This window comes from Phycobacter sedimenti (assembly GCF_038148855.1).
Taxonomy (GTDB): domain Bacteria; phylum Pseudomonadota; class Alphaproteobacteria; order Rhodobacterales; family Rhodobacteraceae; genus Phycobacter; species Phycobacter sedimenti.
The window spans coordinates 172,456-337,450 of record NZ_JBBVGR010000006.1 but is presented as its reverse complement, the minus strand read 5'-3'; the positions used below and the strand labels follow the sequence as shown (position 1 = coordinate 337,450).

Annotated in this window: 154 protein-coding genes (1 of these 154 cut by a window edge); 78 read left to right on the top strand and 76 right to left on the bottom strand. The window is 61.6% G+C overall.

What is annotated here, in order from left to right; translation table 11 throughout:
* Window positions 1-206: 206 nt before the first annotated feature.
* The 5 genes from AADA15_RS13035 to AADA15_RS13015 form a co-directional block, all read right to left on the bottom strand.
* The gene (locus AADA15_RS13035) at window positions 207-1,298 is read right to left on the bottom strand and encodes an endonuclease/exonuclease/phosphatase family protein (RefSeq protein ID WP_341641984.1); all 1,092 of its coding nucleotides are present in this window, start codon (window positions 1,296-1,298) and stop codon (window positions 207-209) included.
* Entirely contained in the window at window positions 1,295-2,128 is an 834-nt protein-coding gene (locus AADA15_RS13030) for a hypothetical protein (RefSeq protein WP_341641983.1), read from the bottom strand. Before AADA15_RS13030 ends, AADA15_RS13035 begins: the two co-directional genes overlap by 4 nt.
* Window positions 2,129-2,563: 435 nt before the next feature.
* Entirely contained in the window at window positions 2,564-3,169 is a 606-nt protein-coding gene (gene leuD / locus AADA15_RS13025) for a 3-isopropylmalate dehydratase small subunit (RefSeq protein ID WP_341641982.1), read from the bottom strand.
* 12 nt (window positions 3,170-3,181) lie between these two features.
* Entirely contained in the window at window positions 3,182-4,588 is a 1,407-nt protein-coding gene (gene leuC, locus AADA15_RS13020; protein ID WP_341641981.1) for a 3-isopropylmalate dehydratase large subunit, read from the bottom strand.
* A gap of 53 nt (window positions 4,589-4,641) precedes the next feature.
* Window positions 4,642-4,740, bottom strand: coding sequence for an isopropylmalate isomerase (locus AADA15_RS13015; protein WP_226892586.1), 99 nt, complete (start codon window positions 4,738-4,740; stop codon window positions 4,642-4,644).
* Window positions 4,741-4,842: 102 nt separating this feature from the next.
* On the opposite strand from AADA15_RS13015, the gene AADA15_RS13010 reads away from it, so the two are divergent.
* From AADA15_RS13010 to rlmH, 3 genes are all read left to right on the top strand, one after another.
* Window positions 4,843-6,255, top strand: a complete 1,413-nt coding sequence (locus AADA15_RS13010) for a mechanosensitive ion channel family protein (protein ID WP_437343193.1) — start codon at window positions 4,843-4,845, stop codon at window positions 6,253-6,255.
* 188 nt (window positions 6,256-6,443) lie between these two features.
* Complete coding sequence (gene rsfS, locus AADA15_RS13005) at window positions 6,444-6,809, top strand: ribosome silencing factor (RefSeq protein ID WP_341641993.1); 366 nt, start codon at window positions 6,444-6,446, stop codon at window positions 6,807-6,809.
* A gap of 79 nt (window positions 6,810-6,888) precedes the next feature.
* Window positions 6,889-7,359 (top strand): 23S rRNA (pseudouridine(1915)-N(3))-methyltransferase RlmH, encoded by a 471-nt coding sequence (gene rlmH, locus AADA15_RS13000; protein WP_341641980.1) that lies wholly within the window; start codon window positions 6,889-6,891, stop codon window positions 7,357-7,359.
* A 6-nt stretch (window positions 7,360-7,365) separates the two neighbouring features.
* On the opposite strand, the gene AADA15_RS12995 is transcribed toward rlmH, so the two are convergent.
* Window positions 7,366-7,725, bottom strand: coding sequence for a hypothetical protein (locus AADA15_RS12995; protein ID WP_341641979.1), 360 nt, complete (start codon window positions 7,723-7,725; stop codon window positions 7,366-7,368).
* 37 nt (window positions 7,726-7,762) lie between these two features.
* Window positions 7,763-8,497: a DUF599 domain-containing protein gene (locus tag AADA15_RS12990; protein WP_341641978.1), complete on the bottom strand. Its 735-nt coding sequence runs from the start codon at window positions 8,495-8,497 to the stop codon at window positions 7,763-7,765.
* 82 nt (window positions 8,498-8,579) lie between these two features.
* Here AADA15_RS12990 and AADA15_RS12985 point away from each other — a divergent pair, with 82 nt between their 5' ends.
* The 7 genes from AADA15_RS12985 to AADA15_RS12955 all read left to right on the top strand — a co-directional run bounded on the left by AADA15_RS12985 (window position 8,580) and on the right by AADA15_RS12955 (window position 15,176).
* Window positions 8,580-10,028 (top strand): FAD-linked oxidase C-terminal domain-containing protein, encoded by a 1,449-nt coding sequence (locus AADA15_RS12985; RefSeq protein ID WP_341641977.1) that lies wholly within the window; start codon window positions 8,580-8,582, stop codon window positions 10,026-10,028.
* A gap of 46 nt (window positions 10,029-10,074) precedes the next feature.
* Window positions 10,075-11,196: an FAD-binding protein gene (locus AADA15_RS12980; protein ID WP_341641992.1), complete on the top strand. Its 1,122-nt coding sequence runs from the start codon at window positions 10,075-10,077 to the stop codon at window positions 11,194-11,196.
* The gene (locus AADA15_RS12975) at window positions 11,193-11,501 is read left to right on the top strand and encodes a CPCC family cysteine-rich protein (RefSeq protein WP_341641976.1); all 309 of its coding nucleotides are present in this window, start codon (window positions 11,193-11,195) and stop codon (window positions 11,499-11,501) included. The genes AADA15_RS12980 and AADA15_RS12975 overlap by 4 nt, the downstream gene beginning before the upstream one ends.
* A 1-nt stretch (window position 11,502) precedes the next feature.
* A complete protein-coding gene (glcF, locus tag AADA15_RS12970; RefSeq protein ID WP_341641975.1) occupies window positions 11,503-12,837 on the top strand; it encodes a glycolate oxidase subunit GlcF in 1,335 nt (444 codons plus the stop codon).
* Window positions 12,838-12,970: 133 nt separating this feature from the next.
* Window positions 12,971-13,756 carry a trypsin-like serine peptidase gene (locus AADA15_RS12965; RefSeq protein ID WP_341641991.1) on the top strand — a complete coding sequence of 262 codons (786 nt, stop codon included), beginning with the start codon at window positions 12,971-12,973 and terminating at the stop codon, window positions 13,754-13,756.
* Window positions 13,757-13,923: 167 nt separating this feature from the next.
* The gene (locus tag AADA15_RS12960) at window positions 13,924-14,388 is read left to right on the top strand and encodes an Hsp20 family protein (RefSeq protein WP_341641974.1); all 465 of its coding nucleotides are present in this window, start codon (window positions 13,924-13,926) and stop codon (window positions 14,386-14,388) included.
* A 176-nt stretch (window positions 14,389-14,564) separates the two neighbouring features.
* Entirely contained in the window at window positions 14,565-15,176 is a 612-nt protein-coding gene (locus AADA15_RS12955) for a TetR/AcrR family transcriptional regulator (protein WP_341641973.1), read from the top strand.
* Between the two features lie 15 nt (window positions 15,177-15,191).
* Here AADA15_RS12955 and AADA15_RS12950 read toward each other — a convergent pair whose 3' ends face one another.
* Window positions 15,192-16,667: an NAD-dependent succinate-semialdehyde dehydrogenase gene (locus AADA15_RS12950; protein WP_341641972.1), complete on the bottom strand. Its 1,476-nt coding sequence runs from the start codon at window positions 16,665-16,667 to the stop codon at window positions 15,192-15,194.
* 193 nt (window positions 16,668-16,860) lie between these two features.
* Here AADA15_RS12950 and AADA15_RS12945 point away from each other — a divergent pair, with 193 nt between their 5' ends.
* Window positions 16,861-17,646 carry a hormone-sensitive lipase gene (locus tag AADA15_RS12945; RefSeq protein WP_341641971.1) on the top strand — a complete coding sequence of 262 codons (786 nt, stop codon included), beginning with the start codon at window positions 16,861-16,863 and terminating at the stop codon, window positions 17,644-17,646.
* 197 nt (window positions 17,647-17,843) lie between these two features.
* On the top strand, window positions 17,844-19,052 hold the full coding sequence (locus AADA15_RS12940; RefSeq protein WP_341641970.1) for a M24 family metallopeptidase: 1,209 nt from the start codon (window positions 17,844-17,846) through the stop codon (window positions 19,050-19,052).
* A gap of 275 nt (window positions 19,053-19,327) precedes the next feature.
* Here the strand turns inward: AADA15_RS12940 and AADA15_RS12935 are convergent, their stop codons facing one another.
* The gene (locus tag AADA15_RS12935; RefSeq protein WP_341641969.1) at window positions 19,328-20,650 is read right to left on the bottom strand and encodes an aminotransferase-like domain-containing protein; all 1,323 of its coding nucleotides are present in this window, start codon (window positions 20,648-20,650) and stop codon (window positions 19,328-19,330) included.
* An 82-nt stretch (window positions 20,651-20,732) separates the two neighbouring features.
* On the opposite strand from AADA15_RS12935, the gene AADA15_RS12930 reads away from it, so the two are divergent.
* From AADA15_RS12930 to AADA15_RS12885, 10 genes are all read left to right on the top strand, one after another.
* Complete coding sequence (locus AADA15_RS12930; RefSeq protein ID WP_341641968.1) at window positions 20,733-21,248, top strand: DinB family protein; 516 nt, start codon at window positions 20,733-20,735, stop codon at window positions 21,246-21,248.
* A gap of 17 nt (window positions 21,249-21,265) precedes the next feature.
* The gene (locus AADA15_RS12925) at window positions 21,266-22,132 is read left to right on the top strand and encodes an NAD(P)-dependent oxidoreductase (RefSeq protein WP_341641967.1); all 867 of its coding nucleotides are present in this window, start codon (window positions 21,266-21,268) and stop codon (window positions 22,130-22,132) included.
* Window positions 22,133-22,752: 620 nt separating this feature from the next.
* On the top strand, window positions 22,753-23,121 hold the full coding sequence (locus AADA15_RS12920; protein WP_341641966.1) for a hypothetical protein: 369 nt from the start codon (window positions 22,753-22,755) through the stop codon (window positions 23,119-23,121).
* 2 nt (window positions 23,122-23,123) lie between these two features.
* Window positions 23,124-23,534, top strand: coding sequence for a helix-turn-helix domain-containing protein (locus AADA15_RS12915; protein WP_341641965.1), 411 nt, complete (start codon window positions 23,124-23,126; stop codon window positions 23,532-23,534).
* Window positions 23,534-24,010 (top strand): hypothetical protein, encoded by a 477-nt coding sequence (locus AADA15_RS12910; RefSeq protein WP_341641964.1) that lies wholly within the window; start codon window positions 23,534-23,536, stop codon window positions 24,008-24,010. Before AADA15_RS12915 ends, AADA15_RS12910 begins: the two co-directional genes overlap by 1 nt.
* Before the next feature lie 981 nt (window positions 24,011-24,991).
* Window positions 24,992-25,606: a VPLPA-CTERM sorting domain-containing protein gene (locus AADA15_RS12905; protein ID WP_341641963.1), complete on the top strand. Its 615-nt coding sequence runs from the start codon at window positions 24,992-24,994 to the stop codon at window positions 25,604-25,606.
* Window positions 25,607-25,920: 314 nt separating this feature from the next.
* Window positions 25,921-26,664: a CDP-diacylglycerol--serine O-phosphatidyltransferase gene (pssA, locus tag AADA15_RS12900; RefSeq protein WP_341641990.1), complete on the top strand. Its 744-nt coding sequence runs from the start codon at window positions 25,921-25,923 to the stop codon at window positions 26,662-26,664.
* 29 nt (window positions 26,665-26,693) lie between these two features.
* The gene (locus AADA15_RS12895; RefSeq protein ID WP_341641962.1) at window positions 26,694-27,317 is read left to right on the top strand and encodes a class I SAM-dependent methyltransferase; all 624 of its coding nucleotides are present in this window, start codon (window positions 26,694-26,696) and stop codon (window positions 27,315-27,317) included.
* Window positions 27,318-27,445: 128 nt separating this feature from the next.
* The gene (locus AADA15_RS12890; protein ID WP_341641989.1) at window positions 27,446-27,679 is read left to right on the top strand and encodes a hypothetical protein; all 234 of its coding nucleotides are present in this window, start codon (window positions 27,446-27,448) and stop codon (window positions 27,677-27,679) included.
* Window positions 27,680-27,688: 9 nt separating this feature from the next.
* On the top strand, window positions 27,689-28,330 hold the full coding sequence (locus AADA15_RS12885) for a DUF1523 family protein (protein WP_341641961.1): 642 nt from the start codon (window positions 27,689-27,691) through the stop codon (window positions 28,328-28,330).
* Between the two features lie 29 nt (window positions 28,331-28,359).
* Here the strand turns inward: AADA15_RS12885 and AADA15_RS12880 are convergent, their stop codons facing one another.
* Window positions 28,360-29,937, bottom strand: coding sequence for a DUF5928 domain-containing protein (locus tag AADA15_RS12880; protein ID WP_341641960.1), 1,578 nt, complete (start codon window positions 29,935-29,937; stop codon window positions 28,360-28,362).
* 139 nt (window positions 29,938-30,076) lie between these two features.
* Between AADA15_RS12880 and AADA15_RS12875 the strand changes: the two genes are divergently transcribed.
* Entirely contained in the window at window positions 30,077-30,895 is an 819-nt protein-coding gene (locus tag AADA15_RS12875; protein WP_341641959.1) for a sulfotransferase family protein, read from the top strand.
* Window positions 30,896-31,239: 344 nt separating this feature from the next.
* Here AADA15_RS12875 and AADA15_RS12870 read toward each other — a convergent pair whose 3' ends face one another.
* The 3 genes from AADA15_RS12870 to AADA15_RS12860 form a co-directional block, all read right to left on the bottom strand.
* Window positions 31,240-31,905, bottom strand: coding sequence for a hypothetical protein (locus tag AADA15_RS12870; protein WP_341641958.1), 666 nt, complete (start codon window positions 31,903-31,905; stop codon window positions 31,240-31,242).
* A gap of 73 nt (window positions 31,906-31,978) precedes the next feature.
* A complete protein-coding gene (ilvD, locus tag AADA15_RS12865) occupies window positions 31,979-33,823 on the bottom strand; it encodes a dihydroxy-acid dehydratase (RefSeq protein WP_341641957.1) in 1,845 nt (614 codons plus the stop codon).
* A 111-nt stretch (window positions 33,824-33,934) separates the two neighbouring features.
* Entirely contained in the window at window positions 33,935-35,116 is a 1,182-nt protein-coding gene (locus AADA15_RS12860; protein WP_341641956.1) for a benzoate/H(+) symporter BenE family transporter, read from the bottom strand.
* A gap of 126 nt (window positions 35,117-35,242) precedes the next feature.
* On the opposite strand from AADA15_RS12860, the gene AADA15_RS12855 reads away from it, so the two are divergent.
* From AADA15_RS12855 to AADA15_RS12835, 5 genes are all read left to right on the top strand, one after another.
* Complete coding sequence (locus AADA15_RS12855; RefSeq protein ID WP_437343192.1) at window positions 35,243-35,812, top strand: helix-turn-helix domain-containing protein; 570 nt, start codon at window positions 35,243-35,245, stop codon at window positions 35,810-35,812.
* Between the two features lie 133 nt (window positions 35,813-35,945).
* Complete coding sequence (locus AADA15_RS12850) at window positions 35,946-36,812, top strand: DMT family transporter (protein ID WP_341641955.1); 867 nt, start codon at window positions 35,946-35,948, stop codon at window positions 36,810-36,812.
* Between the two features lie 56 nt (window positions 36,813-36,868).
* Window positions 36,869-37,345 (top strand): SsrA-binding protein SmpB, encoded by a 477-nt coding sequence (gene smpB, locus AADA15_RS12845; protein WP_341641954.1) that lies wholly within the window; start codon window positions 36,869-36,871, stop codon window positions 37,343-37,345.
* 196 nt (window positions 37,346-37,541) lie between these two features.
* Window positions 37,542-38,396, top strand: coding sequence for a 3-mercaptopyruvate sulfurtransferase (gene sseA, locus AADA15_RS12840; RefSeq protein ID WP_341641953.1), 855 nt, complete (start codon window positions 37,542-37,544; stop codon window positions 38,394-38,396).
* Entirely contained in the window at window positions 38,396-39,580 is a 1,185-nt protein-coding gene (locus tag AADA15_RS12835) for an amino acid aminotransferase (RefSeq protein WP_341641952.1), read from the top strand. Before sseA ends, AADA15_RS12835 begins: the two co-directional genes overlap by 1 nt.
* A 504-nt stretch (window positions 39,581-40,084) precedes the next feature.
* Here AADA15_RS12835 and AADA15_RS12830 read toward each other — a convergent pair.
* The gene (locus AADA15_RS12830; RefSeq protein WP_341641951.1) at window positions 40,085-41,395 is read right to left on the bottom strand and encodes an ammonium transporter; all 1,311 of its coding nucleotides are present in this window, start codon (window positions 41,393-41,395) and stop codon (window positions 40,085-40,087) included.
* 25 nt (window positions 41,396-41,420) lie between these two features.
* Entirely contained in the window at window positions 41,421-41,759 is a 339-nt protein-coding gene (locus AADA15_RS12825; protein WP_274847540.1) for a P-II family nitrogen regulator, read from the bottom strand.
* Between the two features lie 337 nt (window positions 41,760-42,096).
* Here AADA15_RS12825 and AADA15_RS12820 point away from each other — a divergent pair, with 337 nt between their 5' ends.
* A complete protein-coding gene (locus AADA15_RS12820; RefSeq protein ID WP_341641950.1) occupies window positions 42,097-44,304 on the top strand; it encodes a transglycosylase domain-containing protein in 2,208 nt (735 codons plus the stop codon).
* Window positions 44,305-44,565: 261 nt separating this feature from the next.
* On the opposite strand, the gene AADA15_RS12815 is transcribed toward AADA15_RS12820, so the two are convergent.
* Together AADA15_RS12815 and AADA15_RS12810 are read right to left on the bottom strand one after the other, a co-directional pair.
* Window positions 44,566-45,153 (bottom strand): MlaC/ttg2D family ABC transporter substrate-binding protein, encoded by a 588-nt coding sequence (locus AADA15_RS12815; RefSeq protein WP_341641949.1) that lies wholly within the window; start codon window positions 45,151-45,153, stop codon window positions 44,566-44,568.
* A 2-nt stretch (window positions 45,154-45,155) separates the two neighbouring features.
* Window positions 45,156-45,920 (bottom strand): MlaA family lipoprotein, encoded by a 765-nt coding sequence (locus tag AADA15_RS12810; RefSeq protein ID WP_341641948.1) that lies wholly within the window; start codon window positions 45,918-45,920, stop codon window positions 45,156-45,158.
* Window positions 45,921-46,108: 188 nt separating this feature from the next.
* On the opposite strand from AADA15_RS12810, the gene AADA15_RS12805 reads away from it, so the two are divergent.
* The 10 genes from AADA15_RS12805 (at window position 46,109) to AADA15_RS12760 (ending at window position 63,382) form a co-directional block, all read left to right on the top strand.
* Window positions 46,109-47,842 (top strand): type I secretion system permease/ATPase, encoded by a 1,734-nt coding sequence (locus AADA15_RS12805; RefSeq protein WP_341641947.1) that lies wholly within the window; start codon window positions 46,109-46,111, stop codon window positions 47,840-47,842.
* Window positions 47,839-49,143, top strand: coding sequence for an HlyD family type I secretion periplasmic adaptor subunit (locus tag AADA15_RS12800; RefSeq protein ID WP_341641946.1), 1,305 nt, complete (start codon window positions 47,839-47,841; stop codon window positions 49,141-49,143). Before AADA15_RS12805 ends, AADA15_RS12800 begins: the two co-directional genes overlap by 4 nt.
* Before the next feature lie 119 nt (window positions 49,144-49,262).
* Window positions 49,263-49,721 carry a RidA family protein gene (locus AADA15_RS12795; RefSeq protein WP_341641945.1) on the top strand — a complete coding sequence of 153 codons (459 nt, stop codon included), beginning with the start codon at window positions 49,263-49,265 and terminating at the stop codon, window positions 49,719-49,721.
* Window positions 49,718-50,491 (top strand): glycerophosphodiester phosphodiesterase family protein, encoded by a 774-nt coding sequence (locus tag AADA15_RS12790; protein ID WP_341641944.1) that lies wholly within the window; start codon window positions 49,718-49,720, stop codon window positions 50,489-50,491. Before AADA15_RS12795 ends, AADA15_RS12790 begins: the two co-directional genes overlap by 4 nt.
* A 57-nt stretch (window positions 50,492-50,548) precedes the next feature.
* Window positions 50,549-51,736: a GNAT family N-acetyltransferase gene (locus tag AADA15_RS12785; protein WP_341641943.1), complete on the top strand. Its 1,188-nt coding sequence runs from the start codon at window positions 50,549-50,551 to the stop codon at window positions 51,734-51,736.
* Complete coding sequence (locus AADA15_RS12780) at window positions 51,733-52,035, top strand: 4a-hydroxytetrahydrobiopterin dehydratase (RefSeq protein ID WP_341641942.1); 303 nt, start codon at window positions 51,733-51,735, stop codon at window positions 52,033-52,035. Before AADA15_RS12785 ends, AADA15_RS12780 begins: the two co-directional genes overlap by 4 nt.
* 458 nt (window positions 52,036-52,493) lie before the next feature.
* Window positions 52,494-60,209 (top strand): hypothetical protein, encoded by a 7,716-nt coding sequence (locus tag AADA15_RS12775; RefSeq protein ID WP_341641941.1) that lies wholly within the window; start codon window positions 52,494-52,496, stop codon window positions 60,207-60,209.
* Window positions 60,206-61,999 carry a MotA/TolQ/ExbB proton channel family protein gene (locus AADA15_RS12770; protein ID WP_341641940.1) on the top strand — a complete coding sequence of 598 codons (1,794 nt, stop codon included), beginning with the start codon at window positions 60,206-60,208 and terminating at the stop codon, window positions 61,997-61,999. Before AADA15_RS12775 ends, AADA15_RS12770 begins: the two co-directional genes overlap by 4 nt.
* An 8-nt stretch (window positions 62,000-62,007) precedes the next feature.
* Window positions 62,008-62,583 carry a hypothetical protein gene (locus AADA15_RS12765; RefSeq protein WP_341641939.1) on the top strand — a complete coding sequence of 192 codons (576 nt, stop codon included), beginning with the start codon at window positions 62,008-62,010 and terminating at the stop codon, window positions 62,581-62,583.
* A 4-nt stretch (window positions 62,584-62,587) separates the two neighbouring features.
* On the top strand, window positions 62,588-63,382 hold the full coding sequence (locus AADA15_RS12760) for a hypothetical protein (RefSeq protein ID WP_341641938.1): 795 nt from the start codon (window positions 62,588-62,590) through the stop codon (window positions 63,380-63,382).
* A gap of 316 nt (window positions 63,383-63,698) precedes the next feature.
* Here the strand turns inward: AADA15_RS12760 and polA are convergent, their stop codons facing one another.
* Window positions 63,699-66,536 carry a DNA polymerase I gene (gene polA, locus AADA15_RS12755; protein ID WP_341641937.1) on the bottom strand — a complete coding sequence of 946 codons (2,838 nt, stop codon included), beginning with the start codon at window positions 66,534-66,536 and terminating at the stop codon, window positions 63,699-63,701.
* Window positions 66,537-66,704: 168 nt separating this feature from the next.
* On the opposite strand from polA, the gene AADA15_RS12750 reads away from it, so the two are divergent.
* Complete coding sequence (locus AADA15_RS12750; protein ID WP_341641936.1) at window positions 66,705-68,555, top strand: amidohydrolase; 1,851 nt, start codon at window positions 66,705-66,707, stop codon at window positions 68,553-68,555.
* Between the two features lie 98 nt (window positions 68,556-68,653).
* On the opposite strand, the gene AADA15_RS12745 is transcribed toward AADA15_RS12750, so the two are convergent.
* Together AADA15_RS12745 and AADA15_RS12740 are read right to left on the bottom strand one after the other, a co-directional pair.
* A complete protein-coding gene (locus tag AADA15_RS12745) occupies window positions 68,654-69,394 on the bottom strand; it encodes an NYN domain-containing protein (protein WP_341641935.1) in 741 nt (246 codons plus the stop codon).
* Between the two features lie 155 nt (window positions 69,395-69,549).
* Window positions 69,550-69,732, bottom strand: coding sequence for a zinc-finger domain-containing protein (locus AADA15_RS12740; RefSeq protein WP_192965161.1), 183 nt, complete (start codon window positions 69,730-69,732; stop codon window positions 69,550-69,552).
* A gap of 71 nt (window positions 69,733-69,803) precedes the next feature.
* On the opposite strand from AADA15_RS12740, the gene AADA15_RS12735 reads away from it, so the two are divergent.
* Both AADA15_RS12735 and AADA15_RS12730 read left to right on the top strand, forming a co-directional pair.
* On the top strand, window positions 69,804-70,733 hold the full coding sequence (locus AADA15_RS12735) for an ATP-binding cassette domain-containing protein (protein ID WP_341641934.1): 930 nt from the start codon (window positions 69,804-69,806) through the stop codon (window positions 70,731-70,733).
* An 11-nt stretch (window positions 70,734-70,744) separates the two neighbouring features.
* The gene (locus AADA15_RS12730; protein ID WP_341641933.1) at window positions 70,745-71,212 is read left to right on the top strand and encodes a GNAT family N-acetyltransferase; all 468 of its coding nucleotides are present in this window, start codon (window positions 70,745-70,747) and stop codon (window positions 71,210-71,212) included.
* A gap of 6 nt (window positions 71,213-71,218) precedes the next feature.
* Here AADA15_RS12730 and AADA15_RS12725 read toward each other — a convergent pair whose 3' ends face one another.
* Window positions 71,219-71,953: a hypothetical protein gene (locus AADA15_RS12725; RefSeq protein WP_341641932.1), complete on the bottom strand. Its 735-nt coding sequence runs from the start codon at window positions 71,951-71,953 to the stop codon at window positions 71,219-71,221.
* A gap of 232 nt (window positions 71,954-72,185) precedes the next feature.
* The gene (locus tag AADA15_RS12720) at window positions 72,186-72,650 is read right to left on the bottom strand and encodes a DUF1203 domain-containing protein (RefSeq protein ID WP_341641931.1); all 465 of its coding nucleotides are present in this window, start codon (window positions 72,648-72,650) and stop codon (window positions 72,186-72,188) included.
* Window positions 72,651-72,859: 209 nt separating this feature from the next.
* On the opposite strand from AADA15_RS12720, the gene AADA15_RS12715 reads away from it, so the two are divergent.
* The 6 genes from AADA15_RS12715 to AADA15_RS12690 all read left to right on the top strand — a co-directional run bounded on the left by AADA15_RS12715 (window position 72,860) and on the right by AADA15_RS12690 (window position 80,642).
* Window positions 72,860-75,754 carry an error-prone DNA polymerase gene (locus tag AADA15_RS12715; protein ID WP_341641930.1) on the top strand — a complete coding sequence of 965 codons (2,895 nt, stop codon included), beginning with the start codon at window positions 72,860-72,862 and terminating at the stop codon, window positions 75,752-75,754.
* Between the two features lie 80 nt (window positions 75,755-75,834).
* A complete protein-coding gene (locus tag AADA15_RS12710; RefSeq protein ID WP_341641929.1) occupies window positions 75,835-76,083 on the top strand; it encodes a hypothetical protein in 249 nt (82 codons plus the stop codon).
* Entirely contained in the window at window positions 76,080-76,475 is a 396-nt protein-coding gene (locus tag AADA15_RS12705; RefSeq protein WP_341641928.1) for a hypothetical protein, read from the top strand. The genes AADA15_RS12710 and AADA15_RS12705 overlap by 4 nt, the downstream gene beginning before the upstream one ends.
* Before the next feature lie 156 nt (window positions 76,476-76,631).
* Entirely contained in the window at window positions 76,632-78,149 is a 1,518-nt protein-coding gene (gpmI, locus tag AADA15_RS12700; RefSeq protein ID WP_341641927.1) for a 2,3-bisphosphoglycerate-independent phosphoglycerate mutase, read from the top strand.
* Complete coding sequence (locus AADA15_RS12695; protein WP_341641926.1) at window positions 78,146-79,294, top strand: murein hydrolase activator EnvC family protein; 1,149 nt, start codon at window positions 78,146-78,148, stop codon at window positions 79,292-79,294. The genes gpmI and AADA15_RS12695 overlap by 4 nt, the downstream gene beginning before the upstream one ends.
* Before the next feature lie 7 nt (window positions 79,295-79,301).
* Entirely contained in the window at window positions 79,302-80,642 is a 1,341-nt protein-coding gene (locus tag AADA15_RS12690; protein ID WP_341641925.1) for a S41 family peptidase, read from the top strand.
* A 79-nt stretch (window positions 80,643-80,721) separates the two neighbouring features.
* Here AADA15_RS12690 and AADA15_RS12685 read toward each other — a convergent pair whose 3' ends face one another.
* A complete protein-coding gene (locus AADA15_RS12685) occupies window positions 80,722-81,333 on the bottom strand; it encodes a hypothetical protein (RefSeq protein ID WP_341641924.1) in 612 nt (203 codons plus the stop codon).
* Window positions 81,334-81,711: 378 nt separating this feature from the next.
* Here AADA15_RS12685 and AADA15_RS12680 point away from each other — a divergent pair, with 378 nt between their 5' ends.
* Together AADA15_RS12680 and AADA15_RS12675 are read left to right on the top strand one after the other, a co-directional pair.
* Window positions 81,712-83,280 (top strand): adenylate/guanylate cyclase domain-containing protein, encoded by a 1,569-nt coding sequence (locus AADA15_RS12680; protein WP_341641923.1) that lies wholly within the window; start codon window positions 81,712-81,714, stop codon window positions 83,278-83,280.
* Window positions 83,281-83,357: 77 nt separating this feature from the next.
* On the top strand, window positions 83,358-84,428 hold the full coding sequence (locus AADA15_RS12675) for a bifunctional transcriptional activator/DNA repair enzyme AdaA (protein ID WP_341641922.1): 1,071 nt from the start codon (window positions 83,358-83,360) through the stop codon (window positions 84,426-84,428).
* Window positions 84,429-84,436: 8 nt separating this feature from the next.
* Here AADA15_RS12675 and AADA15_RS12670 read toward each other — a convergent pair whose 3' ends face one another.
* The 3 genes from AADA15_RS12670 to AADA15_RS12660 form a co-directional block, all read right to left on the bottom strand.
* Window positions 84,437-84,814 (bottom strand): hypothetical protein, encoded by a 378-nt coding sequence (locus AADA15_RS12670; protein ID WP_341641921.1) that lies wholly within the window; start codon window positions 84,812-84,814, stop codon window positions 84,437-84,439.
* Between the two features lie 11 nt (window positions 84,815-84,825).
* Window positions 84,826-85,587, bottom strand: a complete 762-nt coding sequence (locus tag AADA15_RS12665; protein ID WP_341641920.1) for a DUF6478 family protein — start codon at window positions 85,585-85,587, stop codon at window positions 84,826-84,828.
* A gap of 84 nt (window positions 85,588-85,671) precedes the next feature.
* The gene (locus AADA15_RS12660; RefSeq protein ID WP_341641919.1) at window positions 85,672-86,487 is read right to left on the bottom strand and encodes a hypothetical protein; all 816 of its coding nucleotides are present in this window, start codon (window positions 86,485-86,487) and stop codon (window positions 85,672-85,674) included.
* A 324-nt stretch (window positions 86,488-86,811) separates the two neighbouring features.
* On the opposite strand from AADA15_RS12660, the gene AADA15_RS12655 reads away from it, so the two are divergent.
* The 4 genes from AADA15_RS12655 to AADA15_RS12640 all read left to right on the top strand — a co-directional run bounded on the left by AADA15_RS12655 (window position 86,812) and on the right by AADA15_RS12640 (window position 93,206).
* Window positions 86,812-89,913: an ABC transporter transmembrane domain-containing protein gene (locus tag AADA15_RS12655; RefSeq protein ID WP_341641918.1), complete on the top strand. Its 3,102-nt coding sequence runs from the start codon at window positions 86,812-86,814 to the stop codon at window positions 89,911-89,913.
* Between the two features lie 6 nt (window positions 89,914-89,919).
* On the top strand, window positions 89,920-90,810 hold the full coding sequence (locus tag AADA15_RS12650) for a CPBP family intramembrane glutamic endopeptidase (RefSeq protein WP_341641917.1): 891 nt from the start codon (window positions 89,920-89,922) through the stop codon (window positions 90,808-90,810).
* A 60-nt stretch (window positions 90,811-90,870) separates the two neighbouring features.
* Entirely contained in the window at window positions 90,871-91,830 is a 960-nt protein-coding gene (gene accD / locus AADA15_RS12645) for an acetyl-CoA carboxylase, carboxyltransferase subunit beta (protein ID WP_341641916.1), read from the top strand.
* Between the two features lie 101 nt (window positions 91,831-91,931).
* Window positions 91,932-93,206 (top strand): bifunctional folylpolyglutamate synthase/dihydrofolate synthase, encoded by a 1,275-nt coding sequence (locus AADA15_RS12640; protein WP_341641915.1) that lies wholly within the window; start codon window positions 91,932-91,934, stop codon window positions 93,204-93,206.
* Window positions 93,207-93,314: 108 nt separating this feature from the next.
* On the opposite strand, the gene AADA15_RS12635 is transcribed toward AADA15_RS12640, so the two are convergent.
* The 4 genes from AADA15_RS12635 to AADA15_RS12620 all read right to left on the bottom strand — a co-directional run bounded on the left by AADA15_RS12635 (window position 93,315) and on the right by AADA15_RS12620 (window position 95,968).
* The gene (locus AADA15_RS12635) at window positions 93,315-93,740 is read right to left on the bottom strand and encodes a hypothetical protein (protein ID WP_341641914.1); all 426 of its coding nucleotides are present in this window, start codon (window positions 93,738-93,740) and stop codon (window positions 93,315-93,317) included.
* A gap of 6 nt (window positions 93,741-93,746) precedes the next feature.
* Window positions 93,747-94,139, bottom strand: a complete 393-nt coding sequence (locus tag AADA15_RS12630) for a hypothetical protein (RefSeq protein ID WP_341641913.1) — start codon at window positions 94,137-94,139, stop codon at window positions 93,747-93,749.
* Window positions 94,140-94,187: 48 nt separating this feature from the next.
* On the bottom strand, window positions 94,188-95,255 hold the full coding sequence (zapE, locus tag AADA15_RS12625; protein WP_341641912.1) for a cell division protein ZapE: 1,068 nt from the start codon (window positions 95,253-95,255) through the stop codon (window positions 94,188-94,190).
* 149 nt (window positions 95,256-95,404) lie between these two features.
* Window positions 95,405-95,968, bottom strand: a complete 564-nt coding sequence (locus AADA15_RS12620; protein ID WP_341641911.1) for a carboxymuconolactone decarboxylase family protein — start codon at window positions 95,966-95,968, stop codon at window positions 95,405-95,407.
* A 158-nt stretch (window positions 95,969-96,126) separates the two neighbouring features.
* Between AADA15_RS12620 and AADA15_RS12615 the strand changes: the two genes are divergently transcribed.
* The 3 genes from AADA15_RS12615 (at window position 96,127) to AADA15_RS12605 (ending at window position 98,785) form a co-directional block, all read left to right on the top strand.
* Window positions 96,127-96,729, top strand: a complete 603-nt coding sequence (locus AADA15_RS12615) for a TetR/AcrR family transcriptional regulator (RefSeq protein WP_341641910.1) — start codon at window positions 96,127-96,129, stop codon at window positions 96,727-96,729.
* 129 nt (window positions 96,730-96,858) lie between these two features.
* Entirely contained in the window at window positions 96,859-98,097 is a 1,239-nt protein-coding gene (locus tag AADA15_RS12610; RefSeq protein ID WP_341641909.1) for an MFS transporter, read from the top strand.
* 106 nt (window positions 98,098-98,203) lie between these two features.
* The gene (locus tag AADA15_RS12605; protein ID WP_341641908.1) at window positions 98,204-98,785 is read left to right on the top strand and encodes a hemerythrin domain-containing protein; all 582 of its coding nucleotides are present in this window, start codon (window positions 98,204-98,206) and stop codon (window positions 98,783-98,785) included.
* Between the two features lie 30 nt (window positions 98,786-98,815).
* On the opposite strand, the gene AADA15_RS12600 is transcribed toward AADA15_RS12605, so the two are convergent.
* The 6 genes from AADA15_RS12600 to fghA form a co-directional block, all read right to left on the bottom strand.
* Window positions 98,816-99,733 carry an ornithine cyclodeaminase family protein gene (locus tag AADA15_RS12600; RefSeq protein WP_341641907.1) on the bottom strand — a complete coding sequence of 306 codons (918 nt, stop codon included), beginning with the start codon at window positions 99,731-99,733 and terminating at the stop codon, window positions 98,816-98,818.
* On the bottom strand, window positions 99,730-100,350 hold the full coding sequence (locus tag AADA15_RS12595) for an HAD family hydrolase (protein ID WP_341641906.1): 621 nt from the start codon (window positions 100,348-100,350) through the stop codon (window positions 99,730-99,732). The genes AADA15_RS12600 and AADA15_RS12595 overlap by 4 nt, the downstream gene beginning before the upstream one ends.
* A gap of 24 nt (window positions 100,351-100,374) precedes the next feature.
* Entirely contained in the window at window positions 100,375-101,337 is a 963-nt protein-coding gene (locus AADA15_RS12590) for a DMT family transporter (protein WP_341641905.1), read from the bottom strand.
* A gap of 95 nt (window positions 101,338-101,432) precedes the next feature.
* Entirely contained in the window at window positions 101,433-101,888 is a 456-nt protein-coding gene (locus AADA15_RS12585; protein ID WP_341641904.1) for a YaiI/YqxD family protein, read from the bottom strand.
* The gene (gene sthA / locus AADA15_RS12580) at window positions 101,885-103,348 is read right to left on the bottom strand and encodes a Si-specific NAD(P)(+) transhydrogenase (RefSeq protein WP_341641903.1); all 1,464 of its coding nucleotides are present in this window, start codon (window positions 103,346-103,348) and stop codon (window positions 101,885-101,887) included. The genes AADA15_RS12585 and sthA overlap by 4 nt, the downstream gene beginning before the upstream one ends.
* Window positions 103,349-103,370: 22 nt before the next feature.
* Window positions 103,371-104,204, bottom strand: coding sequence for an S-formylglutathione hydrolase (fghA, locus tag AADA15_RS12575; protein WP_341641902.1), 834 nt, complete (start codon window positions 104,202-104,204; stop codon window positions 103,371-103,373).
* Between the two features lie 232 nt (window positions 104,205-104,436).
* On the opposite strand from fghA, the gene AADA15_RS12570 reads away from it, so the two are divergent.
* Window positions 104,437-104,778: a cupin domain-containing protein gene (locus tag AADA15_RS12570; protein WP_341641901.1), complete on the top strand. Its 342-nt coding sequence runs from the start codon at window positions 104,437-104,439 to the stop codon at window positions 104,776-104,778.
* Window positions 104,779-104,803: 25 nt separating this feature from the next.
* Here AADA15_RS12570 and AADA15_RS12565 read toward each other — a convergent pair whose 3' ends face one another.
* The 3 genes from AADA15_RS12565 to mbfA form a co-directional block, all read right to left on the bottom strand.
* Window positions 104,804-105,727 carry an AEC family transporter gene (locus tag AADA15_RS12565; protein WP_341641900.1) on the bottom strand — a complete coding sequence of 308 codons (924 nt, stop codon included), beginning with the start codon at window positions 105,725-105,727 and terminating at the stop codon, window positions 104,804-104,806.
* A 256-nt stretch (window positions 105,728-105,983) separates the two neighbouring features.
* Window positions 105,984-106,556 (bottom strand): hypothetical protein, encoded by a 573-nt coding sequence (locus AADA15_RS12560; protein ID WP_341641899.1) that lies wholly within the window; start codon window positions 106,554-106,556, stop codon window positions 105,984-105,986.
* A 132-nt stretch (window positions 106,557-106,688) separates the two neighbouring features.
* Complete coding sequence (gene mbfA / locus AADA15_RS12555) at window positions 106,689-107,663, bottom strand: iron exporter MbfA (RefSeq protein WP_341641898.1); 975 nt, start codon at window positions 107,661-107,663, stop codon at window positions 106,689-106,691.
* 184 nt (window positions 107,664-107,847) lie between these two features.
* Between mbfA and AADA15_RS12550 the strand changes: the two genes are divergently transcribed.
* Window positions 107,848-108,465 carry a TetR/AcrR family transcriptional regulator gene (locus AADA15_RS12550; RefSeq protein WP_341641897.1) on the top strand — a complete coding sequence of 206 codons (618 nt, stop codon included), beginning with the start codon at window positions 107,848-107,850 and terminating at the stop codon, window positions 108,463-108,465.
* A gap of 41 nt (window positions 108,466-108,506) precedes the next feature.
* On the opposite strand, the gene AADA15_RS12545 is transcribed toward AADA15_RS12550, so the two are convergent.
* Window positions 108,507-109,004: a c-type cytochrome gene (locus AADA15_RS12545; RefSeq protein ID WP_341641896.1), complete on the bottom strand. Its 498-nt coding sequence runs from the start codon at window positions 109,002-109,004 to the stop codon at window positions 108,507-108,509.
* 136 nt (window positions 109,005-109,140) lie between these two features.
* Between AADA15_RS12545 and AADA15_RS12540 the strand changes: the two genes are divergently transcribed.
* From AADA15_RS12540 to AADA15_RS12525, 4 genes are all read left to right on the top strand, one after another.
* On the top strand, window positions 109,141-110,844 hold the full coding sequence (locus AADA15_RS12540; RefSeq protein WP_341641895.1) for a Y-family DNA polymerase: 1,704 nt from the start codon (window positions 109,141-109,143) through the stop codon (window positions 110,842-110,844).
* 88 nt (window positions 110,845-110,932) lie between these two features.
* The gene (locus AADA15_RS12535) at window positions 110,933-111,667 is read left to right on the top strand and encodes an ArsR/SmtB family transcription factor (protein WP_341641894.1); all 735 of its coding nucleotides are present in this window, start codon (window positions 110,933-110,935) and stop codon (window positions 111,665-111,667) included.
* Complete coding sequence (locus tag AADA15_RS12530) at window positions 111,660-112,127, top strand: YqfO family protein (RefSeq protein WP_341641893.1); 468 nt, start codon at window positions 111,660-111,662, stop codon at window positions 112,125-112,127. The genes AADA15_RS12535 and AADA15_RS12530 overlap by 8 nt, the downstream gene beginning before the upstream one ends.
* A 32-nt stretch (window positions 112,128-112,159) precedes the next feature.
* Window positions 112,160-112,504 carry a DUF2794 domain-containing protein gene (locus AADA15_RS12525; RefSeq protein WP_341641892.1) on the top strand — a complete coding sequence of 115 codons (345 nt, stop codon included), beginning with the start codon at window positions 112,160-112,162 and terminating at the stop codon, window positions 112,502-112,504.
* Window positions 112,505-112,513: 9 nt separating this feature from the next.
* Here AADA15_RS12525 and AADA15_RS12520 read toward each other — a convergent pair whose 3' ends face one another.
* From AADA15_RS12520 to AADA15_RS12510, 3 genes are all read right to left on the bottom strand, one after another.
* The gene (locus AADA15_RS12520) at window positions 112,514-113,257 is read right to left on the bottom strand and encodes a C40 family peptidase (protein WP_341641891.1); all 744 of its coding nucleotides are present in this window, start codon (window positions 113,255-113,257) and stop codon (window positions 112,514-112,516) included.
* Complete coding sequence (locus AADA15_RS12515; protein WP_341641890.1) at window positions 113,254-114,654, bottom strand: leucyl aminopeptidase family protein; 1,401 nt, start codon at window positions 114,652-114,654, stop codon at window positions 113,254-113,256. Before AADA15_RS12515 ends, AADA15_RS12520 begins: the two co-directional genes overlap by 4 nt.
* A gap of 122 nt (window positions 114,655-114,776) precedes the next feature.
* Window positions 114,777-115,136 (bottom strand): hypothetical protein, encoded by a 360-nt coding sequence (locus AADA15_RS12510; protein ID WP_341641987.1) that lies wholly within the window; start codon window positions 115,134-115,136, stop codon window positions 114,777-114,779.
* 175 nt (window positions 115,137-115,311) lie between these two features.
* Between AADA15_RS12510 and AADA15_RS12505 the strand changes: the two genes are divergently transcribed.
* The gene (locus tag AADA15_RS12505) at window positions 115,312-115,962 is read left to right on the top strand and encodes a carbonic anhydrase (protein WP_341641889.1); all 651 of its coding nucleotides are present in this window, start codon (window positions 115,312-115,314) and stop codon (window positions 115,960-115,962) included.
* On the opposite strand, the gene AADA15_RS12500 is transcribed toward AADA15_RS12505, so the two are convergent.
* Window positions 115,959-117,128 carry a DUF3095 domain-containing protein gene (locus tag AADA15_RS12500; protein ID WP_341641888.1) on the bottom strand — a complete coding sequence of 390 codons (1,170 nt, stop codon included), beginning with the start codon at window positions 117,126-117,128 and terminating at the stop codon, window positions 115,959-115,961. The genes AADA15_RS12505 and AADA15_RS12500 overlap by 4 nt on opposite strands.
* Window positions 117,129-117,260: 132 nt before the next feature.
* On the opposite strand from AADA15_RS12500, the gene AADA15_RS12495 reads away from it, so the two are divergent.
* The 4 genes from AADA15_RS12495 (at window position 117,261) to AADA15_RS12480 (ending at window position 122,269) form a co-directional block, all read left to right on the top strand.
* Window positions 117,261-118,436: an MFS transporter gene (locus AADA15_RS12495; protein WP_341641887.1), complete on the top strand. Its 1,176-nt coding sequence runs from the start codon at window positions 117,261-117,263 to the stop codon at window positions 118,434-118,436.
* Between the two features lie 96 nt (window positions 118,437-118,532).
* A complete protein-coding gene (locus AADA15_RS12490; protein ID WP_341641886.1) occupies window positions 118,533-119,555 on the top strand; it encodes an aspartate-semialdehyde dehydrogenase in 1,023 nt (340 codons plus the stop codon).
* Between the two features lie 141 nt (window positions 119,556-119,696).
* Complete coding sequence (locus tag AADA15_RS12485; protein ID WP_341641885.1) at window positions 119,697-120,056, top strand: aspartate-semialdehyde dehydrogenase; 360 nt, start codon at window positions 119,697-119,699, stop codon at window positions 120,054-120,056.
* A gap of 581 nt (window positions 120,057-120,637) precedes the next feature.
* Window positions 120,638-122,269, top strand: coding sequence for a DUF4139 domain-containing protein (locus tag AADA15_RS12480; protein ID WP_341641884.1), 1,632 nt, complete (start codon window positions 120,638-120,640; stop codon window positions 122,267-122,269).
* 336 nt (window positions 122,270-122,605) lie between these two features.
* Here AADA15_RS12480 and AADA15_RS12475 read toward each other — a convergent pair whose 3' ends face one another.
* The 13 genes from AADA15_RS12475 to AADA15_RS12415 all read right to left on the bottom strand — a co-directional run bounded on the left by AADA15_RS12475 (window position 122,606) and on the right by AADA15_RS12415 (window position 135,486).
* Window positions 122,606-123,676, bottom strand: a complete 1,071-nt coding sequence (locus tag AADA15_RS12475; protein WP_341641883.1) for a branched-chain amino acid ABC transporter permease — start codon at window positions 123,674-123,676, stop codon at window positions 122,606-122,608.
* Window positions 123,673-124,704, bottom strand: a complete 1,032-nt coding sequence (locus AADA15_RS12470; protein ID WP_341641882.1) for a branched-chain amino acid ABC transporter permease — start codon at window positions 124,702-124,704, stop codon at window positions 123,673-123,675. Before AADA15_RS12470 ends, AADA15_RS12475 begins: the two co-directional genes overlap by 4 nt.
* Window positions 124,705-124,755: 51 nt before the next feature.
* The gene (locus AADA15_RS12465) at window positions 124,756-125,478 is read right to left on the bottom strand and encodes an ABC transporter ATP-binding protein (RefSeq protein ID WP_341641881.1); all 723 of its coding nucleotides are present in this window, start codon (window positions 125,476-125,478) and stop codon (window positions 124,756-124,758) included.
* On the bottom strand, window positions 125,471-126,250 hold the full coding sequence (locus AADA15_RS12460; protein ID WP_341641880.1) for an ABC transporter ATP-binding protein: 780 nt from the start codon (window positions 126,248-126,250) through the stop codon (window positions 125,471-125,473). The genes AADA15_RS12465 and AADA15_RS12460 overlap by 8 nt, the downstream gene beginning before the upstream one ends.
* 126 nt (window positions 126,251-126,376) lie before the next feature.
* Window positions 126,377-127,549 (bottom strand): substrate-binding domain-containing protein, encoded by a 1,173-nt coding sequence (locus tag AADA15_RS12455; RefSeq protein WP_341641879.1) that lies wholly within the window; start codon window positions 127,547-127,549, stop codon window positions 126,377-126,379.
* A gap of 175 nt (window positions 127,550-127,724) precedes the next feature.
* A complete protein-coding gene (locus tag AADA15_RS12450; protein ID WP_341641878.1) occupies window positions 127,725-128,495 on the bottom strand; it encodes an HpcH/HpaI aldolase family protein in 771 nt (256 codons plus the stop codon).
* A gap of 29 nt (window positions 128,496-128,524) precedes the next feature.
* Complete coding sequence (gene hpaH, locus AADA15_RS12445; RefSeq protein WP_341641877.1) at window positions 128,525-129,325, bottom strand: 2-oxo-hept-4-ene-1,7-dioate hydratase; 801 nt, start codon at window positions 129,323-129,325, stop codon at window positions 128,525-128,527.
* Complete coding sequence (locus tag AADA15_RS12440) at window positions 129,322-130,179, bottom strand: fumarylacetoacetate hydrolase family protein (RefSeq protein ID WP_341641876.1); 858 nt, start codon at window positions 130,177-130,179, stop codon at window positions 129,322-129,324. Before AADA15_RS12440 ends, hpaH begins: the two co-directional genes overlap by 4 nt.
* Window positions 130,179-131,603 (bottom strand): pyridoxal phosphate-dependent decarboxylase family protein, encoded by a 1,425-nt coding sequence (locus tag AADA15_RS12435; RefSeq protein ID WP_341641875.1) that lies wholly within the window; start codon window positions 131,601-131,603, stop codon window positions 130,179-130,181. Before AADA15_RS12435 ends, AADA15_RS12440 begins: the two co-directional genes overlap by 1 nt.
* Window positions 131,604-131,682: 79 nt before the next feature.
* A complete protein-coding gene (gene hpaD, locus AADA15_RS12430; protein ID WP_341641874.1) occupies window positions 131,683-132,663 on the bottom strand; it encodes a 3,4-dihydroxyphenylacetate 2,3-dioxygenase in 981 nt (326 codons plus the stop codon).
* A gap of 26 nt (window positions 132,664-132,689) precedes the next feature.
* Window positions 132,690-133,541, bottom strand: a complete 852-nt coding sequence (hpaD, locus tag AADA15_RS12425) for a 3,4-dihydroxyphenylacetate 2,3-dioxygenase (RefSeq protein ID WP_341641873.1) — start codon at window positions 133,539-133,541, stop codon at window positions 132,690-132,692.
* A 44-nt stretch (window positions 133,542-133,585) separates the two neighbouring features.
* On the bottom strand, window positions 133,586-135,094 hold the full coding sequence (hpaE, locus tag AADA15_RS12420; protein WP_341641872.1) for a 5-carboxymethyl-2-hydroxymuconate semialdehyde dehydrogenase: 1,509 nt from the start codon (window positions 135,092-135,094) through the stop codon (window positions 133,586-133,588).
* Window positions 135,094-135,486 (bottom strand): 5-carboxymethyl-2-hydroxymuconate isomerase, encoded by a 393-nt coding sequence (locus AADA15_RS12415; RefSeq protein ID WP_341641871.1) that lies wholly within the window; start codon window positions 135,484-135,486, stop codon window positions 135,094-135,096. Before AADA15_RS12415 ends, hpaE begins: the two co-directional genes overlap by 1 nt.
* Before the next feature lie 118 nt (window positions 135,487-135,604).
* Here AADA15_RS12415 and hpaR point away from each other — a divergent pair, with 118 nt between their 5' ends.
* On the top strand, window positions 135,605-136,039 hold the full coding sequence (gene hpaR, locus AADA15_RS12410) for a homoprotocatechuate degradation operon regulator HpaR (protein WP_341641870.1): 435 nt from the start codon (window positions 135,605-135,607) through the stop codon (window positions 136,037-136,039).
* Here hpaR and AADA15_RS12405 read toward each other — a convergent pair.
* Both AADA15_RS12405 and AADA15_RS12400 read right to left on the bottom strand, forming a co-directional pair.
* Window positions 136,036-137,292: a glycerate kinase type-2 family protein gene (locus tag AADA15_RS12405; RefSeq protein WP_341641869.1), complete on the bottom strand. Its 1,257-nt coding sequence runs from the start codon at window positions 137,290-137,292 to the stop codon at window positions 136,036-136,038. The genes hpaR and AADA15_RS12405 overlap by 4 nt on opposite strands.
* 95 nt (window positions 137,293-137,387) lie before the next feature.
* Complete coding sequence (locus AADA15_RS12400; RefSeq protein WP_341641868.1) at window positions 137,388-138,938, bottom strand: sulfatase-like hydrolase/transferase; 1,551 nt, start codon at window positions 138,936-138,938, stop codon at window positions 137,388-137,390.
* 175 nt (window positions 138,939-139,113) lie between these two features.
* Between AADA15_RS12400 and AADA15_RS12395 the strand changes: the two genes are divergently transcribed.
* The 8 genes from AADA15_RS12395 (at window position 139,114) to AADA15_RS12360 (ending at window position 147,412) form a co-directional block, all read left to right on the top strand.
* On the top strand, window positions 139,114-139,929 hold the full coding sequence (locus AADA15_RS12395) for a DeoR/GlpR family DNA-binding transcription regulator (RefSeq protein ID WP_341641867.1): 816 nt from the start codon (window positions 139,114-139,116) through the stop codon (window positions 139,927-139,929).
* 12 nt (window positions 139,930-139,941) lie between these two features.
* On the top strand, window positions 139,942-141,618 hold the full coding sequence (locus tag AADA15_RS12390) for a Na/Pi cotransporter family protein (RefSeq protein ID WP_341641866.1): 1,677 nt from the start codon (window positions 139,942-139,944) through the stop codon (window positions 141,616-141,618).
* A 49-nt stretch (window positions 141,619-141,667) separates the two neighbouring features.
* On the top strand, window positions 141,668-142,531 hold the full coding sequence (locus AADA15_RS12385; RefSeq protein ID WP_341641865.1) for an EamA family transporter: 864 nt from the start codon (window positions 141,668-141,670) through the stop codon (window positions 142,529-142,531).
* Window positions 142,531-142,770 carry a hypothetical protein gene (locus AADA15_RS12380; protein WP_341641864.1) on the top strand — a complete coding sequence of 80 codons (240 nt, stop codon included), beginning with the start codon at window positions 142,531-142,533 and terminating at the stop codon, window positions 142,768-142,770. Before AADA15_RS12385 ends, AADA15_RS12380 begins: the two co-directional genes overlap by 1 nt.
* Window positions 142,771-142,822: 52 nt before the next feature.
* Window positions 142,823-143,947 carry an extracellular solute-binding protein gene (locus tag AADA15_RS12375; RefSeq protein ID WP_341641863.1) on the top strand — a complete coding sequence of 375 codons (1,125 nt, stop codon included), beginning with the start codon at window positions 142,823-142,825 and terminating at the stop codon, window positions 143,945-143,947.
* 154 nt (window positions 143,948-144,101) lie between these two features.
* Complete coding sequence (locus tag AADA15_RS12370) at window positions 144,102-145,214, top strand: ABC transporter ATP-binding protein (protein ID WP_341641862.1); 1,113 nt, start codon at window positions 144,102-144,104, stop codon at window positions 145,212-145,214.
* A 12-nt stretch (window positions 145,215-145,226) separates the two neighbouring features.
* The gene (locus AADA15_RS12365; RefSeq protein WP_341641861.1) at window positions 145,227-146,147 is read left to right on the top strand and encodes an ABC transporter permease; all 921 of its coding nucleotides are present in this window, start codon (window positions 145,227-145,229) and stop codon (window positions 146,145-146,147) included.
* Entirely contained in the window at window positions 146,144-147,412 is a 1,269-nt protein-coding gene (locus AADA15_RS12360) for an ABC transporter permease (RefSeq protein WP_341641860.1), read from the top strand. The genes AADA15_RS12365 and AADA15_RS12360 overlap by 4 nt, the downstream gene beginning before the upstream one ends.
* A gap of 641 nt (window positions 147,413-148,053) precedes the next feature.
* On the opposite strand, the gene AADA15_RS12355 is transcribed toward AADA15_RS12360, so the two are convergent.
* From AADA15_RS12355 to dctP, 13 genes are all read right to left on the bottom strand, one after another.
* Entirely contained in the window at window positions 148,054-148,662 is a 609-nt protein-coding gene (locus AADA15_RS12355; protein WP_341641859.1) for a VPLPA-CTERM sorting domain-containing protein, read from the bottom strand.
* Between the two features lie 192 nt (window positions 148,663-148,854).
* A complete protein-coding gene (locus tag AADA15_RS12350; protein WP_341641858.1) occupies window positions 148,855-149,628 on the bottom strand; it encodes a DeoR/GlpR family DNA-binding transcription regulator in 774 nt (257 codons plus the stop codon).
* 46 nt (window positions 149,629-149,674) lie between these two features.
* Window positions 149,675-150,568, bottom strand: a complete 894-nt coding sequence (locus AADA15_RS12345) for an HAD-IIA family hydrolase (protein ID WP_341641857.1) — start codon at window positions 150,566-150,568, stop codon at window positions 149,675-149,677.
* Window positions 150,568-151,467 (bottom strand): glycerophosphodiester phosphodiesterase family protein, encoded by a 900-nt coding sequence (locus AADA15_RS12340; RefSeq protein WP_341641856.1) that lies wholly within the window; start codon window positions 151,465-151,467, stop codon window positions 150,568-150,570. Before AADA15_RS12340 ends, AADA15_RS12345 begins: the two co-directional genes overlap by 1 nt.
* 9 nt (window positions 151,468-151,476) lie before the next feature.
* On the bottom strand, window positions 151,477-152,556 hold the full coding sequence (locus tag AADA15_RS12335; protein WP_341641855.1) for a sn-glycerol-3-phosphate import ATP-binding protein UgpC: 1,080 nt from the start codon (window positions 152,554-152,556) through the stop codon (window positions 151,477-151,479).
* Window positions 152,557-153,405 (bottom strand): sn-glycerol-3-phosphate ABC transporter permease UgpE, encoded by an 849-nt coding sequence (ugpE, locus tag AADA15_RS12330; protein WP_341641854.1) that lies wholly within the window; start codon window positions 153,403-153,405, stop codon window positions 152,557-152,559.
* The gene (gene ugpA, locus AADA15_RS12325; RefSeq protein WP_341641853.1) at window positions 153,405-154,286 is read right to left on the bottom strand and encodes a sn-glycerol-3-phosphate ABC transporter permease UgpA; all 882 of its coding nucleotides are present in this window, start codon (window positions 154,284-154,286) and stop codon (window positions 153,405-153,407) included. Before ugpA ends, ugpE begins: the two co-directional genes overlap by 1 nt.
* Before the next feature lie 83 nt (window positions 154,287-154,369).
* Window positions 154,370-155,683, bottom strand: a complete 1,314-nt coding sequence (ugpB, locus tag AADA15_RS12320) for a sn-glycerol-3-phosphate ABC transporter substrate-binding protein UgpB (protein WP_341641852.1) — start codon at window positions 155,681-155,683, stop codon at window positions 154,370-154,372.
* Window positions 155,684-156,075: 392 nt separating this feature from the next.
* The gene (locus AADA15_RS12315) at window positions 156,076-157,593 is read right to left on the bottom strand and encodes a malonate--CoA ligase (protein ID WP_341641851.1); all 1,518 of its coding nucleotides are present in this window, start codon (window positions 157,591-157,593) and stop codon (window positions 156,076-156,078) included.
* Window positions 157,594-157,596: 3 nt separating this feature from the next.
* Window positions 157,597-158,853: a malonyl-CoA decarboxylase gene (locus tag AADA15_RS12310; RefSeq protein ID WP_341641850.1), complete on the bottom strand. Its 1,257-nt coding sequence runs from the start codon at window positions 158,851-158,853 to the stop codon at window positions 157,597-157,599.
* Complete coding sequence (locus AADA15_RS12305) at window positions 158,850-160,166, bottom strand: TRAP transporter large permease (protein WP_341641849.1); 1,317 nt, start codon at window positions 160,164-160,166, stop codon at window positions 158,850-158,852. Before AADA15_RS12305 ends, AADA15_RS12310 begins: the two co-directional genes overlap by 4 nt.
* A gap of 3 nt (window positions 160,167-160,169) precedes the next feature.
* Complete coding sequence (locus AADA15_RS12300) at window positions 160,170-160,715, bottom strand: TRAP transporter small permease (protein WP_341641848.1); 546 nt, start codon at window positions 160,713-160,715, stop codon at window positions 160,170-160,172.
* Window positions 160,716-160,786: 71 nt separating this feature from the next.
* A complete protein-coding gene (gene dctP, locus AADA15_RS12295; RefSeq protein ID WP_341641847.1) occupies window positions 160,787-161,773 on the bottom strand; it encodes a TRAP transporter substrate-binding protein DctP in 987 nt (328 codons plus the stop codon).
* A 137-nt stretch (window positions 161,774-161,910) separates the two neighbouring features.
* Here dctP and AADA15_RS12290 point away from each other — a divergent pair, with 137 nt between their 5' ends.
* Window positions 161,911-162,567: a GntR family transcriptional regulator gene (locus AADA15_RS12290; RefSeq protein ID WP_341641846.1), complete on the top strand. Its 657-nt coding sequence runs from the start codon at window positions 161,911-161,913 to the stop codon at window positions 162,565-162,567.
* A gap of 9 nt (window positions 162,568-162,576) precedes the next feature.
* On the opposite strand, the gene speB is transcribed toward AADA15_RS12290, so the two are convergent.
* The 4 genes from speB to AADA15_RS12270 all read right to left on the bottom strand — a co-directional run.
* A complete protein-coding gene (gene speB, locus AADA15_RS12285) occupies window positions 162,577-163,533 on the bottom strand; it encodes an agmatinase (RefSeq protein ID WP_341641845.1) in 957 nt (318 codons plus the stop codon).
* A 52-nt stretch (window positions 163,534-163,585) separates the two neighbouring features.
* Window positions 163,586-164,227 carry a maleylacetoacetate isomerase gene (maiA, locus tag AADA15_RS12280; RefSeq protein WP_341641844.1) on the bottom strand — a complete coding sequence of 214 codons (642 nt, stop codon included), beginning with the start codon at window positions 164,225-164,227 and terminating at the stop codon, window positions 163,586-163,588.
* A 69-nt stretch (window positions 164,228-164,296) separates the two neighbouring features.
* Window positions 164,297-164,839, bottom strand: a complete 543-nt coding sequence (locus AADA15_RS12275; protein ID WP_341641843.1) for a VOC family protein — start codon at window positions 164,837-164,839, stop codon at window positions 164,297-164,299.
* Window positions 164,836-164,995, bottom strand: partial view of a DUF2783 domain-containing protein gene (locus AADA15_RS12270; protein ID WP_341641842.1) — the 3' portion only. It continues 53 nt past the right edge of the window; the window shows 160 of its 213 coding nt (coding positions 54-213); its start codon lies beyond the right edge, outside the window — the gene reads right to left on this strand; its stop codon occupies window positions 164,836-164,838. The genes AADA15_RS12275 and AADA15_RS12270 overlap by 4 nt, the downstream gene beginning before the upstream one ends.

Genomic DNA, 164,995 nt, shown 5'->3' with positions numbered 1-164,995 from the left:
GGGCCCCCCCCCCACCCCCCCCCCCGCCCCCCCCCCCGGGGGGGGGGCCCCCGCCCCCCCCCCCCCCCCCCCCCGGGGGGGGGGGGCCCCCCCCCCCCCCCGGGGGGGGGGGGGGGGGGGGCCCCGGGGGGGGGGGCGCCCCCCCCCCCCCAACGGGAAGCGCCTCTGACAAGAGGCAATGACGGGCGGGAGGATCGCCTTTTCTGTCAGTCACGTGCATTCGGGCGGCGAGATCCGGTCATCTCGATATCCACCCAGACCAACCTGTGTCGGCTTGCGCGCAGGGCGGTTTCCCGATCCGGAAACGACCAAGCAACCGCCGCATCTGCAATCCGCAGATCTGCAGAGGGCAGCACGTAATCGACCCGCATGCGCCCGGGGCGCGACCAGTCCACGGTATCCGTGCCCGCATCAGGGCTTGAGGGTCGTGGATCAACGACCCTTGGATCATTCAGCAGATCCGAAATGGCATCGCGCAGGCCATCCCCCTTTTCAGGGTCCAGATTGGCACCCCCGACGATCACGAATGGTCCAGTACTCTGCCGGTGATAGGGCGGGGGCAGGTTGTCCTCCAGCAGGATCTGCCACAGGCGGATCTCGTCATGATTGCGGCGGCCATTGCGGTCTTCGGGGCCATCGAAAACGGGTGGACCTGCCTGAAAGGTCATCAGATCGAGCTGCGCTTCCCCAGGCAGCCGGATCGGCACGACCCAATGGGCGGTTGAGGACAGGCGCTGGATCTCCTGCGCCTCGGCCGAGGGAAACGGGCCTCCGTCAGGGTGACGGGGCAGAAGAGCTTCCGGCAGATCCCGCCACAAGAGAGGCGACAGATCCAGGGCTTCTGACTCGAGAATTGGAAACCGCGACAGAACGGCGATCCCCTCCTTACCGGTGAAATCTCCGTAACCCTGGGAGTCCCCGGGGCCGCCAAGGCGGCTGTCGCCGTCCAGATCCTGCCCGGACGGCAATCCTGCGTTCGGCTGCCTGGCGAAGATGTGGGGATAGGGAGATCCAGCGAGGGCAAGACGGCGTTCCAGCGCCCGAAGGCCGCGGTTCTCGTAGTCCCAGTCGATACCCTGCAGGGCGATGACGTCTGCATTCGCCGCCGCGATGACCCTGATGACCGCCGCGACCTGTGCGTCGTTTCCTTTTTCGATGTCGCGCAGCATAAGTCCCGGTCCCTTGCGGGACAGTTCGGTGTTGTAGGTCGCAATGCGGATCGTGTCAGACCGGGCAGGCAGCCAGGCGAACAGGAAGGCTGAAAGCGAGGCCGCAAGGAATACGGCCGGGCGCCTCATGCGGTTTGCAGAAAGTCGGGATCCGCATAGGCGGCGCGGCGCCGTTGGGCAATAAGCTCGGCCACGCGCAAGAGCGCCAGCCCGCGCATGATCATCGAAGCTGGCACCAGAGCCCAGGCGCTGATCGTCCAGATCAAGGTCTGTGGCGCGGCAAGCAGGGCGGGATCGATCACCCCTTGACCGAGCTTCACAACTGCCGGAATGGCAAAGGGCAACAGCACCCCGATCACCATGTTGATGCGCCCATCGCGCTGCAGGCGCAGGACAACATCGCCGCCGGTGGTCGGGTCAAACAGCGGCAGGTTGACCCAGACATTGAAGGCTCCATTGCCGAGCGGCCAGTTGCCGACCCGGATTGCCAGCGCAAAACCGATGATGGCCAGAACCGCCAGAAGGTAGCTGAGGCCCGCAGCCGAGCGCACGGCCAGAACCAGAGCATCGGGCACCTCGGCTGGCATCATCAGGGTTGTAAGGCGCACGGGCGAGTAGGCAAAATCCATGATCGCCCCAAGACGCGCGGCAATCTCGTGGATCAGCGCTGTCAGACTTGTGGGATCGAGAGGATGGCGGGCGAGAAGGCTCAAAAGGCCGACCGCGGCAAAAATGGATACAAACCGGATGCGGTTCAGCGGCGGCGCCTGACGGAACTCCACAAAGCTGGGGAAGCTCGAGAAATATTCTGCAAAGGTCAACGCAGCGCCCAAAAGCGCCATGAACACGACGATCTCGGGAGATTCCGTGGCCGATACCGGCAGCAGCAAAGACGGCATCGCAATCAGCAATGCCACCAATACGCCGCGGATTGCCGCGCCTATGATGCGTGCAAACACTACGATCTGTTCCCTTCAACCTGGATCGGCGGGTACTTTGCCGCGCCATTTTTCCAACTTGTTCTACCGGCCTGTGCCGATGAGTCTGCCTCAATTGTGCCTCATTTCAGCATGCTTGCGGGGGCGCACTCAAGTGGCTTGGCCTGCAAACCGGACCTCAAACCGGCAATCGCAGGGCAACTGGTGCCGGATTACATCAGCAGATGCCATGGATTTCAGCGCTTTGCAGGTCGTGCCACAACATCTTGGGGTGGCGGGGGCTTTGGCCGCAAACGGCCTGACATGCAAAAGATGGGGTATGAGCATTTTCAAAGAACTTTGAATGAATATGTCTCAAATGTGGCACAGATCTGGCGTGCAGGTCCTGCGCTCAAGAAAAAAAGCCGCCCCTGAGGGCGACTTCTGAGACTTTCCGAGGGTCCGATCCGGCCCGGCCTATACCCAGGGGCGTTCCTGAGCCATCTTGCTTTCGAAGCTCTGGATCGCGTCCGCCTTTTCCATGGTCAGGCCGATGTCATCAAGACCGTTCAGCAGGCAGTGCTTCTTGAAGGCGTCCACGTCGAACTTGATAACTTCGCCATCCGAGGTGGTGATTTCCTGCGCTTCCAGATCCACGGTCATGCGGGCGTTCTCGCCCTTTTCCGCGTCCTTCATCAACAGGTCCACCTGCTCCTGCGGCAGCACGATGGGCAGGATGCCGTTCTTGAAGCAGTTGTTGAAGAAGATGTCGGCAAAGGAGGTCGAGATCACGCATTTGATGCCGAAATCCGCGATCGCCCAGGGGGCGTGTTCGCGGGACGAGCCGCAGCCGAAGTTGTCGCCCGCCACCAGGATCTCGGTGTTGCGGTACTGGGGCTTGTTCAGCACGAAATCGGGGATCTCGTTGCCGTTTCGGTCATAGCGCATCTCGTCAAAGAGGTTCACGCCAAGGCCCGAGCGTTTGATTGTCTTCAGGAAGACCTTGGGGATGATCATATCGGTGTCGATATTGACCAGCGGCATGGGCGCCGCGATACCGTGCAGTTTTTCGAACTTTTCCATATCGCTGGCTCCTTACATCAGCTCGCGGACATCGGTCAGGTGACCGGTGATGGCGGCAGCGGCGGCCATGGCCGGGCTGACCAGGTGGGTGCGGCCCTTGTAGCCCTGACGCCCCTCGAAGTTGCGGTTCGAGGTGGCGGCGCAACGCTCGCCCTCGGACAGCTGGTCGGGGTTCATCGCCAGACACATGGAACAGCCCGCAAGGCGCCATTCGAAACCGGCCTCGCGGAAGATATCGGCCAGGCCTTCTTCCTCGGCCTGGGCACGAACCAGACCCGAGCCGGGCACGATCATGGCGCGCAGGCCGTCCTTGATCTTCTTGCCCTTGACCACTTCGGCCACGGCGCGCAGATCCTCGATCCGGCCATTTGTGCAGGAGCCGATAAAGACGGTGTCGATCTCGATATCGGTCAGTTTCTGGCCGGGGGTCAGACCCATATAGTCAAGCGCCCGGCGGGCTGCCTCGACCTTGCCGCCCTCGAAATCCTCTGGGGATGGCACGACGCCGGTGATCGGCAGAACGTCCTCGGGCGAGGTGCCCCAGGTTACGACGGGCTGGATGTCTTCACCGCGCAGGGTCACGACCTTGTCGAAATGGGCGCCTTCGTCGGTGTAGAGCGTCTTCCACCAGTTCAGCGCGGCTTCCCACTGGGCTCCTTTGGGGGCATGTGGGCGGCCTTTGACATACTCAAACGTGGTTTCATCCGGCGCGATCAGGCCGGCGCGCGCGCCGCCTTCGATCGCCATGTTGCAGACGGTCATGCGCCCTTCCATGGACAGATCACGGATCGCCTCGCCGCAGTATTCGATCACATAGCCGGTGCCGCCGGCGGTGCCGGTCTCACCGATCACCGCAAGGGTGATGTCCTTGGCGGTCACGCCCGGCTTCAGCTTGCCGGTGATCTCGACCTTCATGTTCTTCGATTTCTTCTGGATCAGCGTCTGGGTGGCCAGCACGTGCTCCACCTCGGAGGTGCCGATGCCATGCGCCAGCGCGCCGAATGCGCCGTGGGTCGCCGTGTGGCTGTCACCGCAGACCACGGTCATGCCGGGCAGGGTCCAGCCCTGTTCAGGGCCGACGATATGAACGATGCCCTGGCGGATGTCGCTGACCGGGTAGTAGTGCACGCCGAATTCCCTGGCGTTCTTGTCGAGCGCCTCGACCTGGATGCGGCTTTCCTCGGTCATCTGCGCCGGGTCTTCGCGGCCCGCGGTGGTAGGCACGTTGTGGTCCGGCACGGCGATGGTCTTGTCCGGCGAATGCACCTTGCGGCCTGCCATGCGCAGCCCTTCAAAGGCCTGCGGGCTGGTCACTTCGTGGACCAGGTGGCGGTCGATATAAAGAAGGCAGGTGCCGTCCTCTGCTTCATGCGCGACATGCGCATCCCAGATTTTGTCATAGAGTGTCTTGGGGGACATGGGTCCTCTCCCGTTCTGTATTGGATAAGCTGGCTTTGGGCTGGGCTGCAGCCTTATAGGCGCGCCAGGACCGTGCGGGCGGCGCCATAGAACCGTTCGCGCAGACGAGCGCGATCTTGCAGTTCGATATTCTGGGCCAATACGAAGGTCATGCCTGTCAGATACATCCGCCCCGCGCGACAATCAAGGTTTCACGCAGGGGCGCGGCGCCATTGTTCTTGCATATATCCTTGCGCCACCGGCATGGTGAAGCCATGGAGCAAGATACCGTTCAAGCCGCCCCGCCCGAGACCCTGAGTGATGCTTTGCCTGAAAGCTTGCCGGACAGCTTGTCGCAGGTTCTGGGCTGGCTTCTGGGTGAGGCGCAAGCGATGGTCACCCTGTTCGTGACGCCGGGCTGGCGGCAATACCAGCTGTTCCTGATCCTCGGTCTGGCTCTGCTGGCCTACCTGATGAAACTCGTGACCCGCAGCGGCTGGGACCGCTGGGCCCACGGGCGGGAGGGCTGGCCCAAATGGAGATTGAGGGCGCTTCTCCATGTGTTGCGGCGGCTGACGCTCATCTATTTCGTGACCTTCAGCTGGACCCTGTACTGGGTGATGCAAGAGAACACCTGGCCCTCGCGCAGCTACCTGATCGGGATCGCGGCCACGGTTGCAACGGCCTGGCTGGTGATCGGATTCCTGGCGCGGCTGGTGCGCAATCACACGCTGCGGCGGATCTTTACCTGGAGCCTGTGGATTTACGCGACCCTGGTGGCGCTGAATCTGGTCGACGACGTGGCGGCGGCGCTCGACAGTATCGCCATCACCTTTGGCCAGATGCACCTGTCGCTGCTGGCGGTTCTCAAGGCGCTGATGCTGGGGGCGGTGCTGCTGACGCTGGCGCGGATCGGTTCCAATGCGGCAACCAAGGGGCTGAAAAGCAACAGCGACATTTCTCCCTCGATGCAGGTGTTGATTGGCAAGGGGATTCAGCTTGCCCTTTATGGTCTTGCGATCATTGTCAGCATTCGCGCCATCGGGTTCGACCTGACGGGCCTTGCGGTCCTCTCTGGTGCGGTGGGTGTTGGCATCGGGTTTGGCCTGCAAAAGGTGGTGTCGAACCTCGTGTCGGGGATCATCATCCTGATGGATCGCTCGATCAAGCCGGGGGACGTGATTTCCCTCGGAGAGACCTTTGGCTGGATCAATGCGCTGGGCGCGCGCTATGTCTCGGTGGTGACGCGAGATGGGCGCGAGTACCTGATTCCGAACGAGGATCTGATCACCTCGCAGGTGGTGAACTGGTCCCATTCCGACCGCTACGTGCGGCTCGATATCAATTTTGGCACCGCCTATGGGGATGATCCCCACAAGGTACGCCAGGTCGCCATTGAGGCTGCGCGCTCGGTGAACCGGGTGCTTTCGACCCCCGGCAAGGCGCCGGTCTGCCATATCGTGGGCTTTGGCGACAGCAGCGTCGACTATGTGCTGCGCTTCTGGATTGGAGATCCGACCGCAGGCCTCACGAATATCCGCGGTAATGTATATCTTGCCCTCTGGGACGCGTTCAAGGCCGAGGGCATATCGATTCCCTTCCCGCAGCGAGAGGTGCGCGTCCTCAATGAGCCGCTCACCGTGGCCGATGGCACAGGCGCACAGGCCCAGACAGTGCCAAGCGACTGAACCAAAGGCGGCTTTGCTCCCTCTTTTGCGCCTGCGGCAGCGCAGCGAAGCTTGATTGAAAACAACCCTCCGGCTTGCTACATTAAGGGTAGCCCCGGCGCCGGGGGATGTCGGCGCGCTGCAAGGAGGACACTGTCCTGTCACCCGAACCCATGGCGGCCGCTGCCGCTGACACCGAGGCCGCCGTGATGGCGACCAAGACACGCCCCAGCAGCGAGGTGCTGATGGAGCGGATCCTTTCCTCTCTTGATGACGACAAGGCCGAAGAAGTTGTGCAGATTGATCTGCGCGGCAAATCCGCCATTGGCGATTTCATGGTCATCGCTTCGGGCCGTTCGACCCGGCAGGTGGCCGCGATGGCGGAAAAGCTGACCGACCGGCTCAAGCAGGACTACGGTATCATCAGCAAGGTCGAGGGCAAGGATACCGGCGATTGGGTGCTGATCGATACGGGCGATGTGATCGTCCATATCTTCCGCCCCGAAGTGCGTGAGTTCTACCAGCTGGAAAAGATGTGGGTTCCCGGCGCCGCCAGCGCTGCGACCGGCAACTGAGCCACAAATCGGGGCGCGCTGACGGCAGGCCGCCCCAGAATTGCTCCGGGCGATTGGCCCGGCGGATGGGATCGGCTCCATGCGTGTCCATATCTGTGCGGTCGGGCGGCTCCGCTCCGGTCCGGAAAAGTCTCTGATCGATGATTACCTGACGCGGTTCGACCGCACCGGCCGGGCGCTGGGCCTTGGTCCTGCGCGCGTGATCGAGGTCGAGGACAAGAAGAACCTTGGCATGGGCGCCGAAGCGGATCTGCTGCGCAAGGCGCTGCCCAAGGGCGCGGTGATCTGCACGCTGGATGAGCGGGGCAAGCTGCTGTCCTCACCGGATTTTGCAGACAAGATGGCGGGCTGGCGCGACAGCGGGCGGCAGGATCTGGCGCTGATCATCGGCGGAGCGGATGGGATTGATCCCAGCCTGCGCGGCGCGGCGGATTTCTCGATCTCGTTCGGCAAGATGGTCTGGCCGCATATGCTGGTGCGGGTGATGCTCGCCGAACAAATCTACCGCGCGGCCACGATCCTGTCAGGCAGCCCCTATCACCGCAGTTGATGCGGCCTAGGGCAGGGGCAGGCGAAAGAGCTCATCCCCCCATCCATCCACATTGCAGCGCGCCTGGATCATGACAGATGTGATGCCTTCAGGCAGCGCGATGCTACTCAGGCTGCGGGTGAAGGGTTGCTCGTTCACATGCGGGTGGGCCAGGACGCGCAGGCCCAGTTCAGTCCCGTTTTCATCCAGAACGCGCCACCCGTCGGCATAGTGACCCCAGCCTGTGTCGGGGTGGGACAGCGTCACGCTGATCGCCCATGTGCCGCCACTTTGCCGTGCAGTGGCATTTTCGATCCTGGGGCTGTCGGCCAGGGCGGGCAGGGCAGTGCCAAGGGCGCAGCAAAGGGATATCAGGGCGGATCTCATGGCCCGCACCATAGGCGAGGCCTTGGGGCCGACGGAATCACGATGCCGTGTCCGCCTTTGTGACTTTCTGGGTTTGCGGCGGGATGCGCAGCAATACGCTGCGCGACTGGGATGCAAACTCGCGCCGGTACAGCACGGCGATGGTCACCAGCGTAGCCAGAATCAGCGGGACCGCACCGGCCAGCCATGCGGCGGAGGCCAGCGCGAAATAGGTGCAGCGCATGCCCCGGTTGAAGCTGCGCGCTGCGGTGATCGACAGATCGGCGGCCTGTTCGGCGCGGGGCAGGGCCAGCGGCTCCTCCGGGTCGTTGGGAACCGCCGCCATCAGGACCGAGCAATAGCCGAACAGCCGGTGCGCCCAGACGTATTTCAGAAACGCATTGGCCAGGAACAGCAGGATTGTCAGGATCTTCACCTCCCAGACAAAGGCCGGGGCACTGTCCTGGATCAGATCCTCCGCCACACCGGCTAGCTGTTCGGTGTTGCCGATCAGCGCCAGCCCGCCGCCCATGGCGATCATCGATGCCGAGGCAAAGAACGTCGTGCCCTGGCGCAGGCCGCTGATCAGTTGCGCGTCGAACATGCGGGGCTGGCGGGTGACCATCTGCACCATCCAGTCGCGGCGAAAATCGGCCATCAGGTAGGACACCGATGGTTTGTCTTGGCGCGGATTCTCTATCCGCCAGCCAATCCAGATCCAGCCCGCGACAATCAGCGCCAGCGCGGCAAAATCCAAGGCGGAAAACAGGCTGATACGGTCAATCCAAATCATGCCGCCACACTAGCTGAGCAACTGGTCCCTTGCCAGATGGTGTGAATTGGTAATATAACTTTACCAAAGAGGAGAGCCCGCCATGGAAATGCCAGCCCCGGATCCCGCCATCCTATCGCGCAAAGCCCACCTGGCGGCGCGCCTGTCCAAGGTCCTGCCCGCAGATGCCCTGATCACCGACGAGGCCGAAACCCGCGCCTATGAATGTGACGCGCTGACGGCCTACAAATGCCCGCCGCTGCTGGCAGTTCTGCCGCGGAGCACAAAGGAAGTGTCCGACGTGCTGCGCATCTGCCACGAAGAAGGCGTTCCCGTGGTGCCGCGCGGATCGGGAACCTCGCTGGCCGGGGGGGCTTTGCCGACCGCGGACAGTGTGATCCTTGGTGTTGCCCGCATGAACGAGGTGCTTGAGACCGATTACGAAAACCGCATCATCCGGGTGCAGACCGGGCGCACCAACCTCAGTGTTTCCGGCGCGGTGGAGGAAGAGGATTTCTTCTATGCCCCGGACCCTTCCAGCCAACTGGCCTGCGCCATTGCCGGCAATATCGCGATGAATTCGGGTGGGGCGCATTGCCTCAAATACGGCGTGACGACCAACAACCTGATGGGTGTGACCATGGTGATGATGGATGGCACAGTGGTTGAGATCGGCGGTGCCCACCTGGACGCGGGCGGCTTGGATCTCTTGGGCGTGATCTGCGGTAGCGAGGGGCAGCTTGGCGTGGTGACCGAGGCGACCCTACGCATCCTGCGCAAGCCCGAAGGCGCCCGCCCGGTGCTGATCGGCTATGACAGTAACGAGGTGGCCGGCGCCTGCGTGTCCGACATCATCAAGGCGGGTGTTCTGCCCGTTGCCATCGAATTCATGGATCGCCCTTGCATCGAGGCCTGCGAGGCCTTTGCCAAGGCGGGCTACCCGATGTGCGAGGCTCTGCTGATCATCGAGGTCGAGGGGAGCGACGCCGAAATCGACGCGCAACTGGCTGTGATCAAGGAGATCGCCCAGTCCCACAACCCGGTCGAGCTGCGCGAGGCCCGCGACGCCGATGAGGCCGGGCGCATCTGGCTGGGCCGCAAATCCGCCTTTGGCGCCATGGGGCAGATCAACGACTATATGTGCCTCGATGGCACGATCCCGGTCTCATCTCTGCCGCACGTGCTGGGCCGCATTGGCGAACTCAGCCAGCAGTTTGGTCTGGCCGTTGCCAATGTCTTCCATGCGGGGGACGGCAATATGCATCCGCTGATTCTGTTCGATGCCAACAAGCCCGGCGATCTGGAACTCTGCGAAGAATTCGGCGCCGAGATCCTGAAGCTTTGTGTCGAGGTGGGCGGCTGCCTGACCGGCGAACACGGCGTCGGCATCGAAAAGCGCGATCTGATGCTGCATCAGTACACCGCCGAGGATCTGGAGGCGCAGCTGCGCGTCAAGGACGTGTTTGATCCGCAGTGGCTGCTCAATCCGGCCAAGGTCTTCCCGCTGTCGGTGACCGAAAACCGCCGCGCGCCTGCCTCGGCTGCCGAATGACCCTGCGCCCTGAAACCTGCCTGAAACACGTTTGGAACAGACCATGATGCGACCCGAAAACGAGGCCGATCTGGCCCGTGTCATTGCCGAGGCCAAGGGGCCGCTCAATATCCAGGGTGGCGGCACCCGTGGCATGGATGTCGAGGGCGAGACCCTGTCCCTCTCGGCCCTGAGCGGCGTTGAACTCTATGAGCCCGGCGCGCTGACGCTGGTGGCCAAGGCCGGAACGCCGGTGGCCGAGATCGAAGCCTTGCTGGCGGGTGAAAACCAGCGCCTTGCCTTTGAGCCTGCAGACTATCGTGGCCTGCTGGGCACGGATGGCGAGCCGACGATCGGCGGGGTCTTCGCCGCCAATATCTCTGGTCCGCGCCGCATTCAGGCGGGCGCGGCGCGGGATTTCCTGCTGGGCGTGCGGTTCGTCGATGGCGCGGGCCAGATCGTCAAGAACGGTGGCCGGGTGATGAAGAACGTCACCGGCTATGACCTGGTGAAACTGATGTCCGGTGCCCAAGGCACGCTGGGCGTCCTCAGCGAAGTTTCCTTCAAGGTGCTGCCACGGGCGGCGAGCATGGCGACAGTCTCGGTTTCGGAGCTGGATCTGCCGGGTGCCGTGCGGGTGATGTCGGCGGCCCTTGGCTCTCCCTTTGATGTGACGGGGGCAGCCTATGATCCGGACAGCATGACGGCCCATATCCGTGTCGAAGGGTTTGCCGAGTCTGTCGACTACCGCTGCAGCGAGCTGATCAAGATCCTCGGGTCACATGGAAGCGCCGAACGACAGGATGACACCGCCGAGTTGTGGCAGGACATCCGCGATGTCGCGGCTTTTCGGGGGCGTGACGGTGATGTCTGGCGGATCAGCGTGAAGCCGTCGGATGCGGTGGAGCTTGCCCCGCGCCTTGGCGCAACCGCCCTGCAATTCGACTGGGGTGGAGGCCTTGTCTGGGCGCTCATGCCCGAGGGGCGCGATCTGCGCAAGACGATGTCCGGGGCCGGTACCGGGATGGATCCGGTTGCAGGTCATGCCACATTGATCCGCGCAAGCAATGAAACCTGCGCGCGTCTTGGCCGTTTCGCGCCGCAACCGGCCCCCTTGGCGGCCCTGTCCAAAGGCCTGCGCGCCCAGTTCGATCCCCGTGGGATCCTGAACCCCGGATTGATGGGATGATCACACGGGGGCGCCGCAAACAGGCCTCACGCCGCGCCGCGCGCGTACTGCAGGACAGCGCTCCAAGGATCGCCTGCCATTGCTGCGGCTGCCTGACGATCAGCGAGCGTGGCCGATATTACATTTGCCCCGTCTGCTTCTGGGAGGACGACCCGGATCAGACACCAGAGCAGGATCTTGGGGGCGCGAACCCCCTGTCCCTGACCGAGGCGAAAGCCAACTACAGAAACATCGGCGCCTGCGAGCCTGCCATGGTGAAACATGTGCGCGCTCCGCGCCCTCAAGAACGTTCCCCGGAGATCTGACATGCAGACAGTATTCACCGACGACCAGCTCAAGGATCCCGGCATCCAGCGCTCGAACGAGATCCTGCGCACCTGCGTGCATTGCGGGTTCTGTACCGCCACCTGCCCGACCTATCAGGTGCTGGGGGATGAGCTCGACAGCCCGCGCGGTCGGATCTACCTGATCAAGGACATGCTGGAAAACAACCGCGTGCCCGATGCAAAGACGGTCAAACACATCGATCGCTGCCTGTCCTGCCTCGCCTGCATGACCACCTGCCCGTCGGGGGTGCACTACATGCACCTGATCGACCATGCCCGTGCCTATATCGACAAGAACTACAAACGCCCTTTCACCGATCGCGCCCTGCGCTGGGTGCTGGCGCGGATCCTGCCCTACCCGATGCGGTTCCGCGTGGCCCTGTTCGGTGCGAAACTGGCGCGCCCCTTCAGGGGGCTGATGCCGGATCCCCGCCTGCGCGCGATGCTGGATATGGCGCCAAAAGAGATCCCGCCGGTCAGCCGCAACGATGATCCGCAAAGCTTTGCTCCGCTGGCGCCGCGCAAGAAACGCGTGGCGCTGATGACCGGCTGCGCCCAGAAGGCGCTCAACACCGATATCAACGACGCCACTATCCGCCTATTGACTCGTCTCGGCTGCGAGGTGGTCGTGGCCAAGGGCGCGGGCTGCTGCGGCGCGCTGACCCATCACATGGGCCGTGAGGACGAAAGCCACGCCACCGCGGCCAAGAACATCCGCGCCTGGTGCGATGAAATGGACGGCGAGGGCCTTGATGCCATCGTCATCAACACCTCCGGCTGCGGCACCACGGTGAAGGACTATGGCCATATGTTCCGCAATGACGCGCTCGCGGCGGATGCGGCGCGGGTGTCGGAGCGGGCGATGGATATCTCGGAACTTCTGATGCAGCTCGACCTGCCTGAAGGCGACGACAAGGGGCTGACGGTTGCCTATCACGCGGCCTGTTCCTTGCAGCATGGCCAACAGATCAAGACCCACCCCAAGACACTGCTCAAACGCGCAGGTTTCAAGGTGGTGGAGCCGACCGACAGTCACCTTTGCTGCGGCTCGGCCGGGACTTACAACCTGATGCAGCCTGAGATTTCTGGGCAGCTGAAAGAGCGCAAAGTCAAAACGCTTGAGGCCAAGAACCCCGACCTGATCGCTGCGGGCAACATCGGCTGCATGATGCAGATCGGATCGGGCACCAAACTGCCCATCGTGCACACGGTTGAGCTATTGGACTGGGCCACTGGCGGTCCCAAGCCACCCGCGATGATCAAGGGCAACAGCCATGCCGCGAGCGGAAAGGATCAGGTGCCGATCCTGCGGTAATCACAGGTGCGATATTTTTTGCAGGGCCGGGCTGTCTCAGCGCGGCCCTTGCCGTATTTTCGCCCCAACCGATACATATCCTGACAGAAGTATGATGAGGGAGAACCGGGTGCGGGGCTGGATACTTGCAGTAATGGCGGCGGTGCTGCCTGTGGTGGCGCTGGCAGGCGACAGTCGCCTTTTGCGCCTTGATACAACGGACGCGGGCCGTGACTGGGAGGCGGTTGGTCGTCTTGATGTCAATGGTGAAGGCTTTTGCACAGGCTCGCTCATCGCGCCGGATCTGGTGCTTACGGCGGCGCATTGCCTGTTCGACGGGCGCACCGGACAGAAGATCGCGCCCGAAACGATCGAGTTTCTGGCTGGATGGCGCAACGGGCGGGCCTCGGCCTATCGTTCGGTGCGGCGGGCCGTGATCCATCCGGACTATGTCTTTGACGGCGAGGTCTCGACCGGCCGTGTGCGCAAGGATATCGCGCTGTTGCAGCTGCAGCGGCCCATCCGCAACACCACCGTGATCCCGTTCGAGACCGACCGGCGCCCCCGCAAGGGGAGCCGCATTGGTGTTGTCTCATACGCCCATGACCGTTCCGAGGCACCGTCTTTGCAGGAGGTCTGCGCCGTCACCGCACAGCAGAAGGGCGTGCTGGTGATGTCCTGCGATGTGGATTTCGGCTCATCCGGTGCGCCGGTGTTTTCATTCGACGGGCAGATTCCCCGGATTGTCTCGGTTGTCTCCGCTAAGGCCGAGGTGAATGGGCAGCGGGTCTCCCTTGGGGCGTCGCTTGGGGAAGAGCTGGATCTGTTGCAGGCGCAGCTGACGGGAACCCATATCGGCAGCCGCATGCCGTCGGGCGTGGGGAGGGTTCAGGTCGGTGATGGCCGTCGCGCGGGCGGGGCAAAGTTCATCCGCAACTAGCACTTCAGAGCACCCGCCGTCCGATTGGCGCGACCTCTTGAAACGTCATTTTCAATCCATATCTCGGTTGTGTCCGGGTTGCCGCAAAGCGGGGCCCGGTGAAGACCGCCCGGCCCCGGATGTGGGCGGGCACGCTTGAAAATCGCTCTAGGATGAGGATGACACGTATGCGTACCTTTGATTTTGCACCGCTGCACCGTGCGACGGTAGGCTTTGACCAGATTGCCGACCTGATGGACCGGGTCATGAGCAGTGACGTCAGCCAGCCCAGCTATCCGCCTTACAACATCGAAAAGATTGACGCCGACAGCTATCGGATCTCGATCGCCGTGGCCGGCTTCTCCGAGGCCGATCTCAGTGTCGAGGTCAAGGAAGGCTCTCTCGTGGTGTCTGCCCGCAAGGCCGAGACCGAGGAAGAGCGCACCTTCCTGCACCGCGGCATTGCCACCCGTGCCTTTGAGCGCCGCTTTACCCTGGCCGACCATGTGCGCGTCACTGGCGCCAGCCATGCGGACGGGATGCTGCACATCGATCTGCAGCGCGAAGTGCCCGAGGCCCTGAAACCGCGCCGGATCGAGATTGCCTCTGCCGCACCCCAGCGCGCCGCATTGGACGCGCAGCAGGTCAACTGATCCCACCCAAGGGGTCATCACCCTGTTCTGACACTCCCCGAGGCCGCACCCCACCACAGGCGGCCTGACCTCCCCCCGTGTCCATCACCCGGATGCAGGGGCTTTTCTGTCTGCGCGCGCTGACCGCATGGTAGAGGCGTTTCGTTTCTGGTATTCCTTGGCGCAAAGGAGTGCGCATGCCCCAGATCGATCGCCCGACCAGCCGTCCGGATGAATTCATCTCCGCCGCAACGCAACTGTTTGCGCGGCGCGGCTATCACGGGGCCTCGATCGCGAATATCGCTGATGAACTGGGGCTGACCAAGCAGACCCTTCTGCATCATTTCGGCAGCAAGGACGCCCTATACGAGCGTGTTCTGGAAGGCGTTGCAGAACGGATGATGCTGGTACTGATGGAGGCCCAGGAGGCTGCGCAGACCCCGGAGGCGCGTCTTGAGGCGGCTTTTCGGTCCTATCTGGAACAGGCGCTCGAGCAGGCGGCTGACAGCCGGTTGATCCTGCGTGAACTGCTGGATGACCGACAGCAGGACAGCCCTGCAGAGCGTTGGTTCCTGCGTCCCTTCCTGCAGGAACTGGTGGCAATGGTGCAGGATGCCGAGGCATGGCGCGGTGCCCCTTCCGCTGCGGCGTTGGCGGCGGTTTGCGATCTGCTGGGAGCCATCAGCTATTTCGCCATGGCGCAGCCGGTTCTGCCGCGCCTGCCGGGGCAGGCAGGCGCGGTCGATGCTTTTCGTGGGCAGATAGGAAAAAGGGTCCGTGACCTGTGCAGCCACGGACCCCGATCCTGATGGTCTGAAGCCGGATCAGACCGACATGCAGATGTATTTCATCTCGAGGTAGTCCTCGATGCCGTGATGGCTGCCTTCGCGGCCCAGGCCCGACTGCTTCACGCCGCCAAAGGGTGCAACCTCGGTCGAGATGATGCCGGTGTTGACGCCGACGATGCCATATTCCAGCGCCTCGGCCACCTTGTAGACGCGGCTCAGATCCTTGGCGTAGAAATATGATGCAAGGCCAAAGATCGTGTCATTGGCCATGGCAATGACCTCGTCCTCGTCCTCGAACTTGAAGAGCGGCGCCAGCGGGCCAAAGGTCTCTTCGGTCGAGAACTGCATGTCGGTGGTCGCGCCGGTGACGATGGTCGGCTGGAAGAAGAAACCGCCCATTTCGGAGGGGTTGCCGCCCAGGATGACCTCTGCGCCCTTGGAGGTCGCATCGGCGAGGTGGCTTTGCACCTTCTCAACGGCCTTGGCATTGATCAGCGGGCCGAACTGGACGCCTTCCTCAAGGCCGTCTCCGACCTTCATCTTGGCCACGGCCTCTTTCAGCTTGACTGCGAATGTGTCGTAGACACCGGCCTGCACGTAGATCCGGTTGGCACAGACGCAGGTCTGGCCGTTGTTGCGGAACTTGCACATGATCGCGCCTTCGACGGCGGCATCGAGATCGGCGTCGTCAAAGACGATGAAGGGCGCATTGCCGCCCAGCTCCATCGAACACTTCATCACCTGATCGGCGGCCTGGCGCAGCAGGATGCGGCCCACCGGGGTGGAGCCGGTGAAGGTCAGCTTGCGCACGGCAGGGTTCTCGCAGAACTCAAGGCCCGTTTCGGGCGCATCCGAGGTGGTGACCACGTTGAAGACACCCGCCGGAATGCCTGCGCGTTCGGCCAGAACCGCAAGCGCCGTGGCCGACAGTGGCGTTTCATCCGCCGGGCGTGCCACAAAGGCGCAGCCGGCTGCCAGTGCAGGTCCTGCCTTGCGGGTAATCATCGCATTGGGGAAGTTCCACGGCGTGATTGAGGCGGCCACGCCGATGGGCTGTTTCAAAACGGTGATGCGCTTGTCGCGCTGATGGCCGGGGATGGTCTCGCCATAGATCCGCTTGGCCTCTTCACCGAAGAACTCGATGAAGGAGGCGCCATAGGCGATCTCGCCCTTGGCTTCGGCCAGGGGCTTGCCCATTTCGGCGGTCAGGATGGTGGCGAGATCGTCCTGGTTCTCCATCATCAGGTCGAACCATTTGCGCAGCACCTGTGCACGTTCCTTGCCGGTCCACTTCGCCCATTCCTTCTGCGCTTGCTCTGCCTGCGCGATGGCGCCAGCCACCTGTGCGCGGCTGAGGTCGGCCACCTGCGCCACCACGTCTCTGCGGGCCGGGTTCAGGACGTCGAATGTTCCCTTGTCGCCGTCCACGAACTGGCCACCCACATAGGCGCGGGTTTCAAGCAGGGTCGGATCCTTCAGAAGGGACTTCAGCTCGGTGTTTTTTGTCAGCATTGGTGTCTCCCCGAAATGTTTGTCGGCATGCAAACCAGTTGCCCCTTGATATGTCCAGAACAATTGATGAGTCCAGAATATGATCAAAATTTACGGGTGCTGCATCCTCTTTGTCATTGGACACAATAGCTGTTTGACAAGGCCGCTCTGACGCCGTCACTTTGGCGCAAAGATCAGACTGGGGGAGAGAGCCATGGAACTGGATGATGCTTACGCCAACGCGGCCTACATTAAGGGAGCAGACGAGTATCCACCTCGCTGGGATGCGTCTGCACAGGACTTTCGCAACAGCCTCCATGAGCGCGCTAAGCTGGATATCCCCTATGGACCCAGCGCCCGGCAAAGGTTCGACCTGTTTCTGCCGGAAGGGCCGCCGAAGGGGCTCTTTATCTTCGTGCACGGCGGCTATTGGCTGCGCTTTGACAAAAGCACCTGGTCGCATCTGGCAGTTGGCCCGCTTGCACACGGCTGGGCGGTGGCGATGCCCTCTTACGACCTGTGCCCCGATGTCTCGATCGCCGAGATCACCCGGCAGGTGGCCTCTGCCGTTGTCCATATCGCCGAAGAGGTGGACGGCCCCATCGTGCTGGCAGGGCATTCTGCCGGCGGGCACCTGGTGGCCCGCATGCTGGACCGGGCGCTGGTTCCTGAGGATATTGGCGCGCGCCTGAAGACGGTGATCCCGATCTCCCCGCTGTCGGACCTGCTGCCGCTGCTCCGCACCTCGATGAACAAAGAGTTCAAGATGGATGCCGAGGCCGCCCGCGCCGAAAGCCCGGTGGAGATGCAGGATCGCTATGATGTGCCGGTCACCGTCTGGGTCGGCGCCGAGGAGCGCCCGGCCTTCCTGGACCAGGCTGTCTGGCTGTCAGATGCCTGGGGCGCCGATCACGTCATCGCCTTTGGCAAACACCACTTCAACGTGATCGATCCGCTGGCCGACCCGGACAGCGACATGGTGGCGCTGATCGTGAACTAGGCACCTTGCCCGTTGCCTGCGGCCTTTCGTAAAACGTCGCGCAGAAAACACTTGCCAGAGGCCCTGTTCCGCAGCATTCCTGTGATCAGGGCCGGGCGATGGCGTCGCCGCGTGGAGCCGATTCCATGGGCCCGGATCATACTAAAAATCTGTCCTGTACGCCGGGACCTTTCTTATTTGCAAAGGAAGGATCCAGCATGACTGCACGTCCTGACATGTACCGTTTTCACAATGGCGAAAAGGCGCCGTTGCAATTCCCCGTGGCCGAATACGAGGCGCGCATTTCGGGCCTGCGCAAGATCATGGAGGAGGCGGGTGTAACTGCTGCCGTCTTCACCTCGATGCATAACATCTCGTATTATTCGGGCTTTACCTACTGCGCCTTTGGTCGCCCCTATGGCCTTGTGGTGACCGCCGATGCCGCCGTCACCATCAGCGCCGGTATCGATGCGGGCCAGCCCTGGCGGCGTAGTTTCTGCGACAACATCACCTATACCGACTGGCAGCGCGACAATTTCTGGCGGGCGATCCTGTCGGTTTCTGGCCCCGGCGCGCGGGTTGGGTATGAGAGCGATCATCTCACGCTGCTGCAAAAAGGCAAACTTGAATCCTTCCTGCAACCGGCTGATATAATTGACCTATATGAGCCGACCATGCGCCAGCGCATGCACAAGTCGCCTGCCGAGATCGAGCTGATCCGCGCAGGGGCCGCCGTGGCCGATGTGGGCGGCTATGCGATCCGCGATGCGATCCGCGAAGGGGTGCGGGAGATCGATGTGGCGATGGCGGGGCGTGATGCGATGGAGCTGGAGATCGCCAAACGCTTCCCGGAGGCCGAATACCGCGACACCTGGGTCTGGTTCCAGTCCGGCATCAACACCGATGGCGCCCACAACCCGGTGACCGCGCGCAAGCTGCAGCGCGGCGATATCCTGTCGCTCAACACCTTCCCGATGATTTCGGGCTACTACACCGCGCTGGAGCGCACCCTGTTCGTCGGAGAGGTCGATCCCGACAGCCTGAAGGTCTGGGAGGCCAATGTCGCCGCCCATGAATACGGCATCTCGCTCTTGAAACCCGGGTCAAGCTGCGCCGAAATCACCCATAAGATCAACGCCTTCTTCGAAGAGCGCGACCTTCTGCAATACCGCACCTTCGGCTATGGGCACTCGTTTGGCGTCTTGTCCCACTACTATGGCCGCGAGGCGGGGCTGGAGCTGCGCGAGGACATCGACACGGTGCTGGAGCCGGGCATGGTCATCTCGATGGAGCCGATGCTGACCATCGCGGAAGGCCAACCCGGAGCGGGCGGCTACCGCGAACATGACATTCTGGTAATCACCGAGGACGGCAACGAGAACATCACCGGCTACCCCTATGGCCCGGAGTTCAACGTGGTTGGTTAGAGCAGGAATTCGGGGGGTGACATCCGTACACCCCCCGTACACCGGATGTGCCCCCCCGGTGTGGCGACGATTTGGCGGCTTTGCGCAGGTAGTGACATTTGCAAAGTCGCGGGATCTGGCAGGTGAGGGGCGGTCACATGCTGCACGAGCAATGGAAGGAGCAGACCTTCGCCGCAGGTGCAGCCACTAACCATCATCGAACGGAAGAGATGCGGGACGAAGCAGCCGTTGCAACATCGAGAACAAAGGTCTTCTTTTCAAAAGTCATCCCACCGCTATTGCGATTTTGGTGCCGCAGACGCAATTTTGGCCACTTCCTGCAACGCATACGTCCAGGTGGTGATGTCTGGCGCGGAATAAGCGATACGCACGCCAGATGGCGCGACGCTTTTCCCGACAGCGAAGGCGCTTCCCGGTGCAACGGCTATACCCAGATCGGCGCAGGCTGCGGTGAAACTCTCGGTTCGCCACGTTGATGGGAGCGCAAGCCAACCGTGCAAAGCCTCGGATGAGCTATTGTAGTTCAGCCCGGAAAACGCAGTCGATGCGATAGCGAACATTTCTTGCGCGTCCTGTCTCTTAGTGGCTTCAACGGATGCGACCACCCCGTCCTCGATCCAGTATTGCGCCAGCGCAACCGACAGCGACGAAGCCATCCAGCCACCCGAACGCAACGCTCGCGCAAGATTTTCTTGGAACGGCGCGGGCGCTGCTATGATCCCTAGAGACAATCCGGGCATCAGACGTTTAGACAGGCTGTCGATCTGTATCACATGACCCGGAGCGAAAGACGCCAGCGGTAAGGTCGGTTTGAGGAAGCTGTAAACGCGATCTTCAATCGCTATCAAACCGTGTTTTTCCAGAACGTCGGCTATCGCTTGCCTCCGCCGTGCCGACATGGTGCGCACCAGCGGGCTTTGCAGTGTTGGTTGCAGGTAGACGCCGCGCAATCCGGCGCGCGCCGTGTGATCGAGTGCTTCCGGCACCATGCCCTCATCATCCATCGGCAATGGCACCAATTCGATCCCCAGCATCCGAGAGGCGGCAATCGCAAAGGGATATGTCAGAGCTTCGACCGCGATCCGCCCGCCACGCGGAGCCAGCGCAGAAAAACATGCAGCAATTGCCTGCTTTCCGTTGCCAGACAATAGAATTTTGTCCGGCTGAACCTCAAACGATGTGATGCTTGTAAGGTTTGCAAACACTGCTAAGGCTGAACCGCTTCCGCGGACAGATGGCGGCATAACGGCACGTTCGGCAAGTCCGCTCCTAAAGAACCGCGCCGTCGAGGCTGCTATTTCTTCGCGGGACTCGCCCCCCAGCCGAAACACGATTTCGAGATCGATGCCGGTGCCGGAAGGTTCTTGCAGAAGTGGATCAAGGGGAGCGAACCGATTGGCCACAAATGTTCCGCGCCCAACCTCGCCCGTCACCAAACCTCTCCGCCGCAGTTCCGCATAGACACGGCTGGCGGTCGAAACGGCAATGCCTTCATCAAACGCGAATTTGCGTTGAGGCGGAAGGCGCGCACCAAATGGCAATTCTCCGGTCGCAATACGTTCTGCGATCCGGTCTGCAATCTCAACGAAAGGCTTCACCCTTATATTGCTCCGAGGTCAATGTAATTATTGCTCGGTGCATTATGGTTGTGTCAAACCCCTGTCATCAAGGAGTTTTTCTATGCCCGATTTTTCTATCACCCACAAAATGTCTGCCTATACGGCCTGGGCCGACGATGTGATGCTGAAGGCCGCGGAACAGCTTTCGGAAGCCGAGCTATCGGCCCCCCGCGATTCACTTTTCAAATCAATCACAGGCACATTCGATCACACGCTTGTGGTTGCGGAAATATTTAAAGCGCATCTTTTGGGTAGCACTCAATCACACACGGCGCGACACCGGGCCGAAGCCCTGCCGTTTTCTCAGGTTGCGCAGCGTCTCCGGTCGATGAATGCCTACTATGTTTCTCAAGCACGAGAATGGACCAACGCAGAGCTGGCCGAAGTGATCACGTTTCAGTTTGTTGGTGGTGCAGAGGGCCAAATGACTCGCGAGGACATTCTGCTGCATCTGGCCAATCACGCGACCTATCATCGAGGGTTCGTCAGCACATTGCTATTTCCATTGAAAACAAAGGGCAGCGCAAGCGATCTGACCGTGTTCTTGCGAGACGTATGGCCCGACATTGCCGCTTAAATTAAGGAGACGGGACAATGACAAAAATTGCATGGATAGGACTTGGCGTTATGGGCTACCCGATGGCAGGGCATCTTGCCAAAGCCGGTCATGAAGTCACTGTTTTTAACAGATCAACCTCGAAGGCGGAGGCTTGGGTAAAGGAATTTGGGGGAACCACCGCTGCGACACCCGCTGCTGCCGCGACTGGTGCGGAAATCGTATTCAGCTGTGTTGGCGCGGATGATGATCTACGTGGCGTAACGGTCGGACAGGATGGTGCGTTTGGCGCAATGTCACCCGGCGCCTATTACGTTGATTGCACCACGACTTCCGCTGATGTGGCGCGCGAGTTGGCCAAAGCCCTTAAAGATCAGGGATGTCATTTCCTTGATGCACCCGTATCAGGCGGGCAAGCCGGAGCCGAGAACGGCCAACTCACTGTCATGGTCGGCGGGGATCAATCGGCCTTCGATCATGTCGCTCCCACCATCAATGCCTTTGCCCGTAAGATCACGCGGATCGGCGATGTCGGTTCAGGTCAAACCGCTAAGATGGTCAATCAACTCTGCATTGCAGGGGTAGTTCAGGGTCTGGCAGAAGGCATGGCTTTGGCCAAAGCCGCAGACCTCAACATCTCCGCTGTTATGGAAACGATCGCAGAGGGTGCCGCTGGATCCTGGCAAATGTCCAACCGTTGGAAGACGATGGTTGCCGGTGAATATGAGTTTGGTTTCGCGGTCGATTTGATGCGCAAAGACCTCGGCATTGCCCTTCGAGAGGTCTCAAGGCTTGGTGGCACGGCACCGATCTCGGCACTTGTTGATCAATTCTATGCCGATGTGCAGCGTCAAGGCGGTGGTCAGTGGGATACATCAAGTCTTCTGACACGGCTGCAACGGTAGCAGGTGTCGCTATCGACTTGCCTATGTCTGTTCTGAAGCCGACTTTCGCGCGTAGCGTAGCATCGGTTAGTTTGGGCTCTGAAGCCGACATGCGGCGTCGCGGCGGCAGGGTTGCAGCGATTCCACACCTAGTCACCGCCGCCAGGGGACGCCAGCAGCCCAATTACGACCTTCCAGCAGGGCGCAGCGCAGGCTCTGCTGCGGGCGCGAGAGGTTTCCCAAGAGCGGACCTTCGGGTACGCTCAGCTGACCAGGGCGATGCTGCGATCAGTGCAGACGTCAGCGAAGCGCAGGTAGCCACATTTGGATAGTTGAGACAGTCGGGCGCGATTTAATAGGCTGGCTACCGCATAGGAGCTAAATCGAAGCCGACATTCGCAATGTCCATCTGGGCGCCTCTCAATCCAAAATGAAACCCGAGGCCACCATTAAGGGTGAATTTGGCGTCAAAAAATACCGCCAAGGTGGTGAAATCCGGATGGGTTCTCTGTCGCTTTTGATAGAGGATGAGCCATACATGACAGGTATGTGCGTTAAGGGCATGATTGAGCGTCAACGCGCCATTGACACTGCGCTCGTAATGTTTAGCTATATCTTAACTAGAGGTCGGGCAGACTGATTTGGTAGACGGGTATGACAAGGTTGCTGAAGGAGCTTACTGCGAGATTTGGTTCGCTCCTAAAGCGTTGAAAACTTATGAGAAAGCAACAGAAGAAGATAGGGCGCGAATGAATCGGGTCTTGGATCACTTGAGTGAACAAGGGTACTCGGACTTGACAGATACGCAGTTTAAGTCTGAAGGGAGGTTCCCGTCCGGTGGTGGCAAGAAGGTGCTCATCTATGCTGCCAAAGCTTATCAACTCCGTCTTTACGGTTGGTTTCAGCAAGGACCTCCACGGCGCTTCATCTGCCCTGAAGGCGCAATAAAAAAAGACAACAAAGCAGATCAAAAGCAGCTCAAAAGAGTTGGGAAGAAAGCGGGAGAATAGGCATGGCGATCAATATGGATTTGCTCGGCCCAAAAAAGGGCGAGGAAGAGACCTTTGCAATTGAAGATTTGGTGTTTTCGACTCAAGTCGCTCTTCAACAGGCGATGAAGCGACACGGCGTTACGAACAAGGAACTTTCGGAGCGACTGGGGATGTCCCCTGCTCGTGTTTCGCAAGTCTTTTCGACCAACGGACCCAACCTGACGCTGAAAACCATTGCGCGTATTGCTCACGCTCTGGGAGAGGATTTTGAGTTTGTCCGCAAACATGAGGCGCAACGCACGCTCCCTGAAGAGAGGGCGAAAGGCTTCATGCCGGTAGTACTGCAATGGAACAATCGCCTCACGCCCGCGTCGTGGGTGGAACGAGCGGCGAATACCAGCGGGAATCGGAAGAGAGACTTGGCAGCGTGATGGCTGAACAATCTGAGAAGCAAGTTTTGGACCCGGCGGCAGATGCCGCCGAGTTCGACCATGAAGTCTATAGTCAAATCACCGTGGCAGCGCGGCTGAGAGATATAAGACTGATAAAGAGCGAATATTTCATCAAGCCTGAAGTGTTTGAAGCTTTAGACGACCTTGAAAATATGGGTTTTTTCGGGGAGTCTTCCGGCTTTCACTTTAGCAACGATGAGGGCGTGTTGCTGGGTAATTACCAGTGGACCTGCGAAGTAAAACTTGGGCGAAAGAAGGTGCTCAAGTTCTCGTCTGAATACTTGGTTGCCTACTCTGGCTTGAATGGCTTTGAGGAAGAGTATGCTCGTTTCTACTTCGAAAAGGTCGGAAGGTTTGCGACCTACCCGTATTTTCGTTCTGACTTCAGCCATCACGCCTCGTCGTCCGGCATCTTTTTGCCACCACTCCCTTCGCTCAACGAGCGGGTCAACTGAACGAAAATAACGGCGGCCCAATCTGCGCACCTTTTTCTATCTCGAAGTTCAGATCCGCACATTGCCGTCCCTGAGGAGTTTAGGTGTTCAAAACTGGGCAACCTCTGAATGCTCACAATGAGGTTGCACCCAACAGGTGAGGTGAAGCTAATAAATCCGCCTGACGCGCGTGTCCGTAGCAGCCTTGAGAGAACGTCAACCCTCACCTTCCATGCCATCTGTATGAAAGTCGCGTTTGGACTGGCTGGCTCCATCCAGCTGCAAGCACCGGGGGCGGAGTCGCCGCTTGCCGACTGCCGCGCCGCTGCACCTGCGGCGAAGGGCAGCTTTTTCCAGTGCGCATGCAGCGTAGCAACGATGCCCTGCCGCCAGATACCGCCAGTTGCAAAGGGCGTTTTCTGCGCTTCGCTGACGTCTGCACTGATCGCAGCATGACCCTGATCAGTTGAGAGGACCCGAAGGTCCGCTCTTGGGAAACCTCTCGCGCATGCAGCGTGCCTGCGCTGCGCCCTCCTGGAAAGTCGTCTTTGGGCTGGAACCTGCCCCTCCCAGCGCACGCCCCCTGTGATCCGGCACGGTTGTATCACCTCCGCAGCGCTGTGCAGGGGGGGGGCGGGGTTTGGGGCTTTGCCTGTCCTGCAAAGGTCCTCAGGAGGTCCGACGGGCCGCGCCGCCGGCTCCGATTTCATCAAGGCGCCCTGTGCAGGCCATGGTCCAGGCATGGGGGCCTTGATTCGCCTGAGCTTGGGCTGCCATTGCGGCGAAGGGGTACCGGAGCGGTTGGTGCCTTGCCGCGATCTCCCCACGGGGGAGCAGTGATGCCAGGGTGTGCGCCCTTCGGTTGTGTCTGGGTCGGCCAAAGGCCCGAAACACCCACAAAAACAGGGGTTTTGCGGCTTGAAAGTTGCGAAAAGCCCGAAAAACTGCTAATAGTTAACGCAGGGTTAAGACGTATTTTGTTTTCCAGGGAGCTAAGCCGTGATGAAGTTTCTTTCAATTCTGTGTGCAGGGGTCTTGGCTCTTGTGTCTGGCGCGGCATCTGCCGCGGTCGTCTATGACAACGGTCTGCCGAATACATCGAACGGGTATTCGATCGCGGGCGGAAACGTCACAAGAGACAACTTCTCGCTTGGCACAAGCGCGGACATCACCGGCGTTACCTTCTACTTCCAGAACTACAATGGCATCACCGGCTGGAACCAGGATATCTCCTACCAGTTCTCAAGCGATGTGGGCGGATCGAACATCCTGGCAAGCGGCACCGGGCAGAACGTCACGCCGACAGACAGCGGTTTGCCCTGGTGCTGCGGCGGTGGCAACGCCTGGAGAGTGGACTTCCAGCTTGAGAGCGCGTTTACGGCCGTTGCGGGAACGACCTATTGGCTGGGCCTGACCGGCGCGACCGGGGCCAGTGCGGCGTGGTGGGTCACAACGAACTATGTTGATGGCTCGAACCGCGGAGGCGTCGATTTCGCCTTCGCCCTCAACGACAACCTGTCCATTTCGCCGGTTCCGCTGCCTGCGGGTATGCCGCTGCTGATTGGCGCGCTGGGGATGGCTGCCCTTGTGCGCCGTCGCAGGAAAACGGCTGCCTGACAGCACTTGTACTGACAGTCTGGACACCCGTCGCACAGGGTTGCGGCGGGTGTTTTTCTTGGCGAGATTGGTGTTCGCGTTTCTCTACTGCAGGCGGTGGTTCAAACCTGACAACTGCGGCAGGTGTGACGCGGGGCATGCCGGCCCGTGCCGAGCTGCCTTGGGCGGGACCCCCGGAGACGTTGCACGCGTCTCTCTGATCGGGCATAGGGAAGATGCCAGCCTGCATTCAGCAGGACAACCTGGGCAGCCCTGATGCTGCGCTGCCCCTCTCCAAGACCCTTACGACCTCTTACAAGACTGACCTCCGCCCCATGGACGATCTGCCCAAGAAGACGAAAAACGAATACGCCCTGATCCAGCTTTTGCCGAACATCATGACGGTGGGGGCGATCTGTGCGGGCTTGTCGGCGATCCGGTTCGGGGTGCAGGGCAATTACGTGCTGGCGGTGCAGTTGATCCTGTTGGCGGCGCTCCTCGATGGGCTTGACGGGCGGCTTGCGCGGGCCTTGGGCAGCGACAGCAAGATGGGGGCCGAGCTGGACTCGCTTGCCGATTTCCTCAACTTCGGCGTTGCCGCGCCGCTGGTGATCTATTTCTGGGCCCTGCAGGACATGCGCAGCGCCGGGTGGATCTCGGTGCTGGTGTTTGCGGTCTGCTGCGTGGTGCGGCTGGCGCGCTTCAACGTGGCGGCGAAGTCGGAGGAGCCCGTCATAGGAGAGCGGCTGGGCTATTTCACCGGTATCCCGTCGCCCGCCGGGGCGATGCTGGCGATGCTGCCGATGTTCCTCTCCTTCGCCTTTTCCGACACGCTGGTCATTCCGGGTCTTCTGATCTGCTTTCACATGGTTGTCATAGGTTTCCTTATGATCAGCCGTATTCCCACGTGGTCGCCCAAGGCGGTGAAGATCAGCCGCGAGAATGTGAAGTACTTCCTTGTGGGTTGTGCCTTTGCGGGGGCGGCGGTTCTGACATATGCTTGGACGACGCTGGTTGTTCTGTGCCTTGTTTACGTGGTTCTGGTGATCTGGGGTTTGATCCGCAAAGTGCCGGATTGATCCTGTAACATGAACGGGGAGGCAGGCGATTGGAACTGAAGGCGGTTCAATCATCCTATGCGCGCTGGGCGCCGATTTACGACAAGACATTCGGAGCGGTGACCAATGCTGGGCGCCGCCGGGTGGTGGGATATATCAACCGGCGCGGTGGCGCGGTGCTGGAGGTCGGCGTGGGCACGGGCCTGTCGCTGCCCCACTACGGACCGGACGTGAGGGTCACGGGCATCGATTTCAGCGAAGAGATGCTGGCCAAGGCCAAGAAACGCGTTGCCGAAATGAACCTTCAGAACGTGGAGGCCCTGCGCCAGATGGATGCGCGCAGTCTCGACTTTCCCGATGCCTCCTTTGACACGGTGGCGGCGATGCATGTGCTGTCGGTCGTGCCCGAGCCGGAAAAGGTGATGGCAGAAATCGCCCGCGTGCTGAAACCGGGCGGCGAGGTGGTGATCAGCAACCACTTCAAGAGCACCGATGGCGTGCTGGCCGCGATGGAAAAGATCTCGGCGCCGTTTGCCAATGTGCTGGGCTGGCACTCCGATTTCGAGATCGAGACGATCCTGAGCGAGGGCAGTCTTGCCCTGAAAGAGAAGGAAAGCCTGCCGCCCCTGGGAATGATGACGTTCCTGGTGCTGAAAAAAGCGCCGCACAGCTAGGTGCGCCCGCCCAGGATTGGCATCGCTCCGAAAGTGCTTATGTTTGGCTGTACCAGATAAAGGGCGCTGCGGCCCGGCTGGGGACAGGGGCGGTATCTTTGGCGTTTTTTCGGCTGTTTTTCTTCCTGATGATCGCGCTCACGGTGGTCTATGGCGCCGTGTCGCTCTATTCGCGCGAGATGCGCCGGGCCAAGCTGAAACGGCGCTGGAAAGACAAGGGGTTGACCGGGGACCGCGCGGCCTTCATCCAGCGGGGGCTGCGGCAGTACGACCGGTCCTTCCGGCGCAGGCTGATCCTTTTGGTCTACATCGTGCCGCTGGGGCTGATCGCTTTGGTGATTTACATGGTCAATTTCGCATAGGAGACCGTCATGGCCTATATCAAATGGGGTTTTCTGATCACCATCTGGGTGCTGTTCGGCGCCTTTCTGCACTACACGCTGCCGCAGTATGACGTGGTGCGCATCGTCAATACCTATGAAGAGCGGATCGAGCTGAACGACTGGACCCGGATCTTCTGGTCCACCCCGGATACCCAGTCGACGACGATCAGCAACCGCGATGTTCAGTTCATTCAGGCAGTGCGCCCGAATGGCGATGCGGTTGTCTACCGCAACGAGGACACCGGCTGGAACTGGCCACCCTATTTCAAGTTTGACACGGCCAACCTTTACACCGAGGCCAATGACGCCATCTCCAACAAGGCGAACCCGGAATGGGTGGCGGTACTGCATTACGGATGGCGCAGCGAGTTCCTGTCGGCCTTTCCCAATGCGGTTGCGATCAAACCTGCGGCCGGACCGGAGGACAAGCCCCTCAACTGGGTGAGCATTGTCATCCTTGTGCTGATCGCAGCGCTGTTCTGGGCGATCTATGTGCGTTGGCGCCGCTTCCGCCGCAACCGGCTGGATCCGATGATCGAGGATGTCGAAGACAGCCTCTATGCGGCTGGTGATGCGATCTCCGAGAAGAAAAGCCGCCTGCGGCGCTGGTTTGGCGGCAAGGGCGCCTGAGCGATTCAAGCGCTGCGGCGCAGGGCGACCTAAGTGGTGAACTGCCCTGTGTCGCAGCCCATCTGATCGGCCTGTTCTTGCGAAAGACCAAAGGTCTCGGTCAAAGCCACGGCAATCTGCGTCGGCGCATCGCTCTCCCGGATGGTCTGAAAACAGGCAAAGCCCGCTTCGCGGATCTTGTCCGCTTCCTGCTGAAAGTCGTTGCGAATGGTGGGCAGTATCCTGTCCCGTGTCTGCGCCGGTGTCTGCGCCCCCAGAAGACCCGTGCGCTGGGCATGGGAAATCAGGTCTGCATCTGAAAAGCCGCATTCCAGGTGCAGGATCCGGGTGGTCGATCTGTCAGCGGCAAAATCCTGCATCAGGTCCAGACCAGAGGGATCGATACAGACGATCAGGCGGTTGCGATCAAAATAGTCAAACAGCATTCGCATCAGCGCGCGGCGATGGCGGTTACGTTTGTCCATGGAGGTTTCGATCCCGCCAAGATCGGGCAGGGGCGTGTTTTCTTCGTGGAACAGATACCCCAGGGCGGGAACGCCTGTCAGATCCTCGACGCGCGCAGCCAGCCGCTTGGCCAGGTGCCATTTCTTGCAGACGACCATGATCAGCTCGCGGTCGCGCCCGAGCGTGCTTTCAGCCTCCCAGAACCGGGGCGCAAAGCGTTGTCCGACACGGCCGCGCCGGGCCAGGAACTGATAAAGTTTACGCCCCTCGTCAGAGATCTGGAACTCCACGTCCTCTGCCATGTAGAGACGCCCGAGGCGGCGTTTCAGGTCCTTGGCCTCGGGGCTGATCTTGCGGGCAAAGAGAAAATCCTGGCCCAGCAATAGATCGTAGTGATCATTGTAGAAGTTCACCGGCATCCCGTAATCGGTGAACATCAGAAACGTCAGGGTGCGGCTTTGGATTTCCGGCTCGGGCACCAGATGGCGCACGAGGGTCTGAAACAAGGTCTCATCCGGGATCCATGTGGTGCGGAAGAACCTGATGATATCGCGGCGCTTGGCTGCAAGTGCGATGATCGCTTCCACCGTACGGCGGCGCAGGCACCACCACTGGCTGCCGATCTGCATCTGCAGATCGGCTGGGATCTTGCGCTCCAGCCCCAGTTTTTGCTGGATTGCGACGCTCAGCTCGAACAGGCGTTTGTTTTTCCGTTCGTTGAAATAATGCCGGTAGATGAGCCGACCTTCCTTCATGCCGGTCTTGATCCAGTCGCTTTCGAAGAAATCGACGCTCTCGATGAAATCACAGTCGTGCCGGTCCAGGAACTGATGGACATACTGGGCGGTCTTGATCGCCATGCAGTCGCCGGACAGCATGTAAAAATGCGTGGCGCGCGGAAAAGCTGCAAGGCCCGCCTCGATGGCATCGAGCGTCGCCTGCACCAAAGACCATTCCCCCCAGCCGCATTTGATGCGTCGGCGGGTAAAGCAGACATTGGGGTTGTCCTTGAGCGAGGCGCGGATTTCTTCGAAATCCTGGTCACGGGCGCGCCCGTCAAAGTGGATCACCATGTAATCGCCAGCCGCCGTCAGGCGCTCAGCCTGCTGGATGACGGCCTCTGGGTCCTTGTGGCAGAGCAGGAGATACGCGATTTTTGCCATTCTGACGACGATACGCCCTTATTTCGGTGAATTGTACTCTTGATAAGGCGGCGGGCCCTGCGGTGAAACAAGATTATTTGTCTTTTGAATGCGATATGGGCATTGTTGCGGCTGTTGGCAGGGACGAAGAGGGCGGCAAATGGGGTTTCCGGGAACCTGGATGACCGAGAGCGAAAGCGTGATCTATCGCGTGGTGCCCAAATGCGCCTGCTCGACCATTGGGCAGATCCTCTACTATTCGGATCACGGCCGCTTCTTTGACGGGGATATCCACGATTCCACCGAAGGGCTGCACAAATGGGCCCAGGAGCACAGCCAGGAGCGGATCATTCGGGCGGTGCAGGGCCATGAGACCTATGCCTTTACCTGCGTGCGCAACCCTTACACACGCATCCTCAGCTCTTTCTTTGACAAGATCTGCGGCATCCAGCGCAACGGCAGGCGATACCGGGGCAATCTGGTACCCAAGCTGGCCTATGATTACGGGATCGAGGTCGGCGGCGAGGACGGCAAGCAGGAGTTCGATCAGATCAAGAGCTTCCGGCGATTTCTGCTCTTTGCGCGCGACACCATCCGCTGGCGTCGCCCGATGGATCCGGACATCCATTGGTCGGCCACTTCGGGCCATGTGTCGACCTTCATCGTGAACGGCGGGAAATACAACAAGATCATCTGGACCGAGGCCTTCAACGACGGGATGCAAGAGGTGCTCGATGCGATCGAGACGCCGCACAAGGTGGATCTGGCAACGATCCCGCGCTTCAACGAAAGCGAAGGCCACGGCCCCAAGCGTGCCCATCCGGTGGAGGATTACTTCGACGATCTGTCGATGCATCTGGTCTATGAGATCTACAAGCGCGACTTCGATCTGTTCAAATACGATTTCGAAAACCCTGGCAACAAGATGCCGATCGGCGAGATCGACCTCGATGAGGTGCACGCCAAGCTCGGCGACTGATCTGTTCAGACAAGCGGGGTGCTCCCGCCCATCTCCTTGGCATTGAAAATGCCCATCCGATGGTTGGGCGTGGCGCCGCTGACGCGGCGCAAAGGGTTTTGCCGAGAAGCGGTTCAGGGGCAGGTCTGCCCTGAACGCGCCATTCCGATTGTGAAAAGGACCGCACCCCGCCTCAAGGGAACCCCGCGCTGCGCGCGAGGCCGCTGGTGCGGCCCTTGACCCGCGGTGCGATCCGGTCCGGTTTGGAGAGATCAGCGCCGCGTTAGCGGCGCCGGGCCCAAGGCCGCCAAGGGGGCTTGCCGAAGGCAAGGCATCTGCGGGCGCGGGAGGTTTCTACCCTATCTCTAGAGGGCCTGACCGGCGGAACAAAGCCTTGCGTATCCGCGCAATTCCTCGTTCAGGTTCGAATGCGTCTTCAGGTAGTCTTCAATCACGATTTCAGTCCTAGGATGTGCGACATGGTTCATCCCATGCAACGCTGCAACTTGGCAGTGATGCGCGTCTAGGTTGAGGATCTTGCACAGGGTTTCGAACATCGCGTTCTGGATCGCGCGGTGTTCGGGGTTTCGTTCAGGGTCGGCAGTGCCCAAGGGATTGAAGGCATAGGCCAGGGGATCCCACCACATCTCGCAGGAGGTCTCGAGTGGCGTCACCGCGAAGAAATCTCGGTACATAACATACATTGAGTGGATCAGGGTTTCCTTCTCGCCAAGAGAGATGTCCTGTCCCCAGATCAGCTCTGCCAGGTTACCAGAAAGAATGGGGCCGAACATCGCCTGACATCCGTTTTCAAGCGTCTCGTCGTCATAGAGGCCGACAAGGCTCGCCCCGTTTCCAAAGAGTTGAGAATAGCGGCGGGCGTGGAGGGAGGGAGAGACCTTCAGGATCGGGCATGGATCGTCTGCCCAGCGGCCCAGTTTGAAAAACTCCTGGCAATCTGCTGAGAAGAAAAACGAGCGAAACTCTTCCAGAGTGGCCTCTCGCAGATCAATAATGCGTTTTTTGGTCATAAAATGCCTCAAAAGGAAAGCCCCCTCCAACCCTATGGGGTGAAGGGAGCAGGATCAAACCTGAATGGTTTGATCAATCCTCGTCCGGCAGTGCGCGCACTGCGCCCTTGGCGGCGCTGGTGGTCAGCATCGCGTAGGCCTTGAGCGCGGTCGAGACCTTGCGCTTGCGCGGTTTTGCCGGTTTCCAGCCTGCAGCATCCTGTGCGGCGCGGCGGGTGGCGAGCTCTTCGTCCGAGACCGCCAGATGGATCGAGCGGTTGGGGATGTCGATCTCGATGGTATCACCGGTCTGCACCAGACCGATGGCGCCGCCTTCCGCTGCCTCAGGCGAGACGTGCCCGATCGACAGGCCTGAGGTGCCGCCCGAGAAACGTCCGTCGGTCAGCAGGGCGCAGGCTTTGCCCAGACCTTTGGATTTGAGGTAGGAGGTTGGGTAGAGCATTTCCTGCATCCCCGGACCACCGCGCGGGCCCTCATAGCGGATCACCACCACATCGCCCTCCTTGACCTTGCCGGTCAGGATGTCGCTCACCGCCTGGTCCTGGCTTTCGCAGACATAGGCCGAGCCGGTGAATTTGAGGATGCTTTCATCCACGCCCGCGGTCTTCACGATGCAGCCATCCAGCGCGATATTGCCGAAGAGAACCGCAAGGCCGCCGTCCTTGGAGAAGGCATGTTCGGCCGAGCGGATGACGCCGCCTTGGCGGTCGGTGTCCAACTCCTTGTAGCGGTTGGACTGGCTGAATGCTTCTGTCGTGCGCACGCCGCCGGGCGCGGCCTTGAACAACGCTTCGGCCTCGGGGTTGTTGGCCACGGCGATGTCCCATTTGGCGATTGCCTCGCCCATGGTGCTGGAATGTACCGTCGAGCAGTCGTTGTGCAAAAGGCCCGCGCGCGAAAGCTCGCCCAGGATCGAGAAGATGCCACCGGCGCGGTGCACGTCTTCCATGTGGACGTTTTCAATGTTGGGGGCGACCTTGCAGAGACACGGCACCTTGCGGCTGAGCTGGTCCATGTGGGACATGTTGAAGTCCACCTTGCCCTCATTGGCGATGGCCAGAAGGTGCAGCACGGTGTTGGTGGAGCCGCCCATGGCGATGTCGAGGCTCATGGCGTTCTCGAAGGCCTCGAAGGTGGCGATTTCGCGCGGCAGCAGGCCCTTTTCCTCGCCCACGTAGTGGCGCTTGGTGATATCGACGATGCGGCGACCGGCCTCAAGGAACAGTTGCTTGCGGTCGGCGTGGGTGGCCAGGGTCGAGCCGTTGCCGGGCAGGGCCAGCCCCAGCGCCTCGGCCAGGCAGTTCATCGAGTTGGCGGTGAACATGCCCGAGCAGGAGCCGCAGGTCGGGCAGGCGTTTTCCTCGATGTGCTTGACCTGTTCGTCGGTGAAGGTCTCGCTTGCGGCGGCGACCATGGCGTCCACCAGGTCGATCTTCTTCATGTCGAGATCGGCGATGTCGATCTTGCCCGCTTCCATCGGCCCGCCCGAGACAAAGATCGCCGGGATGTTGAGGCGCATGGCGGCCATCAGCATCCCCGGAGTGATCTTGTCGCAGTTGGAGATGCAGACCATGGCGTCGGCGCAATGGGCGTTGACCATGTATTCCACCGAATCCGCGATCACCTCGCGCGAGGGCAGCGAGTAGAGCATCCCGTCATGGCCCATGGCGATGCCGTCATCCACAGCGATGGTGTTGAACTCCTTGGCCACACCGCCGGCCGCCTCGACCTCGCGGGCGACCATCTGGCCCAGATCCTTGAGGTGGACGTGGCCGGGTACGAACTGGGTGAAGGAGTTGACGATGGCGATGATCGGCTTGCCGAAATCATCGTCCTTCATGCCGGTTGCGCGCCAAAGGCCACGCGCGCCGGCCATGTTGCGCCCATGGGTGGAGGTTCTGGATCGGTACATTGGCATGTGGCTATTTCCCTTTTTTACCCTCAGGGACATGATTTGCGAAACAAATGCAATAACTGAGGGGCCGTTTTGGTTGTTTTGCTCTGCATTGTAGAGCTGTTCTGGATTGGATCATGTTGTTTTCCGGAATAGGGCCGGTGCAGGGCGGCTGAGGGTGATGTGCGCGACAAGGCCGATCAGCAGGGCCCAGAAAGGCGCTCCGATACCCAGGAAGCTGATGCCGGACACCGTGCCCATGAAACACAGGAGCGCCGCCTCGCGGCCCTGCGCGGCGCCGAGCGCATGGGACAGCCCGTTGCCGATGGTCGCCAAAAGGGCCAGCCCCGCGACGGTGGCCACCAAAGCATGCGGCGCGATCAGGAAGAGCGAAATCACCGCCGCGCCGCCCAGCCCCACGAGGCAGTAGATGACCCCGGCGGCCACGACGGCCAGATAGCGGGTCCTGGGATCCTCATCCGCCTCGGGGCCTGAGCAGATGGCGGCGGTAATGGCTGCCAGATTGAACGTATAGCCGCCAAAGGGCGCCAGGATCAGCGAGGCAATCCCGGTCACGGTCAGCGCGGCCGAGACCGGCGGCACGTAGCCCGCGCTTAGCAGGGTCACGACGCCCGGCATGTTCTGGGAGCACATGGTCACGATATAAAGCGGCAGACCAAGGCCGATGAGCGCGGAGAGCGTGAACTCGGGCATTATTGCTTCGGGAGTGGCAAGGGTCAGATTGAGGTGCTCAAGATCCCCAAAACGGTCCGTGGCGCTGGCCCAGAGAATGCCGACCAGCAGCACCAGCGGGATCGTGTAGCGCGGTGCGTAGAGCTTTCCCATCAGAAAAGCTGCGCCCATGATGGCGACCAGCCAGACGTCCTGTTCCAGCGCGGCAAAGGCTTCAAGCCCGAAGCGGAAGAGGATCCCGGCCAAAAGCGCATTGGCCAGCGTGTCCGGGATCAGCCGGGCCAGCCTTTCGAACCAGCCGGTGAGACCCGTCAGCGTCAGCAAGGCGGCGCAGAAGAGGAAGGCGCCGGTGGCCTCTGGCAGGGTGGTTGCGCCGCCGCCCACCGCCAGAAGGGCCGCGCCGGGCGTGGACCAGGCGGTCAGCACCGGCATGCGGAACCAGAGCGACAGGATCAGGCTGGTGACCCCCATGCCCAGCCCCAGCGCCAGAAGCCAGCTGTTGGCCTGTGCCTGGCTGGCCCCCAGTGCGGCGATGGCCTGAAAGATGATCGCAACCGAACTGGTGTAGCCCACCAGAACGGCGACCGCGCCGGCCGTGATATGAGAGAGTTTCAGCTGCGGCATCTGGGGCTTTCTGAAGGGGGTTTTCCCGTGCTCCGGGCTCTTGTAGGGTCGCTTTGTGCGTTATAGCGTACGATATGCGCTGTGCGCTATAACGCACAAGCCCTTTTTGAAGAGACCTGACGACAGATGCCGCCCCCTCCCGCGTCCTCCCCCTTGAGCGAAGACAAGATTTCCCGGAATCTGAAGCAGATACGGGCCGAGGCCGGTTTCAGCCTGTCGCGCGCGGCGGAGGCTACGGGAGTGTCCAAGGCGATGCTGGGGCAGATCGAGCGGGGCGAATCAAGCCCGACCATCGCGACGCTCTGGAAGATCGCCAAGGGATTTCACCTGCCGCTGACTGCCCTGATCGAGGACACCAGCCGCCCCAAGATCCTGGGCGAAAGCGTGTTTCGCACGGTGCAGTTTCCCGGCAGCATTGCGGTGAAAATCGTCTTTCCCTTTGATCCGGACCTCGGGGCCGAGACCTTCCATGTCCGCCTGAAGCCGGATCAGTCCCATCAGTCCCAAGCCCATGATGCGGGCGTCACCGAAGAGGTCTTCGTGCTCGAAGGGCCTCTTGAGGTGCTGAGGGGCGGTGACTGGGTGCGCCTGGAAGTGGGAGAGGGCTTGCGGTTCGCAGCCGATCAGCCCCATGGCTATCGCGCTGGTCCTGAGGGGGCGGCCTTTCTCAACATGCATCACTATCGCAAGTCCTGATGCGGCCGGGTGATTGCGCCCGCTCGCACTGCGATCACGTTATTGTACCAAGCCCCGGTGAGCGCTTGTTCATCCCGCGCCGTCTGACTAGGGCTGAGGCATTGGCGCAAAAGACCTTTGGAGGGATGCCCTGATGGAGACACTGCGCGGCAGCCTGTTGATGGTGCTGGCCATGGCGGCCTTTGCGCTGGAGGACATGTTCATCAAATCCGCCGCCCAAAGCCTGCCGGTTGGGGTGATCCTGGTGATTTTCGGGTCTGGCGGCATGGTGATCTTTGCGGGCGTGGCGCGTGCGCAGGGGCAGCCCCTGTGGCATCCGGGGTATTGCACGCGCGCGATGGCGTTGCGCTCTCTGGCAGAGGTTGCGGGGCGGCTCTGTTATACGCTGGCCATCGCACTGACGCCGCTGTCATCGGCCTCGGCGATCCTTCAGGCGACACCGCTGGTGGTGGCGGCCGGCGCGGTGGTGTTCTTTGGCGAAACGGTCGGCTGGCGGCGCTGGATGGCGATCCTGGCCGGGTTTATCGGCGTGTTGATCATCCTGCGCCCCGGTGTTGCCGGGTTCGAGCCTGCATCGCTGTTTGCAGTCGCGGGCACGCTGGGCTTTGCCGGGCGTGATCTGGCGACCCGAGCGGCGCCCAAGGACATGCACAACAGCCAGCTTGGGCTGTTGGGATTTGCCATGCTGGTGATTGCGGGCGCCATCATGCTGGGCTGGACCGGGCTGGGTGAGATGCAGACCGCAGATCTGCCGCCCCGCGTCTGGCTGGATCTGATCGGTGCCACGCTCATCGGAGTTCTGGCCTATATGGCCCTGACAGGTGCGATGCGGCTGGGGGAAATCTCGGTCGTGGCGCCGTTTCGCTATACACGGCTGGTCTTTGCCATGGTTCTTGGCATTCTGGTATTCGGTGAGCGCCCCGATGCGCTGACCCTGCTGGGCAGTGCGGTGATCGTGGGCAGCGGTGTCTTTACCCTGATCCGCAGCCGCCGCGCCTGACAGGCTGTGCTGAGTCATCTTGCGTCTGCCGCCGGGCGCGCTTACATCTGCCTGCCATGGCCAAACAGAAATCAGATCCGAACTACAAGGTAATTGCCGAAAACCGCCGGGCGCGGTTCGACTATGCTATCGAAGAGGATCTGGAGTGCGGCATCATCCTGGAAGGCTCGGAGGTGAAATCCCTGCGGGCGGGCGGCTCGAACATCGCGGAATCCTACGCGACCGTAGATGACGGAGAGCTGTGGCTGGTGAACTCTTACATCGCGCCTTATGAGCAGGCCAAGATGTTCAAGCACGAGGAACGCCGCCGCCGCAAGCTTTTGGTGTCGCGCAAGGAGCTGGCACGCCTGTGGAATGCGACCCAGCGCAAGGGGATGACCCTGGTGCCGCTGGTCCTGTACTTCAACCATCGCGGCATCGCCAAGCTGAAGATCGGCATCGCCAAGGGCAAGAAGAATCACGACAAGCGTGAAACCCAGGCCAAGCGTGACTGGTCCCGCCAGAAGCAGCGCCTTTTGAAAGACGCGCGCTGATACCGGCCAGATGTGCCGGGCGGATGGCCTTTTGGCGCTGCGCGTGGGTCGAAATTGCGTCCTATTGTTCACGCCGTCTCAAATATTGTACCGCGTCAGCGCACTCTCTTGCGCCTTGTGCCGGTGGGTTGTACCCATGCGCCAGCGATTTTTGCCCGGTACATATGGCCCGGCGAACCTGAAGGGGAGGTCTGAAGTGACGGATGATCCGAAAACCCTAGTGTCGACCGATTGGCTGGCGGCCCATCTCAAGGACCCCGACCTGCGCATTCTGGATGGCTCCTGGTATCTGCCAAATGAGAACCGCGATCCCAAGGCCGAATATGACGCCGCCCATATCCCCGGCGCGCGCTTTTTCGACATCGACGATGTGGCCGACCATCGCTCGGACCTGCCGCATATGGCGCCGCCGGTGGAAAAGTTCATGTCGCGCCTGCGGGCAATGGGCGTGGGCGACGGCCACCAGGTTGTTGTCTATGATGGGGCGGGGCTGAAATCTGCCGCCCGTGTGTGGTGGCTGTTCCGTCTGATGGGGCAGAACAATATCGCCGTTCTGGATGGGGGGCTCCCGAAATGGCAGGCCGAGGGACGCCCGGTCGAGGACCTCCCGCCGGTAATCCGCGACCGCCACATGACCGTGCGCGTGCAGAACAGCCTGGTGCGCGATGTCACCCAGGTTTCGGCGGCCGCCAAGCTTGGTGATCACGAGATCATCGACGCCCGCGCCGCCGCCCGTTTCCGGGGCGAGGCACCCGAACCCCGCGAGGGGCTGCGTGCGGGCCATATTCCGGGTTCCAAGAATGTGCCCTACACCGATCTTCTGAATGCCGATGGTACCATGAAGGACAAGGGCGGTATCCGTGCCACCTTCGAAGCCGCTGGCGTTGACCTCAGGAAACCCGCCATCACCACCTGCGGCTCGGGTGTGACTGCTGCCGTTCTCAGCCTGGCCCTCGAGCGGATCGGCAAGACCGATCATGCGCTTTACGACGGGTCCTGGTCCGAATGGGGCGCCTTCCCGACCCTACCCGTTGCAACCGGAGAGAACTGATGTTCGAGACCCTCAAACCCCAGCCAGCCGACAAGATCCTGGCGCTGATGCAGATGTACCGCGAGGATCCGCGCGCGGACAAGATCGACCTCGGAGTCGGTGTCTACAAGAACGCCGAGGGCGTCACCCCGGTGATGCGCGCGATCAAGGCGGCCGAACACAGGCTGTGGGAAGAAGAGACCACCAAGGCCTATACCGGCCTTGCGGGCGATCCCGGCTATGCCGATGCGATGATCAAGCTGATCCTTGCGGATAGCGTCGCGCGCGGGAATATCGCAGCCGCCGCGACCCCCGGCGGCACCGGTGCGGTGCGTCAGGCGTTCGAACTGATCCAGATGGCCAACCCCAAGGCGCGTGTGTTCGTGTCGGATCCGACCTGGCCAAACCACATCTCGATCCTGAAATATGTGGGAATCGAGACCGTCACCTATCGCTATTTCGACAGCGAAACGCGCGGTGTGAACTTCGACGGCATGATCGAGGATCTGAAGGGCGCCGAAAAGGGCGATGTGGTGCTGCTGCACGGCTGCTGCCACAACCCGACCGGCGCCAACCTGAACGTGACCCAGTGGCAGGAGGTGATCGACCTTCTGAACACGCGCGGACTGATCCCGATGATCGACATTGCCTACCAGGGCTTTGGCGACGGTCTGGAGGAAGACGCAGCGGGCGTGCGCATGGTGGCGGCCCAGACGCCCGAATGTCTGATCGCGGCGAGCTGCTCCAAGAACTTCGGCATTTACCGCGAGCGTACCGGCCTTCTGATGGCGGTGAGCCAGGATGGCGGCGCCCAGGCCCTGAACCAAGGCACGCTGGCGTTCCTGAACCGCCAGAACTATTCCTTCCCGCCGGATCATGGCGCGCGTCTGGTGACGATGATCCTTAACGACGATGCCCTGCGCGCCGATTGGGCCAGCGAACTGGAAGATGTGCGTCTTGGCATGCTGGGCCTGCGCCAGCAGCTGGCGGATGAGCTGCAGCGCCTCAGCGGCTCGGACCGGTTCGGCTTCGTCGCGCAGCACCGTGGCATGTTCTCGCTTCTGGGCACCACACCGGACCTGGTCGAGAAGATGCGCGTGGACAATGGGATCTACATGGTGGGCGACAGCCGCATGAACATTGCGGGGCTGAACAAGACCACCGTGCCGCTTTTGGCCAAGGCGATCATCGACGCGGGCGTCTGATCAGTCTGATCCTGTCTGGATGAGACGAGGAAAGCGCGCTCCTGCGGGGGCGCGCTTTGTTCGTGGGAGCCGTGAAGAGCCGGAAACGGGAGAACTCCCGCGCCCGCAGGTGCCTTGCCTTTGGCAAGACCCCTTGGCGGCCTTGGGCCCGGCGCCGCTGACGCGGCGCAAGAGGGTACTGCCGAGAAGCGGTCAAGGGGCAGGTCTGCCCTTGACGCGCCTGATCCATTTTGGAAATCACCGAACAACGCCTCAAGGGAACCCCGCGCTTTGCGCGGGGCCGCTGGTGCGGCCCTTGACCCGTTGTTCGGTCAAAGTGCGTTCCGCAGGGTGCAAGGGCGACAGGCGCCGCGGCAGCGGCGCGGGGCCCAACCGCGAAGGCGCAGTCTTTGACTGTGTCGACGTGGGCGGGAGCACTGCCTGTTCGTTTGAGGGCAATGGGGCTGGCAAAGAAAAACGCGGCCCCGAGGGAGCCGCGTTCCTTGGTTTTCCATGAGGCCGGATTTAGCCTGCCTTGAACTCCGGATAGGCTTCCATGCCCAGTTCCGACATGTCGAGACCGGTGATCTCGTCCTCTTCGGAGACGCGGATGCCCATGGTGGCCTTGAGGATGAGCCACACGATCAGCGAGGCCACGAATGTGAACACACCGTAGGCGATGATGCCGGTCAGCTGTGTCACGAGGCTGGCGTCACCGTAGAAGATCACTGCGATGGTGCCCCAGATGCCTGCCAGCAGGTGAACCGGGATAGCGCCGACCACATCGTCGATCTTGAACTTGTCCAGCATCGGAACCGCGAAGACCACGATCACACCACCGACGGCACCGATCCAGAGCGCGCCAAACAGCGTGGGCGCCAGAGGTTCAGCCGTGATCGACACGAGACCGGCCAGAGCGCCGTTCAGAACCATGGTCAGGTCGACCTTCTTGTACATCACCTGCGTCAGGATCAGCGCGGTCACAGCACCGGCCGCAGCGGCCATGTTGGTGTTGGCAAAGATGCGCGACACGTCGGAAACATCACCCACGGTGCCCATCGCCAGCTGCGATCCGCCGTTGAAGCCGAACCAGCCGAGCCACAGGATGAATGTGCCGAGCGTTGCCAGGGCCAGGTTGGAACCGGGCATCGGGTTGACGCGGCCATCCTTGTACTTGCCCAGACGCGGGCCGAGGACGATCGCACCGGCCAGAGCAGCCCAGCCACCCACGGAGTGCACAACGGTCGAGCCGGCAAAGTCGGAGAAGCCCATGGCATCAAGCCAGCCGCCGCCCCATTTCCAGGAACCGGAGATCGGGTACATCAGGCCAGTCAGCACGACCACGAAGACCAGGAAGGGCCACAGCTTGATCCGTTCGGCCAGCGCGCCGGACACGATCGACGCTGTTGCTGCCACAAACACCAGCTGGAAGAAGAAGTCGGAACCGACCGAGGCATAATCCAGCGCGGCATCCGCTGCTGATACGCCAACCGCATCCAGAACGGTCTGACCGCCGAGCGAGAAGAAGCCGTTGAAATCGCCCGGATACATGGTGTTGAAGCCGACCAGCCAGTACATGATGGCGGCGATCGAGTAGAGCGCGATGTTCTTGGTCATCTGCATGGTGACGTTCTTGGAACGCACCAGACCGCCTTCGAGCATCGCAAAGCCCGCAGCCATGAAGAACACCAGGAAGCCTGCCATGCAGAACAGCAGGGTTGTCATGATATAGGGGCCGATTTCGTCAAAACCCGGCGCGGCCGCATCCTGGGCCAGTGCCAGACCCGGAAGGGCGGCAAACCCGAGGGTGGCAAGTGAAAGTTTCAGTTTACGCATCTGTAATTTCCTCCAAATCGCGCGCTTAGAGCGCCTCGAGGTTGGTTTCGCCGGTGCGCACCCGCACGGCCTGTGCCACATCCAGGACAAAGATCTTCCCATCGCCGATCTTGCCCGTGCGTGCGGTGGACGAGATGGTGTCCACCACCTGGTCGGCCAGCTCGCCCGGCACCACGATTTCCAGTTTGACCTTGGGTACGAAGTTCACTTCGTATTCGGCGCCACGGTAGATTTCCGTGTGACCGGCCTGGGCTCCAAAGCCTTTGATTTCCGTTACCATCAGACCCGAAACACCGATTTTGGTCAGCGCCTCGCGGACCTCCTCGAGTTTGAAGGGTTTGATGGCTGCAATGATCATTTTCATCTCGACACCCTTTTCTGGACGGTACTGTCCGCTCCATTCGCATCCGCAGAAAAGCGGCCACCCCGAGTCGGGGGAACAGGAGGGGGCCGGTTTGGCAGGGTCTGACGGTGTGTCGGCCTAAATATTTTGCTTAAAAAAGCATCAATGCCCCATTTTTGGGCGATGTGAGGAGGGAGTTTGCTGCAAAACTGCCCCTCTACAAAGCAGGTGGATGAGTTTATTGTTCCGAAAACGGGCAAACCGGGCAGCAGCGCGACAAAGCATTCACCGAACTTTCGTCATGGCGCCGGGCATGCCGCTGGCACGTCACTGGGCAGATACTGGGCAGGATACGGATATGGCACAAGGATCAGGGCGCAGGCCACTGGTGGCGGACAAGCGCTATCCCAAGGGGGGATCCCGCAAGACGGCCAAACCCACGCGCGGATCTGCGCCCAAGCGGAAGACACCGGGCCTGCTCGGCCGCCTGTTCTCCCGCAAATCCAGGAACCGCCCTGTCCCGCGTCAGGCCGTGCGGCGCAAACGCGGTCTTGTCGGGACCCTGCTCACCCCGTTCCGATGGCTCTTCCGTCTGGTCTGGGGGTTCACCTGGCGGGTGGGTCTGATCTGTTGCGCCTTGGTCGCGCTGGCGGTGGGCTATCAGTATGTGAAGCTGCCCGAGGTCTCGGCCCTGCTCGACGGGCGCGCACGCGGGTCGGTCACGCTCCTGGATGCCAGGGGAGAGGTCTTTGCCTGGCGTGGCGATCAGTTCGGCGGGGTTGTCACCACGGAAACCGTCTCCAAACATCTCAAGAATGCGGTGGTCGCCACCGAGGACAAACGGTTCTACCGTCATTTTGGTGTCTCGCCGCGCGGTATCGCCAGTGCGGTGCGGATCAACCTCAGCGAGGGGCGCGGTCCGCTTTCCGGCCACGGTGGCTCGACCATCACCCAGCAGACGGCAAAGCTCCTGTGCCTTGGTCAGGTCTATGATCCCGAGGTCTGGGAGAGCGAGCGTGCCTATGAGGCCGACTGCCGTCAGGGCTCCTTGTGGCGCAAGGCGACCGAGGCGGTCTACGCCATGGCGATGGAGGCCAAGTACACCAAGGACGAGATCCTCTCGATCTACATGAACCGCGCCTACATGGGCGGAGGCGCCTACGGGGCAGAGGCCGCCGCGCAGCGCTATTTCGGCAAATCCGCAAACCAGCTGAGCGCTGCCGAGGGCGCCATGATTGCGGGGCTGCTGACCGCGCCGACCTCGCTGGCGCCCACCAACAACCTCAAACGCTCGCAGGATCGCGCGGCCACGGTGCTGCGCTTGATGAACGAGCAGGGGTACCTCTCGGCAGAGGAAACCCGCTATGCCCAGAGCCATCCGGCCGAGCTGAGCGAGGCCGCCGAGGCCCGGGCAGGCGGCTATTTTGCCGATTGGGTCATGGACACCGTCCCCAACTTCCTTGGCGATCAGACCACCGAGGACGTTGTGATCCGCACGACCCTTGATCAGCGCCTTCAGACAGCGGTCGAGGAAGCGATGAAGCACGTCTTTGCAACCAAGGTGCGCGAAGGGTCGAAAGCGCAGGCCGCCATCGTGGTGATGAGCGCCGATGGCGCGGTTCGCGCCATGGTGGGCGGGCGCAAGACGCGGGTGTCCGGCGTCTTCAACCGGGCGACGCAGGCCAAGCGGCAGACCGGTTCGGCCTTCAAGCCCTTTGTCTATGCCACCGCGCTGGAGCTGGGATATTCGCCGCTCGATCGGGTTCTGGATGCGCCCTATTGCCTGAATATCCCCGGTTCGGGTGAATGGTGCCCGCAGAACTACACGCGTAAATACTATGGCGAGATCACCCTGACGCAGGCCTTGCGGGACTCGCTCAACGTGCCGGCGGTCAAGATTTCCGAGGCCGTTGGCCGCGATCTGGTGCGCCGGGTGGCCGGTGATTTCGGCATCGACAACGAGATGGCCGAAGGTCCGGCGCTGGCGCTGGGCGCATCGGAAAGCACGCTTCTGGAGATGACCGGCGCCTATGCAGGGATCCTGAACGGCGGCTCCTCGGTGACGCCATACGGGCTGACCTCGCTCAGCCTGGTGGAGGATACGGAGCCGTTGCTGGGCTCAAGTGGCGGCATGGGAGAGCGGGTGATCCGCCCCGAGGCAGCCCGGCAGCTCGTCTGGATGATGGAAAAGGTGATCTCGGAAGGCACCGGTCAGCGCGCGCAGATCCCCGGATGGCAGGCAGCCGGCAAATCCGGTACCACCCAGGCGGCGCGCGATGCCTGGTTCATCGGCTTCACCGCCGATTACGTGGCGGGTGTCTGGATGGGCTATGACGACAACACGCCGCTGACGGGCGTGACGGGTGGCGGTCTGCCGGCCGAGATCTGGCACGAGGCCATGGTCCGGGTACATGAGGGGCTGGAGCCGAAGCCCTTGCCGATGCAGGAACCGGCACCGGTGGCACTGCCCCAGGAGCCCGCCCCAGGAGAGCGCAACCGGCCCCGGCTGGGTCAGGAACTGGGCCGGGCCGTTGATGGCATTCTGCGGGACATCTTCGGAAACTGAACCGGGGCAGAGCGGGAACGAGGCTCTCCCGCCCACCTCGGGTGTCCTGACGGACCCCTGATGCGGTTGGGCCTGGCGCCGCGCGATGCGCGGCGCTTCATCTCTTCGCCTTGCAGGATGTCGCCCGCCGCAGGCCGTATCGCGCCGCGCATCGCGCGGCGCCAGGCCCAACGGGACAGAGGCATTTTCAATGTCGATGTGCGGGCGGGAGCGCCCCGGCCCATGGAGGAAGCGCCGTGGCGAAGCGCCGTTTGCGGTGTATCAGCTCAGCCGCTTCAGCTCCGAGATCATCTTGTCGATATCGCCCTTGTTGCGATCGAGGATCGCGCCGATCTCGGTCCGCTCGGTCAGCAGCAGGTTCACGCCTTCAATGTACATGTTGAAGAACAGATCCTTGCCGGAGCGGTCCGACACAAGGAAGGTCACCTCGAAGGGCGACTGGCCCTGCAGGTAGGCAATGGTCGAGACCTCGTACCATTTCTTGACGCGCTTGACGCCAGTCACCTCAAGCCGTCCGCCAATGAATTCGCGGAACCGCTGGCCATACTTGCGCGAGATGTATGTCTGGAACGCTTCGGAGAAGGCCTTTTTTTGAGAGGTGCTTGCGCGGCGGCCATCCACGCCCATTGCATAGGCCGCGATGTAGGAGGTGTCGCTGTAGCGCCCGAAGATGCGCTCGAACTCGCGGTACATTGCGTTTTCCGATTTGCCCGAGTCGATCACCTTGTTGATGTCGGTCACAAGGGCGTTGATCAGGCGGCTGGCCGAGCCCTCATCCAGGGCAGACAATGCGGCAGGAGCTGTCAGTGTTGCGGCTCCTGCGGCGGCAAGAAACATGCGACGTTTCATCTTCAAAACCCTTCAGTATCCAGTTCGAACGGATCAATTTCCGTGATTTCCGCGCTTTGTCCCAACTCAAAGCGGCGGTTTTGCAGGTAGATCAGACGCGCCTGGGCATAGCTGTCGGCGCTGTCATAGAGAATGGAGTCGATTGTATCGGAATATCTGCCACGATCACCAAGGCGACGCACGATCTCTGCGTAGACACCGATGTTGTCGGCTGGATTCTGCCGGGCAAAGGTAATCGGATTGGTGAAGAAATCGGCAATTACGCCGACGGCATCCCGGGTTGTGGAGGGACCATAGACCGGCAGTTCCACATAGGCACCCTCGCCAAAGCCCCAAACATGCAGGGTCTCGCCGAAATTGGTGTCGACGGGCGGAATGTGAAGGGCGCTCGCCGGATCGGACAGGCCGCCGACACCCACGACTGTGTTGATCGCAAAGCGCGCCAGCGCGATGCCGGATTCCTTGAGGTTGCCCTGCAGCAGGGCATTGATGGCCTGGCCGGGCATCGACAGGTTTTCGGCGAAATGCGAGAAACTGGTCACCATCGGTTCTGGCACGATGGCCACGTAGCCTTTGGAGGCAGGACGAAACGCCAGCCGGTCCACACCCCGGTTGAAGCTGTGGATGGCGCGGTTCGTGTTCTCATAGGGGTCAAAAATCTCGCCCGCCGCCTTTGCCGCGGGGTCTTGCGTGGCGCAGCCGGTCGTCAGAAAACCCGAAATCACCAGGGCAAAAACAACAAAATAGGATCGCGAAAAAAAAGACATCAGTTCCGGGTTTTCCTTGGTCCAGATTTGGCGCACACCTTGGGGAGATATTGGGAAAATCTTGTTATCCCACCCATCAAAGGCTTTGAATGAAAGACTGTGGCAGAATTGGAACATGTTTGCGATGCACAGCCCTGCGTCCTGCTTTAATATGAACTGGGCAGCTTGAACAGGTATTGGATCCCTCCATGACAGAAAAACAGATTAAACCTGGACCTGATGAGCTGCGCGCCGTGCGCCGCCGCAGTCGGGGGCTGTACTGGTTCACGGGCGTCTTCAGCTTCTTCGTGAACATGTTGATGCTGACTGGCCCTCTCTACATGATGCAGGTTTACGACCGGGTGCTGGGAAGCCGCTCCGAGGCAACCCTGGTTGCCCTGTCGCTGCTGGTGGTCTTCCTCTACGGCATGATGGGACTGCTGGACTATGCCCGCGGCCGGTTGCTGGCACGGGCGGGGGCCCGTTTCCAGGCGGCTCTGGATCAGCGGGTCTTTGACGCCATGATTCGGCGCTCGGCCGTGGCGCGCGATCCGGTGGCACAGACAGGGCTGAGCGATCTGGAGTCGGTTCAGCGGTTTATTTCCTCTCCGGTTCTGGGGGCGGCCTTTGATCTGCCATGGACCCCGATTTTCCTGGCGGGCATTGCTTTGTTCCATCCCTGGCTGGGGCTGTTGGCGCTGGCGGGTGGTACGGTTCTGATCGGAATTGCGCTGCTCAACCAGCTGTTCAGCCGCACGCCACAGCAAAATGCCAATGTATCGGGTCACAAGGCGAGCCTCCTGTCCGAAGAAATCCGCACCGAAGCCGAGATGATCCAGGCCATGGGCATGCGTCAGGCGGCGTTCCAGCGCTGGTTGACGGCCCGCACCGCCGCCCTCAGGGACAGCATCGCCGCCAATGATACCGGTGGCGGGTTCACCACATTGACCAAGACTCTGCGCCTGTTCCTGCAATCCGCCATGCTCGGGCTCGGGGCCTACCTTGTGCTGCAGGGAGAGATGACTCCGGGAGCCATGATCGCAGGCTCCATCCTGATGGGGCGTGCCCTGGCGCCGATCGAACTGGGTCTGGGGCAGTGGCCCATGGTCCAGCGCGCCATGAAGGGGTGGGACAACCTCGGAGAACTGCTGGCCAAGGTCCCGCCCGAGCAGGAGCGTACGGCCCTGCCGCAACCCAAGGCCTTGCTGGAGGTGCAGGGTCTGGCCGTGGTCGCTCCCGGAGAAAACAGACCTCTTCTGCGCAACGTGACATTCCGGGTGCAGCCGGGGCAGGCCATCGGCGTGATCGGTCCGTCCGGGTCGGGCAAATCCACGCTGGCCAAGGCGCTGACCGGCGCCTGGCGACCGGCCGCCGGTACCGTGCGGCTGGACGGCGCCTCCATCGACCAATATGCGCCTGACGTTCTGGGTCGTCACATCGGATACCTGCCGCAGCGTGTCCAGCTGTTTGACGGCACGATCGCGCAGAATATCGCGCGCCTGAGCGCAGAGCCCGATGCGGAAAAGGTCGTGGCCGCAGCCAAGAGAGCGGCCGCGCATGACATGATCGTCAAGCTCCCCGAAGGCTATGACACCCAGGTCTCTGCGGGGGGCGGGCGGCTTTCGGGCGGGCAGATGCAGCGCATCGCGCTGGCGCGCGCGCTTTATGACGATCCGGTGATCGTGATTCTGGACGAGCCCAATTCCAACCTCGACAACGATGGTTCGGTTGCCCTCAACAACGCGATCAGGCAACTCAAGGCCGAGGAGAAATCGGTGCTGATCATGGCGCACCGGCCTGCGGCCATCCAGGAATGCGATACGCTTCTGGTGATCGATCAGGGCGTGCAGACCGCCTTTGGTCCCAAGGAAAAAGTGCTCAAGGACATGGTTGCAAACCACCAGACAATCCAGAAGGCGAAAACCCCCGGAGGTGTGCGATGAGCGTGGCACAGGAATGGTCCGCCCGCAGGCCCATCACCATCGGCCTTCTGGGCCTGCTCTTGCTGGTGGGGGGCTTCGGGACCTGGGCCGTGATGTCCTCGATCGCCGGAGCGGTGGTTGCCACCGGGCGGATCGAAGTGGATCGCAACCGTCAGGTCGTGCAGCATCTGGATGGGGGCATCGTCGCCGAGATCCTGGTGGATGAGGGGGATACGGTGGCGACCGGGGATGTCCTGCTGCGCCTCGATCCCACAGACCTGAAATCGCAGCTTGTGATCACCGAAGGGCAGCTGTTCGAACTGATGTCGCGTCGCGGCCGCCTCGAGGCTGAGCGGGACGAGGCCGATGAAATCACTTTTGACCCCGAACTACTGGCCCTGCTGCCCGCGCGCGAAGAGGTCCGCGACCTTGTGGAAGGGCAAAGACGTCTGTTTCAGGCCCGCCGGGATTCGACCGACCGCGAGATCGAGCAGCTCGAAAAACGGCGCTCTCAGATCAAGGATCAGATCGTCGGCATCAAGGCGCAGCAGCAGTCGATGCGCGTGCAGCTGGAGCTGATCGGAGAGGAACTGCAAAACCAGGAAACCCTGTTGGAACGGGGGCTGGCACAGGCCGGTACCGTGCTCAACCTGCGCCGGACCGAGGCAAATCTTGGCGGCTCTCTGGGGGAACTTCTGGCAAACGAGGCGCAGGCCGAGGGGCGGATCACCGAGATCGATATCCAGATCCTGACACTGACGACGCAGCAGCGCGAAGAGGCGATCACCCGGCTGCGCGATCTGCGCTATCAGGAGCTGGAACTGGCCGAAAACCGCCGCTCGATCCTGGAACGGCTGAACCGGCTCGATATCACCGCGCCGGTGTCCGGAATTGTCTATGGCATGCAGGTGCACACGCCGCGCTCGGTCATACGTCCGGCTGAACCGGTGATGTATCTGGTGCCGCAGGACCGTCCTCTGGTGATTGCCGTTCAGGTCGCCCCGACGGACATTGACCAGCTGTTTGTCGGACAGCCCGTGTCGCTGCGCTTCTCGGCGCTGGACCAGCGACAGACGCCCGAGCTGTTCGGGAAGGTCTCGCAGGTCTCCGCAGATGCCTTTGAGCAGGAAGGAACCGGCCTGTCCTATTACCGGGCCGAGGTGGAGCTGAACGAGGGTGAGATCGACCGCCTGCCGGAAGGCGCCGTTCTGATTCCGGGCATGCCGGTGGAAAGCTACATCCGCACCAATGACCGCTCGCCCATGGCCTATCTGCTGAAACCCTTCACCGACTATTTCGTCAAGGCCTTCCGGGAAACCTGACCATATCCGTCCTGCCTGTCTGCCTTTCCTGCGCGGCGGGCAGGGCGGTTTTGCTCTTTTCGCCCGCCTGCTTCGGCGCTAGCGTCGCGGACAACTGAGCGAATGAAAGGACATAGGTCATGAGCATCGAAGCCAAACTTGCAGAACTGGGTGTCACCCTGCCCGAAGCCCCGGCGCCGGCGGCAAACTATGTGCCCTTCGTCGTGGCAGGCGACATGGTCTACGTGTCCGGCCAGATCTCGGCGGATGAAAACGGGCTGATCACCGGCACGCTGGGCGATGACATGGATGTGGAGGCCGGTCAGGCGGCGGCGAAACGCTGCGCGATTTCCCTGCTGGCGCAGCTCAAGGCGGCCTGTGGCGGCGATCTGGAGCGCCTGGTGCGGGTTGTGAAACTGGGTGCCTTTGTGAATTCCACCGCCGATTTCACCCAGCAGCCGCAGGTGGTGAACGGCGCCTCCGATTTTCTGGTCGCGGCGCTGGGCGATGCGGGCCGTCATGCGCGCTCGGCCGTGAGCTGCCCCTCGCTGCCCATGGGCGTTGCGGTGGAAATCGACGCGGTCTTTCAGATCAAATGAGGCCGTCGCTGCCCTCCACGCTGCTGCGCCTGCCGGTCGCGCATCGCGCCTTGCATGACGCAGGCAAGGCGCGCCCCGAGAACAGCCGCGCCGCGATCCGCGCGGCGATCTCGGCAGGCTATGCAATCGAGATTGATCTGCAGCTTTCATCGGACGGCTGCCCGATGGTGTTTCACGATGATGATCTCGACCGTCTGACCGATGAGGTCGGCCCGGTCCGTGCCCGCAGCCGCGCGGATCTGCGACAGATCCCTCTGAAGGGTGGCGATGGCGAAGGCATCCCAGATCTGGCCGAAGTGCTGGAGCTGGTCGCGGGGCAGGTGCCCCTGTTGATCGAGGTGAAGGACCAGGACGGGCAGATGGGGCGCAACATCGGTGCGCTGGAGGCTGCGGCGGTCAAGGTGCTTGAAGGGTACGAGGGGGATATGGCGCTGATGTCCTTCAACCCGCATTCTGTCGCCGAACTGGCCCGGCTGGCGCCCGGCATCGCGCGTGGCATCGTCACCAGCGCCTATGTGCCGGACGAGTGGCCCGAGCTGCCCCGTGCCATTTGTGATGATCTGCGCAATATCCCCGATTTCGAGCGCAGCGAAGCCTGTTTCATCAGCCACGAGGCCAGCGATCTGGCCCGTCCCCGCGTGCAGGCACTGCGCGATGCGGGCGTGCCGGTTCTGTGCTGGACCATCACCTCGCCCAGCGAGGAGGCAGAGGCGCGCGCCCTTGCGGACAATGTGACCTTTGAGGGCTATCTTTCCCCTCTGCCGACTTGATCCGCGCCTGCAAGGGGCCAGATACTGAGGCAAAACGGGAAAGGCCAAACCGGGCAGATGGAGCAGGCAGAAATCGAAATCCGGGTGCTGGACAGCCTCTCGCAGATCGCGGGCAGCGACTGGGACGCCTGCGCCTGCCCCGAGGCGAAGGATGGCGGACGCCCGCTTGATCCTTTCACCACCCACCGGTTTCTGCTGGCGCTGGAGCAAAGCGGCTCGGTCGGGCGCGGCACCGGCTGGCAGCCGCAGTATCTGACCGCCTATCAGGACGGCGCGTTGATCGCCTGCGCACCGCTTTATGCCAAGTCGCACAGCCAGGGCGAATATATCTTCGATCACAACTGGGCCCATGCCTATGAACGGGCAGGGGGGCGCTATTATCCGAAACTCCAGATCGCGGTGCCCTTCACGCCAGCGACCGGGCGGCGTTTCCTGGTGCGCCCCGGCCATGAGGGCATCGGCCATTCGGCGCTGGTACAGGGCGCGGTACAGCTGGCAGCGGACAACAGGCTGTCCTCTCTGCATGTGACCTTCTGCACCGAAACAGAGGCAGAAATCGGCGAAGAGATGGGCCTGATGAGCCGCGCGACCCAGCAATACCATTGGCTGAACGATGGCTATGGGGATTTCGACGACTTCCTCGCGGCGCTGTCGTCGCGCAAGCGCAAGACCCTGCGCAAGGAACGCCGCGAGGCACAAGGTTTTGGCGGAGAGATCAGATGCTACACCGGCGCCGATATCCTGCCCGAGCACTGGGATGCTTTCTGGGCCTTTTACCAGGACACCGGCAGCCGCAAATGGGGCACGCCCTACCTGAGCCGCTCCTTCTTCGATATCGCGCATGAGGTGATGGCCGATGACATGCTTTTGGTGCTGGCCGAGCGGGACGGGCACCCGGTTGCAGGCGCGCTGAACTTCATCGGGCGCGAGACGCTGTTCGGGCGCTACTGGGGCTGCATCGAACATCACCCCTTCCTGCATTTCGAACTGTGCTATTATCAGGCCATTGAACAGGCCATTGCCATGGGGCTGTCCCGAGTGGAGGCGGGCGCGCAGGGCGAGCACAAGCTGGCGCGGGGGTATCTGCCCACGCAGACCCACAGCCTGCACTGGATCGGGGATCCGGGTTTCTCGCAGGCGGTGAAACGCTATCTGGAGGCCGAGCGCGCCGCCGTGGAGGAAGAGATCGAGATCCTGACGGACTATGGCCCCTTCAAAAAGGTGCAAGTGGAGGAACAGGAATGAGCGAAAAACTATCCGATGCCACCCGCGGTCCGCTTTTGAAGCCTCTGTTCGAGGCGGGCTGGAGCATGGTCGAGGGGCGCGATGCCATCACCAAGACCTACACCTTTGGCGGCTTTGACGAGGCCTTTGGCTGGATGACCCGCGCCGCGATCTGGGCCGAGAAGTGGAACCACCATCCGGAGTGGAGCAATACCTACAACCGGGTGACGGTGGTGCTGACCACCCATGACGTGGGCGGCCTCAGCGCGCTGGACGCAAAACTCGCCCGCAAAATGGACGCGCTGTTTCCCGGGGGCTGAGGGGAGGCAAACCGTTCTAGACATTGGATGCCGTGTCTCTGGCTCGGCAATGGTTATTGCTTTATCACTTTGGTGAGTGATTTGGAAAAGTACACAAATATAGCTGTTTTGGAACATAATCACAGCTTGTTTCCACAAGTGACTGTCAAGTTGGGATGTCGGCTACCTCGCCGTGAGATTTTTTCTGGCAGAGCGCCAAGCCATGTCAAATGCGGCTCGGCAAACGTTTCTTCCGAGAGTTAATTTTGTAAGCGCGGAACTCCACAATCGGTCTTTTGCACCTCGGTGAGCTCGATCTGCGAAATCTTGCCCCTACTCTCGTGACAGAGACTGAAACAGGGTTCCGAGCGGGGTAGCCCAGTTGCAAGAAAACCCTCAACGGCGAGTTTTGATTTTGCGAAACACCAACTCACCTTTAGGCTGAGGTGGCAATGTCTCTATTCATCTCGAGATTTCTGATGTACCGGATTGTTCTTGCAGCGTTTTCTGTGATGGTCATTCTGGCTTTGGGTGCGGGAACGTCCAAAGCGGAACTTCGTGTCAGCCTAAAACCAGATGTGATCACCGCAGAAAGCACATCCGCTTTGGTAATAGAAGCCAGTTCACTGCGCTTGGATATCACTGTCGTCCGGCCAGATTTTCAGCAGCGCGCAGTGGATGAAAGCGGCGCCATAGATCAGATTCTGGGCAAAGCGCCGATCTATGATGAATCTTCTGCGAAGCGCACGCTTGCCACTCATTTCACGCTCGGTTTGCTAGAGGGCGACAGTGGAGAGTTGCAGAGACAGACGTCGCAGTCGCGATGGCTTCGAGATCCAAATCTGTTTCAGATTGTGAATGGAATAACCCAGGAGGGTTGGCGCGGCGCAGCAGAGGGCGGTCCCCCATTGGGACCTAGTCCGGATCTGGTTTTCATCGTCGAGCTTGACTTGCCGACTGCCTTGTTAGTGGAAAATGCTCTACAAAAGTTGAGCGAGGAAACTACCGGCTCAAATGACGGGCTGTCGGTTTTTATGTTTCACGAAATCGGACGGAGTTGGATCACGGCTGCTTTGGACGCCAGCCGCGTTCAGGATCAAGTCGTTTCCAGCAATGGCACCGTGACCAAAGTCCCGGTAACCACGCAAAGCCAGACCGTTTTGGGGTGGCTTTACGAGACTACATTGGATCTGACCAGACGTCCTGGGACCGGAGCGCGCGCCAATGTTTTGCAGGGTTGTTCGGTGTCGCCCGAGAATGTCATCCGAGATTTGTATGTGCCATCTGACGAAGCCGTAGCAAACGCAAGACCGGCCAGCATTCAGACGTTTTACCAGGATTTTTTGGATCCTAATGCAGGACGTTTGTCTGTGCGCCGTCTCATCGGTTTAGCTGAAAGCGCCAAAGGCGGCGTAACGGGGTTTTTGGTGCGTGGCTCCGCAGGAGCAGCGACATGGTTTGATCCGAACACGCTGATGTCTTGGGTATCCCAAAAAGGGGTGCCACTGGCAAAGTGGACCGAGTATCGAACTGCCTTGCTGAACGGGCGCTCGGATCCGATTGTGACCGACATCTACATCTGTGCTGGCAAAGTACGCGCACGTGGGCACAGCATGATCAGCAACACGATTTTTGAGCGGTCTTTGGGATATCGCGCAGCGACTGAAGTGCTGCGCGCCCGGGCCACTGAAAACGGTGCGCGGCATCCGGTGCCCCGCTTCTTTGTCGCCGCCGAAACTGTGACCAAATTGCTTGGTATCGGTATGGTGGATCCGCTCGAGTTGAACGATGCGGATGACTTCAAAGTCTTGATCGACACGGTGGACGAATTGGTCGTGGACGAGGCGTGCGCGGGCTTGACAGGTGCTGAAAGCCTTATGGTGGGGGCTGCTTCACGGCGGCTATTACGGCTGATCAACTGGGAACTTTATCATAACGTCAACCTGCCGTTGATCGGCTATCTGATTGAGGAAGGTCGATATAATCAACCGTTCTCAATGCAAGACCCTTTGACCGGTCGGACGCTTACCCCGGACATGCATCCAATGTTCCCAAAATTGAACGGAACACCCATTCCCTTCGATTTGCGAATGGTTTTGGCCGAGCAAGGCTATATCGAGACACGTCTGCCAGAGCTGGTCGACCTTAACAGCGCAGAGGGCAAGGTGATCGTGCGCGAGCTATCACTGTCGCAACAGGCGCTCTATTGCCTAGAGTTGTCGAAAATCCTGCAAAGCGACGCGGATAAGGCCCATCGCCAGTATCTGACGAGCACTCAAAAATACCTGCAAGCTGCCGTCGATGCAAAACTCTTCGACAAAGAGGAACTGACTTTCTCGAACTACTGGTATCGTGTTGCAACCGGCTCGGCCATGGTGATGATCGCACACGGGAAAAGCGTCGATACCTTTTTGCAATATTTGCGGCAGTTAATGGATCTGCGGCGCAAAAACGAACCAGTTCCATCTGCCGAAGTCCTGAAGCCAAGCGATGAAGAGCGTATCACGGCGTTGATGCGAAGGGGGCAGGATCAACTGCACCCAAACGAGGTGCGTGATGTCCGTCGCGCTGCCGAGTTGCTTTTGTCTGACAGTTTTGGCGAGGATGTTTTCTGGAACTGTTCGGTTGGGGCTGAGCAGACGCCGGTTGCTGGTGTGATGGATCTGCCTAGACGCGCAAATACGGTTACCACGTCTGGTGGCACCTCTTTGATCTTGGCATTCGAGTTGGGTGCCGGAGGCGCATTGAACCCAGATGCAACCCCGGACGGAAGTGATCCTGCGATTTGCGCCGCGCTAAGAGCGCGCCGAGATCAATTCGACGCTTGGGTCACCACGGGCCAAGCGCCTCTGTTGCAAAGCTATTGGTCATCAGAAAAGCACATTGTTGTTTTGGGAAATTCAACGCGTTTGCGCTCGCTGGTGGCGAATTTGGCACCTTATTTGCGTGTGCAACAAAACGCCGGGTCCCCGCTGGATTCAAATCCTGAATGGGTGATTGATCGACTGCAAGATGCGAAGTCGCGGCAGGCAGCGTTGGAGCGTCGCCTGACTCTTTTGAAGATACTGCAGCCCTATAGCGACAAACAACCTGAAGTGCTGGCCGCTTTGGGAATAACCAAGGCGACCTTTGACAAAATTGCGGCAAGTTCGAAAGCGCGGCTAATGGGTGCAGACAGCATTGGCGGAATGGATGGGACCTTAGGCAAAGGCGGTGACAGACAAACCTATTCCGAAGCCTTTGGTGCTGCTGCTCTGGATAATTTTCTCACAGAATTCGAAGCACCCTTGGCGGCGCTTTTCCGACCTATGGAAAAGGCTTGGCAAATCGAAGTAACAGAACCGAGCCCAGCAAAACCCGCCGCAGGGCGATTTGCGCAGAACACGTTCTTCCTGACGCCAACTGGAGCGTCCCCTGCAGCCGGAATTAATCTCAATGATGTCGACTTGGGGGGACTTGCCCTTGGTGGTGACGTCGGCTTGCGCCTGTCGGAGACGAGCGCAGAAGACGTGTATCGTGGCGATCTGGTGGTGCGATTGCCTAGCCTGCGGAGCCCGGCTGGAGCCGGTGCGCAGGGAAGCTGTGGCGTACAAGTATTTGATCCGGGTAGCACCGTAACAGACAGCGCGACCTGCGCGGCTTCGAAACTTTTGGGCGATGAAGCAATTGTGGATGAACCCGAGTTGGCCAGCTTGGGCATAACATTTCGGAACCTGCGCGCTCCGCCGACTTGCGATGAAGAGGACATTGCCAATTGTGGACTGCAAGTTTCAGGTGCGGTCAACGAAGACGACATCATTCCGGATCCGGCGAGGTTGACCAAAACACTGCGTCAACTGGGCCTGCCCGAGTTTGTCAATTTTTCCCTGAACCGTGTGGATTTCGGAGACGATGGCTCCACGCAAACAATGACCTTGGTTGGGAATTTGACTGTTGCCCGTATTGCTTTGGGGGAAATCAACGTACCGCTGCGCGACGGCGGAACGTGGAAGGCACTTTTGCCGGAGATGATCAAGGCAGCAGACGACAAAATCCGCTCAGACATGGCTCACGAGCTGGGCAGGTTTGAGAGTTTTCTCATCGGGCTGCGACTGCCGGCAAAAGAAAGCGACTACAACGCGTCGCCAGTACGGTTCGGGCCGATGCGGCGTGCAGATGGCAGCCCGGATGTATCCTTTGGACTGGATTGGACGCGTCCGTCTTTGGGCATGCGAGTGATGTATGAATTGAGCGCGCGTTTGCCTCAGGAGCCGGACAGCACCGCGTTATCCGTGCGCGCCGGGGTCGAGTTTGTGTTTGGCAGTGACGGACTTAAGAAACAACGTATCGTCTTCGAGAAGTCGGGCATGGACGAGGTGAACGCCCGCATCGCAGGGTATTTCGCGACTTTTATTGATACACTGGGCGGTCCGGAAGACGCGGTGATTGCCGTTGCACCAGAAGTAAAAGGCGGCCAGCTTTTCTTTAACGTGTCTTATGAAGCCCAGATTGAGGGCTGCCCTGTGCGCGCCGCTGTGTCTGTTCCCATGGGCTCAGATTTCATTGCGGCGGCCCAAAGCGCGCTTGGCTCCGAAGCTGAAACACTGCTGGGAACCGCAGCGGCGTGCGTTGCCGAGACACTTACAACCGAAGTGAACACGACGTTACATTCTCAATCGATTGATGTTCTGGGGGTACCGTTTACGGCGCACGCAGCCAATAGGGTGTTGCAGGCGGCGATGGATCAACAAATACCGCTCCAGTTCACTTTGGAAGTCGATCCAGGCCCCGGTTCGCCAATTGGAACCTGTGAGGGTCTGCAGACTAAAGAAGTAAATGGCATCCGGCTTAAGGCAGAAAACGGAGTAAAACTCGATTTTCGTGGGATGCGGGCCATCGATCAGGAAACGCTTGGGCACATTTTACGATGCCGGATAACAACGGTCACTCCAGAGGCTTTGCAACCATATTTCGAACTTCGGAATGTCAAAATAGGTCATGATCTGATCGCTGCTGATTTTGCGCTCAATGACGTGCCTTTGATTGGGTCGATCACCTTGCCGCGGCAGAACTTCCTGCGCTTGGACAGCGATGTGGAGACACTTCTCAAACAGGCGCTCGGAGCAGCTGCAGCAAAAGAACTGCGAGAGCATATTGCGGATGTTGTCAGCGATCTGGAGGTGCCTGGCATGGGTACCGTTAACTTTGACCCGAACACATTGGACATCGATTTATTCAGTGACCAACCTCGGATTTCAGCAGGCATCAGGGTGGAGGCCTTCGGTATCGTTGTGCCGGGAAGTGTGGAAATCCGGCTGGATCGGGGGTTGGATGCGGTTCGCATTGCAATTGATGAAAGCCAACTGCAGGCGGCCGCGATCGAAGGCGTGGTAGCGCAGCTGTTGGACTATGTTCCTGAAGACACTGTGAAAATCGAAAATCCTCGATTCGGCCGACTGGACGACTTGGGCCGTGAATGGGGGCTGGTCTTTGGTGTCAAAGCCGAGGTGCCGATTGAACCCGGTCTGGTTGTCGGGGCCAGCAGGGTCGTGATCAGCGAAAGTGGCGTCAGCATTGGCGAGAAAATCACGGGTGGCATGTCAGCGCCGATTTACCTTGGGGTCGTGGCCATGTCCAAAGTGCTGGTCAGCCTTTACACCGGTGAAAATGGCGGCAAATCCGGATTGGAAATTGGTGCCGATCTTACTGCTTTTGAACCGCAACTGGCGCATCTGGTTAAACTGCGCGCGCTGCTTGATTTGAGCGAAATCGACAAGCCGAAATTCACCGCAAAGGGTGATCTCGTTGTTCTGAGCGCACTGGAAATATTTAAATCCACAGGGGTTTTGGATCTGAGCCAAGTGCGCGCGACGCTTGATGCGAAGACAACCGATGCCATCCGCGATGTGCTGAGTTTCGACGCAGATTTGGACCTGGATGGGGGCAACAAACGTTTCCTAGCCAAATCGGAACTTGGCGTTCTGGGGATAGACTTGTCGCGATCTGATCTCACGTTCTGTGTCAAAGCCTGTGGCGATGGTTCAGGTCGTGAACACTTGGCTGAGTTGACGGTTTGGGAGCGTATGTTGATTGGCGAAGGCAATGTGAACGCCATTACCGATCTGGACTTCAAAAACCCGAACGTAGGTGCTGGTCTTGCGCTAAACCTATTTGGTTGGAAACCGGGTGGCGCTAATCTGGATGCAGATCTGCGACGTGTACAAGTGTCGCTGCGTTTCTTGGGCATCAGTACCAAAGCGGTCACGCCCTCGGTGGAAACTATGACCCCGCAATATCTGATCGATTTGTTGAAATCGCTTTTGGACATCAGCTTGGAGGACTTGTTGAACATCGATCCAACAAACATCACGGTTTCGGTGATGAGTGGTGATGGGTCAACGCAAACGGTACATGATGGTGAGAGCGGTGGCGATGCCGCAAAGGCTGATGACGGTGAGGAAAATCACGATCATGGCACCCATACCGGCACAATAGCTGTGCTGCAAAATGAAGAGGGCGCACCACCGCCGCAAGGCGATGGCCAGGGCGCCCCTCAGCCGACCCCTTGGGGGCAGCAAGTAGCGGCAAATATCTGTGAAAAAATCATTGGTACGCCGGGCAGCACAGAATTGAGGGATGCCATCGACGCACGTTATTACATTCATTCCGTGCGACAGGGCGATCAAATAAGACCTGCGTTCAGTTGGGAGATACGGAAACCGGAGGACACTTGGGGCTGGTGGCGTTTGTACACGCAATCCACCATTCAAGAACTTTGCGAAAAAAAAGGCGTTGCCTATCAATTGAACAAGGCACTGGTGGGCACGGACCGCGGTTATGTCGGATGGAGGCGTTGCGAAGATACACTCCCCTCTGCGTATCGTTTTCGCACAATTCCAAACGTTGTGCCGGGCGCTGTGCGGCCAGAACCTTTGGACGGCGCGATCAACCTTTCAACGTATCTGGCTTGTGTCGAGATTGACGGATGGACGCTATCGATCTGGGGAGACTGGTTTTTGGGTGACGGAGGCCAGACCTATTTGATTGCGCCGAGATGCCCGTCAGGAGAGATACTGGCGCAGGCTGTTGCTAATTCGGCCGAGATCCAGCGGCTGTGCGTGGGCTCCGGACTTATTGAGGTCGCCAAACCGGAAAACACTGGATACGCAGTAGCAGACCTATTGACTGCGGATGTCGTCTATCAGTTGCTCGTAAGTCAAGTGGCGCCGAAAGTGGCTGGCCTTGAGAATACACTGGGTTTCAGCCAGATGGCAGAGATCGTTCTGCCGAACATAACGGGCAAAGAAGATCGGGTTTATCAACCGGAAGTTTGGAAAGAGACTGATGCTTCGGGCGCGACGCTGAACTGGCACATTATGATGCGGGAAGCAGCAGTCGGGGACGGATGGTCACTGGTAACGCCGCTCGTATTGGCCGCTGACGATCCGCTGGCGCGCTATCTCCAAAGGCCGGCCATCTTGGCACACGCGCTTAGTCTATGGCTGACTCATGGCAGACGTCCGGAAATCTTGTCTGCCGAAGCGGACGACTACTTGGTGCTCGGAGTACTGTCTTCTGGGAAAGAGCAAAGGGGACAAAGTCGGACCGCCAAACCAACACATGAGACGCACAGTTGGATTTGGCAAAGTGCGCCTGGTGCATCGCTGCATATACGTGAACTGAGTTTTCCACTGTCTGTTCCCGCACCCGGAGGCAGCTTACGCCTCGAAGAAGGGAAAACACCGGCCAAAGCAGCAATGTTGGCAGGGATTTGGGAAGAAGTACGCAGGTTGCCGAAATCGGATGGCGGCTGGGAAGTCCTGATGGGACTGGATGCGCGTAAACAGTCTCAGAGTTGGGCCTTTGTTGAGCAGGGCCAGGACAAACTGCCCAATCAAAAAATTCATATTCTTCTGGACCAAGTCACGTCCAAACAGCTTGCCTTAGATACGTTGTGGGATACGTCTCTGTCGCTTGATGGGGCTGAAATCTTACCTCATATCAGACGCCGCTGCGTCACGGGCGCTGAAATAGCGACCGCGCTGGGTGCCGTGCAATCACCCTCTGTTCCCAGTGACGAGATGTTGGAAATAGGTGCTGTAAGGCTGGCACTGACCCAACCCGCGATTTTTGACCGTCGCCATACCGGATTGCGCGCACTGCCCGATCCTTTGGTGCGTTTGCCGAATTCCACCTGTCCGGAGCCATTTCAATGACCGACCGTTTCAAGAAGCTTCAGTATGTATTCCTGTACGCACTGATGCCCGCCATCATGCTCTCGGCTGCAGTCCTTATTGGGCACTTCGCGATGGTTTTCTTGGTCGTGGGTTGCGTCCTTCTAATGATTTTATTCGAGAACACTCGAAACCTAAGGCCAGATCTGGGTTTGCCTGCGGTTCCGACTGTTGGACTGCTGGCCTTGGCACTTTTGATTGGCGATGTGATTTATGGCAAACTGCAGGACAGGATGCAGCGCAACCTTGTTGCCTCCACTGCGCAAGTTGATGTGATCGAAGACTTATGCGCCCGCGTGCCGGGACTGGTTCAAGCGGATTGCCGCGGGCCCAACCTAGTAGCTCTTTCCCTGGAGAATGGCCGCCAAGGTGACCCAGGGATGCGGCCACGCGGGCAACTCAGTTGGCTGACAATCTGGTCACTTTTGCGGGAAACCAATCTGCTGAACGAACGCAATTTTCCCAACCCAACGTCTTTGATTGCAGCCTCGGAAACCGATCGCGCAACGGCGATGACGGTGGATTTTCTGCGGGGCGCTGACCGAATGAATGAAACAAGTTTCGGGCTTTTGCGTTCCTTGAGTCGCCCTTGTGGCGTCGCAGGACAGTTGGCCTCAACCGACAATGCAAAAAAACGCGAGATCGAAAGGCAAGATGCCGCGTTGGATTGGATGCTCGCGGTTACCCTGGCTGATGTCCAGGCACGAGATCTAACCGCTGGTCACCCGGCTATCGATCCGACCAAGGCCCCCAACCTTAAGAACGAAGATATGGGGGCCGCGGAAGAGCTCAAAGCAGCGATTAACGAATTGTCGCCATTGCGGCTCTACGAGTTTTCTCGCAGCGATTTGGTGGACATTCACGACAGAAGCCGAGGCTTTGACACGCTCCGCAATTCCCGTCGCATGGAAATTCCGACCCCGTATCGTGATGAAGAGATCCTGACGGCGCTTTTAATTAGTGGGCAGGTTTACGATACGCAGGAAAACATGACTGCAGCAGGCTATCTGGATTGGCGGCGCGAAGTGGAAGCCAAACAAATTGGCAGCTATTTGCGCAGCGAAGACGGGGATCTGAGCGGTCGCTGTTCGGTTTTGACAACCAAAACCGAAAAGCCCGACGAAGGTAATCCCGGTGGCCCTTCTCTGGGTCCAAGTAATGCAGACGATGCGTTCGAAATCGAAGAAGCACAGCAACTGTTTGATGCGTTTCGTCAGCGAGAAGAAATCGCCCTTTATGTGGCAGGTCGCATCCGTACAGCCGATTCAACTCGGGATGAGCGTTTTTGGCTGACACTAGTGACCGGTTACGAGCAGTATGCGATGCTGAGCCTTTTTCTTTTCGGCTTGTTTGTTGCGGTGGTGCGTTGTGCCGCCTTGATCTGGGCCTACTTGAAAGAGGAACTGTGGTTTGTTCCAGCCGATAGTCATGTACCGGTATTATTCAGCCTGCGTTCGAGCCGTTGGCCTTTAAAACTTGTGGCTACAATTATGCCGGCGATTGGTTTCATCGGCACGGTGCGCGGCATCATGCTTAGTTTGACAGGTGCAGATCAGATCGTTTGGGCAAGTACAATCAATGAACGTTCTGCAGCCATCAGCGCGCTTTCGACTGACCTTGGCCTTGCGTTTGCCACTACCTTGATTGCGTTGCTCCTCGGTGTAGTTCTGAGCCTTGTGGTCGCCGCCGAACAGCGTCTGGGCGAAGTGACGGTATCTCGCGTCGAGAACATGAGGCTTGCCAGAAGTACGACCGAAGCTAGTGGTAAGTGACATGATCGATGGCTGAAGCGTTCCGAGATCCTGGAGAAGAGCACGACGATTCGACATTTATCATGTCGCTTGCCGATGCACTGACCTGCGTCTTTGGCGCGGCAATCGCCTTGTTCGTCATCTTCCTTGTTTTGGTAAAATTGGACCCGACTGTGTCGCGAAAAGATGACGCGGACCGGGTGGCGAATATCGCGCTTGCAGATAGCGCGTTTGATCGTGTGTTTGACAGTGGTATGTCTGTAACCCTGATATTTGAGGCGGACGATTGCCGGGTGGTTTCGTCTATTCGATTGGGCGCAGGAGAGCGCGCCGATGCGGCGACTGAGTATTGGCTGTCCCGTCCTCAGGCCGGAAATCCGGGAAAAAACTGCCGTGCTTTTGTCTATCTACCGAAGGGTTTCACTGCGCAGCGCTTGGAGCTTGTCTCGGCGCGGCCCGCACGAAATGTGACTATGCGGGTTTTGGTCGGAAATCGGTATTCGGAACGGATCGCCTTTGACATTTTGCCTTCGCGCGGTACTGGTACGTCGCGATTTGCCACCCTGAGTCAATCCGGTGAATTTAAGCCGGACAGCAGGAACTGAGGCCATGGCGGAGCAGCATGACAGAATTGAAACGGTGCCTGAGGCTACGGACCCTTTGCCCCAGAGGAATTGGGACGAAATGATCGTGGGCCTGGATGCGGAACCGGAGCCGGATACATTTGGTTTCAGCTTTGTAGATATGGTGTCTGGCGGTTTTGGCGCAGCCTTTTTCCTGTTTCTGATCTTTTCGACTTTACCCCTTGATATCGGGTCAAGGGGCGGCGGAGGCGACAGATTTCTTCAAATCTGGGTGGATTGGAATGGCGGAGAGGCTGCGAATGTGACATTGGAGCCCATCATTGAATTCGCACCATCGGAGAGCAATGATTGGCTGAGTTATCGAATGTCGACCGGACGCTTGCGTCAGACCGGTGACTTTGGCGATATGCAGTTCAGGTTCCGTCACAGGATCTTCTGGACGCATGTGTTTGGTGCCGGGTTTAGTGACGCTCGTTCTACTGCCATGACGCGTATCGACGAAAATGGCGTGGATCGCTCGGGTTTCTGGCTGCATTTTTCGAACCCGTGCCCCGGTCGCTATCGTATAGCTCTTAATCGTAATGCAGGCTTCAGAGACCTGCTTGTGTCGCGTGAACGCGCGGTCGATGAGGAAACTCCATACAATGTGCGTGTCGAAGCACCGGGCATGGCAGAAGTGAAAGCCGGGGTTTTCAAACACGACGATGCGACGCTTACCAATTACGTGACTTGGTCGGCATCAAGCGATCCACAAGATGCGGAAGTCATAAATATTGCAGAGCCACGGATAAAGGGGGTTGATTTGGAGCATTGCGAGTAGTGTTCGGGCCGGGCTTTACCACACAAATCACCATCTTCGACCGTTCCAGGGGCAGGAGAGAGTAGAAAGTTGAGCTCCTCTCAATAGGGTTCGCTAGACCTCGCACTCAGACGCTATTCTCGCGGATTTTGCTGACCTATCTCACATTGCTTCGGCCATCGCGAAAATGACCGAAGCCCGCTTTGGTCTTATTCCTGACCCTCGCTGCACTATGAACGAAGGTCCGCTGCTCGCGTGCAACGCGCGATTTGGCCCCGCGATGGGGCAGGCGCGTCGGTTTTGCCTGACACAGGGCAACTGCCGTGCGCCCCCCTGATCAGTGTGCCTCGGCCCAGTTGTTGCCTGTTCCTGCATCCACGGTCAGTTTGACATCCAGATGCACCGCCGGGTCGGCGGCGCTTTCCATGACGCGGCGGGCGGTTTCGATGGTTTCATCGACTGCCGCTTCGGGCACTTCAAAGATCAATTCGTCATGCACCTGCAACAGCATCTTGGCGGGCAGATGGGCGATGGCGTCAGGCATGCGGATCATGGCGCGGCGGATCACGTCGGCGGCGGTGCCCTGAATGGGCGCGTTGATCGCCGCGCGTTTGGCAAAGCCCGCGCGCGGGCCCTTGGCGTTGATCTCGGGCGTGTGGATCTTGCGACCGAACAAGGTCTGCACGTGGCCGTGCTCCTTGGCAAACTCCACCGTGCTGTCCATGTATTTGCGGATGCCGGGGAAGCGTTCGAAATAGCGGTCGATGAAGCCCTGCGCCTCGGCCCGCGGGATGCGCAGGTTGCGCGCCAGGCCAAAGCCGGAAATCCCGTAGATCACACCAAAGTTGATCGCCTTGGCCTTGCGGCGGATGTCGGGCGTCATCTCGGACAGCGGCACGTCGAAGACTTCCGATGCGGTCATCGCGTGAATGTCCAGCCCATCGGCAAAGGCCTGCTTCAGCGTGCCGATATCGGCCACATGGGCGAGGATGCGGAGTTCGATCTGGCTGTAGTCGAGCGACAGGAGCTTGTTGCCTTCCTCGGCCACGAAGGCCTCGCGGATGCGGCGGCCTTCCTCTGAGCGCACCGGGATGTTCTGCAGGTTCGGGTCCGCCGAGGCCAGCCGCCCTGTGTTGGCGCCGGTCTGCACATAGGATGTATGAACGCGGCCCGTTTCCGGGTTGATGTGATCCTGAAGCGCATCGGTGTAGGTCGATTTCAGCTTCGACAGCTGCCGCCAGTCCAGCACGCGGGCGGGCAGCTCGTGTTCGGTTGCCAGCTCTTCCAGGATATCGGCGCCGGTAGCATAGGCGCCGGTCTTGCCCTTTTTGCCGCCTTCGATCCCCATCTTGTCAAACAGGATCTCGCCCAGCTGTTTCGGGCTGCCCACGTTGAAACTCTCGCCTGCCAGCTCGTGGATTTCCGATTCCAATGCCGCCATCTTCTGGGCAAAGGCGTTGGACATACGGCTGAGCGTGTCGCGGTCCACCTTGATGCCGTGACGCTCCATCCGGGCCAGAACCGGCGACAGGGGGCGTTCCAGCGTTTCATAGACAGTGGTGACCTTCTCGCGGTGAAGCTGCGGTTTGAACAGCTTCCACAGGCGCAGGGTGATGTCGGCATCCTCGGCCGCATAGGGCACCGCGTCAGCCACCGGCACGCGGTCGAATGTGATCGCCGATTTGCCTGTGCCCAGCAGCGATTTGATGGGGATCGGCGTGTGATCGAGGTAGCGTTCGGACAGCGTGTCCATGCCGTGACCGTGCTCACCGCCATGAAGGGAATAGGACAAGAGCATGGTGTCGTCATAGGGCGCCACCACGATGCCCTCCTCAAAGCCCGCCCCACGCTGGCGCACCATGATCTTGGCGTCGTATTTCATGTTCTGACCGATCTTGAGGATCGCGGGATCCTCCAGCACCGGTTTCAGCATGGAAAGCGCCGTGTCGAACTCCATCTGCCCCTCGGCCAGCGCGTCGGAGCCGAACAGATCGTCGCCGCCCGCCTCGGCCTTGTGGGTGAGGGGGATATAGCAGGCCTCTCCCGGCTCGACGCACAGCGAGATGCCAACCAGATCGGCGGTCATTTCATTCAGGCCGGTGGTCTCGGTGTCAAAGGCGACCCAGCCGCGATGGCGGATGCGGTCGATCCACTTTTGCAAGGCGTCGGCATCGCGCACGCATTCATATTTTTCGGCATCAAAAGGTGCCGCCTCTGCCGGAGTATCCTCGACCGGCCCGCCGACGGGGGCTTTCGGTTCGGGTATGACCGGCGCCTCGCGGCCCATCTGCTTGGCCATGCGGGTGCTGAGGGTGCGGAACTCCATCTGCGCCAGGAAATCGAGCAGCGTATCCGGATCCGGCTCTTTCAGCTCCAGATCCTCCAGCGTGAAATCGAGGGTCATGTCGCAATCCAGCTGCACCAGCCGTTTCGACAGCTCGATCTGCTCGCGCATCTCGATCAGGGTCTGGCGGCGCTTGGGCTGTTTGATCTCCTCGGCGCGGTCCAGAAGAGCCTCGAGCGAGCCGTATTCGTTGATCAGCAGGGCCGCCGTCTTGATCCCGATCCCCGGCGCGCCGGGGACGTTGTCGACGCTGTCGCCTGCCAGCGCCTGCACATCGACGACACGCTCCGGGCCGACGCCGAATTTCTCCACCACGCCGTCGCTGTCGATGCGTTTGTTCTTCATGGCGTCCAGCATCTCGACGCCGCCGCCCACCAGCTGCATCAGATCCTTGTCTGACGAGATGATGGTGCAGCGCCCGCCCGCATTGCGCGCTTGATGGGCAAGGGTTGCAATGATGTCGTCGGCCTCGAAGCCTTCGATCTCCTTGCAGGCGATGTTGAAGGCGCGGGTGGCGTCGCGGGTCAGCGGAAACTGCGGGCGCAGGTCTTCAGGCGCAGGGGGGCGGTTGGCCTTGTAGAGATCATAAAGATCGTTGCGAAAGCTCTTGCCGGAGTGGTCAAAGATCACCGCCACATGGGTCGGCGCATCGGGGCCGGTGTTGGCCTCGATGTATTTGTAGAGCATGTTGCAAAAGCCCGCGACGGCCCCGATCGGCAGCCCGTCGGATTTGCGCGTCAGCGGCGGCAGCGCGTGATAGGCGCGAAAAATGAAGGCCGAGCCATCAATCAGATGAAGATGGCATCCCTTGCCGAATTGTGTCTCGCTCATCGCTGATACTCCCCTTTGGCCCCGTTATCGGTGATCAAGGCGGGAAGGGCAATTGCCCTTTGCCCAAGGATCCGCCGGTTCACTTTGGACGTTCAAGTTGCGGGTGACTTATGTGCGGTTGGCCTTATGGTGAATGAGAGTTGTATCGATTTTTGTTCGGAGGCCGACATGACCAAACACATTTACGGCTGCGCATGCTGCAGTGCGGATTTTGGCAAACTGTTCAAGACGAACGAGCGCGTTCAGGAGATGAAACAGCAGGTAGGCGAGGGCGGCTGGTCCTGCAACTGGGGCATCGATCTTGGCAGTCTGGGGCGTCGTGACTTCCTGAAAGGCGGCGCGGCCATTGCCAGCCTTGCTGCTGCGCTTCCGGGCGGGGCAAGGGCGCAGGACAACAACACTGTGGTCTTTACCGGCGGCACGGTTCTGACGGTGGATGATGACTTTTCCGAAGCGGAAGCTGTCGCGATCCGTGGCAACCGGATCCTTGCCGTGGGCACGGACGGAGAGGTGCGCGCCGTCGCCGGAGAGGCCGCCGTGATCGTCGATCTGGCGGGCAAGACCGTCCTTCCCGGCTTTATCGATGCCCATAGTCATGTGATCGCCGGAAGCGTCGTGGACGCCATCATGGAATACGTCGGCATGGCCAAATACACGACCGTGGCGGCGGTGCTGGATCACATCAAGGCCCGCGTGGCGGACACCCCCGCCGGCGAATGGCTGGTGTTCCGCAATTTTGACCCGGCTGTACAAGACGGGCTGGACGAGCTGACCTTTGCGGATCTCGATCCGATCTCGACCGAGCATCCGATCTTCCTGCTCAACGCCTCGGGGCATCTGGCCTATGCCAACTCAAAGGCGTTTGAGGCTGCGGGCGTCAGCCCGGATGTGGAGAACCCTCCGGGCGCAGAATTCGTGCGTGATGCGGATGGCAATCTGACCGGTGTGATCAAGAACAACGTGGCTTTCCTGCAGGTGCTGGGGGCCTATCCGGCGCTGGGCGCGACGGAGCCGGTCGATGCGCTGGTGGGCCTTCTGACAAAGTGGAGCGCGGATGGTCTGACCACGGTGAGCGAGCTGAGCCTCGGGGGGCTGTCGCAGTCGCCCGCCGATGTGGGGGTGATGATGGGGGCGGCGGCCACGGGTCGACTGCCTGCGCGCATCCGGGCCTATCCCTTCTACACCATCGGGGCCGAGGCCTGGGATGCAGCAGATGTGAAACCCGGCGCGGGCAATGCCATGGCGCGGGTCGCGGGCTACAAGCTGGTCGCCGACGGGTCGAACCAGGGCTACACCGGCCTGCAGCGCGAACCTTACATCAACTCGGACAACTACGGCCTTGCCTATACCGCGCGCGAGGATCTGATCGAGCTGGCCGTGGACCGCGCAACCAAGGGCTGGCATCTGGCGATCCATGGCAACGGCGATGCGGCCATCGACAACGTGCTGGACGCCTGCGAGGCGGTGCGCGATGCAGGTGTCGACATGAGCCGGGTGCGTGCGCGCATTGAACACTGCTCGATCCTTCATGACGAGCAGATCGCCCGCATGAAGGACCTTGGCGTCTCGGCCAGTTTCCTGATCGGTCATGTTCACTACTGGGGCGTTGCCATGCGCGACGAGGTGTTCGGCGAGCAAAAAGCACAGCTTCTGGACCGCTGCAAAAGCGTTGAGGACGCCGGAGTGGGCTATACCCTTCATTCTGATTTCATGGTCACCGACCCGGTGCCGCTGCACATGATCGAAATGGCAGTGACGCGGAAGACCTGGAAAGAGCCCGACTACGTGCTTGCCCCGCAAGAGCGGATCTCGGTCGAAAGCGCCATTCGCGCCGTCACGTCCGAGGCGGCCTGGCAGCTGTTCTCGGATCACGAGGTCGGCAGCCTGGAGCCGGGAAAACTGGCGGATCTGGTGATCCTTGATCAGGATCCGCGAAAAGTGGATCCCGACAGCATCAAGGAGATCGCGGTGCTGGAAACCTGGATGGATGGCCGCCAGGTCTACAAACGCGGGGCGTGATGGATTGGCCGCCGGTGCAGGTCTGATGGCCCTTGCACCGGCGCGCCGCGGTCCGCGACCCTGTTCTTACACCTTGTCCGGGCGCCCTGCGGGGCGGCTCAATCGATGCGGCGTACCAGGATCTGGTTGCCCTCGCCGCGCTTGGTTTCAAAGATCTTCAGCGTGGCGATCAGATCGCTGAGTTTGCGTTTTCCATAGCTGCGGGTGTCAAAGTCGGGCGTGGCGGCGCTGATGTACTGCCCGATCTGCCCCAGCGTGAACCATTCATCGTCCTGATTGATCGCATCCATGGCGCGTTTTACCAGCTTGCTGGGATCTTCGAGCTCCGCGGGGTCGCTGGGCTGGCTCTGTTCCTTTTGGAGTTTTGGCTTCGGCGCTGCTTTTGCAGGCTCGGAAATCAGGTTCTCGACATAGATGAAGCGTTTGCAGGCTTTCACAAAGGCCGCAGGCGTCTTGCGCATGCCCATGCCGAAAACATCCAGTCCCTGTTCCCGGATGCGGCTGGCGAGCCGGGTGAAATCGCTGTCGGATGAAATCAGCACAAAGCCGTCGAACCGGCCCGAATGCAGGATGTCCATGGCATCGATCACCAGCGCAATATCAGAGGCGTTCTTGCCGGTGGTGTTTGCAAACTGCTGGTGCGGGACAATGGCCAGAGCCGCCAGCTTTTCCTTGGTCCAGCCCTGCGTGCCCGTGCCCGAGAAGTCCCCGTAGATGCGGCGAATGCTGGCTTCACCCAGCGAGGCGATCTCTTCGAACATCACTTCGGCATGTTTGGCCGAGATGTTGTCCGCGTCGATCAGGACGGCCAGAAGCGGGGGTTTGGAGGGGTTTTGCATGGCGCTGAATGTTCCTTTGACGCAGATATCGCGGCTGCTGTTGAGGATGATCCGCCTGGGCGGGATTTGCAATGTGGCCGGGCTGCCGCCAAAGAAAAAGCGCCGCCGACGGGTCGGAAGCGCCTTTCACGATCTGTACAGGACCCGCAACGGTGTCAGTCGACCTTGCCCTCGAAATCCTTGTGGATGTATTTGCAGTCGCAATAGGGGCATTCGACCCAACCGGTATCCTCGGGGATCTGCAGGTAGACCCGCGGATGTCCCAGCGCGCCTTCGCCGCCGTCGCAGGCGACACGGTAGCTGTCAACGATCTTGGTTTCAGGCGCTTCGATGGTCATCGGCTGGCGATCCTCTTGCTGATGCGTTAGGGGCTTTATGTGACAGGACAGCCGAGGGAGCAAGAGCCGCGATGACTGATGATGCAATCCGGATCGAAAGCTTGCGCAAAACCTACAAAGGGCGCAAAGGCCAGCCCGAGAAACACGCGCTGAAGGGCATCGACCTGACGGTGCCGCGCGGGTCGGTCTTTGGCCTGCTGGGGCCGAATGGCGCGGGCAAATCCACGCTGATCAATATCCTTGCGGGGCTGGTGGTGAAAACCAGCGGCAAGGTGACGATCTGGGGCTTTGACCAGGATGAGAACCCGCGCCAGAGCCGGGCCTCGATCGGGGTGATGCCGCAGGAGCTGAACCTGGATCCCTTCTTCACCCCGCGCGGCGCGCTGGAGGTGCAGGCGGGCCTGTACGGCGTGCCGAAATCCGAACGCTACAGTGACGAGATCCTCCGCATGATCGGGCTTGAGGACAAGGCCGAGGCCTATGCCCGCACCCTGTCGGGCGGCATGCGGCGGCGGCTCTTGCTGGGCAAGGCGCTTGTGCATCGCCCAAACATCCTGGTGCTGGACGAACCCACCGCCGGGGTCGACATCGAGCTGCGCCAGATGCTGTGGGAAAACGTGCGCAAGCTCAATCAGCAGGGCATGACCATCATCCTCACGACCCATTACCTCGAAGAGGCTGAAGAGATGTGCGACGAGATCGCCATCATCAACCAGGGCGAGGTGGTGGCGCGCGACAGCACCGCGAACCTGCTGGGCCGTCTCGATGCGCGCGCGATGGTGGTGCATCCGGCCTCTCCGGTCAGCGAGTTGCCAAAGGGCGATGGCATCGAGGCCGAGCTGCGCGGCGATGGCGCCGTGGTGCTGCGCTATCACAGCCAGAAAACCAGTGCCGAAGACGTGCTGGCCGCCGTGCGCGCCGCCGGGATCTCGATCCGCGATGTGAAGACCGAAGAGGCGGATCTTGAAGACGTCTTCCTCGCCCTCACGAAATCCCGCTAGGGAGCACCCCGATGCACATTCGTTCCTTCGAGGACCGTGATGCGGCAGATTGGGGCCGCATCTTTCACGCCGCCGTGCACGGGATCGGCGCGCGCGACTACACCCCCGCGCAATGCGCTGCCTGGAGCCCGGTGGAAGCTCCGGCAGAGGTGATAGAGACGCGCGCCCGCGACGGGCGGACCACTTGGATCGCGGCGGATGAGGCGGACGTGGCGCAGGGCTTTATCGAGCTGGAACCGGACGGCCACATCGACTGTTTCTACATCGCGCCGGATTTCGCGGGCACCGGGATCGGCGCCGCGCTTTATGCCACTCTGGAAGAAGAGGCCCGCAGGCGTGGCCTTGCTCGCCTTTATGTCGAGGCCAGCGAAGCCGCCCGCCGTTTTTTTCTGCGGCAGGGCTTCACCGATCAGGGCCGCCGCGATTTTATGCGCCGGGGGGCGGTCCTGCATAATCACGCGATGGACAAGGCGCTTTAGCGCGGCCTACTTCAAATCATCGGGCATTGGAGAGACGTTCCAATCGCCTGCCTTTACCTCCAAGGTCTCATCCCGGAAATAGAAATGGAAGTGTCGATCTCCCTTCCCCGCTGCCTCAGCCCAAGGCGTGGGCTCCAAGGCATCGCGTGTGTAGCCTGTGATCTCGTAGAATTCGCCCCAGGCCGGGGCGAGGCTACTGAAGCGACATTGCCGCCCGTACCAGCCGTGATCGTTGATAGGGGTTATGCGATACCGGCTGCAGTCCCGAAATTGGAGTGTGATTTCCTCTAGGCCCTCGTATCGACGGAACTGATAGCGGTTCGGTGCGAAGGTAACGAGCAGATCCCTGTCTTCGAGCTCTACGCGTGGGTCGGGGGCATTCGGATCGGCATTCCAGCCGGTGTTGAGGTGGTGGAAAACCGGCAGATCGTGGTCGGTAAAAGCCCAGCCAAGTGCATCCTTGGAGGTCCATGTGACCCTTGGTCGTGGTGTTTGCCTTGCAAAGGCACGAAGCTTTTCTTCATCCCCGTTTACGGCAACACCAATCGATCCCAAGCCCTTGAGAGGCCAACCCATAAGGCAGGACCGGGTTTGTTGCTTGCTGACGTCAGTGATTTCAAAGTTGTGGCCAGCTGCGAACAGGATGTCGCCGATCTCGGGAATGCTTGTCAGCTGGTCCAGCATCAGAATGAGGCGCGTCTCTCCATTTTCTGAATTTTTCAGCGGAATAACATCGTTCAATCGCGCTTCGGGGTGTCGCATGGTCGGGTTCGGGTGGTTTGGGGATGAAATTGACTGAATGACATTGCAATCCGTATCAGTGTTCCCTCTCAAAGGGCAATGCGGCAGCCGCTTGTGAACGGCTGCCAGATCGTTCAGGGATATGTTGCACTATGCCCGCGCGTTCCGGTCAGAAGATTTTGATGATTTTTAACAGAGTATTACACTGTTTCGCGCGCGAAACATTTGCCGCCTATCCTCGGTCGATCCGCGCCTGATAGCAGTTGTTGCGGGCGGACCTTATGTGAATGTACGCGACGCGGGGATCGGTGAAGATCTCGTTCGCCTGCGCCATCATGCGCTCCGCCGCCACCACCACGCCGGTGCCATAGACGATGCGATCCTCGGCGCTGTAGCCCTTGATCAGATAGTCGGGGGAGCCTTGCAGCACCTCGGGCATCTCCTCCCCCTCATGGCAGGGGCAGCCATCTGCGCACAGGAAGATCGGCCCGACTTCGGCATAGGGTTGCGGCGTGGGAAAGGGGCGGTGGGCGAGGATCAGCATCTCTGCACCTTTGGGGATATAGCGCAGGCAATGGCGGCAGGGGTTGCCGCCGCCGTCCGATGTGCTGCGTTCGGCTGTCTGTCCGTTGGCGTCCGGACCTCCTCCTTGAAGGGCGCGGACGGTATCGGTGGGAAGGGCGGTGATCTTCAGCATCTGTATCTCCTGTTTTGGCGCGACATTGACCGCAGCTGAGGGGCTGTAGCGACCCGGATCCTGCGCATCTGGTGACGGAGAGGCTCCCGCCCGTCTCAAAACCGGCAGAGCCGGGTTCTCGGCGGTTGGGCATGGCGCGGATCCCCCTTCGGGCGTGATCCGCGAGGGCGACTCGAAAAGAGAACAAATCATGAATATACACTAAGGCCATGTCTGTTGAATTCGCGATTCTGTCCAATTTCACCTTTCTCACCGGGGCCTCGCACCCGGAGGAGTATGTGGCGCGTGCGGTGGAGCTGGGGATCGGGGCGCTGGCCATCGCGGATGAGAATTCGGTCGCCGGGATCGTGCGCGCCCATAGTGCGGCGCGCGATATTGCGCGCCGCGTGGCAGAGCGGCAGGCCTGGGATCGAGGCAACAGCCCGATAGGCCCGCCCCGGCCTGGGCATATTGCGCCCGCGCCCTCTTTCCCGATCTATGCGGTGCCGCGCCTGATCCCCGCGGCACGGCTGGTGTTTGTCGATGCACCGCCGGTGATCGCTTTGCCGATGGATCGCACCGGCTGGGGGAGCCTCTGCCGGATGCTTTCGACTGGGCGGCTGCGGGCCGAGAAAGGCGCGTGTCATCTGCACCTTGCCGACCTTTTGGATTTTTCCGAAGGTCTCCATCTGCTTCTGTCGCCACAGGCGGAGCCTCTGCCGGGCGGCGCGGACGGGTGGGCGCCGCATATGGACGCTCTGACGCGCCGCTTTGCCGGGCGGATGCATCTGTTGATGGCGCCTGCCTATGATGGGCGGGACCGCCGCCGCTTTGCCGGGCTTGCCGCCCTCGCCGATGAGCTGAACCTGCCCACGATCGCCAGCGCCGCCCCACGCATGCACCACGGAGCGCGCCGCCGTCTGGCGGATGTCCTGAGCGCCATCCGCCTGCGCTGCCGGGTGGAGGATCTGGGCCGCGCCGCCCTTGCCAATGCCGAGCAGCGCCTGCGCGCACCGGAGGAGATGCGGCGCATATTCCAGGGGCACGAAGACGCCCTGATGCGCGCGCAGGATCTGGCCGCCAGCCTCACCTTTTCGCTGGATGAGCTGCGCTATGACTACCCGGACGAGGGACTGGAGGGGGAAACCCCGCCCCAGCGCCTGCGCCGCCTTGCCGAACGGGGGCTGATCTGGCGCTATCCGGCCGGTGCCCCGGCAAAGGTGCGCGCCATGCTGGAGCATGAGCTGACCCTGATCGCCAAGCTGAAGTATGAGCCCTATTTCCTCACCGTTCATGACATCGTCGACTTTGCGCGCTCGCGCGGGATCCTGTGTCAGGGGCGCGGCTCGGCTGCCAATTCGGTGGTGTGCTATTGCCTTGGCGTCACCTCGGTCAGCCCGGAAATGGGCACCATGGTCTTTGAGCGGTTCGTGTCCGAGGCGCGCGACGAGCCGCCCGACATCGACGTGGATTTCGAACATGAGCGCCGCGAGGAGGTGATCCAGTGGATCTACGAGCGTTACGGTCGCCACCGGGCGGGGCTCTGCGCAACCGTGATCCACTACCGGGGCAAGCGCGCCATCCGCGAGGTGGGCCGCGCCATGGGCTTGAGTGAGGATACCATTGCCGCCATGTCCTCGCAGCTCTGGGGGAGTTTTGATCGCAGCGGCGCGAACCCCGCCCGCCTGCGCGAGATCGGCCTTGACCCCGAAGCGCCCCGCCTGCGCCAGACGCTGGATCTGGTGGGGCAGATCATCGGCTTTCCCCGGCATCTGTCGCAGCACGTGGGCGGTTTCATCATCACCGCAGGCCGTCTGGACGAATTGGTCCCGATCGAGAACGCCACGATGGAGGGGCGCACGGTCATCTGCTGGGACAAGGACGATATCGACGCGCTGGGCATCCTCAAGGTCGATGTCCTCAGCCTTGGCATGCTGACCTGCATCCGCAAGGCCTTTGACCTGATGCGCCAGCACCACCGGCTGGATTACGCCCTCGCCACGCTGCCGCCCGAGGATCCGGCGGTTTATGACATGCTGTGCCGCGCCGACAGTATTGGCGTCTTTCAGGTCGAAAGCCGGGCGCAGATGAACTTTCTGCCCCGCATGCGGCCGCGCAACTTCTATGATCTGGTGATCGAGGTAGCGATCATCCGCCCCGGCCCCATTCAGGGCGATATGGTCCACCCCTACATTCGCCGCCGCAACGGGGAGGAGGCGGTGGAGTTCCCCTCGGACGCGCTGGGCGAGGTGCTGGGCAAGACCCTTGGCGTGCCGCTGTTTCAGGAGCAGGCGATGCAGATCGCCATGGTGGGGGCGGGCTTCAGCCCGGAGCAGGCAGACCGGCTGCGCCGCTCGCTGGCGACCTTCAAGAAGCACGGCAATGTCTCCGAATTCCGCAACCTGTTCCTGCGCGGCATGGCGCGCAATGGCTATGACGCCGATTTCTCAGAACGCTGCTTTTCCCAGATCGAGGGCTTTGGCGCCTATGGGTTCCCGGAAAGCCACGCGGCCAGTTTCGCCCTGCTGGTCTATGCCTCGGCCTGGATCAAATGCCACCATCCCGGCATCTTTGCCTGCGCTTTGCTCAACTCCCAGCCGATGGGGTTCTATGCGCCCGCGCAGATCGTCCGCGACGCCCGCGCCCATGGGGTTGAGGTGCGCCCGATCTGCATCAATGCCAGCTACTGGGACAATGTGATGGAGCCGGACGGGCAGGGCGGGCTGGCGCTGCGCCTCGGCTTTCGCCAGATCAAGGGCCTCAGCGACGAGGATATCAGCTGGCTGACGGCGGCGCGTGGCAATGGCTACACCGAGGTGCAGGACGTCTGGCGCAAGGCGGGTCTGCCGCCACCGGTGATCGAACGGCTGGCCGAGGCCGACGCCTTTGCCGTGCTGGGGCTGTCGCGTCGTGAGGCGCTGTGGCAGGCCAAGGCGATCACCGCCAGGAAACCTCTGCCCCTGTTCGAGCGCGAGCTGGAGGGCGAGGCGATAGACGAGCCCGCCGCCCACCTGCCGCAGATGACCCTGGGTGAGGAAGTGGTGGAGGATTACGTCGCCCTGCGCCTTTCCTTACGCGCCCATCCCGTTGCGCTGCTGCGGCACATCCTGACGCCCCAAGAGTGATAATTGCTACCTTGCTACCTTGGTACCTTGATAGCGTATTCGGCAACCTTTATGTGTCTCTTCGGGAAAAGGAGGGTGGCATGAAAACAGTCACACGTGTGCAGACCGGCCTGCGGATCGAGACGCGGCTCTTGAAGACCATGAAGGCGCTTGCTGAGTGTCTGGATATCTCGGTGGCCGAACTGGTCGAGGGGATGGCGCTGCATGCCTTTGAGGGCAAGGCGCCGTTTTCGGAGGCGACACTGAAAAAGATCGCCGCGCTGCGGGGGGTATATGAGTTGGACCTGACGGCCGCCGACAGCCACCGCCTGACGGAGGATCCGGAATGAGCCTTGAGCGCACCGATTATCGGCAGATGGCACAGGAACTGGCCGAGGGGCGCCTGGGGCCACAGGGGTTCAGCCATCGCGCGCATCTGGGCGTCGCCTATGAAATCCTGTCGGCCCACGAGGTCTTCGAGGGGATGGCGATCTATGCGAACGGTTTGCGGCAGCTGGCCAGCGCCGCCGGGGTGCCGGAAAAGTTCAACGCAACCGTGACGCTGGGCTTCCTGCTCCTGACCGCTGAACGCATGGCAATCGGCGCCCATGACACGGCCGAGGGCTTTCTGGACGGCAACGCGGATCTTCTGGCACCAGCGCCTCTGTCGTCCTTGTATGAAACAGAGACCCTGAACTCCGATCTGGCCCGCCGGGTGCCGCTTCTGCCGCGCATGGGGTGAAACGGGCCGGATGTGTGCCTACATTGGCGAGCAAGCGGAGACCATCGCAGCGCACCCATTGCCACATCTGGCGCTAACGGCGGTTTCCCAATGCGCGGCAAGCCTGTAGAAGGCACCTGAGCGCTGAAACAGCCCGACTATGGCGGAGACCTACCAATGAGCAGACCCAAACCCGTTGTTCTTTGCATTCTTGACGGCTGGGGCACAGGGGAGCCGGGGGTGGCCAATGCGCCCTATCTGGCCAAGACACCCACCTTCGATGCGATCATGGAAAAGGGCCCCACCGCGCAGCTGATCACCCATGGACCGGACGTGGGCCTGCCCTCGGGGCAGATGGGCAACTCGGAAGTGGGCCACACCAATATCGGCGCGGGCCGGGTGGTGGCGATGGATCTGGGTCAGATCGACCTTGCCATCGAGGATGGCTCTTTCTTTCAGAATGCCGCCTTGCAGGACTTTATCGCAAGACTGAAAGAAACCGGGGGCGCGGCGCATCTGATGGGGCTGGTCTCGGACGGGGGCGTGCATGGGCATATCACCCACATCCTGGCCGCGATCAAAGCGATCCGCGACGCGGGCGTGCCGGTCTGGCTGCATGCCGTGACCGACGGGCGTGATGTGGCGCCGAAATCGGCCTTTGGCTATTTCGAGGAACTGAAGGAAAAGATGCCCGAAGGCGCGGGGATCGCCACGGTGACGGGACGCTATTTCGCCATGGACCGCGACAACCGCTGGGAGCGCGTCAAGGAAGCCTATGATGCCATGATCAAGGGGCAGGGGCGCAGCGTGCGCGATGCCCATCACGCAGTGGATCATGCCTACAACCAGTCCGAAACCGATGAATTCATCGGCGCAAGCGTGGTGGCAGGCTTTGACGGGGTGAAGGACGGCGACGGCTTCTTCTGCCTCAACTTCCGCGCCGACCGCGCCCGCGAGATCCTGCGCGCCATCGGGGAGCCGGGCTTTGCCGATTTCGACACCGGTGCGCGGCCCGATCTGGCGGCGCTTCTGGGGATGGTGGAATATTCCGACGGGCACAACGCCTATATGACCACCTGCTATCCCAAGGCGCCCATCGTCAACACGCTGGGGGAATGGGTCGCCAAACAGGGTCTGACCCAGTTCCGCCTGGCCGAGACCGAGAAGTACCCGCATGTGACCTTCTTCCTCAACGGTGGCAAGGAAGAGCCGGAAGTGGGCGAGGATCGCTACATGCCGAAATCGCCAAAGGTCGCGACCTATGATCTGCAGCCCGAGATGTCCGCCCCCGAGGTGACCGAAAAATTCGTCGAGGCGATCGAGAAGGGCTATGACCTGATCGTCACCAACTACGCCAACCCGGACATGGTTGGCCACACCGGAGACATTCCGGCGGCGATCAAGGCCTGCGAAGCAGTGGATCAGGGCCTGGCTCAGGTGGTTGCCGCGCTCGAAAAGGCGGGTGGTGCCATGCTGGTGACAGCGGACCACGGCAATTGCGAAGTGATGATCGATCCCGAAACCGGCGGCGCTCATACCGCCCATACCACCAACCTGGTGCCGCTGGCGCTGGTGGGCGGCCCCGAAGGCGCGCGCCTTCGCGATGGGCGTCTTGCAGATCTGGCGCCGACGCTCTTGGATCTGATGGGCCTGCCCAAGCCGGAAGAGATGACCGGCGAGAGCCTGCTCGCATGATCCTGCGCCGCCCCAGCTTCTTTTGCGGGCTTGCGCTGTGCCTGGCGCTGGCCCTGCCCGTGCAGGCGGAAACCGAGGCCGCGCGTGCTGCGCGTCAGGCCGCCGCGCAGCTGGAGGCGGCAACCCTGCAACTGGAGCAGGCCGACAGTGCCCGCGACCGCGTGAAGGCCCTGAGCGAGACCATCCGCGCCTATGAGGCGGGTCTCGCCGCCATGCGGGATGGGTTGCGGGGTGTGGCCCGGCGTGAAACCCAGCTTCTGGCGCAGCTCAGCGCCCGCGAGGATGAGGTGGCCCAGCTGGTGGGGATCATCCAGACGATCGAAACCTCGTCTCCGCCTGTTCTGATGCTGCACCCCTCGGGGCCCTTGGGCGCGGCGCGATCGGCCATGATGCTGGCCGAGGTCACGCCGGGATTGAATGCGCGCGCCGAAGCCCTGCGCGCCGATCTTGAAGAGGTCCAGACCCTGCGCCTTTTGCAGCAGGCGGCGGCGGAAAAGCTGCAAGAGGGCCTTGGTGGTATCCAGACGGCTCGCACCGAGCTGTCAACGGCCATCGCGGATCGCACCGATCTGCCAAAACGCTTTACCGAGGATCCCATCCGCACCGCGTCCCTGATTGCTTCGACCGAAACCCTGTCGGGATTTGCCAGTGGCCTTTCCGAAATCGCCGATGGGGAGGTGATCCAGAGCCGCGCCGACGTCAATGATCTGCGCGGAGAGCTGCCGCTGCCGGTCGAAGGTCTGGTTCTGCGCAGATATGGTACGCGCGATGCGGCGGGGATTGCCCGCCCCGGTATCCTGGTGGCGGCGCGCCCCCGTGCGCTGGTGACATCGCCCACCGCCGCGACGATCCGCTACCGGGGACCTTTGCTGGACCTCGGTAACGTGATGATTCTGGAGCCGCAGCCGGACACACTGTTCATTCTGTCCGGCCTTGCCGAGGTTTTTGGAGAGGCCGGAGAGGTCATCCCCGAGGGCACACCTGTCGGTCTGATGGGCGGTGAGGCGCCGCAAGCGGGGGCGATTTTGTCACTAAGCGGTGAAGGGGGTGGAACTGACCGCACAGAAACGCTCTATATAGAAGTGAGAATGGACAATAGCCCGGTGGATCCTGAAACATGGTTCGACGCCGGAAAAGGTGGATGAAGGTTTCATGAAAAAATTCGCGATGGCCGCATTTGGCGGAACGCTGGCAGGGATCGTGGCAACCACTTACGTGGCTGGCCCGCTTTTGGCTCAGGAAGGTGCCCGCGAGGCGACGGTCTATGAGCAGCTTGATCTGTTTGGCGATATCTTCGAACGCATCCGCGCACAGTATGTGGAAGAGGTCGACGAGAAAGAGTTGATCGAAGCGGCCATCGGCGGCATGTTGTCGTCGCTCGATCCGCACTCCAGCTACCTGTCGCCCGACGATGCGGCCAGCATGCAGGTGCAGACCAGGGGCGAATTCGGCGGGCTTGGCATCGAGGTCACTCAGGAAGAGGGCTTTGTGAAGGTCGTCTCGCCCATCGATGGCACCCCGGCGGATGAAGCCGGGATCGAGGCGGGCGATTTCATCACCCATGTGGACGGCGAAAGCGTTCTGGGCCTGTCTCTAGATGAGGCGGTCGAGATGATGCGTGGCCCGGTCGGCTCCGAGATCATCATCACCGTGGTGCGCGAAGGCGAGCCGGAACCCTTTGACGTCTCGATCATCCGCGACACCATCAAGCTGACGGCCGTGCGCGCCCGCACCGAGGGCGAGACCGTGGTGATGCGCATCACCACCTTCAACCGCCAGACTACGCCGAACCTCGAAAGCGGTCTGAAAGAGCAGATCGAAGCCGCTGGCGGCCTGGACAAGGTGAACGGCATCGTGCTGGACCTGCGCAACAACCCCGGCGGCCTTCTGACGGAGGCGATCCAGGTGGCCGACAGCTTCCTTGATAGCGGCGAGATCGTTTCGACCCGCGGCCGCAACCCCGAAGACGGCGAACGCTTCAACGCGACACCGGGCGATCTGTCGGGCGGCAAGCCCATCGTGGTGCTGATCAACGGCGGTTCGGCCTCGGCCTCGGAAATCGTTGCGGGCGCACTGCAGGATCACCGCCGCGCCATCGTGGTGGGCACGAAATCCTTCGGCAAGGGATCGGTCCAGACCGTGATGCCCCTGCGCGGCGATGGCGCCATGCGTCTGACCACGGCGCGCTATTACACGCCCTCGGGCCGCTCGATCCAGGCGCTGGGTGTCAGCCCCGACATCGTGGTCGAACAGCCCCGCCGCCGCCCTGCCACCGAAGAGGAAGAGGCAGCCTCGGCTGCAAGCCGTTCCCGTTCGGAAGCGGACCTGCGCGGTCGCCTGAACAATGACAGCTTGACCGAGGACGAGATCCGCCAGATCGAAGAGGATCGCGAAAAGGCAGAAAAAGCTGCCGAGCTGCGCGAACAGGATTACCAGCTGGCCTATGCCATCGACATCCTGAAGGGCCTGACGGCGCTGGGTCCGAACGACTGATCCGGATCTGGAGCAAACAAAAGAAAAGGCCGCCCTGTCTGGGGCGGCCTTTTTCATCTCACGGGGTACGGCCTGCGCGTTATTTCAGATCGATGAAGATCTGTGAGACGACACCGGCTTCGAGCAGGGCGTCCTTGATCTCATCAATCGCATTGACGTCGGGCGAGCTGACGATGACCACATCGTTGACCACCAGCGAATAAAGCGGCGCGTCCGGTGCGAGGTTTGCCAGGTATTTCTCGGCCGCCAACTGCGATTTCGGGCCCCATTTGCCGTCATAGGAAACGCCAATCGTGTATTGGGCGTCCATGGTCATTTCCTTGCTGACGGTTTTGCCTTCATTCAGATCCTGCAAGACGGTCTGAAGTTGGGCTTCATCGGTGATGCGCTCGGGAATGAAGACATTGGTGCAGGTCTCGACCTCCCGGTATTTGGTGACGGTGCTCTTGCTGGTCTCATTGGCAACGGCCCCGCCAACGATGGCGCCGACGGCCGCGCCGGCATTCTTGTCGGTCACGACCTTGCCGATCACCCCGCCAATAATTGCGCCACCGACGATCTTTTCGGGGCTGCCCCCTTTCACGGTTTCCTGATAGGGCACCATCTGTGTCTCGCACCTGGTCTCGTATGAACCGGCAAACGCCTGAGATGCCATCAGAACAGCCGTCGCTGCCGTCGCAAAAAGTTTCATGTCTCGTTTCTCCTTATGCAGGTCAAAGTGGCCTGGCCCCTGCACCTTGCCACGATCAGCAGTACTCTGTCTGGCGACACACACGCTGTTGCCGGTGATCCAGTCGGGTCTCTTGATCCTGTGTTTAACTAGGTATGCGCTCAACTGTTATTCAATATCATGGCGAGATTTCGCTAGTCCCGTGAAGGCGGAAAGGGGTTCGCGGTATCGGAGCAAGGTTTAAAACCTTCACGTGATCGGGGGGCGACCAAGGCTTCGGGATGGCGGCCAAGCAAATGGGACGCGTCGGGCAGCTTCAGCTTTGTTGCCACAGCGCCTGCGGGCTTTTAACCTGAGGCCGGATCCCGGCAGGCGGGGCTATGTAGGGCGGGGGGCGCGATGGACCGGCTTGGACGATATCTTCTGGACCGGCCCTCCTGGCTGATCGTTCTGGTGGCCGCGGCGCTGACCGCCCTGCCGGTGGCGGTCTGGCTGGATCTGCGGGCGCTGTCGGATGAGACCCTGCGTCGTCAGGCGGCCAGCCTCAACGGGATCGTCTCTTCGGTGCGCTCCTATTATGCGCGCAACGTGGTGCAGCGGGTGATTGCTTCGGATGCAGAAACGCAAGCGCTGCACAACTATCTGGACGTCGAAGGTGCCATTCCCATTCCCGCCACACTGTCGCTCGAACTGGGAGAGGCGATTGGCGCCGCCGAGGGGGACGTGCGCTATCGCTTCGTGTCCGACTACAGCTTTGCCGACCGACCGCCCCACAGCCTGACCCCATTCGAGCAGTCCGCGCTTGAACATTTCAGATCCACGCCGGATGGCGATCCTTTCCTGCTCCATTCCACCGGCAATATCCGCAATCGCGAGATCACCCTGGCCACGCCGGTGGTGATGGCGGGCGCCTGCGTGGACTGCCACAACGCGCATCCCAAAAGCCCCAAGACAGACTGGCAGGTGGGCGACGTGCGGGCCGTTCAGACCGTGACCGTGCGCCAGCCGGTTGCGCTCAACCTCTGGTCTTTCAAATGGCTGTTGCTCTATTTCGCGGTGGCCGGCTCCATTGGCCTCCTGTTTGCCATGGTGCAATTCCGCCTTGCCGGGCGCTTCAGCCGGATGAACGAAGAACTGGCGGCCAACAACGCCTTTCTGGCGGATATCTCGCTCAAGATTTCCAAGTACCTGTCTCCTCAGGTCTATAAATCGATCTTCTCGGGGGAAAGGGATGCGTCGATCTCGACCGAGCGGAAGAAGCTGACGGTGTTTTTCTCGGACATTCAGGATTTCACCGCCACCACCGAACGGATGCAGCCCGAAGAGCTGACTGCGCTGTTGAACCAGTATTTCACCGAGATGGCCAAGATCGCCGAGGAACACGGAGCCACCATCGACAAATTCATCGGCGATGCCATCGTGGCCTTCTTTGGCGATCCCGAAACCAGGGGAGTGACCGAAGATGCCCGCGCCTGCGTGAAAATGGCGCTGGCGATGCAACAGCGCCTTGCCGAACTCGGCGCACACTGGAGCAGGCAGGGACTGGAGCATCCCTTCAAGGCGCGGATGGGGATCAACACAGGCTATTGCAACGTGGGCAATTTCGGTTCGGAAGAGAGGATGGACTATACCATCATCGGCGCCGAGGCGAACCTGGCGGCACGTCTTGAAAGCATAGCGGAACCGGGCGGCATCGTGATGAGTTACGAAACATATGCCCATGTGCGCGATATCGTGGAGGCCACCCCGGGAGAGCCTGTGCGGATGAAGGGGATCGCGCGGCAGATCGTGCCCTATCACATCAAAAGTGCGGTGCCGGATATGGCAAACGCTCCGGTCCCCGCGGTGGAGGAGGGCGACAAGCTGACATTGGATCTCAAGGCGCTGGATGATACGGCCCGCGATGTGCTGCGCCAGGCCGTGCGCGACGCCCTGCGCAAGGCGCTGGATGGGAAGATGACAAGTTGAGGCCTGTTTTCCCGATTTGTTGAATAGATGCCCGGAAACCGGCGGCATGTCCCGCATCGCCGGGGTAGGGTCTTGCCATGATGTTTGACCTGCCTGATTCCAAAACCCTCTATGAAGCCCTTGTGGCGCGTGATGCCTCTTATGAGGGGCGCGCCTATGTCGGGGTGACCTCGACAGGGATTTTCTGCCGACTGACCTGTCCCGCCCGAAAACCCAGGTTCGAGAACTGCCGCTTCTTTCAGACGCCGGGCGCCTGTATCGAGGCAGGGTTTCGGGCCTGCAAGCGCTGCACGCCTCTGGCGGCCGCTGCACAGGATGACCCGGTGGTGCAGCGCCTGCTGGCGGCTCTTGAGGATCGCCCGGCCTATCGCTGGCGCGAGGGGGACATCAGCGCCATGGGGCTGGACCCTTCGACCGTGCGGCGCAGTTTCCGGCGTCATTTCGGCATGACCTTCCTTGAGATGGCCCGTCAGCGCCGCCTGCGCGAAGGGTTCACGACGCTGAAAGCAGGCGAGCCGGTGATCGCGGCGCAGATCGAAGCGGGATTTGAGTCCCCTTCCGCGTTTCGCGCCGCCTTTGCGCGGCTCACGGGGTTGGCGCCGGGCCGTTTCCGGCAGGGGACCCTGCTGCTGGCCGATTGGATCGACACGCCCCTTGGCCCCATGATCGCGGTCAGCTGCGCGCATCGGCTGCACCTTCTCGAGTTTGCCGACCGAAAGGCCCTGCCAAGGGAAATTGTGCGGCTCGAAGCCTCTCAGCCCGGTGGTATCGGCTTTGGCCGCCCCGCGCCGACCGACCAGATCGCGGAAGAGCTGCGCGGCTATTTCGCAGGCACCTCCGGGCAGTTCGACACGCCTTTGGCCTTGCACGGCACGCCCTTCCAGCGTGCGGTGTGGGAGGCGTTGCGCAAGATCCCGGCCGGTGAAACGCGCAGCTATTCCCGAATCGCCGAGGACATCGGACGGCCCTCGGCCACCCGCGCGGTGGCGCGGGCCAACGGGGCCAACCAGCTTGCGCTGGTGGTGCCCTGTCACCGGGTTCTGGGCGCGGATGGAAGCCTCACAGGATATGGCGGCGGCCTGTGGCGCAAGCAGCGTCTGATCGAAATCGAGACCGGCCTCGCCCGTGCGAGGGGGACCGCGGCCTGAGGTCCAAATCAGGCGGTTTCGACGCAGTGGCGCCGGAAGGCCCGTTTCAGCATGTCGAGCTCTGCCCGCAGAAGATCGACCTCGGTGCGCAGGTCTTCGGCAGCGATATCGCCGCCGATCAGGGTGAAATGGGCAAGTGCTTCATCCTGCCCGTCGCCAGTTATCACAAAACTATGCACCCCGTCGGCCACGGCCGCGGGCGGGACCGGAATGATCAGGTCCCATGTGTCGGCCGTGTCTGTTGCGCTCAGGCTGACGCCGTCGACCGGGCGGTCGAGATAGAGCACCTTGATATCCGGCGCGGTGCTTGCGGCGGCGCGGCTCTGGACAAGTCCCTCCCAGCGGCCATTGCGGAAACGGGTCTTGGTGACGGTCAGATGGCTCATGTCACGGCTCCTCACAGGTTGGCACGGCGGTGTCGGGCAAAGGTCAGATCCCGCAGGACCAGCTGATTCATCTCGGGTGCTTCAAAGATCAGATCCAGCCAGGCCCCTGTGATGCGCTTTTCGTTGATCTTGGTGTAGGCCAGATCAAATTCCACGGCCACGCGGCGTTCCCCGTGGGGCAGTTCCCGCACGATCTGTTCGGTGTTCGGCCCGTGGGTGATATTGAGCCGGGCAAAGATCTCGAGCGGCTTTTCGGTCTCGACGATGGTGTCAAAGCGGATCAGATGCTGGCGGGTCAGACCCTGTACCGCCTCGGGCGGCAGGGCGACGACCAGTGACAGGAACGAGCCGTCGAAGTTGAAGACATCCATGCGCAGGCCAAAGGGGGCAAGGTCTTCTTCGCGGGTATTGCGCAGCTGGCGCAGGGTCAGCTCGGAGTAGGCGCAGTCATGAAACAGCTGCACATCATCGCCCAGCCTGGCCTTGGACGGAACCGAAGAGAGACCGGAAAGCGACAGCGGGCCGCGCCAGGCCTCGGGGCGCCAGGACCAGTCGCTGCCCGGAGGCGTCGGAAACGAGCTGGCTCCAATGTGCGGAAGCGCCAGTCGCCCTTCGGCCACATGGATCACCCGGTCCAGCTCGGCTTTCAGTTTTTTTGCCTGCACGTGCCTGCGACGCAGCTCAGCAAACGAGAGCGCATCCGCCCCTTTGGCAACGCGCCGCCAGTGGCGCAGGACGCGGCGGTGCAGCAGCTTTTCCATAATCCTGCTCATGAACTTGGGGGCCCTGCCTTCTGACTGTTCTTGCCTTGCCGGTTTCTCCGGTCATGTCCGTGCACGCAATCTAGCCGCTCTGGCTCAGTCAAATAAACCTGCAATCCGCTTTTTGAGGGAGAGTTTTCTGTCCGAAGCCCTATCCGGCCGTGCTTTTGCCGCGCCATCAAGATCGCCGCGCGCTACAGGGCGCAGTCCGCCCGAGGCGGTTCGGCTTGGCGGCGGTGCCGTGCCGGGCGTTCGGGCTGCGGCCGGACCGGCCGTCTCCGCCATCGGTTGCGGGGCGGAGGCGGCGCGCGTGCGCCGGGCCATCTGCTCGAGCAATTCGGCACCGCGGTCCCCCAGGAGCGGGCTTTGCTCTGGCGCATAAAGCGCCAGAAGGATCACGTGACCGTCCTGCACAAAGGCGCCGCGCCAATGCTCGGGGCTGGCACCACGTGCGCCGTGATCCGGCATGTCCAGCTTGACCAGCGGCAGCGCCCCGTTCCGGCGTTCGTCCAGAACATTCGCTCCAGGTACACTTGCAGCCAGAGCCACCGTGGAGGGCGCCACAGCGCCGGAGGGGGCCTTGCCAAGGGTTGCCGTGATGACGGCGCTTTTGCCAAAGCTCGCGAATGCGCCCCCGAGGCCCAGCCTGTCGCAGCGCGGCAGCAGGGCAAAGCCGTTTGCCGCATCCCGCCGCAACATCTTCTTGTCAAAGCAGTATCCTGTGGGCGCCGCGAGAACCACATCGGCACCGGTCATGGTCACCTCGGTCAGCCCTGTGTCACGGGCACCCGCGCTTGCAAAGGAAAAGCCGCCCTCTGGCAATTCGGTACAGGCGCCGAGCAGGACAGGCAGCGCAAGCGCCGAGAGGACCGGAACGCGCCGCCGCCGCCAAAAAGGCGGCGGATGGGGCACATCCTGCCCTATGGTCGCTCTCTTGCCCAGCTTTGCTGCTCCCCCGGCTTCAGCGTTTCGTTGCACGCGCCCTAAAGGGATAAATGCCTCACTGGATCAGGACAAGAGATAAGGCCGTTTCCCCGCGCAGCGCCTTGCCAAAACACCTATTGGTGCCTAGTTTCGCAGGATTGTTTTTGATCAAGGCGGCCCGGTTAAGTGGCCCGGGTAAGTGGCCAGCAACGGCGATCGTCCGAGGGTCATTTCAAAACGTCGGCACAGGTAAGACCGGGTGGCATCATGACATCGATTAGATCCGGCAGGGCCTCCAAGGGGACGCAGACTTTGCCCGCTTCCCTTTTTACCTTCATCTGGGCGCATTCGCGGCGTCAGCAGTTTCTGCTTCTGGCGCTGACGGTTCTGACGTTTCCTTTTCTTTACGCCAGCCTTGAGCTGCCAAAGCGGATCATCAACGATGCCATTGGGGCCGAGGCGCCGGTGATACAGGCCTGGGGAGGCTACGAGGTCGCCCAGGTCGATTACTTGTTGCTCCTGTGTCTGGCCTTCCTCGGGGCGGTTCTGGTTGGCGGCATGATGAAGATGCGGCTCAACACCATGAAGGGGATCGTGGCCGAACGCCTGCTGCGGCGCCTGCGTTATACGCTGATCAGCCGCATGATCCGCTTTCCACGGCCCTATTTCCGCACCACCAGCCAGGGTGAGCTGGTGTCGATGATCACATCGGAAAGCGAACCCATGGGCGGCCTGATGGGCGATGCGGTGGCGCAGCCGGTGTTCCAGCTGGGGCAGATGCTGACCATCGTGACCTTCCTGTTTATGCAAAGCGTCTGGTTCGGTCTGGTGTCGGTGGCGCTCATCCCGCTGCAGGCCTGGCTCATTCCCATGCTGCAGCGCCAGATCAACCTGTTGAACAAGGATCGCATTCACGAGGTGCGCATGCTGGCCGCCGAGATCGGAGAGACCGCTGCCGGGATTGAGGATCTGCGTGCCAATGGCGGCTGGCGCTATCGCCTTGCGCAGGTCTCGGACAGGCTGGGGCGCCTCTTCGAGATCCGCCGCCGGATCTACACCAAGAAATATTTCATGAAGTTCCTCAACAACATGATCGGCCATGTGACACCTTTCGTGTTCTACTCTGCGGGCGGCGTTCTGGCGATCCGGGGGGACATCACCGTGGGGGCACTGGTTGCGGCGCTGGCGGCCTACAAGGACCTGTCGGCCCCCTGGAAAGAGCTTTTGACCTATTACAACCAGGTGCAGGACATGTCCCTGCGCTGGAAGATCATGGTGGACCGCTTTGCCCCGCGTGGAATGATCGATGCGGCGCTGATCGACGGAGAGCCGGATGACGTCCCGCACCTGCGCGGGGATATCGAGATGCGGGGTGTCACGGTCCGGGATGGCGACGGAAATGTCGTCCTTGAGGATATCTCCCTGACCATTCCGGCCGGCAGCCGAGTCGCGATACAAAGCTCCAGAGACAGCGCGCGGGCCGCCTTTGGCCAGTTGCTGACCCGTGAAATCCTGCCCGCGCGCGGTGTGATCGAGGTGGCAGGGCATCGCCTTGACAGGTTGCACCAGGGGGTGATCGCCGCCCGTATCGGCTATGCCTATTCGCATCCCTATCTGTTTTCCGGCTCCCTTGGCGACAACGTCCTGATGCCGCTGCGCAGCCGCCCCGGCAATGTCAGCCGCGACAATGCGACCTTGCGCAAACAGGCCGAGGCCAAGCGGGCCGGCAACAGCGGCGATCTTCTGGAGGCCGATTGGGTCAATCCCGAACTGGCGGGTCTCGGCTCCGAAGGGGATCTGCGCGACTGGTGGTTCCAGCTGATCGAAGCGATGGGCATCGACGAGCAACTGTTCCAACGCACTCTGCATGCCCGGTTCGAGGGCGGTGCCCACCCGGCACTGGTGCAGCATATCATCCGCCTGCGTCCCGTCATTCGCGAGCGTTTGCAGGAGGTCGGCCTGGCCGATGTGGTGCACCACTTTGACCCGGATCGCTTCAACCCGGCTTTTCCTCTTGCCGGCAACATCCTGTTTGCCGTGCCGACCCGCGATGTGCCGGTGGAAGAGTTGATCGAGCCGGAGGGTCTGTTTCTGCGCCTGATCCGGGAACAGGGTCTCAGCGCAGAAACCATGGGCATCGGCCTTGGCGTCGTGGACACGCTGATCAAGACCTTTGGCCGCGAGGATACGGACCATCCCCTGTTCCAGCGCCTTGGGCTGGACGAAGATCTTTACCGGCGTCTGTGCAGCGCTGCCGAACAGTTCACCACGCAGGGCAGCGGCGGCATGTCCGAGAAAGAGCAGGCGCTGTTGATGACCGTGCCGTTCCTTCTGAGCGAAGAGCAGATCGGATCGCGCCTGCCGGACAGCTTCAAGGCACGCATTCTGAAGATCCGCAAAAGCCATGCTGCACGGCTGATCGCGCAGACCGAGGGGCTGTTCCAGCCTCTGAAAGAACACGCCTATTTCGCGCGTCTGTCGGTTCTGGAGAATGCGCTTTTCGGGAGAATCTCGCTGCGCGCAGGGGCGCGCGCGGCGCAGGTCGAGGCTGTCGTGGCAGAGGTGCTGAAATCCCATGGGCTGCAAAAACGCCTGGCGCTGATCCTTTATGATCTGCCGACCGGCCTTGGCGGTTCGATGCTGGAGCCGGTGTTCCAGGAACGCGCCGCCTTTACCCGTGCCGCCATCAAGCGGCCTGATATCCTGATCCTGGACAAGGCGCTGGCAAGCCACAGTGCCGAGAACCGCCTGCGCACGCGGGATCGCCTGCGGGATCTGATGCCGCAGACCACCATGATCTTCATGGAAGACCATATCCAGCATCCCGACCGCTATGACCTTTATTTCGAAATACGCGATGGGCGGATCGACGGCGTCAAGCGGCGCAGCGAAGGGGTTCCGGAGGGGGCTGGAACAACCGATTTCGCGGCCAAGTTCGATATCATTGCGGGAGCCGAACTTTTTGCGCAGCTGGATGCACGCAACCAGCGGCTCTTGGCGTTTTCGGCGGGCTGGCACGAGGTGCCCGCAGGCGAGCGGGTATTTGCCGCCGGCGAGAGCGGCGATGCCGTTTACCTGTGTCTGTCAGGGCGCGCCGAACTCAGATGGCCGAACGCACCGGCGGGGGCTGCGCCGGTTTCCGTGATCGAGCCGGGGCGGCTGATCGGCGATCTTGCCGTAATCATGAAGGACGCGCGCAAATTGGATCTTTTTGCGGCCGAGGACTGCCGGTTCCTGCGCATCGGGGCCGCTGAGTACAAGGCGGTGATCGAAAGCGATATCAACGTCGCCCTGCGCCTGCTAGAGACCATCGCGGGCCATCTGTCCAATGCCGGGGACAGGATGCTTTCGATGGCGCAGCAAAGCGCTCAAGGCTCCGCGCAGGACGCGGGGCAGGAACCGAACAAGGACTAAGATCTGATGCTTGAGAGGCAGAACTACACCGCCCATGAAGCGCTTGTGCGCGTTGCGCGGGCCAAGCCTCAGCTCTGGCGGCTTGGGATCGGTCTCGTCCTTGTCTACTTGATCGCCTTTGCGCTCTCTTCGGTAGTCTTGCCGATCCTGGCGGCGCTTTTTCCCGGTAACTGGCTGAGCGGGATGGCCGACGGCAGCACGCCGGGGGCGATGCTGGTACTGCTGGGCGGTTTTGGCTTCATCACGCTGGGGGTCGCCCTCAGCGCGCGGCTTTTGCAGGACCGGCCGTTCACGTCGGTCATCGGCCAGCCGCGTCCCTTGATCCGTCAGTTCCTGCGGGTGAGCCTGTATCTGCTGGGCCTCGGCATCGTTCTGTCGCTGCTCCCACCCTATGAAATGGGCGAACCGATGCAGCCGAACCTGCCGTTCGAAACATGGCTGTCCTTGCTGCCGTTCTCTTTGCTGGTGGTGCTGATCCAGACAAGCGCCGAGGAGATTCTCTTTCGTGGCTATATCCAGCAGGGCCTTGCGGCGCGGTTCAAAAGCCCCCTGATCTGGCTTGTGGCACCATCGGCCTTTTTTGCACTCGGTCACTACATGCCAAGCGAGGCCGGGGAGAATGCGGTTCTGATCGCGCTTTGGGCCGGGGTCTTTGGATGCCTGATGGCGGATCTGACCGCGCGGTCCGGCACGCTGGGACCTGCCATAGCGGTGCATTTCTTCAACAATGTCAGCGCGCTTTTACTCTTTGCTTCGCCCAGCAGCCTGTATGGGCTCGCTCTGTACCTGATCCCTTTCGACATGTCCGATGCCGAGGCCCTGCGCCCCTGGCTGGCGGTGGAGTTTGCCATGATGCTGGTCACCTGGCTGGCGGCGCGCCTTGCGATACGGCGCTGATTGCAATTGAACGCAATGGGCCTTATCTGAGGGGCCAAACAGCCCTGACAGAGGCATGATATGAACTGGATCACCAATTACGTCCGCCCGCGGATCAACTCGATCTTCTCGCGCCGTGAAGTCCCGGAGAACCTGTGGACCAAATGCGACGAGTGCGGCACCATGCTGTTTCACCGCGAGTTGAAGGACAATCTGAACGTCTGCACCAACTGCGGCCATCACATGCACATCACGCCGCGCGACCGGTTCAGCGCCCTGTTCGATGGCGGGATCTTTACCGAGGTCGCCGTACCGGAACCGCTGGCCGACCCGCTGAAGTTCCGCGACCAGAAGAAATACCCCGACCGCATGAAGGCGGCGCAGAAAAAGACTGGCGAGAAAGAAGCCATGCTGGTCGCCGCCGGTGAAATGGGCCGCACGCCCATCGTGGCTGTGGCGCAGGACTTCTCCTTCATGGGCGGCTCCATGGGGATGTATGTGGGCAATGCGATCATCGCCGCCGCCGAAGAGGCAGTGAAGCTGGGGCGTCCGCTGATCCTGTTCTCGGCTGCGGGCGGCGCGCGCATGCAGGAAGGCATCCTGTCGCTGATGCAGATGCCGCGCACCACCGTCGCGGTTCAGATGCTGAAGGAAGCCGGGCTGCCCTACATCGTGGTTCTGACCCATCCCACCACCGGGGGTGTGACCGCATCCTACGCGATGCTGGGGGATGTGCATATCTCCGAGCCCAACGCCTTGATCTGCTTTGCCGGTCCGCGCGTGATCGAGCAGACCATCCGCGAGAAACTGCCCGACGGCTTCCAGCGCGCTGAATACCTTTTGGATCACGGCATGCTGGACCGGGTAACCCCGCGCACCGCGCTGCGCGAGGAGCTGATCACCATCCTGCGCATGCTGATGGGCCTGCCGCCTCAGGTTGTGGGCGATCTGCCCGCCCCGTCCGAAACGGCGGAGCTTTCCGCACCGGATGTCGAAAAGGGCGCGAAACCTGCCGCAGCCGCTGGGGCAAAGCCAAAGTAGACCTGTCAAAAGACCATGCACCCGTGACGGGTGCGGCTCTTTGCCCGTCTGCCTGATCCGGCGGGCGGGCTTTTTAATCAGACCCGGTTCGGGAGCCACCCATGACCAAAGAGACCTCCGATGCCATCCTCGAGCGCATGATGGCCTTGCATCCCAAGATCATCGATCTGACGCTGGACCGCGTCTGGCGCCTTCTGGAGGCGCTGGATAACCCGCAGGACCGCCTGCCGCCGGTCGTTCATATCGCGGGCACCAATGGCAAGGGATCGACTCAGGCTATGATCCGCGCTGGGCTCGAAGGGGCGGGGAGGTCCGTTCATGCCTATACCTCGCCGCATCTGGCGCGCTTTCATGAACGCATCCGCCTGGCCGGGGAGCTGATTTCCGAGGCGCATCTGACCGAAGTTCTGGACGAGTGCTATTCGGCGAATGGCGGTGAGAATATCACCTATTTCGAGATCACCACCTGCGCGGCCCTTCTGGCCTTTGCCCGCACCCCGGCCGATTACACGCTGCTGGAGGTTGGGCTTGGCGGTCGGCTGGATGCCACCAATGTGGTCGCCAGACCCGCCCTTTCGGTGATCACACCGGTGTCGATCGACCACGAGCAGTTCCTTGGCAACACGATCGCCAAGATCGCAGGCGAAAAGGCCGGGATCATCAAGCGCGGTGTGCCTGTGGTCGTCGGACCGCAGGCTGAGGAGGCGATGGAGGTGATCGAAGAGGTTGCCGCCCGCCACGGCGCGCCACTCATCGCCCACGGTCAGCACTGGCACGTCTACGCCGAACGCGGGCGTCTGATCTTTCAGGATGAAACCGGCCTCTTGGATCTGCCGATGCCCGCGCTGATCGGGGCGCATCAGGTGCAGAACGCCGGGATCGCTTTGGCCGCCCTGCGGCATCTGGGGATGGATGAGGCGGCCTGTGAAGCGGCCATGACGGGCGCCACATGGCCTGCGCGGATGCAGCGGCTGAAGACCGGCCCGCTGGTCGAGGCGGCAGGCAGCGCCGAGCTGTGGCTTGACGGTGGGCACAATGCGGCGGCGGGTGCAGCCCTGTCGGATGTACTGGCAGGGCTGCCAAAGCGGGCGACACATCTGATCTGCGGGATGCTGAACACCAAGGATGTAAGGGGCTACATGGCGCCGCTCGCACCCCATGTGGCAAGCCTGACGGCGATCTCGATCCCCGGCGAGGCGGCTACGCTGAGCGCCGAAGAGACCGAGGCCGCTGCGCAATCCGTGGGTATCAACGCGAGCCGCGCAGAGGATGCCCTATCGGCGCTGAAGGCGATCGTTGCCGAAGATCCGGCGGCGCGGGCGCTGATCTGCGGATCGCTCTATCTGGCGGGCAATATCCTGCGCGAAAACGGCTGAACGACACGGGCAGGGCGGGGTACTCCCGCCCGGCTTCGATCTTGCGATCTCATCCCGTTGGGCATGGCGCCGCTGACGCGGCGTGGCCGAGGTGCCGCGACAGCGCTTCTAAATATGGTCGTCCAGCAGGGCGCGGGCCTGTTCGATGGCGGCCAGTCGCTCCATCGATCTGATATCCTGTCCGACCAGCCGCACGCCACCAAAGAGGGTCGTGGCCGACCCAATCGCCGTGAGCGCCATGGATATGAGTGCGGGGACACCAAGGGGCGTGGTGAGAAAGCCGAAGCCAAGAACCGTAGCGGTCCACCCACCGCCGGTCAGGGCGTATTCGATAGCCGACGGGGCCTTTCTCAACTCATGCTGCCTTGCCTGCAAGAGGATATCGGCCCAGAAACGTGGCCGGGTCTGGTCGGCGGGGCGGGGGTGCCTGTCCAGACCGGTCCAAACCAGGATGTCCGCCGGGTTCCTCACCAAGGCCGCGACCACGTCGTCCAGGTCGGTCGGGCTTGCCGTGTTGAGAATGGGCGGTTTCATCCGACGCTAGGGCTTTTCGGCACTTTGCGCGAGTGCGGCCCGAATGACCTCTTTCTGGTCGAGGCTAGCCGCCTTGGCAGCTGCCTGTGGATCGCGTTGGTCGATGTGGGCGATGGTCTCGTACAGCCGACCTTCGAGAGCAGAGGCCAATCGGTTGCGTCGCAAGCGTATGCCAACAAAGGTCATCACGACCACAATGGCGACGGCCAGACCGCCAAGCGCGATCAGATTGCCATAGTCCACTCTGGGTAGAGCCTCTCTGAACGCAAAGACCGACGCGCCGTAGGCCACCGCGGTGCAGAATCCGTTCCAAACCGCGGACTGCCAGACCTGACCCACCAGATCATCATGCAGGTTGCGTTGCCCATTCAGGGCTGTTGTGGCGGCATCGTTGGGCATTTTCGGACCCTCCTTTGGGACAAAGAGTAAACCCGATGTGCCGCGTTTTCAACTTTGACCCCAGTCCTTGTCCTGCATCTCCCTCAGGCGGGAGGCGGTGCGTTCGAATTCGAAGGCGCCGTCGCCTTCGACATAGAGGTATTCCGGCTCAGCCGCCGCGGTGCAGATCAGCCGCACCTGCGCCTCGTAAAGCGCGTCGATCAGGGTGACGAAACGCTTGGCCTCGTTGAAGTTGCTGCGCGACAGGCGGGGGATGTCCTCGAGCACCAGCACCTTCACCTCTTCGGCGATGGCGAGGTAGTCGCCTGGTCCCAGCATCTTGCCGCAGAGGTCATAAAACGTGGCCCGAGCGACGCCGTTGCGAAAACCGGGCATCACCACCTCGCGGCCCTTCACCTCAAGCGTGAGGGGCTGGGCATCGCCGCCGGAGAGATCCTCCCAGATGGCCCTTATCTGGGCGCGGGACTCGGCATTCACCGGTGAGAAATAGACCGGTGAGCCCTTGAGGCGATCCTGCCGGTAATCCACCGGGCTGACCATCTCCCAGACCTGCATCTTCTCCTTGATGAGGTCGATGAAGGGCAAAAACAACTGACGGTTGAGGCCGTTCTTATAGAGATCATCCGGCACCCGGTTCGAAGTGGTGACGACCGTGACGCCCGCCTCGAAGAGCGCCTCGAACAGCCGTCCGACGATCATCGCATCGGTGATATCGGTGATCTGCATCTCGTCAAAAGCGAGAAGGCGCACCGAGTCCGCGACCTCCTTTGCCACAGGTGCCAGGGCATCCTGCACGCCCTGCTGGCGCGCCTCGTGCATCTTGGCGTGGATCTCCTGCATGAAGGCGTGGAAATGCACCCGCCGCGCGGGGATATCGCCAAGGCTATCGACAAAGAGATCCATCAGCATGGATTTGCCGCGCCCGACCCCGCCCCAGAGGTAGAGCCCTTTGACGTCTTCCCGCACAGCCTTGCGGAAGAGGCCGCGTTTCACCGGCGGCGCCATCAGCCCCTCGGCGATACGGTCAAATTCCGGCAGAACAGCCTGCTGCGCCGGATCCGGGCGGATCTGGCCTGCTTCGCTGCGGGTCTGATAAAGCGCGCTAACCTGGGTCATGGGGAAAGGGATAGCGCGGGGCGCGGGGGATGGGAAGCTAAGGCGTTGAATAATGCCGTCGCAGGCCGGGCAGCAGTGGCCCGGCCAGTTGTGTTCGCAATGCTTCGGCGATTGGCGGTGCAGGCAGAAAACCGGAACCGCCGCACAGGTTATTCGGCTGCCCGGGCGGGATGCCATTCAAAAGGCTGGAACATCTTGTCCACCGGAGTGTGAGCCAGGTGATTGGTGTAGTTCGACATCACTTTCTGCGCATAGCCAAGAATGACCCCCAGCATGTTGCGGGTGCTGAAGCCGGCCGCAAGAAAGGCCTGCATGTCTTGTTCAGAGACATGACCGCGGTCCCGCACCAGTGTCAGGGTAAAGTCGCGCAGAGCCTCAAGGCGGGTGTTGGGCAGCGGGGTCTGGTCGCGCAGGGCGTTGCTGATGGCATCATCGACATTCATGCTCTTGGCGATGGCAGTGTGGGCCGGCACGCAGTAGCCGCAGCCGTTTTCAACGTTGATTGCCTGCCAGACAACGGTGAGCTCCTCGGCGGTGAAGCCTGAGTCCACGAATTGCGCATGCACGGCATGGTAGGATTTCAGAAGTTCCGGGGCTTCGGCCATGACGGCATAAAGACCCGGAATGGCGCCATAGGCCTTTTGGGCGTTTTTCAGAAGCTCCCGGCTGGCTTCGGGGGCGGTGGTTTCATCGTGCATTGTGAATTTGGGCATCTTGGATCCTGTGGTTGGCAAAGTTTCGTCTTGTTTGGGCAATATGTGGCATTTGAGTGATTGCTCAATGGGGAAAATTGAGTGATCGCTCAAATGTGACATGCAGGTGGTTCATTCGCGGCAAGACAAAGCGGGAAATCTGGCGTATTCATCGGGTCATGCCACGCGCGCAGCCATATGACCGTGATGCCGCACTGGACGCGGCGCTGACCCTTTTCTGGCGAAAAGGGTATTACGCTACATCGTTGAAAGACATCGAAGTAGCGCTGAACATGAAGCCGGGCAGCATCTATGCTGCCTTCAACAGCAAGGAAACGCTGTTTGGCCTGACGCTGGAGCGGTACTTCCGCAAACAGCACGCGGAGTTTGTATCTACGCTCAAAGCGGTGGAATCACCGCTGCAGGGGCTGGCGGAATATCTGCGCCGCTTTGCCCGACTGCCGCTGGATGACCCGCAGCGCAGCAGCTGCATGCTGGTCAAGACGCTTCTTGGTGCCACTGAGCAGGACGCCAAGCTGGGAGAACTTGCAGGGCAGTACATCGATCAGATGATTGCTGAAATGGCTGCAGCCTTTGAGCAGGCAAAGCAGCTTGGGGAGTTGCCCGGGAATGCGGACGCAGATCATTTGGCGCGCCGGTATCAAGCTGATCTGACGGCCCTTGGGTTTGAGGCCTCCCGGCGGATCAGCCGCGAGAAGCTGGCGGTGTCAGCCGAGGAGCTTGCGCAGAAAATCGAGGCTATGCGTGTGAGGCCGGCCTAGGTTTCCCGGTATCTTGCGGGCCGTTCGTGGCACCTCACATCAAAATTTCTTAAGGGTGTGCGCAAAAATCCTGATTTGACCGGACGGCAAATTTCCATGAAGGTTCACCGTCTTATCAGGAGAGAGCCGATGGACCGTTCCGCGCCGCTGTTTACCCCCGTCTTGATCGTGGGCTGCGTGATCATCATGGTCAGCTTTGCGGTGCGCGCCTCATTCGGGGTGTTCCAGATCCCCATCGCCGACGAGTTTGGCTGGCTGCGCACGGAATTCTCACTGGCCATTGCGATCCAGAACCTCGCCTGGGGGATCGGGCAGCCGATCTTTGGCGCCCTGGCCGAGAAGATCGGGGATCGCAAGGCGATCATCCTCGGCGCGCTGGTCTATGCCGCTGGTCTGGTGCTGAGCGCAGGGTCAACGACACCGATCGAGCATCAGGCCTATGCCTGGCTGGTGGGCTTTGGCATCGCGGGCACGGGCTTTGGCGTGGTGCTGGCGGTTGTGGGGCGGGCAAGCTCGGACGAGAACCGCTCGATGTCGCTGGCGATTGTCACGGCGGCAGGCTCGGCCGGGCAGATATTCGGCGCGCCCTGGGCGGAGTGGATGCTGACCTTCCTCACCTGGCAGACGGTGTTCCTTGTCTTTGCGGGCGTCGTTCTGGCACTGATCTTGACGCTGCCGCTGATGCGCGCGCCGGAAATGGCGAGCAAGGGAGAGCTGGAAGAAAGCATGGGGGCCATTCTGATCAAGGCTTTCAAGGACCCCTCCTATACGCTGATCTTCCTCGGGTTTTTCAGCTGCGGCTATCAGCTGGCCTTTGTGACCGCGCATTTCCCGGCCTTTGTCACCGAGATGTGCGGGCCGATCATGCCGGGCGGGGCGCTCTATAGTATCGGGATCACCTCGACCTCGGCGCTGGGCGCGGTTGCGATCTCCTTGATCGGGGCGGCCAATGTGGGGGGCACCCTCCTGGCGGGGTACTTGGGCAATCGCTATTCCAAGAAATACCTCCTGGCGGCGATCTACACCGGGCGGACCATTGCGGCGGCGGCCTTTATCATGGTGCCGATCACGCCCACGACAGTCATCATCTTTTCCATCGTCATGGGGTCGCTCTGGCTTGCGACGGTGCCGCTGACCTCGGGTCTGGTCGCGCATATCTACGGGCTGCGCTATATGGGGACGCTTTACGGGATCGTATTCTTCAGCCACCAGCTGGGCAGTTTCCTCGGCGTGTGGCTCGGCGGGCGGATGTATGACGCCTATGGCGATTACACCTTTGTGTGGTGGATCGGCGTCGCCGTCGGAGCCTTCAGCGCCATCGTCCATCTGCCGGTGCGCGAACGCCCCCTGGGCAGTGTGGCGGCGTGATCCTTGCCTGAAATCTATCAAGGCGATGTCTGCCAGGAGAGGTGCTCGCCCTGCGCCGACAGCAGAGGTCCTTGACTTGGTGTTAGTTCGGCCTTTCTTGTCCAGCATGACTGACCTTTCGACCCAATCGCTGGATGAGCTCAGCCTCAATGAGGCTGCCCGTCCCAAAGCGCCACCGGTGCCTGCGGCAACAGACATGCACCGCCGTCAGGGGCAACAACTGGCGGCCATTCACCGTCATTATCTGATGGAGATGGCGCAGATCGCTGCTGTCCTTGCCCGGATCGAAGCGGGTGATGCTGCGCCCGAACATCTGCAGCGGATCGTGCTGTCCCTCGATATGGCCGAGAATTTTCGCGCCTTCGGATCGCTGTGCGGGCGCGAATGCCAGGTGCTCAAGTTCCACCACGACATCGAAAGCGGAGACATGTTCCCCCGGATCGAGGCCGCGGGCGGGGAAAAGTTCCGCGCGATCGTGGCCAAGCTGAGGTCAGAACACGAGGTGGTTCACGAGTTGATCCTCCGCCTTGCCCGCGCAGCGGATGCTCTGGCGGACGACCCGTGCGAGCCGAATTTCAACGAGGCCGCCGCCATATTTCGAAAACTGGAAGAGGTCGTGCGCTCCCATTTCGGCTACGAGGAAACGGAACTGGCCGAGGCCATCGGGTATTACCTCGGCGCGATCTGACGGACGCCTCTTTGGGTGCGGTTCATCTGGTCAGCCCTTCGTCCGCCATTTTTCGAGGATGTGGCGGCTGGTCATCAGGTCCAGATGGGCGCCGCCGCCGTTCTTGAACAGGGTGATGGCGGCAGGGTCATAGGCGGGGAAGGCGTCCAGATCGTAGAAATCCGCCAGCACGTCGCCACGCTGGATAACGCCCTCGGCCAGCGGGATCTTGAATTCGCCGATGTGATCCAGCGTGGTGTCGAAACTGTCGCAATAGAGGCGCGCGCGCCGCAAGGCCTCGTCGTCCGCCTCGCGCATGTCGGGGCGGTAGGCACCGATGAGGTTCAGGTGCTGACCGGGTTTCAGCCAGTCTCCCTTCACCACCGGGGTCGAGGACATGGTGGAGGTCACGATGATGTCCGCCGAGCGCACGGCGGGTTCCAGATCCGAGGCGACCTCGATCTGCGGATAGCTGGCCTTCATGTCCTCGGCCTTGGACCGGGTGCGGTTCCAGACCCGGATCTGGGCGCGGGGGTAGGCGGCGCCAAAGGCCTCGACCAGCGATCCGGCGACGGTGCCCGCGCCGACGATCAGGATGTCGCGGCTTTCGGGGTTGGCGAGCCGCATTGCGCCCAAAAGGCTGTCGCCGGCGGTCTTCCACTTGGTCACCAGGTGGAAATCCACCAGCGCATCCAGGGTGCCGTCCTGATCGGAATAAAGACAGACCCCGCCATTGACCATCGGTTTGCCCGCCGCTGGGTTGCCCGGAAAGATCGTCGCCGTCTTTACCGCCAGCCCCAGCCCGTCAATCCAGGCCGAGCGGCTGAGCAGCGTGTCGGGGTCGCGGTAGAGGAAGGTATCGCCGATCTCGGCCTTGGGCAGATCATGCCCCTTGGCCAGCGCCTGCGTGAATTCGGTCCAGTCCAGAAGGGCTTCACCTTCGGCAAATCCGATGGATGGGATGGTCATGCGGCCTCCTTGGGGGTCAACAGCCCCTCTGCAACCAGGCGCTTGGCCCAGGTGTCGGGTGTGGTGAAAAGATGGGTGTGCCAGCCGCGCGCGGCGGCGGCGTCGATGTTTTCGGGGCGGCCATCGGTGAACAGCAGACGATTGGGTGCAACGCCTGTGTCGCGTTCCAGATGCGCGTAGATTTCCGGCTCTGGTTTGATGGTACGCAGATGGCCTGAAACGAAGGCTTGGTCGAACTCATTGAAGAACGGGTAGGCCTTGCGGGCGACCTCATAGGTGCCGACGCCGAAATTCGTCAGCGCAAAGACCGGTGTGCCGCGCGCTTGCAGGGCCCGCATCAGCCGCACCGAATGGGGGATCTCGGGCGAGGCCATCTTGATCCAGCTGTCGTGCCAGTGGCGGATCTCTTCGGCCCAATCCGGGTGTTGATCTGCCAGCCCGTAAACAGAGGCGCGAAAATCATGCCCCCGGTCGATGTCGAGGTTCATTTCATGCAGGTCCACCTCGGCAAACAGCGCCTTGCGCCGGTCCGGCCCGATACGGGAATCAAAAAAGCCTTCGGGATTCCATTCGATCAGCACGCGGCCAATGTCGAAAACGACGGCGTCGATGGGCATCTGGTCTTTCCCTGCTCGGTTACGTCACCCCGCCGACCGCGGGCGCGGGCGGGGGATCGGGCGGCTGCGCCGGGTTTCGCGCCAGACTGAAACAAGACCGGCGCCAATGATCAAGGCCGAACCGGCCCAGACCGGCACATCCGGCCATTCATCGAACACCAGAACGCCCCAGAGGACGGCCATCGGCATGGCGACATATTCGAATGGCGCGGCAAGGCCCGCCTCGTTCAGCCGGTAGGCCTGGCTCACCAGATAGCCGCCAAGGGATCCGGCAAGGCCAACGCCGACGAACAGCCACCAGTCCCCCTGCGCGGGCCAGACCCAGGCGCGCAGGATGAAATCGACGGCGGCACTGTCGCCGGTGGCAAAGCGGCCATCGCCCGTGAAAAGCCCCACCAGTCCGCTGACCACCAGAAAGCCCAAGGTGGGATAGAAAGACAGGGTGGAGGCTTTTTCGGCCCCGCCCGCACGGCGGGTCAGCACATGCAGCGTGGCATAGCCGCAGGCGCCCAAAAAGGGCAGGAGGGCGGCAGCCTGAAAACTTCCGGGACCGGGACGCATGATGATCAGAACGCCAAGGAAACCTGCCGCCACCGCGCCCCAGCGCCAGGGGCCGACGCGTTCTTTCAGCACCACGACCGACAGGGCAGTGACGATCAGGGGCGTGGCAAAGGCGATGGCGACCGCCTCGGCGATGGGCATGATCGCAAGGCCGGTGAAAAAGCACAGATTGGCAAAGAGCACCGCGCAGCAGCGCATCAGGTGCAGTTTCGGCTGCCGGGTGCGCAGGATGTGAAAGCCGCCCTCCAAGGGGATGATCACTGCCGCCAGTACGATCAGAGCCACCACCGAACGCACCATGACCACCTGATACAGCGGGTAGTCACCGGAGAGGAACTTGAAGATCACGTCGATTACGGAAAAACAGATGGCCGACCCCGATGCGGCCATCAGCCCCAGAACGCTGACTTTGATTTCCTGGCTCATGGCCTGCCTCCTACACTCGTGCGATCAGTGACGCAGATGGGCGACCTTAACAAGTCTCGATTTGAGAGTATCCGAGATCGGCAGTGAAGGAAAAACTAGGCTCGTTTGGCCGCGCGCAGTTCCCGTTCCAGACTGTCCAGAAACCGCGAGCGGTCCGCCTTGGTGAAGCCTTTGCCGCTGCCGCCCGCGCCCAGGGGGTTGGCGGCGCGCAGGTCGGCCATCAGGTCGCGCATGGCAAGTTGCTGGCCGATATTGGCTTCGGTGAAGCGTTCGCCATTGTGGCGCAGCACGCGGGCGCCTGCCTCGATGCATTTGGCGGCCAGCGGGATGTCGCCCGTCACGACCACATCACCCGGCCCGCAGCGGTCTGCGATCCACATATCGGCCACATCCGCCCCTTCGGCGACGATCACGGTTTCCACCAAAGGATTGGCCGAGGGGCGCAGGCCCCCGTTAGAGACCACGAACATCTTGATGCCGTGCCGGGTGGCGACCCGCTCGGCCTCGGCCTTGACCGGGCAAGCATCGGCGTCGATGTAGAGTGCGCTCACGTCTTTGCCTTTTTAGGCTCTGATTTCCCGGATTTCTTCTCCCGGTGCTTCACCTTGAACTCCTCCGGGATCGGCATCCGGTTGAAGGCATCCAGACCGGCGATCTTGTAGGCTTCGGCCAGGGTCGGATAGTTGAAGGTGTTCTGGACGAAGTATTCCACCGTGCCTTTGAGGTTCAGCACCGCCTGGGCGATGTGGATCAGTTCGGTCGCGCCTTCGCCGACGATCTGCACGCCCAGCACCCGGCGGGTCTTGAGGCTGAACAGCATCTTCAGCATCCCGTGTTCCAGACCCATGATATGCCCGCGCGAGGTTTCGCGGAAGCGCGCGATGCCGACCTCGTACGGCACGCCACGCTCCTGCAGTTCCTCTTCGGACATGCCGCAGGTTGAGATTTCCGGAACCGAGTAGATGCCATAGGGGAACCAGGGGCTTTCGGGCACGGTCGGGGTTTCCAGCGCATGGCAGGCGGCGACCCGCCCCTGCTGGAGCGAGGTTGAGGCCAGCGAGGGATGCCCGATCACATCGCCAGTGGCATAGACATGCGGAACCGCCGTCTGGTAGGTCTTGCGTTCGACGCTGATGCGGCCGCGGTGGTCGGTCTCCAGCCCCACGGCCTTGAGGTTCAGACTGTCGGTATTGCCCATGCGCCCGGCGGCGAACAGCAGCATTTCGCCCCGCACGTGGCGACCGTTGGCCATGCTGACCTCGACATGGGTGCCTTCGTCTTCGATCTTTTCGATAGCCGAGCCAAGCCGCAGATCGACGCCGTTTTCGCGGATCTGATGGGTGAAATCCTGAATGATGGTGCGGTCGATGAAATCGAGGAAGCTGTCGCGCGGCTCGATCAGGGTGACGCGCACATCCAGCGCCGAGAACATGGTGGCATATTCAACGCCGATGACGCCGGCGCCGACCACGATCAGGGAGCGGGGGATCTCTTCCATCTCGAGAAACTCATCGCCATCGACAATTGTCTTGCCGTTGAAGGGGACATCATCGGGACGATAGGTGCGGGTACCGGTGGCGATCAGGAACTTTTCGCCGGTCACGCGCGTCGTATCGCCGGCCTCGGTCGCGACCTCCACCTCGTTCGGGCCGGTGAAGCGCGCCAGCCCTGCCAGCCATTCCACATGGTTTCGGTTGAACTGATGCTCCAGCACATCGACCTCGTGATCGAGCGTCATATGCAGGCGCGCCTTCAGATCTTCGGCGTCAATCTGGTCCTTCACCCGGTAGGCGCGGCCATAAAAACTGCGCTCGCGCCAGCCGGTGAGGTTCAGCACCGTTTCCCGCAGGGTCTTCGACGGCACGGTCCCGGTATGGACCGAAACGCCGCCCAGCCGGTCCTTGCGGTCGATCACCAGCACGCGCCGCTTGAGCTTGCCGGCCTGAATGGCGGCGGTCCGCCCCGAGGGGCCGGATCCGATGATGACGAGATCGTAATCGTACTGGCTCATGGTCTGTCGTCCTTTCGCGGGATCAGTCGCGGTAGAGCGCCTCGGCGTGGAAGGCGACGTGATCCTCCATGAAGGTGGAGATGAAGAAATAGCTGTGGTCGTATCCCGGCTGCAGGCGCAGGGTGGCCTGTTGGCGACGTTCGTTCACGGCCTGTGCCAGCGCCTCGGGGCGCAGAAGGTCGATGAACTGGTCCGAGGTGCCGGTGTCCACCAGGATGGGGCCGTCAAAGCCCTTTTCGCGCATCATCAGGGTGGCGTCATGCTTGGCCCAGGTGGACTCATCCGCGCCCAGGTAGGCGGTCAGCTGCTTGCGGCCCCAGTCGCTGGCCGTGGGGTTGCAGATCGGCGCAAAGGCCGACACGGAGCGGAACCGCCCCGGCAGGTTCATTGCCAGCGTCAGCGCGCCATGCCCGCCCATGGAGTGACCGCAGATCGCCTGCCGCTCCAGATCGACGGCGAAATTCTCCCCCAGAAAGGCGGGCAGCTCTTCGGCGATATAGTCCCACATCTGATAGTGAGGCGCCCAAGGCGCCTGGGTGGCGTTCACGTAGAACCCTGCGCCCTTGCCCAGGTCGTAGTTTTCATCGTCGGCCACATCGTCGCCGCGCGGTGAGGTGTCGGGAAAGACGATGGCGATGCCTTGCTCGGCGCACCAAGCCTGGGCACCGGCCTTGGTCATGGCGTTTTCATGAGTGCAGGTCAGGCCCGACAGGAACCACAAAAGCGGCACCGGGCCGTCCTTGGCCTCTTCGGGCAGGAACAGACCAAAGGTCATCTCGCATTTGGTTGCGCTGCTCTTGTGCCGGTAGACGCCCTGCACGCCGCCAAAGCATGTGTTTTCCGAAACGGTTTCCATGGTGAGGCTCCCTTTTGTGGTTGGCCTATCAGCTACCCTTCGGCAGGGGCGGGGTCCAGTGTTGCGGCGCCCTGTCGCAGCCTTTTTGCGCCAGAAGGTTTGAGAAATGGCAAATACGGGCGCGATGCGAGCGATCTTTGAGGCCGCGCTGCGCTGTGACGGGGGGCGGGGGTAGACTTGGCCTGCGAAACGGGGGACAGGTTGCACCACGACATGCAGCGAAGGACACCCGATGAACACGTTCCAAAGACTGACCCCCGAGGCCGCCGAAGCCGAGATCGAACGCCCCGACCCGGCAAAGGTCATCGCGGGCGATCCCGTCTTTACCACCTGGAACGCCGAAGAGGTGGATGGCCTCTACTGCGGGATCTGGCAGTCGACGCCGGGCAAGTGGCGGATTTCCTACGACGAATGGGAATACTGCCGGATATTGGAGGGGCGCTCGGTGATCACATCGGACGATGGCACGGAATATCCGCTTGCGGCGGGCGACAGCTTTATCCTGCGGCCCGGCTTTTCCGGCACCTGGGAGGTGATCGAGACCACCCGCAAGGACTATGTGATCCGGCTTTAGGTGGGTTTTCAGGCGGTCGTGCGGGTCAGGAAACCCAGGCGATGGCCAGCGGCACCGTCAGGATCGAGACCGCGGTGGAGATCAGGATCGCGGCCGAGGCGCGTTGCGGGGCGATACCGTAATGCTGGGCGAGCATATAGACGTTGCCCGCCACCGGAAGGGAGGCCGCCGCAATCGCGACCGAGGCCGGGAAGCTGGCGACCGGTACCAGCCACAGCACGCCAATGGCGACAAACACCGGGTGCAGCACCAGCTTGGCAAAGCTGAGCCAGGCGGCCACCTCGACGCGTTCGGCGGATTTGGAGGCCAGCGACGCTCCGATGGCAAAAAGCGCACCGGGTGTTGCCGCGCCGCCGAGGATCGACAGAAAGTCATTGACCGGCGCCGGGATCGGCTGGGTCGAGGCTGACCAGGCAAGCCCCGCCACGATGGCCACGATCATCGGGTTGCGCAGCAGGCCGAGCGCCACCAGTTTCAGAGTTTGCAATCCCAGCCCCGAGCCACGCCCCGCATTGATCAGGATAACGATGAGCGAGGAAAAGACCACAAGGTCAACGCTCAGCACCACCATCATCGGCCCGATCGAGGCTTCTCCGAACAGGATCGCCATCATTGGCAGGCCGAGGAAGCCCACGTTGCCGATGGCGGCGCATTGCGCCTCGACGGCTGCGGTGGGCATGTCCAGACCTCTGAGCGCCGCGACCGCCGTGGCCACAAGGTAGACCGCGAGAGTGCCCGCTAGGTAGCCGAGGATCAGGTCCGGGTCGAAAACCTCGGCAAAGGAGAGGTTCGCCGCAAAGCGGAAGATCATCGCCGAGAGCGGGAAGAAAAAGACGAACTTGGTGAGATAGGCCGTCGCCTCATCCGTAAAGAACCGCGTGCGCCCGGCCCAGTAGCCAAGGCCGATGATCGCAAAGAAGGGCAGGGTTCTGAAGAATATGTCAACCATTGCAGGATTGGTAACCTGATTTTACCAAAACGAAAAGCCTGTTTGGCAGGGGCTGTATGATGCAGAGGCGTGGCACTCCCGCCCGTCGCCTCTGCATCATACATGCAGGGCTCCCGTTGGGCCGGGCCGCGCTGGCGCGCGGCGGGCATTCTGGACGACGGTGGATCTTACAACAGGACCATTTCCGCACTTAGGTGAGGATGGCAGCGTGCCTGATGGAGGTCCCCTTTTGGCAAATGGCCGGAAGGGTTTTCCGCTAAAGGTCTGCAAGCATTTGAGATGCCTGTGCTTTGAGCTGCTCAACCCTTTGCTGCGCCTGATCTGCATAGCTGCCGAGGGTCAGGATTTCTGGGCGAAGAAGCGCCAAACGCTCACCGGTTGCTGTGGGGAGTTCTTCCAGAAGTTCGAAAAGCAGGTTGCTGGCGATCCGCGCTTCCTTTTTGCGGTTTTCCATTTCGCCTTCGGTGCCGACCAGCTTTATGACGGCGCTGAATGCTTCGTAGTCGCTGCCGTCTATGGGTATGTTTTCGGCTTCTGACATTGCGAACAGGGCATGGAGTGCGTCTTGTCGGCTGAGATGGCGCATGCTGTCATAAAGCGCGCGTGCCTTGGACGGACCGGCTGTCGCATATTCCCGTTGTGAGGTAATCGTTCTGGCTTGCGTCGCCTGCTGTGCCGTGAGGCTTTTGGCCGCCGCTGCGGATTGCCCGACATTCTGTTGGGGGGAAATCATCTTGGCCTGCTCCTTTCTGGTTACAGGCGCAGTGTCCCACCGAGAGGTGTGTATTGCGTAAATTCTGCTGCCCCTGAACTTTGTTGAGGATCTCATCGGCAGTCCGGTTGATAGCTTGCATTGCTGGGCGCCCGCCGCGCATCAGCGCGGCGCCACGCCCAACGGGAGGGGGTGGTTCCTTGAACCGCCGCCGACGGGCGGGAGGGCTTGCCTCGCTGCTTTGGAAGATCAGCCGCTGCCGATCAGTGCGCCGGCGCCCAGCACCAGCGCGCCGCCCAGGACCACCTGCAGCGTGGCGCGCCAGAATGGGGTTTCCATGTATTTGTTCTGGATCCAGGCAATTGCCCACAGTTCGATAAAGACGATGATGAAAGCGATCGTCGTCGCTGTCCAGAACTCCGGGATCAGGTAAGGCAGCGCATGGCCCAGCCCGCCCACCGTGGTCATCACTCCCGAAGCCACGCCGCGTTTCATCGGCGATCCGCGCCCAGAGAGTTCCCCGTCGTCCGAGGCCGCCTCGGTAAAGCCCATCGAGATTCCCGCCCCGACCGAGGCCGCCACCCCCACAAGGAAGGTGGTCCAGGTGTCCTGCGTGGCAAAGGCCGTGGCAAAGATCGGCGCCAGCGTCGACACAGAGCCGTCCATCAGCCCTGCCAGCCCCGGTTGCACCCAGGTCAGCACGAACTGGCGATGGGCGGTGCGGTCTTCCTCGGACCGGGCATCGCCCGTCAGATGTGCCTCCTCCAGTTCCGCGGCCGTGTCGTGGTGGCCGGCCTCGGCGGCGGCCAGATCACCCAGCAGCTTGCGTGTTTCGGCGTCTTCCGTGCGGGCGGCGGCGGCCAGATAGAAACGCTCTGCATCGGCCTCCATCGCCTTGGCCTCGTCGCGGATACGATCCAGGCTCAGGTTCTCCATCAGCCAGACCGGGCGGCGGTTATAGTATCCGGCCACATGTTCACGCCGGATCAGCGGGATGGCCGGACCAAATCGTTTTTCGTGCAGGGCAATCAGCCGGGCGCGGTGCTCGTCCTCCTCAGTGGCCATCCCGTCGAACATGGCGGCCGAGGCCGGAAAATCCTCCCGCAGCCGCGCCGCGTAGCCGCGATAGATGCGCGCATCATCCTCTTCCGAGGAAATTGCCAGGGCCAGGATCTCTTGACTGGTGAGGTCGGAGAACCGTTTTCGCTGGGGGAGAAAGCGCATGTGTTATCCTTTTAGAACTGTTCTAAACAGAGTATGCGTATCATCCAAAAGTGCAAGGGGGAATGCCGATACAGCTTCACGCAGGCAGGGCATGCGCGGAACACAGTTGTTGAGACGGAGGTGACTGGGCTAGAGTGGCCCGGTCGCAGGTACAGTCATCCCGCGAGCGCCATGAGGTCGGATCATGAACGAGCAAGCCAGCATTCTGAGGACAGGACGCAAGTTCGACCAGGTCCTGAAGGGTGCGCGCGAAGTGTTCATGGCCGATGGTTTCGAAGGGGCGAGTGTTGACGATATCGCCCGCGCGGCGGGGGTCTCGAAGGCGACGCTTTACAGTTACTTCCCGGACAAGCGGCTGTTGTTCATGGAGGTGGCTCGTCATGAATGCGCCCGGCAGGCGGATGCGCCGATGGACCTTTCCGGCGCCTGCTGCACGCCGCGCGATGTTCTGACCGCTGCCGGTCGGCATATCCTGTCGGTCAGCCTGTCGGAATTCGGTCTGCGCATGTTCCGCATCTGCGTGGCCGAGGCGGATCGCTTCCCGGATCTGGGCCGTCAGTTCTATGAAAGCGGACCGATGGTGGTGCGGGCCCGGCTGCGCGACTATCTGCAAGGTGCGGTCGCGCGTGGAGAGCTGCAGATCGAGGATTTCGATCTGGCTGCGGATCAGTTCGCCGAGCTGTGCCGCGCCGATCTGGTTCCGCGCCTTGTCTTCAACATCGATACGGGGTTCACGCCTGAGGAGCGCGAGCGCATCGTGACCGGCGCCGTGGATATGTTTCTTGCGCGCTACGGCAACTGAGGCTGCTCACCTTCAGGGCTTTTGGAGTTGGCCATGCAGCATCAATGCGTGACGAAATCGTTGGGTGTGTCGCGATAGGTTTCATGGCAGCTGAGGCAGGCCTGAACCATGTTCGGCACCGTACGCAGCAGACCGTTGAGCGTGTTGGCACTGATCTGCTTGGCGGCGTCCTCGGCCCGCTCGGCCCGCATTTCGAAATCTTCCCACTGCTGCCAGACCAGCGGACGCGCATGAGAGTTCGGGTCCATGCGCGGCTTTCTGAACCGCTTGCGAATGTCCCCGGTGCTCTTGATCAGGCTGCGCCGGGCGGCTTTGGCTTTGGCTGCATTGAACACCATGCGGCCGGCCATCATATCGGCCAGGGTCGTGATGGCTGCCTTCTGACCGGTCATCAGCTCAACCCGCCGTTTGACATGTTTGTCGGTGATCGGCGCGGCGGCATCCAGCTGGGCGCCCACAAGGGCCAGAATGAGGACCAAAAGCGCGGGCAGGCTGCGCAATGCGCGGCGGTGCGTCAGGACAGTGCGGTGCGAGCTCATGAGTGCGCTTCCTTCATGGGGTTCTCATCTCAGGAGAGAGGATTGACCGAATCGAATATTTGGAACAAATGTAGAACATCAGTGGTGCTGTCTGCTGGTTTCCTGAAATTTTCAAACTTTTGATCCGGATCGTGCCATGCCTCATCGCCGCATACTGTCGCTTTGGTTTCCGCGCCTTGGCGCAGAGCGGGTGATGCGGGCAGAGCAGGGCAGTCTTGCCGGACCTTTGGCCATTGTGGAGGAACTTTCCAACACACAGGTTATTTCTGCGTTAAATGCCGAGGCCGAAGAGGAGGGGCTTTTTGTCGGCCAGCCCCTGCGCGATGCCCATGCCATCTGCGGCGCCCTGCTGACCCGCAGGCGCAATGTCCCTGCTGAGGGGGCCTTCCTCGAGGCGCTGGGGCGCTGGGCCGGAAAGTTCAGCCCCTGGGTCGCGCCCGAGGGGGCTGACAGCATCAACCTCGACATGACGGGGGCGGCGCATCTCTTCGGCGGGGAAGAGGCGCTTTTGCAGCGGATCGAAGAAGATTGCGCGCGGATGGGGCTCACCGTGCGGATGGGGCTGGCCGATACATTGGGCGCGGCCTGGGCGCTGGCGCGCTATGCCGGGCAGGAGGCAGGGCTGCCGCCGGATCGCTCGGGCGATGCCATCGATCAGGAGGCCCGCGCCACCCGTGCCCGCGCGGCCCGCAACCCCGCGCGTCTCCAGCAAAAGGGCAAGGCGGGGCGCAGGCACTGGACACGGGGAGGGGCGGCGCCGCAGCCTGCCCCGGTCGCAGGAATGCCGAACAGGATTGCTCCGCCGGGGCAGGCGCGCGAGGCCTTGGCGCCCCTGCCGATTGCGGCGCTGCGGCTTGAGGCCAGCACCGTGGCACAGTTGGGCCGCCTTGGTCTGCGACAGATCGGCGACCTTCTGGATCAGCCCCGCGCCAGCCTTGCGCGGCGGTTCGGGCGGGGGCTGGTGCTGCGTCTGGATCAGGCCATGGGCAGCACGCCCGAGCCGGTCTCTCCGGCCCGCGCGGTCGAACATTTTGCGGTGCGCCTGACCCTGCCGGATCCGATCGGGCTGGTCGAGGATCTGCTGGCGGGCATCGACCGGATGCTGCCCCGCCTGTGCGCGCGGCTGCAGGAGCGTGGCAAGGGCGCACGGCTGTTGCGGCTTGAGGCGCACCGGGTGGATCAGGCGGCCCAGATCGTTACCGTGGGGTTGGCGCGGGCCAGCCGCGATGCGGAACGCATCCGCCCGCTTCTGGAGATGAAGCTGGAAGAGATCGACGCCGGTTTCGGCATCGAGATGCTGCGCCTTGAGGCGCTTCAGGTCGAGCCGATCCATGCCCGCACCCAGGCCGGTCATCTGGAAGCCACTGCCGCCGCCCGGACCCGGCAGGCGGGCGGGCACAGCGTGATCCTGGAAGACCTGATCGGGCGTATCGGGGCCCGTATCGGGCTTGAGGCGATCACCCGGTCTCATCCGGTCGACACTCATATCCCGGAAAAGACGGCAAAGGTGCTGGCGGCGGCCTGGTCCGAACCGGCGCAGGACTGGCCACCCGCGCCGCATCCGCGCCCCCTGTTGATGTGGCGGCCCGAGCTGGTGATGGCGCCGGATGTGCCCAGCGTGCCCGAGCGGTTCCGCTGGCGCGGCCGTGACTGGCAGCTGGCCGAGGCCGAAGGCCCCGAGCGGATCGCCCCGGAATGGTGGCTGGAGGATCCGAACTGGCGCAGCGGGGTACGCGATTACTGGGTGGTGGTCACCGCCTGCGGCGCGCGGCTGTGGCTGTTCTTTGCCCATGGCGCGGCCCTGTCGCGGGGCTGGTTCTGCCACGGCAGTTTTGCCTGAGCGGGCTTCTGCTGCGGGGAGACACACTTCGCTCTGCGCCGAAGTCTTTGCCCTATTGGGCGCAGGTGACAGGGGCTAGTATCGGGACATGACCGTATCTCATCCGCACGGATCGCCGCGCACCCCGCGCTTTGACATCCTCGGGCAGGCCATTGGTGATGCCAGCCGCACCCGCATGCTGTGTGAGCTGATGGAGGGGCGTGCCTATACAAACAAGGAACTCGCCTCTGCCGCCGGGGTCACGCCGCAGACCGCCACCGCACATCTGCGCCTGTTGTGCGAAGCGGGACTGGTTGTGGCCGATAAACGCGGACGCTGCGTCTATCACCGGCTTGCGGGCCCCGAGGTGGCGCAGACGCTGGAGCAGCTGGCCGCGATTGCCCCTATGGACAGCCTCTATCTGGCGCAGCGCCGCAAGGCGGGCGGACTGGCCGAGGTGCGCAGCTGTTATGATCATCTGGCCGGTCCCCTGGCGGTGGCGATGGCCGAGGTCTTTGTTCAAAAAGGCATGCTGGTCGAGCGCGACGGCGGGTTCCATGCGGTTCCCTCCGGTCTGTGGCAGCCGCTGGGCGTGTGCCTGCCCGATGCAAGGACATCACCCCGGCAGCCCTTTGCCCGCCCCTGCCTGGACTGGACCGAGCGGCGCCTGCACGTGGCGGGGCCACTGGGGCGGCAGCTTCTCACCCACGCGCTGGAGCGCGGCTGGATGCAGCGCCGCCAGCACAAACGGGGCCTGATCCTGACCGCACCGGGGCGCAGGGCGCTGGAGCAGCTCCTCGGGCTGGAGATATCGCAGGTCACACAGGAGCAGAACCATGCCTGAAACATCATCCTCCCGATACACCACCCAGACCGGAACCCGGCTGCTGGTCCAGGTCCCCGAGGCCGAGGCCGACAGGGTTCTGACAGCGATCCTGTCAGTCACTTCTCTGCCCTGGGGCGATTACGACCAGGTGGCCTATTGGACAGCCCCGGGCGTGCAGCAGTTCCGCTCTTGCGCTGGCGGGCGCAACCGGGCGAGCGACACGGCGGTGGAGGTGCCTTGCGTCGAATTGCAGGTCTTTGTGGGCGCCAGCGGAGCAGATCTCGATCCCGTTTTGCGGGCGATCTATGACAGCCACCCCTATGAGGAACCGGTGATCCAGATGATCCCGGCGATCCGCAGCCTGCACATCCGGGGGGTGGACGAGGACAATCCCAATCGCTTCTGGAACCGGCCCGCTGCCGACTGGGTGCCCGACATTCATCGTGCCACCGCAGGTTCTGGCGGCAAAACCGCTTGATTCGGACGCGGTTTGGCGCGAACCTTGGCCCCATGACATTCCAGCACAGCGCGTCCTTCCCCGGCTCCGGTATCCCCGAACAGGTCTCCTTTGATCGCAAGGAACTGTCGGTGATCCTGTCCCTCTACGGCCGCATGGTGGCCGCAGGGGAATGGCGGGATTACGGGATTTCCGCGCTGCGGGATCTGGCGGTTTTCTCGGTCTTTCGCCGGACCGCCGAACATCCGCTCTACCGCATCGAAAAACACCCAAAGCTGCGCAACCGGCAGGGGCAGTATTCGGTGGTCGGCATGGACGGGCAGATCCTGAAACGCGGGCACGATCTGAAAACGGTGCTGCGGGTGCTGGAACGCAAGCTGATCCGCGCGGTAGAGTGACGCCGGGTTTCAGGAGAGCCGTTTATGCGCCGTGACCGGCCCGTCGCCCTGTGACGCTATCCGGGCAATGGCCGTTTCCAGCGGTTCGGTCGCCACCGCCATGTCATGCGCATTGGCATGGATGATGCTGCCCGGATCACGCACCAGCGCCACATGCCCTTTCCAGAACAGCAGATCGCCACGTTGATAAGAACTGCCTGCGGGCAGGGCGGTGCCAAGCTCTCGTTCCTGCGGGCCGCTGTCGCCGGGGCAGGGCAGGCCGCAGGCCAGAAGCGCCGCCTGCACCAGCCCCGAGCAATCTATGCCAAAGCGGCTGTTGCCGCCCCACAGGTAGGGCGTGCCGAGGAAGCTTTCGGCAACGGACACCGGATCGCTCAGGCGCGTATCGATGGGTGACAGATGTACCTTCGGAATGTGGCCCAGTTCGGTCTCGGCAAAGCGATCCGTCTGCGCGCGGACCCGCACCCTGCTGCCAAAGCTGAGTGCGCAAAGGTCGCGGGATTTGAAATCGGCGGCCTCATAGGCGTGGGTGGCGGGTGCAGTCACCCAATGGGTTGCCTGCAGCGGTGCGTCCAGGGCCGATGCTTCCACATGGCCGGTGTAGCCGTCCTTGGAGGCCCGGATCTCTGCCCAGTGCGAATCGTGGCTCAGAACCGTGACGGTCTCTCCATAAAGAAGCTGGCGATCCCGCAGCCCACCCCGCGCGCGCAAAAGGTCCACCACGGGGCGATTGATCCGGGCAGTCGATGTCATAGCTTGAGCAGCTTCGGCAGGGCGGCAAAGATTGCCCGGGCGCCCTGTCCCACGCCGCCCTTGGGGCGGGCCGGTGCAGCGGTGGGTGTCCAGCCGTAGATGTCGAAATGCACGTAGCGCGCCTCGCCCGCGAAGCGGCGCAGGAACAGGGCGGCGGTGATCGATCCTGCAAATCCGCCCGAGGGCGCATTGTCGAGATCGGCAATCCCGGGCTCGATCATCGCTTCATAAGGGTCGTGGAACGGCATGCGCCAGACCGGGTCGGCCATCTGCGCCGCGCCGCCAGCGATGGCAGCGGCATCCGAATCGGACCCGGCATAGAAAGGCGCCAGATCCGGACCCACCGCAACCCGCGCCGCGCCAGTGAGGGTCGCCATCGAGACCAGCAGATCCGGGTTGTCCTCTTCGGCCAGCGTCAGGGCATCGGCCAGAACCAGGCGCCCTTCGGCATCGGTATTGTTGATCTCCACCGTCAGCCCCTTGCGCGAGGTCAGGATATCGCCGGGGCGGAAGGCATTGCCGGAAACGGCGTTTTCCACCGCCGGGATCAGCACCCGCAGCTGCACCGGCAGACCCGCGGCCATGATCATGCGCGCCAGCCCCAGGACCGTGGCCGAACCGCCCATGTCCTTTTTCATCAGGGCCATGCTGCTGCCGGGTTTGAGGTTCAGCCCGCCGGTGTCGAAGCAGACACCTTTGCCGACCAGCGTCAGTTTCGGCCCCTCGTCCCCCCAGCGCATGTCGATCAGTCGGGGGCGTGCCTCGGCGGCCCGGCCCACGGCGTGGATCATGGGAAGATTCTGCGTCAGAAGGTCGTCGTCCAGCGTCACCTCGGCAGTGGCACCAAATTCCTGCGCCAGTGCTTCGGCGGCGGCCTGCAACTGGTCCGGACCCATATCGGCGGCAGGCGTGTTGATTAGATCACGCGTCAGACATTCTGCCGCAACCAGCGATTCGACCGCCGATGCATCGATCCCCTCTGGTGCGATCAGGACAGCACCTGAGCCTTTGGGCTCTTTGTAGCGATCAAATGAGTACCCGGTCATCAGCCAGCCAAAGCATTCCTGCTCCAGCATATCCCGAGGGATGGCATTGTCCTCATGTGTCTCGGCCAGCCGGTAGGTGCCTTGCGGCAGTTTGCTGGCGCCAGCGGCCAGTACAAACCGCTGGCGTGCGCGCTGGGCCGCTGTGCCGTAGCCAACAAGCGCCATAACCGGCGCTGAAGTGTCAGCGCCGAGCACCAGTAGCGTTTGTCCGATGGATCCTTTGAACCCGTTTGCCTGCACCCAGTGCACGACAGCATCCGGCTGGCGGGTCAGCCAGTCGGGACAGGAAACCTGATCAATGACATGAACAGTAATCGCTAAATCGCAAGCAGCGGCAAAAACGGGGGGCATTTAGATACTCCAGAAGAAGGGGGCGCATTTGCCGCCAGAGTATCTGCCTCCACGTCGCCTGCAAGCCCTGCTTACACACTGGAAACACTCAGATTCCGCTATAGGGGTCCGGATCAGACAGGTCAGATAGAGAGGTCCTGCTGCTCCCACACGGCCGTAAGGGAGCGTTCGCCAACGCGCAAAAGCCGGAATACGGTCGCCGCGATGGCGGGTGTATCCTGGCTGTCGATCGCACTTGTGACATCCTGAGCGATGGAAGCCATCGCCGTCATGCCAATCTGATCCGCAATCGCAATCAGTGAGCGCGCGTTCTTGCGCAGGTTTTCCATATCTCCCTGGCGCCACAATCGCTCACAATGCGACAGGCGGACCGCCAGTTCTTCTATTGCACGGCACACGACATCCTCGGCCCCGGTTTCGCCCAGCTGCGAGTACAGCTCGGACAGTTTTCCCGGATCCAGGTGCACGTTCTCCTTGTGCATGACAGTGATAATATTAGCCACCACATTCACCCCAATTCATTATGCCCCCACGGCACGATGCCCAACTTGCACCTCACAGGTTGTCAAAAGGTTTCCGCGCGGGTGTCCAAATCGCTCGAATTTAGTGACAATGCAGGCTATCAGCGTTGCCAAGCTCAATTCAGGGAATGCTCTAATGGAATATGCCAAACCACTGCCCGGGTATCTGGTGACACGCTATCATGGCTGGAAAGCGACGTCGTATAAAGAGAACCAGGGATGGTACCGGCGTCTGGCAAGCGAAGGGCAGCGTCCGCGCGCGATGGTCATTTCCTGCTGTGACAGCCGGGTGCATGTGACCTCGATCTTCGGTGCCGATCAGGGAGAGTTCTTCATTCACCGCAACATCGCCAATCTGGTGCCGCCCTACGCGCCGGACGGTGATCACCACGGCACCAGTGCCACGGTCGAATATGCGGTAACGGTTCTGAAGGTGGCGCATCTGATCGTTCTGGGGCACTCGCAATGCGGCGGGGTGCAGGGCTGTATCGACATGTGCAAGGGGCAGGCGCCGGCGCTTGAGGAGAAGAGCAGCTTTGTCGGGCGCTGGATGGATATCCTAAAGCCCAAGTTCTCATCCGTGGCCGAGATCGAAGATCCCGAGGTTCAGGCTCGCCAGTTCGAGCGTCAGGCGGTCGTAGCCTCGCTGGAGAACCTGATGACCTTTCCCTTTATCGAACATGCCGTGAAAGAGGGGGTGCTGAGCCTGCATGGCCTGTGGACCGATATCGGCGAGGGCGGGCTGGAATGCTATGATCCCAAGTCGGGCGCCTTCCAGCAGGTCTAGGTCTTCTGGACTGCGGCTGCGCTTGCGCGTTGGTGAAGATCGGCGGCCGCGCGCGTGTAGCCGCCCGATGCCCCATCGACGAAATGCACGTGATCGTCGCGCATGGCCGAAGGGACGATACAGGTGACCATGGCGGCATCCTGTTCGTGCAGGCCAAAGCGAATCTCTCCTGCCGCCTCTGCCTGTTCCAGAAGCAGAATGATCTGATCCCGGACCTTGTGGCTGCAGTCCACGGTCATCTTGAGCCCGTCGTCGAATTTGCGAAAATCCGAGTTGGCGCTGATGACTGACAGATAATGCGCGGGATCAAATCCACCCGTAGGCTTGCCCCGGCTGAACAGCATCCGGGCGATGGCAGATCCGGCAATCAGCCACAGCGCGCGCAGGGCCAGGGGAAGGCGGCCCCGTGTCAGGCGGGCTTCCACCATCAGTCCCGAAGGCGGGTATCGCAGCCGGGGGCCGGATTGCGGAACCGGATGCCCTCCGCCCTCCAGCTGCGCCGTCAGCTCCAGAAGCCGCGTTGCCAGCGCCGCAAAGCGCTGAGGATCGCTGCCTTGCGCGGGCAGGGCGACCAGAGACAGGATAAGTCCGTTGCGGGCCGGGGTGTTGTCCCAGCGGCAGGAGAGGCCCGTCAGATCCGGGGGGCCGGCTTCTTCTGCCGGTGCAACCACGTAGGCGCCCGACTTCATCTGCTGCTCTGCCCAGGAAAGCCCCCCACCCGAGAACATTGCGTAATCCGCATCCTCAGAGACTGCATAGCGGGCAACCGTCACGTCGAGACCTTCTGCGCGAATGCGCTCGATCGGCATCTGCGCCGCGCGCAGGGAGATGGCGAATTCGCGCAAAACCCATTCGCGCAGGCGGGCCAGGGTTTCCCGTGCGACCCTTGCCCATTCGGGCGGCACCGCGAATGAGGCGCCATCGCCTCCGAAACTGTAGGGAAAGGGCGCGTTCCCCAAGGCGTTCATCATGGCGGCAATGACCGAAGCGCCAACCATGTTGACGGTCTTGTAGCGGCCTGCTGCTATCAGTTCGGTCGAGGACACGATGTCGGTGCAGCAAATCACCCACCCAGACGGTAATGGAGCGAAGGAATCCGGCCGCGCGAGATCAGAGAACGCGCGCTGCTTTGGCAACTGTTGATAGAAACCGGCATGTTCTGCCATGGCAGCTGATATCCATTCTGAAATACGAATAGGTATTGAACTGTAGTGATTGTCAGATCATGCAAGCCGTGACGAAAATTTTTGTCGCGCATCTAATGTTGACGTCGCGCCGCACCGGAGGGGAGGGAACGGATGCAGGCTGGTTTGATCTTGTTGTGCCTGGCCTATGTGCTGAGCCAGTTCTTTCGCGCTTTCCTGGCCGTTCTCGCTCCCGTTCTGGCCAAGGATATCGGCGCCGGGGCCGATGATCTCGCCTTTGCTTCGGGCATGTGGTTCCTTGCTTTTGCCGCCCTGCAGCTGCCGGTGGGCTGGGCGCTGGACCGCATCGGGCCACGCCGCAGCGCGGCCGTGCTTTTGTTGTTGGGCGGCGGCGGTGGTGCCCTTGTGTTTGCCCTCGCGAGCACCCCTTTTCATATCACGATTGCCATGTTCCTGATCGGGATCGGCTGCTCGCCGGTTCTGATGGCTTCCTACTACATCTTCGCGCGCCAGTACCCGCCTGCCCGGTTTGCCACCCTTGCCGCGCTGATGCTGGGCATGGGATCGGTCGGTAATCTGGTGGCCTCCTATCCCACGGCGCTGGCGGTCGATCTGGTCGGATGGCGGGCGACCCTGGCCGGATTGGCTGCCATCTCTGCTGCGGTTGCCGCAGGGATCTGGATTACGGTGAAAGATCCGCCCCGCGTTCCGGGGCCGCAGAAAGGGTCGGTTCTGGATCTTTTGAAGATGCCGGTGCTCTGGGCAATCTTTCCAATCATGCTGGTCAGCTATGCGCCGGTTGCGGCCATTCGCGGACTGTGGATCGGCCCCTATTTGACCGATGTGTACGGGCTGGATACGGGCCAGATTGGCCTTGTGACGCTGGTCATGGGGGTCGCGATGATCATCGGCACCTTCGTCTATGGTCCGCTTGATCGTGTTCTGGGCACCCGCAAATGGCTGATCTGGGGCGGCAGCATGGCGGTGGTTGCGCTTCTGGGGGCGCTGATCCTGTGGCCGCAGGCCCCGGTCTGGGTGCCGGTCGCCATCATGGCGGGCATCGGGTTCTTTGGTGCTTCTTTTCCCGTAGTGATCGCCCATGGCCGCGCCTTTGTTCCGCCGCATCTGGTGGGGCGGGGGGTGACGCTTCTGAACTTCTTCGGCATCGGGGGCGTGGGGCTGATGCAGTTTGCCAGCGGACGCATCCATGCGCAGATGGCCGGGGCGGCAGATCCCGCTGCGCCCTATACCGCGCTTTTCGGCTTCTTTGCCGCGGCGCTTCTTCTGGGCTGCATCGTCTACCTGTTCAGCCGCGACAGTCTGGACTGACACGCCCCTGTCATACGCAGACCCTTTAAATCCTGCGTCAATCCCTATATGACACCGCAGCCGGCCACGAGGCCGGGCAAAACTGGAGAAACGATTATGGGTTATCGCGTCGTCATCGCGGGTGCCACGGGTAACGTGGGCCGCGAAATGCTGAACATTCTGGCCGAGCGCCAGTTCCCGGTGGATGAGGTTGCCGTTCTGGCCAGCCGCAAATCCCTGGGTACCGAAGTCTCTTTCGGCGACAAGACCCTCACGACCCAGGATCTGGACACATTCGATTTCACCGGCTGGGACATGGCGCTGTTTGCCATCGGCTCGGACGCGACCAAGAAATATGCGCCCAAGGCGGCCGCAGCGGGTTGCGTGGTGATCGATAACTCCTCGCTGTATCGTTACGATCCGGACATTCCGCTGATCGTGCCCGAGGTGAACCCCGAGGCGGTGCATGGCTATGCCAAGAAGAACATCATCGCCAACCCGAACTGCTCGACCGCGCAGATGGTCGTGGCGCTGAAGCCGCTGCATGACCGCGCCAAGATCAAGCGCGTGATCGTCAGCACCTATCAGTCGGTGTCGGGATCGGGCAAGGAGGCCATCGACGAGCTGTGGGATCAGACCAAGGCGGTCTACAACCCCACGCAGGATGTTCCCCCCAAGGTCTACACCAAGCAGATCGCCTTCAACGTCATTCCGCATATCGACGTCTTCATGGAAGACGGCTCGACCAAGGAAGAGTGGAAGATGGTCGCCGAGACCAAGAAGATCGTCGATCCCGCCATCAAGGTCACCGCGACCTGCGTGCGCGTGCCGGTCTTTGTCGGGCACTCGGAATCGATCAACATCGAGTTCGAAGATCATCTGGATGAAGACGAAGCCCGCGACATCCTGCGCGAGGCGCCGGGTATCATGGTGATCGACAAGCGCGAAGACGGTGGCTACGTGACGCCCGTAGAGTGCGTTGGCGACTATGCCACCTTCATCAGCCGGATCCGTCAGGACAGCACCATCGACAACGGTCTGAACCTGTGGTGCGTCAGCGACAACCTGCGCAAGGGCGCTGCGCTGAACGCTGTTCAGATCGCCGAACTCCTGGGCCGTGAGGTCTTGAAGAAAGGGTAAGTTGCCGCGCAACTTGCACCAAATACCAATAAAACTGGGGCCATTTCGCAAGAAGTGGCCCCATTTGCGTTTCTGGCGGCCCCATTCTGGTCACAAACAAGCTCATGCTTGGAGAGGTCAGAGATATCGAGGAACGCTGCCATGTACTCTCAGGATTTTGAACGCGAAACAGTGACAACCGGCGATGCGGCCATGGCCCAGACCGCCTGGTCCAGCGCCTGCGATCAAAGCAGGCTGGATACGGAGATGGTCATCCAGCTGCGCATTTCGCTGAGTCCGGTCTTCGAGAGCGCGACCAGCTGGTCGGATCTGCGCAGCGCGCTGCAGACCAAGGGATTCTACATGAAGCGCTCCAAGGGCCACATGCATCTTTACGACGGTCACAGCCACGTTCAGATCTGCACCTGCAGCTTCCTCGGCTATCCGTCCGAAGATCTGGACAAGCGGTTCAAAGAATCGGCGCCGACCCGCAAGGTGCGAAAGCTACCGGTCAGGAACTGAATCTGGGCGGCTTCGTGCGGCCTATCCTTTCGGAGAGGGTAACGCGGAAAAGAGCGCCATTTTGGACCCTTCGGTCAGATAGGCACAGCACAGTCCAAGGGGTATGTTGAAGTTACTCCAACGGGGTCCACGGACCCTATCCTGTCTGAGAAGCCGCTGACCACTTGGCCAGCTTCCGTCCGAACCGTCGGCTGCACCGCCCCCCGTGGCCTTGGCGGGCACATCCCTACCCTGACCCGGTGGTTGGCGGCTTCGAAGACCCGGATCTCAATTTTGCCTTTTCGAACAGGGTGCCGTTCTCTCGCGGCGCCCTGTTGTTATTTTGGGGTAAAGCCAGCTGAGCGATTTGCGTCTGGCGCGCCTGATGACACTCTGGCGGATCATTCACCCCGTTTCGTTTGCTACTGAGGCTTCGAAATCAGGATGGGGGCAGTTTCGTATGCTGGTGGTGCCGGGCTTGGGTCCCGGTCAGGGCAGCAAGCGATGGCCTGCCGATGCGGGGGTGATCGTTTCCCTTGCAACCACTGCGTGATAGCCTGACCTTCACCCTTGGTTTGCCCATTTCAACACAAGAGATACAGATGAAGCTCATATCCGCGGCATGTGCCATCCTGGCTGCTTCTGCAGCAATGGCCGAAGAGTTCACCCTGTCTTCAAGAATCACCGATGTGACGGTCTACCCGCAAGTGGCCGAGCTGACCCGCAAGGCTGAGGTTCAGATACCCGCAGGGCGTCATCAGTTGATCGTGCAGGATATTCCGAACCGGGCGGTGCTGGATACCCTTCAGGTGGAGGTTTCTGGCGCGGCTTTGATCGCAACCCGGTATCGCACCGAGGATGTGCCGCCGCGTGACAGCAGCAGTCCTGCGATCCGCGCCGCCGAATCAAAGATCGCCGAGATCGAAATACGCATCCAGACTGTGAGGGACGCGGCCGAGCGTGTGCGCCAGCAAGAGCGTGCGGCGCAGAATGCCATCGGCTTTCTGCGGGACTTGGGCGACAATGACGGCCTGGCGCAGATCGGCACCGATGGCTTGCGTGACATTGTCCGCATGATCGAGGAAGAAACGGCGCGGGCGGGCACCGTGGCGCTTGAGGCCGAGATCGAAGCGCGCGGTATCGAAGTCGCCCTGGAGGATCTCGAGGAAGAGCTGAGAGCGGCGCGGCAGGCGCTGGCGGCGATCCGGCTGGAGGATGAGGATCGGCTCTATCTTGTTCTTGATGTCGCAGCCGAAGCCGCCGGAGCGGTGTCTGTCGATCTGTCCTACGTCAGCGAAGCGGGCTGGCAGCCCGGCTACGAGGTCCATCTGGTTACGGGGGCCGCGCCTCGGTTGACCTTGAAGCGTTCGGTCATGCTCTATCAGGACACGGGAGAGGCCTGGAAGGACGTTGCACTTACCCTGTCCTCCCTGACGCCATCCGAGCGCGGCAGCCCATCGCAGATCTATCCGCAGCAGCTGCGGATCATGGAGCCCGCACCTGTCCCCCAGATGAAAAGCTCGTCAGAAGCGGCGATGGACAGTCTGGCCGAGCCAGTCTCGGTTGAGCCGGTTGTGGTGGAGCAGTTCCGGGCACCCTGGGATGCAGACGTGGATGGACCGGGGGTGACCTATCATTTTGACCATCCGGTCTCGGTTGCGCCGGGCGGAGAGGGCCTGCGCCTTCAAATGGATCAACTGACCACGCAGGCAGAGCTGTTTGCAATGGCTGTCCCCTTGCGGGATGACACGGCGTATCGCGCTGCGCGTTTCTCCAACACCTTTGGAGAGGATTTGCTGCGGGCGGATACGGCGCTCTATTTTGTGGATGACAAACTGGTCACCGCTGCGCCCTTTTCGGCGCTTGCGGCAGGCGAGGAGTCAGAGGTCGGTTTTGGCCCCATTCGCGGGTTGCAGATAACCCGCAATGTGCTGTCTCGCCGCGAAGGAGAGCGCGGCATGATCTCGCGCAGCAACCAGCAAATGCAACGGGTTGAGATCGAGGTGCAGAATCTCACGGGGCAATCCTGGCCTCTGCGTCTTGTCGATCGTGTGCCGTATTCAGAGCAGGATGATCTGGTGGTTTCCTGGAAGGCTTCACCGGCAGTATCCGAGGAGAATGTCGAAAAACAGCGCGGTATTCTCGCTTGGGAGTTTGAGGTTGGGGCTGGAGAGGAGCGCAACGTAAGCCTCGAAACAACGTTTGAGTGGCCCGAGGGCATGGTTCTGCGTTGAGGTCGGGGCGTGGGGCTCCCGCCCAAAGCAGCCGGATCAAAGATCCGTCCTCTTTAGTTGGGCGTGGCGCCGCTATGCGGCGTGAGGTTTCGCTGAGAGGCATCTTGAGGGGCATACTTGCCCCTCAAGATGCCAGATCCATTGTTGGTTTGTTTCGTGTAAAGGGCAAGCCGCACCAAAGGTGCGGCGGCTGCGCCGCCCTTGACACGGGGTATCCATGAAAGGGAGGGACTGCGCCGCGTCAGCGGCGCCGGGCCCAAGGCTGCTCTGGGCGTTGTGGCGCAGCCACGGCACCCGGCGGGTGCGGGAGGGCATACCTCTTCTTGAAGAACTGCCCTATCCGCTGTTGCGCAGGCGGCCGACAATCCCGGTCGGGAAGAAATAGACGCTGAGGATGAACAGGACGCCCAGCCACAATAGCCAGCGGTCGGCATTGAGCAGCTCCGGGACGAGCGGCAGCGCGCTGGTCAGCTCGGATGCGGCGCCCATCAGGTTTTGCAGGTAATTCTGCGCCAGCACGAAGAGTGTCGCGCCGATCACCGCGCCATACATGGTGCCCATGCCGCCGATCACTACCATCAAGAGGATGTCGATCATGATCTCCATCGACAGCGAGGTGTCGGGACCGACATAGCGCAGCCAGACCGCATAAAGCGATCCTGCCAGCGCGGCGACAGCGGCCGACAGGCAGGTGGCCGCAACGCGGTAATAGACCACGCGGTAACCGATTGCCTCGGCCCGGAAATCGTTCTCGCGGATCGCCTGGAGCACACGGCCAAAGGGCGAATTCACCACCCGCAACAGGCCGAGGAACAGCACCAGTGCACCGATGAAGATGAAATAATAGGCCAGCAGCTTTCCGTTCAGTTTCACGCCGAACAGCTCGCCGTCGAAGGTCCCCTTGCCAAACTTGAAGGCTGGCCCCAATTCACGCGGAGTCTTGAAGGTCAGCCCGTCCTCGCCGCCGGTCAGACCCGACAGCTGGCTGACCAGAACAGCCACGGCCGAGGCGACGGCGAGTGTGATCATGGCAAAGAAGATCGCCCGCACCCTGAGCGAGAAGAGGCCGATCACCAGGGCCAGCACGGCGGCCAGCAGCGCGCCAGCGCCAGCGCCAACCGCGATGGCATCGAACCCGCGCCCCATGTGGGTGGATGCGAGCGCCACGCCGTATGCGCCGATTCCAAAGAACATCGTATGGGCAAAGCTGACGATGCCGCCATAGCCCAGGAGCAAATCATAACTCGCCACCAGCACGATGAAGACGCAGATCCGCGCGGCCGTATCCACCGTGCGCACGCCGGGGAACAGGAAGGGCGCCAGTGCAAGACAGACCAGGATCACACCGAGGATCAGCGCCAGCGGAAGGGAGCGGGGCGTATCGCCCGAAAGAATAGAGCGGATCATTTTGCTTTTACCACCGGGATCATGCCCATCGGGCGCCACATCAGGATGGCCACCATCAGGGCGATGTTGGAAATCAGCGCAGCTTTCGGTTCAATGAAGGCGATGTAATTCTGCAAGAGGCCGACCAGCAGGGCGCCGATGAAACAGCCTTCGACCGAGCCGAGCCCGCCAATGATCACCACGATAAAGATCAGGATCATCGCGTGATTGCCCATATGGGCGGTGATCACCTCCTGATAAAGACCCCACATAACCCCGCCGAGGCCGGCCAAGGCAGAGCCTGCGATAAAGACGCCGACGAAGACCAGCCGCAGTCGGTAGCCAAGCGCCTGAACCATCTCGCCATTCTCGACACCCGCGCGCACGATCAGGCCGATCTTGGTGCGCCGCAGCACCCAGCGCATTGCAAGGAAGACCACAAGACCCACGCCAACGGCCACCAGACGGTATTTCTCGATGGCTGCCCCTGCAAAGGTGATGGCGCCTTTCAGCGCCTCGGGGCGCAGGATGTAGATCTCCTCTGGCCCCCAGAGGACGATGATCAGCTGCTCGACCACAATGAGCCCGCCCATGGTGACAAGGATCTGTTTCAGGTGATGGCCATAGACAGGTTCCACGATCACCTTCTCAAAGGCCCAGCCCATCAGACCAGTGGCCAGCATAGCGCCGATCACGGCGAGCAGGATGGCGCCGAGGTTCAGCATCAAGGAGGGCGCCTCGGTCATATGGCCCAGCAGCATCAGCACCGAGATGCCGACAAAGGCCCCGACCGAGACAAAGGCCCCATGACCAAAGTTGATCACATCCATCAGGCCAAAGACCAGCGTCAGGCCAGAGGCCATGATGAAGATCATCATTCCCATGGCAAGGCCGGACACCGTCAGCGTCAGCCAGCTTGAGGGGTTCTGGATCGCGATGAAGCCGACAATGGCAATGAGCGGAACCAGCAGCACCGGCATATGCGGCGCGATACGGTCGCGCAAGCTGGCCTCTGCCATCTTGGGGGCGTGTTCAGGTGCGGCGGTCATATCGGGCCTCACGAAGTGCGGTTGCGGGAAGCGTGGCGAAACGAGCAGTCATCAATGCGCCTCCAGGCTAAGGCCCATCAGGCGTTCCTGCAGGGCACCATCCGTTGCCAGCTCCTGCATCTGGCCGGACCAGATCATGCGCCCGTCGTCCATCACATTGGCGCTGTCCCCCAGCGCCTTGGCGACGGCGAAATTCTGCTCCACCAAGAGCACCGAGGCGCCCTGATCCTTCAGATCCTTCAGGGCGCGGGCCATGGTGGAGATGATCGCCGGGGCCAGCCCCTTGGTCGGCTCATCGATGAGGTAGAGCTTGCGCTCCTCGACCATGGCGCGGGCGATGGAGAGCATCTGTTTCTGCCCGCCCGAGAGGGTTCCGGCATCGGACTTCCAGAAAGTCTTCAGCGGCGGAAAGGCGGCAAAGATCCAGTCGAGCCGGGCCGGGTTGATCGGCCCCGAGGCTGCGGCCAGAACCATGTTTTCCTCGACCGTGAGATCGGCAAAGATGCCCATATCCTCGGGCACGAACCCAAGGCCCATGCGGGCAATCGCCGGGGTGGGCATCTTTGTGATGTCCTCGCCATCAAAGAGGATACGCCCCTGATGGGCGCGCCAGTGGCCGATCACGGTGCGCAGGGTCGTGGTCTTGCCCACGCCGTTGCGCCCCAGAAGCATGGTCACGGCGCCGCGCGGCACCTCCAGATCCACCCCTTGCAGGATGTGGTACTGGGCAATGTTGGTATAGACGCCTTCGAGTTTCAGGATTGCATCAGACATCGGCAAGCACCCCTTCCAGGCCACGGCCCATATAGGCCTCTTGCACCACGTCCGAGGCCATGACTTCGGCAGGCGGTCCGTCGGCGGCGAGCGCGCCGTTGTGCAGCACGATGATGCGGTCGGCGAGGGTGCGGATCACGTCCATCTTGTGTTCCACCAAAAGGATCGTCCGGTCGCGTTGGTCTTTCAGTTCTTCAATCAGGTCGAGCACCACGGGAGCCTCATCGACGCTCATGCCTGCGGTGGGTTCGTCAAACATGTAGACGGCGGGATCCAGCGCGATCAGCAGGGCGACCTCCAGCTTGCGCTGGTTGCCGTGGGACAGCTCGGACACCACCTGATGCCGCTGCTCCAGCAGGCGCACGCGGCGCAGAATCGCCTCGGACTTATCGGTCAGATCCTGATGGCGCGTGACCATGGACCAGAGGTTGAAGCTGCGCCCCGACTTGGCCTGCACCACAAGGCGCACGTTCTCCAGCACCGAAAGGTTGGGGAAAAGGTTCGTCAGCTGAAAGGCACGGCCAATCCCGGCGCGGGTGCGGGCAGAAACTGACAGGCTGCCGATGTCGCGCCCCTTCAGAAAGACGCGCCCGGCGCTGGCTGGGATCTGGCCCGAAATGAGGTTGAAATAGGTCGTCTTGCCCGCGCCATTGGGGCCGACGATGGCGGTAAGCTGACCGGCGTGAAAATCGCAGGTCACCGCATCGACCGCCACATGGCCGCCGAACCGGACCGTCAGGTCCTTGGTGCTGAGTATGGGAGAGGTGGTCATGTCAGTCTCTGCTTTGTCCGCGTGACGGGTAAGCCCCGATACCGCGGAAATGGGCCATCTCGGGATGGCCAGCCGAACAGGAGCGGCCCGAGGCATAACCCTGGGCCGCCCTTTATCGTCAGGGGTTTAGTTGCGCACCGGGATCGGCAGATCTTCGATCTTCAGCTCGCGCACCAGTTCCGGGATCGCCCAGTCGACACCGTCCTCGACCTTGATGCGGAAGTGGTACATGGGCTGCAGCGCCTGGTGGTCTTCGGCGCGGAACATCATGGTGCCCTTGGGGCTTTCCCAAGACATGCCCTCCATCGCCGCGATCAGCTCTTCGGTGTCGGTGGAGCCTGCCTTCTTGATCGCCTCGACCGCCGCGATACCGGCTGTCATGCCGCCCGCGGTGAAGAAATCCGGCGGGGTGCCAAAGCGGGCCTGGTGTTCCTTCACCAGCCAGTCGTTCACCGGGTTCTGCGGGATCTCATAGTAGTAATAGGTGGCGCCTTCCATGCCGGGGAATTCCTTGTAGCCCTTCATGGCTGCCAGGATGTTGCCGCCGGTTGCCAGTTCGATGCCGAAACGGCTGGGATCCATGGCGTTGATCTTGCTCATCGGGTTGCCGCCGCCGGCCCAGATCACAAAGAGCTTCTTCTCCCCGTCCAGATCCTTCATCGCGTTGAAGATCCGCTCGGCCGCAGCAGTGAAATCGGTGGTGTCGGTGGGCACGTATTCCTCGTGCGCAACGCCGCTGCCGACGCTTTCAAGGGCTTCCTTGAAGGCGGCGATCCCGTCCCGGCCAAAGGCATAATCCTGCGCGAGCGTTGCGATATGGACGTTTTCACCGGCGAGCGCGATGGCGTTCGATACCGCGTCCTGGGACGAGTTGCGCGACGTGCGGAAGACATAGCGGTTCCAGTTGGAGCCGGTGATGCTGTCGGCCACGGCAGGCTCGACGATCAGGAGCTTTTCATATTCCTCGGCCACCGGCAGCATCGCCAGTGCCACGCCCGAGCTGACCGGGCCGATCGCCAGATCCACCTCGTCATCGCCGTAAGCCTCTTCCAACAAGGCCTTGCCGTTCTCCGGCTTCAGCTGGGTGTCCTTTTCGATCACGACGATCTTTTCGCCGTTGATCTCCATGGTGCCGCCGGTGGCGTATTCTAGCCCCAGCATCAGCCCGTCATGGGACTGTTTGGCATAGGCCTCGAAGGGGCCGGTTTTGCCGTAGATATGGGCGATCTTGATGTCTGCCGCTGCGGCCGAAGCCAAGGCGAGCGCCGACACCATACCCGCAAGAATTGCGCGTTTCATAGCTGTCCTCCCTGATGCCGCGCGGGCCTGCCCTGAGATGTCCAAGGGCCTCGTGCGCGGTCATTCTCCTGTGCGCTCAGGCTAGCGGGGCAGGGGGAAACCGGTCAATTGCAGGGAAATACGTATCGCCCCGCGCCGCCGGTGTGGTGGCAGCGCAGGGCGATGCCGTTGCAGCCTAGCGCGTCTTCCAGTCGGCGGCCAGCTTGCGGGCATTCTGGGCCAGGATCAGCACGTCCAGCCCCACGGCAAGGAACTGCGCACCCATGTCGAAATAGGCCTGCGTCGCCTCTTCGGTGACGCCCAGGATGCCGGGCGCCTTGCCTGCTGCGCGGATATGCTGCAGCGCGCCTTGGATCACGGCGCGTACCTCGGGGTGGGCGGCATTGCCCTGATGGCCCATGTCGGTGGACAGATCCGCCGGGCCGATGAAGACTCCGTCGATGCCTTCGACCTTTAGGATGTCATCCAGCGCCGCGATCCCGGCGCGGTTCTCGACCTGAACCAGCAGGCAGATCTCCCGATCCGCTGTCTGGATGTAGTCGCTGACCGATCCAAAGCTGCTCGCTCGTGCCCCTGCCGCACCCACGCCGCGGGTGCCGTGAGGCGGGTATTTGCAGGCCCGCACCAGTTCTTCGGCCTGTTCGGCGCTTTCGACGATGGGCACCAGAACGGTCTGGGCGCCCGCATCCAGCACCTGCTTGATGATCCAAGTCTCACCGATGGGCACGCGCACGACGGGGTGGCTGTCCGAGGCTTCGAGCGCCATCAGCTGATCCCGGATCGAGCGGATGTCATTGGGCGCGTGTTCGCCATCCACCACCAGCCAGTCAAAGCCGCAGGTGCCCATGATCTCGGCCACGGAAGGTTCGGCAAAGCTCATCCAGCAACCGATCTGGCGTTTGCCGTCAGCGAGGGCCTGTTTGAAGTGGTTCTTGGGTGCGGGCATTGAAAACCTCTTTGGTCAGGTATGGGCGGTCAGGCAAATGAAATGGCGACATGGCCGAAGGGGCCGAAATCGGCGGTGATCTCGCTGCCCGGGGGGCATTCGATGGGGCGTATGAACGAGCCCGAGAGGACGATATCCCCGGCTTCGATCTGTTGTCCATATTCCGCCATCCGCCGAGCCAGCCACAGGACCGATGTGACAGGATCATTCAGCACCCCGGCGCCCAGACCTGTCTCCTCGACCGTGCTGTCGCGGGCGACGATGGCACCCACCCAGCGCAGATCATGCGCGTCGATGCCGTGACGCTGGTTGCCCAGTACGACGCCTGCATTGGCGGCATTGTCGCTGATGGTGTCGGTGATGATGCGGGCCTGCCCGGTGGCGGGATCGGCGCGCAGGATGCGAGTGTCGAGGATTTCCAGCGAGGGCGCCACATAGTCCGTTGCGGCAATCACCTCCTCGCGGGTGCAGTCGGCGCCTGCAAGGGGCGCTTTCATCACAAAGGCGATCTCGGCCTCGACGCGGGGCTGGATGAATCGTTCGGCGGGCACGGTGCTGCCGGTGTCGAATGCCATGTCATCGAGCAACACGCCGCTGTCGGGCGTGGTGATGTTCAGCGCCTGCTGCATGGCGCGGCTGGTGAGGCCGATCTTCCAGCCGATCTTCCTGCGCCCCTGCGCCAGTTTCTGGGCGACCAATGCCTTTTGCACGCCGTAGGCATCCTCCAGCGTCATGCCGGGATAGGCGAGGGACAAGAGCCCGCATTGCTGGCCGGTCTCCTCGGCCTTCAGCAGGGTTGCTGCGGCCTCTGCGTGCTGATCGGGGGTCATGCCTCGTCCTCTACGCTGTTGGTCAACTTGCCGATACCTTCGGCCTCGACCTCGATCACGTCGCCGGGTTTCAGGAAGCGGGGCGGATCAAAGCGCGCGCCCGCGCCGGTGGGGGTGCCGGTCACGATCACATCGCCCGGCACCAGTGTGGTGAAGGTCGAGATGTATTCGATCTGGCGACGGATCGGGAAAAGCATCCGGCTGGTGCGGTCGTCCTGGCGCAATTCGCCGTTTACATGGGTGGTGAGGCGCACGTCATCCAGCTGCGCAGCGGATGTGAACGGCACCAGCCATGGCCCCATGGCGCCGGAACTGTCCCAGTTCTTTCCTTGCGTCACGTTGAACTTCGCATGGCGCACCCAGTCGCGCAGGGTGCCTTCGTTGCATAGGGTCACGGCGGCGATGTGGTCATAGGCGTTCTCGGCCTTGATGCGGCGTCCGCCCTTGCCGATGACGATGGCGATCTCGCCCTCATAGTCCAGTTGCGGCGTTTCCGGCGGGCGGATCAGCGGCTGCCCCTGCCCGGTGAACGAGCGCGGAAAGCGGATGAACAGCGACATGTTCGGCGGCGCTTCCTGCCCGTCCTTGTACTCGGCATTGCGGTCGGGGAAGTTGACGCCGACGCAGATGATCTTTTCCGGGTTCGGCACCGGGATCTGATAGGCAAAGGTGCCATTGGGGTGCGTCACCGGATGGTTCTTGGCCGCCACCGCCAGATCGTGCAGGCCGTCTGCAGCAATCACATCCCGCAAGGTCGGCCAATGGGCAAAGCCGGGTGACAGAGCGGCCATGCCTTCGTCGGTGACAGCGCCATAGTAGGTTTCACCATTGGCGGTGTAAGTGGCAAAGCGCATCAGTCGGCTCCTCTCATCAGGTTGGCGGCGATTTCAGTGATGACATCATGGGCCATCATCACGTCGGCCTCGGTGGTTTCGAATTGCCCCGCCTGGAAGCGGATCACCAGATCGCCATCGACGCGGGTTTGCGTCAGGTAAATCCGTCCGTCGTCGTTGATCGCATTCACCAGTGCGAGGTTCAGCGAATCCAGATCCTTGGCCCCTGCGGGCGCATAGCGGAAGGTCCAGAGCGACCACATGGGTGGGGTGACGATCTCGAAATCCGGGGTCGCGGCCAGTTTGTCATGGAGCTGGTTTGACCAGTTCACATGGTTGCGCAGCCTCTCCCGAAGCCCCTCAAGGCCATAGGTGCGGATCAGGAACCAGATCTTAAGTGCGCGGAAACGGCGGCCCAGCGGCACCGACCATTCCGAGTAGTTGATGATCCCGTCCTTGCCGTGGGTCTTCAGATACTCCGGGCTGATCGCCAGCGTCTGCACCAGATCATCGGGGTTCTTCAGGAAATGGGCCGAGCAGTCGAACTGCGCGCCCAGCCATTTGTGCGGGTTGAAAACGATACTGTCGGCGCGGTCAATGCCGGGCCAATAGTGGCGGTATTCGGGGCAGATCATCGCCGATCCGGCCCAGGCCGCATCCACATGGGTATATAGGCCGTATTTCTCGGCCACATCCATCACCTTGTCCACGGGATCAGTTGCGCCGGTGCCGGTACCACCCACGCAAAGGATCACGCCTGCGGGCTGCAATCCTGCCTCTAAGTCGGCCTTGATCGCAGCCTCAAGGGCTTCGGGGTCCATGCCGCGCCAGTCGCCCTTGATGGGGATGCGCACGAGGTTCTGCTGGCCGATGCCCGCGACCCAGATGGCGCGATCAATCGAGGTGTGCACCTCGGAGGAGCAATAGACGCGCAGCGGTTTCTGGTTGAACAGGCCATCCTGATTGCCTTTCCAGTTCAGCGCCTTTTCCCGCATGGTCAGCACGGCGGCCAAAGTGGCGGAAGAGGCGCTGTCCTGAATCACGCCCTGAAAAGGCTCGGGCAGGTCCAGCGCCTGACGCAGCCAGTCCATCATCCGGGTTTCCATCTCGGTCGCCGCCGGGGAGGTCTGCCAGAGCATGCATTGCGGCGCGATGGCGGACACCAGGAATTCCGCCAGCACCGAGGGCGCTGCGGCGTTGGAGGTGAAATAGGCAAAGAAACGCGGGTGCTGCCAATGGGTGATCCCCGGCATCACGACGTTCTCGAAGTCGGCAAAGATTTCCTCCATGCCAACCCCAGCCTCGGGCGGAGCGCTCGGCAGGGCGTTCAGCACCTCGCCCGGTTCGGTGCGGGCGCGCACGGGGCGTTCACCCACGGTCAGGTGATAGTCCTGTGCCCAGTCGGCGACCTTGCGGCCCCAGTCCGAGAATTCATCCCATTTCATGTCTCAATCCTTCATTTGTGCCCTTGGCACGGACAGCGCTCGCAGAAACCACTCGGTCCTCGGCTGTTCTTATGTCGTCTCAGGGGGCGATGATCGGCTGTGCGGTCAGGGCGCTGGGTTGTGGCTCCACCCCTTCGAAACTCGATCCTTCCTCGAACCAGCTGCGCGGCGCAGGGGCCCCCCACAGGGTCTGACGCTGCGGATCGGTCAGCGACCATTTGATCGGCTCAAGGTCGGGATCGCAGGTCTGGTAATCCGAGCAGTAGATCTCGATCCGGTGGCCGTCCGGGTCCCGCACATAAAGGAAAAACGCGTTGGAGATCCCGTGGCGACCGGGGCCGCGCTCGATATTCTCCACATAACCGGTGGTGGCCATCAGATCGAGCAGGTCGATGATCGCCATCGGGGTCGGCACCCAAAAGGCGGTGTGATGCAGGCGCGGGCCCAGCCCGTTGGTAAAGGCCACATCATGCACGCCGCCCTTGCGGTGCATCCAGGCGGCCCAGACTTTGGCGCTGTCGTCATCCTCGGTGTATTCGGTGACGCGGAACCCGATCTCGTTGTAGAAGGCGACGCTGGCATCCACATCGGCCGAGAACATGTTGAAATGGTCGATGCGGAGCGGTTTTACCCCGTTATAGAGCCTGTATTTCTGGTGGATCGGCTCCAGCCGGTCCATCTTGACGTAGAACTCCAGCGGGATGCCCCAGGGATCGCGGGTGCGCAATGTGCGGCCCATGTGCGGGCGCTCGACCCACTCCACCGGCAGGCCCTTGGCGGCAAAGAAATCGGCGGCCTTATCCAGATCCGGTTCGTCGAACAGTTTGAACCCCAGAACCGCCACCGACGGCGCGTCCGCCTGCACCAGAACGATGCAGTGATGGCCGCGTTCCTCCATTGCGCGCAGGTAGATGCGGCTCTCGTCCTCATCCGTCACCTGCAGGCCCAGCGTGTCCACGTAAAAGGCGCGGCTGGCGGCAAGGTCCGTCACCGCGTACTCCACGTGGCTGAGGCGGAGGATGTTGAAAGGCGGGTAGAGTACGGGGGCGGGAACGGGCATTGGTGCCTCCTTGTTTGGACCGGTGCTCAGACCGGGAAAATCACATTTGTCTGGCCGGTGCCGGAGCTGGGGAAATAGGGCGTCACCACCTCGCATTTGCCATCATAGTCATCCCATCCCAGCGCGCCATAGAGCATCGCCGTGTCGTGCATCGACCCTTCGCCGCAGCAGAACTGGGCGTATTCGCCAAGCATTTTCAGGAAGGTCGCGTGATCGCCGTTTTTCCACATCTCCAGCACATGCAGGTCCATCTGGCGATTGAACTCGGAACTGATGGTGAAGGTGCCATTGTTGGCGGCGTAATCCTTGTTGGCCCAGATCTTGTGCGAGAGTGAGCCAGAGGCGACCAGCAGCACCTTGCTGTTTGAGTCCTCCACGGCGGCGCGGATCGCCTGACCTACAATGCGGCTTTCGTCGTGGCCATGCACCGTGGCCCAGGCCGCGACAGAGACGACCTTCATGTCGTGCTCGCGGCTCATGAAACGCATCGGCACAAGGGTTCCATACTCCAGTTCCAGACTGTCCAGATGATGCGCCAGCGTATAGGCACCCCGGTCCGAGGCTTCCTTGGCAATCGCATCACCCAGCCCGGGGTTGCCGTCATAGGCATAAGGCAGGTTCTGGATAAACTGCGGGAACTCGTTCGAGGTGAACAGCCCCTCGAAACGTTTGTTGGCGTTGATGTGAAAGCCCGCGTTGATCACCCAATGGGTGTCGCAGATCACCACGGTATCGGCACCAAGCGCCTTGGCGCGGCGGGCGATCTCATAGTGTCCGTCGATCGCGGGCTGGCGGGTGCCCTTGATGGGACCCTCCTGCTCGGACATGAGCATGGTGGGCACGTGGGTCATCTTGGCGGCGAGAACGATCTCTCCCATGGGTCTCTCCTCCCGAAAGGTTGTGCGCGTTTCCGAAAGGGCGATCAGGCGCCGAGGCGCGTGATCTTGTGCTGGCCGGTGGCGAAACCGATGTGTTTCTGCTCCATATAGAACTCGAAGCTCCAGTCGCCGCCGTCGCGGCCAATGCCGGAAGCCTTGACCCCGCCAAAGGGGGTGGGCAGGTGGCGCACGTTTTCGCTGTTCACCCAGATCATCCCCGCCTCCAGCCGGTCGGTAAAGCGCAGCGCGCGGGTCAGATCATTGGTCCAGACATAGCCGGTCAGCCCGTATTGGGTGTCATTGGCGATCTCCAGCGCTTCGTCCTCGGTCGTGAACGGGATCGAGGTCAGCACCGGGCCAAAGATTTCCTCCCGTGCGATGCGCATCTGGTTGTCCGCGCCGGTGAACAGGGTGGGTCGGATGAAATAGCCCTCATCCCCGATGGCCTCACCACCGGCCGCGATGGTGGCGCCATCTTCGCGGGCGATGTCGAAGTACGAGGTCACCTTGTCATAGTGTGTTTTACTGATCAGCGGACCGATCTCGCTGGCGGGATCCAGCGGGTGACCGACCTTGATCCGGTTCACGCGCTCGACCAGCCTGGCCTCGAACTCTTCGCGAATGCTGTCCTGCACCAAAAGGCGCGAGGAGGACGTGCAGCGTTCGCCATTGATCGAATAGATCATGAAGATCACCGCATCCAGTGCGCGGTCCAGATCGGCGTCGTCAAAGACGATCACCGGGTTCTTGCCGCCCAGCTCCAGATGCACCCGTTTCAGCGTGTCTGCGCCCTGTTTGGTGATGAGAGACCCGGTGCGGCTTTCTCCGACAAAGGCGATGGCCCTGATGTCGGGATGTTCGGTCAGGCGTTTTCCTGCGTCTTCGCCGTAGCCGTTGACGGTGTTGAGGACCCCCGGCGGAAGGCCCGCCTCTTCGGCGATCTCGACCAGCAGGCGCGCGGTCAGCGGCGAATCCTCGGCCGGTTTGTGCACCACGGTGCAACCCGCCGCCAGCGCAGGCGCAATCTTCCAGGTGGACAGCATGAAGGGTGTGTTCCAGGGCGTGATCACCCCCACCGGGCCAATCGGCACGCGGGTGGTGATGTTCATCAGGGTTGGCGATTTCAGGTGCTGGCCATCGCGGGCCTGAACCACCTGATCGGCGAAATAGCGAAAGTTCTCCGCCCCGCGCAGGGCCGCCTTGGACATGAAACGCAGGGTCTGGCCGGTGTCCCAGCATTCGCACAGGGCGATTTCTTCGGCGCGCGCCTCGATCGCATCGGCAATACGCAGCAGGATCTTGCGCCGTTCGGTGGCGGGCATGTCGCGCCATGCGGGGAAAGCAGCCTTGGCAGCGGCGGCGGCCTGGTCCACGTCGCTTTCGGTGCTGCGGGCCACGTCGCAGATCACGCTCTTGTCCACCGGAGAGGTCGACTGGAACACCCCGCCTGCGCCAGCCGTGTCCTGCCCGGCGATGCGGTTCTGGATACCGGTGTCCTTGAAGCGCGCCAGATAGCTGCTGAGTTTTTCGATATTGCTGGCCAGATCGCTCATCACTGCTCTGCCTTCTTCATGTGGTCGCGGATGGTGCCGCATTTGGGGGAAAGGTCGGGGTCGATGTCGCGCATCTCGAACGACAGCGCGAGGGAATGGCTCTGCATCGCGGGCTCCAGATATCTGCGCGCAGCCTCGAAAATCTCTGCCGTGGCGCGTTTGCGTGTCTCAAGGTCACGCCCGCCGCGCAGGCGCACGGCGATATCCACGTAGCCATGCTTTGGATCGCCATCGGCAATCGACACATGGGAAGCCGCAAAGGCCCGCACCCGGATGCCCGCCAAAGGCAGTGCGCCGGTCCTGGCGGCGGCCAGTCGCAGAGCATCGCACAATCCCGCGATATCGGCATAGCCTTCGACATTCCGTGAATAGTCGACCGTGATATGGGGCATCGGATGCGCTCCTTCAATTAATTAACATGTGTAACAAATGGAGGGGGCAGCGTCAACCCGCGTGCGCAAGGCGCGCAATGCAATTGCACTCAACGGGTGTTTAAGGTGATAAACATCCATGACCAGAACTTTGCCATCGACCAACCGCTCTCTGCCGATCGCCCTTCTGCGGGCGCGCGAACGGGTTATGGGGCCGATCCGGGCGCTCCTGAGCGACTCAAATCTGACCGAACAGCAATGGCGTGTCTTGCGCGTCGTGCAGGAAAGCGGGCCAACCGACCCGACCCAGATCTCGGAAGAGGCCTGCCTGCTTTTGCCGAGCCTCACGCGTATTCTTCAAAAGCTGGAAGAGAAAGAGCTGATCAGCCGGAGCCGCGATTCGGTTGATCGCCGTCGCCAGGTTGTGACGATCACGGCTGCCGGTGAACAAATCATCGACGACAATATCGAGGCCAGCATGGCTCTGGTCGAGCGAACCCGCCAGAAGATGGGCGAAGAGCGCTACGAGGCGCTCCTTGATCTTTTGAACGATCTGGACCGGATCGATCTTTAATCCGGTTTGCGCAAAAAGACCTGAACGTCTGCCACATTGGTGCCGGTGCCCCCGGTCATGACCAGGGCATCGGCGGCCTCAAGGGCGGCGTAGCTGTCGTTATTGGCCAAAAGAGCCTCGGGATCCTGACCTGCATCGTAAATGGCCTGCCAAGTGTCTGGCCCGACGATACCGCCGGCGGCATCGGTGGGGCCGTCACGCCCGTCGGTTCCGCCAGACAGGAAGATCCAGTCGCCGCCGAGCCGCTTGGCGCCCAGCCGCGCCACCCGCAGGGCCAGTTCCTGATTGCGTCCGCCAAGGCCCGTTCCATTCAGGCGCACTGTGGTTTCCCCGCCAAAGATCAGCGCAACTGGCTTGTCACTTGGGGCGTTGCTGGCAGCATCCAGAACGGTTTGCGCGGCCTCGGCCACGTCGCCGGTCAGGTGGTCGCTGACAATCTGCGCCTCCCATCCGCTTGCTGCGTCCTTCATTGCGGACAGGCTGTGGCGGTTCGATCCGATCAGGATGTTTTCTGCTTCTGGCAGCGCGATATCATCCTCGGGCAGGGACAGGTGCGCCCTGACCGCTTCGGGTGCGTCTGCCCAGATCGCCGCGCGCTCCATCACCGCGCGGGCCTCGGCCTTTGTGCCGATGGGCGACACTGTTGGCCCGGATGCGATGGCGCGCAGATCGTCGCCGATCACGTCGGACAGGATGTATGCGGTGACCGGGGCAGGCGCCGCGTGGCGCAAGAGCCCGCCGCCCTTGAGGTCCGAAAGCTGCTGACGGATCAGGTTCATCTCGTTGATCTCAAGTCCCGAGGCCAGCAGCAGGCGGCCGACCTCGGATTTGTCCGCCAATGTCAGCCCCGGCGCGGGGGCGACCATCAGGGCCGACCCCCCGCCCGAGATCAGCGCGATGACCCGGTCCTGTGGCGCCGCCTGTGAAAGGAAATCCATCACAGCGCGCCCAGCGGTTGCGCTGGCTTCATCCGGCACGGGATGGCTGCCCGCCATGACCTTGGCGCCGGGCAGGTTGCAGAGGTTTTCCGGGTTTGTCACCACAAGGGCCGCGCGCGGTTCGGGGATATGCTCCAGCGCCTCGCGCATCATCGGGATGGCCGCCTTGCCCACCGCGAGGACCAGGGTGCGACCGCCTTGCGGCAAGGGCGGCAGAGGTGCCGCGACCAACTGCTGGCGCAGCGCTCGGGCCGGATCGGCGCGGTCGACGGCGGCGGAAAACAGCGCAAGCGCGGTCTTTCGAAGGTCACTCATGGTTCATGTCCCCGTCTGGCGCTGCGCTGTGCGGCGCGCTCGTTCATGTTATCGCTAAACTTGCGGGGTCTTCTGCCCGAAACCCAAGGGCTGCGTCAACCTTTGAGCTGGGCCATGGGGCGGGGGCGCGCGAACTTGCGTGGGCCCTCTGTCGTGATCTGATCAAGTGACAGTGTGTGGTCGGCGTTCCTCATTCGGTGGCGCAGCATTGTGCGGGTGAGGCGGGCAAGGTCTGCCTGCATGGCGGGGTCCTTTGCCACATTCTCCATCTCGCCCTCGCCGTGGTGATCGAACAGGAGGGGCGGCAGATCGGCGGCGAACTCCACCAGTGTGAAACGGTCGTCCCGCAGAATGGCAAGGGAGGAATTCGACAGATCCAGACCCGGCAAGGCATCGGCTTCTTCCGGCTGGGCAAAGTCCAGTTCCGAATAGGAATAGCCGCGCCAGCCCGCAGGACGATCTCCGCGCAGAAGAGGCAAGAGCGAGGCGCCATCCATCGCGTTGGGGATCTCTTGCCCAACCCATTCCAGAATGGTTGGGGTCAGGTCGATGGATTCGGTGATGTCCGTCACCCGGCTGCCCGCGCGGGCCTCATTGCCGGGCAGGCGGATCATCAGGGGTGTCTTGTAAGCCGCATCATAGACCGAGAATTTGCCCCAGCTGTGCCGGTCGCCCAGCATCTCGCCATGGTCGGCGCTGATGATCACGAGGGTGTCTTCCTCCTGACCGCTGTCCTTCAGAAACTTCAGCACGCGCCCGATATGGGTGTCCACCTCGCTGGCAAGTCCAAGGTAGAGTGCGCGCAGGGTCTGAACCGCTTCGTCGCTGGCCTCCAGCTCAGGAAAGCCCAGAACGGTCGAGGCCGGTGTGATCGCGTCCATCATCGGCCCAAAGAAGGGATGCATCGCGCGTTCGGCCTGCGCATCTGCCAGCCGTGTGGGCAGGGGCAGCGCGGCGGGGTCATACATGGCATTGTAGGGGGCCGGGGCCACCAGCGGCGGATGCGGGCGAATGTAGGTGAGATGCGCGAACCAGCTTTGGTCGCCGTAGGCGGGCATCGTGGCAAGGAAACGATCTGTCAGAAAGGCGGTGTCGCTGTCTTCGGCCCGGTAGGGCGCGGGATCATTGAGGCGCGGCGTGCCGCCCGTGGATGAGACGGGTTTGTAAAGATCCCAGTAGTCGTCGAACCTGTAGCCCCTGTTCAGCAGATGAGACCTCCACGGATAGGACATCTCAAGCCGCATCTCCAGCATCTCGTGAAAATCCGCCATGTGGTATTCATATGTCTGGACCGCCGGATCATTCGGGTGATGCACGCGCGGATCACGGGAGGTGTCGGTATAGCCGAACAGCATCGGCAGGTAGCCGCTTTTGCGCATCTCACCCGCCAGCGTCGGGGCGTCATGGCGCAGGGGCGTTCCATTGCGGACCGAGCGGTGGTTCATCGCATATTGTCCGGTCAGGATCGAGGCGCGCGATGGCCCGCAGGGGTTCACCACGGTGTAGTTCCGCTCGAAGGTGACGGCGGTGTCCATAAAGGTGTGCAGATTGGGAAGGTCCACGTGGGCAGCCAACGCCCCGCTCAGGCAATCGGCCCGCAGCTGGTCGATAAGAATGAACAGAACATTCTTGCGCTCTGCGGTCATGGCGTTTGTCTCCTCCGCCTCTCTTCGGTGCCAGATAAGCCTGCCGCGTCAGCCTTGGGAAGCGTTTTCTTGACAACAGAATTCTGTGACGAGTGACCGTTTTGTGTGAATGTGAGTGGCAATCTGTGGGAAAATCGGTCATGTTAGTGCTAACTTTTGTGTCTGGCCTCTGGATGTGACTGACGATTTCGTGTCCTCTTCTTCCACAAACCTCTCCCGCCGCGAGGAAGAACTCGTCGATGCGCTGCGTCGTCTTGGCGGCTCTGGACGCAGCGGCGAACTGGCGCAGGTGCTGAACGTGTCCGAGGAAACCGTGCGGCGCACGATCAAGGCGCTGGCCAAGGGCGGTCTGGTGGAGCGTGTCCACGGCGGCGCACATCTGGCGGGCGGGGCCTCGGGCACCAGTTTCTTTCGCCGGATCACGAAAAACGCGCCGGAGAAACAGCGCATTGCCGAGGTCGCTGCGGGCAGGGTGCCGGATGGCGCGACGGTCTTTCTGGATGTCGGTTCGACAACCGCATTCGTGGCCGAAGCCCTGAGGCAGAGGCGCGATCTGACGGTGGTCACAAACTCCATCGGCGTCGCCCAGACGCTGGCGAGCCACAATGGCAACCGCGTGCATCTGCTCGGCGGAGAGATGCAAAGCGACGAGCGCGGCACCTTTGGGCCGGTGGCCGAACAACAGGCGCAGCAGTTCGCCTTTGATGTCGCGATTCTGTCGGCGGATGCCTTTTCGGCCAAGCATGGGGTTCTGTTTCAGAATGCCCCCGAAGCCCAGCTTGCGCAGGTGATCGCCGATGCGGCCGAAACCGTGATGCTGGTGCTGGACCACGGCAAGTTTGGCAAGACCGCACCACACCGGGGACCAGAACCGCATCAACTGGACGTTCTCGTGAGCGATCAGCTGCCGGGCAAGAAACTGGCCAAGGCGCTGGGGGACTGGGACATCGCTGCCGCGATCGCAGACCTTCCGGCTGACCAAGACCAATAATCGGAGACGTAGATGGCAATTCTGACCTTCCTGACCAGCCTGATGGGCGCAACAATGCTGCTGCTGTTTGCGGTGCGGATGGTGCGCACCGGGATCGAGCGCAGCTATGGCGCCTCGTTTCAGCGGCTGCTGACGGGGGCAGACAGCCAGTTTCAGGGTGCAACCGCGGGCATCGGTCTGGCGCTGGTGCTGCAAAGTTCGGCAGCCGTCGCCTTGTTGGTGACGGGATTCGCCGCGAGCGGTTATCTGACCTTTCCCATGGGCCTTGCCATTGTCCTGGGCGGAGACCTTGGTTCGGCGCTGATCGTTCAGGCGTTGTCCTTTCGGTTGGACTGGCTGGTGCCGATGCTATTGGCCGTTGGCGGCTACCTGTTTGTCAAAACCGAGGCCAAGAAGCCGCGCCAATTGGGGCGCATTATCCTTGGTATTGCCTTTATCCTCATCTCCCTGCGGTTCCTGCGCGAGGCGATGGATCCCATCCGTGACAGTGCCTTTCTGCCTGCGATCGCGGGCTATCTGGCGCGGGACTATATCACGGCCTTTCTTGTGGGCGGGGCGCTGGCCTTTGTGATGCACTCGTCCGTGGCGGCGATCCTGATGTGCGTGACCCTGGTGCAGATCGATGCATTGCCATTCGCGGCGGGGCTGTCGCTGGTGCTGGGCGCGAACTTTGGCTCGGGATTCATCCCCGTCTGGCTTAGCCGGGGCATGGCGATCCGCGCCCGCCGCATCCCATTCGCCAATCTTGGCCTGCGCGGCGCTTGGGCAATCCTCTGCCTTTTCGGGGCGAACTTTGCCCTCCGGCAGGGGCTCATTGGGGATCCGCAAGGCGGGCAGATGCTGGTCTATGCCCATCTGGCCTTCAATACCTCCCTGTTGCTGGTGGCCCTGCCATTGTGCCGTCCGGTGCAGGCGCTGATGGTCCGTTTGCTGCCGGAAACCGGTGCAGGGGAGGCTCAGGTGCCAACACGCCCGGCCTCTGCGCTGGTGCCCGGCGACTATGCCTCGCCGACCCTTGCGATCTCCAACCTCAAGCGCGAGCTGTTGCGCATGATCGACCTGATCGACACCATGTTCCGGCCTGTTCCGGATCTGTATCGCGGCGGGAATACAGGCCAGATCAAGGCGGTTCAGGCGCTTGATCATGAGGTCAACGCCTGCCTTTCCGGCATACGCGCCTATGTGGCGGGCATCCCCGAGGGTGCCTTCAGCAAGGGCGAGCTGAGAACCGCGCGCGACATGGTGGAATACGCGATCCGTCTGGAAACTGCAGGCGATGTGGCCGCAGCGCGTCTGGCCGCGCTTGCGGGCGAGAAAAACAAGAAGGGTCTGAAATTCTCGAAGGATGGCTGGGGGGAAATCACGCGCATGCATGAGGCGATCATGGCCAATCTGCGGCTGGCATCGAACGTGCTGATTTCGGACGATCTGGAAAGCGCGCGCCTGCTCAACCTGGAAAAGACCGAGGTGAAACGGATGGAGCGCGAAAGCCGCAAACGCCACCTCAAACGCCTGCAGGGCGGTGTATCGGAGAGTTTTGAGTCCTCTGATATCCATCTGGAAACCCTGCGTGCCTTGCGGGAGTTCAACAGCCATATCGCGGCGGTGTCCTATCCGGTTCTGTATCAAAACGGGCAGTTGCTGGAGACCCGGCTGATTCAGGAAATGCCGCCCGAGGCTGTGAATTGACCGTGCGGCTGGTGGGAAGGGTTTCCATTCAGAAAGGCGCAGAGCGACTGTGAGTACCTTCGTTATCCTGATCGTTCTGTCCGCAGCCATGCTGCATGCGGTGTGGAACGCCATCGTCAAAACGGCGGCGGATCGCACCACCATGCTTGGGCTGGTGGCGCTGGGCCATGTCATTCCGGGCATTGCAATGGTGCTGCTGCTGCCGCTGCCCGCGCCCGAGAGCCTGCCTTATGTGTTCTCATCGACCCTCGTGCATTTTGGATACTTCTACATGCTGGGGCGCGCCTATGAGCACGGAGACCTAAGCCTCGTCTACCCCATCGCGCGCGGCATCGTCCCGGCGCTTGTGGCGATCTGGGCTCTGCTCTTTGTCGGGGAGGTTCTGCCGCTGCAGGCCTGGGGCGGTATTGCCCTGATCGCATGCGGCATCCAGCTCAGCAGTTGGCAGGCCCTGCGCGCAGGCTTTGGATCCGGGGCCAATCCGGGCGCGGGGCGTGCGGCGCTGGGCTATGCCGTAGGGACGGGCTTTTGCATTTCCGCCTATTCGCTGATTGATGGTCTTGGCGTGCGTCTGTCGGGCAATACACTCAGCTACTGGGCCTGGGGGGCCTTTCTGCATGTCTTTGTGATGCTCTTTATCGGGATGCGCAAAAGGAAAAGCCTCGGCGCGCTGCGGCCCCGAACCTGGATGATCGGCATCGGCGGCGGGTTGGTGTCGATGGCTGCCTACGGTCTGGTTCTATACGCCAAGAATTTCGCCCCCCTCGGTGCGGTCTCTGCCCTGCGGGAGACCTCGGTCATTTTTGCAGCACTCATCGGATTCGTTTTCCTGAAAGAGGGTAACTGGATGCGCCGCCTTGGCGCGGCGGTGCTGATGGCAGGGGGTGTTGCCCTGATCGGAACGTCTTTGTGATGGCTATCATCGCGTCATCGGTGCCCAATCTGCGGGCAGCAGCGTTGACGCAGGCCAGAGCGGGGCGCAAACTGCGTGTCGTCACGGCTGTGCTGTGGCGCATTAAGATCAAGGCAAACCTGAGCTTTCAGGCGCTTCTGGACCGATCCGGCCGCCATGGTGCGACATTCTGGCCTTATCAATTTTTGAAACTGTCACTGTCGGCTGAGGCGGAGCGCCCGCAAGCTTTTGTTACGTAAGACAACGAAAATAAAAAAAACGATCAATAGTCCTATAGGGAGACACCAAACCATGACTGCAAAACACAACCTGACCCGGCGCTCTGTGCTGAAGTCGGCCGGCGCGGCGGCGCTGGCGGCTCCGCTCTATTCCAAAAGCGCGCTGGCCTCCTCGGGTGAAGTCAACATCCTGATGTGGTCGGATTACCTGCCGCCCTCTTTCCTGGAGGCTTTTGAAGCCGAAACCGGCATCAAGGTGAATTACACCGGGATCGGCTCGAACGAGGAAATCATCAACAAGATGAAAGCGACCAAGGGTCAGGGCTTTGACATCGTCTCCCCGACCAACAACCGCTCGCTGCAGTGGGGGCCGCTGGAGCTCTTGCAGCCCTTCGACATGAACAAGGTCAACATCGATGCGGTAAACCCGGCGATGGCCAAGATCGGTACGGATGCCTGGAACTTTGACAGCAAGGGATCGCACTGGCTGCCGCATATCTGGGGCACCGAAGGCATTGCCTACCGCACCGACAAATGGCTGCCCGCTGGGGACGCGCCCTCTTATGGTGATGTCTGGAGCGAAGAAAATGCCGGCAAGACCATGGGCCGTGCCCATTCGATGATGCTGGGCGCGGGCCTTTACATGGAAGCCTCGGGCGAGATGGAGCCCGGGTCTGTCTGGGCCGCCTATGAAGACGAAGAGACCATGCGCAAGGTCTGGGGCCAGATCACCGACTGGTGCGTGGCGCGCAAGGACCGGATCAAGCTGATCTGGAACGATGCGGACACTCAGAAGAACGGTCTTCTGAACGAAGGCGTCGTGGTCGGTCAGACCTGGGACGGCCCGCCGCTGGCGCTGAAATCCGCAGGCGAGCCGGTGCACTATCAGGCACCCGTCGAAGGTGCGATGGCCTGGGTCGACGGCATGTCCATGCCGGTCGGTGCGCAGAACATCGAGCAGGTCTATGCCTTTATCGAGTTCGCTTACCGCAAGGAGCCAGCAGGCGTTGCCATCGACAGCCATGGCTACAACTCGCCGGTTCTGGGCGCCGATGCCTTCTCGGGCGACACCTACAAAAAGAACTTCGCCGAAGCCTATCCCGGCGACAGCCTGGCCAATCTGAACCCCTGGCCGGCCGAGGCGCCCTGGTACGCCGACGTGCGCACCGAGTTCGTCAACAAGTTCAAGAGCGCCTGATCCGCGCCTGACACCAAACTGGCTTCCCGGTGCATCCGGGGGGCCAGCCACGCGCCATGGGGCGCAAGACGCAAACATCAATTGAACGGGTGCGGCGGGCACCGGCTGGCATCGTGTCACCGGGCTGGTGGGTTGCATCTCGGGGAGAGGCCATATGACTGCTGGGGTCGGCGTAGATCTGGAGAAACTCTGGATCCGATTTGGGGATTTCGTCGCCGTGCGCGACGCGAACGTGACGATCAACGGGGGCGATTTCTTCTCTTTCCTCGGCCCCTCGGGATGTGGCAAGACCACGATCCTTCGGGCGGTCTCGGGGTTTCTCGAACCCAGCGAGGGCCGCGTGCTGATCGGCGGCAACGACATGAAGGGCATTGGCCCCAACAAACGCCCCACTGCGCTGATCTTTCAGAACCTCGCGCTGTTCCCGCTGATGAAGGTCTGGGAGAACATCACATTCTCGATGGAGATCAAGGGCGCCTCGGCCAGGGAACGCCGCAAGCGCGCCGATGAACTGCTTGATATGATCGCGCTGCCGGGACAGGGGGACAAGCTGCCGTCGGAACTGTCCGGTGGTCAGCGCCAGCGCGTCGCCATCGCCCGTGCCCTCTGCGCCGAGCCGGATGTTCTGCTGCTTGATGAACCTCTGTCGGCGCTGGACCTCAAGCTGCGCCAACACATGCGCACCGAACTGCGCGAGATCCAGCAGCGGGTCGGCATCACCTTTATCTACATCACCCACGATCAGGGCGAGGCGCTGACCATGTCCGACAATATCGCGGTGATGCGGGCAGGCGTCATTGATCAGATCGGCGATGGCAAGACCGTCTACAATGACCCCTCTACCGCCTTTGCGGCCTCTTTCGTCGGGGAGAACAACGTTTTTCGCGGCAAGGTCAAGCAGGTCTCGGGGGACAGGGCGCTGATTTCCACCAACCGCTCCGGTGACCTGCTGGCGCGGATTTCCACAGCCAATCAGGGCAAGATGCAGCCCGGAGATGACGCCATGCTGTTCATCCGCCCCGAAGCCTTTGCCCTCGCGCCGGCGGGCGCCACCGGCGATCACTTTGTCACCGCGACCGTCACCAACGAAGAGTTCGAAGGCAATGCCTTCAACATCTTTATGGAAGGTGATGGCGGCAAGGAGCTGAAGGTTTCCCTGCCCAACCTTGGCCAGTCGTTCGATAGCCACAAGGGCGAGGCGATGACCCTGCAATATGATGTCCAGAACGCCGTGGCCCTGCCCGCGGGCGAACTGGCCACAGAATAGGAGGCGATCATCATGCCTCGTTTCTTGAGGGAATTCTTCAATCGCAACGGCGTCGGCATTGGGTCTTTGATGCTGGGTCTGGTCCTCTTTTGGACCATCGGCCTCATCATCCTGCCGCAGCTGTCTATGCTCGACTTCTCGTTTAGGCCCAACCTGCCCCCGCCGGAGATTGGCGGGCCCAAGGATGTCTACACGGTCGAGAACTACAAATACCTGATCTTTGGCCCCGAAGGCGGAAGTCAGGAGTATAACGCCGTCGATCTACGGGTGTTCTACCGAACCCTGATCGCAGCCGTGTTCGTGACGCTGTTCAACCTGATCCTGTGCTATCCGATCGCCTATTACCTGGCGCAGACGAAGGGCAACCACATCCGCATCTTTGCACTGATGCTGATCATCCCCTACTGGATCAACGAGATCCTGCGCGCCTTTGCCCTGCGGATCATCTTTGGCGAAACTGGAGTTCTGAACACTGCGCTGGTGGGCCTCGGGATTTTTGACACGCCCTTTGACTTCATCCGCAACGACATCGCGCTCTATGCGGGGCTTGGCTATGCTTATATCCTGTTGATGATCTTCCCGATCTACAACGTGATCGAAAGCCTTGATCGCAACCAGATCGAGGCGGCGCGCGATATGGGCGCAAGCTGGCCGATGATCCACCGCCGGGTGGTGATCCCCTATGCCAAACCCGGCATTTCCTCGGGCTGCACCATGGTTTTCATGCTGTCCGCCGGTGCGCTGGCGGCGCCGCAGATCCTGGGCGGTCCGTCGTCCTTGTGGTTCACGCAGCTGATCTATCAGCAGTTCAATGACAACAGCGACTGGCCACAGGGCGCGGCTTACGCGGTGGTGCTGCTGGTGACCTGTATCCTGCTGGTTCTGGCAGTGATGCGTCTGTTCAAGGTCAACATGGGGGATATCGGCAAATGAAGTCTTTCTCCTTCATGCGCGTCAGCATCTGGGTCTATCTGGCGATCTTCTTTGCCTATCTCCTAGGCCCTCTGGTGATCATGTCGATCACCGCCTTCAACAGCCCCGAGTTCCCCCGCGCGACCCCCTGGGAGTGCCTCACGTTCGAGTGGTTCGCGGCACTGTTCCAGGACGAGCGGATCCTCAACGGGATCAAGAACTCGATCCTGGTCGGGGCGGGCACCGTGGTGCTGTCGGTCGCCATGGGTCTGGCGGGGGCGCTGATGCTGACCCAGATCTGGCCGAAACTGCGCGCGACCTACTATACGATCATAATCGCGCCGATCCTGATCCCCGGTGTGGTCATCGGTATCTCGACGCTGGTGTTCTGGGATCGGATCAACCGGATGGTGGGCCTTGGCGCCGATAGCTTCCTGTCAAACGGGCTGTTCCTGACGGTGATCGGCCAGTCCACCTTCATTGCCAGCTACTGCATGCTGGTTCTGGTGGCGCGTCTGCAACGTTATGACACCGCCCTGACCGAGGCGGCGCTGGACCTTGGCGCCACCCACGCGCAGGCGTTCCGCAAGGTGCTGCTGCCCTTCATGAAGCCGGCGATTGCCTCGGCCGCCGTGCTGGCCTTCCTTGCGAGTTTCGAGAACTACAACACCACCACCTTTACCTTTGGCGAATACCCGACGCTGACGATCGAACTGGCGCAAAAGGTCCGCTATGGCATCACGCCCGCGATCTCGGCGCTGGCGTTCATCATCGTGGTGTTGACGGTCTTTGCCGCGCTGTTCAACGAGGCCAATATCCGCCGCAAGGATCTGGTCGCGGCGGCCCGCAAGGATGCCACGGTCGAGGAACTCGAAAGCGGCAAACTGCGCGTTCCGGGTTTCCTCAGCTCCAACTGGGCGGCGGTTGCCTTGGTCGTGATGGCCTGCGCCACGGTTGTCGTGGTGGGCACCGCCACGGTCTACAGCCCCGCGCAGTGTATCGCCGACGTACAGGAGCAAAAGCGCATCGAGACCGAGCTGCGCATCCAGGAGCTGCGCCAGCGCCGCGCCGAGGAAGCCGCCCGCAAGGCGGCAGAAGAGGCCGAAACAGCTCCGAAACCACAGGCAGCGCCTTCGGGCAACAACTCCGGCTTTGGCGGGGTGTTCAGCCCCAACGCCCTGACCGGCGGCGGAGAAGAGGAAGAGAGCAAGGCGCCCGAGGCGGAGGACAACAGCAACTCCGGCTTTGGTAACGTCTTTGCCCCGAGTACGTTGAGTGGTGATTGACCTCGGCTAGACGAAATTGAAAAGGCGGCCCTTGGCGGGGCCGCCTTTTCGGATATGTCTTCTGTTCATGCTCGTCGGCTTTGCGGACAAATCTGCCCTTCGATATGATTGAAACAACGACTGCTTTTGGTTCAACCTACGCCACCGTCTGCCATACCGTTCCCCTTGCTTCGGGCGATCTCTTTGGCATCGTAACCGGCACCCGGAGTATGCGGCCCGTGTGCCTTTGGTGGCTGATTCTTCCGACGCTTTCTAGAACCTAGAACGAGACCGACGACCAGAAGGCAGACCAACATTGAAACAATTATTAGGGCTATCTGGTTGGCTGTCAAATCAAACTCCTAAGCACGATATGGTGCTCGCGATGTATAGCATCCATTCGTGTGAAGTGCAGCATCCGTCACCAAGGGCTCAAAGCGGAGCAATATGAAACTCCGAGATATCTTGAGACAGACACTTGCCCAACCCTTCTGAGGCCAATACCACCCGGGACCGTGACCGTCTGACCAGTTTGGACACTTCGCGGCGGGCATCTGGCCCGCCGTTTGCGTTCACGCGCATTGAACACCGCGTGCCAGGTTCGAAGTGTTGGGCCATGTCATCACCGACCGCCTGCCGGAGGGTCTGGACTGGTCAGACGGTCACGCTTTCTTGCGGCGCCGCATCCAGGTCAATGCTCCGAGGCCGGTCGCAAGCAATGCAAGGCCAGCCGGCAGCGGCACCGGCGCAGGGGCCTTGATGCCGTAATAGTGTGTGATGCTGTCCGTGCTCCACGTATAGTTGACAGTGGCAGGCGCCAAGAGACCCAAGGTCGCAAGACTTGCCCCGACGGTGGTCGACCCGCCGCTGATCGCAGCATTGTTCACATACCCAGACGCCGTGTAGACCGCACCCCCACGGGACAAGCTGGACGTATTGCCATAGCCAAATACGTCTCCGTAATAACTCGTATGACCGACGGCAGAAGAAGAGCTGGACAGCACTGTTGAACTGGCACCGCCAGTCACGGACACAGCGGCGTCAAAGTGCCCTTGGTAGTTGTTCATGTTAAAATAGAAATTGCGGTTAGGTAGGAACTGGCGGCTGTTCACCTTCGTCAATCCCTGAGCAAATGACAGGCCTGACAGGTCCAGGGATCCTGAGTATTCGGTCTTGAGATCGCCGCCGTCTTCCCACGTATAAGCAATCACAGCGCTTTGAGAAGCAGAGGCCAGCGCCGCCAAAAGCCCCGAAAGAACAAGTGTTTTCATCAGAATTCCCTTTGTGAATTTCGCTTCACGCCACTAGGTCGCGTTGTTAACACTTTGTCAACCTTTTCGGCGAAACCCTGATGTCAGCTGCGTGAACACGGGCATCGGTGCCAGGCACGGCATCGGTCCTGCTCAAAGCGGACCAACATGCATTGCAGTGATACTCCGGGTGATGCTCATTGAACCGAAGGCTCACCCAGCCCGGCTCAGCCCAATGTCACCCGGCACCGTCACCGGCGGGCCGGACCAGTCCAGTCCCTCGGGCAGGCGGTCGGTGATGAAATGGTCCATCGCATCGAACCCCGCAACACGGTGGGCGGCGGTGCGGCCCCATTTGCTGTGATCGGCCACCAGTAGCATCTGCCGGGCGCTGGCACGGATGGCGTTGCTGACCTCGGCGTCGAACTGTTTGAAATCCAGGATGCCAAACGCGGGGTCCAGCGCGCCCGCGCCGATCACGCCGAAATCCGCCACAAAGCGGCGGTAGCCCTCCAGCACCTGCGCCCCCACCAGATCCCGGTCCTCGGGGCGCAGTTGGCCGGCCACCACATGCACATCGCAGGAGGGCGCGTTGCACATCAGGCGCGCCACCTCGAGGTTGTTGGTGACGATGGTGATATCCGGCGTCTGAACCAGCGCCTCGGCCACGTACTGCACCGTGGTGCCGATACCCAATAACACGGTTGACCCTTCCGGGATCATCGCTGCCGCCGCCGCGGCGATGGCGCGCTTGCGGTCCTCGTTGAGGGTCGATCGGACATGGAAGTTGAGGTTCAGCGGGTTCGAGGGCGGCGCCACACCGCCATGGACGCGCCGCGCAAGCCCCTGATCGCAGAGGTCATTGATGTCGCGGCGAATGGTCTGTGTGGCGACGCCGAAATCGCTGGCCAATTCGTTGATGGACTGCTGGCCCGAGGCGCGCAGCTGCTCCATGATCTGGCGTTGGCGGTCGTTGAGGTCGCTCATTTGGCCTTCCGTTCCTGCTGTCGCCGCCTGTTCTTTCCCGTTCGGATCAGATCGACGGCGCGATCCAGTCCGGGGCAATTCCGCTGCGCGCGATGAACTCTGAAACATCGTGACCGGCGAACAACCCGTGCGCTGTGATGAGAGCGGTGTTCCAGCCCTGCGCCTGCGCCCCTAACACATCCGTGTGCAGCGTGTCGCCAACCATGGTGATCCTCTGCGGCGCTATGCCGCCAAGGCGTGCCTGCGCCGCCGCATAAACCGAGGGAAAGGGCTTGCCATGAAACACCGGGGTAATGCCAAGGCGGTCCTGCAGGGCGTGCGCGTAGTATCCCGGCTCCAGCGTCAGCCCGGTTTCGCGCGGCGCGACCAGATCGGGGTTGGCGACCACCACCGGGCGGATGCGGCGTTCCAGGCTTTCTTCGAGAAGCGACTGCCGCGCAGCCGTCCAGTCGGCGGTGCTGAGCAGCAGGAAGGCATCGGCGCTGTCATAGATTTCTGCGTCATCCCCAAGCGCCATTGCCTGAACCGGCAGCTCTGCGGGATCGAAATCCGGCGGGGCCATCACGCCCCAGGAGCCTGTCGGGGCAATATCGGTCAGGCAGGTCTCGCAGACTTCCCGGCTTGAGATGATCTCATCCGCCGCGAAATCAAAGCCGAGGCGGGCGAATTTTTCCGTGGTCTGGGCGCGGTTGAAGCTGGCGGCATTGGTGAGCACCATGAGCGCCTTGCCCGCGGCGCGCAGCTCGGCAACGCGGTCATGGGCACCCGGGATCGGGCGGTCGCCAACGTTCAGAACCCCGTATGCGTCAAATACGAAGGCCTCAGAATGGTCCATCAGCTGATGAAGGCCTTCGACCGGCTCGGCCAGCCCCTTGTGACAGCTGGCGGGCAGGCGGGCGCGGATTTGCTCGTATCGGACAAAGGCCGCTTCGGGGGTCATTACGCTGTGACCTCCGCGCCAAAGATCTCTTGCCGCAGCCGTATGGCCATGGCGGGATCGTCGGTGATCACCCCGTCGACATCTGCGGCAAGGCCCTTGCGAATGGCCTCGTCCCCGCGCAGGGTCCAGACCATGACCTTCAGGCCAAGGTCGCGTGCCAGCGCGCGTTGATCCGCCGTCATTTCCCAGAAGAGGGGGCTCCAGACGGTGGCGCCAATTGCGGCCAGATCGCGCAGCATGGTTTCGGGGTCTGCGCTGGCACCATCGAGCCAGGGCGAGCCGTCGTAGAGGTTGCCGCTGGGATGGATGGTCTTGCTCATCGTCAGGTGCGAGCGGCGAAACTCGGGGGCGAGCTTGCGGGCTGCGGTCAGGATCTGCCAGTTGAAGGAGTGGATCAGGCAGGCGCCCTGCGTCCCGGTGGCAGCAATCACTTCTGCGGTGGCGCGCAGGAAATCCTCGGGGTGCGGTTCGGCGCTGTCCTCGGGATCGTGCTTCAGCTCGACCAGCACGTCGATGGGCCGATCCGCCTTGGCCACCAGGTCCAGCACCTCGGACAGCCGCGGAATGCGGGCGTCGGCCAGCTCCTGCTGCTGGGGATGTTTCTTGGCATAGTCCGATCCGGGGCGGATGCCGCCGACATCAAAGGCGCAAAGCTCCGCATAGGTGAGGTTGCGCACGTCGGGACCTTCCGCGGTCAGGAAAGCCCCGCTTGCATCGCGGGTTGTATCCGCGAGAAGGCGGTGATTGTGGGTGACGACAGGTACACCGTCGCGGGTCAGCAGAACGTCCAGCTCGATCCCGTCTGCGCCAGAGGCAATCGTGTGCTCAAAGCCCTGCAACGAGTTCTCGGGGAGCACATCGGGCGCGCCGCGGTGGCCAAATATCTTGGGCGGTTGCATCGCGCGTTCCTAGTTCAGACGTTGCCCGGAGGACAGATCGAAAAGGTGCAGCTGATCGGCTGCGCATCCAAGTTCAAGCATTTCACCGCTGCCATGCTGCTGCACGCCGGACAGGCGCACCGCCAGCGGCACCGAGGTGCCCGAGACAGTGCCGTGCACAACGGTGTCGGCGCCCAGCTGTTCGACGAAATCGACCTCCAGATGGAACTGTGCCGCGCCCGAGGCGTCCATGGACAGGTGTTCGGGGCGGATGCCCATGGCGATCTGAGCGCCTGCGCTTGCAGGGATTTCACCGGCAAAGCGGATGTCCCGGCTGCCATCGACCAGCAGTCCACGGCGATCCTCGGTCACGGTGCCCTCGACCACGTTCATCGCGGGGCTGCCGATGAAGTCGGCGACGAACCGGCTGGCGGGGCGCAGGTAAAGATCCATGGGCGTGCCGATCTGCTCGACCCGGCCGGCGTTCATGATGATGATCCGGTCGGCAAGGCTCATGGCTTCGACCTGATCATGGGTCACGTAGATGAAGGTGGCGCCAAGACGCTGGTGCAGGGCCTTCAGTTCGGCGCGCAGCTGGGTGCGCAGCTTGGCGTCGAGGTTGGAGAGGGGTTCGTCAAACAGGAACACCTTGGGGTCGCGCACGATGGCGCGGCCCATGGCGACCCGCTGGCGTTGACCACCCGACAGCTGTGCGGGCTTGCGGTCAAGATAGTCCTCAAGGCGCAGGGTGCGGGCGGCCTCGGTGATGCGTTCGGCGATCTGGTCCTTGGGCAGGCCCTCGTTCTTGAGGCCATACTCCATGTTGCCGCGCACGGACATATGCGGGTAAAGCGCGTAGTTCTGGAACACCATGGCAATGTCGCGATCGCCCGGCTCCAGGTTGTTCACGCGGCGCTCTCCGATGTGCAGATCGCCGGTGGTGATGCCTTCGAGGCCCGCGATCATCCGCAGGATGGTGGACTTGCCGCAGCCCGAGGGACCGACCAGCACGATGAACTCTCCATCCGCGATATCCACGTTCACGTCGGACACGGCGGTGACGCCGCCCGGATAGGTCTTGCCCAGGGATTTGATGTTGAGAGTAGCCATTTATTTCTCGCTTTCGACCAGCCCTTTGACAAAGAGCTTTTGCATTAGAACGACGACCAGAACCGGAGGGATCATGGCAAGGACGGCGGTGCCCATGATGTAGTGCCAGACCGGCAGCGCCTCGCCCGAGTTGACCATGCGCTGGATGCCCATGACGACGGTGTAGAGGCTTTCGTCGGTGGTGATCAGGAGCGGCCAGAGATACTGGTTCCAGCCGTAGATGAAGAGGATGATGAACAGCGCCGCGATATTGGTCCGCGACAGCGGCAGCAGGATGTCCTTGAAGAAGCGGACCGGCCCTGCGCGGTCGATACGCGCGGCCTCGACCAGCTCATCGGGGATGGTGAGGAAGAACTGGCGGAACAGGAAGGTTGCCGTGGCCGATGCGATCAGCGGCACGGTGAGGCCCGCATAGGTGTTCAGAAGGCCCATTTTCACCACCACATCGAATGTGGGCAGGATCCGCACTTCGACGGGCAGCATCAGGGTGACGAAGATCATCCAGAAAAAGCCCATGCGGAAGGGGAAGCGGAAATAGACGATGGCGTAGGCAGACAGGATCGAGATGACGATTTTGCCGAAGGTGATGACCAGCGCCATGATCGCGCTGTTGAACATCATCATGCCGATGGGCACGCCGCCTGCCTCTGGAAGGCCACCGGACAGCAGCTGGGTGTAGTTCTCCCAGGCCTGATCGCCGAACCACAAGGGGATGGGCGATTGCGACAGCGCGCCGGGGCCGTGGGTTGAGGCGACGAGCGCCATCCAGACCGGGAAGCACAGGAACAACACACCAACGATCAGGATCGCATGGGTGAGGAACGTCAGAATGGGGCGATTTTCGACCATCAGTATTGCACCTTGCGCTCGACGTAACGGAATTGGATGAAGGTCATCAGGATCACCATGCCCATCAGGATCACCGACTGAGCGGCGGAGGATCCGTAGTCCTGCCCGATAAAGCCGGTGTTATAGACGCGGAACACCAGGATCGAGGTGGCATCCGCCGGGCCGCCCTCGGTGGTGGCGTGGATCAGGGCGAAGGTGTCAAAGAAGGCGTAGACGAGGTTCACGACCAGAAGGAAGAAGGTGGTCGGCGTCAACAGAGGGAATGTGATCGACCAGAAGCGGCGGATGGGGCCTGCGCGGTCAATGGCGGCGGCCTCGATCAGGGATTTCGGGATCGATTGCAGACCGGCCAGGAAGAACAGGAAATTGTAGCTCACCTGTTTCCAGGCGGCGGCCACGACAACCAGCAAAAGCGCCTGATCGCCGTTCACATAGTGGTTCCATTCCACCCCGATGCCCTTCAACCAGTAGGCGACGATGCCGAGCGAGGGGTTCATCAGGAAGTACCAGATCACACCGGCCAGCGCAGGGGCGACCGCATAGGGCCAGATCAGAAGCGTGCGATAGCTGGTAGCGGCCTTGATCGCCCGGTTGGCGGCCACCGCCAGCAACAGCGAAATCGCCATGGCCAGGAAGGCCACCGAAAAGCCAAAGACCAGCGTGGTGCGGAAGGACTTCAGATAGCCCGGATCGCGGAACAGCTCATAGTAGTTTTCCAGCCAGACCCATTCACGCGAGAACCCGAAAGCGTCCTCAATGAAGAACGAGCTTTCAAGCGCCTGATAGGAGGGCCAGAAGAAGAAGGCGACGGTGATCGCGATTTGCGGCAGCACCAACATGTAGGGCAGCAGCTTTGAGCGGAAGACGACACGCTTTTGCACGGGCAGGAACCTTTGGGGTGGACGTGGTCAAAAAGGGGAGGCCCCGACGGGGACCTCCCAATAAAGCCAACAGGTGGGGATGATCAGTCGTTGGCTTTTTCGAACTTGCGCAGCAGGGCGTTGCCGCGCTCGACAGCGGCGTCAAGGGCGGTCTTGGCGTCTTTGTCGCCTGCCCAGACGGCTTCCAGCTCTTCGTTGATGATGTCGCGGATCTGCACGAAGTTACCGAAACGCAGACCTTTGGAGGCCGGGGTCGGTGCGTTCATCGACAGCTGCTTGATCGCGGTGTCGGTCATCGGATCGGTGTTGTAGAAACCCTGCTCCTTGGACAGATCGTAAGCCGCGTTGGTGATCGGAACGTAGCCGGTGCTCTGGTGCCAGGCGGCCTGCTGTTCAGGCGAGGACACGAACTGGAAGAATTCGGCAACACACTTGTATTCCGGCGCTTCGTGACCGTTCAGAACCCAGAGGGTCGCACCGCCGATGATCGAGTTCTGCGGCTTGTCCGTGACTGCGGTGTCAACCGGCAGCATGGTCTGGCCGAATTCGAAGTCCTTGATGTCGTTCTTGAAGCCGCCGTAATAGGCCGAGGAGTTGATCCACAGCGCGGTTTCGCCGTTCACAAACTGGCCACGGCTGTCACCGCGACGACCGCCATAGGCGAACAGGCCTTCCTTGCCCATGTCTGCGATGCGCTGGATGTGGTTCACGACCGCGTCGTTGTTGAAGGTGAACTCGGTCTTGAGCGAGGCAAAACCGTTTTCCTCAGTGCCCATGGGCAGGTTGTGCCAGGCCGAATAGTTCTCGATGTTGGACCAGGACTGCCAGCCAAAGGAGAAGGGCTTCTCAACGCCGTTGGCCTTCAGGGCGCGGGCGGCTTCCTCAACTTCGTCCCAGGTGGTCGGAACGGCAACACCGGCGGCGTCCAGAGCGGTCTTGTTGTACCACAGAACCGGGGTGGAGGAGTTGAACGGCAGCGACAAGAGGTTGTTGTCGGTGTCGGTGTAGTAGGAAATCACGGCCGGCAGATAGGCAGAGGCGTCAAAATCCACGCCTGCATCTTCCATCAGCTTGTAGACCGGGTAGATCGCACCCTTGTCACCGGCGGCCATCATGGTGGCGGTGCCGACCTCAAAGACCTGCACGACGTGAGGCTGCTCACCGGCGCGGAAGGCGGCGATGGCTGCGGTCATGTTCTCGGTGTAGTTGCCTTTGTAGACGGCATTGATCTGGCAGCTATTGGAGCCAGCGTTGAAGTCGGCAGCCATCTGATTGACGGTCTCACCGAGCTGACCGCCCATGGCGTGCCAGAACTGGACTTCGGCCTTTTCGGCGAATGCGGCGGTGCCGACCATGGCAAAAGCGGTGGTCGCCGACAGAATGGATTTGAGTTTCATGTTCATCTCCTATCGCTGCGGATTGTTAATCGCGGCCGCAGCAGGTCCCCGTTTTGTTTCTCTATGAGTTCAATCACTCATATGAGGCGCTTTATTCTCTGATTGTAACGCTCATATGAATTCACTTTGCGTTCAGATGAACATTTCGTCAAGCGCGTACATAACCTGCTCAAAATTTAGCCTTTCCCTGTCATGAGCGTATTCGTGCCCTCCACATGCTTGAATTTGCGAGAGTTTTGATATGCGCGCCTGGGTTTCAGATGGAGGTAGTCAAATGCAAAAAATTTCCGGTTCCGTGGATCTCTGATGCATGTCGAAAAACCCGGCCCCGCGAGCATCCGCGGCCGGGTATGTCGATTCTGTCAGTCGCAGAGATACCTTCGCGTTGGCTGTCAGCCTGCTTCGAAAGTGGACTTGAACTGATCCCGCAGGATGTTCTTTTGGACCTTGCCCATGGTGTTGCGGGGCAGCTCATCCAGAACCACCAGCTTGCGTGGGTGCTTGAAGCGGGCCAGCACATCGCGAACCGCGTCCATGATGGAATCGGGATCCGGGCTTGCGCCGGGCTCTGGCACGATCACGCCCAGTACGGTCTCCCCGAAATCCGGATGCGGCACGCCGATGACCGCGCTTTCCAGCACGCCGGGCTGCTCGTCCAGAACCAGCTCGATTTCCTTGGGGTAGATGTTGTAGCCGCCCGAGATGATCAGATCCTTGTTGCGCCCGACGATCTGCACGTAGCCATCCTTGTCGATCAGACCGAGGTCCCCTGTGATGAAGAACCCGTCGCTGCGCAGCTCGGCGGCTGTTTTTTCCGGCATCTGCCAGTAGCCCTTGAACACATTCGGCCCGCGCACTTCGATCTGCCCGATTTCCCCATCCGGCAGAGTTTCACCCGTCTTGGGATCGGTGATTTTCAGCTCAACCCCCGGCAGGGGAAAACCGACGGTGCCTGCGCGCCGCTCTCCTTCATAAGGGTTCGAGGTGTTCATATTGGTTTCCGTCATGCCGTAACGTTCCAGGATACGGTGGCCGGTGCGTTCTTCGAACTGCACATGGGTTTCCGCCAGAAGCGGCGCCGACCCCGAGATGAACAGCCGCATATGCGCCGCCAGATCGCGGGTGAAGCGCGGATCCCCCAAGAGCCGCGTGTAGAATGTCGGCACCCCCATCATCGTGGTCGCCTTTGGCAGATGTGCGATGATGGCATCCAGATCGAACTTCGGCAGGAAGATCATCGACCCGCCCGCCGCCAGAGTCACGTTGCTGGCAACGAACAGCCCATGGGTGTGGAAGATCGGCAAGGCATGGAGCAGCACATCGTCGCTCGTGAACCGCCATTCGCTGACCAGGGTACGCGCGTTGGACAGAAGGTTGTCCTGCGTCAGCATCGCCCCTTTTGAGCGGCCTGTAGTGCCCGAGGTGTAAAGGAAGGCCGCCAGGTCATCACCGCTGCGCGCGACCGTGGGGTAGACTTTGTTCTTTCCGGCGGCGGCGTCCATCAGGCTGCCGCTTCCATTGGCGCTTAGGGTCATGATCTGCGCGCCAAGATCCGTTGCCACCGGGGTCAACGCCTCAAGGCTGGCGCCATCGCAGACGATCATCCGCGCGCCGCTGTTCTCGATGAAATAGGTCAGCTCCTCCACCGTGTAGGCGGTGTTGAGCGGCAGGAAGACCAGACCGGCCTGCGCGCAGGCGGCAAAAAGCGCCAGTGCCTCGGGGGATTTCTCGACCTGAACCGCCACCCGGTCGCCTGCCGCAAGGCCCTTGCCGGTCAAGACATGTGCGATTTGTGCGGCAGTTTCGAGAAACGCCTGATGGGTGATCACCCGTCCGTCCGCGAGATGCAGAAAGGGGGTGGGTTTTCCGGCATGGGCTCCGAACAGCCCGTCATAAAGGGGATTTGCCATGGGCTAACTACTTTCTGTTCTGTGCAGCGTCGAGGCGGCAGCGAGGGCGCGCACCTCGGCCGTTGCGGTCACTTTCTGTGTGGTGACGAATTGCTCGTGGTTCTGGGCGACCTTCTTGAGGTCGTAAAGGTAGTTGACCATCGCCCCGCCCGATTGTGCGCGCCCCTTGTCCGAGGTGTCCGCATCGGCGTGGACGGCGTGAACGATGGCGCCATTACCAAGGTGGAACCGCGCCACGGGGTCAAAGGGCAAACCGCCGCGTCCCTTTGCATTCAATAAGTAGTAAGCTGCGTCTGCTTTTGCCCTGTCGGGATCGCTCGGGTCCCATTCGACGCCATCCTTTTCGATCCACGCAGCCAGCCCCGGAATTGGGGACAGCGTCACGAAGGTCTTCAGCCCTGCCAGTTCAGCGGCCAGATCGGCGGCCACCTGTTTGATCAGCGAGTTGCCGAATGAGATGCTGGCCAGCCCCGCCTGACAGTTCGAGATCGAATAGAACACCGCCGTATCCGCTTCATCCGCCATCATCGGCATCCGGTCCTCGGCCAAAAGCGCCTGAACAGAGCCTGGAATTCCCTTTGTCAGAGCCACTTCGACAAAGATCAGCGGCTCATCCGGCATGGCGGGGTGGAAGAAGGCAAAGCAGCGCCGGTCCGCCGGTTGCAGCCTGCGGCGCAGGTCGTCCCAGCTGTCGATGGCATGGACGGCCTCATAGGCAATGATCTTTTCCAGGATATTCGCGGGGCTTTGCCAGTTGATCGGCCGCAGCACCAGAAAGCCGCGATTGAACCAGGAGGCAAAGAGGTGTCGAAAGTCCTGATCCAGCGCCTCCAGTTCGGGAATGCCGCGCCCCAGCCGCAACAGATCCGCCCGCATCCGCACCAATGCGCCGGTTGCGCCGGGCACGCGGTTGAGGCGGCGGATCAGTTCCTGCCTGCGTGGCTCTACCGCTGCCATGAAGGCGCGGTAGCTCTCTTTTGAAGGCGCCTTTTCATAGGCATCCAGACCGTTTCGCACCGCTTCGGAGTCGATGTTCAACTTGGTTGCGATATGGGCGAAGAAGGCAAGCTTTTCTGCATCCTCCAGACCTTTGAACCCTGAAATCATCGCCTGTGCCAGCATCAATTCCGAGGTTTCCCCGGCAGAGCCGACCAGTTCCTCGGCCAGATCCGCGATGGGGCGGGTATCCTGCCGACCGCCACCGGGCCAGCGGTAGCGCCGCTCGAACACGGTGGACAGAAGATCAGCGAGCAGGGTCACACGGCACCTCCCATCACCGCGTTTGGCAGCCAGGTGGCAAGGCCGGGGAAGAGGCACAGAAGGATGATCGCCAGCACCATGCAGGCCACGAAGGGCAGCGATCCCGTGAGAATGGTTTTCAGCGAGATGTCTGGCGCGATGCCGTTGATGACGTAAAGGTTCAGCCCCACCGGCGGCGAGATCAGACCGATCTCCATGTTGATGGTCAGCACCACGGCAAACCAGATCGGATCAAAGCCCGCCGTGGTGATGATCGGCAAAAGGATCGGCGCCGCCATCAGGATCACGGCGACGGGCGGCAGGAAGAAGCCCGCGATCAAGAGGAAGACATTGACCGCCCCCATCAGCACCCAGCGGTTCACATCCAGCGTGCCGATCCATTCGGCGATCGACTGGGTGATGAACAGCGAGCTGAGCATGTAGGAAAACACGCCGGCGGCGGCGATGATGAAGAGGATCATCACCGACTCCTTGGTGCTGTCGCGCAGCACCACCCACAGATCGGCTGGGTTCCACAGCTTGTAGATCACCATCGCGATGACAAGGCACAGAAGGGCACCCACCGCAGCGGTTTCCGAAGGCGTCGCGACACCGCCGTACATCGCGTAAAGAACGCCAAGGATGATCAGCAGGAAGGGCACCACGCGGGGCAGGATTTCAAACCGCTCGGCCCAGGTGTAGCTGCCCGACCCAAGCCGCTGCGTGTCGCCCGAACGCCAGGTCGAGTACAGCGACCAGGCCATGAACAGCCCCACCAGCATCAGCCCCGGAATGACGCCCGCCAGAAACAGACGCCCGATCGAGGTTTCGGTGGCGATGCCATAGACGATCATGGTGACCGAGGGCGGGATCAGGATGCCGAGCGTGCCACCGGCGGCGATCGAACCTGCCGCCACCCCGTCCGGATAGCCGCGCTTGCGCATCTCGGGGATGCCCATCTTTCCGATTGCCGCGCAGGTGGCGGGGGAGGAGCCCGACATCGCCGCGAACAGCGCGCAGGCGCCAAGGTTCGAAATCACGAGCCCGCCGGGCACCCGCGTCAACCAGCGCTCCAGCGCCTCATAGAGGTCGGCGCCGGCACGGGTCGAAGCGATGGAGGATCCCATGATGATGAACATCGGGATCGACAACAGGGCAAAATTATCAAGCTTTCCGAACAGGATCTCGGGCATCAGTTCAAGGCTGCGCATCCCGTCGAAGGCGATGAGGAATCCGGCCGATACGATCAGCAGACCCAGCGCGACCGAGACGCCGGAAAACAGCACGAGGATAGTGGCAAGGGCGACAAGCCCGCCTAGGATAAGAGGGTCCATGGCTCAGATCTCCAGTCCGAAGGGTTTGTCGATGCCAATCAGAAGGGCCACGAGGTCGGCAATCAGCTGCAGCAGGAACAGGGCAAAGCCGACGGGAATTGCAAGGTAGGGGATCCAGAGGCGCACGCCCCAGACGGTGTCGGACCGCCAGCCGCGCTCCCATGCGAAATGCCAGTATTCGAACCCGTACCACAGCATGACCGCCATGATGCCGATGGACAGAAGCGAGGTCAGAACGGCGAGGAAGAACCGCGCGCGCGGCGGCAGCGAGATCGGGATCAGATCCACGTTCACATGCCCGCGCAGGCGCTGCACATAAGGCAGCCCCACAAGGGTCGCTGCGATCACCAGATAAATCACCGCCTCGGTCTGCCAGACGGTGGAGCCATTCAGCACGAAGCGTACCACGATCATCTGGCACGTGATGGCCACGGCGGCCACGATCATGGCGGCCGCGCACCAGCCTGCAAGGGTCGACAGGGCCGCAACGGCCCGCAGGAACGGATTGTTCCCGGTGTTTGCGATCCTGGCCGAGCTTTGTCCTGCCATTCCCGCCTCCTGACTTTACTTGGTATTTTGAGGGATGCGGAGCGGACCTCTGCCCGCCCCGCGCGTTCACATCATTGGACCGCGAGCGCCAGATCGAGCAGGGCCTGCCCGTCCGGAACCTCATCCACGAATTTCTTGTAGGAGGTTTCCATCGCAAGCTTGCGCCAGGCTTCAAAGTCATCCGCGCTCATCTGGGCGATTTCCACGCCTGCGTCGGAGAACACCTTGGCCGAGGCGGCATCCTGTTTCTTGGCCTCTTCAAGGTAATAGGCTTCCGCCTTTTCCGCTGCCGCGAGCAGGGCGTTCTGCTGCGCTTCGCTGAGGCCCTCGAATGTGGATTTGTTCATCAGCATCGGCTGATACATGAACCACAGCGCCACATCGCCCGCCGGGGTGTAGCAGCTGACCTGCTCGTAGATCCGGTAGGAAACAAAGGACGAGGACGAAGTGTTCGCGGCCTGCAGCACACCGGTCTGCATGGCGTTGTAGATCTCGGACGACGCCATCGAGGCAATCGAGGCCCCGGCGCCCGCCAGCATCTGCTCGAACGACTTGCCCGCCGCGCGGGTCTGCAGGCCTTCGATGTCGGACGGCTTGGTGATGCACTTGTCCTTGCCGGCAAAACCGCCTGCCAGGTAGCCGTGTACCAGCACCATCACATCGTCTTCGGCCATCTTGGCTTCAAGCGCGTCCATGAAGGGCGAGTTGCTGAGCCGCGCAGCATGGTCGTGGTTCTTCACGAGGCCGGGCATCAGCGTCAGGTTATAGGCGGGCTGCTGGCCGCCGGCATAGCTGAGCGGCAGAACGGTCATGTCCAGCTGGCCGCGGCTGAGCGGTTTGTACTGTTCACGCGGTTTGAACAGGGATTTGGAGCCGAAGATCTTGATCTCCAGATCCACTCCGGCGGCGGCGACCTCATCCGCGACGATCTGAGCGACCTGGTGGCGGATGTCCTTGTTCGACCACTGGTGCGACAGGCGCAGCTCGGTGGCATTGGCCAGAGCGGCCGACGACAGAAGCGCCGCGGCGGCGACCGCGGCTTTCAGCATGGTTTTCATGTTTTTCCTCCCAGAACGTCCGGTCTTTTGCGACCGGAGATGCCCAAGGGTAAGCATCCGATGTTTTTCAAGTCAATATTTTTGTATACAAGAATGCAAATCTTGAATTTGATCAGGCGGGGTGCTACTGCAAAAGAATGGGACAGCGGCGTGCAGACACCATTGCGGAAGAGCTGGAAGAGCGGATCTTTGACGGTACGTTCTCGGATGGCGATCGGCTGGACGAAGTGCGCCTTGCGCAGCAGTTCGGTGTTTCCCGTACCCCGCTTCGTGAGGCGTTTCAGCGGCTTGCTCTATCTGGCCTGGTGGAGCTGATCCCGCGCCGGGGTGCCTTCGTGCGTCAGCCGGGACCGGTGGAACTGATGGAAATGTTCGAGGTCATGGCCGAACTTGAGGCGGTCTGCGGACGGCTCGCGGGAAAGCGGATCTCGGATCGTGCCCTGGCCGAGTTGAACGATGCCAATGCCAAATGTCACGCTGCACTGGAAGCGCAGGACAGCGATGCCTATTACGTCGAAAACGAGCGTTTCCACCACATCCTCTACCGCGAATCCGGCAACAGTTTTCTGCAGCAGGAAGCCTGCAAGCTGCACAAGCGGCTGAAGCCGTTCCGCCGCCAGCAACTCCGGTTCCGTGGGCGGCTGGCGCAGTCCATGGCCGAACATGAGGCGGTCGTTGCGGCCTTGACCAATGGCGACGGCGAGGCGGCAGCAGCGGTGCTGCGCGAACACGTGGCCGTGCAGGGTGAGAAGTTCCACACCCTGATGGCCAGTCTCAGAAGCGCGGCGGAATAACTGCCAGCGCTAGTCGCGGTGATGCAGGATACGCCCGATGGTGTTCATCAACAGCTGCGCTGCAAGGATTGAGGTGCAGCCTGTCGTGTCGTAATCCGGCGCCACCTCCACCAGATCAAGGCCAACGATATCGCCGTGCTGGGCAAGCGCGTCGATGATTTCCAGCACCTCGTAATAGAGAAACCCGCCGTGGCTGGGCGTGCCGGTGCCCGGCGCGATCGAGGGGTCGAAGGCATCGATATCGATGGTGAGGTAATAGCGCTCCCCTTGCGGGATGCGGGCAATCAGCGCCTCGGTCCCCATCTTGCGCACATGACGGACCGACTGGATGTCCGATCCCATGGCACGGGCGGCGTCATAGCCATCCTTTGCGGTTGAGGAGACATTGCGGATGCCGATCTGGGTCAGACCGGTGACATAGGGCTTTTCGGCGGCGCGGCGCATCGGGTTGCCATGGCCATAGCGCACCCCGTGGCGTTCATCCACGAAGTCGAGGTGAGCGTCGATCTGCACCACATGGATCGGCTCCTGATCGTCAAAGGCATTGATGCAGGGAATATTGACCGAATGATCACCGCCCAGGACCACCGGCAGGGCACCGGCCTCAAGAATCTTGCGCACACCGTATTCGATATTGGCGTGGCTCTGCATCGTGTCGGTATGGATGATGTCGGCGTCCCCCAGATCCACGATGCTGACCTTTTCGGGGTCCAGGTAGGTGATGTCATCCTCGAAATCATAGGCGCCCGCATGACCAAAGCTGAACAGGGTCGAGGCCTCGCGGATGGCGCGCGGCCCCATGCGTGCGCCGGATCGCCACTGGGCACCAAAATCGAAGGGCGCACCAAGGATCGCAGCATCCGCATCAATGGCGTTCCAGTCGTCCACATAAGGGTATTTGCCAAAGGTGCAGATGCCGACGAAGGGCAGGTTCAGCCGCCCGCTGTCATAGCCATGTTTGCTCATGCCGCGCTCCCCATTGTCTTTGCAGCCAGTAAGGGGAAGCGGCGGGGTCCGGTCAAGCGCCGGGTTGCACCGCGTCCGGGTGGGCGGCGGCAAAGGCGGGATGCTGGGCGCAGGCTTCCTCGACTGCCAATAGCCGTGGCATGTCGGAAATATCTGCCTCCCAGCGGCGCGCGTTGTAGATCTGCGGCATCAGGCAGATATCGGCCAGACCGGGGGTAGAGCCGGTGCAATAGGGGTTTTGGTCGAACCTTGCCAGAAGGGTTTCAAACGCCTGCAGGCCGGGGCGGATGAAATGCTGCATCCAGGCCTTGGGCATATCCTCGCGACCGCCGCTGAGCTGCGTTGCGTGGCGGGCCACGGCGAGGTTGCAGACCGGGTGGATATCCACGGCGATGGATTGGGCCAGCGCCTGTGCCTTTGCGCGCTCGGCCGGGTCTTGCGGGAGAAGGTTCAGGTTCCGTGTCTGGTCCAGATAATCGAGGATTGCCAGCGATTGCGTCAGCCGCAGCCCGTCGATCTCCAGTACCGGGACAAAGCCTTGCGGATTGCGCGACAGATGTTCGGGGGAACGCTGCTCTCCCTTCACCAGATCCACGGGGATGGATTGATAGTCGATCCCGGCAAGGTTCAGCGCAATGCGCAGCCGGTAGCTGGCCGACGAGCGCCAGTAATCAAAAAGAACCACATCCGTCATGTCGCGTCTCCCATATAGAAATCCGCACCCGAGCGGGCCGGGTGCGGTTTGTCTTTTTGTGCCCGAGGATCAGACGTCACTCAACTCTTTTGCGTGCAGCCAGTCGGCGTGTTTGGGGGCCTTCTTGGTCTTGGACCATTCCTCCAGCATCTCCCATTTGACCGCGTCGAGCTTCTCGAGCAGCGCGTCTTCTTCGGGGTCGGGGCAGGCCAGTTCCACCCGGTGCCCGTTCGGGTCGAAGAAATAGATCGAGTGGAAGATCGAATGGTCGGTCACACCCAGCACCTCGACGCCGTTGGCTTCCAGATGCTCCTTGAACTCGATCAGGGTCGCGCGGTCCTTCACCTTGAAGGCGATGTGCTGTACCCATTCCGGCGTGTTCAGATCGCGGCCCATCTCGGGCTTGGTGGGCAGTTCGAAGAAGGCCAGGACATTGCCGTCGCCCGCATCCATGAAGACATGCATGTAAGGGTCGGGTTCATGGGTGGACGGGACGTGGTCCTCGGCGATGGCCAGGACAAAGTCCATCTTCAGCATCTTGTTGTACCACTCCACCGTTTCCTTGGCGTCCTTGCAGCGGTAGGCGACGTGGTGGATTTTCTCGATTTTCACTTGCTCTCCTCCGAGGGCTGAAGCGCGGCAGCGGCCAGCGCCTGTTTCAGGATTGCGCGTTTCCCGATGTGGTTGGACAGGACCAGAACCAGCCGCGCGTTGAACGCATCGCTTTGTTCCTTGGTGAGGCCTTCATGGGCGGCCAGAAGGTCGGCG

What these genes read in the sequence shown, in the direction of transcription:
- AADA15_RS12600 (WP_341641907.1), bottom strand. Translation starts at nt 99,733, where the DNA reads ATGACCATCCCATCCATCGGATTTGCCGAAGGTGAAGCCCTTCTGGAC.
- AADA15_RS12945 (WP_341641971.1), top strand. Translation starts at nt 16,861, where the DNA reads ATGGAACTGGATGATGCTTACGCCAACGCGGCCTACATTAAGGGAGCA.
- AADA15_RS12515 (WP_341641890.1), bottom strand. Translation starts at nt 114,654, where the DNA reads ATGCCCCCCGTTTTTGCCGCTGCTTGCGATTTAGCGATTACTGTTCAT.
- AADA15_RS12335 (WP_341641855.1), bottom strand. Translation starts at nt 152,556, where the DNA reads ATGGCTACTCTCAACATCAAATCCCTGGGCAAGACCTATCCGGGCGGC.
- AADA15_RS12710 (WP_341641929.1), top strand. Translation starts at nt 75,835, where the DNA reads ATGAAAACAGTCACACGTGTGCAGACCGGCCTGCGGATCGAGACGCGG.
- AADA15_RS12985 (WP_341641977.1), top strand. Translation starts at nt 8,580, where the DNA reads ATGGAAATGCCAGCCCCGGATCCCGCCATCCTATCGCGCAAAGCCCAC.
- AADA15_RS12505 (WP_341641889.1), top strand. Translation starts at nt 115,312, where the DNA reads ATGGAATATGCCAAACCACTGCCCGGGTATCTGGTGACACGCTATCAT.
- AADA15_RS12670 (WP_341641921.1), bottom strand. Translation starts at nt 84,814, where the DNA reads ATGAGCCATCTGACCGTCACCAAGACCCGTTTCCGCAATGGCCGCTGG.
- AADA15_RS12690 (WP_341641925.1), top strand. Translation starts at nt 79,302, where the DNA reads ATGAAAAAATTCGCGATGGCCGCATTTGGCGGAACGCTGGCAGGGATC.
- AADA15_RS12365 (WP_341641861.1), top strand. Translation starts at nt 145,227, where the DNA reads ATGCCTCGTTTCTTGAGGGAATTCTTCAATCGCAACGGCGTCGGCATT.
- AADA15_RS12415 (WP_341641871.1), bottom strand. Translation starts at nt 135,486, where the DNA reads ATGCCCCATATCACGGTCGACTATTCACGGAATGTCGAAGGCTATGCC.
- AADA15_RS12715 (WP_341641930.1), top strand. Translation starts at nt 72,860, where the DNA reads ATGTCTGTTGAATTCGCGATTCTGTCCAATTTCACCTTTCTCACCGGG.
- AADA15_RS12760 (WP_341641938.1), top strand. Translation starts at nt 62,588, where the DNA reads ATGGCGGAGCAGCATGACAGAATTGAAACGGTGCCTGAGGCTACGGAC.
- AADA15_RS12435 (WP_341641875.1), bottom strand. Translation starts at nt 131,603, where the DNA reads ATGAAATGGGATGAATTCTCGGACTGGGGCCGCAAGGTCGCCGACTGG.
- hpaE (WP_341641872.1), bottom strand. Translation starts at nt 135,094, where the DNA reads ATGAGCGATCTGGCCAGCAATATCGAAAAACTCAGCAGCTATCTGGCG.
- AADA15_RS12550 (WP_341641897.1), top strand. Translation starts at nt 107,848, where the DNA reads ATGAACGAGCAAGCCAGCATTCTGAGGACAGGACGCAAGTTCGACCAG.
- AADA15_RS12510 (WP_341641987.1), bottom strand. Translation starts at nt 115,136, where the DNA reads ATGCACAAGGAGAACGTGCACCTGGATCCGGGAAAACTGTCCGAGCTG.
- AADA15_RS12990 (WP_341641978.1), bottom strand. Translation starts at nt 8,497, where the DNA reads ATGATTTGGATTGACCGTATCAGCCTGTTTTCCGCCTTGGATTTTGCC.
- AADA15_RS12480 (WP_341641884.1), top strand. Translation starts at nt 120,638, where the DNA reads ATGAAGCTCATATCCGCGGCATGTGCCATCCTGGCTGCTTCTGCAGCA.
- AADA15_RS12470 (WP_341641882.1), bottom strand. Translation starts at nt 124,704, where the DNA reads ATGACCGCCGCACCTGAACACGCCCCCAAGATGGCAGAGGCCAGCTTG.
- AADA15_RS12885 (WP_341641961.1), top strand. Translation starts at nt 27,689, where the DNA reads ATGGCCTATATCAAATGGGGTTTTCTGATCACCATCTGGGTGCTGTTC.
- fghA (WP_341641902.1), bottom strand. Translation starts at nt 104,204, where the DNA reads ATGGAAACCGTTTCGGAAAACACATGCTTTGGCGGCGTGCAGGGCGTC.
- mbfA (WP_341641898.1), bottom strand. Translation starts at nt 107,663, where the DNA reads ATGCGCTTTCTCCCCCAGCGAAAACGGTTCTCCGACCTCACCAGTCAA.
- AADA15_RS12780 (WP_341641942.1), top strand. Translation starts at nt 51,733, where the DNA reads ATGAGCGAAAAACTATCCGATGCCACCCGCGGTCCGCTTTTGAAGCCT.
- AADA15_RS12300 (WP_341641848.1), bottom strand. Translation starts at nt 160,715, where the DNA reads ATGGCAGGACAAAGCTCGGCCAGGATCGCAAACACCGGGAACAATCCG.
- zapE (WP_341641912.1), bottom strand. Translation starts at nt 95,255, where the DNA reads ATGACCCAGGTTAGCGCGCTTTATCAGACCCGCAGCGAAGCAGGCCAG.
- AADA15_RS12930 (WP_341641968.1), top strand. Translation starts at nt 20,733, where the DNA reads ATGCCCGATTTTTCTATCACCCACAAAATGTCTGCCTATACGGCCTGG.
- AADA15_RS12315 (WP_341641851.1), bottom strand. Translation starts at nt 157,593, where the DNA reads ATGGCAAATCCCCTTTATGACGGGCTGTTCGGAGCCCATGCCGGAAAA.
- AADA15_RS12545 (WP_341641896.1), bottom strand. Translation starts at nt 109,004, where the DNA reads ATGAGCTCGCACCGCACTGTCCTGACGCACCGCCGCGCATTGCGCAGC.
- hpaR (WP_341641870.1), top strand. Translation starts at nt 135,605, where the DNA reads ATGACCAGAACTTTGCCATCGACCAACCGCTCTCTGCCGATCGCCCTT.
- AADA15_RS12890 (WP_341641989.1), top strand. Translation starts at nt 27,446, where the DNA reads ATGATCGCGCTCACGGTGGTCTATGGCGCCGTGTCGCTCTATTCGCGC.
- AADA15_RS12455 (WP_341641879.1), bottom strand. Translation starts at nt 127,549, where the DNA reads ATGAAACGCGCAATTCTTGCGGGTATGGTGTCGGCGCTCGCCTTGGCT.
- AADA15_RS12810 (WP_341641948.1), bottom strand. Translation starts at nt 45,920, where the DNA reads ATGTCTTTTTTTTCGCGATCCTATTTTGTTGTTTTTGCCCTGGTGATT.
- AADA15_RS12570 (WP_341641901.1), top strand. Translation starts at nt 104,437, where the DNA reads ATGAACACGTTCCAAAGACTGACCCCCGAGGCCGCCGAAGCCGAGATC.
- ugpB (WP_341641852.1), bottom strand. Translation starts at nt 155,683, where the DNA reads ATGAAACTCAAATCCATTCTGTCGGCGACCACCGCTTTTGCCATGGTC.
- AADA15_RS12485 (WP_341641885.1), top strand. Translation starts at nt 119,697, where the DNA reads ATGTACTCTCAGGATTTTGAACGCGAAACAGTGACAACCGGCGATGCG.
- AADA15_RS12820 (WP_341641950.1), top strand. Translation starts at nt 42,097, where the DNA reads ATGGCACAAGGATCAGGGCGCAGGCCACTGGTGGCGGACAAGCGCTAT.
- AADA15_RS12765 (WP_341641939.1), top strand. Translation starts at nt 62,008, where the DNA reads ATGGCTGAAGCGTTCCGAGATCCTGGAGAAGAGCACGACGATTCGACA.
- AADA15_RS12590 (WP_341641905.1), bottom strand. Translation starts at nt 101,337, where the DNA reads ATGAGCCAGGAAATCAAAGTCAGCGTTCTGGGGCTGATGGCCGCATCG.
- AADA15_RS12860 (WP_341641956.1), bottom strand. Translation starts at nt 35,116, where the DNA reads ATGCCGCAGCTGAAACTCTCTCATATCACGGCCGGCGCGGTCGCCGTT.
- AADA15_RS12785 (WP_341641943.1), top strand. Translation starts at nt 50,549, where the DNA reads ATGGAGCAGGCAGAAATCGAAATCCGGGTGCTGGACAGCCTCTCGCAG.
- AADA15_RS12345 (WP_341641857.1), bottom strand. Translation starts at nt 150,568, where the DNA reads ATGACCCCCGAAGCGGCCTTTGTCCGATACGAGCAAATCCGCGCCCGC.
- AADA15_RS12740 (WP_192965161.1), bottom strand. Translation starts at nt 69,732, where the DNA reads ATGACCATCGAAGCGCCTGAAACCAAGATCGTTGACAGCTACCGTGTC.
- AADA15_RS12340 (WP_341641856.1), bottom strand. Translation starts at nt 151,467, where the DNA reads ATGCAACCGCCCAAGATATTTGGCCACCGCGGCGCGCCCGATGTGCTC.
- AADA15_RS12440 (WP_341641876.1), bottom strand. Translation starts at nt 130,179, where the DNA reads ATGCGCTTTGCCACTTACACCGCCAATGGTGAAACCTACTATGGCGCT.
- AADA15_RS12675 (WP_341641922.1), top strand. Translation starts at nt 83,358, where the DNA reads ATGATGTTTGACCTGCCTGATTCCAAAACCCTCTATGAAGCCCTTGTG.
- AADA15_RS12790 (WP_341641944.1), top strand. Translation starts at nt 49,718, where the DNA reads ATGAGGCCGTCGCTGCCCTCCACGCTGCTGCGCCTGCCGGTCGCGCAT.
- polA (WP_341641937.1), bottom strand. Translation starts at nt 66,536, where the DNA reads ATGAGCGAGACACAATTCGGCAAGGGATGCCATCTTCATCTGATTGAT.
- AADA15_RS12475 (WP_341641883.1), bottom strand. Translation starts at nt 123,676, where the DNA reads ATGATCCGCTCTATTCTTTCGGGCGATACGCCCCGCTCCCTTCCGCTG.
- leuD (WP_341641982.1), bottom strand. Translation starts at nt 3,169, where the DNA reads ATGGAAAAGTTCGAAAAACTGCACGGTATCGCGGCGCCCATGCCGCTG.
- AADA15_RS12665 (WP_341641920.1), bottom strand. Translation starts at nt 85,587, where the DNA reads ATGAGCAGGATTATGGAAAAGCTGCTGCACCGCCGCGTCCTGCGCCAC.
- AADA15_RS12450 (WP_341641878.1), bottom strand. Translation starts at nt 128,495, where the DNA reads ATGCCCGCACCCAAGAACCACTTCAAACAGGCCCTCGCTGACGGCAAA.
- rlmH (WP_341641980.1), top strand. Translation starts at nt 6,889, where the DNA reads ATGCGTGTCCATATCTGTGCGGTCGGGCGGCTCCGCTCCGGTCCGGAA.
- maiA (WP_341641844.1), bottom strand. Translation starts at nt 164,227, where the DNA reads ATGACGGATGTGGTTCTTTTTGATTACTGGCGCTCGTCGGCCAGCTAC.
- AADA15_RS12835 (WP_341641952.1), top strand. Translation starts at nt 38,396, where the DNA reads ATGTTCGAGACCCTCAAACCCCAGCCAGCCGACAAGATCCTGGCGCTG.
- AADA15_RS12980 (WP_341641992.1), top strand. Translation starts at nt 10,075, where the DNA reads ATGCGACCCGAAAACGAGGCCGATCTGGCCCGTGTCATTGCCGAGGCC.
- AADA15_RS12490 (WP_341641886.1), top strand. Translation starts at nt 118,533, where the DNA reads ATGGGTTATCGCGTCGTCATCGCGGGTGCCACGGGTAACGTGGGCCGC.
- AADA15_RS12825 (WP_274847540.1), bottom strand. Translation starts at nt 41,759, where the DNA reads ATGAAAATGATCATTGCAGCCATCAAACCCTTCAAACTCGAGGAGGTC.
- AADA15_RS12795 (WP_341641945.1), top strand. Translation starts at nt 49,263, where the DNA reads ATGAGCATCGAAGCCAAACTTGCAGAACTGGGTGTCACCCTGCCCGAA.
- AADA15_RS12680 (WP_341641923.1), top strand. Translation starts at nt 81,712, where the DNA reads ATGGACCGGCTTGGACGATATCTTCTGGACCGGCCCTCCTGGCTGATC.
- glcF (WP_341641975.1), top strand. Translation starts at nt 11,503, where the DNA reads ATGCAGACAGTATTCACCGACGACCAGCTCAAGGATCCCGGCATCCAG.
- AADA15_RS12375 (WP_341641863.1), top strand. Translation starts at nt 142,823, where the DNA reads ATGACTGCAAAACACAACCTGACCCGGCGCTCTGTGCTGAAGTCGGCC.
- pssA (WP_341641990.1), top strand. Translation starts at nt 25,921, where the DNA reads ATGGACGATCTGCCCAAGAAGACGAAAAACGAATACGCCCTGATCCAG.
- AADA15_RS12615 (WP_341641910.1), top strand. Translation starts at nt 96,127, where the DNA reads ATGCCACGCGCGCAGCCATATGACCGTGATGCCGCACTGGACGCGGCG.
- AADA15_RS12630 (WP_341641913.1), bottom strand. Translation starts at nt 94,139, where the DNA reads ATGCCCAACGATGCCGCCACAACAGCCCTGAATGGGCAACGCAACCTG.
- AADA15_RS13010 (WP_437343193.1), top strand. Translation starts at nt 4,843, where the DNA reads ATGGAGCAAGATACCGTTCAAGCCGCCCCGCCCGAGACCCTGAGTGAT.
- AADA15_RS12775 (WP_341641941.1), top strand. Translation starts at nt 52,494, where the DNA reads ATGTACCGGATTGTTCTTGCAGCGTTTTCTGTGATGGTCATTCTGGCT.
- smpB (WP_341641954.1), top strand. Translation starts at nt 36,869, where the DNA reads ATGGCCAAACAGAAATCAGATCCGAACTACAAGGTAATTGCCGAAAAC.
- gpmI (WP_341641927.1), top strand. Translation starts at nt 76,632, where the DNA reads ATGAGCAGACCCAAACCCGTTGTTCTTTGCATTCTTGACGGCTGGGGC.
- AADA15_RS12855 (WP_437343192.1), top strand. Translation starts at nt 35,243, where the DNA reads ATGCCGCCCCCTCCCGCGTCCTCCCCCTTGAGCGAAGACAAGATTTCC.
- AADA15_RS12815 (WP_341641949.1), bottom strand. Translation starts at nt 45,153, where the DNA reads ATGAAACGTCGCATGTTTCTTGCCGCCGCAGGAGCCGCAACACTGACA.
- AADA15_RS12465 (WP_341641881.1), bottom strand. Translation starts at nt 125,478, where the DNA reads ATGTCTGATGCAATCCTGAAACTCGAAGGCGTCTATACCAACATTGCC.
- AADA15_RS12750 (WP_341641936.1), top strand. Translation starts at nt 66,705, where the DNA reads ATGACCAAACACATTTACGGCTGCGCATGCTGCAGTGCGGATTTTGGC.
- AADA15_RS12605 (WP_341641908.1), top strand. Translation starts at nt 98,204, where the DNA reads ATGACTGACCTTTCGACCCAATCGCTGGATGAGCTCAGCCTCAATGAG.
- AADA15_RS12830 (WP_341641951.1), bottom strand. Translation starts at nt 41,395, where the DNA reads ATGCGTAAACTGAAACTTTCACTTGCCACCCTCGGGTTTGCCGCCCTT.
- AADA15_RS12520 (WP_341641891.1), bottom strand. Translation starts at nt 113,257, where the DNA reads ATGACATCGACTGCCCGGATCAATCGCCCCGTGGTGGACCTTTTGCGC.
- AADA15_RS12905 (WP_341641963.1), top strand. Translation starts at nt 24,992, where the DNA reads ATGAAGTTTCTTTCAATTCTGTGTGCAGGGGTCTTGGCTCTTGTGTCT.
- AADA15_RS12805 (WP_341641947.1), top strand. Translation starts at nt 46,109, where the DNA reads ATGACAGAAAAACAGATTAAACCTGGACCTGATGAGCTGCGCGCCGTG.
- AADA15_RS12525 (WP_341641892.1), top strand. Translation starts at nt 112,160, where the DNA reads ATGACATTCCAGCACAGCGCGTCCTTCCCCGGCTCCGGTATCCCCGAA.
- hpaD (WP_341641874.1), bottom strand. Translation starts at nt 132,663, where the DNA reads ATGCCCGTTCCCGCCCCCGTACTCTACCCGCCTTTCAACATCCTCCGC.
- ilvD (WP_341641957.1), bottom strand. Translation starts at nt 33,823, where the DNA reads ATGCCAATGTACCGATCCAGAACCTCCACCCATGGGCGCAACATGGCC.
- AADA15_RS12695 (WP_341641926.1), top strand. Translation starts at nt 78,146, where the DNA reads ATGATCCTGCGCCGCCCCAGCTTCTTTTGCGGGCTTGCGCTGTGCCTG.
- AADA15_RS12770 (WP_341641940.1), top strand. Translation starts at nt 60,206, where the DNA reads ATGACCGACCGTTTCAAGAAGCTTCAGTATGTATTCCTGTACGCACTG.
- AADA15_RS12380 (WP_341641864.1), top strand. Translation starts at nt 142,531, where the DNA reads ATGGCTATCATCGCGTCATCGGTGCCCAATCTGCGGGCAGCAGCGTTG.
- AADA15_RS12965 (WP_341641991.1), top strand. Translation starts at nt 12,971, where the DNA reads ATGGCGGCGGTGCTGCCTGTGGTGGCGCTGGCAGGCGACAGTCGCCTT.
- rsfS (WP_341641993.1), top strand. Translation starts at nt 6,444, where the DNA reads ATGGCGACCAAGACACGCCCCAGCAGCGAGGTGCTGATGGAGCGGATC.
- AADA15_RS12950 (WP_341641972.1), bottom strand. Translation starts at nt 16,667, where the DNA reads ATGCTGACAAAAAACACCGAGCTGAAGTCCCTTCTGAAGGATCCGACC.
- AADA15_RS12720 (WP_341641931.1), bottom strand. Translation starts at nt 72,650, where the DNA reads ATGCTGAAGATCACCGCCCTTCCCACCGATACCGTCCGCGCCCTTCAA.
- AADA15_RS12500 (WP_341641888.1), bottom strand. Translation starts at nt 117,128, where the DNA reads ATGGCAGAACATGCCGGTTTCTATCAACAGTTGCCAAAGCAGCGCGCG.
- AADA15_RS12620 (WP_341641911.1), bottom strand. Translation starts at nt 95,968, where the DNA reads ATGCCCAAATTCACAATGCACGATGAAACCACCGCCCCCGAAGCCAGC.
- AADA15_RS12880 (WP_341641960.1), bottom strand. Translation starts at nt 29,937, where the DNA reads ATGGCAAAAATCGCGTATCTCCTGCTCTGCCACAAGGACCCAGAGGCC.
- hpaD (WP_341641873.1), bottom strand. Translation starts at nt 133,541, where the DNA reads ATGGGAGAGATCGTTCTCGCCGCCAAGATGACCCACGTGCCCACCATG.
- AADA15_RS12870 (WP_341641958.1), bottom strand. Translation starts at nt 31,905, where the DNA reads ATGACCAAAAAACGCATTATTGATCTGCGAGAGGCCACTCTGGAAGAG.
- AADA15_RS12495 (WP_341641887.1), top strand. Translation starts at nt 117,261, where the DNA reads ATGCAGGCTGGTTTGATCTTGTTGTGCCTGGCCTATGTGCTGAGCCAG.
- AADA15_RS12915 (WP_341641965.1), top strand. Translation starts at nt 23,124, where the DNA reads ATGGCGATCAATATGGATTTGCTCGGCCCAAAAAAGGGCGAGGAAGAG.
- AADA15_RS12955 (WP_341641973.1), top strand. Translation starts at nt 14,565, where the DNA reads ATGCCCCAGATCGATCGCCCGACCAGCCGTCCGGATGAATTCATCTCC.
- AADA15_RS12875 (WP_341641959.1), top strand. Translation starts at nt 30,077, where the DNA reads ATGGGGTTTCCGGGAACCTGGATGACCGAGAGCGAAAGCGTGATCTAT.
- AADA15_RS12800 (WP_341641946.1), top strand. Translation starts at nt 47,839, where the DNA reads ATGAGCGTGGCACAGGAATGGTCCGCCCGCAGGCCCATCACCATCGGC.
- leuC (WP_341641981.1), bottom strand. Translation starts at nt 4,588, where the DNA reads ATGTCCCCCAAGACACTCTATGACAAAATCTGGGATGCGCATGTCGCG.
- AADA15_RS12610 (WP_341641909.1), top strand. Translation starts at nt 96,859, where the DNA reads ATGGACCGTTCCGCGCCGCTGTTTACCCCCGTCTTGATCGTGGGCTGC.
- AADA15_RS12635 (WP_341641914.1), bottom strand. Translation starts at nt 93,740, where the DNA reads ATGAAACCGCCCATTCTCAACACGGCAAGCCCGACCGACCTGGACGAC.
- AADA15_RS12925 (WP_341641967.1), top strand. Translation starts at nt 21,266, where the DNA reads ATGACAAAAATTGCATGGATAGGACTTGGCGTTATGGGCTACCCGATG.
- AADA15_RS12405 (WP_341641869.1), bottom strand. Translation starts at nt 137,292, where the DNA reads ATGAGTGACCTTCGAAAGACCGCGCTTGCGCTGTTTTCCGCCGCCGTC.
- AADA15_RS13035 (WP_341641984.1), bottom strand. Translation starts at nt 1,298, where the DNA reads ATGAGGCGCCCGGCCGTATTCCTTGCGGCCTCGCTTTCAGCCTTCCTG.
- AADA15_RS12650 (WP_341641917.1), top strand. Translation starts at nt 89,920, where the DNA reads ATGCTTGAGAGGCAGAACTACACCGCCCATGAAGCGCTTGTGCGCGTT.
- AADA15_RS12540 (WP_341641895.1), top strand. Translation starts at nt 109,141, where the DNA reads ATGCCTCATCGCCGCATACTGTCGCTTTGGTTTCCGCGCCTTGGCGCA.
- AADA15_RS12940 (WP_341641970.1), top strand. Translation starts at nt 17,844, where the DNA reads ATGACTGCACGTCCTGACATGTACCGTTTTCACAATGGCGAAAAGGCG.
- AADA15_RS12305 (WP_341641849.1), bottom strand. Translation starts at nt 160,166, where the DNA reads ATGGACCCTCTTATCCTAGGCGGGCTTGTCGCCCTTGCCACTATCCTC.
- AADA15_RS12850 (WP_341641955.1), top strand. Translation starts at nt 35,946, where the DNA reads ATGGAGACACTGCGCGGCAGCCTGTTGATGGTGCTGGCCATGGCGGCC.
- AADA15_RS12730 (WP_341641933.1), top strand. Translation starts at nt 70,745, where the DNA reads ATGCACATTCGTTCCTTCGAGGACCGTGATGCGGCAGATTGGGGCCGC.
- ugpE (WP_341641854.1), bottom strand. Translation starts at nt 153,405, where the DNA reads ATGGTCGAAAATCGCCCCATTCTGACGTTCCTCACCCATGCGATCCTG.
- AADA15_RS12565 (WP_341641900.1), bottom strand. Translation starts at nt 105,727, where the DNA reads ATGGTTGACATATTCTTCAGAACCCTGCCCTTCTTTGCGATCATCGGC.
- AADA15_RS12560 (WP_341641899.1), bottom strand. Translation starts at nt 106,556, where the DNA reads ATGAGATCCTCAACAAAGTTCAGGGGCAGCAGAATTTACGCAATACAC.
- AADA15_RS12370 (WP_341641862.1), top strand. Translation starts at nt 144,102, where the DNA reads ATGACTGCTGGGGTCGGCGTAGATCTGGAGAAACTCTGGATCCGATTT.
- AADA15_RS12290 (WP_341641846.1), top strand. Translation starts at nt 161,911, where the DNA reads ATGGGACAGCGGCGTGCAGACACCATTGCGGAAGAGCTGGAAGAGCGG.
- AADA15_RS12975 (WP_341641976.1), top strand. Translation starts at nt 11,193, where the DNA reads ATGATCACACGGGGGCGCCGCAAACAGGCCTCACGCCGCGCCGCGCGC.
- hpaH (WP_341641877.1), bottom strand. Translation starts at nt 129,325, where the DNA reads ATGACCCCCGATCAGCACGCAGAGGCCGCAGCAACCCTGCTGAAGGCC.
- AADA15_RS12745 (WP_341641935.1), bottom strand. Translation starts at nt 69,394, where the DNA reads ATGCAAAACCCCTCCAAACCCCCGCTTCTGGCCGTCCTGATCGACGCG.
- AADA15_RS12595 (WP_341641906.1), bottom strand. Translation starts at nt 100,350, where the DNA reads ATGCCCATCGACGCCGTCGTTTTCGACATTGGCCGCGTGCTGATCGAA.
- AADA15_RS12355 (WP_341641859.1), bottom strand. Translation starts at nt 148,662, where the DNA reads ATGAAAACACTTGTTCTTTCGGGGCTTTTGGCGGCGCTGGCCTCTGCT.
- AADA15_RS12530 (WP_341641893.1), top strand. Translation starts at nt 111,660, where the DNA reads ATGCCTGAAACATCATCCTCCCGATACACCACCCAGACCGGAACCCGG.
- AADA15_RS12705 (WP_341641928.1), top strand. Translation starts at nt 76,080, where the DNA reads ATGAGCCTTGAGCGCACCGATTATCGGCAGATGGCACAGGAACTGGCC.
- AADA15_RS12400 (WP_341641868.1), bottom strand. Translation starts at nt 138,938, where the DNA reads ATGACCGCAGAGCGCAAGAATGTTCTGTTCATTCTTATCGACCAGCTG.
- accD (WP_341641916.1), top strand. Translation starts at nt 90,871, where the DNA reads ATGAACTGGATCACCAATTACGTCCGCCCGCGGATCAACTCGATCTTC.
- AADA15_RS12460 (WP_341641880.1), bottom strand. Translation starts at nt 126,250, where the DNA reads ATGACCACCTCTCCCATACTCAGCACCAAGGACCTGACGGTCCGGTTC.
- sthA (WP_341641903.1), bottom strand. Translation starts at nt 103,348, where the DNA reads ATGAGCCAGTACGATTACGATCTCGTCATCATCGGATCCGGCCCCTCG.
- AADA15_RS12685 (WP_341641924.1), bottom strand. Translation starts at nt 81,333, where the DNA reads ATGAAACTTTTTGCGACGGCAGCGACGGCTGTTCTGATGGCATCTCAG.
- AADA15_RS13015 (WP_226892586.1), bottom strand. Translation starts at nt 4,740, where the DNA reads ATGACCTTCGTATTGGCCCAGAATATCGAACTGCAAGATCGCGCTCGT.
- AADA15_RS12640 (WP_341641915.1), top strand. Translation starts at nt 91,932, where the DNA reads ATGACCAAAGAGACCTCCGATGCCATCCTCGAGCGCATGATGGCCTTG.
- AADA15_RS12390 (WP_341641866.1), top strand. Translation starts at nt 139,942, where the DNA reads ATGGCAATTCTGACCTTCCTGACCAGCCTGATGGGCGCAACAATGCTG.
- AADA15_RS12960 (WP_341641974.1), top strand. Translation starts at nt 13,924, where the DNA reads ATGCGTACCTTTGATTTTGCACCGCTGCACCGTGCGACGGTAGGCTTT.
- AADA15_RS12350 (WP_341641858.1), bottom strand. Translation starts at nt 149,628, where the DNA reads ATGAGCGACCTCAACGACCGCCAACGCCAGATCATGGAGCAGCTGCGC.
- AADA15_RS12910 (WP_341641964.1), top strand. Translation starts at nt 23,534, where the DNA reads ATGGCTGAACAATCTGAGAAGCAAGTTTTGGACCCGGCGGCAGATGCC.
- AADA15_RS12535 (WP_341641894.1), top strand. Translation starts at nt 110,933, where the DNA reads ATGACCGTATCTCATCCGCACGGATCGCCGCGCACCCCGCGCTTTGAC.
- AADA15_RS12360 (WP_341641860.1), top strand. Translation starts at nt 146,144, where the DNA reads ATGAAGTCTTTCTCCTTCATGCGCGTCAGCATCTGGGTCTATCTGGCG.
- AADA15_RS12735 (WP_341641934.1), top strand. Translation starts at nt 69,804, where the DNA reads ATGACTGATGATGCAATCCGGATCGAAAGCTTGCGCAAAACCTACAAA.
- dctP (WP_341641847.1), bottom strand. Translation starts at nt 161,773, where the DNA reads ATGAAAACCATGCTGAAAGCCGCGGTCGCCGCCGCGGCGCTTCTGTCG.
- AADA15_RS12995 (WP_341641979.1), bottom strand. Translation starts at nt 7,725, where the DNA reads ATGAGATCCGCCCTGATATCCCTTTGCTGCGCCCTTGGCACTGCCCTG.
- speB (WP_341641845.1), bottom strand. Translation starts at nt 163,533, where the DNA reads ATGAGCAAACATGGCTATGACAGCGGGCGGCTGAACCTGCCCTTCGTC.